Origin of the sequence: Peptoniphilus hominis (ex Hitch et al. 2025), from assembly GCF_040096015.1 — a bacterium.
GTDB lineage: Bacteria > Bacillota > Clostridia > Tissierellales > Peptoniphilaceae > Peptoniphilus_A > Peptoniphilus_A hominis.
The window spans coordinates 57,672-282,330 of the sequence record NZ_JBBMFO010000001.1; the positions used below are offsets into that span (position 1 = coordinate 57,672).

The 224,659-nt window shown below is 33.0% G+C and carries 240 protein-coding genes, 1 tRNA gene, 2 pseudogenes and 1 other annotated feature (1 of these 244 running past the window's edge); of the genes and pseudogenes, 159 read left to right on the plus strand and 84 right to left on the minus strand.

The genetic code is table 11. From position 1 onward, the window contains the following. The 6 genes from WMO19_RS00290 to WMO19_RS00315 all read left to right on the plus strand — a co-directional run. A protein-coding gene (locus tag WMO19_RS00290) for a UvrD-helicase domain-containing protein (RefSeq protein ID WP_349169711.1) crosses the window boundary here: on the plus strand, window positions 1–2,434 show its 3' portion. Its footprint begins 503 nt before the window's first position; the window shows 2,434 of its 2,937 coding nt (coding positions 504–2,937); the start codon falls outside the window, past its left edge; it ends in the stop codon at window positions 2,432–2,434. Window positions 2,435–2,443: 9 nt separating this feature from the next. Continuing rightward, entirely contained in the window at window positions 2,444–3,787 is a 1,344-nt protein-coding gene (locus WMO19_RS00295) for a butyryl-CoA:acetate CoA-transferase (RefSeq protein WP_349169713.1), read from the plus strand. 253 nt (window positions 3,788–4,040) lie between these two features. After that, entirely contained in the window at window positions 4,041–4,523 is a 483-nt protein-coding gene (locus tag WMO19_RS00300) for a CarD family transcriptional regulator (RefSeq protein ID WP_019124512.1), read from the plus strand. A gap of 33 nt (window positions 4,524–4,556) precedes the next feature. After that, window positions 4,557–5,648: a PIN/TRAM domain-containing protein gene (locus tag WMO19_RS00305; RefSeq protein ID WP_349169716.1), complete on the plus strand. Its 1,092-nt coding sequence runs from the start codon at window positions 4,557–4,559 to the stop codon at window positions 5,646–5,648. Between the two features lie 182 nt (window positions 5,649–5,830). Continuing rightward, window positions 5,831–6,904 (plus strand): pyridoxal-phosphate-dependent aminotransferase family protein, encoded by a 1,074-nt coding sequence (locus WMO19_RS00310; protein WP_349169718.1) that lies wholly within the window; start codon window positions 5,831–5,833, stop codon window positions 6,902–6,904. A gap of 151 nt (window positions 6,905–7,055) precedes the next feature. Next, window positions 7,056–9,350 (plus strand): stalk domain-containing protein, encoded by a 2,295-nt coding sequence (locus WMO19_RS00315; protein ID WP_349169720.1) that lies wholly within the window; start codon window positions 7,056–7,058, stop codon window positions 9,348–9,350. A 90-nt stretch (window positions 9,351–9,440) separates the two neighbouring features. Here the strand turns inward: WMO19_RS00315 and murC are convergent, their stop codons facing one another. Further along, complete coding sequence (gene murC / locus WMO19_RS00320; RefSeq protein WP_349169722.1) at window positions 9,441–10,823, minus strand: UDP-N-acetylmuramate--L-alanine ligase; 1,383 nt, start codon at window positions 10,821–10,823, stop codon at window positions 9,441–9,443. Window positions 10,824–10,984: 161 nt separating this feature from the next. Between murC and spoVG the strand changes: the two genes are divergently transcribed. Next, a complete protein-coding gene (gene spoVG, locus WMO19_RS00325; RefSeq protein WP_070610128.1) occupies window positions 10,985–11,296 on the plus strand; it encodes a septation regulator SpoVG in 312 nt (103 codons plus the stop codon). A gap of 89 nt (window positions 11,297–11,385) precedes the next feature. Here the strand turns inward: spoVG and alr are convergent, their stop codons facing one another. Together alr and WMO19_RS00335 are read right to left on the minus strand one after the other, a co-directional pair. Beyond that, window positions 11,386–12,543 carry an alanine racemase gene (gene alr / locus WMO19_RS00330; RefSeq protein ID WP_349169724.1) on the minus strand — a complete coding sequence of 386 codons (1,158 nt, stop codon included), beginning with the start codon at window positions 12,541–12,543 and terminating at the stop codon, window positions 11,386–11,388. Window positions 12,544–12,645: 102 nt separating this feature from the next. After that, window positions 12,646–13,965, minus strand: coding sequence for a uracil-xanthine permease family protein (locus tag WMO19_RS00335; RefSeq protein ID WP_349169726.1), 1,320 nt, complete (start codon window positions 13,963–13,965; stop codon window positions 12,646–12,648). Between the two features lie 84 nt (window positions 13,966–14,049). Here WMO19_RS00335 and crcB point away from each other — a divergent pair, with 84 nt between their 5' ends. The 49 genes from crcB (at window position 14,050) to WMO19_RS00580 (ending at window position 66,847) form a co-directional block, all read left to right on the plus strand. Then, window positions 14,050–14,412 (plus strand): fluoride efflux transporter CrcB, encoded by a 363-nt coding sequence (gene crcB, locus WMO19_RS00340; RefSeq protein ID WP_349169728.1) that lies wholly within the window; start codon window positions 14,050–14,052, stop codon window positions 14,410–14,412. Window positions 14,413–14,496: 84 nt separating this feature from the next. Continuing rightward, window positions 14,497–15,195 carry a response regulator transcription factor gene (locus WMO19_RS00345; protein WP_349169730.1) on the plus strand — a complete coding sequence of 233 codons (699 nt, stop codon included), beginning with the start codon at window positions 14,497–14,499 and terminating at the stop codon, window positions 15,193–15,195. Further along, entirely contained in the window at window positions 15,195–17,270 is a 2,076-nt protein-coding gene (locus WMO19_RS00350; RefSeq protein ID WP_349169732.1) for a sensor histidine kinase, read from the plus strand. The genes WMO19_RS00345 and WMO19_RS00350 overlap by 1 nt, the downstream gene beginning before the upstream one ends. Before the next feature lie 184 nt (window positions 17,271–17,454). After that, window positions 17,455–17,838 (plus strand): BlaI/MecI/CopY family transcriptional regulator, encoded by a 384-nt coding sequence (locus tag WMO19_RS00355; RefSeq protein WP_349169734.1) that lies wholly within the window; start codon window positions 17,455–17,457, stop codon window positions 17,836–17,838. Continuing rightward, on the plus strand, window positions 17,835–19,208 hold the full coding sequence (locus WMO19_RS00360; RefSeq protein WP_349169736.1) for a M56 family metallopeptidase: 1,374 nt from the start codon (window positions 17,835–17,837) through the stop codon (window positions 19,206–19,208). Before WMO19_RS00355 ends, WMO19_RS00360 begins: the two co-directional genes overlap by 4 nt. Before the next feature lie 571 nt (window positions 19,209–19,779). Then, window positions 19,780–20,010: a hypothetical protein gene (locus WMO19_RS00365; RefSeq protein WP_349169738.1), complete on the plus strand. Its 231-nt coding sequence runs from the start codon at window positions 19,780–19,782 to the stop codon at window positions 20,008–20,010. Window positions 20,011–20,221: 211 nt separating this feature from the next. Next, the gene (locus tag WMO19_RS00370) at window positions 20,222–20,611 is read left to right on the plus strand and encodes a hypothetical protein (RefSeq protein ID WP_349169740.1); all 390 of its coding nucleotides are present in this window, start codon (window positions 20,222–20,224) and stop codon (window positions 20,609–20,611) included. 48 nt (window positions 20,612–20,659) lie between these two features. Next, entirely contained in the window at window positions 20,660–21,232 is a 573-nt protein-coding gene (locus tag WMO19_RS00375) for a hypothetical protein (RefSeq protein ID WP_349169741.1), read from the plus strand. A gap of 112 nt (window positions 21,233–21,344) precedes the next feature. Further along, complete coding sequence (locus WMO19_RS00380) at window positions 21,345–23,102, plus strand: aminopeptidase P family protein (RefSeq protein WP_349169742.1); 1,758 nt, start codon at window positions 21,345–21,347, stop codon at window positions 23,100–23,102. Further along, complete coding sequence (gene uvrC, locus WMO19_RS00385) at window positions 23,103–24,965, plus strand: excinuclease ABC subunit UvrC (RefSeq protein WP_349169743.1); 1,863 nt, start codon at window positions 23,103–23,105, stop codon at window positions 24,963–24,965. After that, window positions 24,955–25,866 (plus strand): HPr(Ser) kinase/phosphatase, encoded by a 912-nt coding sequence (gene hprK, locus WMO19_RS00390; RefSeq protein WP_349169744.1) that lies wholly within the window; start codon window positions 24,955–24,957, stop codon window positions 25,864–25,866. Before uvrC ends, hprK begins: the two co-directional genes overlap by 11 nt. A 218-nt stretch (window positions 25,867–26,084) precedes the next feature. Beyond that, window positions 26,085–29,618 (plus strand): pyruvate:ferredoxin (flavodoxin) oxidoreductase, encoded by a 3,534-nt coding sequence (gene nifJ / locus WMO19_RS00395; protein WP_349169745.1) that lies wholly within the window; start codon window positions 26,085–26,087, stop codon window positions 29,616–29,618. Window positions 29,619–29,806: 188 nt separating this feature from the next. Beyond that, window positions 29,807–30,793, plus strand: coding sequence for a phosphate acyltransferase PlsX (gene plsX, locus WMO19_RS00400; protein WP_349169746.1), 987 nt, complete (start codon window positions 29,807–29,809; stop codon window positions 30,791–30,793). Further along, window positions 30,790–31,017, plus strand: a complete 228-nt coding sequence (acpP, locus tag WMO19_RS00405; protein WP_288167407.1) for an acyl carrier protein — start codon at window positions 30,790–30,792, stop codon at window positions 31,015–31,017. The genes plsX and acpP overlap by 4 nt, the downstream gene beginning before the upstream one ends. A 10-nt stretch (window positions 31,018–31,027) precedes the next feature. Further along, the gene (gene rnc / locus WMO19_RS00410; protein ID WP_349169747.1) at window positions 31,028–31,720 is read left to right on the plus strand and encodes a ribonuclease III; all 693 of its coding nucleotides are present in this window, start codon (window positions 31,028–31,030) and stop codon (window positions 31,718–31,720) included. Further along, window positions 31,713–32,762: an elongator complex protein 3 gene (locus WMO19_RS00415; RefSeq protein ID WP_349169748.1), complete on the plus strand. Its 1,050-nt coding sequence runs from the start codon at window positions 31,713–31,715 to the stop codon at window positions 32,760–32,762. Before rnc ends, WMO19_RS00415 begins: the two co-directional genes overlap by 8 nt. A gap of 4 nt (window positions 32,763–32,766) precedes the next feature. Continuing rightward, window positions 32,767–36,285 carry a chromosome segregation protein SMC gene (smc, locus tag WMO19_RS00420; RefSeq protein ID WP_349169749.1) on the plus strand — a complete coding sequence of 1,173 codons (3,519 nt, stop codon included), beginning with the start codon at window positions 32,767–32,769 and terminating at the stop codon, window positions 36,283–36,285. Between the two features lie 9 nt (window positions 36,286–36,294). Further along, window positions 36,295–37,755: a signal recognition particle-docking protein FtsY gene (gene ftsY, locus WMO19_RS00425; RefSeq protein WP_349169750.1), complete on the plus strand. Its 1,461-nt coding sequence runs from the start codon at window positions 36,295–36,297 to the stop codon at window positions 37,753–37,755. Between the two features lie 240 nt (window positions 37,756–37,995). Beyond that, window positions 37,996–38,349 carry a YlxM family DNA-binding protein gene (ylxM, locus tag WMO19_RS00430; protein WP_019124485.1) on the plus strand — a complete coding sequence of 118 codons (354 nt, stop codon included), beginning with the start codon at window positions 37,996–37,998 and terminating at the stop codon, window positions 38,347–38,349. Between the two features lie 11 nt (window positions 38,350–38,360). Next, window positions 38,361–39,698 carry a signal recognition particle protein gene (gene ffh / locus WMO19_RS00435; RefSeq protein WP_349169751.1) on the plus strand — a complete coding sequence of 446 codons (1,338 nt, stop codon included), beginning with the start codon at window positions 38,361–38,363 and terminating at the stop codon, window positions 39,696–39,698. A gap of 49 nt (window positions 39,699–39,747) precedes the next feature. Continuing rightward, the gene (gene rpsP / locus WMO19_RS00440) at window positions 39,748–40,047 is read left to right on the plus strand and encodes a 30S ribosomal protein S16 (RefSeq protein WP_019124483.1); all 300 of its coding nucleotides are present in this window, start codon (window positions 39,748–39,750) and stop codon (window positions 40,045–40,047) included. A gap of 21 nt (window positions 40,048–40,068) precedes the next feature. Beyond that, the gene (locus WMO19_RS00445; protein ID WP_019124482.1) at window positions 40,069–40,302 is read left to right on the plus strand and encodes a KH domain-containing protein; all 234 of its coding nucleotides are present in this window, start codon (window positions 40,069–40,071) and stop codon (window positions 40,300–40,302) included. After that, window positions 40,289–40,792 (plus strand): ribosome maturation factor RimM, encoded by a 504-nt coding sequence (rimM, locus tag WMO19_RS00450; RefSeq protein WP_349169752.1) that lies wholly within the window; start codon window positions 40,289–40,291, stop codon window positions 40,790–40,792. The genes WMO19_RS00445 and rimM overlap by 14 nt, the downstream gene beginning before the upstream one ends. Next, complete coding sequence (gene trmD / locus WMO19_RS00455) at window positions 40,789–41,532, plus strand: tRNA (guanosine(37)-N1)-methyltransferase TrmD (RefSeq protein ID WP_070610169.1); 744 nt, start codon at window positions 40,789–40,791, stop codon at window positions 41,530–41,532. Before rimM ends, trmD begins: the two co-directional genes overlap by 4 nt. Beyond that, window positions 41,519–41,866: a 50S ribosomal protein L19 gene (gene rplS, locus WMO19_RS00460; RefSeq protein WP_019124479.1), complete on the plus strand. Its 348-nt coding sequence runs from the start codon at window positions 41,519–41,521 to the stop codon at window positions 41,864–41,866. Before trmD ends, rplS begins: the two co-directional genes overlap by 14 nt. A 67-nt stretch (window positions 41,867–41,933) precedes the next feature. Further along, entirely contained in the window at window positions 41,934–43,568 is a 1,635-nt protein-coding gene (locus tag WMO19_RS00465) for a glycosyl hydrolase family 18 protein (protein ID WP_349169753.1), read from the plus strand. A 98-nt stretch (window positions 43,569–43,666) separates the two neighbouring features. Continuing rightward, window positions 43,667–44,284: a zinc dependent phospholipase C family protein gene (locus tag WMO19_RS00470; RefSeq protein WP_349169754.1), complete on the plus strand. Its 618-nt coding sequence runs from the start codon at window positions 43,667–43,669 to the stop codon at window positions 44,282–44,284. A gap of 58 nt (window positions 44,285–44,342) precedes the next feature. Further along, window positions 44,343–45,338 carry an aspartate--ammonia ligase gene (asnA, locus tag WMO19_RS00475; RefSeq protein ID WP_019124476.1) on the plus strand — a complete coding sequence of 332 codons (996 nt, stop codon included), beginning with the start codon at window positions 44,343–44,345 and terminating at the stop codon, window positions 45,336–45,338. 82 nt (window positions 45,339–45,420) lie between these two features. Then, window positions 45,421–46,182: a hypothetical protein gene (locus WMO19_RS00480; RefSeq protein WP_019124475.1), complete on the plus strand. Its 762-nt coding sequence runs from the start codon at window positions 45,421–45,423 to the stop codon at window positions 46,180–46,182. Between the two features lie 38 nt (window positions 46,183–46,220). Beyond that, window positions 46,221–46,715 carry a crossover junction endodeoxyribonuclease RuvC gene (gene ruvC / locus WMO19_RS00485; RefSeq protein WP_349169755.1) on the plus strand — a complete coding sequence of 165 codons (495 nt, stop codon included), beginning with the start codon at window positions 46,221–46,223 and terminating at the stop codon, window positions 46,713–46,715. After that, complete coding sequence (ruvA, locus tag WMO19_RS00490; protein WP_349169756.1) at window positions 46,715–47,299, plus strand: Holliday junction branch migration protein RuvA; 585 nt, start codon at window positions 46,715–46,717, stop codon at window positions 47,297–47,299. The genes ruvC and ruvA overlap by 1 nt, the downstream gene beginning before the upstream one ends. Before the next feature lie 4 nt (window positions 47,300–47,303). Further along, window positions 47,304–48,305 (plus strand): Holliday junction branch migration DNA helicase RuvB, encoded by a 1,002-nt coding sequence (gene ruvB, locus WMO19_RS00495; RefSeq protein WP_349169757.1) that lies wholly within the window; start codon window positions 47,304–47,306, stop codon window positions 48,303–48,305. A gap of 1 nt (window position 48,306) precedes the next feature. Continuing rightward, complete coding sequence (locus tag WMO19_RS00500) at window positions 48,307–49,428, plus strand: SpoIID/LytB domain-containing protein (protein ID WP_349169758.1); 1,122 nt, start codon at window positions 48,307–48,309, stop codon at window positions 49,426–49,428. Window positions 49,429–49,441: 13 nt separating this feature from the next. Continuing rightward, window positions 49,442–50,461, plus strand: coding sequence for a tRNA preQ1(34) S-adenosylmethionine ribosyltransferase-isomerase QueA (gene queA / locus WMO19_RS00505; protein ID WP_349169759.1), 1,020 nt, complete (start codon window positions 49,442–49,444; stop codon window positions 50,459–50,461). Between the two features lie 5 nt (window positions 50,462–50,466). Next, a complete protein-coding gene (gene tgt, locus WMO19_RS00510) occupies window positions 50,467–51,579 on the plus strand; it encodes a tRNA guanosine(34) transglycosylase Tgt (RefSeq protein WP_332087420.1) in 1,113 nt (370 codons plus the stop codon). Window positions 51,580–51,647: 68 nt separating this feature from the next. After that, window positions 51,648–51,947, plus strand: coding sequence for a preprotein translocase subunit YajC (gene yajC, locus WMO19_RS00515; protein WP_349169760.1), 300 nt, complete (start codon window positions 51,648–51,650; stop codon window positions 51,945–51,947). Between the two features lie 8 nt (window positions 51,948–51,955). After that, window positions 51,956–52,102 (plus strand): six-cysteine ranthipeptide SCIFF, encoded by a 147-nt coding sequence (gene scfA, locus WMO19_RS00520; RefSeq protein WP_019107118.1) that lies wholly within the window; start codon window positions 51,956–51,958, stop codon window positions 52,100–52,102. A gap of 51 nt (window positions 52,103–52,153) precedes the next feature. After that, complete coding sequence (gene scfB, locus WMO19_RS00525; RefSeq protein ID WP_349169761.1) at window positions 52,154–53,506, plus strand: thioether cross-link-forming SCIFF peptide maturase; 1,353 nt, start codon at window positions 52,154–52,156, stop codon at window positions 53,504–53,506. Between the two features lie 116 nt (window positions 53,507–53,622). Further along, entirely contained in the window at window positions 53,623–55,410 is a 1,788-nt protein-coding gene (gene recJ, locus WMO19_RS00530) for a single-stranded-DNA-specific exonuclease RecJ (RefSeq protein ID WP_349169762.1), read from the plus strand. Further along, window positions 55,397–57,541: a RelA/SpoT family protein gene (locus tag WMO19_RS00535; protein ID WP_349169763.1), complete on the plus strand. Its 2,145-nt coding sequence runs from the start codon at window positions 55,397–55,399 to the stop codon at window positions 57,539–57,541. The genes recJ and WMO19_RS00535 overlap by 14 nt, the downstream gene beginning before the upstream one ends. 4 nt (window positions 57,542–57,545) lie before the next feature. Next, window positions 57,546–57,995 carry a D-aminoacyl-tRNA deacylase gene (dtd, locus tag WMO19_RS00540; protein ID WP_349169764.1) on the plus strand — a complete coding sequence of 150 codons (450 nt, stop codon included), beginning with the start codon at window positions 57,546–57,548 and terminating at the stop codon, window positions 57,993–57,995. Between the two features lie 22 nt (window positions 57,996–58,017). Next, window positions 58,018–58,629, plus strand: a complete 612-nt coding sequence (locus tag WMO19_RS00545; RefSeq protein WP_349169765.1) for an MBL fold metallo-hydrolase — start codon at window positions 58,018–58,020, stop codon at window positions 58,627–58,629. Continuing rightward, window positions 58,626–59,954, plus strand: a complete 1,329-nt coding sequence (gene hemZ / locus WMO19_RS00550; RefSeq protein WP_349169766.1) for a coproporphyrinogen dehydrogenase HemZ — start codon at window positions 58,626–58,628, stop codon at window positions 59,952–59,954. The genes WMO19_RS00545 and hemZ overlap by 4 nt, the downstream gene beginning before the upstream one ends. 2 nt (window positions 59,955–59,956) lie before the next feature. Then, the gene (locus WMO19_RS00555) at window positions 59,957–61,492 is read left to right on the plus strand and encodes a Mur ligase family protein (protein ID WP_349169767.1); all 1,536 of its coding nucleotides are present in this window, start codon (window positions 59,957–59,959) and stop codon (window positions 61,490–61,492) included. Window positions 61,493–61,638: 146 nt separating this feature from the next. Next, on the plus strand, window positions 61,639–63,432 hold the full coding sequence (gene aspS, locus WMO19_RS00560) for an aspartate--tRNA ligase (RefSeq protein ID WP_349169768.1): 1,794 nt from the start codon (window positions 61,639–61,641) through the stop codon (window positions 63,430–63,432). Between the two features lie 26 nt (window positions 63,433–63,458). Beyond that, entirely contained in the window at window positions 63,459–63,881 is a 423-nt protein-coding gene (locus tag WMO19_RS00565) for a SoxR reducing system RseC family protein (RefSeq protein WP_349169769.1), read from the plus strand. A 7-nt stretch (window positions 63,882–63,888) separates the two neighbouring features. Beyond that, window positions 63,889–64,707, plus strand: coding sequence for a hypothetical protein (locus tag WMO19_RS00570; protein ID WP_349169770.1), 819 nt, complete (start codon window positions 63,889–63,891; stop codon window positions 64,705–64,707). Continuing rightward, the gene (locus WMO19_RS00575; protein WP_349169771.1) at window positions 64,700–65,674 is read left to right on the plus strand and encodes a hypothetical protein; all 975 of its coding nucleotides are present in this window, start codon (window positions 64,700–64,702) and stop codon (window positions 65,672–65,674) included. Before WMO19_RS00570 ends, WMO19_RS00575 begins: the two co-directional genes overlap by 8 nt. A 21-nt stretch (window positions 65,675–65,695) precedes the next feature. Beyond that, on the plus strand, window positions 65,696–66,847 hold the full coding sequence (locus tag WMO19_RS00580; RefSeq protein ID WP_349169772.1) for a TraB/GumN family protein: 1,152 nt from the start codon (window positions 65,696–65,698) through the stop codon (window positions 66,845–66,847). Between the two features lie 29 nt (window positions 66,848–66,876). Here WMO19_RS00580 and WMO19_RS00585 read toward each other — a convergent pair whose 3' ends face one another. Both WMO19_RS00585 and WMO19_RS00590 read right to left on the minus strand, forming a co-directional pair. Then, on the minus strand, window positions 66,877–67,338 hold the full coding sequence (locus tag WMO19_RS00585; RefSeq protein WP_019124455.1) for a threonine/serine exporter family protein: 462 nt from the start codon (window positions 67,336–67,338) through the stop codon (window positions 66,877–66,879). Next, window positions 67,335–68,114 (minus strand): threonine/serine ThrE exporter family protein, encoded by a 780-nt coding sequence (locus WMO19_RS00590; protein ID WP_349169773.1) that lies wholly within the window; start codon window positions 68,112–68,114, stop codon window positions 67,335–67,337. Before WMO19_RS00590 ends, WMO19_RS00585 begins: the two co-directional genes overlap by 4 nt. Before the next feature lie 108 nt (window positions 68,115–68,222). Here WMO19_RS00590 and der point away from each other — a divergent pair, with 108 nt between their 5' ends. The 8 genes from der (at window position 68,223) to lspA (ending at window position 74,874) form a co-directional block, all read left to right on the plus strand. Further along, entirely contained in the window at window positions 68,223–69,563 is a 1,341-nt protein-coding gene (gene der / locus WMO19_RS00595) for a ribosome biogenesis GTPase Der (RefSeq protein ID WP_349169774.1), read from the plus strand. Then, complete coding sequence (gene plsY, locus WMO19_RS00600; RefSeq protein WP_349169775.1) at window positions 69,560–70,150, plus strand: glycerol-3-phosphate 1-O-acyltransferase PlsY; 591 nt, start codon at window positions 69,560–69,562, stop codon at window positions 70,148–70,150. The genes der and plsY overlap by 4 nt, the downstream gene beginning before the upstream one ends. Further along, the gene (locus WMO19_RS00605) at window positions 70,147–71,154 is read left to right on the plus strand and encodes an NAD(P)H-dependent glycerol-3-phosphate dehydrogenase (RefSeq protein ID WP_316719562.1); all 1,008 of its coding nucleotides are present in this window, start codon (window positions 70,147–70,149) and stop codon (window positions 71,152–71,154) included. Before plsY ends, WMO19_RS00605 begins: the two co-directional genes overlap by 4 nt. Window positions 71,155–71,206: 52 nt before the next feature. Beyond that, window positions 71,207–72,454 carry an HlyD family efflux transporter periplasmic adaptor subunit gene (locus WMO19_RS00610; RefSeq protein WP_435891040.1) on the plus strand — a complete coding sequence of 416 codons (1,248 nt, stop codon included), beginning with the start codon at window positions 71,207–71,209 and terminating at the stop codon, window positions 72,452–72,454. 9 nt (window positions 72,455–72,463) lie between these two features. After that, the gene (locus WMO19_RS00615) at window positions 72,464–73,174 is read left to right on the plus strand and encodes a YggS family pyridoxal phosphate-dependent enzyme (protein WP_349169777.1); all 711 of its coding nucleotides are present in this window, start codon (window positions 72,464–72,466) and stop codon (window positions 73,172–73,174) included. A 9-nt stretch (window positions 73,175–73,183) separates the two neighbouring features. Beyond that, entirely contained in the window at window positions 73,184–73,633 is a 450-nt protein-coding gene (locus tag WMO19_RS00620; protein ID WP_349169778.1) for a cell division protein SepF, read from the plus strand. A gap of 77 nt (window positions 73,634–73,710) precedes the next feature. Then, window positions 73,711–74,409, plus strand: coding sequence for an RNA-binding protein (locus WMO19_RS00625; protein ID WP_349169779.1), 699 nt, complete (start codon window positions 73,711–73,713; stop codon window positions 74,407–74,409). Between the two features lie 9 nt (window positions 74,410–74,418). Further along, window positions 74,419–74,874: a signal peptidase II gene (lspA, locus tag WMO19_RS00630; RefSeq protein ID WP_288165986.1), complete on the plus strand. Its 456-nt coding sequence runs from the start codon at window positions 74,419–74,421 to the stop codon at window positions 74,872–74,874. Window positions 74,875–74,948: 74 nt separating this feature from the next. On the opposite strand, the gene WMO19_RS00635 is transcribed toward lspA, so the two are convergent. The 3 genes from WMO19_RS00635 to lexA (WMO19_RS00645) form a co-directional block, all read right to left on the minus strand. Then, complete coding sequence (locus WMO19_RS00635; protein WP_349169780.1) at window positions 74,949–75,977, minus strand: site-specific integrase; 1,029 nt, start codon at window positions 75,975–75,977, stop codon at window positions 74,949–74,951. Between the two features lie 124 nt (window positions 75,978–76,101). Then, window positions 76,102–77,112 (minus strand): SWIM zinc finger family protein, encoded by a 1,011-nt coding sequence (locus WMO19_RS00640; protein WP_349169781.1) that lies wholly within the window; start codon window positions 77,110–77,112, stop codon window positions 76,102–76,104. 57 nt (window positions 77,113–77,169) lie between these two features. Beyond that, window positions 77,170–77,808, minus strand: a complete 639-nt coding sequence (gene lexA / locus WMO19_RS00645; protein ID WP_349169782.1) for a transcriptional repressor LexA — start codon at window positions 77,806–77,808, stop codon at window positions 77,170–77,172. Between the two features lie 181 nt (window positions 77,809–77,989). Between lexA (WMO19_RS00645) and WMO19_RS00650 the strand changes: the two genes are divergently transcribed. The 81 genes from WMO19_RS00650 to WMO19_RS01050 all read left to right on the plus strand — a co-directional run bounded on the left by WMO19_RS00650 (window position 77,990) and on the right by WMO19_RS01050 (window position 135,956). After that, window positions 77,990–78,208, plus strand: a complete 219-nt coding sequence (locus tag WMO19_RS00650) for a helix-turn-helix domain-containing protein (RefSeq protein WP_349169783.1) — start codon at window positions 77,990–77,992, stop codon at window positions 78,206–78,208. Window positions 78,209–78,243: 35 nt separating this feature from the next. After that, the gene (locus tag WMO19_RS00655) at window positions 78,244–78,438 is read left to right on the plus strand and encodes a hypothetical protein (RefSeq protein WP_349169784.1); all 195 of its coding nucleotides are present in this window, start codon (window positions 78,244–78,246) and stop codon (window positions 78,436–78,438) included. A gap of 23 nt (window positions 78,439–78,461) precedes the next feature. Further along, window positions 78,462–78,773: a hypothetical protein gene (locus tag WMO19_RS00660; protein ID WP_349169785.1), complete on the plus strand. Its 312-nt coding sequence runs from the start codon at window positions 78,462–78,464 to the stop codon at window positions 78,771–78,773. A 2-nt stretch (window positions 78,774–78,775) separates the two neighbouring features. Next, window positions 78,776–79,417, plus strand: a complete 642-nt coding sequence (locus WMO19_RS00665) for an N-6 DNA methylase (protein ID WP_349169786.1) — start codon at window positions 78,776–78,778, stop codon at window positions 79,415–79,417. Next, on the plus strand, window positions 79,410–79,601 hold the full coding sequence (locus WMO19_RS00670) for a hypothetical protein (RefSeq protein ID WP_349169787.1): 192 nt from the start codon (window positions 79,410–79,412) through the stop codon (window positions 79,599–79,601). Before WMO19_RS00665 ends, WMO19_RS00670 begins: the two co-directional genes overlap by 8 nt. Before the next feature lie 9 nt (window positions 79,602–79,610). Continuing rightward, on the plus strand, window positions 79,611–80,147 hold the full coding sequence (locus tag WMO19_RS00675; protein WP_349169788.1) for a hypothetical protein: 537 nt from the start codon (window positions 79,611–79,613) through the stop codon (window positions 80,145–80,147). Between the two features lie 16 nt (window positions 80,148–80,163). Next, a complete protein-coding gene (locus tag WMO19_RS00680; protein ID WP_349169789.1) occupies window positions 80,164–80,676 on the plus strand; it encodes a hypothetical protein in 513 nt (170 codons plus the stop codon). A gap of 103 nt (window positions 80,677–80,779) precedes the next feature. Beyond that, entirely contained in the window at window positions 80,780–80,962 is a 183-nt protein-coding gene (locus tag WMO19_RS00685; RefSeq protein ID WP_349169790.1) for a hypothetical protein, read from the plus strand. Next, window positions 80,934–81,164, plus strand: coding sequence for a hypothetical protein (locus WMO19_RS00690; protein ID WP_349169791.1), 231 nt, complete (start codon window positions 80,934–80,936; stop codon window positions 81,162–81,164). Before WMO19_RS00685 ends, WMO19_RS00690 begins: the two co-directional genes overlap by 29 nt. Before the next feature lies 1 nt (window position 81,165). Next, a complete protein-coding gene (locus WMO19_RS00695; RefSeq protein ID WP_349169792.1) occupies window positions 81,166–81,786 on the plus strand; it encodes an HNH endonuclease in 621 nt (206 codons plus the stop codon). Continuing rightward, window positions 81,783–82,235 (plus strand): hypothetical protein, encoded by a 453-nt coding sequence (locus tag WMO19_RS00700; RefSeq protein WP_349169793.1) that lies wholly within the window; start codon window positions 81,783–81,785, stop codon window positions 82,233–82,235. The genes WMO19_RS00695 and WMO19_RS00700 overlap by 4 nt, the downstream gene beginning before the upstream one ends. Before the next feature lie 12 nt (window positions 82,236–82,247). After that, on the plus strand, window positions 82,248–82,541 hold the full coding sequence (locus tag WMO19_RS00705) for a hypothetical protein (protein WP_349169794.1): 294 nt from the start codon (window positions 82,248–82,250) through the stop codon (window positions 82,539–82,541). 65 nt (window positions 82,542–82,606) lie between these two features. Beyond that, complete coding sequence (locus WMO19_RS00710) at window positions 82,607–83,065, plus strand: hypothetical protein (protein WP_349169795.1); 459 nt, start codon at window positions 82,607–82,609, stop codon at window positions 83,063–83,065. Next, entirely contained in the window at window positions 83,062–83,643 is a 582-nt protein-coding gene (locus tag WMO19_RS00715; protein WP_349169796.1) for an FAD-dependent thymidylate synthase, read from the plus strand. The genes WMO19_RS00710 and WMO19_RS00715 overlap by 4 nt, the downstream gene beginning before the upstream one ends. 9 nt (window positions 83,644–83,652) lie before the next feature. Beyond that, window positions 83,653–83,850: a hypothetical protein gene (locus WMO19_RS00720; protein ID WP_349169797.1), complete on the plus strand. Its 198-nt coding sequence runs from the start codon at window positions 83,653–83,655 to the stop codon at window positions 83,848–83,850. A gap of 13 nt (window positions 83,851–83,863) precedes the next feature. Beyond that, window positions 83,864–84,304 carry a hypothetical protein gene (locus WMO19_RS00725; protein WP_349169798.1) on the plus strand — a complete coding sequence of 147 codons (441 nt, stop codon included), beginning with the start codon at window positions 83,864–83,866 and terminating at the stop codon, window positions 84,302–84,304. After that, window positions 84,304–85,464, plus strand: a complete 1,161-nt coding sequence (locus tag WMO19_RS00730) for a DUF2800 domain-containing protein (protein ID WP_349169799.1) — start codon at window positions 84,304–84,306, stop codon at window positions 85,462–85,464. The genes WMO19_RS00725 and WMO19_RS00730 overlap by 1 nt, the downstream gene beginning before the upstream one ends. A gap of 13 nt (window positions 85,465–85,477) precedes the next feature. Beyond that, window positions 85,478–86,053 (plus strand): DUF2815 family protein, encoded by a 576-nt coding sequence (locus WMO19_RS00735; protein ID WP_349169800.1) that lies wholly within the window; start codon window positions 85,478–85,480, stop codon window positions 86,051–86,053. A gap of 103 nt (window positions 86,054–86,156) precedes the next feature. Further along, window positions 86,157–86,363: a hypothetical protein gene (locus WMO19_RS00740; RefSeq protein WP_349169801.1), complete on the plus strand. Its 207-nt coding sequence runs from the start codon at window positions 86,157–86,159 to the stop codon at window positions 86,361–86,363. Continuing rightward, window positions 86,354–86,731, plus strand: coding sequence for a hypothetical protein (locus WMO19_RS00745; protein WP_349169802.1), 378 nt, complete (start codon window positions 86,354–86,356; stop codon window positions 86,729–86,731). The genes WMO19_RS00740 and WMO19_RS00745 overlap by 10 nt, the downstream gene beginning before the upstream one ends. Continuing rightward, window positions 86,728–87,045, plus strand: a complete 318-nt coding sequence (locus WMO19_RS00750) for a hypothetical protein (protein ID WP_349169803.1) — start codon at window positions 86,728–86,730, stop codon at window positions 87,043–87,045. The genes WMO19_RS00745 and WMO19_RS00750 overlap by 4 nt, the downstream gene beginning before the upstream one ends. Then, complete coding sequence (locus tag WMO19_RS00755) at window positions 87,042–87,425, plus strand: hypothetical protein (RefSeq protein ID WP_349169804.1); 384 nt, start codon at window positions 87,042–87,044, stop codon at window positions 87,423–87,425. Before WMO19_RS00750 ends, WMO19_RS00755 begins: the two co-directional genes overlap by 4 nt. Before the next feature lie 12 nt (window positions 87,426–87,437). Then, on the plus strand, window positions 87,438–87,656 hold the full coding sequence (locus WMO19_RS00760) for a hypothetical protein (protein WP_349169805.1): 219 nt from the start codon (window positions 87,438–87,440) through the stop codon (window positions 87,654–87,656). A gap of 15 nt (window positions 87,657–87,671) precedes the next feature. Then, complete coding sequence (locus WMO19_RS00765; RefSeq protein ID WP_349169806.1) at window positions 87,672–87,851, plus strand: hypothetical protein; 180 nt, start codon at window positions 87,672–87,674, stop codon at window positions 87,849–87,851. Window positions 87,852–87,865: 14 nt separating this feature from the next. After that, on the plus strand, window positions 87,866–89,845 hold the full coding sequence (locus tag WMO19_RS00770; RefSeq protein ID WP_349169807.1) for a DNA polymerase: 1,980 nt from the start codon (window positions 87,866–87,868) through the stop codon (window positions 89,843–89,845). A gap of 5 nt (window positions 89,846–89,850) precedes the next feature. Next, complete coding sequence (locus WMO19_RS00775; RefSeq protein ID WP_349169808.1) at window positions 89,851–92,334, plus strand: virulence-associated E family protein; 2,484 nt, start codon at window positions 89,851–89,853, stop codon at window positions 92,332–92,334. Between the two features lie 425 nt (window positions 92,335–92,759). Then, window positions 92,760–93,035, plus strand: coding sequence for a VRR-NUC domain-containing protein (locus tag WMO19_RS00780; protein ID WP_349169809.1), 276 nt, complete (start codon window positions 92,760–92,762; stop codon window positions 93,033–93,035). Next, on the plus strand, window positions 93,022–94,386 hold the full coding sequence (locus WMO19_RS00785; RefSeq protein WP_349169810.1) for a DEAD/DEAH box helicase: 1,365 nt from the start codon (window positions 93,022–93,024) through the stop codon (window positions 94,384–94,386). Before WMO19_RS00780 ends, WMO19_RS00785 begins: the two co-directional genes overlap by 14 nt. Then, the gene (locus WMO19_RS00790; RefSeq protein WP_349169811.1) at window positions 94,383–94,670 is read left to right on the plus strand and encodes a DUF3310 domain-containing protein; all 288 of its coding nucleotides are present in this window, start codon (window positions 94,383–94,385) and stop codon (window positions 94,668–94,670) included. The genes WMO19_RS00785 and WMO19_RS00790 overlap by 4 nt, the downstream gene beginning before the upstream one ends. Continuing rightward, window positions 94,651–95,046, plus strand: coding sequence for a DUF1492 domain-containing protein (locus WMO19_RS00795; RefSeq protein WP_349169812.1), 396 nt, complete (start codon window positions 94,651–94,653; stop codon window positions 95,044–95,046). The genes WMO19_RS00790 and WMO19_RS00795 overlap by 20 nt, the downstream gene beginning before the upstream one ends. Before the next feature lie 832 nt (window positions 95,047–95,878). Further along, a tRNA-Ser gene (locus WMO19_RS00800) sits at window positions 95,879–95,971 on the plus strand. Between the two features lie 406 nt (window positions 95,972–96,377). Then, entirely contained in the window at window positions 96,378–96,941 is a 564-nt protein-coding gene (locus WMO19_RS00805) for a hypothetical protein (protein WP_349169813.1), read from the plus strand. Further along, the gene (locus WMO19_RS00810) at window positions 96,904–98,691 is read left to right on the plus strand and encodes a phage terminase large subunit family protein (RefSeq protein WP_349169814.1); all 1,788 of its coding nucleotides are present in this window, start codon (window positions 96,904–96,906) and stop codon (window positions 98,689–98,691) included. Before WMO19_RS00805 ends, WMO19_RS00810 begins: the two co-directional genes overlap by 38 nt. A 35-nt stretch (window positions 98,692–98,726) precedes the next feature. Next, window positions 98,727–98,945, plus strand: coding sequence for a DUF6148 family protein (locus WMO19_RS00815; RefSeq protein ID WP_349169922.1), 219 nt, complete (start codon window positions 98,727–98,729; stop codon window positions 98,943–98,945). Between the two features lie 77 nt (window positions 98,946–99,022). Beyond that, entirely contained in the window at window positions 99,023–99,250 is a 228-nt protein-coding gene (locus tag WMO19_RS00820) for a type II toxin-antitoxin system HicA family toxin (protein WP_349169815.1), read from the plus strand. Between the two features lie 33 nt (window positions 99,251–99,283). Beyond that, window positions 99,284–99,646, plus strand: coding sequence for a type II toxin-antitoxin system HicB family antitoxin (locus WMO19_RS00825; RefSeq protein WP_349169816.1), 363 nt, complete (start codon window positions 99,284–99,286; stop codon window positions 99,644–99,646). Between the two features lie 68 nt (window positions 99,647–99,714). Beyond that, complete coding sequence (locus tag WMO19_RS00830; RefSeq protein WP_349169817.1) at window positions 99,715–101,193, plus strand: phage portal protein; 1,479 nt, start codon at window positions 99,715–99,717, stop codon at window positions 101,191–101,193. Then, window positions 101,180–102,169, plus strand: coding sequence for a head maturation protease, ClpP-related (locus WMO19_RS00835; protein ID WP_349169818.1), 990 nt, complete (start codon window positions 101,180–101,182; stop codon window positions 102,167–102,169). The genes WMO19_RS00830 and WMO19_RS00835 overlap by 14 nt, the downstream gene beginning before the upstream one ends. Then, window positions 102,169–102,543 carry a head decoration protein gene (locus WMO19_RS00840; protein ID WP_349169819.1) on the plus strand — a complete coding sequence of 125 codons (375 nt, stop codon included), beginning with the start codon at window positions 102,169–102,171 and terminating at the stop codon, window positions 102,541–102,543. Before WMO19_RS00835 ends, WMO19_RS00840 begins: the two co-directional genes overlap by 1 nt. Next, a complete protein-coding gene (locus tag WMO19_RS00845) occupies window positions 102,543–103,589 on the plus strand; it encodes a major capsid protein (RefSeq protein WP_349169820.1) in 1,047 nt (348 codons plus the stop codon). Before WMO19_RS00840 ends, WMO19_RS00845 begins: the two co-directional genes overlap by 1 nt. Further along, on the plus strand, window positions 103,589–103,912 hold the full coding sequence (locus WMO19_RS00850) for a hypothetical protein (RefSeq protein WP_349169821.1): 324 nt from the start codon (window positions 103,589–103,591) through the stop codon (window positions 103,910–103,912). Before WMO19_RS00845 ends, WMO19_RS00850 begins: the two co-directional genes overlap by 1 nt. Before the next feature lie 8 nt (window positions 103,913–103,920). Next, on the plus strand, window positions 103,921–104,442 hold the full coding sequence (locus WMO19_RS00855) for a phage tail protein (RefSeq protein ID WP_349169822.1): 522 nt from the start codon (window positions 103,921–103,923) through the stop codon (window positions 104,440–104,442). After that, entirely contained in the window at window positions 104,435–104,899 is a 465-nt protein-coding gene (locus WMO19_RS00860) for a hypothetical protein (RefSeq protein WP_349169823.1), read from the plus strand. Before WMO19_RS00855 ends, WMO19_RS00860 begins: the two co-directional genes overlap by 8 nt. Window positions 104,900–104,916: 17 nt before the next feature. Then, window positions 104,917–105,222 (plus strand): hypothetical protein, encoded by a 306-nt coding sequence (locus tag WMO19_RS00865; protein ID WP_349169824.1) that lies wholly within the window; start codon window positions 104,917–104,919, stop codon window positions 105,220–105,222. Continuing rightward, a complete protein-coding gene (locus tag WMO19_RS00870) occupies window positions 105,222–106,667 on the plus strand; it encodes a phage tail sheath family protein (protein WP_349169825.1) in 1,446 nt (481 codons plus the stop codon). The genes WMO19_RS00865 and WMO19_RS00870 overlap by 1 nt, the downstream gene beginning before the upstream one ends. 11 nt (window positions 106,668–106,678) lie before the next feature. After that, window positions 106,679–107,191, plus strand: coding sequence for a phage major tail tube protein (locus tag WMO19_RS00875; RefSeq protein WP_349169826.1), 513 nt, complete (start codon window positions 106,679–106,681; stop codon window positions 107,189–107,191). Window positions 107,192–107,204: 13 nt separating this feature from the next. Further along, complete coding sequence (locus tag WMO19_RS00880; RefSeq protein ID WP_349169827.1) at window positions 107,205–107,774, plus strand: hypothetical protein; 570 nt, start codon at window positions 107,205–107,207, stop codon at window positions 107,772–107,774. Between the two features lie 11 nt (window positions 107,775–107,785). Further along, window positions 107,786–107,947, plus strand: a complete 162-nt coding sequence (locus WMO19_RS00885; RefSeq protein WP_349169828.1) for a hypothetical protein — start codon at window positions 107,786–107,788, stop codon at window positions 107,945–107,947. An 11-nt stretch (window positions 107,948–107,958) separates the two neighbouring features. Further along, window positions 107,959–110,418 (plus strand): phage tail tape measure protein, encoded by a 2,460-nt coding sequence (locus tag WMO19_RS00890; RefSeq protein ID WP_349169829.1) that lies wholly within the window; start codon window positions 107,959–107,961, stop codon window positions 110,416–110,418. Further along, on the plus strand, window positions 110,418–110,687 hold the full coding sequence (locus WMO19_RS00895) for a tail protein X (protein WP_349169830.1): 270 nt from the start codon (window positions 110,418–110,420) through the stop codon (window positions 110,685–110,687). The genes WMO19_RS00890 and WMO19_RS00895 overlap by 1 nt, the downstream gene beginning before the upstream one ends. A gap of 4 nt (window positions 110,688–110,691) precedes the next feature. Continuing rightward, complete coding sequence (locus WMO19_RS00900) at window positions 110,692–112,140, plus strand: NlpC/P60 family protein (protein ID WP_349169831.1); 1,449 nt, start codon at window positions 110,692–110,694, stop codon at window positions 112,138–112,140. Window position 112,141: 1 nt separating this feature from the next. Continuing rightward, window positions 112,142–112,621: a phage baseplate assembly protein V gene (locus WMO19_RS00905; protein ID WP_349169832.1), complete on the plus strand. Its 480-nt coding sequence runs from the start codon at window positions 112,142–112,144 to the stop codon at window positions 112,619–112,621. Next, window positions 112,618–113,190, plus strand: coding sequence for a phage tail protein (locus tag WMO19_RS00910; RefSeq protein ID WP_349169833.1), 573 nt, complete (start codon window positions 112,618–112,620; stop codon window positions 113,188–113,190). Before WMO19_RS00905 ends, WMO19_RS00910 begins: the two co-directional genes overlap by 4 nt. Further along, complete coding sequence (locus tag WMO19_RS00915; protein ID WP_349169834.1) at window positions 113,187–113,510, plus strand: hypothetical protein; 324 nt, start codon at window positions 113,187–113,189, stop codon at window positions 113,508–113,510. The genes WMO19_RS00910 and WMO19_RS00915 overlap by 4 nt, the downstream gene beginning before the upstream one ends. A gap of 5 nt (window positions 113,511–113,515) precedes the next feature. Further along, on the plus strand, window positions 113,516–114,634 hold the full coding sequence (locus WMO19_RS00920; protein WP_349169835.1) for a baseplate assembly protein: 1,119 nt from the start codon (window positions 113,516–113,518) through the stop codon (window positions 114,632–114,634). Further along, window positions 114,627–115,337, plus strand: coding sequence for a phage tail protein I (locus WMO19_RS00925; protein ID WP_349169836.1), 711 nt, complete (start codon window positions 114,627–114,629; stop codon window positions 115,335–115,337). Before WMO19_RS00920 ends, WMO19_RS00925 begins: the two co-directional genes overlap by 8 nt. Next, window positions 115,330–117,138 (plus strand): hypothetical protein, encoded by a 1,809-nt coding sequence (locus tag WMO19_RS00930; protein ID WP_349169837.1) that lies wholly within the window; start codon window positions 115,330–115,332, stop codon window positions 117,136–117,138. Before WMO19_RS00925 ends, WMO19_RS00930 begins: the two co-directional genes overlap by 8 nt. Window positions 117,139–117,147: 9 nt before the next feature. Further along, window positions 117,148–117,330 (plus strand): hypothetical protein, encoded by a 183-nt coding sequence (locus tag WMO19_RS00935; RefSeq protein WP_349169838.1) that lies wholly within the window; start codon window positions 117,148–117,150, stop codon window positions 117,328–117,330. Window positions 117,331–117,342: 12 nt separating this feature from the next. Continuing rightward, window positions 117,343–118,017 carry a phage tail-collar fiber domain-containing protein gene (locus WMO19_RS00940; protein ID WP_349169839.1) on the plus strand — a complete coding sequence of 225 codons (675 nt, stop codon included), beginning with the start codon at window positions 117,343–117,345 and terminating at the stop codon, window positions 118,015–118,017. Window positions 118,018–118,034: 17 nt separating this feature from the next. Further along, window positions 118,035–119,276: a hypothetical protein gene (locus WMO19_RS00945; protein WP_349169840.1), complete on the plus strand. Its 1,242-nt coding sequence runs from the start codon at window positions 118,035–118,037 to the stop codon at window positions 119,274–119,276. A gap of 10 nt (window positions 119,277–119,286) precedes the next feature. After that, a complete protein-coding gene (locus tag WMO19_RS00950) occupies window positions 119,287–119,502 on the plus strand; it encodes a hypothetical protein (RefSeq protein WP_349169841.1) in 216 nt (71 codons plus the stop codon). Further along, window positions 119,499–119,654 (plus strand): CD1375 family protein, encoded by a 156-nt coding sequence (locus tag WMO19_RS00955; RefSeq protein ID WP_349169842.1) that lies wholly within the window; start codon window positions 119,499–119,501, stop codon window positions 119,652–119,654. The genes WMO19_RS00950 and WMO19_RS00955 overlap by 4 nt, the downstream gene beginning before the upstream one ends. A gap of 70 nt (window positions 119,655–119,724) precedes the next feature. Beyond that, window positions 119,725–119,889, plus strand: coding sequence for a CD1375 family protein (locus WMO19_RS00960; protein ID WP_349169843.1), 165 nt, complete (start codon window positions 119,725–119,727; stop codon window positions 119,887–119,889). A gap of 51 nt (window positions 119,890–119,940) precedes the next feature. Continuing rightward, entirely contained in the window at window positions 119,941–120,291 is a 351-nt protein-coding gene (locus tag WMO19_RS00965; RefSeq protein ID WP_349169844.1) for a hypothetical protein, read from the plus strand. 11 nt (window positions 120,292–120,302) lie between these two features. Then, on the plus strand, window positions 120,303–120,926 hold the full coding sequence (locus WMO19_RS00970; RefSeq protein ID WP_349169845.1) for an NlpC/P60 family protein: 624 nt from the start codon (window positions 120,303–120,305) through the stop codon (window positions 120,924–120,926). Next, the gene (locus WMO19_RS00975) at window positions 120,916–121,176 is read left to right on the plus strand and encodes a hypothetical protein (RefSeq protein WP_349169846.1); all 261 of its coding nucleotides are present in this window, start codon (window positions 120,916–120,918) and stop codon (window positions 121,174–121,176) included. Before WMO19_RS00970 ends, WMO19_RS00975 begins: the two co-directional genes overlap by 11 nt. Continuing rightward, window positions 121,163–121,471 (plus strand): phage holin, LLH family, encoded by a 309-nt coding sequence (locus WMO19_RS00980; protein ID WP_349169847.1) that lies wholly within the window; start codon window positions 121,163–121,165, stop codon window positions 121,469–121,471. The genes WMO19_RS00975 and WMO19_RS00980 overlap by 14 nt, the downstream gene beginning before the upstream one ends. A 9-nt stretch (window positions 121,472–121,480) precedes the next feature. After that, window positions 121,481–121,738, plus strand: a complete 258-nt coding sequence (locus tag WMO19_RS00985) for a hypothetical protein (RefSeq protein WP_349169848.1) — start codon at window positions 121,481–121,483, stop codon at window positions 121,736–121,738. Between the two features lie 497 nt (window positions 121,739–122,235). Next, window positions 122,236–122,565, plus strand: a complete 330-nt coding sequence (locus WMO19_RS00990) for a hypothetical protein (RefSeq protein ID WP_349169849.1) — start codon at window positions 122,236–122,238, stop codon at window positions 122,563–122,565. 323 nt (window positions 122,566–122,888) lie between these two features. Continuing rightward, window positions 122,889–123,209 (plus strand): hypothetical protein, encoded by a 321-nt coding sequence (locus WMO19_RS00995; protein WP_349169850.1) that lies wholly within the window; start codon window positions 122,889–122,891, stop codon window positions 123,207–123,209. Between the two features lie 9 nt (window positions 123,210–123,218). Next, window positions 123,219–123,398, plus strand: coding sequence for a ribbon-helix-helix protein, CopG family (locus WMO19_RS01000; protein WP_349169851.1), 180 nt, complete (start codon window positions 123,219–123,221; stop codon window positions 123,396–123,398). Further along, window positions 123,395–124,231 (plus strand): hypothetical protein, encoded by an 837-nt coding sequence (locus WMO19_RS01005; RefSeq protein WP_349169852.1) that lies wholly within the window; start codon window positions 123,395–123,397, stop codon window positions 124,229–124,231. Before WMO19_RS01000 ends, WMO19_RS01005 begins: the two co-directional genes overlap by 4 nt. A gap of 112 nt (window positions 124,232–124,343) precedes the next feature. After that, entirely contained in the window at window positions 124,344–124,568 is a 225-nt protein-coding gene (locus WMO19_RS01010) for a hypothetical protein (RefSeq protein ID WP_349169853.1), read from the plus strand. A 186-nt stretch (window positions 124,569–124,754) separates the two neighbouring features. Further along, window positions 124,755–125,213 carry an IS200/IS605 family transposase gene (gene tnpA / locus WMO19_RS01015; RefSeq protein WP_009431087.1) on the plus strand — a complete coding sequence of 153 codons (459 nt, stop codon included), beginning with the start codon at window positions 124,755–124,757 and terminating at the stop codon, window positions 125,211–125,213. A 322-nt stretch (window positions 125,214–125,535) separates the two neighbouring features. Continuing rightward, entirely contained in the window at window positions 125,536–126,438 is a 903-nt protein-coding gene (locus tag WMO19_RS01020; protein ID WP_349169854.1) for an RluA family pseudouridine synthase, read from the plus strand. A 1-nt stretch (window position 126,439) separates the two neighbouring features. Next, a complete protein-coding gene (locus WMO19_RS01025; protein ID WP_349169855.1) occupies window positions 126,440–127,816 on the plus strand; it encodes an NAD(P)/FAD-dependent oxidoreductase in 1,377 nt (458 codons plus the stop codon). A gap of 80 nt (window positions 127,817–127,896) precedes the next feature. After that, complete coding sequence (gene miaB / locus WMO19_RS01030) at window positions 127,897–129,294, plus strand: tRNA (N6-isopentenyl adenosine(37)-C2)-methylthiotransferase MiaB (protein WP_349169856.1); 1,398 nt, start codon at window positions 127,897–127,899, stop codon at window positions 129,292–129,294. Beyond that, window positions 129,284–131,896 (plus strand): DNA mismatch repair protein MutS, encoded by a 2,613-nt coding sequence (gene mutS, locus WMO19_RS01035; protein ID WP_349169857.1) that lies wholly within the window; start codon window positions 129,284–129,286, stop codon window positions 131,894–131,896. The genes miaB and mutS overlap by 11 nt, the downstream gene beginning before the upstream one ends. Further along, window positions 131,893–133,752 (plus strand): DNA mismatch repair endonuclease MutL, encoded by a 1,860-nt coding sequence (gene mutL, locus WMO19_RS01040; RefSeq protein WP_349169858.1) that lies wholly within the window; start codon window positions 131,893–131,895, stop codon window positions 133,750–133,752. The genes mutS and mutL overlap by 4 nt, the downstream gene beginning before the upstream one ends. Further along, entirely contained in the window at window positions 133,753–134,661 is a 909-nt protein-coding gene (gene miaA / locus WMO19_RS01045; RefSeq protein WP_349169859.1) for a tRNA (adenosine(37)-N6)-dimethylallyltransferase MiaA, read from the plus strand. A gap of 8 nt (window positions 134,662–134,669) precedes the next feature. Further along, a complete protein-coding gene (locus tag WMO19_RS01050; RefSeq protein ID WP_349169860.1) occupies window positions 134,670–135,956 on the plus strand; it encodes an aminotransferase class I/II-fold pyridoxal phosphate-dependent enzyme in 1,287 nt (428 codons plus the stop codon). A 131-nt stretch (window positions 135,957–136,087) separates the two neighbouring features. Here the strand turns inward: WMO19_RS01050 and lexA (WMO19_RS01055) are convergent, their stop codons facing one another. Then, a complete protein-coding gene (gene lexA / locus WMO19_RS01055) occupies window positions 136,088–136,708 on the minus strand; it encodes a transcriptional repressor LexA (RefSeq protein ID WP_019124438.1) in 621 nt (206 codons plus the stop codon). A gap of 196 nt (window positions 136,709–136,904) precedes the next feature. Here lexA (WMO19_RS01055) and WMO19_RS01060 point away from each other — a divergent pair, with 196 nt between their 5' ends. The 5 genes from WMO19_RS01060 to WMO19_RS01080 all read left to right on the plus strand — a co-directional run bounded on the left by WMO19_RS01060 (window position 136,905) and on the right by WMO19_RS01080 (window position 142,974). Continuing rightward, window positions 136,905–137,201 carry a LysM peptidoglycan-binding domain-containing protein gene (locus WMO19_RS01060; RefSeq protein WP_349169861.1) on the plus strand — a complete coding sequence of 99 codons (297 nt, stop codon included), beginning with the start codon at window positions 136,905–136,907 and terminating at the stop codon, window positions 137,199–137,201. A 125-nt stretch (window positions 137,202–137,326) separates the two neighbouring features. Beyond that, on the plus strand, window positions 137,327–138,865 hold the full coding sequence (rny, locus tag WMO19_RS01065; protein WP_349169862.1) for a ribonuclease Y: 1,539 nt from the start codon (window positions 137,327–137,329) through the stop codon (window positions 138,863–138,865). Between the two features lie 49 nt (window positions 138,866–138,914). After that, complete coding sequence (locus WMO19_RS01070; protein ID WP_349169863.1) at window positions 138,915–139,880, plus strand: tyrosine recombinase XerC; 966 nt, start codon at window positions 138,915–138,917, stop codon at window positions 139,878–139,880. Between the two features lie 31 nt (window positions 139,881–139,911). After that, a complete protein-coding gene (locus WMO19_RS01075; RefSeq protein WP_019124434.1) occupies window positions 139,912–140,544 on the plus strand; it encodes a copper amine oxidase N-terminal domain-containing protein in 633 nt (210 codons plus the stop codon). Window positions 140,545–141,258: 714 nt separating this feature from the next. After that, window positions 141,259–142,974 (plus strand): Rqc2 family fibronectin-binding protein, encoded by a 1,716-nt coding sequence (locus WMO19_RS01080; protein WP_349169864.1) that lies wholly within the window; start codon window positions 141,259–141,261, stop codon window positions 142,972–142,974. An 18-nt stretch (window positions 142,975–142,992) separates the two neighbouring features. Here the strand turns inward: WMO19_RS01080 and WMO19_RS01085 are convergent, their stop codons facing one another. From WMO19_RS01085 to WMO19_RS01290, 42 genes are all read right to left on the minus strand, one after another. Continuing rightward, window positions 142,993–143,310, minus strand: a complete 318-nt coding sequence (locus tag WMO19_RS01085; protein ID WP_019124432.1) for a YerC/YecD family TrpR-related protein — start codon at window positions 143,308–143,310, stop codon at window positions 142,993–142,995. A 99-nt stretch (window positions 143,311–143,409) separates the two neighbouring features. Beyond that, the gene (locus WMO19_RS01090) at window positions 143,410–144,060 is read right to left on the minus strand and encodes an ATPase (protein WP_316719131.1); all 651 of its coding nucleotides are present in this window, start codon (window positions 144,058–144,060) and stop codon (window positions 143,410–143,412) included. 5 nt (window positions 144,061–144,065) lie between these two features. Further along, window positions 144,066–144,299, minus strand: coding sequence for a hypothetical protein (locus WMO19_RS01095; protein WP_316719130.1), 234 nt, complete (start codon window positions 144,297–144,299; stop codon window positions 144,066–144,068). After that, window positions 144,300–145,751 carry an AAA family ATPase gene (locus WMO19_RS01100; RefSeq protein WP_316719129.1) on the minus strand — a complete coding sequence of 484 codons (1,452 nt, stop codon included), beginning with the start codon at window positions 145,749–145,751 and terminating at the stop codon, window positions 144,300–144,302. Beyond that, window positions 145,748–146,725, minus strand: a complete 978-nt coding sequence (locus WMO19_RS01105; RefSeq protein WP_349169865.1) for a metallophosphoesterase family protein — start codon at window positions 146,723–146,725, stop codon at window positions 145,748–145,750. Before WMO19_RS01105 ends, WMO19_RS01100 begins: the two co-directional genes overlap by 4 nt. 11 nt (window positions 146,726–146,736) lie before the next feature. Beyond that, a complete protein-coding gene (recA, locus tag WMO19_RS01110) occupies window positions 146,737–147,804 on the minus strand; it encodes a recombinase RecA (protein WP_019124427.1) in 1,068 nt (355 codons plus the stop codon). A gap of 2 nt (window positions 147,805–147,806) precedes the next feature. After that, window positions 147,807–149,042, minus strand: coding sequence for a competence/damage-inducible protein A (locus WMO19_RS01115; RefSeq protein ID WP_349169866.1), 1,236 nt, complete (start codon window positions 149,040–149,042; stop codon window positions 147,807–147,809). A gap of 8 nt (window positions 149,043–149,050) precedes the next feature. Continuing rightward, the gene (gene pgsA / locus WMO19_RS01120; RefSeq protein ID WP_332087457.1) at window positions 149,051–149,584 is read right to left on the minus strand and encodes a CDP-diacylglycerol--glycerol-3-phosphate 3-phosphatidyltransferase; all 534 of its coding nucleotides are present in this window, start codon (window positions 149,582–149,584) and stop codon (window positions 149,051–149,053) included. Further along, window positions 149,581–150,897: a 30S ribosomal protein S12 methylthiotransferase RimO gene (gene rimO, locus WMO19_RS01125; RefSeq protein WP_349169867.1), complete on the minus strand. Its 1,317-nt coding sequence runs from the start codon at window positions 150,895–150,897 to the stop codon at window positions 149,581–149,583. Before rimO ends, pgsA begins: the two co-directional genes overlap by 4 nt. Further along, window positions 150,890–153,265: an FtsK/SpoIIIE family DNA translocase gene (locus WMO19_RS01130; protein ID WP_349169868.1), complete on the minus strand. Its 2,376-nt coding sequence runs from the start codon at window positions 153,263–153,265 to the stop codon at window positions 150,890–150,892. Before WMO19_RS01130 ends, rimO begins: the two co-directional genes overlap by 8 nt. Window positions 153,266–153,303: 38 nt before the next feature. Next, on the minus strand, window positions 153,304–153,735 hold the full coding sequence (gene dut / locus WMO19_RS01135; protein WP_019124421.1) for a dUTP diphosphatase: 432 nt from the start codon (window positions 153,733–153,735) through the stop codon (window positions 153,304–153,306). A gap of 56 nt (window positions 153,736–153,791) precedes the next feature. Next, window positions 153,792–155,900: a polyribonucleotide nucleotidyltransferase gene (locus WMO19_RS01140; protein ID WP_349169869.1), complete on the minus strand. Its 2,109-nt coding sequence runs from the start codon at window positions 155,898–155,900 to the stop codon at window positions 153,792–153,794. Window positions 155,901–155,943: 43 nt separating this feature from the next. Next, window positions 155,944–156,210, minus strand: a complete 267-nt coding sequence (gene rpsO, locus WMO19_RS01145; RefSeq protein WP_019124419.1) for a 30S ribosomal protein S15 — start codon at window positions 156,208–156,210, stop codon at window positions 155,944–155,946. A gap of 113 nt (window positions 156,211–156,323) precedes the next feature. Next, window positions 156,324–157,232 carry a bifunctional riboflavin kinase/FAD synthetase gene (locus WMO19_RS01150; protein WP_019124418.1) on the minus strand — a complete coding sequence of 303 codons (909 nt, stop codon included), beginning with the start codon at window positions 157,230–157,232 and terminating at the stop codon, window positions 156,324–156,326. Then, on the minus strand, window positions 157,229–158,119 hold the full coding sequence (gene truB, locus WMO19_RS01155) for a tRNA pseudouridine(55) synthase TruB (protein WP_349169870.1): 891 nt from the start codon (window positions 158,117–158,119) through the stop codon (window positions 157,229–157,231). The genes WMO19_RS01150 and truB overlap by 4 nt, the downstream gene beginning before the upstream one ends. Next, window positions 158,116–159,090: a DHH family phosphoesterase gene (locus tag WMO19_RS01160; protein WP_349169923.1), complete on the minus strand. Its 975-nt coding sequence runs from the start codon at window positions 159,088–159,090 to the stop codon at window positions 158,116–158,118. The genes truB and WMO19_RS01160 overlap by 4 nt, the downstream gene beginning before the upstream one ends. Continuing rightward, window positions 159,083–159,436, minus strand: a complete 354-nt coding sequence (rbfA, locus tag WMO19_RS01165; RefSeq protein WP_349169871.1) for a 30S ribosome-binding factor RbfA — start codon at window positions 159,434–159,436, stop codon at window positions 159,083–159,085. The genes WMO19_RS01160 and rbfA overlap by 8 nt, the downstream gene beginning before the upstream one ends. Continuing rightward, window positions 159,436–161,745: a translation initiation factor IF-2 gene (gene infB, locus WMO19_RS01170; RefSeq protein WP_349169872.1), complete on the minus strand. Its 2,310-nt coding sequence runs from the start codon at window positions 161,743–161,745 to the stop codon at window positions 159,436–159,438. Before infB ends, rbfA begins: the two co-directional genes overlap by 1 nt. A gap of 24 nt (window positions 161,746–161,769) precedes the next feature. After that, on the minus strand, window positions 161,770–162,033 hold the full coding sequence (gene rnpM / locus WMO19_RS01175; protein WP_288165966.1) for an RNase P modulator RnpM: 264 nt from the start codon (window positions 162,031–162,033) through the stop codon (window positions 161,770–161,772). Between the two features lie 27 nt (window positions 162,034–162,060). Next, window positions 162,061–163,341 carry a transcription termination factor NusA gene (gene nusA / locus WMO19_RS01180; protein ID WP_349169873.1) on the minus strand — a complete coding sequence of 427 codons (1,281 nt, stop codon included), beginning with the start codon at window positions 163,339–163,341 and terminating at the stop codon, window positions 162,061–162,063. A gap of 11 nt (window positions 163,342–163,352) precedes the next feature. After that, window positions 163,353–163,814 carry a ribosome maturation factor RimP gene (gene rimP, locus WMO19_RS01185; RefSeq protein ID WP_349169874.1) on the minus strand — a complete coding sequence of 154 codons (462 nt, stop codon included), beginning with the start codon at window positions 163,812–163,814 and terminating at the stop codon, window positions 163,353–163,355. Between the two features lie 130 nt (window positions 163,815–163,944). Continuing rightward, window positions 163,945–168,186 carry a PolC-type DNA polymerase III gene (locus WMO19_RS01190; protein ID WP_349169875.1) on the minus strand — a complete coding sequence of 1,414 codons (4,242 nt, stop codon included), beginning with the start codon at window positions 168,184–168,186 and terminating at the stop codon, window positions 163,945–163,947. A gap of 4 nt (window positions 168,187–168,190) precedes the next feature. Then, window positions 168,191–169,246 (minus strand): flavodoxin-dependent (E)-4-hydroxy-3-methylbut-2-enyl-diphosphate synthase, encoded by a 1,056-nt coding sequence (gene ispG, locus WMO19_RS01195; protein ID WP_349169876.1) that lies wholly within the window; start codon window positions 169,244–169,246, stop codon window positions 168,191–168,193. After that, a complete protein-coding gene (gene rseP, locus WMO19_RS01200) occupies window positions 169,243–170,253 on the minus strand; it encodes an RIP metalloprotease RseP (RefSeq protein WP_349169877.1) in 1,011 nt (336 codons plus the stop codon). Before rseP ends, ispG begins: the two co-directional genes overlap by 4 nt. A gap of 9 nt (window positions 170,254–170,262) precedes the next feature. After that, a complete protein-coding gene (locus WMO19_RS01205; RefSeq protein ID WP_311565570.1) occupies window positions 170,263–171,045 on the minus strand; it encodes a phosphatidate cytidylyltransferase in 783 nt (260 codons plus the stop codon). 2 nt (window positions 171,046–171,047) lie between these two features. Next, window positions 171,048–171,773 (minus strand): isoprenyl transferase, encoded by a 726-nt coding sequence (locus tag WMO19_RS01210; RefSeq protein WP_316719110.1) that lies wholly within the window; start codon window positions 171,771–171,773, stop codon window positions 171,048–171,050. Window positions 171,774–171,818: 45 nt separating this feature from the next. After that, the gene (gene frr / locus WMO19_RS01215; RefSeq protein ID WP_070610756.1) at window positions 171,819–172,376 is read right to left on the minus strand and encodes a ribosome recycling factor; all 558 of its coding nucleotides are present in this window, start codon (window positions 172,374–172,376) and stop codon (window positions 171,819–171,821) included. A gap of 9 nt (window positions 172,377–172,385) precedes the next feature. After that, window positions 172,386–173,090, minus strand: a complete 705-nt coding sequence (gene pyrH, locus WMO19_RS01220) for a UMP kinase (protein ID WP_019124404.1) — start codon at window positions 173,088–173,090, stop codon at window positions 172,386–172,388. Between the two features lie 16 nt (window positions 173,091–173,106). Continuing rightward, window positions 173,107–173,751 carry a translation elongation factor Ts gene (gene tsf / locus WMO19_RS01225; RefSeq protein ID WP_332087474.1) on the minus strand — a complete coding sequence of 215 codons (645 nt, stop codon included), beginning with the start codon at window positions 173,749–173,751 and terminating at the stop codon, window positions 173,107–173,109. A 71-nt stretch (window positions 173,752–173,822) separates the two neighbouring features. Beyond that, a complete protein-coding gene (gene rpsB, locus WMO19_RS01230) occupies window positions 173,823–174,617 on the minus strand; it encodes a 30S ribosomal protein S2 (RefSeq protein WP_349169878.1) in 795 nt (264 codons plus the stop codon). Window positions 174,618–174,913: 296 nt separating this feature from the next. Then, window positions 174,914–175,456, minus strand: a complete 543-nt coding sequence (locus tag WMO19_RS01235) for a rubrerythrin family protein (RefSeq protein ID WP_349169879.1) — start codon at window positions 175,454–175,456, stop codon at window positions 174,914–174,916. Window positions 175,457–175,572: 116 nt separating this feature from the next. Beyond that, a complete protein-coding gene (gene prfA, locus WMO19_RS01240) occupies window positions 175,573–176,640 on the minus strand; it encodes a peptide chain release factor 1 (protein WP_349169880.1) in 1,068 nt (355 codons plus the stop codon). A gap of 8 nt (window positions 176,641–176,648) precedes the next feature. Beyond that, window positions 176,649–177,485, minus strand: a complete 837-nt coding sequence (gene prmC, locus WMO19_RS01245) for a peptide chain release factor N(5)-glutamine methyltransferase (RefSeq protein ID WP_349169881.1) — start codon at window positions 177,483–177,485, stop codon at window positions 176,649–176,651. A 42-nt stretch (window positions 177,486–177,527) separates the two neighbouring features. Further along, window positions 177,528–177,731, minus strand: a complete 204-nt coding sequence (rpmE, locus tag WMO19_RS01250; RefSeq protein ID WP_005956574.1) for a 50S ribosomal protein L31 — start codon at window positions 177,729–177,731, stop codon at window positions 177,528–177,530. 139 nt (window positions 177,732–177,870) lie between these two features. Further along, window positions 177,871–179,292, minus strand: coding sequence for a transcription termination factor Rho (gene rho / locus WMO19_RS01255; RefSeq protein ID WP_349169882.1), 1,422 nt, complete (start codon window positions 179,290–179,292; stop codon window positions 177,871–177,873). Between the two features lie 6 nt (window positions 179,293–179,298). After that, window positions 179,299–180,264: a class II fructose-bisphosphatase gene (gene glpX / locus WMO19_RS01260; protein ID WP_316719106.1), complete on the minus strand. Its 966-nt coding sequence runs from the start codon at window positions 180,262–180,264 to the stop codon at window positions 179,299–179,301. Between the two features lies 1 nt (window position 180,265). Further along, the gene (gene fsa / locus WMO19_RS01265) at window positions 180,266–180,919 is read right to left on the minus strand and encodes a fructose-6-phosphate aldolase (RefSeq protein WP_349169883.1); all 654 of its coding nucleotides are present in this window, start codon (window positions 180,917–180,919) and stop codon (window positions 180,266–180,268) included. A gap of 5 nt (window positions 180,920–180,924) precedes the next feature. Beyond that, entirely contained in the window at window positions 180,925–181,401 is a 477-nt protein-coding gene (gene ispF / locus WMO19_RS01270; RefSeq protein WP_349169884.1) for a 2-C-methyl-D-erythritol 2,4-cyclodiphosphate synthase, read from the minus strand. Further along, window positions 181,398–182,099, minus strand: coding sequence for a 2-C-methyl-D-erythritol 4-phosphate cytidylyltransferase (ispD, locus tag WMO19_RS01275; RefSeq protein WP_070610815.1), 702 nt, complete (start codon window positions 182,097–182,099; stop codon window positions 181,398–181,400). Before ispD ends, ispF begins: the two co-directional genes overlap by 4 nt. Window positions 182,100–182,103: 4 nt before the next feature. Then, window positions 182,104–183,546 (minus strand): peptidoglycan D,D-transpeptidase FtsI family protein, encoded by a 1,443-nt coding sequence (locus tag WMO19_RS01280; protein ID WP_349169885.1) that lies wholly within the window; start codon window positions 183,544–183,546, stop codon window positions 182,104–182,106. After that, on the minus strand, window positions 183,539–184,804 hold the full coding sequence (locus tag WMO19_RS01285; RefSeq protein ID WP_349169886.1) for an FtsW/RodA/SpoVE family cell cycle protein: 1,266 nt from the start codon (window positions 184,802–184,804) through the stop codon (window positions 183,539–183,541). Before WMO19_RS01285 ends, WMO19_RS01280 begins: the two co-directional genes overlap by 8 nt. A gap of 4 nt (window positions 184,805–184,808) precedes the next feature. After that, entirely contained in the window at window positions 184,809–185,249 is a 441-nt protein-coding gene (locus WMO19_RS01290; protein WP_019124391.1) for an FHA domain-containing protein, read from the minus strand. 126 nt (window positions 185,250–185,375) lie between these two features. Between WMO19_RS01290 and WMO19_RS01295 the strand changes: the two genes are divergently transcribed. Next, window positions 185,376–185,993, plus strand: coding sequence for a regulatory protein RecX (locus WMO19_RS01295; RefSeq protein WP_349169887.1), 618 nt, complete (start codon window positions 185,376–185,378; stop codon window positions 185,991–185,993). After that, window positions 185,986–186,282, plus strand: coding sequence for a GIY-YIG nuclease family protein (locus WMO19_RS01300; RefSeq protein WP_349169888.1), 297 nt, complete (start codon window positions 185,986–185,988; stop codon window positions 186,280–186,282). The genes WMO19_RS01295 and WMO19_RS01300 overlap by 8 nt, the downstream gene beginning before the upstream one ends. 36 nt (window positions 186,283–186,318) lie before the next feature. Here WMO19_RS01300 and WMO19_RS01305 read toward each other — a convergent pair whose 3' ends face one another. The 11 genes from WMO19_RS01305 to WMO19_RS01355 form a co-directional block, all read right to left on the minus strand. Further along, window positions 186,319–188,151 (minus strand): ATP-binding protein, encoded by a 1,833-nt coding sequence (locus WMO19_RS01305; protein ID WP_349169889.1) that lies wholly within the window; start codon window positions 188,149–188,151, stop codon window positions 186,319–186,321. Window positions 188,152–188,159: 8 nt separating this feature from the next. Beyond that, window positions 188,160–189,104 carry a DNA double-strand break repair nuclease NurA gene (locus WMO19_RS01310; RefSeq protein ID WP_349169890.1) on the minus strand — a complete coding sequence of 315 codons (945 nt, stop codon included), beginning with the start codon at window positions 189,102–189,104 and terminating at the stop codon, window positions 188,160–188,162. Continuing rightward, the gene (rsmI, locus tag WMO19_RS01315; protein WP_349169891.1) at window positions 189,101–189,895 is read right to left on the minus strand and encodes a 16S rRNA (cytidine(1402)-2'-O)-methyltransferase; all 795 of its coding nucleotides are present in this window, start codon (window positions 189,893–189,895) and stop codon (window positions 189,101–189,103) included. The genes WMO19_RS01310 and rsmI overlap by 4 nt, the downstream gene beginning before the upstream one ends. After that, window positions 189,892–190,581 carry a tRNA1(Val) (adenine(37)-N6)-methyltransferase gene (locus WMO19_RS01320; protein ID WP_349169892.1) on the minus strand — a complete coding sequence of 230 codons (690 nt, stop codon included), beginning with the start codon at window positions 190,579–190,581 and terminating at the stop codon, window positions 189,892–189,894. Before WMO19_RS01320 ends, rsmI begins: the two co-directional genes overlap by 4 nt. Continuing rightward, window positions 190,578–191,753 carry a CapA family protein gene (locus WMO19_RS01325; protein ID WP_349169893.1) on the minus strand — a complete coding sequence of 392 codons (1,176 nt, stop codon included), beginning with the start codon at window positions 191,751–191,753 and terminating at the stop codon, window positions 190,578–190,580. The genes WMO19_RS01320 and WMO19_RS01325 overlap by 4 nt, the downstream gene beginning before the upstream one ends. After that, complete coding sequence (locus WMO19_RS01330) at window positions 191,750–192,361, minus strand: epoxyqueuosine reductase QueH (protein ID WP_349169894.1); 612 nt, start codon at window positions 192,359–192,361, stop codon at window positions 191,750–191,752. Before WMO19_RS01330 ends, WMO19_RS01325 begins: the two co-directional genes overlap by 4 nt. 39 nt (window positions 192,362–192,400) lie before the next feature. After that, window positions 192,401–193,159, minus strand: a complete 759-nt coding sequence (lgt, locus tag WMO19_RS01335) for a prolipoprotein diacylglyceryl transferase (protein WP_349169895.1) — start codon at window positions 193,157–193,159, stop codon at window positions 192,401–192,403. After that, window positions 193,156–193,815, minus strand: a complete 660-nt coding sequence (deoC, locus tag WMO19_RS01340) for a deoxyribose-phosphate aldolase (protein ID WP_349169896.1) — start codon at window positions 193,813–193,815, stop codon at window positions 193,156–193,158. Before deoC ends, lgt begins: the two co-directional genes overlap by 4 nt. Next, window positions 193,815–194,540, minus strand: coding sequence for a YebC/PmpR family DNA-binding transcriptional regulator (locus WMO19_RS01345; RefSeq protein WP_316719090.1), 726 nt, complete (start codon window positions 194,538–194,540; stop codon window positions 193,815–193,817). Before WMO19_RS01345 ends, deoC begins: the two co-directional genes overlap by 1 nt. 107 nt (window positions 194,541–194,647) lie before the next feature. Continuing rightward, window positions 194,648–195,946, minus strand: a complete 1,299-nt coding sequence (locus WMO19_RS01350; RefSeq protein WP_349169897.1) for a sensor histidine kinase — start codon at window positions 195,944–195,946, stop codon at window positions 194,648–194,650. Then, window positions 195,940–196,644 (minus strand): response regulator transcription factor, encoded by a 705-nt coding sequence (locus WMO19_RS01355; protein ID WP_349169898.1) that lies wholly within the window; start codon window positions 196,642–196,644, stop codon window positions 195,940–195,942. Before WMO19_RS01355 ends, WMO19_RS01350 begins: the two co-directional genes overlap by 7 nt. 130 nt (window positions 196,645–196,774) lie before the next feature. Here WMO19_RS01355 and WMO19_RS01360 point away from each other — a divergent pair, with 130 nt between their 5' ends. From WMO19_RS01360 to WMO19_RS01375, 4 genes are all read left to right on the plus strand, one after another. Further along, on the plus strand, window positions 196,775–197,671 hold the full coding sequence (locus WMO19_RS01360) for an ABC transporter ATP-binding protein (protein WP_349169899.1): 897 nt from the start codon (window positions 196,775–196,777) through the stop codon (window positions 197,669–197,671). 4 nt (window positions 197,672–197,675) lie between these two features. Beyond that, a complete protein-coding gene (locus WMO19_RS01365; protein WP_349169900.1) occupies window positions 197,676–198,431 on the plus strand; it encodes a hypothetical protein in 756 nt (251 codons plus the stop codon). Between the two features lie 9 nt (window positions 198,432–198,440). Next, window positions 198,441–199,154: an ABC transporter permease gene (locus tag WMO19_RS01370; protein ID WP_349169901.1), complete on the plus strand. Its 714-nt coding sequence runs from the start codon at window positions 198,441–198,443 to the stop codon at window positions 199,152–199,154. Window positions 199,155–199,216: 62 nt separating this feature from the next. Then, window positions 199,217–199,458 (plus strand) — a binding site (T-box leader). Window positions 199,459–199,560: 102 nt separating this feature from the next. After that, a complete protein-coding gene (locus WMO19_RS01375; protein ID WP_349169902.1) occupies window positions 199,561–200,841 on the plus strand; it encodes an O-acetylhomoserine aminocarboxypropyltransferase/cysteine synthase family protein in 1,281 nt (426 codons plus the stop codon). 88 nt (window positions 200,842–200,929) lie between these two features. On the opposite strand, the gene WMO19_RS01380 is transcribed toward WMO19_RS01375, so the two are convergent. Then, window positions 200,930–203,197 carry a stalk domain-containing protein gene (locus WMO19_RS01380; protein ID WP_349169903.1) on the minus strand — a complete coding sequence of 756 codons (2,268 nt, stop codon included), beginning with the start codon at window positions 203,195–203,197 and terminating at the stop codon, window positions 200,930–200,932. 316 nt (window positions 203,198–203,513) lie between these two features. Then, on the minus strand, window positions 203,514–204,260 hold the full coding sequence (locus WMO19_RS01385; protein WP_349169904.1) for an AAA family ATPase: 747 nt from the start codon (window positions 204,258–204,260) through the stop codon (window positions 203,514–203,516). 119 nt (window positions 204,261–204,379) lie between these two features. On the opposite strand from WMO19_RS01385, the gene WMO19_RS01390 reads away from it, so the two are divergent. Then, window positions 204,380–205,867 carry a helicase HerA-like domain-containing protein gene (locus WMO19_RS01390; RefSeq protein ID WP_349169905.1) on the plus strand — a complete coding sequence of 496 codons (1,488 nt, stop codon included), beginning with the start codon at window positions 204,380–204,382 and terminating at the stop codon, window positions 205,865–205,867. An 87-nt stretch (window positions 205,868–205,954) separates the two neighbouring features. Here the strand turns inward: WMO19_RS01390 and WMO19_RS01395 are convergent, their stop codons facing one another. The 4 genes from WMO19_RS01395 to WMO19_RS01410 all read right to left on the minus strand — a co-directional run bounded on the left by WMO19_RS01395 (window position 205,955) and on the right by WMO19_RS01410 (window position 210,119). Further along, window positions 205,955–206,875 (minus strand): carbon-nitrogen hydrolase family protein, encoded by a 921-nt coding sequence (locus tag WMO19_RS01395; protein ID WP_349169906.1) that lies wholly within the window; start codon window positions 206,873–206,875, stop codon window positions 205,955–205,957. A 32-nt stretch (window positions 206,876–206,907) separates the two neighbouring features. Beyond that, window positions 206,908–207,429 (minus strand): GNAT family N-acetyltransferase, encoded by a 522-nt coding sequence (locus WMO19_RS01400; protein ID WP_349169907.1) that lies wholly within the window; start codon window positions 207,427–207,429, stop codon window positions 206,908–206,910. Window positions 207,430–207,635: 206 nt separating this feature from the next. Beyond that, window positions 207,636–209,429 (minus strand): oleate hydratase, encoded by a 1,794-nt coding sequence (locus tag WMO19_RS01405; protein ID WP_349169908.1) that lies wholly within the window; start codon window positions 209,427–209,429, stop codon window positions 207,636–207,638. A gap of 99 nt (window positions 209,430–209,528) precedes the next feature. Then, window positions 209,529–210,119 carry a TetR/AcrR family transcriptional regulator gene (locus WMO19_RS01410; RefSeq protein ID WP_349169909.1) on the minus strand — a complete coding sequence of 197 codons (591 nt, stop codon included), beginning with the start codon at window positions 210,117–210,119 and terminating at the stop codon, window positions 209,529–209,531. 344 nt (window positions 210,120–210,463) lie between these two features. Between WMO19_RS01410 and WMO19_RS01415 the strand changes: the two genes are divergently transcribed. After that, on the plus strand, window positions 210,464–211,372 hold the full coding sequence (locus tag WMO19_RS01415; protein WP_349169910.1) for a DMT family transporter: 909 nt from the start codon (window positions 210,464–210,466) through the stop codon (window positions 211,370–211,372). Between the two features lie 173 nt (window positions 211,373–211,545). On the opposite strand, the gene WMO19_RS01420 is transcribed toward WMO19_RS01415, so the two are convergent. After that, on the minus strand, window positions 211,546–213,039 hold the full coding sequence (locus tag WMO19_RS01420) for a hypothetical protein (protein WP_349169911.1): 1,494 nt from the start codon (window positions 213,037–213,039) through the stop codon (window positions 211,546–211,548). Window positions 213,040–213,156: 117 nt separating this feature from the next. Then, a complete protein-coding gene (locus WMO19_RS01425; protein WP_349169912.1) occupies window positions 213,157–213,933 on the minus strand; it encodes an S-layer homology domain-containing protein in 777 nt (258 codons plus the stop codon). Window positions 213,934–214,303: 370 nt separating this feature from the next. Here WMO19_RS01425 and WMO19_RS01430 point away from each other — a divergent pair, with 370 nt between their 5' ends. Continuing rightward, window positions 214,304–214,774: a hypothetical protein gene (locus WMO19_RS01430; RefSeq protein WP_349169913.1), complete on the plus strand. Its 471-nt coding sequence runs from the start codon at window positions 214,304–214,306 to the stop codon at window positions 214,772–214,774. A 145-nt stretch (window positions 214,775–214,919) separates the two neighbouring features. On the opposite strand, the gene WMO19_RS01435 is transcribed toward WMO19_RS01430, so the two are convergent. The 14 genes and pseudogenes from WMO19_RS01435 to WMO19_RS01500 all read right to left on the minus strand — a co-directional run. Continuing rightward, complete coding sequence (locus WMO19_RS01435; RefSeq protein ID WP_349169914.1) at window positions 214,920–215,411, minus strand: methyltransferase family protein; 492 nt, start codon at window positions 215,409–215,411, stop codon at window positions 214,920–214,922. Then, window positions 215,408–216,034, minus strand: a complete 627-nt coding sequence (locus tag WMO19_RS01440) for an L-2-amino-thiazoline-4-carboxylic acid hydrolase (RefSeq protein WP_349169915.1) — start codon at window positions 216,032–216,034, stop codon at window positions 215,408–215,410. Before WMO19_RS01440 ends, WMO19_RS01435 begins: the two co-directional genes overlap by 4 nt. Before the next feature lie 55 nt (window positions 216,035–216,089). Next, window positions 216,090–216,917: a class I SAM-dependent methyltransferase gene (locus WMO19_RS01445; RefSeq protein ID WP_349169916.1), complete on the minus strand. Its 828-nt coding sequence runs from the start codon at window positions 216,915–216,917 to the stop codon at window positions 216,090–216,092. An 83-nt stretch (window positions 216,918–217,000) separates the two neighbouring features. Continuing rightward, on the minus strand, window positions 217,001–217,639 hold the full coding sequence (locus tag WMO19_RS01450) for a DUF6796 family protein (RefSeq protein WP_036731205.1): 639 nt from the start codon (window positions 217,637–217,639) through the stop codon (window positions 217,001–217,003). A gap of 201 nt (window positions 217,640–217,840) precedes the next feature. Beyond that, window positions 217,841–218,449 carry a class I SAM-dependent methyltransferase gene (locus WMO19_RS01455; RefSeq protein ID WP_349169917.1) on the minus strand — a complete coding sequence of 203 codons (609 nt, stop codon included), beginning with the start codon at window positions 218,447–218,449 and terminating at the stop codon, window positions 217,841–217,843. Between the two features lie 335 nt (window positions 218,450–218,784). Beyond that, a complete protein-coding gene (locus WMO19_RS01460; protein ID WP_205051055.1) occupies window positions 218,785–219,006 on the minus strand; it encodes a DUF3784 domain-containing protein in 222 nt (73 codons plus the stop codon). 158 nt (window positions 219,007–219,164) lie between these two features. Then, window positions 219,165–219,587 (minus strand): hypothetical protein, encoded by a 423-nt coding sequence (locus tag WMO19_RS01465; RefSeq protein ID WP_019124351.1) that lies wholly within the window; start codon window positions 219,585–219,587, stop codon window positions 219,165–219,167. A 133-nt stretch (window positions 219,588–219,720) separates the two neighbouring features. Further along, window positions 219,721–220,395: a DNA alkylation repair protein gene (locus tag WMO19_RS01470; RefSeq protein WP_349169924.1), complete on the minus strand. Its 675-nt coding sequence runs from the start codon at window positions 220,393–220,395 to the stop codon at window positions 219,721–219,723. Between the two features lie 241 nt (window positions 220,396–220,636). Then, a complete protein-coding gene (locus tag WMO19_RS01475; protein ID WP_349169918.1) occupies window positions 220,637–220,813 on the minus strand; it encodes a hypothetical protein in 177 nt (58 codons plus the stop codon). Between the two features lie 131 nt (window positions 220,814–220,944). Then, window positions 220,945–221,700: a transglutaminase domain-containing protein gene (locus WMO19_RS01480; RefSeq protein WP_349169919.1), complete on the minus strand. Its 756-nt coding sequence runs from the start codon at window positions 221,698–221,700 to the stop codon at window positions 220,945–220,947. 454 nt (window positions 221,701–222,154) lie between these two features. Then, entirely contained in the window at window positions 222,155–222,568 is a 414-nt protein-coding gene (locus tag WMO19_RS01485) for a DUF5301 domain-containing protein (RefSeq protein ID WP_349169920.1), read from the minus strand. Between the two features lie 641 nt (window positions 222,569–223,209). After that, window positions 223,210–223,717 (minus strand): annotated as a pseudogene (locus WMO19_RS01490) (hypothetical protein). A gap of 57 nt (window positions 223,718–223,774) precedes the next feature. Then, window positions 223,775–224,392, minus strand: a complete 618-nt coding sequence (locus WMO19_RS01495) for a class I SAM-dependent methyltransferase (RefSeq protein ID WP_349169921.1) — start codon at window positions 224,390–224,392, stop codon at window positions 223,775–223,777. Between the two features lie 153 nt (window positions 224,393–224,545). Next, window positions 224,546–224,659: pseudogene (locus WMO19_RS01500) on the minus strand (23S rRNA methyltransferase); the annotation flags it as partial.

Here is a 224,659-nt window from a genome sequence, read left to right on the forward strand (position 1 = left end):
TTCAGATATTTTAAGTAGGAGCCTAAATTTTAATAAGACAAGCAAAAGTTCCAAGGAATTATTTTTACTCTTAGATGATTTTAGGAAAGTTAGCGGAAATAAGTTTAAAAAATTTTACGATGACAACATTGATGAAATTAAAAATACTGAAAATCTTGATCTTGAAATCTTAAACTCAATAGAAGATAATCTTGGTTCCGCAAGTAAGTATGAGAATAAAATTAAAAATATTGTAGATTTGATTCATGAATTAAAGAAAAATTTTGAGATAAAAAATAAGGAATATTATGAAATAATTATTGAAATTTTAAAAGAAATTGATAAAAATTATTCAAGGGAAAAGAGGGACATTAAGGCTCTAGATTACGACGACATTATTTCTTACACTCATTTAATATTAAGCGATGAAAGATTTAAGAAAAATCTTAAAGACAGGTATTCATACATATTGGTTGACGAATATCAAGACACAAATGAAATTCAAAATGAAATTATAAATACCTTTGTTGATTCAAATTTATTTATAGTTGGGGACCCAAAACAGTCCATTTATGCCTTTAGGGGAACTGACTTAAAGAGTTATTATAGTTTTTCTGACAAAATAAAAAATCGGGGCATTTCCCTTGTCATGAATAAAAATTATAGAAGTGATGGAAAAATTATTAATTTCATTAATTCCACCTTTGAAAACCTAATTGAGTCCTACGAGGAAATGGACTTTGATTTTGAAAGTGGCGGCGATGTCTATCAATATGACACCGAAGATAATAATGAAATTGCCGACTTAGTTTTAGACCTATTAAAAAAATTCGATGAAAAGGAAATTGCCATCTTATCTAGGAGCAATGCACAAATTAATGAAATAAGCAGAATCTTATCTCTTAGAAATATCTCTTTTAATAAGGGCGAGAGAAGCTTAGAGGAAATTGAAGTTTTAAAGGTGACGAAAAATATTCTCTCTAGCATTTATAGTCCAGAGGATTTTCTAAATACACTTTCTATTTTTAATTCACCAATTTTAAATTTCAATTTTAAAGATTTAGTTAAAATTTTAAACTTAGGCATTGATAAGACTTCAGCCCTTCTAGATTTAAAGTGTGACGATGAAAATATAAATAGTTTTATAAAATTCCTTAATAAATTAAAGGAAAAATCAAAAGTTCTTCTTTTTGATGAAATGATAGAGGAAATTATGAAGTATTTTTATGATTTAAAGACTCTAAAGAAAATTGATTGGGAATATCTATATAAATTTAAAGAAATTGCAAGAGATTATTTAGAAGAAAAACAAGAAGATTACAGGTCTTTTGAAAAATACCTTTTAACTTTGAGCTTTGATGATTTAGAAGAGGGAATAAATCTCTTAACTATACACAAGTCCAAGGGTTTAGAATTTGATGCAGTTATAATCTCACATATGGACAGGGGCAAAAAATTAGGTCAAGTGAGAAAAATTATAGTTGATAGAGAGCTTGGACTTGCCCTTAAATCTGATTTTTCTGACTACAGGTATAGAACTATTAATGAGAAACTAAGAGCTGTAGATAGGGAAGAGGAGAAGAGAGTTTTATATGTTGCCATGACAAGGGCAAAAAAGGAACTCATCCTCTTTGGGAATGTAAAAAAATACAAAAGTGATTCCTATTTTGATTTATTAGATAGGGACATAAAAATTAAAGATTATGAATTTTCTAGGGAGATAAAAGAAGATATACCAAAGAAAAAATACCCTTACCTTGATCTAGACTTAAATTTCGAAAATAGAATTAGAGAATATTACACTGTCACTGATTTTTTAAATTTCAAGAGAAGCCCTATAGATTTCTATAAAAAATATTTTTTGGGAATTGATGACTACACCTTAGGACAGGGCAAGCAGCAAGTTATGGATCCAAAAACTCTTGGAAGCATAGTTCATTTATTTGCACAGATTCACAGCAACAAAGATGCAAATAAAAATAATATAGATGAATACTTAAAGGAAATTTTTGAATATTACGAAGAAGAAATTGACGAGGACAAGTTAAATATTGCCAGAGAACTTTCACTAAACTACCTTGAAATGGAAGAGGAAAATATAATTGATAAGGAATTATTATTTTATTACGACCTGGAGGGATATTTAGTTAAGGGTTTTATTGACCAGGTGATAAAAATTGATGGAGACTATTATATAGTTGATTTAAAAACTAGCGACATGGACCTAGACTATATAAAGTCTTCTTACGAGAATCAATTAGTACTTTATTCAGCAATTTATGAAAAATTATATAAAGTTAAAGTAAAAGCTGCATATATTTTTGACTTAAGGGGTAAAAACAAAATAGATATTGAGATTAATGAGGAAAAAAGTAAACTTGTAATGGAAGAATTTTTAAACTACATTAAATTTATTAGATCTCATACTAATTATAAGGATTATTTAAAATTTTAAGGAGGAAATATGGATTATTCTAAAGAGTATCAAAAAAAATTAATTTCAGCTAAAGAAGCGGCAGCAATGGTAAGAGACAATATGTGGATTGACTATGCCTGGGCTGGTAGTACACCTGTTGCCTTTGACAAGGCTCTAGCAAATAGACTTGATGAATTAAACGAAATTTATTTAAGAGGTGGCGTACTTCTTTGGGAACCAGAAGTATTTAAGAAAGACCCTGAAGGACAAAAAGTTGTATGGAATTCTTGGCACGCAGGTGGACCTGATAGAGGTAGAATTAACAAAACGCCAGGTGGTTTCTATGCACCGCTTAGGTATTCAGAACTTCCTAGATGGTATAGGGAAAATTGTAAAGTTGATATAGCTTTAATTGTTACTCCTCCAATGGATAAACACGGAAACTTCAACTTTGGACTTAATGCATCTCACCTAAGGGCAGTTACAGAAGTTGCTGATAAAGTAATTATTGAAATAAACGAAAATATGCCAACTTGCCTTGGCGGTTTTGAACACGAAATAAATATTAAAGATGTTGACTATATTATCGAAGGAGAAAATCCTGAAATAGCAGCTCTTCCTAAGGGAAGCTTTGGCGAAGTTGACAAGAAAGTTGCTGAACTAATTGTAGAAGAAATTCCTAATGGCGCAACTCTTCAACTTGGAATTGGTGGAATGCCAAATGCAGTTGGATCTCTTATTGCTGATTCTGACTTAAAGGACCTTGGAGTTCACACAGAAATGTATGTAGATGCCTTTGTTGATATGGCTAAAAAGGGTAAAATCACTGGAGCAAAGAAAAATATTGACAGATTTAGACAAGTTTATGGCTTTGCTGCAGGCTCAAAGGATATGTATGAATATCTAAACTTTAATGCAGATGCAATGGCTGCACCAGTATCTTATACTAATGATGCTCGTATAATCTCACAAATAGATAATTTTGTTTCAATTAACAATGCCGTTAATATAGATTTATTTGGACAAGTTTCATCTGAATCTTCTGGAGCTCGTCACATCTCTGGAGCAGGCGGACAACTTGACTTTGTACTTGGAGCTTATTTATCTAAGGGTGGTAAATCCTTTATCTGTCTATCTTCTAAATTTATGAACAAGAAGACTGGCAAGGAAGAATCAAGAATTGTTCCAAATTTCGAAACTTTCTCAGCAATTACAGCTGCAAGACCAAACACACACTGGCTTGTAACTGAATATGGAAAGTTCAACTGCAAGGGTATGTCAACTTGGCAAAGAGCAGAAGGAATAATTAATCTTGCTGCACCAGAATTTAGAGAAGATCTAATTAAAGAAGCAGAAAAGATGAACATTTGGAGAAGAACTAACAAGAGATAATTTGAATTGAATAAAAAATTTGCCCTCTAACTTTATTGTTAGAGGGTTTTAATTAATTTACAACAAAAATTTCACATAAAACTTTATTATTTATCACAATAGAATTTTATACTTTACTAAAGAATTAAAAATAATAAAAATAAAAATTAATAAAAAATCTTTGCATAAAACAATAAACTATGGTATATTAAAATGTTTTTACTTTTTATAAATTCTCTGCTATACTAATAATAGGGATAATAGGAGGTAAAATATGTTTAATATTGGCGATAAAATTGTATATCCTATGCACGGAGCAGGCGAAATTGTTGCAATAGAAGAGAGAGAAATCCTCGGTAATGTGCACAAGTACTACATAATGAGATTACCTATAAATGAACTTAAGGTTATGGTGCCTGTTAAAAATGCTGAAGAAGTTGGAGTTAGAAAAATTTCTGACACAAAGACTATGGAAAATGTCCTAGAAACACTTTCTTCAGACAAAGAAATAACTATGCCAAAAAATTGGAATAGAAGATATAGATTTAATTTAGAAAAAATAAAATCTGGCGATTTAACAGAAATTGCCGACGTGGTAAAATGTCTGGAAAATTTAGACAGACAAAAATCTCTTTCAACGGGAGAGAGAAAAATATTGACAGAAGCAAGACAAATCATCGTTTCAGAGATGGCTCTTGTTTTTGATAAAAAAGTGGAAGAAGTTTCAAAATTAGTTGATCATGCCATTTTTGGTTAAGGAGGGATTTTTATTAGCAGGAACCGAAAAATTGTGTCCAAAATTTTTAAGGTGCTATTCACTTTAATAGGAGCACTATTCGGTATTTTCATCGTGTCTCTTTTATCAGACATGAAATTTGTAAAAGGTATTGGAAGCCAAAAAGTTGTGACAGTTGTTGCTGTCATTATTGTACTTTTATTTGCACTTATATTTTTTATACTTTCACCAAAGGTCTTTAAGGCCTTGGAAGATCTTTTGGCTATTTGGGAGAGAGAAATCCAAACAAAATCTTTTACAGAGGTAGTACTGGGCGCAGTGGGACTTATTCTTGGTCTCATAATAGCATTTTTAATTTCACAACCTATTTACAAGATTCCAATTCCCTATGTGGGTTCTGTAATTTCAATTTTACTCTATGGAATGCTGGGATACTTAGGTTTAAATATTGGAATGTCAAACAAGGACACTATTTCAGAAAAAGTTAGAGATTTATCTTCCTTGGCAGCAAAGAGAACAGCTAAGCCAAAGGAAAATATTAAAACTCGTGAAGGCATTCCAAAGGTCTTAGATACTTCTGTTATTATTGACGGAAGAATACTTGATATTGCAAAGATTGGATTTATTGAGGGACCTCTTGTAGTTCCAGTTTTTGTATTAGAAGAACTTCAACACATTGCAGACTCTGCCGATGCTCTAAAGAGAAACAGGGGCAGGCGTGGACTTGACACTGTTGCAGAAATTCAAGAATTAAAAAATGTTGAAGTTATAATCTACAAGGGAAAAATCGAAGAAATTTCTGAAGTTGATTCAAAACTTTTAAAACTTGCCAGCGACTTAGGTGGCAAAATCGTCACAAATGACTACAACTTAAATAAAGTTGCTAAGGTTCAAAACCTAACAGTTTTAAATGTCAATGAACTTGCAAATGCAGTTAAGCCACTTTATCTGCCAGGCGAAGAGATGAAAATTCTAATCGTAAAGGAAGGCAAGGAACAAAATCAAGGGCTTGGTTATCTTGACGATGGCACAATGATTGTCGTTGAAAATGGAAAGGACCTAATTGGCGAAAGCGTCAATGTAATTGTTACAAGTGCTCTTCAAACTTCAGCAGGAAAAATGATTTTTGCAAAACTAAAATATTAATTTTAAGAACTCTGTCTTTGGCAGAGTTTTTTTATTGATTGAATAAATATAATACTAATTTAACCAGTAAAATCATTAAAGCGATTGTAAACAAAATAATTATTTGCAAGCTTACAAAGATTTTTTATTTGACTATATAAAAATTTTGTATTATTATTTTAGCATAGATAGGGGGAATAATAATGAAACTATTTTTACCCGGTCCTGTGTCAGTTCGCAGTGAAGTTTTAAAACAATTTGAAAAACCTGTAATAGGACACAGAACTAAGGACGCATCAGAAATTCAAAAGTCAATTATAATAAATATGCAAAAAGTTTTTGGAACTAAAGAATATATTTTAATATCAACATCTTCAGGCACTGGACTAATGGAAGGAGCTATTAAGTCTTGTACAAAGAAGAGGGCATTGATTTGTTCTTTAGGTTCCTTTGGTGAACTTTGGCAAAGACTTGGTCTTGAAAATGGAATTGAGACAGACATTTTAAAGGCTGAGCCAGGTGAAGCTACTGAGGCAAATAAATTGGAAGATCTTTTAAAGAAAAAGGACTATGATTTTGTGGGTATCACTCACAACGAAACATCATCTGGTATTTTAAATAGCCTTTCTGAACTTAAAGCAGTAATTGAAAAGTATCCAGACATTATTTGGGCTCTTGATACAGTAAGTTCAGCTGGCGGAACTCCCATTGATCAAGATAAGTATGGCATAGATATTGCTATTACATCTTCACAAAAGTGTTTGGGCCTTGTGCCTGGTCTTAGCTTTGCATCTTTTTCAGAGAAGGCTGTTCAAAAGGCAAAGACAGTAGAAAATAGAGGTCACTATTTAGACCTTCTACTTCTTTATAATTATTCCAAGGAACATGACTACCAATACCCATCAACTCCTGCCATTTCAAATATGGTTGCAGCAGAGTATCAACTGGACTATATAATAAATGATGAGGGCCTTGAAAATAGGTTTAAGAGGCACTCAGAGATGTCAAAATATTTTAAAGAATGGGCAAATAAAAATTTTGAAGTTTTTGGAGACGAAAAATATTTATCACCAACAATTACTTGTGTTAAAAATACAAAAAATTTAGACTTCAAAAAGTTAAATCAAGAATTTCTTGATAGAGGCATGGTAATCTCCAATGGTTATGGACCTATGGCTGATAAAACTTTTAGAGTTGGCCACATGGGCGACACATCTTTAGATGACATGAAGGAGTTTACTAAAGCTTTCGATGAAATTTTAAAAAAGTTAATATAATATTATAAAATATCTTGCTTAAGGCAGGATATTTTTTTGTATAAATTTAATAAAAATCGCATTTATAATTAAGTTTTTGTTACAAATGCAAAAATTCTTTGAGAAAATACTTTTATTCCTTTATACTTTTTATGTAAGCGAGGTTGATGAAATGAATAAAAAAAGAATTAGTCTTGTAATGCTTTTATTTTTAATGACTATTTCAACTAATGTATTTGCAGCAAATAAATTATTATTTCAGGAGCCCATTGCTCCAGGTGTTGTAAGGTACAAGTATGAAGTCTCTAGAGATAAAAAGAATGCACAGACAAATGTAGTTACAGTTGATTTAAATAATCCCTATATAAAAATTAATACAGTTGCAGGCGGAGGAACTTATACTAATAAGGCAACTGTGTCTCAAATGGCTGACAGAACTAATGCCGTTGCTCTTGTAAATGGAGATTTCTTTACTATGCAACTCCAAGGTGTGCCACTAGGTGCATCTATAATTGATGGAGATATGAAGTCATCTCCTGCAGTTTTGACAGACATTTGGTCCTTTGGCATTGATGAAAATAACACTGCCTTTATTGACAGCACAAAATTTGTGGGAAGTGTAACAGCTCCCAATGGAAAATCTTACCCAATTGATGGACTAAACAAGACCTTTTACTGGTACCAACCATCTAAGGAATATTCTCACGAATCAAAAATTCAAATGTATAACTCCTTCTGGTCTTCAAAGTCTAGGGGAGATAAAACAGCTGGCGAAGTTCTTTTATCAGAAGACAATGTAGTTGAGCAAATTGTCTATAGAAAAAATATTGACATGAAAATTCCAGAAGGAAAGAAAATTTTACAAGTAAGCGGTGGATCTGAAAGATTTATGCGTGAAAATGTAAAAGTTGGAGATAAACTTCAAATTAATACTAATATTGAGCCCAATAGAAATTGGAAAATGATGATTGGCGGTCACGCACTTCTTGTAGAAAATGGTGCTATAAAAAAATACACTAAAGATGTCAATTCAATTGGCGGAGTGAGAGCCAGAACTGCTGTGGGCATAAGCCAAGATGGAAAAACTGTCTACATTGTTTCTGCTGAAGGCAGAACTAATAGGTCTCCTGGCCTTTCACTAAATGAGTTGTCTCAGTTTATGTTGGACCTTGGTGCCTACAAGGCAATGAATTTAGATGGTGGTGGTTCAACTGCCATGGCAGTTAGAAATTTGGGAGACTTAAAGAGAACAAGAGTTACTAATCCTGAAAGAAATGCTGGTGAAAGAAAAGTTGTCAATGGACTTGGAGTTTTCAACACAACTACTAATACTGGCATAATTTCTGATGTAAAATTTGAAAGTGATTTAAATACAATTGTAGGAGAACAATTAAATTTAAAATTAAAATCAGGCTGGGATGAATTTTTAAATCCAATTGATATCAAAGATAGAGCTTATACAGTGACTGATAATTCTAACGGAGCAAATATTTTAAATGGCTTATCCTATCTTTCTTTGACACCAGGCAAATATAATTTATCTGTGATTACTGATAAGGGCGAAAATATTAATAAAGAAATTAATGTTGCAGACCTTTCTGCCTACACTAAATTTAATATTGATACAAAAAATAAAATTATCAAAAGGGGAATGACTTTAAGCCTTGACACAAGGGGCGAATACAATGGAAGAAAAGTAAAAATTTCTCCTAGAGTAATAAATTATTCCTTTGAAGACATGACAGCAAGTGTGGATCCAAATACTTTTAATATTAATATTCAAGACTATGGAAGAAATCCAAAAATAATTGCAAAGCTTGGCGACAAGACTTCGACTCTATCACTTTATGATGAAAATACAAAGCTCATTAAGATGAAAATTAACGATGTAAATTACAGCATAAATGGCGAAGCAAAGAAAATGGATGCTAAACCTTTTATTAAGAATGATAGAACTTTAGTGCCACTAAGATTTATCGTGGAAGCCATTGGTGGAGAAGTAAATTGGGATAATGACAATAGACTTGTCACTGTAAATAGCAAGGGAAAAACTATTGAAATTCCAATTGACTCAAAAACTATAAAGATCGATGGAAAAGATGTAAATATTGATCAAGCTGCCATAATTAAGGGCGACAGGACTTTCGTTCCAATTAGATTTATTGCAGAAAATTTGGACATGGTTGTTAATTATATTAATGATACTCGTGAAATTGAAATTTCATCTTTTGAAGATAAAAAAATAGAGAACAATGCTGACTTGACACAAGCCCTTGAAGAAAATAATGCAGCAACTAACAATTCACAAAAGGGACAAAATAATACAAAGAATACAAACAATTCACAAAATGCCAATGCTAATGACAATAAAAATAAGAATGCAAATAATTCTAAGGCTGCAAAAAATGCTGGCAATGTAAATACAACAAATAATGCAAAAGAAAATACTACAAATTTATTTAATTAATCTAATTAAGAAGAGGTCTCCTGAGGGAGATCTTTTTTTTGCAATAAAATAGGAACTCCCTTTTGAGAAGTTCCATAAATATTAATAAAATTATTTTTCTAAAATCATTTCTCCAATTTTATAGACATCGCCAGCACCCATTGTTACAACTACATCATCTTTTTTAATATTTTCTTTGATGAACTTTACAATATCTTCAAAGCCTGAAATATAAAAGGCATTGTCTCTGTGATCTGAAATAGCATCTCTCAAAGTTTTGGAGTGAATGTCGCCATAATCTTTTTCGCGAGCTGAATAAATATCTGTGATTATTATTACATCAGACTCGTCAAAGGAGTTAGCAAAGGCATCTAATAGAAGTTTTGTCCTTGTGTAGGTGTGAGGTTGAAAAATTGTGTAGAGTTTTCCCTTGCAGGCATTTTTAATTGCGTGAATGGATGACTTTATTTCTGTTGGGTGATGAGCATAGTCGTCCATAATCTTTGTGCCCTTGTAGTAGCCCTTTTCTTCAAGTCTTCTTTCCACACCCTTATAGTTTTTAAGTCCAATAATTGCATCTTCAAGAGGAATATTATTTACATAGGTTGCAGCAATGGCAGCAAGTGAATTTAAAACATTGTGTCTGCCAAGTACAGAAAGCTCAACATGACATATTTTCTTGCCCTTTAAATATAAATCATAAGTTGGAAAACCATCTTCTGAAAAATCTATATTTTTTGCCCTTAAATCTGCATCATTTTTTATTCCAAAAGTAAAGACCTTGCAGTTATCAATTGGAAATAGAGTTTCAACATTTTCGTCGTCAACATTTAAAATAACATAATCATCTGCGTGAAGATTATCTACATAGCCCTTAAAAGTTCTTATTATGTGGTCAATGTTGTCAAAATAATCTAAGTGGTCTTCGTCAATATTTAAAATAATTTCTGTAGTAGGGAAGTACTTTAAAATATTTGCCTTGTACTCGCAAGCTTCAGTTAAAAATAAATTTTCGTCGCCAATTTTAATGTTGCCGTCAATGTCTTTTAATTGGCCGCCAAGCATAATTGTTGGATTTAAATCTAGGTCTTTAATAATTTCAGTTATCATGGAAGTTGTAGTTGTCTTTCCGTGAGTTCCTGAAACTGCAATTGAATTTTTATAATTTTTCATAATTGCGCCTAAAAAAGTTGCCCTATCAACTAAGTCAATTTTTTCTTTAACTGCTGCCATGTACTCTTCATTGTCAAAGGAAATTGCATCAGTAAAAATTACAAGATCCATGTTTTCTATATGTTCTTTTTTGTGTTCATAGTAAATTGTGGCACCATTTTTTTCTAGCTTTTCTGTGTTTATAGAAGGCATTCTGTCACTTCCATAAACCTTATAGCCCTTATGGAGCATGAGCTCAGCAAGGGCAGACATGCTAATGCCACCAATTCCTATAAAAAATATATTTTTATACTTACTATCATCTATATTAATTTCAAACAATTTACTTCCTCCAATTCTTTTTAATTATAACACAAATTTTTACAAAGAAAGAAATAATAAGCCTGTAATTAAATAAATTATATAAAAAAATTTAATTAATTTATTTATTATGTATCAGACTTGTGCTATAATATGGTAAAGAAAGAGAGGATGATACTTGTATGAACATAACTGATGTAAGACTTCGCAAATTACCAACAGAAGGAAAGCTTAAAGCAATAGTATCTGTAACCTTTAATAATGAATTTGTGCTTCATGATATAAAAATAATAGAAGGAAATGAATCTTTATTTTTAGCAATGCCAAGCAGAAGACTTTCTAACGGAGAATACAGAGACATTGCTCACCCTATTAATGCCGAAGCTAGAAAAGAATTGGAAGATGTAATATTTAAAGAATATTACGCAGTAAAAGAAAAATTAGATTCAGAAGAAATGGAAAAACCTGAAGCAGAAGAAGTAACTGAAGAATAAGATTAAGAGAGCCCCGTGCTCTCTTTTTTAATAGAAAAACCCCAAAAACTTTTTATAGTTTTGGGGTTATTTTTTTGAATTTATTAAGTTTAATCCATTTGGCTTACATGGACAAGTTCTCCATGTCTGTAATAATATTTTGGAAGTCTTCTGTTAAAGTGGGTGATAAAAGAAGTTTCACAGTCGCCAGAAAAGTGACATATATCTCTAATTTTAATCTCTTCTTCGCCTTGCCTTCCAACTAATACAACTTCGTCGCCAATTTTACAATCCACTCCAGTGGCATCAACCATCATTTGGTCCATACATATTAAGCCAATTTGTTTACATCTCTTTCCATTTATGAGAACTTCAATTTTTTCTGACAAAATTCTTGGAAAAGCATCGGCATATCCAAGGGGAAGAGTGACAACCTTAGTGTCTTTGTCGCACTTAAAAAATCTTTCATAGCCAACAGTTTCGCCAGATTTTACTTCTCTTATAGCTGCAATTTGCGCCTTAATTGAAAGAAATTCCTTTAGTCCAAATTCTTCAGGGAGCTTTTCACTATCTGTATATCCAAACTGTATTATTCCAGGTCTTACCATATTTAAGTCGTATTCTCTGTGATATAAAACAGAAGAAGAATTTGCAATATGTTTGTATGTAAAATTGTAGCCAAGATCCTCGATTTCTTTTATAAAATTTGTAAAAGTTGTAAACTGTCTTTTTGTAAATTCTGGATCAGATTCACTGGCAGCAAAGTGAGAAAAAATTCCTTCAACAAAAATATTTTCAAGCTCAAAAATTTTTTTAACTTCCTTTAATGAATTTTCACCTGGAATAAAACCAATTCGTGACATTCCACTGTCAACGGCAAGGTGAAGCTTAGCAATTTTATCTAAGTCCCCTGCAAGCTCATCTAATTTTAGAGCATCTTCAAGTGTATAAATAGTTAGGGTGATTTCATTTTTTACTGCATCTTCAAAGAGATGGGCAGGTGTGTAACCAAGAATTAAAACAGAAGTGTCTGGGAACTCTTTTTTAAATCTCAAAGCTTCACTTAAAGTTGCAACACCGTAAAACTTTATGCCAAGTTCTCTTGACACATAGGAAAGGGGAATGGCACCAAGTCTATAGGCGTCACTTTTAACAACGCTCATAACTTCAACTTTATCTGTCACTCTTTTTTTTATTTCTTTAATATTATTTTCAAAATTATCTAAATTTATTTCAATCCAAGCAGGTCTTGTCAAAAAATCCTTCATGTTATTTTCCTTTCAAACGAGAATTTCTTTTAACATTATATCACAGTAGATGAATTAAGAAAATTTTTTGCATAAAAAAACTGCCAAGAGGGCAGTTTAATTTTAATATTCCTTGTCAACAAGTAAGATGTTTAATATTACGGCTACAATAGTTCCACCAGAAATGCCTGATGAGAAAAGTGCGGCTATTAAGCTAGGGAGTTTCGCCACTATGTCAGGTCTCATTGTAATTCCAATTCCAACCCCAATTCCTCCAGCTATTATCATAATATTTTTTGTAGAAAATTTTGCCTTGCTAAGAGCTTGCATACCTGAGCCTATAATTGTACCAAACATAAGAATTCCAGCTCCACCAAGAATTGGTGTAGGCATAATGGAAACTAGAGTTGCAAATTTAGGGCATAAACTCATGATAATCAAGATAAAGGAAGAATAAAGAGCGACCTTTTTTGAAGCACACTTAGTAAGTGGTATTAGTCCAACATTTTGGCTGAAGGTTTGAGCTGCACCTGAACCAAAGACTGGAGAAAGCATAGACCCAATGGCATCAGCTCTAACACCACTTGCAATGTCTCCATCAGATAAGTCAACTTCGCACACTGTTCCCAAAGTTTTCATAACTCCTACAGTTTCAATAATTGTTACGAGATAACCTGCAATAAAAGGAACTACAAATTTTAGATCAAACTTAACTCCAAAGGGAAAAATTTCTGGCATTCTTATCCATGGAGCTGCAGCAACTTGTGAAAAATCTACAAGTTTTAGTGGAATACAAATAATGTAGGAAATAATCATGGCTATAAAAACTGATGCCGTCGTTACAAAACCTCTGCCATAGTGATTTATAAAAATTATAAGTAGGAAAGTAAAGACAGCAATCCCAATAAAGAGTGGGTCGCCATAATTTTCTGCACCATAACCTCCTCCAACCCAGTCAAAGGCAACGGGCATCATTGTAACTCCAATTAGGGTAATAACAGTTCCTGTTACAACTTCTGGGAAAAATTTAAGAAGGGGCTTAATAAAAAAGCTTAAAATCAATTCTAAAAGAGCACCCATTATAGTTGCACCAAAATAACCTGCAAGTCCGCCACCCATAGTATTTATTACCGCATTGGCAGGTGGCACAAAGCCGAAGTCTGTTCCCATAATTGTTGGAAGACCAATACCAACCTTGACCTTGCCCTTAAATATGCCCTTAGTTTGAATAAAAGAACAGATACCAGAGGCAAGTAAAGCAGCAGAGATAAGTACAGAAGTCTCGGCAACATTTGTGCCAGCTATAGCAGCAATACTAAGTGGAACTGCAATAATTCCACTAAAGGCAGTCAAAATATTTTGAAATCCAAGTAGGGAGGATTTTAAAAAATTAGGCTTGTCATCAACTTCGTATTCAAGTTTCATTACATTGTATTCCTTCACAATAAACTCCTTTTTTAATATAATTATAACAAAAAGATTTTAGCACATAAGCATTTGTCATACAATAAAAGAAAGGAGCAAAAAATGTATTTTTTTGTAGCACTAGGTGGGGCCTTAGGTTCTGGTCTCAGATATTTTTTAAGTAATAAGATAAATAGTGGTGGAGATTTTCCCCTTGCCACCCTTATAATTAATGTAGTGGGAGCTTTTTTCCTAGCAATAATTGCCTTTTACGCTGAGAAAAATAAATTGGATCCTAGATTAATTTTATTTTTAAAGGTTGGATTCTGCGGAGGTTTTACAACTTTCTCAACTTTTGCCTTTGAAATATTTAATTTAGAAAAGAATGGGAATTTAAACCTTTCAATTTTTTACGCTTTAATTAGCATAATTTTATCGCTTATAGGAATTTACTTTGCAAGGTTTTTAATACTTGAAAAATTTTAAAATTATAATTTAAGAAATTTGTAAGAATTTTGTAGACTTTTTTGTAATTATTATTTGCTATTATAATGGCAGAGGAGGGATGTAATGGATAAATACAATATTTTAATTGCTGAGGATGACAAGGAAATTGCAAGGTCCATTGGAATTTATCTAAAAAATGAAAATTTTAATATTTTTTACGCCTATGATGGACTTGAAGCCCTAGAAATTTTTAAAAATGAAAAAATTGATCTTATAATAATGGACCTCATGATGCCAAATTTATCTGGCGAAGAAGCCATTATTAAGCTTAGAGAAATTTCTGTAGTCCCAATAATTATTTTATCTGCAAAATCAGAGGACACTGACAAAATTTTCGGACTAAATATTGGCGCTGATGATTATATTCAAAAGCCCTTCAATCCAATGGAGCTCATCGCTCGTGTAAAGAGCAATTTGAGAAGATTTTATGCCTATGATTTAAAGAATGACAGAAATTTTATAGAAATAGGCAGCATTAAATTAGATTTATCTCAAAAAATTGCCTATGTTGAAGATAAGCCAGTTGCTCTAACATCTATTGAGTTTAAAATTCTGGAGCTACTCATGAGAAATCCCAACAGAGTTTTTTCCATTGAAGAAATTTACGAGAGCGTGTGGAATGAACCAGCCATGGAGGCAAAGACTGTTACAGTTCACATTAGGCGAATAAGAGAAAAAATCGAAGTAAATCCAAAGAAGCCAATGTACTTAAAAGTCCAGTGGGGACTTGGATACAAATTTGAAGATTTGAGGCGAAAATAATGAAAAAAAATTCTTACAAACTTAGCTATTATGCTTTAATAATTTTAGCAATTTCAATTATTTCCATGTTGGCAGGATCGTTTTTATACACAAAAAATCCTGATTCTTCTTATAGAAGAGCCATGACAGAAAATAGGATTTACAATACTTTATATCAGTCAGTAAATGACAATGATGATTTTTATAGTAGTTATAAAGAATTTAAATATGCTATAAAGTCTTATAAGTTAAAGTATTTTGACCAAAATGGAAATGTTGTTACAGATCCAGGATTAATTGAAGCTCAAAAGAAGAAGGATGACCTAAAGGCAAAGGGACTTGACCCAAAGGACTATCTTGAAGATTGGATGCTAGACCAACCTGAAATTAAATCTGAATATAAAACTTTTTACCTAACTAATGAATATGAAAAAAATGAATTTGACCCACTAGAAATTGAAATGAGAAATAATGACTTTTTGATTACTGGTTCAATAATTAATGATAGTATAGTGATTGACAAAGTTCAAAAAAGTAAAAGATTTATAGATAGTGACTACAATTTTATTGACAAGTCTTTTAAATCGGATTTAAATGATGCCTTTAGAAAATTAAATAGTAGTAATAATATTAAAAATCTAAAGTTTGCTTATTACGCATCCTTAGATGATGAAGTTTTTAAAGAAATTGAAAGAGATGTCTTTAGGGACCAAGTCCAAGTGCAAATTGGAGTAAGTGTCTTAATTACAGCTGTCTTATCAGCATTATTAGGATTATTTATGAATGTGGAAAAAGTTGACGGCAGCGAATCCTTGAGAAAAGTTTTTAAGCTTCCAATAGAACTTGTGATCATTCTATTTGTAATATTTGCATTTTCCAGTGCAGGAATATCAAGCATGAATCATATATACAACAATTTGTATATTTTCTATTCATTGTACCTTATTGGTCTCGTAATTGTTTCACTAACAGTAAATTATTTTGTAATTCTTTTAAAAAGCATATTTAACAAGAATACAGAAAATTATCTTCTTAAAAATTCTTTAATTTATAGAATTTTTACTGGAGCGATTTCTGAATTTTCAAATGCGTCTGATGACAAGAAAAATATTAAAGATGCAAAGATTAAATTTACCCTAATTTATTTTGTAGTTTTCTTATTGTTGGCAATACTTAATATGATGTTTTCAACTATGTCTTACTATGCTCCTGAAAAAATGTTGATTCCAATGATATTATTTGGCATATTCATTTATTATATTTTGATGAAAAATATAAATGAAGTTGCAAGGATTTCCAGAGAGTCCAGTGAAATTGTTAAGGGAAATTATAAAAAGAACATTGAAAAAAAGGGTGGCCTTTATGATGGCATAGTCGACAACTTTAACAATATTGGAGAGAACCTAGACCTTGCCATTGAAGATGCAGTAAAATCTGAAAGATTAAAGACAGAACTCATTACAAATGTAAGCCACGACTTAAAGACTCCATTGACATCTATAATTAATTATTCTGATCTCTTATCAAAAGATGACAATACAGAAGATGAAGTTAAGGAGTATTCGAAAATAATAAATGAAAAGTCCAACAAGTTAAAGGTCCTAATCGAAGACTTGTTTGAAGTTTCAAAAGCAACATCTAACAACATTGAACTTGACAGGCAAGAGCTTGACTTTAATTCTCTTGTTCAACAGTCAATAGGAGAGTGGGAAGATAAAATTAAAGAAAATAACATTGAAATTATTTCAAATCTTCCAGAAGATAAGGTAATGCTTAACATTGATGGACAAAAATTCTCAAGAGTTTTAGACAACGTGTTCTCAAATATTTCTAAGTATGCCTTGGAAAACTCAAGAGTCTATGTAGATCTTTCAGAAGAAGGCGGAGTTAAGTTAACTATTAAAAATATCTCCAAGTATCCACTTAACATTTCCACAGAGGAACTTATGGAAAGATTTACTCGTGGAGAAAAGTCAAGAACCACATCAGGATCAGGTCTAGGACTATCAATAGCCTCATCCTTTGTGAGAGCACACGGAGCAAGCTTTGACATAGAAATTGACGGAGACTTATTTAAGGTTAGGATAGAATTTTAAAATAAAATTCTATAGGATTTAAAATAATAAGCTTAAAAGGATTTTAAAATACAATGCAGAAGAAAGTTCGGTTGAAAATTATTTCGCCGGACTTTTTTCTTTAACTTGACAAAGCTAAAGCAATAATATATACTCAAGATGAAAATATAAATATTAACAATAATAAATAACAAGAGGTGAGAAAATGGAACTATCAAATGGAGAACTTATGGTAATGGAAGTTTTGTGGGAGGGAGAGTGCCTAGATGAAAATGGAGAAATTCAAGCCCTAGAATTATCCAAAGTGTTAAAGGAAAAATATAATCTGGGTAAAACATCTTGCTACACATTTTTTGGCAGGCTCTTAGAAAAGGGTGCAATAACAAGAAGGTATCCTAAATACACAATAAAACCCATTGTAACAAGAGAAGAAGCCTTGCAAAAACAAAGAGAAGAAGCCATAGACAAATTATTTCAAGGATCCTTTATAAGTTTTTGCAGGACCTTTTTAAAGGACAATAAAATAAGTGAAGAAGAAATTCAAGAGATAAAAAATCTTCTTAAAGATTTTGATAAGGAAGAAAAATGAGAATAGGTATAGCTGGTTCAGCAGTCCTTTATAAAAGTTTAAAGTCAATTATAATATTAATTTTGATTTTACTCTTTAGAAGGAGATTAAACTTAAAAAGCACTAAGGGTAATATCATATTGTGGACTCTTCTTTTAATCTATTTAATATTTCCAAAAGATATTTTATTTAGCATAAAAACCTATGAAGCTTCAAAGTTTATAAAGACAATTTTCGCACCCTCAATTCTGATAAATCAAGCAGCAATTTACATAACCGATAAGTTCCCATCAATATCACGACTTAATAGGATAGTGGGATCAAGCTTAGTCATTAGCTATACTATCTATCAATTTATAAAATTTAAAAAAGCCTTAAGTAATTCTCTTGAACTAAAGGACAGGACTCATTTAAACAATTCTCTAAAAAAATTTAATATAAAAAGAGAAGTAAAAATCTATATAAATGATGAATTAGACACGCCTATAACTTATGGAATATTTAGACCCAAAATAATTTTACAACAAAGTATTTTAAAAGACTGGGATTTATTAGAACATGTACTTATTCACGAGTTAGTGCATATAGAGAGATATCATATTTTATTAAGTCACTTAAAAAATTTAATAATATGCCTTTATTGGTACAATCCCTTTTTAATACTTAGCTTACAATATTTTGAGAAAGATATAGAGATAAACTGCGACAAAATAGTTATAGAAAAAATAGGAGATAGCCAAGAAAATAGGAAAAATTATTGCCAGTCAATGCTTAAATTATTAGAAAGACAAAGAGAAAATGATAAATTTGTCTTAAATTTAAGCCCAACTAAGGAAAGGATGTTGACTATGAAAAATTGGAAAAAAACAATGTCAGGAACTTTTACTTTAATATTTTTATTATTCTTGTATATACCAGTGTTTACTAATGCTGTAGAAGTAGACGAAAATCAAGTTATATCGGATACAGAGGGAATAAAGGAAGTTTATGTAAATGTGGACAATAGGGTGGAAGAAATAACAGATGAAGAGTATGAAAACTTAGATTTAGATGAAATATTATTAAATGATGTTGACGAAAAATATGTTAAGAAAAAAGAAATAATACCAGCCTTTGAACATATAGATTATAAATTTAATTTCCAATCCTTTTATGAGGGTGATCAAAAGGGATTTACAATTAAAACAAGTGAGATGCATTCTAAAAAGGGGATAGATTATACTGTACTTATAGTAGAGAATGGCGAAAAAATATATGAATCAAGATTTAATGAGGGAAAGAATTTAAAAATTAGAGTTGATCGTGGATCTAATTATATAGTGACTATATTAAATCAATCAGTAAAACCTATAACTTATAAAATTAATATAAGTTTATGGCAAGAGGAGTAAAAAACTTATAAATAATAAAAAATATAGTATTAATTATATTTCAAAGTTAATAGGCATGAAAGTGTAAACTTATTTATTAATCCTTGAAAGGAGATACAGGTTGAGGACAAAACAGCTTTTAATATATATAATAAGTATAATAATATACTTAATTTTAGTTTATTTATTAAATAGACGCACCAATAAAAAAAGAATTATGTATGGAATTTCAATAATAAGTTTAATATTATTTGTTAGTCTGAAATTCTTAGGCAGTAAATATAATATTGACTTTTTAGGTTCCGATAAATTTATAAACACTTATCTAAATTTAATGTGCTTTATAATTAATATTCCAATATTATTTGGAGGATATAAAACTATAGATTTTTATTTTAGTAAGAAAAATTCCAAGGATAATAAGAATTTTATAATTAAAAGTATATTGATATTACTACTAATATTTTTTGTATATATTAGTTACACATGGTGGGGTATTGTATATTACTTTTTATTTTAAAAATATTGTGGGAGAAAGCAGTCGATTTAGCATAACAATAAATGCTAGAAATTTATAAAAGGAGGTGATATTTTGAAGAAAGGTTTAGCTGTTTTTCTTATAGGTTTGTCATTTTTTGCAGGATTTTTCGTAAATAAAACTATTGTAAAAGAGAATCAAGGCTTGACAAAAACTCAAATGGAAAAAATGATTAATCGAAAGATTTCTGATGATGAGTGGAAAAAAATGACTAGAGATGGTGAAGTAGAAATGATTGGTGGATCTGATGGACCTACGCAAATTTATACTGAATCAAACAAATAAGAAAATTGAAAAATAAGAAAGTTCGGTTGAAAATCATTTCACCGGACTTTTTAACGATTTACAAAAATAAAGTATTTTTATATAATAAGGTTGAAAAAACTGTTATGATTGATTAAGAAAAAGTTAAGAAATCGAATAAATAAAACGTCAATTATATAATTTGGAAAAGTAATAATTAGCTTATTGCTAAAAAAAGTGGAGGATATTTACAATGAAAAAAAACTTGCTTTTCAAAATTTCAATTGTTCTTAATATTATTCTCTTGTCCTCTACAATTATTTTACAGCAAAAACTACAAAATCCAATGGTTCCACTCTTGCGGGGGACTTATGTGCATTCCAATGGAGACTTTTATTCAATGTCTTTTGATACTGAGAAAAATGTCTATTATATCTTTTGCAATGGAAGTCTTATAAAGAAAGGCAATTTTAAAGAGGATGAAGACAAGAGGATATACAAACTAGAAGATAATAACTTTAATAAATATATTTTTTTAAATGGAAAGACCTTTTATTTTGCCATTTCGGAGGATAAGGTAATTAAATTTGAGAAGGAATCAAATGCAATAACTTTTTACGGAGAGTCAAAGGATTTTGAATAAAATTTTATTTTAATAATAAAGTTCATAGATTTAAGAAGAGGCGAAATAATGGAATTTATTATTTTTATTTGCTTTATGATTTTGCTTTTATATTACAGAGCAAAGAAGAGAACTAGAAAATATAATCAAGAAAAAATTTACAACAATTTAAACCCACTTTATTTATTTTTTGCTTTATTTTGCCTTTTAATATGGTTGTACTTTGCCATCAAGTTTATGGGCTGCCTTTTTGATGTTTTAAGGGCTGGCTATGAAATAAGTTTTTCAAAATTTTTATTTCCACAAATTAGAGCTGTAGTTCTAAAATTTGCAGAAAATAACAATGAAAATATTTCTCACGAATTATTAGCGCTACTAATGTCATATGAAAATTTTTTGAAAAGTTGCCTTTTATTAATAGGTAGTTTTATTTTCCTTGATTTAATGATCAAGAGAATTGTTATAAAAGATGATGAAATTATTTTTAACAATAGAGTTTATAAAATAAAGGATATTTTGGATTTTAAAAATATTAATATTTTTGGTAATCAATATGCTCAAATAAAATTTAAAAAAGATGAAATTTATTTGCCAATTAAGGGCAATGAAAAATTTATTGATTTAATTGATGAAAAAATTTAGTAAATTAAAAAAATTATAAAGACAAGAAAGTTCGGTGGAAAATTATTTCACTGGACTTTTTTCTTTGCTCAAATTTATCCTTGTGATAATATATGACTTAGGATGTGATTTTGTGATTTTAAATGAAATTAGAAATATAATGAGAGAAAAAAATATAGATTTTTATATTATTCCGTCAAAGGACCCCCATGGCTCTGAATACCTTCCTGATTTTTACAAGGAAAGGGAATTTGTTACAGGCTTTACTGGTTCACAGGGAACTGCTGTCATTACAAGTGATGAGGCATACCTTTGGACAGATGGCAGGTATTTTATCCAAGCTGCAAAAGAAATAAAAGATTTTGGATTTGAACTTCAAAAAGAAGGTCAAGTTGGAGTTTTAAACTACTCTGATTGGATTAGTGAGAATATAAAAGAAGGCATGACTCTTGCTTTAAATGCAGAATATTTTTCTCACCAAATTTTTTCATCTTTGGAAGAGAAATTAAAGGAGAAAAATGTAAAAATTGTTGATGCTGATTTAATTACTGACCTTTGGAAAAATAGGTACCCTCTACCAAGTGAAGATGCTTTTTTCCTTGATGAAAAGTATGCAGGAAAGTCTGCAACAGAAAAAGTTTCTGAAATTAGAAAAATTTTAAGGGATAAAAAAGCTGATATGACAATTGTTTCTTCACTTGTGGACATTGCTTGGACTCTTAATATTCGCGGCATGGACATAAAGGATACGCCAGTTCTAATTTCCTTTATGATTATAGAAGCTGAAAAGGTAATTTTATTTACTGACAGAGAAAAGACTAAAAAGATAGAAAGAGAAATTGCAGATTTTGTTGAAGTAAAAGATTACTCAGAATTTTATGATTATCTAAAAAATTATGAAGAAAGAAAAATTTATCTAGATCCAAACTCAATTAACGAAAAAATTTATAAGGGCATTTGCCAAAAAAATGAAATAATTTTTGGCAATAATATTTCAGAAAATTTAAAGGCAATAAAAAATGAAACTGAAATAAAAAATCTTGAAGATACTTATATAAGAGACGGGGCAATTTTATTTAAGTTCATCTACTGGTTAAAGGAAAATGCAAAAAATAAAATTGGCGAATATGATGCAGCTATGATGCTTGACTCTATGCGTGCAGAAGATCCACTTTACATTTCAAATTCCTTTGATACGATTTCTGCCTATGGAAAAAATGCAGCCATGATGCACTATCATGCCAGAGAAGAGGACCAAGCTGTAATTGAACCAAGGGGATTTTACCTTGTGGATTCAGGTGGGCAATACTATTCTGGTACCACAGACATCACGAGAACTATTGCCATGGGAGACCTAACAGAGGAAGAAATTCACGACTACACAATGACTTTAAAGAGTCACATAGATTTAATGGACGCAGTATTTTTAAAGGGAACTTATGATTTAGCCTTAGATGGCATTGCTAGATATGCCTTGTGGCAAGGTAGGATGGACTACAAGTGCGGAACAGGTCACGGAATTGGCTTTGTCCTTTCAGTTCATGAAGGACCACAGAGAATTTCTCCAAGAGACCCTGCTGTTAGGATGGAGGAAAACATGATCGTCTCCAATGAGCCTGGTGTCTACAAAGAAAATAAGCATGGCATAAGAATTGAAAACATCATGAGGGTAGTCTTTGACTGCGAAACTCATGACTCAGTATTTAATAAGTTTAAGACAATTTCTTTTTGTCCTTTTGAACTCAAGGCAATTGATGTAAATTTACTTACAGATAGGCAGATAGAGGTTTTAAATTCTTATCACAGAGAAGTTTTTGATAAGTTAAGTCCATATTTACATGGAGAGGTTTTAGATTATTTAAGAGAAGCGACGAAAGAGGTTAGTAGATAATTGTTAGATTTAAGAGAAAGGCTTGACCAACTTCCAGATAAACCTGGGGTTTACATCATGAAAAATGAATTAGATGAGATAATTTATGTTGGCAAGGCCAAGTCTCTTAGAAAAAGAGTGAGACAATACTTTGGGTCTTATGGAAAATCTTCCAAAAAAGTTGCCAGCATGGTCTCAAAAATTCATGATTTTGAGTATATTATTGTAGAAAATGAAGTGGAGTCCCTTGTCCTTGAGTCCAATTTAATTAAGGATAATCTTCCAAAATACAATATTCTCTTGCGTGACGACAAGCAGTATCCTTACATCAAGGTAAAGGTCAACGAGAGATTTCCAAGAGTCATGAAGACAAGAAGGATTTTAAAGGATGGGGCAAAGTATTTTGGACCCTATCCCGATGTCTTTGCAGTAAATGAATCAATCGAAAGCTTTGAGAGACTTTACCCTCTAAGGACCTGCAATTTGAATTTAGAAAATGTTGAAGAAAAAAATTATAGACCTTGTTTAAATTATTACATTGGAAAATGCCTTGGACCCTGCATAGGAAATGTAAAGGACCAAGATTATAATGTCATGGTAGAGGAAGTTTTAAGTTTTCTTTCAAGTTCAGACAACAAATTAATAGATAAGCTTCATGAAAAGATGATGGATTATTCAAGAAATCTTGACTATGAAAATGCTGCTGATATTCGCGACAGGATTAAAAATTTAGAGTACTTAAAGGAAAGACAACTTATAAGTGATCCTGAAGCTCGCGATGACAAGGACATAATCGCCATTGCCAAGGGTATAGACGAAGTATTAATTCAAATTTTCTTTTTCAGAAATGGAAAAATTATTGGCAGAGAGCATTACATGATAAGGGATTATTACAATGACAGCTACGAGGAAATTTTTTCTTCATTTTTAAAACAATTTTACATTGGAGCATCTTATATTCCAAAGGAAATTATTATAGAAGAAAAGCCAATGGATATTAAGGTGCTAGAAGATTGGCTAAGTGAAAAGAGAGGCAATAAAGTTACAATTACTGTTCCAGTAAAGGGCGACAAAAAAGAATTAGTGAGAATGGTCAAGAGAAATGCCCTTGACATGATTGAAAAGTATGGCGACAAGTATAAAAAGCGTGCTGAATCAAACAGGTTGGCACTAGAAGAGATAAAAGATTTAATTGGTCTAAGCCGAAGACCAAGGCGAATAGAAGCCTATGACATTTCAAATATTTCAGGTGTTGAGTCTGTTGGGTCTATGGTTGTATTTGAAGATGGAGATGCAAAAAAGAGCGACTACAGAAAATTTAGGATAAAAAGTGTCATAGGTCCTGATGACTATTCAAGTTTAAAGGAAGTAATTGAAAGAAGATTTAGAAGAGGGGTAGAAGAAAAGAAAGAGGACAAAAATTCTTCCTTTTCAAATTTTCCAGACCTAATAATGATGGATGGTGGCAAGGGTCAAGTAAATGCAGCCAAGGAAATTCTCGATAAATTAAAATTGAATATTGAAATTTGCGGACTTGTCAAAGATGACTTTCACAGAACTCGTGGCATTATTTATAACAATGAGGAATTTAATGTTGATTTAAATTCCAGAGCCTATAAAATGATTTACAAGATCCAAGAAGAAGCTCACAGGTTTGCAATAAATTATCACAGAAATCTCAGGTCCAAGACAATGTTTAAGTCAGAGCTTGACGATATAAAATTAATAGGACCAAAGCGAAAGGAAAATTTGTTGAAACACTTTAAATCCATTGACAAAATAAAAAAAGCAAGCATCCAGGAGCTTATGGAAGTTGAGTCAATGAACGAAAAAAGCGCAGAATCACTTTATGAACATTTTAGGAGAGCAAAAAATGGGAGTTAAATTAAAATATATAGTTGAGGAACTAAATTTTGAAATTATTCACAAATCAACTGATTACGATGAAATTGAAATTAAAAATAGCGACATAAATAGGCCAGGCCTTCAACTTTGTGGCTACTATTCAAAATTTGTAAAGGATAGAATACAGCTTATTGGCACACAGGAGTGGCATTATATAAATTCATTGAATGATGAGGAAAAATTTTCTACTTTGGAAAAATTATTTAAGTACAACATACCAGTAGTTGTATTTTCTAGAAATAATATGATCTTTACTCAGGCAAAATTTTTGGCTGAAAAATACAATGTCACAATAATAAGAAGTCATGACACAACTTCAAAAATATTTAGCAAAATAATTTCTTTAGTTGATGAGGCATTGGCTCCAACTACAAGAATGCATGGAGTTTTACTCGATATATCTGGCATTGGTGTTTTAATAACAGGCAGAAGCGGAATAGGAAAGAGTGAAACTGCCCTTGATTTAATTTCCAATGGCGCAAGGCTCATCTCTGACGATTCTGTAATTATAAAAAATATTGACAAAAAATTAATAGGAAAGTCTCCTGATATTACAAAATATTTTATGGAAATTAGGGGAGTAGGGATAATTGACATTCAAAAAATGTTTGGCATAGGCTTTGTTATGGAGGAAAAGGCAATTGAAGTTGTAGTAAACTTAGAAGATTGGGATGAGTCAAAGGAATACGAGAGACTTGGACTTGACAATAATTATGAAAACATTTTGGGAATAGATGTTGTTAAGTTTGACATTCCAGTAAAACCAGGCAGGCACACTGCACTTATTATTGAAGTTGCTACAAAAAATTATAAGCAAAAGGAATTAGGCTACAATCCAGCTACTGCTCTTAATGAGAGAATGTTAAAAAAATTAAAATAAAATCTGAAGAGCACAAGTAGGTGCTCTTTTATTTATATTTATAAATGATTAACAAAAATTTTACAAAAAAAATATAATTCCACATTATGAAACATCTTTCATAATTCGCCATTTTCAAATATTTAAAGTCATTTATTAACAATATTATTGAAATTTTTTAAATTAAGTTCTATAATATAAACAGTATGGTTAGTTTATATTATTAATAGGAGGAAAATATGGCTAAAACATTTAAAACAATGGATGGTAATGAAGCAGCCGCTCATGTCGCTTATGCGTTCTCTGATGTTGCTTGTATTTACCCAATAACTCCATCATCTCCAATGGCTGAGCACATTGATGCTTGGGCTTCTCACGGAAGAAAAAACATTTTCGGACAAGAAGTATTGGTTAAGGAGTTACAATCAGAAGGAGGAGCTGCTGGAGCTGTTCACGGTGCACTACAAGCTGGTTCACTTACATCAACTTATACAGCATCTCAAGGTTTATTACTTATGCTACCTAACATGTATAAGATAGCAGGAGAATTACTTCCAGGAGTATTCCATGTTGCAGCTAGAGCACTAGCTTCTCACGCACTATCAATCTTTGGTGATCACCAAGACGTTATGGCAGCTAGAGCTTCAGGATTTGCACTTCTTGCATCTGGATCTGTTCAAGAAGCAATGGACTTAGCTGGTGTAGCTCACTTATCTGCAATTAAAGGTAGAGTTCCTTTTGTTCACTTCTTTGATGGATTTAGAACATCTCACGAAGTTCAAAAAATTGAAGTACTTAATTACGACGACCTAGCAAAACTTGTTGATCATGATGCAATTAAAGCCTTTAAAGAAAGAGCTTTAAATCCAAATGGACCACAAGTTAGAGGTACTGCTCAAAACCCTGATATTTACTTCCAAGAAATTGAAGCTTCAAATAAATACTACACAGATATCGTTGGTATTACTGAAGATTACATGAAAGAAATTTCTAAATTAACTGGAAGAGAATACAACTTATTTAATTATTATGGAGCTAAAGATGCAACTGATATTATTGTAGCTATGGGATCTGTAACAGAAACAATCGAAGAAGTTGTAGATTATCTAAATGCTAAGGGAGAAAAGACAGGACTTGTTAAAGTTCACCTATACAGACCTTTCTCTATTAAGCACTTAATGGACGCAATTCCTGAAACTGTAGAAAGAATTGCAGTTCTTGATAGAACTAAGGAAAAGGGAGCAGTAGGACAACCTCTTTACTTAGATGTAAGAGATGCCTTCTACGAATCAGACAAAAAACCACTTATAGTTGGTGGTATTTATGGACTAGGATCTAAAGACACTAACCCAACAGACATTCTTTCTGTATATGACAACCTTAAAGAAGCTGAACCTAAAAATGACTTCACAATTGGTATTGTTGATGATGTAACTCACAAATCACTTCCAATTAAAGAAGAAATCACAACAGAACCTGAAGGAACAATTAGATGTAAATTCTGGGGATTCGGATCTGACGGTACAGTTGGTGCAAATAAATCAGCAATTAAGATTATTGGTGATAACACTGACATGTATGCTCAAGGATACTTTGACTATGACTCCAAAAAATCTGGTGGAGTTACAATGTCTCACTTGAGATTTGGAAAAAACAGAATCACTTCAACTTACCTATTAACTGAAACTGATTTTATTTCTTGTTCAAAACAATCCTATGTATATTCTTATGACCTATTGAGAGGACTTAAAAAGGGTGGAAAGTTCTTACTAAATACTATTTGGAATGAAGAAGAACTTGAAGAACATCTTCCAGGTTATATGAAGAAATATATTGCAGACAATGAAATTGAATTCTACACAATTAACGCTACAAAAATAGCTGCTGAAGTTGGACTTGGCGGAAGAACTAACATGGTAATGCAAGCTGCATTCTTTAACCTATCTCAAGTACTTCCAATTGACGAAGCTGTTAAACTTCTAAAAGAAGCAATTGTTAAAGATTACGGCGCTAAGGGCGACGATATTGTAAAGATGAATTACGCAGCTGTAGATCAAGGAATTGGCGCACTTAAAAAAGTAGAAGTAAAAGATTCTTGGAAAAATGCTGATACTACTAAGGACTTCAAGATCAGTGGAGCACCTGACTTTATCAACAACATTCTTATCCCAATGAATAGACAAGAAGGTAACGACCTTCCAGTTTCTACTTTTGTTGATATGCCTGATGGAACATTCCCATCTGGAACAAGCCGTTACGAAAAGAGAGGTATAGCTGTAAATGTTCCTCACTGGAAGATTGAAAACTGTATCCAATGTAACCAATGTTCACTAGTATGTCCTCACGCTGTTATTAGACCTTTCTTAGTTGACAAAGACGAAAAGGCTAATGCACCTGAAGGATTCGAAACTAAAAAAGCTAATGGCAAGGGACTTGAAGATTATGAATATAGAATTCAAATTTCACCACTAGATTGTACTGGTTGTGGAAACTGTGCTCAAGTATGTCCTGCTAAACAAAAAGCTCTTGTAATGTCACCATTTGAAAATGAAATTGATGTACAAGCTGCTAACTGGGAATATGCTTCTGAACACATTAAATCTAAAGAAGAAAATATTGAACCAAACAACTTCAAGAACTCTCAATTCCAAACTCCATATCTTGAATTCTCTGGAGCTTGTGCAGGTTGTGGAGAAACTCCATATGTAAAACTTGTTACACAATTATTTGGAGATAGAATGAGTATTGCTAACGCAACTGGTTGTTCATCAATTTGGGGCGGTTCTGCACCATCTATGCCATATTGCACTGATGACTGTGGCAATGGACCATCATGGGCTAACTCACTATTCGAAGATAATGCTGAATACGGTTATGGTATGGCAGTATCTCAAGAACAAACTCGAAATAGAATTGAAAATCTAATGAAGGAATTTATTGAACTTAATGTAGATAAGGATGCTAATGAAGCATTTAAGGCTTGGATTGAAGGTAAAGAAGATTACAAGACATCTAAGGCTGCAAGCGCAAAAGTTCTTAAAGTTCTTGACAAAAAATTCGGCAACGAAAAAGCAGATGAAATTATTGATACTCTAAAGGGTCTTGAAAGATTCTTAATCAAGAAGAGTCAATGGATCATCGGTGGAGACGGTTGGGCATACGACATCGGATACGGTGGACTTGACCATGTTCTTGCATCTGGTGAAAACATTAATGTTCTTGTTCTTGATACTGAAGTATATTCTAATACAGGTGGTCAAGCTTCTAAGTCAACACCAACAGCAGCAATTGCACAATTCGCAGCAGCTGGTAAGTTAACTAAGAAGAAAGACTTAGGTCTAATGGCTACAACTTATGGTTATGTATATGTTGCACAAATTGCTCTAGGTGCTGACAAGAATCAAGCATTTAAGGCTATCAAAGAAGCAGAAGCTTACGATGGACCTTCACTAGTAATTGCTTACGCACCATGTATCAACCACGGCATTAGAGTAGGTATGGGCTTCTCAGTTGAAGAAGAAAAGAAAGCTGTAGAAACTGGCTACTGGCACCTATACAGATTCAACCCTGAACTTAAGGCTGAAGGAAAGAATCCATTCATCTTAGATTCTAAAGAACCTACAAAACCTTTCAGAGACTTCCTAGATGGAGAAGTTAGATACACTTCACTTAAGAAGTTATTCCCTGAAAGAGCTGAAAAACTTTACGAAGTTGCAGAAGAAAATGCTAAGGAAAGATATGCAAGCTATGTAAGTCTTTCTGAAGAAGAATAAGATAACTAATTTAACTCAATATAAATTTTATAATTATTTGGACTCGCTCAAGGAAACTTGGGCGAGTTTTTGTGTAAATTTTATTTTATTTATGTTAAACTTTTTATAAGTTGATATTAGACTTACGCCTTAATTATTGATTTTTTTAATCTTTTGATATAATATTAAAATTATTACTGGAGGTCAAAATGAAATTAATTTTTGATATAAATGGTGGAGATAATAAATCCGAAATTATTAAGGGTGCAATCGAAGCCTCTAATGAATTTGATACAGATATTATTCTAGTTGGAAGAGAAGATTTTATAAAAGAAAATCTACAAGAACTAGATTACAATAAAGACAAAATTGAAATAGTTGATGCAAAGGAAAATATTGAGAATAATGAAGACCCTGCCTTTGCACTTAGACGCAAAAAGGATTCTTCAATTGTCATTGCTATGACTTTATTAAAAGAAAAGAAAGGTGACGCCTTAATTTCTGCAGGAAGTACAGGAGCACTTTTAGCAGGTGGCTTATTTATAGTTGGAAGAATTAAGGGAATAAAAAGAGCAGTTCTACCTACAACTATTCCTGGCATGAAATCAAACACTATGGTAATTGACTCTGGTGCTAATATGGACACAAACCCAGAACTCCTATTAGAGTTCGCAACTCTTGGAGAAGTTTTCCTTAAAGAGTACTATAAGATTGATTCGCCAAAGGTTGGTCTATTAAATGTAGGAAGTGAAGAAGGCAAGGGAAACTCATTATACAAAGAAACCTATAAGGTCCTTAAAGATAGCAATATAAATTTTGTTGGAAATATTGAAGCAAGAGATATTATGAATAACGATGTTGACCTTCTTGTCTGTGATGGCTTTGATGGAAATATTTTACTAAAGTCAATTGAAGGTGTAGTTGATTTTGCTGTAAAAAATGTGTTTCACAGCCTGGAAAAGTCTGATCTTGATGATGAAAGCAAAGCTCTATTTAGTAAATTTTTAATGACTAAATTTAAAAATTTAGATGCAAAGGAAGTTGGCGGCACAATTCTTTTGGGTATCGACGGGAATATTATAAAGGCTCATGGAAATTCTGATGAGAGAGCAATAAAAAATGCTGCAAAATATGCTATAAGTATAGTAGAATCTAATGTAGTTAAAAAAATTAAAGATAAGGTGGAAGGTAAATGAAAGAAAGAATTCTAGAAATTATTGCAGAACAATTTAACATGGATGTAAATGAACTTGATGAAGATATGAGCTTTCAAGATGACTTAAACGCTGATTCAATTGAACTTGTTGAACTAGTTATGACTATTGAAGAAGAATTTGAGACTGAAGTTTCTGAAGAAGATCTAGAAAAATTAAAAACTGTTGGCGATGTTATTGACTATGTAGAAGATTTGGAACAGTGATTTCATGTCTATGGATAATCTAAAACATCTTGAAAAAAAATTAAATTATAATTTTAAAAATAGAGATCTTTTAGAAAGGGCTTTAACTCACAGTTCTTTTATCAATGAAAATGATATGAAGAGCTTTGAGAGTAACGAAAGGCTAGAATATCTAGGTGATGCAATTCTTGGTCTTGTAATTGGAGAATATTTTTATAAAAATTTTCCAGAAGACAATGAAGGTTCGCTAACTAAGATGAGAGCTGAATCAGTAAATGAGAAAGTTTTGTTTTTTATTTCTAAAAAATTAATGCTTGGAGAATATTTAAAATTTGGCAAGGGAGAAATAAAAAGTGGTGGAAAAAATAGAGAGTCTACTTCCGCTGATGCTCTTGAAGCTTTATTTGGAGCAATTTATTTAGATTCAAATTTTGAAAATGTCAAAAAAATTATTTTAGATTTATTTCAAGATTTTTTAGAAAAGGATAGCTATAAGTTATTTAATATTGATTTCAAAACTAAATTTCAAGAAAAGGTGCAAAAATCTGGCAAAAAAGCTGAGTATAAACTAGTTAGAGAAGAAGGTCCAGACAACGATAAAACTTTCTTTACTGAATTATATTTAGATGAAGTTTTAGTTGGATGTGGCAAGGGAAAAACAAAAAAGGAGTCTCAACAAGAGGCTGCCAAGGATGCCTTTAAAAGGAGAGGGGAAATTGTCTAAGAGAAATATCATACCAATTTTCATCCCTCACTATGGCTGCCCCAACGATTGTGTTTTTTGTAACCAAAGAAAAATTACGGGAATGTCTACAGATATTTCAAATAGTGATGTGAAAAATACTATTTTGGAATATCTTTCTTATTTTAAAAGAAAGGACAACATTGAAGTTGCCTTCTATGGAGGAAGTTTCACAGCCATACCCATAGATAAGCAAAGTGAATTTTTAGAAGTTGCCCATAGATACAAAGGAAAAGGCTTAGTTAAGTACATTAGACTGTCCACAAGACCAGATGCAATTGACCATGAAATATTAAATAATTTGAAAAAATATGGTGTAGATATAATTGAACTGGGAGTCCAAAGCCTTGATGAAGAAGTTTTAAGACTTTCCAATAGAGGTCATGATGCAGCTTGTGTTTATAGTTCATCGAAATTAATTAAAGATTATGGATTTTCACTGGGACTTCAACAAATGGTTGGACTACCAGGAGATAATATTGACAAGTCTATTTACACAGCAAGGGAATTTGTAAAACTAAAACCAGATTGCGTGAGGATTTATCCAACTCTTGTAATAAAGGAAACGGATCTTTATAAAAACTTGATAGATGGAAAGTACAAGGCCTTAGATTTAGATTCTTCCATTAAATATGTTGCAGACATACTTGATATTTATTATAAAAATGACATAAATGTAATAAGAGTTGGACTTCAACCAACGGAAAATATAAACTATGATAAAGATGTAGTTGCAGGCGCCTTTCATCCTTCCTACAGGCAGTTAGTTGAGGCATATTATTTTAAGACTGGACTTTTAAATTATTTTAAAAAGTCAAAAAATATAAGCCGTGAGATTTTAATTTTTGCCAGTGGAAAAAATATTTCAAATATTAGTGGACAAAAATCAAAAAATAAAGATGAAATCGTAAAAGAACTTGGTATTTCAAAAATTAAATTGAAAGAAAAAGATTTAGGAAGTTTTCATGTTGAGCTTCAAGCTAAATTTAGTGAGCTTATTGATATAAGAGATTATTATAGGTGAGTAGATGTTTTTAAAATCAGTTACTATGCAGGGATTTAAGTCCTTTGCAAATAGAACAAAAATTGAATTAGACGAGACTACTACGGCAATAGTTGGTCCCAATGGTAGTGGCAAGAGCAATATTACTGATGCCATTACCTGGGTCCTTGGAGAAACTTCAGTTAAAAATCTTCGTGGAAATAAGATGGAAGATGTAATTTTTTCTGGAACTGATGCCAAAAGGCCACTTGGACTTGCTGAAGTTACTATTGTTTTTGATAACAGCGAAAAATCTCTTAACCTTCCTTATAACGAGGTTTCTGTCACTAGAAGGATGTATAGGTCTCTTGAAAGTGAATTCTTGATTAACAATAAGAAGTGCAGGCTCAAAGACATCAAAGAACTATTTATGGACACTGGAATCGGAAAAGATGGTTATTCTGTAATTGGTCAAGGAAAAATTGAATCTGTTCTAAGTTCAAAGCCAGAGGACAGAAGAAATATTTTTGAAGAGGCTGCAGGGATTTCAAAATACAAGTACAAAAAAGTTCAATCTACTAATAAACTTTTAAAGACAGAAGAAAATTTAGTTAGAATCGAGGATATTTTATCAGAAATAGTCCTTCAAGAAGAAAATCTCAAGGCTCAAGCTGAAAAAGCTGAAGCCTACCTAAAGGATTTTGAAGTTTTAAAGATAAATGACATAAATTTTTCCTGTAAAGAGATAAAAAATAAAGAAGAAGAAATAAAAAAGCTTGAAGAGATTTCAGAAAGTTTAAAATTAGATTCTGATAAAATTAATCTAGAACGCAATAATTTATATAAGGAATTGGAAGTATTAGAAAATGAAATTTCTAATATTTCTGATAAAAATAATGAAGCCAATGAAAATTTAATTCTCCAAAAAGATGAATATGACAAAATAAATTTAGAACTTACTCTTCAAAGTGAAAAGATAAATTCATTAAAAAAAGATTCTGAGAGAATTGAGTTTGAAAATTCTTCTCTTAAAGAAAGCATGCTTTTAAATAATAAAAACTTAGAAGATCTTTACAAGGATCAGGAAATTCTAAAGGAATCAAAAGATGAAATTCTAAAAAAATTAGAAGAAAAAAATAAAAACATTGAAAGTCTTGAAGAAGAATTTAAAAAATTAGAAGAAATTGGCAATTTAAATTTTGAAAATAAAAATAAAATAAAAAATGAAATAGAAAATATTAATTTTAAAAACGAAACCTTAAAGGACATTATTGAAGAAAAAAACAATAGGAAGCTAAGCTTAGAGAAAAGCATTGAAAATCTAAAAAACAATGAAGCTGAATTTGTAAAAATTATTGATAAAGATTCAAAGGAAATAGAGAAATTAAATGACTTACTAAAAAAAGAAGAATTAGACTTTCAAAAAACTGAGGAAAAGTTAAGTAAGCTTGATGAAAATAATAAAAATCTTGAGAATCAGTTGATTTCAAAGAAAAATTCTCTAAATGAAATCTTAGCTAAATTAAAGATACTTGAAAATATGGAGTCAAATTATGAAGGCTACAACAGAACTGTAAAGTCCTTTATGAATTTTTCTTCAAACCACAATGTCTTTAAAGAGTCTTTATTTGGACCAGTTGCAGAAAAGTTTTCTGTAGAAAAAAAATATGAAAGGGCAATTTCAGTAGCTCTAGGTTCCATGGCTCAAAACATAATTGTGTCTTCAACTAAGGAAACTTCAGAAATGTTAAAAATTCTTGAAGACAATAAAATGGGTAGAGCAACCTTTTTGCCCCTTGATAGAGTTAATGGCAGCAAGGTAAAAATAAATTCTGAAGATGGGGTAATTGGAATAGCCTGCGATTTAATTAAATTTGACGAAGTTTTTTCTGGAATTTTTTACAATTTACTTGGAAGAGTTATTGTTGCCGATAATTTTAAAAATGCAAGTCGCATATCAAAAAAGCATAAATTAAAAGTTGTAACTCTAAAGGGCGATGTATTTAATCCTTCAGGAGCCATAACTGGCGGAAGTTTAAATAATTTCAACAGCAGTTTTATTTTGCGTAAAAATGAAATAAATGAGCTTCAAATTAAAGCTAAGGAAACTGATGCTGAGATAAAAAATCTTAGCCAGGAAAAAAGTAAAATAGAAAAAGAAATTTTTGATTTAGAAAGTTTTTCAAGAGATTTTTCTGAAAGACAAAACTCTTACAAAATGAAAATTTCTGATATTGAAAAAAATATTTATAAAAATAAAAATGACAGAGATTTAAATACAAATTATTTAATTAAATATGAAAGAGAAAGAGATGAATTAGAAGAAAACATCAAAGTTGACTCTTCAAATTTAGAAAAAAATACTTTAGAAATTGAAAATAAAAATAAACTTTTAGAAGATCTACTTAAAGAAGTGAATAGCGGAGAAAAATTATCTGAATTATCAAAGTCAATAGAAGCTTTAAAAAGTGAAAGAATTGAGATTCAGCTATTAGAGAGAGAAAATCGTGAAAAACTTCTATATAACAATAGAGAATCTGAAAGAATTAAAAATGAAATTCAAAGTATTGAAGAAAAATTGAAGGCCAATAAGATTTCTCTAGAGGATACTAGCCTTAACATCAACAATAAAACAAGTTTTAATGATGAAAATAAGATTAAATTAGAAGACCTAAAGTCATCTATTGAAAATTTAAAAATTTCCATTAATGATCTAAAAAGTCTTTTGGAAGAAAAAAATAAAGTTTTCTTAAGTAGCAAAGATAAGTTAAGTGAACTAAAGGAAAAATCACTTATAATAAATTCGGAAATAGAAAAAATCAATTTAAAAATTGATATGAATAAAAACAAAATATTAAATGAAAGTGTTAGGCTAAACGATGAGTACAATATCGAAGATTTTCACAAATACATCGACGAAAATCTACAGGACATCAAGGAAAGTTCAATTAAAAGGTTGAAGAAAAAGGTAAGAGAATATGGAGAAGTAAATATTTCTTCTATTGAAGAATACAAACTTGTAAAGGAAAGACTTGACTTCTACAGCTCACAAAGAGACGACTTAATCAAATCAAAGGAAGAAATTAAGTCAATTTTAAGTAAGTTAGACCTTGAGATGAAAAAAATATTCAAAGAAGCCATGGATGAAATCTCAGAGAATTTTGCAGAAATTTTTAAGACTTTGTTTAATGGTGGTCGCGCAGAAATTAGCATTGAGGGAGATTTACTAAATTCTGGCATAGAGATAAAGGCTTCTCCTCCAGGCAAGAGACTTCAAGCTCTTTCACTATTATCAGGTGGAGAAAAATCACTTACTGCTGTGGCACTTTTGTTTGCCCTCTTAAAATATAGGCCTGCTTCTTTTTGCATCTTAGACGAAATAGACGCAGCTCTTGATGATGCAAATATAAAAAGATATGCTGATTACCTTCTTACTTTAGAGGGAATCCAGTTTATAATAATTACTCACAGAAAACTTACAATGGAGATTGCAAAGACTATGTATGGTGTTACAATGGAAGAGAAAGGAATTAGTAAGTTATATTCTGTAAAATTAAAGGATTAGGAGAATAAAATGTTTGAATGGTTTAAGGATAAATTTAAGAAAAAAGAAGATGAAGTTAAGGAAGAAGTTCAAGAAGTAAAGGATGAAATTTCTTCTGAGGAAAATCAAGAAGAACTTGAAGAAATTCATGAAAAGCTAGAAGAAGTTTCAGAAGAAGGAAATCTGTCAGAAGAAGATTTAGAAGCTTCTGAAGAAATAGAAGATACTAATGAAAAATTTCAAGATAAGGAAGTTATTGAAGAGGCTATAGAAAATAAGACAGAGGAAAAAGAAGACAGCAAGGAAGAATTCAAAGAAGATGAATTGATTGACGACAACTTAGAGGAAATAAAAGAAGAAGATAAAGACTTAGAAGAAATCCATGAAATGTTAGAAGAGGTTTCAGAAGAAGGAAATTTATCAGAAGAAGATTTAGAAGCTTCTGAAAAAATAGAAGACACTAATGAAAAATTTCAAGATAAGGAAGTAATTGAAGAAGCAATAGATAATAAGGCAGAAGAAAAAGAAGAAAATCAGGAAAATCTTGAAGAAGAAGTTGAAGAAGTAGAAGAACCAAAAAAAGCTTCACTTTTTCAAAGATTAATGGATGGTCTCGACAAAACAAGAAAAGAAGTCGGCATAAAAATCAACACTGTTCTTGGCGCCTATGTAAAAATTGATGACGAGATGCTAGAAGACCTTGAAGACATTTTAGTTTCAGCAGATGTGGGAATGGAAACTACAATGAAACTAATTGACAATTTGCGTGAAACAATAATTAGAGAAAAAGTTAACGATCCTAAAGAAGTTAAACCTCTATTATTGGAAGAAGCAAAAAAATTGATGAACCCAGAACTAAACACAAAAATTAATTCAGACGCACCAGCAATTATTTTAGTCGTTGGTGTAAATGGAGTAGGAAAAACTACAACTATTGGTAAACTTTCACAAAGATTTAAAAATGAAAACAAATCAGTTTTAGTTTGTGCGGCAGATACTTTTAGAGCTGCTGCCATTGACCAACTAAAGGAATGGGGAATTAGAGCAAATGTTGATGTAATTAGTCATGACGAGGGATCTGACCCAGCCGCAGTTGTCTTCGATGCCATAGAAGCAGCTAAGGCAAGAAATACTGATGTATTAATAGTCGACACTGCAGGAAGGCTTCACAACAAGTCAAATCTTATGAAGGAACTTGAAAAAATAAATAGAATTATAAGCAAAAAATATCCTGAAGCCAATCGCGAAAATTTATTGGTTCTCGACTCAACAACAGGACAAAACGCAATTAATCAAGCAAAAACTTTTAAAGAAGTTACAGACATTTCTGCCATTGCCCTTACAAAACTTGACGGAACTGCAAAGGGCGGAGTTGTAATAGCCCTTCAATCTGAACTTGGAATTCCAATTAAACTTATTGGGGTTGGAGAAGGAATAGACGACCTTCAAGATTTTAATATTGACACCTTCTTAGAGACAATCTTTGGATAAAATTTTATAAATTTTTAAAGTAGGAGAGATCCTACTTTTTTTGTAATTTTTTGCTAAATAAAAAATCAATGTAGTCACTTAAATCATTATTTAAAAAAATTTTTATGCATAGCTAATCTTTTAAAAAATTCAAAAAAATATAAAAAAATTTAAAAAATTTGTTGACTTATTGGGAAGTATTAGCTACAATAATAAAGGTCAAGTAAAAAGGTTGACCTCGCTAGAAAAATGGTGATAAAAATGAATGAAAAATTTTTTAGGATGAACAGCTTACTTGATTTTTATGGAAATCTTCTCACTGAAAAGCAAAAGAAGGCTGCCTATATGTATTATGTCTATGACTGCACAATAAATGAGATATCATCTGAACTTAACATCTCAAAGCAAGCAGTCTTTGATAACTTAAAAAGGGCAGAAAATAATTTAGAAGACTTTGAAAAAAAACTTGAACTAATAAAAAATGCTAAAAAAGAAGAAGAGAGTAGAGAAATAAAAAGAAAAAAAATTGAAACTATTTTAGAAGGTATGGAAAAAGAATCTTTAAATCAAGATACTTTGAAAATTAAAGAACTTAGAAAAATACTTTTTGACTAGGAGGTGGATTTTTGGTATTCGAAAGTTTATCCGATAAATTGCAAAATACTTTGCAAAAATTGACAGGCAAAGGTAAATTATCCGACAAAGATATTGACGCAGCTATGCGTGAAGTAAAACTTGCACTTCTTGAGGCTGATGTTAACTTTAAAGTAGTTAAAGAATTTGTAAAAACAGTTAAAGAAAGAGCTTTGGGAAAAGAAGTTTTAGAATCTCTTACTCCAGGCCAACAAGTTATTAAAATTGTCAACGAAGAACTCACAAATTTAATGGGAACTAGCGAAGTCAAAATTGACTTCTCAAAAAAACCTACAGTTATAATGATGTGTGGTCTTCAAGGCGCAGGTAAAACTACTACAAGTGGTAAGCTTGCCAATAAATTAAAAAAAGATGGAAAGAGACCTCTTTTAGTTGCTTGTGATGTTTATAGACCAGCAGCCATAAAACAACTTCAAGTTGTTGGTAAGTCTGTTGACATTTCAGTTTTCACCATGGGAGATAAAATTTCCCCAGTAGATATTTCTAAGGCTGCTCTTGAGCATGCTAAGAAAAATGGAAATGATGTAGTAATCATAGATACAGCTGGTAGACTTCACATTGATGAAAAACTTATGAAGGAGCTTCAAGATATACATGAGGCACTTGAACCTTCTGAAGTTCTTCTTGTCCTTGATGCAATGACTGGTCAAGATGCAGTAAATGTTGCCGATACCTTTGACAATATGTTAAAGCTAACCGGTGTAATACTTACTAAACTTGATGGCGATGCAAGAGGTGGTGCTGCTCTATCTATTAGATCAGTTACTGATGTTCCTATAAAATTTATTGCTAGTGGTGAAAAGATGGATAATATTGAAGTCTTCCACCCAGACAGAATGGCTTCGAGAATTCTTGGAATGGGGGATGTGCTCTCCTTAATTGAAAAAGCACAGTCAGCTGTTGATGATAAAAAGGCAAGGGAACTTGAAGAGAAACTTAGAAAGTCAACTTTTACTTTCGAAGATTTCTTGGACCAAATGCAACAAATGAAAAACATGGGTCCCCTAGAAGATATTATTGGAATGATTCCTGGCATGAATAGCAAGGCCCTAAAGGGTATTAGCTTACCTGATAATGAATTTGCTAAAGTTGAGGCAATGATTCTTTCCATGACAAAAAAGGAAAGACAAAAGCCTGAAATTATAGATTCTTCCAGAAGGAAGAGAATAGCACAGGGTTCTGGAACTAGTCCAGCAGATGTAAATAAACTTATAAAACAGTTTAAGGACATGAGAAAAATGATGAAACAATTTGGAAACATGTCCAAAAATATGGGAAAGAGAAAATTTAAATTACCTTTTTCCTTTTAACCTAGCTTATATATTTTAATATATAAATTTTTTTGTGGAGGTGAATAATTTGGCAGTTAAAATTAGACTTAGAAGAATGGGTACAAAGAAAAAACCCTTTTATAGAATAGTTGTAGCAGACTCTAGAAGTCCTAGAGATGGAAAATTCATCGAGGAGATTGGTTATTATAACCCACTTACAGCTCCTAAGGAAGTTGTTGTAGATTCAGAAAAAGCTAACAACTGGATTAAAAACGGTGCAAAACCTACTGATACAGTTGACAGACTTTTCAGAGAAAATTCAGTATATAACACTGGAAAAGACTCAAAGGATACAGCAGAAGCAAGTGAATCAGAAGCTACTGAATAACAGTATGTTTGGAGGACCAAAATGGTTGAATTAATTGAATATATTGCTAAATCTTTAGTTGACGATCCTTCTTCAGTTGATGTGACAATGACTAAGAATGATGATTCAATTGATATTACTCTTAAAGTTGCATCAAATGATATGGGAAAAGTTATTGGCAAACAAGGTAGAATTGCCAAGGCAATAAGAGCAATCTTAAAGGCTGTTTCACTAAAAGAAGATGTAAAGGTTAATTTGGAAATTGAAGAATATTAAAGATTCAATTACATGCATTGGTAAAATTATAAATACTCATGGCATCAAGGGTGAACTTAAAGTAGAGCCTTATACTTTTGACAAAAAAAGATTTTCAAAGTTAAAGAGTGTCTTTATAGGCAATGATTTACGAGAATTTTTTATTAAAAAAGTTAGAGTAAATGATTTTGTATATATAACTTTTGAAGGTTTTGAAGATATAAATCTCGTCCTAAATTTAAAGGGCAGTGAGATTTATATTAAAGATGAAGATAGGTTAGCCTTAAAGGAAGATCAGTACTATGTATCTGATATAATTGGCAAAAAAGTTTATGACACTGAAAACAATTATATTGGCATACTTAAAGATGTATTGGAATACCCTGCTAATGATATTTTTATAATTGAAAGTGATGATAAAAGTATTTATCAAATACCTGCAGTTAAGGAATTTATTAAAAAAATAGATTCAACAATAACTATCAAATTAATAGAAGGAATGATTTTGTGAAAATAAGTGTTTTAACATTATTTCCCGAATTCATAAATCACATTAGAGATTTTTCTATTGTTGGAAGGGCTATCGGCGAAGGAAAATTAGATCTAGAAACTGTAGATATAAGAGATTTTGCAATCAACAAATACCTACAAGTTGACGACTATCCCTATGGCGGTGGGCCAGGTATGCTAATGCAAATAAAACCAATAGTAGAGGCAATAGAATCTGTAAAGAGTGAAAAATCTAAAGTTTATTACATGTCCCCACAGGGCAAGGTTTTAACTCAAGATAAGCTAAAAGAACTTAAAAATGAAGAACACATAATACTTTTAAATGGTCATTACGAAGGTATTGACAATAGAGTCATTGAAAATTATGTAGATGAAGAAATTTCCATTGGTGACTATGTTTTAACTGGTGGAGAGTTGGCATCTATGGTAATTATTGATGGTGTATCAAGACTAATTGATGGCGTTCTTGCTAGTGATGAGTCCTTTAAAGACGAGTCGCACTATAATGGGCTTTTAGAACATCCACAGTACACTAGACCAAAAGAATTTAGAGGACTTGAAGTTCCTGATATTCTTTTAAGTGGAGATCATGAAAAAATTAGGAAGTATAGACTTAGAGAGTCTATTAAAAACACCTTGCAGAAAAGGCCAGATTTATTAAAAAATAAAAATTTAAATGATGAAGAAAAAGATATATTGAAAGATTTACTGGAAGGAGGTAAAGACAATGGATTATATTAAAGCTATTGAAGATGAACAAATAAATGAAAATTTACCTAAATTTAATGTTGGGGATACTGTAAGTGTTCACTACAAGATTATTGAAGGCGAAAGACAAAGAATCCAAGTTTTTGATGGAACTGTCATAAAAATTCAAGGAAAAAGCTCTAGAAAAACTTTTACAGTAAGAAGAATTTCTTATGGTATTGGAGTTGAAAGAACTTTCCTTCTTAATTCACCAAGAATTGCCGATCTTGTTGTTACAAGAAAAGGTAGTGTTAGACGTGCTAAACTTTACTATCTTAGAGATAGACAAGGTAAAGCTGCAAAAGTTAAAGAAAAGACTAATTACTAAGAGTGGGACTTTAAGTCCTATTTTTAGTATCTTTTATTTTGAGCAAATAAATTAGAGGAGTGATTATATGAAAAAGATTTTTTTTGGAATTTTTTTAATTATTATTTTGGCAGCAGGTGCTTTTTTATTTGTTGAAAATAGAGGAACGACAAAAATTTCAACTAAATACGACAAATTTAACTTCATAACAGAAAATAAGGATATCGATAAAGATGACTTTTCCATTGAAGATGGAATGATTTACCTATCTCTTGACTACATAAAGAAATATCTTGATGAAAATATTTCTTATGATAAATCAAGTGGAGAAGTAAAGATAGAAAACGACCACGCAAATAAAACTTTAAAGTTAAATGAATATCAAGCAAAATTTAACAGCGGAACTATTGATTTAAGAGCACCAGTTATCGAAAAAAATGGCAAGATAATGCTTCCAATTGAAGCCTTTATCTACGACTACAATGTAAGCTTGAGATATAATAAAGACATAAGACTTTTGCTTTTAGACTATAGAGATAAGGAATATGACTTAACAAAGACAAAGAAAGAAACTTTGCTTAGAGAAGATGCTTCTCGCAGAAGTCCAATTATAAAAAAACTTCCTGAAGGCGAAAAATTATATGTTTATGGCGAAGAAAGTAAATACTATGTTGTTAGAATGCCTGAAGGATATGCCGGTTATGTTTTAAAGAGCGATGTTGATGAAAATTTTGAAAAATTCACTTTAGCATCTGCCACAAAAAACATTTCAAAGAGTCCAATTAATTTAACTTGGGACTACACTTATGCTGAGCATTCTGACGCAAAAGTTGAGCAAATAAAAGACATAAAGGGACTTGATGTAATAATTCCTACTTGGTTTTCCATTAGAAATGGCAATGGAGACATGATTGATAGAGGAAACTTAAATTATATAAAGAAGTACAATGATTTAGACATTGAAGTATGGGCTTATTTGGACAATTCCTTTGACCCAGACATTACTCATGAGGCTCTATCAAATGAAAATACTCGCAAAAAAATCATCGATAAAACTCTTGAACTTTGTAGAAAATACAAGATGAAGGGCATCAACATAGACTTTGAACACACAAAAATTGAAGATAGAGACAATATAACTGCCTTTGTAAGAGAATTTAGAGAAAGTGCTGGAGAAGATTTTATTGTTACTGTTGATGTAACTCCGCAAATTTCATCTGATGTCACTAAGGAGCCCTACGACAGAAAAGCTTTGGCAGAAATTTCTGATTATATAGTTGTCATGTCTTATGACCAACACTGGGCATCATCTGAAGAAGCAGGTTCAGTTGCTCAATATAAATGGGTGGAAGGCAGCATTAATGTCTTGTTTAGGAATATACCTAATAGAAAAATGATCTTAGGTGTTCCCCTTTATACAAGACTTTGGAAAGATTCAAATGGCAAAGTTACTTCAAAGACAATATCCATGTCAGAAGTTGCAAATATTATTGCATCAAAGGGATTAAATCCAACTTGGGACAAAGAATCACAACAAAATTATGTGGAATATCAAGAAAATGGTGCAACATATAAAATTTGGATAGAGGATGCAAATTCCATAGAGAAAAAAGTTTCCCTAGTTAATAAATATAATCTAGCAGGAGTTGGATCTTGGAGACTTGGATTTGAAACTCAAAATATTTGGGATGTAATTTCAAAAGAACTAGAAAAAACTAATTAAAATATTGACAATTTAAAATATTAAGTATAAAATTAAAGAGTAATTAACTATAATTTTATTAGGATGTGTTTAAAATTTTACCAGATACACATAAAATCGTGGCTAAAATTGTTCACGATAGAATTAAAGAAAAATATAATGTCAATTTAAATCTAGATAAAATGCTTTGGGGATCAATTGCTCCTGATGTTTTGCCCTATTACAAGACAAAGAGACACTATTTTGATGAATCGGGAGATTATATAGCAAGAGAAATAAGTAAACTTATTTATTTTTCCAGATATTCCTATTCTGAAGGCAACGAAAGCAAGCTATTTATTAATTACATGAGCAAAAAGCTTGGCATAATTATGCATTATCTCTGTGATTTTGTATGTTATCCACACGCTTATAGAATGACTTTTATTGAAAATTTAAGAAAGCATGTTAAGTATGAACAAGATTTAGCTTTATATGCCAGAGAAAACAAATTTTTAGAAGAAAGTTTTAGAGATGTGATTTCATGTGAAGATATAAATTTTTTTGAAAATTCCGATATAAAGCTTGAGAAAAAAGTAAAAGCTTACTTGATAAAAGTTATAGAGGAATACAAAGATTCAAATCACAGCTTTGACAATGATTTAAATTTTGCTTTAAATTTATCCACGAATATTTCTATTCTTGTTATTGAATCAATACTTGAATATAATGGGGAATTTGATATACAATTTATTTAAGAAACAAAATTCTTTCACTCTTAGGGGTGAAAGATTTTTATAATTATGGAGGAAAAAGATGAGAAATAATTCTAGTGCTACAAAACTAGACCTTAGGGAAACACAGATTGCAATTAAGTCGGTAAAGGATTACTTTCAAAGAGACTTGGCAAACACTTTAAACTTGCAAAGAGTTTCAGCACCTCTCTTTGTTAGACCCGAAACTGGGCTTAATGACAACTTAAATGGTGAAAAAGCAGTAGATTTTGATTTGAGACAATATGGAATCAATGTTGAAATTGTTCAATCTCTTGCAAAGTGGAAGAGAAATGCTCTTAAGGAATATAACTTCAATATGTATGAAGGAATTTACGCAGACATGAATGCCATTAGAGCTGAAGAAGAGCTTGATGAAATTCATTCTTCCTATGTGGATCAATGGGACTGGGAAAAAATAATAAACAAAAGTGACAGAAATAAGGAATATCTTTATTTAACTGTTAAGGAAATTTATTCTGTATTTAAGAGATGTGAGGAATATATTAACCAAACTTATCCTTACATTCTTTCAAAAAAATTACCAGATGAAATATTCTTTATTACTTCACAAGAGCTTGAAGATTTATATCCAGGAAAGACTTCAAAAGAAAGAGAAAAATTAATTTGCAAGGACAAGGGCGCAGTTTTCATTATGGGCATTGGTGCAGATTTAAATTCTGGAGAACCTCATGACCACAGAAGTCCGGATTATGACGATTGGAGTTTAAATGGCGATATCCTGTTTTGGGATGAAGTTTTGGGAAATTCTCTAGAAGTTTCTAGTATGGGTATACGCGTTGATGAAGAATCTTTGAGAAGTCAATGTGAACTTGCAAATACAACTGACAGATTTAAGTTAAAATATCATCAAGATGTTTTAAATGCACAACTTCCTTATACAATTGGTGGAGGTATTGGTCAATCAAGAATTTGTATGTTTTTCCTTGAAAAGAGTCACATTGGGGAAGTACAAGTTGGAGTATGGGACGAAAAAAGTTTAAACTATTGTAAAGAAAATAAAATAAAACTTTTATAAATTTTAAAAAAATTACAAATTGGATACAAATCCTCCGGAATATATAGTATAATATTTTTATACGAAACCGGAGGATTTTTTTATGGATTTGGCACAAAAATTAAATCAAGAAAATTTTAAAAGTGTTGCCTTTAAAGATATAAAAAAATACCTAATTGCAAATTTCTTGTTTAAGGGTGATTTGGATAGCATAAACATTCTACTAAATCTATACAATGTTTATGAGTCAATTGAAAATATATATCCAAGGTATGTAACTCTTGAAAATTTGAGAAAAGATATAATTAAAATTTATAGGCAAAAGGAAGGAATTGAGTTAATTGCTCGAAATCTTTCTAGCCTAATTCATGATGACATCAATAGATTAGAGCTTTATCTATATTTGGAAGGCTATAGGCTTGGCTTTAACTCTAAGAAGCATATTAATTTATTAGAAATCATAACCCTAAAGTATTTAACTATTGATGAACTTTACAACAGAAATAAACTTTTTCAGTATGAATTTAAAAATGAAGAAGTTTTGTCTTTTAAAAAATTAGTTTTTAAAGATATTAGAAAAGATAGGCAAATTAGGATTTTTATAAAAAGTACACTTTCAGATGTTAAGAAAAGATTACTTAACGATAAAATAAATAATATTAACGATCATCTTGATATGCAACTTATTTTTAAGAGCGAAGATGATAATGTTAAAATTAAGGAAGTGGATTCCTATTTGACTGAAAAGGAAATTGAGACTCTAAACAATAAGATTTCTAAGTTTCTATACATAGATGGATTTAGGATTTTTAGAAACGGTTTTTGGGATGGAGTTAATGATAGAGTTTTAAAGAGATACAAGTAAGGATAGTTTTATGCTATCCTTTTTAAAGTGGTGGTAATTTGGTAATAATGGGCATTGACCCGGGAATAGCAATAGTTGGTTATGGATTTTTAGAACTCAAGGGCAATTCTTATAAGGTTTTGGATTATGGTGCAATCACTACAATGGCAAAAGTTCCACTTCCAGATAGATTAAATTCCATTTATATGGAAATGAATGATTTAATAGAAAAGTATAAGCCTGAAGATATAGCTTTTGAAGAATTATTTTTTAACAAAAATGTCAAAACCGCCATAACTGTTGCTCAGGCTCGTGGCGTTGAAGTTTTATCTGCGAAAAATAGTGGTGCAGGTTTATATGAGTACACACCACTTCAAGTTAAACAAGCTCTTGTGGGTTATGGAAGAGCTACAAAGATACAAGTTCAAGAAATGGTTAAGATGATTTTAAATTTAAAAGAAGTTCCAAAGCCTGATGATGTGGCAGACGCACTAGCTGTTGCCATTACTCATGGTAGTTCGATTAAATTTAAAGAAAGTTTTAGGATGATATAATGATAGAATTTTTAAAGGGAAGAGTACACTCAACTGACAGAGGTTATTTAGTCCTTGAAGCCAATGGCATTGGTTACATAGTAAATATGATTTCAAGAGAGCTTCATACTTTTTATAAAAATGAAGAAGTTTTTATAAATATTAGACTTGTCCTAAGAGAAGATGCTGCAACTTTATATGGTTTTAAAGACAGCGAAACTAGAAATGCCTTTGACCTATTGACTAGTGTAACGGGAATTGGACCTAAGCTTGCCATGGGAATATTAGAAGGAGACGATGTATCAAATATTGCAAAATACATATTGTCAAAGGATGAAAAGTCCCTTACGAAACTCCCAGGTGTTGGCAAAAAAACTGCACAGAGAATTATACTTGAGTTAAAAGATAAGGTAGAAAAATTAAACCTAGATTTAGATTTTGCCACAGAAGAAACTCCTCTATTTGATGAAAATGATGATCCAGCAGTTGAGGCACTTATCTCATTGGGTTATAATGTATATGACGCAAAAAAATCACTGGAAAAAATTGATGCTTCACTAGATATATCCGAGCGCATTAGAGAAGCGTTGAAATTAATGGGTTGATATAATGGATAAAAATAGATTAGTAGAGCCAGCCTTTATTGATGGCGATACAAAGGAAATTAGCCTTAGACCAAAGTGGTTAAGTGAATATATAGGTCAAGAAAAAGTTGTAAATAATTTAAAAATTTTTATTGAAGCTGCAAAAAACAGATCTGAACCACTTGATCACACCCTTTTAAGTGGACCACCTGGTCTTGGCAAAACAACTTTAGCTGGAATTATTGCCAATGAAATGGGAGTAAACTTAAAAGTTACATCTGGTCCGGCAATAGAAAAACAAGGGGATCTTGCCAGCATACTTACAAATTTAAATAATGATGATGTCCTATTTATAGATGAAATACACAGACTAAACAAATCTGTAGAGGAAATTCTTTATCCTGCCATGGAAGATCATGCCCTTGATATAATTATAGGAAAGGGACCTTCTGCTAGATCCATTAGACTGGACCTAGCGCCCTTTACACTAATAGGTGCTACTACAAGGGCAGGTATGCTTACATCACCTCTTAGAGATAGATTTGGTGTGATGTTAAAATTAGACTTATATGACACAAAATCTTTAGTAGAAATTATTATGAGATCTGCAAAGATTTTAAACATACCAATAGAAGAAGAAGGAGCAATGGAAATTGCAAAGAGATCTCGAGGAACTCCTAGAATTGCCAATAGACTTTTAAAGAGAGTAAGAGATTACGCTGAAGTTAAAGAAGAGGGCGTAATAACTACAAAAGTGGCAATTAAGGGTCTCAACCTCTTAGAAATCGACAAATATGGACTTGATAATATTGACAGGAGAATAATTCTTACTATGATTGAAAAATTCTATGGTAGACCTGTGGGTATTGATGCCATATCTGCTGCTATTGGGGAAGACAAGGGAACAGTAGAAGATGTATATGAACCTTATTTAATGCAAATAGGTTTTATTATGAGAACGCCTAGAGGAAGAGTTGCTACAAAAAGGGCTTATGACCATTTTGGAATCGAATACAAGGGTGATTGATATGAAAAAAATTTTAATGTTAGCCATATTTTTATTCTTATTGCCAACTAGCATTTTTGCAAAGGAAAGTTACGACAGAATTGATATTAAAGTTGGAAAATCTGTAAATGCAAAGGAAAATTTAAAGTTAAAATCAAAGAGCAATTTAAATATTATTACTTCAGATAATCAAGTTATAAATAGTACTAATAATAAGGAAATTGAAGTAATGTTTGATGGAAAAAATATCAATGTAAAGGGTAAAAATTTTAAACTTGCAAATTTTCCACAAGATGGCGCTTTTTTAATTAGCTCTGATTCTCCAATTTATGTTGATAAGATCAAGAGAAATTATAGAGGCTCAATTTCCTTTAGAGTTAATAATGGAAAACTAGATATAATAAACAATGTTCAATTAGACGATTATTTAAGAGGTGTTTTGCCTAAGGAAATGAGTCCAGAATTTCCAATGGAATCCCTAAAGGCACAAGCTCTTTGCTCTAGGTCCTTTGCCATAAATAATTTCAACAAATATATAAAAAAAGGATATAACCTAGATGACACAACAAATTCACAGGTTTATTATGGAAAAGATGTGGAAGAAAAATCTACTGATAAGGCTGTAGAAACTACTTTGGGAGAAGTCATTAAGTATGATGGAAAAATTGCTGAGACAATTTTCTGTGCTTCTTCAGGTGGATACACAGTTTCTTCATCAGACGCTTGGGGTGGAAATACTGTTCCATATTTAATTTCGAAGGAAGATCCTTATTCAACTCACCCTTGGGAATACACACTAAAGGACAGTGACTTGAAAAAATTAAATTTAAGCGATGTTTTCGGCGTAAATTTAGATTCTATTAATACTTCAAATAGAGTTAATAACATAAGTTTTAGCACTTCTAAGGGCGATATAACTATGAAAGCCAAGGACTTTAGACAAAAAATTGGCAATACAAGAATTAAATCAACACTATTTGATATAGCGTGTGATAACAATAAAATAGTTGTCAAGGGAAAAGGCTATGGACATGGCGTTGGCATGAGCCAATATGGTGCTGTTGAAATGGCAAAAAAAGGAAATAACTATAAAGATATAATTGGATTTTATTTCCCTGGCACAAATATCGAAAAAATAAAATAACAGAAAGGCAAAAATGAAAACAAAGGATTTTTATTACGACTTACCAAAGGAATTAATAGCACAACATCCAACAGAAAAAAGAGATCATTCCAGACTTCTTGTACTAGACAAAAAGACTGGAGAAATGGAACACAAACATTTTTATGACATCATAGATTATCTCAAAGAAGGGGATGTGCTTGTATTAAATGACACCAAGGTAATGCCTGCACGAATTTTTGGACATAGAGAAGGAAAGGAAGAAAAAATTGAATTTCTTCTTTTAAATCACAAGGGTGACACCTGGGAATGTTTATCTAAGCCAGGGAAAAAAGCACAAATTGGAACTAAAATAATTTTTAGCGACAAATTATCTGCTGAAGTAGTTGATATTTCAAAAGATGGCTCAAGATTTTTAAAATTTGAATATGAAGGAATTTTTGAAGAAATATTAGATGAACTTGGAGAAATGCCACTACCACCTTATATTACAGAAAAGTTAGAAGATAAAAATAGATACCAAACTGTATATGCAAGGGAAGAAGGTTCAGCTGCTGCACCAACAGCAGGTCTTCACTTTACACAGGAACTTCTTCAAAAAGCAAAGGACAAGGGCGTTGAAATTTGCTACATCACACTTCATGTTGGCATTGGAACTTTTAGACCAGTTAAAGTTGAAAATATTGATGAACATGAAATGCACTCCGAATTTTACATCATGACAAAAGAAGTTGCAGATAAAATTAATGCTGCAAAGGATAGAGGAAGTAGAGTAATTGCTGTTGGAACAACAAGTGTAAGAACTGTTGAATCAATTGCAGATGAAAGTGGAAGAGTTTGTGAAAAAAGTGGATTTACCAATATTTTTATTTATCCACCCTATAAGTTTAAGTGCATAGATGCTCTTATAACTAATTTTCACTTGCCAGAGTCAACACTTTTAATGCTAGTGTCCTCACTTTCAACAAGAGAAATTATTTTAAAGGCATACAAGGAAGCTGTAAAAGAAAGATATAGATTTTTCAGCTTTGGCGATGCAATGTTTATAAGGTAGGTTTTATGTTTAAATTTGAACTATTAAAAACTGCTAAGGATTCAAAGGCTAGACTTGGCAAAATTACAACTAATCATGGAGAAATAGAGACACCTATATTTATGCCAGTTGGCACAAGGGCAACAGTAAAGACTATGACTCCTGATGAGCTAAAAAAAATAGGCTCACAAATTATTCTTTCAAATACTTATCATTTATTTTTAAGACCGGGAACTGATATCATAGAAAAAGCTGGCGGACTTCACAAATTCATGAATTGGGACAAGCCGATTCTTACTGATTCAGGCGGCTTTCAAGTTTTTTCTCTATCAGATAATAGAAAAATAACTGAAGAAGGAGTTCACTTTAGAAGTCACATAGATGGCAGTAAAATGTTTATTTCACCAGAAAAATCTATTGATATTCAAAATGTTTTGGGTTCTGATATTATGATGGCCTTTGACGAATGTGCACCCTATCCTGCAAGTCATGAATATATTGATAATTCCATGAGAAGAACTCTAAGGTGGGCAGAAAGATGTAAAGAACATCACAAAAATATTGACAAGCAAACACTTTTTGGAATAATTCAAGGTGGGATGTATAAAGATTTAAGAGAAATTTCAGCTAAAGAAATGGTTGATATGGACTTCAAGGGTTATTCTATTGGAGGTCTGTCAGTTGGTGAGCCAATTGATTTAATGAATGATATTTTGGATTATACTACAGACTTTATGCCAGAAAATAAACCGAGATACTTAATGGGAGTTGGCAGCCCAGATTATTTATTTGAAGCTGTAGAAAGAGGCGTGGATATGGCAGACTGTGTTCTTCCAACTAGAATAGCAAGAAATGGAACTGTCTTAACTCACAAGGGAAGAATTGCCATAAAGAACGCTCTATATAAAGAAGACTTTTCATCACTTGATGAAGATTGTGACTGTTATACTTGCAAGAACTTTTCTAAGGCCTATATAAGGCATTTATTCAATGTTGATGAAATACTTGGAATGAGACTTGCTACGATACACAATTTATATTTCTTATTGGATATGATGAAAAACATAAGAGAGTCTATCAAGGGCGATTATTTCTTAGAATATAAAAATGATTTCTACAAAAAATATGGTTATAAATAATTTCTTGTTAAGTCATGGGATTAAATGTATAATATAATTATTAATAATAAACAAGAAAGGAGTTAATAATGGATCAAAACACAATGTTAAACTTTATTCCTTTAATATTGATGTTTGTTGTTTTTTATTTTTTCATAATAAGACCACAAAAGAAAAAAGCAAATGAAGTAAATGAAATGCGCGAAAACTTAAAAGTGGGCGATAAAATAATAACAATCGGTGGAATAATTGGTAAAATTATTCTTGTAAAGGAAGACTACTTAGTTATCGAAACTTCATCAGAAAATACAAAAATTGAAATAATGAAGTGGGGAATTAACGGTACTTATAAAAAGAATACTGAACTTAAAGACTCAGAAGAAGAATAGGAGATACTATGAAACATATAAAGACACTTACAAAGAAAAACCTAAAGAAAACTTATGAAAAAGGCGGATGTGGTGAATGCCAAACATCTTGCCAATCAGCTTGCAAGACTAGCTGCACAGTTGGAAATCAAAAATGCGAAAATTCTGAAAACTAAGGCAAGGGAAACCTTGCTTTTATTTTTGTTAAGGGATGTAAAGGAGTAAAGATGGTAGAAAGAATTCACAAATTTTATTTAAACGACAGATACATTGTCCTTGATATTGCCAGCGGATCAGTTCATGTTGTTGAAAAAATTGTTTATGAAATGATTGATGATTATGAAAAATTGTCAATGGATGAAATTATAGATAAATTTTCAAAATTTTATAATAAAGAAGATGCTATTGAAGCCTATGAAGAAATAGATTACTTAACTAAGGAAGGTTTATTATTTTCTGAAGACGAACATTTTAAACTTCCAAAGTATAATCCAGAAAATGTTGTTAAAGCTCTTTGCCTTCATGTTGCTCACGATTGTAATTTGAGATGTAAGTATTGTTTTGCTTCTCAAGGAGACTTCAAGGGCGACAGAAGTTTAATGTCCTTTGAAACTGGAAAGAAGGCCTTAGACTTTATTTTAAAAAATTCTGGCAATAGAAAAAATCTTGAAGTTGACTTCTTTGGTGGCGAGCCTCTAATGAATTTTGATCTTGTAAAGAAACTTGTTGCTTATGGAAGAGAAGAAGAAAAGAAATATGATAAGCACTTTAGATTTACAATTACAACTAATGGAATGCTTTTAAATAAAGAAATTGAAGACTTTATCAACGAAAACATGGACAATGTTGTTCTTTCTATTGACGGAAGAAAAGAAATCAACGACGAAATGCGTCCAACAATAAATGGCAAGGGCTCCTATGATGTAATAGTTCCAAAATTTAAGGAGCTTATCGACAAGAGAGGCGACAAGGACTACTTTATTCGTGGAACTTTTACAAATGAAAATTTAGATTTCTCTGAAGACTTAAAGGATTTTTATTCTCATGGTTTTAAAAAGACATCTATTGAGCCAGTTGTAACTGATGAAAGAGAGCCTTATGCCATTAGGGAAGAACATTTAGATAAAATTTTAAGTGAATATGAAAAGATGAGTAAAGACTACATCGAAATAAGAAAAAAAGACAAGGACTTTTCTTTCTTCCACTTTATAATCGACTTGTCACAAGGGCCTTGCATAGTTAAGAGAACTGTGGGCTGTGGTGCAGGATCTGAATATGTGGCTATAACTCCACAAGGAGAAATTTATCCTTGCCACCAATTTGTTGGCGAAGAAGAATTTTTACTTGGAAATGTTGATGACGGAATTTTAAACACTGAACTTAGAGACAAATTTAAAAATTCCAATGTTTACACTAATGAAGACTGTCCAACTTGCTGGGCAAGATATTACTGCTCAGGTGGATGCCATGCCAATGCCTATTACAGCAACAAGGACATCAGCAAACCTTACAAGGTTGGCTGTGCAATGGAAAAGAAAAGAATTGAATGTGCAATTTCAGTTCTAGCAAATGAAGAATAATTTTAAAAATTTATGAACCCTCCGGGGTTCTTTTTTTATAAAATTTATAGATACATAATAGTTTTACCTTAATGGCAATTTTTGATATAATAAACTTTATATGAAGTGGTGATTAAATGGAAAGATGGTTTATAAAAAATAAGAGTGACCCAGGAATTGAATACAAAAAACTGGGCATTAATAATGTTATATATAAAATTTTACTTAATAGAGAAGTTAATAGTGAAGAGGAAATAAAAAGTTTTTTGAAACCTGAGCTTTCAAATTTAAATTCACCAATACTTTTGAAGGACATGGTAAAGGCTTCAAATTTAATTTTAAGTCATCTTGCTAAAAAAAATAATATTAGAATTATTGGAGACTATGATGTGGACGGCGTGACTTCTACTTATATTTTGTATTCAGGTCTTCTAAGAATTGGCGCCAATGTATCCTATGACATTCCTCATAGGGTGGAAGATGGCTACGGAATAAATAATAATTTAATTGATAGGGCATTTGATGATGGTGTAAATCTAATTATTACTTGTGACAATGGAATTGCTGCAAGAGATGCTGTCCTTTATGCAAAATCTAAGGGAATAGATATTATTATAACAGACCACCACGAGGTGCCTAAGATAATAGAAGCTGACAAAGAGAAGGAATTAATTCCTCATGCCAGTGCAGTCATTGATCCAAAACAAAGTTCTTGTTCTTATCCCTTTGAAGACATTTGTGGTGCTGTAGTTGCTTTCAAGTTGATTGAATATTTATATTTAATTAAGGGCGTAGATAAAGAAGAGTTTTACGAAAACTTTTTGCCCTTTGCAGCTATTGCCACTGTCTGCGATGTAATGCCACTTAAAAATGAAAATAGGATTATAGTTTCTCAAGGATTAAAATATTTAAGAGAGACTAAACACCTTGGACTTAACGCCCTTATTGAAGCATCAGACATAAAGAAAAGTGAAATAGATGTATATCATCTTGGATTTATTATTGGACCAACAATAAACTCCAGTGGAAGGTTGGAATCAGCAAAGTATGCTCTAGAATTGCTCTTAGAAAAAGATTATAGCCTAGCACTTGATAAAGCTAAAGAGCTAAGAGAGCTTAACTATGAAAGGCAAAAGCTGACACAAGATGCCTTTAATATAATAGACGAGAAAATTAATCGTGAAAATCTTTTAGAAAAGCAAAAGATTTTGATAATTTATAAGGAAGGACTTAATGAATCAATTCTTGGCATAGTTGCAGGCAAAATAAAAGAAAAGTATTATAGACCCACTGTTGTACTAAGCGATTCAAAGGACTTAATCAAGGGTTCAGGAAGAAGTATTGAAGAATACAATATGTTCAAGGAATTTTCCAAGTCAAAAAATTATTTAGATGCCTTTGGCGGCCATAAAATGGCTTGTGGACTTTCATTGCCCCTTGAAAATTTAGATGATTTCATTAAAGATGTTGATGAAAAAGAAAATTTGACAGAAGAAGACTTAATCAGAAAAATTTATATAGATGGAAATTTAGAACTAAAGTATATTAGCATGAATTTAGTTAAGGAACTTGAAAATCTTGCCCCCTTTGGCAATGGAAATTCTGCTCCAAAATTTGGTGCTAAAAATTTAAAAATAAATACACTAAATATCTTGGGAAAAAATAAAAACTTTTTAAAAATGAATCTTTCTCAAGATAAGGTAAGTTACACAGCAACTTTATTTGAAGATTCTGAAATATTTTTAAATAATCTTGCAAAATCTTATGGAAGGGAAGAAGTAATGGCCCTACTTCAAGGTAGGCCATCAAATTTTTTTATAGATATAATTTTTAATTTGGAACTTAATAAATTTAACGGAAATGTATCCATCCAATTAAAGATTAAATCCTATAGAATTTCAGGTGAAAAGAATGTTAATAGATGAATTAATTGAAAAAGTAAAATCGTATAATGAAAATGCCGATTTTGACATGATAAATCGTGCTTATAAATTTGCTGAAGAGCATCACAAGGGACAAAAGAGAAATTCTGGAGAAGATTATATAATCCATCCCTTAAATGTAAGTTTAATCCTTGCTGAAATGAATATGGATACTGCCACTATTGTCGCTGGATTACTTCACGATGTAGTAGAAGATACTGATGTCACTCTAGAAGATATAAAAAATTTATTTGGTCAAGAAATTGCCGACTTAGTTGATGGAGTTACTAAGTTAAAAAAATTAAATTATAAAAATAAAGAAGAAAAGCAAGCTGAAAATATTAGAAAAATGGTTCTTGCTATGGCAAAGGACATAAGAGTAATAATAGTTAAACTTGCCGATAGACTTCACAACATGAGAACACTTGAGTACATGACTGATGCTAAAAAAATTGAAAAGGCAACAGAAACTGTTGAAATATACGCCCCAATTGCCGATAGACTTGGTATGAGTAGGGTTAAGTGGGAGCTTGAAGACTTATCTCTTAGATACCTTGATGAAGAGGGATATTATGAACTTGTGGAAATGGTAAATAAGAGAAGGAATGAAAGAGAAGACCTAATTAATCACATTATAGCTGAGCTTGAAGAAAATTTAAAAAAAGTTGGCATTGAATGTGAAATAAAGGGAAGGCCAAAGAATTTTTATTCTATTTATAAAAAAATGAAGAAAAAAGGAAAAGTCTTTGATGAAATTTACGATTTATCCGCTGTAAGAATTTTAACTCATTCTGTTAAGGATTGTTACGGAGCTCTTGGTGTTGTTCACACACTTTTTAAGCCAATTCCAGGTAGATTTAAAGATTATATTGCTATGCCTAAGCCTAATAAGTACCAATCTCTTCACACAACTGTAATTGACAATAATGGAGAAACTTTTGAAGTTCAAATTAGGACTTATGAAATGCATCAAACTGCTGAATATGGTATTGCCGCACATTGGAAATATAAGGCTGGCGTTACAAAGGAAACTGCCTTTGATGAAAACTTAACTTGGTTAAGACAACTTTTAGAATGGCAAAAGGACTTAAATGATCCTGGCGACTTTATGGATACCTTAAAGATTGACTTCTTTGCCGACGAGGTTTTTGTCTTTACACCAAGGGGAGATGTTATAAACTTACCAGAAGGATCAACTCCAATTGACTTCGCCTATAGAATTCACTCTCAAGTAGGAAATACTTGTGTAGGGGCAAAGGTAAATGGAAGAATTGTTCCTCTAAACTACACTCTTCAAAGCGGAAATATAGTTGATGTAATAACAAATCCAAATACTAGTCCATCTCTTGATTGGCTTAAAATCGTAAAAAGCCCTCAAGCTCGCAAGAAGATCTCTCAATATTTTAAGGTCAAGGACAAAGAAAAAAATATTGAAAGAGGAAAAGATGCAATTGAAAAAGAAGTAAAAAAACTTGGATATCAAGTTCCTAAAATTTTGCGCGATGATTGGCTAGAGGAAGTTAAGAATAAGCTAAATATGCAGACCCTTGATGAAATGTATGCTGCTGTTGGCTTTGGAACAATTACAACAACACAGGTTACGGCAAAACTATCTGATATTTATAATAAACATTATAAAAAAGACGAAAAAGATGTTGAAGAAATTGTTCAATCAAGAAAGAGATACAATAATCAAGGCATTGAAGTAAAGGGTGTAGATGGAGTAAATGTAAGAATTGCTAAATGCTGTACTCCAGTGCCAGGGGACGACATAATAGGATACATTACAATTGGCAGAGGTATTTCTGTTCACAGAAAAGATTGCAAAAATATGCAAGACAATGTTGATCCTTCAAGACTTGTTGAAGTTAAATGGCAAAGCAGCTATGAAACAAGTTACAGTGCTTCTATTGAGATCAGGGCCTTTGATAAGCCAAATGTTATTAGCGACATTGCTAATAGAGTAAATGATTCTAAGTTAAGCATTTCTTATTTAAATGCCAAGGCAATAAAAAATGGAGATGCTGTAATTGATATTACAGTTGAAATTACTGATAGTGAAGAACTTGAAAGATTAATGGAAAAATTAAAGAGAATCAATAATGTTCTCGAGGTATATAGAGTAAAGGCGTGATAGAATGCGAGCAGTTGTTCAAAGAGTAAAGAGATCTAGCGTATCTGTCGATGGAAAAATTGTTTCAAAGATAGACAAGGGATTAATGGTGCTCCTTGGAGTTGAAGTTAATGATGATGAAAGTGATTTAGACTACATTCTAAAAAAAGTTACAAAGCTTAGAATTTTTGACGACGAAGATGGAGTCATGAATAAGTCACTTCTTGACTACGGATTAGAAATCCTCGTTGTCAGTCAATTTACCCTATATGGAGATGCTAGAAAGGGTAACAGACCTTCCTATATTCGTTCTGCTAAATTTGACCAAGGAATTCTTTTATATGAAAAATTTATTGAAAAACTTGAAAAACTCGATGTAAAAGTTTCTCACGGAGAATATGGCGCTGACATGGATGTAGAACTTATTAATGACGGACCTGTTACAATTTTATTGGATTCAAGTAAGGAATTTTAGGTGAATTATGCAATATAAAATTATGAAATTAGTAGTCGGAGAATTGCAAGAAAATTGTTTTATTCTCTTTGACGAAAACAAAGATGCTTTTGTGGTGGATCCAGGTGGATCAAGCGAAAACATAATTGAGGCAATTGAAAAAAATAATTTAAAGATAAATTATATTCTCTTAACTCATGGTCACTTTGATCATGTTGGTGCAGTTGCTGCTTTGAAAGAAAAGTTTAAGGCTCCAGTATATCTTCATAAAAATGACAGAGAGTTTTTGGAAAATCCAAGAGAAGTTAGAGAATCAGCCTTTGGCCTACAAATTGAAGCTGCCAAGGTAGATGTTTTTGTAAAGGATGGAGACGAAATTCCTTTTTCTGATGATAAAATTAAGGTAATTGCAAGTCCAGGGCATACTATTGGTTCAGTTTGTTACCTTTTCAAAGATTATTTGTTTGCAGGAGACACTTTATTTAACGGATCTATTGGAAGAACAGATTTCCCTGAATCAGATCACTCACTTATGCTTGAGTCACTTAAGAGGTTAAAGGAACTTGATGACGATATTTATGTTTTGTCAGGTCACGGTCCAGAATCACAAATGAGTTACGAAAAGATGTCAAACCCTTATTTAAGAAGATTATGATTGAAATTGAATGTGAAAATGAAGCTCTAAAAAAATCTATTTTTGAATTTTTTAGGATGAAACTTCCCAAGGATTATAAAAATTTAGATTTGCATTTAAAAATTAAAGTTCTTGATGAATTTATTTTTCTTGAAATTTTGGGAGAGAAAATAAATAAAAGTGCAAATCTTGATTTAAAAAATGACAAGCCTCACTTTGTTATAAACAGATTCCTCTTTGATTTATTTTCAAATTATGAAGATTTTGATTCTAGCTTTGGAATTTTAACTGGAGTTAGGCCCTTAAAACTAGTCTCAAAAGTTTTTGAAAATAGTTCCTATGAGGAATCAATAAAAATCTTATTTGATAAATACAGGATAAATGAAAGTGACACAGATTTTTTATATAGAATTTATAAAAATCAGGAAAAACTTCGTGAAAATTCTAATTTAAATAATTACAATGTCTATGTGCACATACCTTTTTGTCCAAGTAGATGCCTTTATTGCTCCTTTGATACAACTATTGGGAATAAAATAAAGATAGATGCTTATACTAAAAATTTAATTGATGACATAAAATCTTATGAGTTAAATTTTTCTAAAAAGCCAAATTCAATTTATATTGGCGGGGGGACGCCAACAGCAATAGGAAAAGAAAATTTAGATAAAATTATTGATGCTGTATTAGAAAAATTTAGTAGCGCAAGGGAATTTACTGTTGAATGCGGAAGAATAGACAGTCTTAGTATAGAAGTTTTAGAAATGCTAAAAAGAAAAGGTGTTAATCGAATTAGTTTAAATCCACAAAGCTTTAACGAAGATGTTATTAGCAAATTAAATAGGGTATCAAATGAAAATTTTAGTTATTGGTTATATAAAGCGAGAGAAATTGGCTTTGATGTTATCAACATGGACTTAATAATGGGCCTTCCTGGAGAAAGTAAGGAAAGCATTTTAAAATCAATAAAAAAAGCAATTGATTTTTCGCCAGAAAACATTACCCTACACAGCTTGGCACTAAAAAATGGCTCAAAACTTTTCGAAAATTCTTATTTTAACGAAGAAGATTATAGTGATCTCATTGAAGAATCGAAGAAACTAATGCTTGATTCAAACTATGAGCCTTATTACCTTTACAGGCAGAAAAAATCTGTTATTAGTTCAGAAAATATTGGCTATGCAAAAAAAGGATCTTCTTCTATTTATAATATTGTAATGATGGAAGAGCTGGAAAACATTATTGGATTTGGCCTTGGAGCAAGCACAAAAATTTTAGATTCACAGGGAAAATTTAAGAGAAATTTAAATTCTAAAAATCTCGAAGATTTTATAAAGAGGAGATAATTTTGAAATTAAGTGAAATTTTAAAAAAAATAAATATTATCCAAACAAACTTTAACATTGATGAAAATAAAGAAATTAATAAAATCGCCTTCCACACTAAGGATGTAGTAGAAGGCGCTATTTTTGTTGCAATTAAAGGTTATGTAACTGATGGACATAAGTTTATAAAAAAAGCCAGTGAGCTTGGAGCAGAACTTGCTGTTGTGGAAGATTTTGTTGATGTGAAAATAAAACAAATAAAAGTTCCTAATTCTAGAATTGCTCTTGCAGATATGGCTGCAAATTTTTATAAAAACCCATCAAGGGAAATGAATGTAATTGGTATTACAGCTACAAATGGAAAGACAACTACTGCCTTTATGGTAGATTCAATTTTAAAGGAAGATAAAAGGGAAACTGGCATGATAGGCACTGTCTTAACTAGGTATAAAGATGTAAAAATTCCATCAATACTTACTACACCAGAGTCTCTCACTCTTCAGTCATACTTAAGAGATATGGCAGATAATAATATTACTGATGTGACTATGGAAGTCTCTTCTTCAGCCCAAGAACTTTTTAGAGACAAAAATATTGATTTTGACATAGTTACTTTTAACAATCTTGGCAGGGAACACATTGATCAACATGGAAGTTTTGAAAAATATTTTCACTACAAATCAAGACTAATTAGACATGCCAAAAAAGATGCCCTTGCAATTTTAAATGCCGATGATGAGATGATTTATTCTCTAAAAGAAAAAACTCAGGCTAAAGTTTTGTCTTTTTCACTGGAGAATGACAAAGCAGATTTTGGGATTTCTGATTTAGATTTATCTACGGGCAAGGGAAAATTTATATTTAATATAAATAAAGATATAAAACTAAAAGATTTTACAATAAAAAAGTCTAACTTCAAAGTTGAGCTTGGCTCTGTGGGTTATTCTTCGGTTATGAATTCTGTAGTTGCAATAATTGTTGCACTATGTCTTAATATAGAAAAAGAAATAATAACTGATGCACTAAAAAATTTTAAGGGTGTAGAGAGACGATTTGAACTTATCTTTGATGAAGATTTTAAAATTTTAGACGACCACTTTGCCAATGAAAAAAATATTGATGCAACAATGGAAACTCTTAAAATGATGGTATATAAAGACTTAAATATTTTATATGCCATAAGAGGACACAGAGGAGTGGAAGTAAATAGAGAGATCACTGAAAGACTTGTTAAGTGGATAAAAATTTTAAAACCAAGGACTTTAGCTGCTACTCTATCAAAAGACACAGTTGGCGAAAAAGATAGGGTGACAGAGGAAGAATTAATGGTTTTTAAGAATATTTTAAAGGAAAATAATATTGACTGTAAAATTTATGATACCTTAGAAGACGCTGTAAATAATTCAATTGATCTTTTAAATAGTGAAGATGTACTGTTGCTTGCAGGCTGCCAGGGCATGGATAAGGGCGCAAAATATGTGAAGGAAAAACTTTTAAGAGAAAATAAGGTTAAAGATATCCATGGATTTTCTCACAGAATAGACAGTAGAATCTGTTAAAGTTGAATTTTACGAGAACTTGTTTTATAATTAAAATAGATTTTTATGGAAATAAATAATAAAATAAATCGCTAATCGTTTATTTATATTTTAACGAATAAGCTCCAAACCATTTGAGGCTTGGAGTTTAATTTTTAGGAGGAAATATGGCTGAAAAAATGGGAAATCTCAAGAGAAGTAATTATTGTAATGAGATTTCAGAAGAAATGATTTCAAGAGAAGTTACCTTAATGGGCTGGGTTGCTAAACAAAGATCCCTTGGCTCAATAATTTTCGTTGACCTTAGAGATAGAAGTGGAATTGCACAAATTGTATTTGATGACACATCTTCTGATGAGCTTTTAGAAAAGGCATCACATCTTCGTGGAGAATTTGTAATTGCTGTAAGAGGTAAAGTTCGTATGAGATCATCAATAAATGAGGAGCTTGAAACTGGACGAGTTGAAGTTCTTGCCAGCGAACTTAAAATTTTAAGTGAATCTGAAGTTCCACCAATTTATGTAAAGGACAACGACAATGTTTCTGAAAACATGAGATTAAAATACAGAACTTTAGATTTAAGAAAGCCAAGTATGCAAAAAAATCTCATGATTCGTTCAAAGATTTACAAAATCACTCGTGACTTCTTCTATGAAAATGGATTTATAGAAGTTGAAACTCCAATGTTAACTAAGCCAACTCCTGAAGGAGCAAGGGATTATTTAGTGCCTAGTAGAGTTAATCCTGGCGAATTTTACGCCCTTCCTCAATCACCACAACTTATGAAACAACTTTTAATGGTTGCAGGACTTGACAGGTACATCCAAATTACAAAATGCTTTAGAGATGAAGACTTAAGGGCAAATAGACAACCTGAATTTACGCAAATTGACATGGAACTTAGTTTTGTAACTGAAGAAGATGTGATGGAAATAAATGAAAGATTCTTGCAAAGACTATTTAAAGAAATTTTAAATAAAGATATTGAGCTTCCTATAAAGAGAATGAAATATGCTGAAGCAATGGATAGATTTGGAGTTGACAAGCCAGATTTAAGATTTGGCATGGAACTCCACGACATATCTCATCTTGTAAAGGAATGCGGCTTTAAAGTATTTGAAGGAAATACAGAAAAGGGCAAAAGTGTCAGAGGAATTAAAGTTGATGGCGGAAGCGAATTTTACTCTAAGAAACAAGTTAAAAAACTAGAATCCTTTGTAAAAGATTTTAAGGCAATGGGTCTATCTTGGATTAGAGTAGATGAAGAAATTGATTCTCCAATTGCAAAATTCTTGTCTGAAGAAAAAATGAATGAAATTATTAAGGCTTTTGATGCAAAAAAAGGCGATTTAATTTTGATTTTAGCTGATAAAAACTCAGTTGTTTACAGTGGCCTTGGAAATCTTCGTAACAAGATAGCAAGAGACATGGATTTAATCGACGAAAATGATTATAAACTTACATGGATTACTGAATTCCCTCTATTTGAATACGACGAAGAAGAGGGAAGATATATGGCTATGCACCATCCTTTCACTAGTCCATTAGATGAAGATGTAGATAAACTTACTAGTGACAAAGAAAATGCAAGAGCAAAAGCCTATGACATTGTAATTAATGGCGATGAAATGGGCGGAGGAAGTATTAGAATTAATGACCCAGAAATTCAAGAAAAAATGTTTGAAGCTTTGGGACTTTCTGAAGAAGAAGCTAATGAAAAATTTGGATTCCTATTAGAAGCCTTTAAATATGGAGCACCACCACATGGAGGACTTGCTTATGGATTAGATAGACTTGTCATGCTATTTACTAATGCCAAGAGCATTAGAGATGTAATAGCATTTCCAAAAACTCAAGCCGCAACTTGTCTATTAACTGGTGCACCAACAAGCCTTTCTGAAAAACAATTAGAAGAAGTTCATGTAAAAGTTATAGAAAAAGAAAAAGAAGAAGAAAAATAATAAAAAAAGAAGATTAAGGTGATATTATGGAAAGCATTGGAATTGTCAGAGCAAAGGATAACAATAAAATTTTTGTAGAATTTACAAGAGAAAGTGCTTGCGGAGAAAGTTGTGAATCTTGTAGTGCAAAATGTGCTGAATCAGAGAGAGAACTTTTTGAATTTCAAAATACTGTGTCAGCCAATGTTGGCGACCTTGTAAAAATTAAGACAAGGGACAAGTCTGTACTTTCTTATAAATTTTTAGTATATGGTCTTCCTTTAATTTTATTTATGTCTACAATTACAATTTCCTATATTATTATGAGCAAGACTTCCATGGGAAATATAGATTTAATATCACTAATTATTGGGGTGTTTTCCTTACTTATTTCCCATTTAGTATTAAAAGAAATAGATCACAAATTTAACAAAACAAATAAAGGTGCTATTTTTCTCGAAAAAATGTAGGTGAGAAATGTTTAGTAAAAACTGGTATAAAGCCTTATATATTTTTTCAATTATCCTATTTATTTTGTCTTTGATTTTTTTCATCTACTCACTTGCAAATAAAAAGTACTCATCAGAAATTATTTCTGAGAATAAAAATATTAGAGAAGAAATAAATTTAATTGAAGATAAAACAAGGGCTATTACAGAAGATATTGATTCTCTAGAAATTGAATTTAATATAAAATCACAAGAATTTTATGAAAAATATGGATATCAATTTGAGTCAAGTAAATCTGATGAAATAAAAAGATTGAAAGAGGATTATACAAATCAAAACAAAGCCATAGTAGCCGAGATTAAGGAAAGATTAAAGGCCTATGGAGCTTATTTTGAGTCTGATATTTATGAAAAAGATGGCTATGACAAATCAGTTAATGATTTTCTAGATCTTTATAGCGAGGAAAATTTAGACAAACACAAAAATATATACAATGAGCTTAATATTAAAGCTTATGTTGAAGAATCAAATGGATTTGCCAAGAGCATTTTAAAATTAAATAAAAATTCAAAGGAACTGGATGCCTTGGTTTTTTATGCTTCAATTTACAGCTCAAATATTTATTCTTATATAAATGATGAAAAATCATCTCTTTCAGAAATTTATGCAGATGTAAATAATCTTTTGTTTATTTATAAGGAAATTGAGAGAAAGGGCTACAAAACTGGAAATTTAAAGTCTGAAAATTTAATTTACTTGAATAAATTTATGGAAGAAAAAATTTCATCCTATTACAAAAATCTTGGTATTTTAAAAGCTTTAGAAAAGAGTGATAAAAATGATTAAAAATAAAAAAATTACAATATCAATCATTTTTATTGCCCTTGCTTTTGCTTTCTCTTTTCTTGGATTTTCTAATTTAAGAACTGTGGGATCTTCTTACTTTAACTTATCAAGAGAAAACTCAGCTCTTTTAGAGAGTAAGAAGAAGGCTGAAGATAAATTTAAAACTTTGAGCCAAGAAAACAACAGTAAAAAGTCAAAATTAGATGTAATAAACAACGAAATAAATAAATTTGACATTATTAAAGACAAGACTTCCGAAATAGATAGCATGAATATGGAAATTAGTGACTCACTAATTTCTTTTCGCAAAAATAACTTTAATGAATTATACAATATAGAAAATGGAAAGATCAACGATTATAAGCCATTAAAGGGAAGTTTTATTGAAGAAAATTTAACAGAAGAAGATGTTAGATCAAATCTTCTCATGATTGAGTTTCTCTTAAATTCCTACTATAATTTTGATTTAAATAGAAATATAAGTAAGCACAACCTAAAGGCCTATGAAAATCTTGGAATCATAGATTATTTAATTAATGGAGATAATTACATGCTAAAGTCTATTTTATTAAATGACACTTCCAAAATTTCAAAGCTAAAGGAAGAAAAAGAAACTATTTTAAAGGAAGAAGAAGAATTCTTTTCGGTTTACGAAAATATTTATGGCGACAAGGAAAATATTAAAATATTGGGTCAAAATAAAGATAACATTTTGAAAAGTGAAACAGCTAAGAAAAGAGACGAAGATAATAATTTTAGGATCTTAAATGCCCTTTGTATTGATATTTTAAACTCATCTGTAAATTATTTAGAAAGTTATAAAATTGTGTCAGAAAATGGCGTAAACAAATTAAATGTTTTAGATGATAGCCTTATGAGTGAAAAAAATGAAAATAATAAACTTACTGTAACTTACTATAACAGAGTAAGCGGAGAAACTTATACATTGTCAGAAGAGAGAGAGTAGCTCTTCTATTTTAGGAGAAAAATGAAGGATAAATTAATTAGAATAGATTATCATGGCAAGGAAATTATTTTAATTCCAACTGCCCATGTTTCACAAGAAAGTGCAAAATTAGTTAGAGAAACTATTGAAGAAGAAAAACCTGATTCAATTTGCATTGAACTTGATGAACAAAGGTACAAGAATTTAAAAAATCCTGATGCTTGGAAAAATACAAATATTATTGACATAATTAAACAAAAAAAAGTTACACTTTTAATTGCAAATTTAATTCTTTCATCTTACCAAAAAAATATTGCCAAGAAGCTAAAGACAAATCCTGGTCAAGAAATGATTGAGGGTATGAAAGCATCAGAAGAATTTGGCATAAATTTAGTCTTAGCAGACAGAAGCATCCAGACAACTTTTATGCGTATTTGGAGAAAGATGGGATTTTTTGAAAGAATAAAATTATTTTTTTCTTTAATGTCCATAGACGATGATGAAGATGTTTCAGAAGAGGACCTACAAAAATTAATTGAAAGAGATAATCTTGAGCTTGCAATTGAAGATATGGGCAAGGATTATCCTCAGATAGCAGCAACTCTTTTACATGAAAGAGATAAGTATCTAGCATATAATATTAAAAATGCTCCAGGGGATAAAGTTATTGCCATTCTTGGCGCGGCACACACTCCAGGTGTTGAAGAAGAAGTTTTTAAAGAGCAAAATATTGAAGAATTAAATAAAATTCCGCCAAAATCTTTTGCTGGCAAGGTCATACCTTGGTTAATACCAATTTTAATTGTAGTTTTAATTGGACTTGGCTTTAAGCAAAGCATGAATACAGGAATGGCGCAAATAAAGTCATGGTTTTTATTTAATTCTGTTCTCGCGGCTCTCTTAACGGCTCTATGTCTTCCTCATCCACTTAGTATTTTGACAGCTTTTGTTGCAGCTCCTTTTACATCTATAAACCCAATGCTTGCTTGTGGTTGGTTTGCAGGTCTTGTAGAAGCAAGCTTAAAAAAACCTACAGTTGAGGATGTAAATAATATTCCTGAAGATATTTTTAGTATAAAAGCTTGGATTCACAATAAATTTTTGAAGGCTCTTTTAGTGGTAATACTGGCAAATATTGGCTCATCAATTGGAACAATAATTGCTGGAAGTAAAATAATACAAAGTTTATTCTAAAGGCAAAAAAATTAAGGTAATGGAAAAATTTATCCATTACCTTTTTTATTTGCCTTAATTTTTCTTGAAGATTCTTTAATTATTCTAACTAAACCTTGAGATAAGACTATGCCGAGGGCAAGTGCAGATGTAGTTAAAGTTGTTTTAATGACTTGTTCTCGCATTAAAATATAATTTGATTCTATAAAATAATACATAATATAATACATTCCTGCTCCTGGTACAAGTGGTACTAGGCAAGGAAGTGTAAATACTGTGGCGGGTTTTTTAAACTTAATAGCAAAAGTTTCAGAAAAAATTCCTATGAGAAAAGATGAAATCAAGTAAGAAATCATATAGTTCTCACTAAAACTAAATAAATATTCGTAAATTATCCATATAAAACCGCTTAGGGCTGATGTAATGATCCTAACTTTTTTTGGAAGTTTAAAATAAATAGTAAAGCCATAGGTAGCAAAGGCTGATAAGAAAAATTGTGAGAGCATCTTCATAGTATAAACCTCATAATTTTTAAGCCAACGCCAACGCCAAAGGCTATGGCAAGTGCAATAAAGAAGGCTTTAATCATAGTAATGGCACCTGTTATAAATTCGCCGCTCATTATGTCTCTCACAGAGTTTGTTATGGCAACACCAGGAACCAAAAGCATTATTACTCCAATGATTATGTTGTCAATGTTTGAGCCAAAACCAAAGTGTACACAGATAATTGCTAGGACTGATGTAATAAAGGCGCAAATAATATTATTTATGAAAAAAGAAAGTTTAAAGTAGCTAAGTTTTTCAAGAACTATGGGGATTAAGATGCCAATAAGAAAACTAGCCAAGAAGTCCTTTAAGTCGCCTCCAAATAAAAGTGTGAAGAAGGAGGAAGCAATGCCTCCAGAAAAATATATTTTCTTTGGATTTTCTTCAGCTGCATCAATTTCAAAAAGTCTTTCATAGCCTTCCTTTATGGAAAGATCTCGTGAGACAAATTCTCTTGAAAAAGAATTTACGCAGTCGATTTTATATAAATTTGTATCTGAAATTGTAATTTTTCTAAAATTGCTAAGAGTTTCACCCTCAAACTCCATTGAAATAAAAATTGCAGAGGGTAGAGCATAGGCTGAAACATTAGAAATATTAGAGACCGACTTACAAATCCTTTCGATTGTATCTTCTGCCCTATAAGATTCTGCTCCATTTTGAATTAATAAAGCGCCAGTGAATAAGGATAGATTCATTAAATCTTTAGCATCTTTTATATTGTTTATAACTTTCGCCATTTTATCACCAAGCTAATTATACTATGGAGTTTTTTTATTCTCAATTGTAAATAGTAAATTGAATCTAATAATTTAATTTGTTATAATTACTTAGATAGGGGTGATTATATGGAAATGCCCATAGTTTCAATAATTGGCAGACCAAATGTAGGCAAATCTACTTTATTTAACAAAATAGTAGGAAGAAAAGTTTCTATAACTGAAGATACTCCAGGTGTAACTAGAGATAGAATATATCAACCTGCATCTTGGCTTAATTATAAATTTTTACTTGTGGATACAGGTGGACTTGATCTAAAGGACGAAGACATATTTATGTCTAGCATCAAGGCACAAATCGATATGGCACTAGAAACTTCTGATGTTGTAATATTTTTAGTAGATGGTGCTGAGGGTTTAAATCCAACAGATGTAGAAATTTCACAATTTCTCAGAAAAACAAAAACTAAAGTTGTTTTAGCTGTTAATAAATACGATTCAAAAATAACAAAGGAAAATATTTTTGATTTTTATGAATTAGGTTTAGGAAATCCCATTGGCATAAGTGCTGAACAAGGCACTGGTGTAGGTGACCTACTTGACGAAGTTGTTAGTGATTTTACACCAGTAGATGATATAGAAGATGATGATCTTATAAGGGTTACCTTAATAGGCAAACCAAATGTTGGCAAGTCCTCTCTTCTAAATTATTTAACTGGAGAAAACAGGTCTATAGTTACGGATATTCCTGGCACTACAAGAGATTCAATTGACTCTTTAATTAAATACAAGGACAATGAATATGTTTTTGTTGACACTGCTGGACTTAGAAAAAAGAAAAAAATTGTACCAGGTGTTGAGAGGTATTCAGTGATAAGAACTCTTACTGCAATTGAAAGATCAAATGTCTGTGTACTTATGATTGATGCGCTAGAAGGTGTAACTGAACAAGATTCTAAAATTGTTGGATATGCTCATGACAATAATAAGGCAATTATTATTGCAGTGAATAAGTGGGATGCTCTTGAAAAAGAAACAAAGACTATGAAAAATTTTGAAAAGGAAATAAGAAATCAGCTTCCCTTCGTCTTATATGCTCCAATAATATTTATATCAGCTAAAACCGGTCAAAGAGTAAATGAATTTTTAGATTTAATTGAAGTGGTAAACAACAATTACAACCACAGAATTCAAACTGGTGTATTAAATGATATTTTAAATAGAGCAGTTCTCATGAATCAACCGCCATCAGATAAGGGCAAGAGAGGAAAGCTCTACTATGGATCTCAAGTAAGCGTTAGACCGCCAAAGTTTTTACTTTCTGTTAATGATAAAGAATTATTCCACTTCTCCTATTTGAGATATATTGAAAATCAAATTAGAGATACCTATTCCTTTGATGGCACTCCAATAATATTGGAGTTGAAAAACAGAGTTAGTCCAAGAGCTGACAAAGGACCAAGAAGATGAATTATTTCCTAGTTTTAATTATATCTTATTTGATTGGAACAATTTCTGGTTCCTATATTATAGGAGAATTATTTTTAAATAAAGATATTAGAAAATATGGTTCAGGCAACGCTGGCACGACTAATGCCATGAGAGTTCTTGGTAAAAAGGCAGGTGTTACAACCTTTGTTATTGATTTTTTAAAGGGAGTAGCAGTAACTTATATAATTGGGAAATTTTTCGGGAGAAACCTTGTTCCACTGGGAATACTTGGAGCTGTAATTGGCCACGATTTTCCCTTCTACATGAATTTTAGAGGTGGAAAGGGAGTTGCTACAACTCTAGGCGCCTTAGCTCTTTTTAATTTTCCCCTTACCTTAATATGTTATATTGTATGGGTGCTTGGAACTCTTCTAACAAAAATAGTTTCTGTTGGTTCAATTTTATTTTTCATTTCAATTATTATTGTCTATACTTTTATGTCAGACCTAACTACTTATAATATAATTCTAATTAATCTTATTGCTTTAATAGGAATAATAAGACATAAGGATAACATCAAGAGATTAATAGCCGGAAATGAAAATAAAATAGGAGGTAGGAAATGAATATTACACTATGTGGTGGTGGAAGCTGGGGTACTGCCATTGCTAGGCTTTTATCAAATAAAGGGCATAAGGTAAATTTTTATATTAGAAATAAATCTGTAATTGATGATATAAAGAAAAATAAAGAAAATTCAAAATATCTTCCAGGAGCAAAATTTAAAAATGAAATCAACCTTACTAATGATTTAGATAGCGTTCTTGAAGATATTGATGTTTTTGTTATTGCAGTGCCAACTTCTAGCACTAGAGAAATTTTAGAAAGAATTAAGGGCAAGATTTCAAAGGAGACAATTATTGTCAACTTATCAAAGGGATTTGAACTTGAAACTCTCGATAGAATTTCAGAAATTTCATCAGAAATTTTAAAGGACAATCCCTTTGTAGCTCTTTCTGGACCATCTCACGCTGAAGAAGTAGGAAAGGATATTCCAACAACTCTTGTAGCTTCTTCTCTAGATACAAGGGCTGCAGTAACTATTCAGCACGAATTTTCTACTTCAATTTTTAGAATTTACACAAATCCCGATTTAATCGGGGTTGAAATAGGTGGAGCTTTAAAAAATATTATTGCTCTTGCTGCAGGTATGAATGATGGTCTAGGTTATGGAGATAACTCAAAGGCAGCACTAATGACTCGTGGAATTTATGAAATGAGTAAACTAGGTATTGTAATGGGTGCAAACCCACACACCTTCAATGGACTATCTGGCATTGGTGACTTAATAGTAACCTGCACAAGTATGCACTCTAGAAATAGAAGAGCAGGAATATTAATTGGTCAAGGTAAATCAATGGAAGAAGCTTGCAAGGAAGTGGGTCAAGTAGTTGAGGGAGTTAAGACTGTTAAGTCTGCTTATAAACTTTCTCAACTTAAAAACATAGAAATGCCAATAACAAATGCACTTTACCAAGTTTTATATGAAGGTTACGATCCAAATAAAGCTGTGTATGATTTAATGACTAGAAAAAATAAGGACGAAATAGAGCAAATCTTCTTCGAATAATAACATATTGCAGGAGTTTGTGATATAATTATTTGATGAATAGGTGGTTTTTTTGAACAGTTTTTTTAAAAAAAATAAATTTTTCAAGAGAAGGATACTGGCTCTTTTAATTTTTTTAATTTTAATTGTATTTTTTGCAAAATTAATAAGAGGAAGTAGAGTAAATAATTATAAAACAATTTTTCCAACTTTGACCACTTTTGAAAAGGATATTGACACAAAAATTTACAATCTCTTTGATGAAAAATCTTATTTTTCAAAGGGAGATGGGATTGTAGTATTTCATGCCAGTGAAGGACAAAAGGTGCCTGTAGGATATGAAGTTGCAAATTTAAATTTAATGGAAGATGTATCCTCTTTAAAGGATGAACTAAATAAAGTTAAGGCTGCAATAAAGATAAAAAAGGGAATTGAACCCGTAGAAAAAGAAAATTCTTTGAGTTTTACAAAAAATCTTCAAGAACAAATAAAAAACAAAAATTATTCTGGGGTTTATTTTGATATAAATTCATCAGATGAAGCTTCTCAAGAAAACATTAATGAGGCTGAATTAAAGGAATATCTTGAACTATCAGAGGATACTCTTTTGCTTAAGAAAAGGGACTTAGAAGAAAAAATTTCTAAATTCAATTTTTCTTATCTTGCAGAATTTAGTGGTATAGTTACTTATAAAATTGATGGCAATGAAGATTATTTTAAAATCGACAATTTAGATAAGTTTACTTATAAATATTTAAATAAAAACTACAACTTTAAAAGTTTGGAAATGGAAACCAAGGTAAAAAATGGAGATCCGCTTTTTAAAATAGTAAATAATTTAAATTGGAAAGTTGCCTGCACTATTAACAATGTCTCACAAATTTCAAATTATAATCTCGGGGATTCTGTTAAAATACAAATTCCAGAAATTGAAGATATTTATGGTATAGTGGAAAAAATAAATAAAGATAATAATCATGCCGTAATTATTGTTAGCCTAGATAGATATTTTGAAAATATGTATTCTAATAGGATACACGATGGCAAAATTATTGTAAATAAAACTAAGGGCTTTGAAATACCAAAGTCAACGCTTATAGAAAGAGATAATCTTACTGGAGTATATGTACAGGAAATCAAGGGGCTTGTTAAATTTGTGCCAGTTGAAATAGTAAGTGAGACTAATGATTATGTCTTTATCAACAAGGGAAATAAAGAGTCTGTTATTAGCATTGGCGATAAAAGTTATAAAACTGTAACTGTTAATGACGCCATAGTAATAAATCCAAAAACTGTAGATGAGTCAAGAATCTTAAATTGAGGTGATATTTTGAATTTGGAAGACAATTTAAAAAAACTTTATGAAGATATAGAAATAGCAAAGGATAATTCTAATTTTAAAAGAGATGTCAAACTAATTGCTGTATCAAAGACCCATCCAGTAGAAATGATAAAGGTTTTTAACCAACTTGGTGTCATGGATTTTGGCGAAAATAAGGTTCAAGAACTTGTTTCAAAGATAGAAGATAAAGAAATTGAAGAAAAGTTAAAAAATAATAAAATAAATTTTCATTTGATTGGCAATTTACAGACTAATAAAGTAAAATATATTTATGACAAAGTAGAATTAATTCAATCTTTGGATAGAATAAAATTAGCTAAAGAAATTAATAAGAGAGCAGAAAAAGATGACATCAAAGTAAATTGTCTTGTGCAAATAAATATTGGCAATGAAGAGACTAAATCAGGAATAAAATATGAAGATACTGAAGATTTTATTTATGAGCTTTTAGATTATAAAAATATTAATATTAAGGGGCTTATGGCTATTGCTCCAAATAGTCCTGATGAAAATTTGCTGAGAAAATTATTTGAGAAGATGAATATAATGTTTGAAAATATTGCATCTAAAAACTATGATGGGGTTGAGATGAAATATTTATCAATGGGGATGAGCCATGATTTTAAATTGGCAATCCAAGAAGGATCCAATATGATCAGAGTTGGTTCTAAATTATTTGGAAATAGAAATTATAATTAGGAGGATATTATGGCAGAAAAAACTATGGACAAACTAAAGAAAATCTTTGGCTTTGCAGATGAATATGAATACGAAGATTTTGACGAAGATTTTGAAGATGATGTAAAGGAAGCAGAGGTTGTAGAACCTACTTATGCACCAAAGAACATCACTCATACTAAGGCTAAATCAAGAGTATCAACAAGCAATATGATTATTACAGTTCATGAACCACTTTCTTATGATGAATCACCACTTATAGTTGATGATTTAAGAGATTTTAAGGCAGTTGTTCTTAATTTTGAACAACTTGATGTTGATGTTAAGAGACAAATCTTTGATTTTGTAAGTGGAGCTCTTTACGCCCTTGATGGAAAGATGCAAAAAGTTAATAAAGACATTTTTATCTTGGCACCAAACAATGTTGAAATTGATGGATTAAAAGAGCAACTTAAGAACAACGGAATGTTTCCTTGGTAAATTTAAACAGAATAGATTTAATTAATCATATTAATAGGCCTGAGGAAAGGACTACTATAAGGAAAGTTATTGACAAAATGGAATCTGTAATGAAAAGTCATATTACCGAATCAACAGATTTTTTAAATCCTCATGAGATTAATTTGTCTATTTCCATTTTAAATAGGTTTAAAGATGAAATCTCCTATGAAATCCATGGGGGCTACAATGACAGTGAATCCTGCATCATTTATATTTATCCTAGTTATAAATGTGAAAATGATGCAGACGATATTGTCTTATTTAAATTTGAATCTAATGAAAAAATTAAACATGGCGATGTACTAGGATCTATTTTAGGCCTAAGTATAGACAGACAAAAAATAGGTGATATTTTAATTGGAGAAAAATTCACTTATTTTTTTGTTAAAAGAGAAATTGCAAACTTTATAGAAATAAACCTCACAAAAATATCTAAATATAATATTATCCTCAGCCGTGAAGATAAAATTTCTGATCTCCCAAAAAAGGAATATGACTACAAAAAAATAGTTGTCTCTTCCTTTAGATTAGATAATTTAATCTCTAAGGTTTTTAATCTATCAAGATCAAAGGTTAAAAAGATGATAGATGGTGAACTTGTAAAAGTTAATTTTGCCAAGGAGACAAGAGCTCACTTTGAGCTTGAGGAAGGTGACTTGGTTTCCCTTAGAAAATATGGAAGATTTAGAATTTTTGAAGTTGAAGGAAGCACTAAGAGGGGCAATTTTGTCGTTTTAGTGAGATTAAATAAGTAAGGAGATACTATGTTCGTTGCTATTTTTAGCATTATTTTAATAATTATAGATCAGTTTACAAAATATTTGGTGGTTACAAATATTGCAAATGAAAATCCAGTTGTATTAATTGACAACTTTTTGAAACTCTATTACATAGAGAATAGAGGTGCAGCCTTTGGAATTTTACAAGGATTTAGATCTCTATTTACAGTTATAACTATCCTAGTTTTATTGTTTTTAATTGTATTTTTAATTAGAAATTATAATAAGGTTCCCTTTATTTATTTAGTTAGTTTCAGTCTTCTTATTGGAGGGACTATTGGAAACTTTATAGACAGAATTAGACTTCACTATGTTGTTGACTTCATTAGCATGAGGTTCTTTGGTCATGATTTTGCAATTTTTAATTTTGCCGATATGTTTATTGTTCTTGGAACAATTTTAATTTCCATTGGAATAGTTCTTCACGACAATAAAAGGTGACTTATGTTTTTAAGGCTTAGAATCGCTTATTTTAAGCCTTTCTATTTTTATCGTCAAAAATTGGTCAAAAACATTTATATCAGGGCCCTTATCATATCAAATTTATCATTGATGTTATCTTCATTAACTTCTACATAGTTTTTCATGATTGTTTCTATCTCGTCTCCAATTACTTGGGCGACTACAGTTAGATCTATTCCAGAGCCTACCAGGATTGTTGCTCTCGTATGTCTAAAACAGTGAGGGGATAGTTTATACTTTTTTAAACGATAATATGTTGCTTGGTATGTCACGTCGTAGAAAATTCTACCTTGGGTATCAAAGGTTGCCAACATTAATTGCTTATATAAACTTTCAGAAATCGGGACTATCCTATATGAGTTGTCTGTTTTTAAGATGGTTGTTAATATTTTTTTATCTCGTAAAAATTGTCTTTCAACTGTTATAGTCATATTTTTAACACTTTGAATACATAGACCCAATGCCTCACTGATACGCATACCTGTTTCATAAAGTAGCTGTATTAGTAGTTTCATTTTGGGTTTTTTTGTGTCGTTTAAAATTTTTTGGTATAGATCCTCTGTGATAAATTTTATTCGCTCATCTTTCTTGGTCTTGTCATAATAGAGAAGGTCACACGGATTATTTTCACACGCTCTTACTTTTTTTATGGCAAAGGTAAAAATGATATTTAATACTGCTATGTTTAGGTTATAGCTGTTACCAGTTAGCTTTCTTTTATTTTCTATAAAGTTATATAATTCGGTGGATTTTATGGAATTAATATCTCTGGGAAGAAAATCTGAAAAAAGATTCATGCAACTTCTGTATGTGGTTTCTGTTGATGTAGAATCCCTGTTGTTTGTTTTCTCCATTCGTGCAAGGTAGAGTTCAAAAATCTCTTCCAGGGTGTATTCGTTGCCAAGTATCCCACTTTTTTCTAGTTTTTGGAGTTCAAAGTATTTTTCTTTTGCCCAGAGGTTGGCATCTTTTTTCTTGTCAAAGCCACCTTTTGGCTTTTGACGCCATTTTCCTTTTTTATCTTTGTAGCTTACAATGGCTTGCCACTTGCCATTTTCTCGCTGTCTTATTGTTATGTTCATTATATCTACTCCTTTATTTGGAGTAACACTGGGGGAGTGATTTGTGATATAATTTATTTGAGTTTTGATAAGGTGTTTATCACCTTTTAGGGGATGTGTTTATAACGTCTCCTATTTTTTTTGGTTAAAATTGAGGTTCCCAAGGATATAATTTATGATAAAAATGTTTTACAGACCCAAAGACCTCTTCTACTCTTGGATCTCGTCTGATAGCCATTGGTATTTTTTGTGATAAATTTTCTGCACTCTCTACATCTAGCCCTTTAATTACAGATTTAATTAGGTCAGATTTTAGGGTATTAGATTTGTAAGGTATTTCACAATCATCACAGATATCAGTCAATTCTTTTTTAGTTAGAAAGTTTAATGTTGTGCTTAAATCTGTTGTTGTGTTAACTAACTCGGAACTTAATAATTCCTTAAGACTTTCGTTTTCTAATTTTTTCGATGATATCCAGTCATATCCTAGGGTGTAAATAAAGTCGAAAGCAGCATCTCTATTGAAATTTTTAAAAATTTCTTTCGCATATTCTTTGTCAAAGTGGTTAGATTCGAACTCTTGAATCTCATCTGATATATTTGGGTCTTCAAGTTCCATTCTTAGTCTATAAATATGCTTGCAGGGCAAATCTCTAACCACAAAGTCTCTACAAGTACATGAATCCAAAGTGGTTTCATAAGGATCCTTACCTGAGCCTTTAAATATGGCTTTTTTATTTTCTTTATCCAATTCGATTATTTTACATTTCAAAGCACTTTTTTGTCTTTTTAACTGGTCTGGTTGGGAGTCAATGTCGTCAGAATTTTTAATTTCTTCTAATTTTTTCTTATCGTAGCCACCACCTTGACGCTTTATGATCTCAATTAGTCCTAATTCTACTGCTAGCCTGTAGATGTGTTTACAGGGTTTTTGCCTTTCTACAAAATCATTACAAGTGCAAGAGTCCAGGTAAGTTTCATAAAAAGGCTGTAATGTAGTGCTTGAGAATCTCCCTGATCTATTTTCCTCGTCGATTTCAAAGGTAAATGGGTAGTTCATAGCCCAACCTTGTCTTTCAATTTGTTTTTCTTCCTCGTGGATAGACTCGTCCCAGTCAGTCCAGGGTTTTAGAAATTTTACTCTTCCTTTTATCATGATAAGCCTCCTTGAAATTTTATTTAAAAGCACAAACTTTTTTTGTCTGTGCTTTTATTAACTTGATCTCTTTGAGTAAACTCCTACCATTTCGCCAAGTATTAAGACTTGTTTATCATCGCTATCGTGAATTATTATTGGCTTGTAGTTTTTGTTACATGGTTGGAGCACGACAGTGTTTCCGTCTTTATTTACTCTTTTTAGCGTCGCCTCGTCGTCAATTAGGACAGCCGCTATGCGACCATTGTCCACATCATTTGTTTTCTTTAAAAATACTAAATCTCCGTTAAAGATATTTGCCTCTACCATTGAGTCGCCCTTTGCTCTTAGGATAAAATCTGCCTCAGGTAAATTTTTATCTATCATAAAGTAGCCTTCATAATTTTCTTGTGCAAATATTGGATCCCCACAAGCGATAGTCCCAAGTATTGGGATTCTTTTCATTTGGACTGGTGTTATTATTCCTGGTATTTTTTCCAAGTCTACATCTTCGCTTTTTTCCCAACCCATGAGGTGGGCAGGTGTTGTTTGTAAAACTTTAGCTAGTGGCTCTAAAACCGATGTGGGCATATTTTCTATATCGTTATTTTCATACCTATAAATTGTCGCTCTGTTTTTATTAAGTTTTTCAGCCAACTCATCAACAGATAGATTTAATTCTAGCCGTCTTTGTTTGATTCTTTCTCCTACTGACAAGTCTCTTCCTCCTTTCTTATGATAAATATATTATAAGATATTTTTCGCATATTTGCAACACATAAAGGCAAAAATAAAAAATATTTCGCAAATTATGCAAAAAAGTCTTGCAATAAAAATTTGCCATGCTATAATTAAATTAGTCGCACAATATGCGAATAAATAAAAAGGTGGTGAGAGAATGGTAAACATCAATAAATTAAGAGGTAAAATCATTGAGAATGGCTTAAGTGTCAAGGACTTAGCTGATAAATTAGAAATGGATAGGTCAACTCTATATCGAAAAATGAATAGTGAAGGCGATACTATGACTATCAGTGACGCAGAAAAAATCTCAAAGATTTTAGATTTATCCTTAGAAGAAGTAAATTCAATTTTTTTTAGTGAATTTGTCGCATAATATGCGAATAAATGATAAGAAAGGTCGGGTGAGTTATGGAAAAAGAAAAGGATATTAAAAATTTTTCAACTGATGAACTATTGAATGAATTAATTGATAGGGGTGCGGTAGCGGAAAGCACTCATGTGTATGGCGGCTATAGGCTAACAAAAAAATATTTTTTGGATAGTAGAGAAGATGAAAAAGAATTACACTCAAGAATTTTAATTTTAAAAGATTTGAAATATTAAAAGTAGCACTGGGGGAGTGTGAATTGAAAACTTTATTGACGAGAGATGAACTCGCCGAAAGGTGGGGATATGCGAAAACATCAATTGTTAGATTGGAGCAAGATGGGGTTATCCATCGTGTTAAGGGCCTACAAGGCTGTAAATACTCCATAAGGGAAATTGAAAAGATTGAGATGCTTGGAAGAAAAGACCTAGAAGAGATATCTCTTATAGATTACAAGCGTATGGAGATTGACAGAGACAGGTGGAAAAATGAGTACCTAAAGCTTAGAAATGCAATAAGCACATCGGCTTATGACCTGGTAAAAGTTTTATCCACTGACATGGAAGTTTAAAAATGAAAGAAATTATTGATGAATTTAAAATGTTAGCGACTCACAAAGATATGTGGCAAGTCTATAAGGAATTTTTGGAGCTATCGGCCATAGCCTACAGCAACATCTGTGATAAGGCTCAAGCAAAAGATAGAGAAGAAAGATACCTCGAGATTATAAAGACTTACAAGTCGGGCCAAGCAGACCACATTGCAAAAATCTTGGCGCTGATAGTCCTAGAGATGGAAAAGGATCCACAGGACATCTTGGGGAAAATCTTTATGGAGTTGAGGCTAGGAAGTAGTTGGACTGGTCAAGTTTTTACTCCGCAAAACTTGGCAGACATGCTTGCAGAATTGTCTTTCAAGGAAGATGAGATTAAAGAAAGAGGTTACATCACAGTCATGGAGCCTGCAGTTGGCGGAGGAGTTACTATCATAGGACTTGCAAAAGTTATGTTAAAGAAAGGCTGCAATCCTCAAAAACAACTCTTAGCTATCTGTGGAGACATCGACATCAAGGCAGTACACATGACCTACATTCAGCTTTCTATGCTTGGCATACCTGCAATTGTAAGGCACCAGGACACACTGACACAAGAGATTATGTCTACCTGGTACACACCGAATTACATTTTAGATTTATGGAGGTACAAAAATGATTAAGTTAAGTGGCAAAAATTTATTGTTAATATTAAGGCGATTTACAGGTCTGCTTTTAATTTTGGCTGCCATTTTAGTGACTCTCGTGATGTGCTACAGCCTATACATGGTCCTAGCGAGATTTATCTGCATAACGCTTCTAAAAATTGTGGAGCTTGGAGAGTCCTCTTTCAGTAGTTGGATTTAAGGGTGAGCAATGGCAAGGGAAAAAAGGATTAAGATTGAAGAACCATTTTTGGAACAGATACACCAGTTAGTTAAGCTGTGCAAATCAAATAAAGCGGCGGCAGAGTATTGTCAAGTTTCTCCAGGATTTTTGTCAAACATCAAAAGGCGAAACATCAAGTTTCTTTCCGAAAGCACCTATAAAAGGATTAGCCTTGTCTGTGGGAAATCCACCTTAGAAGAAATTCAAGCCGTAGGGCAAGAGATCCAGGCGCTCTTGAAGGAAGAAAGAGAGAAGCAAGCTAAAATTGACGAAGAAATTGCTGAAAGAGAAAGACAAAAAATGCTTGCAGCAGTAAGGAGAGTTACAAACCTAAAGGTTGGAACTACTTACAGAGTTAGCTTTTCTACGGGAGACTTGAGGCTAAAGTTTAACCGAGAAGATGACATTATCGGAAAGCTAATTGAAATTAGCAAAGAGTTTCTAGTCTTTCAGGCGAAAAACTATAGGTTTACGGCGCTCAAGAAAGACCTGATGAGGGGTTATGTAGTAACAAAGGAGTGCTAAAGGATAGGAGGTTATTTTGGAATTAAAAGATTTAAATGAAAAAATTGTAGCGTGGGCAGTAGAAAGAAAGCTCGATAAAGAGGCAAAAGTTGAGGCACAGTCAGTAAAAACCTGTGAAGAATTTTCAGAACTTGTTATTGGACTTTCCAAGGACAAGAGAGACTTAATCGAGGACAGTATCGGCGATGTGTATGTGACCCTTGTAGTGGGCAATCTCATAAGCAATTTTGTAGATTTAGTAGAGGTTTATGAAGGGGCTCAAAAGGACTACAAGAAATTAAAAACCATCTTCTTTATGGACGGCATAAAGCCCCAAATAAGCTATATAACAAGCTGCATGAGAAACGTTTTAAACATGGGTTATACAAAGCATTCGGTGACTACATCTCTAGTATGCCTCATGACTTTATCTGACTTATACGACCTACCTTTTGAAAAATGCGTAGAAAGTGCCTACAAGGAAATCAAAGACCGCAAGGGCAAAATGATAAAGGGACAGTTTGTAAAGGAAAGTGATCTAAATGATTAACTTGGAAAAAATCTGCGACATCGTAAATGCTCAAACTGAAGATGGGCTAAAATACGCTCTCGGTAGCGTCACAAATCGTTACGGATTTATAGAGGATTTACGGGTGATTTTAAACGATGAGTACGACCACGATGCTGTAAAGGCAAGAAGAGTCTACGAATACCTGTATAAGGCTTTGGCAGATGACCTTGTAATCTACCCAGATTTATTTGATGGTGTAGATCTCGAGGACAAAGAAGATGAGGAGGAGGATGCTTATGAAGAATACTTTAGGAGATTTAAATAATCACCTTTTCGCAGAGTTAGAAAGATTAAGCGATGAGGATTTAAAGGGCGATGAGTTAGTCGAGGAAATGAATAGAGCCAAGACAATAACTGAGGTATCAACGCAAATAATCTCTAATGCCCATGTAATTCTTAAGGCGGAAAAATTTAGAGATGAGAAAATGGATATCTCCAGGGCAGTCCCAAAGATGCTAGAGGGATAAGATGGCGGTACACAAATGGTCGGAAGAAGAAATTGAATTTTTAAGAGAGATTTACCCTTATTACGAAAACAAAGAAATAGCGAAGATGGTAAAGGAAAAATTTGGTTTTGATGTATCGGCGAGAAATCTACTAAATGTCAGGCACAAACATAAATTTCCCAAAAAAGCAATTCCCAACTCTGGTTGTTATAGAAAAGGCGATGTGCCCTGGAACAAGGGAAAGGGAATGTCAGAAGAAGTCAAAGAAAAGGTCAAAAAGACCTGGTTTAAAAAGGGAGAAATACCAAAAAACCACAGACCAATAGGATCTACAAGAATTGATAATAAAGATGGCTACAAACTGATAAAGATAGCTGAGCCTAATAAGTGGGCACTGTATCATCGTTATCTCTACGAAAAAGCTCATGGGGAAAAGCTTAAGAAAAACGAAGCCATTATCTTTGCTGATGGGGATAAGACAAATTTTGATATCGACAACCTGGTAAAGGTAAGTCGGACAAATTTACTTTACCTAAATAACAATAATTTAATCTTTGATGACCCAGACCTGACTAAGGCAGGGGTCAATGTAAGCAAAGTCGCAGAAAAGATATTTGATTTAAAAAGAAAGGAGAAACAATGAAGCTAAGACAAGTGTATAACGAGTTTATAAGAATTTACCTGAAAAAAGAAAATAATAAACTCGTTGAATTAGATGTGGAACATGAAGATTATTCTTGGATAACTGATGGCGTCACTGTCTGGGGCATACCAGGAGAAAATCCCTTTGCTTTTAAAAAGCTAAAAACAGAATGGTTTAAAGAAATGTCGGAAAAAGGCGAAGCTGTCACAAAAATTAAAAGGTCTCCAAATGTTGAAGCAAAGGAACTTATAAAACTCGAGACGGAAAAAGAAGATTTGGTTTTATACCTTGACGAGAGAAAACTTAAGTGGTTTGACAAGGGCTATGAACTAAGAATTTCTAAAGAGTCACTTGGAAGATATGGTCACATGTGCCAAGTTTTTGAAAATAACGAACTAAGAGGCTTGATTTTAGGAGTTCAATTAAAAGACGAGGCTAGCAAATTTTAGGGAGGTGATGGCATGAGCATATCGAAAAATATTGAGTTGAGTTTTGACTTTTACGACAACGAGGGACCAAGACTTATAAGCTTAAAGTTTTATCAAAGAATTATCGAGGATTTAACTGGTCATGATGTACTGGGAATTGCATATAATTCCGATGTGGAGTTTATTATAGTTAGTTTTACCAACAGACACTTGCCGGGATTATCCATCAATGTGACGGGAGATAGCTTACAGACTTGCACAAAAGATGTCATAAGGCAAACACAAAATTGGATTGATAGGCAAAGAAAAAAGTCCCAGGTCGGCTAAAACTCAAGGACTTAAAATAATTTAATATTTGCTTAGATTATACCACAATGAAAGGATTTTAGAAAATGTCAAAAAGATTTATCGTGCCACTACCAGGCTTGGTGACCAATGATGGTGCTCAACAATATTTGACCAATAGGGGTGGCAGGTGGTTTGCGTGTAGGAGACGTAGTGATTTAAGGCAGACTTGGAAAGAAGAGCACTTAGGCTACATTCCAGAGGTTTATAGACAGTTTGCAGTGGATCTCACGGACTATGTACCAGAGATTTGTTGGAAGTCTGCAATGGTGTTAGAAGATTTTATGGAGGAAAAAATGGAAGAGAGAAATAAGATTTTTCTATTTATGTTTGGGTCGAACAATGATTATGTGAAAGGATCCGTAACTGGTAAGTTCGGTCCTGTAAGGAATTTAGAGGGTATGAAACAAGAACTGCAGTGTGAAGATTTTATAAAAATCGAGTCTGACGAAGCAAAAGACTTATTATTAGCGACTAAGCACATTATTGGAGTGGAGGAATTATGAGAATAGGAAAACAAAAAGTTGAGTTGTTAAACCCTCAATCTTACGAGGAATTAACAGAAAAAATTGAAATCGCAGGTAGGGTTTGTTATCAATCCGAGCCTAAGGGAGATCCCGAGAAATTTATACGAATGATAATTAAAAGGGGTCATGAAAGCGTACTGGAACACGGCAGTTTAACTTTTAAAGTAAGGACAAATCGTGCCATAGCTAATGAAATTGTAAGGCACAGGCTCGCTAGCTACTCTCAAGAGTCCACAAGGTATGTCAAATATGACGACATCAAGTTTATACCATGCGACAGGCTTGGAAAAACTTATGGCGAGGACATGCTATTGGGATTTGAGAGTGCCTATAGATTTTTGATAGACCAAGAATTTAAGCCAGAAGAGGCAAGAGATGTCTTGCCAAACTGCACTGGGACAACTCTTGTAATGACAATGAATTTTAGGGAGTTGAGATACTTTTTAAAATTAAGACTTGATAAGGCAGCCCACCCACAAATAAGAGAGTTGGCAGGTATGATACTAGAGATTTTAAAGGAAAAATATCCAGTATTTGTTGAGGACATAGAAAAATAGGAGGATTTTATGAGTTCGAAAAAACACACCGACGATATATTTGAGGCAACTTACGCAACCTACTTGGTTACTGGAGAGACAGTTGCCTTGGTTGAGCCAATACTGGGTGAGTATGGAAGAAGATATTGGCTTTGTAGGAAAGAAAATGACGAATTGATAATCACAGAAGATTATAACTTAACAGATTACTATTATTGGACTGCTTAATTAGGAGGATTTTATGGAAATTAATGTAAAAATATCATTTGAAGAAAGATTTTTAAGTGCCTTAGAAAGGCTTGTATGGGTTTGCAAATGCACACCCGCAGCATCAGGAATAAAGAGCCTTGATGAGTTAAAAACTGTTCCAATGACTGCACCTGCAGGCACATTCCCAAAAGGGGAACCTGCCCAAGCACCTGCACAAGCAAAGGCTGAAAGCCCTGAAAAAGCAAAGGAAGAAGCTACCCAAGCACCTGCACAAGATGTAATGCCAACAGAAACACCTGCTTATACTTTTGAGCAAATACAAGTTGCCTGTGCCAACCTTGCAAGAGAGGGAAAAAGGACTGAACTTGGTAACCTAATCAAGGAATTTGGACTTGCAAGCTTACCAGATTTAAAAGAGGACCAATACAATGCCTTTGCCTTAAAGCTTAGGGAAATTGGGGGCACAATCTAATGCCTGATGTACACGCAAAGTTATCAGCCAGTGGGGCTCACAGGTGGATAAATTGTCCTGGATCTGTGGTACTTGAAGAAAACTTTGAGGACACAGGCTCTGAATACGCAAAAGAGGGTACACTGGCACACTCTGTGGCAGAACTTAAACTCCAAAAATATTTTATGAAAGGGATTGGTCCTAAGAAGTTTAAGGCTGCCATGGATAAGTTTAAGGAGTCAGAATACTGGCAGGATGAGATGGATAAATACACTGACATCTACTTCGATGAGATCAAAAAGAGGGCACTAGCTTATAAGGACCTACCCTATGTCAACATCGAGGAGAGGGTGGACTTTTCCTCATGGGTGCCAGAGGGATTTGGGACTTGCGACTGCATTATGATTTATGGCGACACAATGCAGGTTATAGACCTTAAGTATGGCAAGGGAGTCCCAGTAAGCCCCGAAGAAAATCCTCAACTTATGCTATATGGTCTTGGTGCTTACAATGCTTACTCAATGTTTTACGACATCAAAAATATAAGGCTTACAATTATCCAACCAAGACTGGACTCAATCCTGGACTGGGAACTGAGTATTGAGGATCTTTTAAAGTTTGGTGATGAGATAAAACCAATTGCTGATAAGGCTTATCACGGGTCAGATGACTTAAAAGAAGGTGAGCATTGCAGGTTCTGTAAGGCGAAATCCAGGTGTCCTGCAAGGGCAAGTAAGATGTTTGAGGCAGTTGAAGAACTAAAGCCAGTAATGGAAAAAGATTTAGCCTTGATATCCAATGAGGATATATCCAAGTACCTTAAAGAGTCTATTGGGCTAATCGACTGGATAAAAGACCTGGAAGATGAGGCTTTAAAAAGTATCTTAGCAGGCGAAGAAATACCAGGATATAAGGTAGTTGAGGGCAGGTCAAATCGTGCCTTTGCTGACCAAGACAAGGCCTTTGAGATTTTACAAGAAAGTGGATTTGACGAAGCAATGCTTTATGAAAGAAAGCCACTTAGTCTATCGCAGTTAGAAAAATTAGTAGGAAAGAAAGAGTTTGGGGAAGTCCTAAAGGGACAAATCATCAAGCCTCAAGGAAAACCAACTCTAGTAGAAGAAAGTGACAAGAGAGATCCTTATGTTAAGGATTTAGGATTTGAAAATTTAGAGAAATAAAGGAGAAATTATAATGGCGAGAGAATTTACAACAAGTTTAGTGAGATTATCATATGTATCAGTGTTTGACCCAAGGGAAAACCAACAAGGACAAAAGAAGTACTCAGTTACTTGTCTACTCCCAAAGACAGACACAGAGGGTTATAAAAAATTAATGGCTGCGATTAAGGCAGAAATTGAGTCAGAAAAAGATGGAAAGTTAAAAGGTGTTATCCAACCAAAAATCCCTGTACATGATGGCGATGGTGCATCCCCAACAGGTCAAGCTTATGGACCAGAATGTCAAGGTCACTGGGTCTTTACAGCATCAGCAGGAGAAAACTACCCACCTGCAGTAATGGACACTAGAGTCCAACCAATTATGGATAGGTCACAAGTCTACTCCGGCTGTTGGGGTCATGTAGCACTATCAATTTATGCTTACAACAATCAATCTAAGGGGATTGGACTTGGACTTAATGGGGTCCAAAAAGTTAAGGACGATGAGGCTCTAGGATTTAGCTTTGACGCTAATAAGGCTTTCTCTGCAATCGAGGATGACGAAGCAGGTGCAGGCGGAATTGACCCTCTAACAGGTCTACCATACTAAGATTTAAGGATGGGGTCGTGATTTGCGACCCCATATTTTGCTATAAAAAAGTTGAGAAGAGCTGAGAAGAGTTGAGCAAAACGGAGTAGAACGGAGTGATTTTATGAAAAGAATTAAACTTAAATTTACTTATGAAGCTGATATGTGGATGGCTGATAGAGAGTATGAAGACATAAAAGAACAAGCAGATTTAGGGGAACTAGAAAAGGAACTAAAAGGGGCCCTTGATAATGTATTAATAGAAGATAGAAGCAAAGAATCAAGCAAAATAAAAGAATTTTATTTTGGGGTGGATAAAGAATGGCAGTAGATTTTGAAACTCCTCAAGAGGATTTAAGAGATTGGATTGTCGATAATTGGGAAACTGCTGTTTTTGACTGTATTGGATTGGCACTATCAACAATGGTGGTAGACGCTAAGAAAGATATGAGCGATGTAGTGGATAGAGAAGAAACTGCTGATTTTATATCGGAAAGAGTGAAAACGGGGATTTTAAACGTTTTAGATACTTATGATGTTGAAATCCCAAAATCATTAAAAGTTAAAGAGTACACAGGTAGTTACCATGGCAGAGATTTTTACATTTGCAAGTGCCCCATGTGTGGCTGCCATTTAGATGGCAATCAAGTACAAAAGTATTGCCACGAATGTGGTCAAAGATTGGAGTGGGAGCAGTGAGAGCGTGGATATTAAGTTCAGACGAAAGCCCAGAACCTTGTAGTAGTCTTGTATGGGCTGAATCAAGAGGTAAAGCTAAGCAACAAGCGAATTATGAGGGTCCTTTTGCGTACCAATGCGACCTAGAGGTAGATGACTTTACAAGTATAAGGGCAATTAGAGCAAAGAGTTTAGATAATGGTGAGGAATTATCAGAGCAAGAAGTGTGCTTGCGACTTATAAAAGACTATGGGTGGAGTTTTTATATAGGTGATGAAGTTTATAACGAAGATAATATTGAAGAATTTGAAAAACTTTTTGAGATGGAAGAATGAGCAATAAAACACTAGAAGAATACAGCGTATATTCGTCATTTGATATAAAAAAACACCAAGAAACATTTATAAATTACCTAGAAGTTTTGATTTTAGAAGATGGGACAGTTGAATATGCAGTACCCTCTCACCAAGGGAAAGCATTAGAACTAGCTTGCAAGAAACTAAACAAGACAAAAAAAGAAATCGAAGACATGTGTCCTAGAGAATACTATTGTGATTACCTAACATGGCTATTGGGGATCGCAAAAAGTGTTTCAGTGTGGGGAAATTGTGCTGAACATTTTATCGTTTATAAAACCATTAATAAAAAGCAGATAGCAACACTTAAAAGATTAAAGAAACACGGATTATACAAAGGTAACATACCAATTATTTAAGGGGGTTAAAAAATGAGACTAAAATGTAAAAAATGTGGAAACGAAGATGATTTTTATATCAGAGAAAAATTTTTTGGAGTTACTGAATTATGTGTAGATGGCGATGGAGAACTTACTGATTATAATTCGGATGCTTATGAGGGTGCGGAATATAAACTCAAAAGTATTTATTACTACTGTTGCCAGTGTAAATCAAAAGTTGCAAAAATTCCTGAAGAAAAAAGATATTAAAATTGAGGTTATGCGATGAAAAAACATGTAGTAATTAAGTATTTTGACACATACCCAGAAAATAAATTTTACTTCGAAAGTCAAGAAGAAGCAGAGAATTTTATTAAAGAAAAAGAAAAAAATAATACAGGATATTTAACGACCTATGAGTATAGAGGTGAAGTTAAATTAAATCCTTATCAAAAAACAAAATAAATTGAGGTGGAAAAATGAAAGATTTATCTATAGATATAGAAACCTATTCAGAGGTTGACCTTGGGAAGTCTGGACTCTATAAGTATTGCCTTGACCACAGTTTTGACATTTTACTTTTTGCCTACTCCATAGACTTTGGACCTGTGGAAGTGGTGGACTTAACTGCAGGAGATAAAATTCCCGATGAGGTAATAGAAGCTATGGCAGATGACGAGGTTATCAAGCATGCCTACAATGCGGCTTTTGAGTACAACTGTCTTAAGGCTTATGGTCTCGATGTTGGGGACAGGATTGCTTGGCACTGCACGATGTTCCATGCCATGTATCTCGGTTACCCTGCAGGTCTTGCAGCTACTGGAGAGGCTATTGGACTTCCAGAAGAAAAACAAAAGTTAAGAACTGGCAAGGCTCTTATTAGATATTTTTGTGTGCCATGTAAGCCTACCAAGGTAAATGGCGGCAGGACAAGAAACCTACCACAGCACGATAAAGAAAAATGGGATTTATTTATTGAGTATTGTCGCCAAGATGTTGTTACAGAGATGGAAATTTATAAAAGACTTGAGTCCATACCAGTTCCAAGACATGAACAAGTCATTTGGGCAATATCTGACGAGGCTAATGCTGCAGGTGTTGAGGTGGACTTTGATCTTGTAAAAGGTGCAATCGCCATCAACGACTTACTGACAGAGGAGCAGGTGGAGAGGGCCAAGGAGATATCTGGACTTGATAACCCTAACTCTGTGGCTCAAATAGTCCCATGGCTACAAAAATATATCCCAGAGGTTGACAACGTGAGAAAGGCAACTGTAACTGACCTGCTTGCAAGAGATGACTTGCCTGATGATGTTAGGGAGTTTTTGGAGTTAAGGCAAGAGTTATCCAAGACTAGCCTTAAAAAGTATGACTCCATGATTGACTGTGCCTGCGAGGACCACAGAATGAGGGGACTATTACAGTGCTATGGGGCTAATCGTACAGGCAGGTGGGCAGGTAGGTTAGTACAAGTACAGAACTTGCCAAGAAATTACATCGAGAACTTATCCCTTGCAAGGGATCTCGTAAAGGCCAGGGACAAGGAATTACTGGAAATGCTTTTTGGCAATGTGACTGATACCATAAGTCAGCTTATAAGGACTGCCTTTGTACCTTGTGATGGGAAAAAATTTATAATCTCTGACTACTCTGCCATAGAGGCAAGAGTTATCGCATGGCTTGCAGGGGAAGAGTGGGTTAACGAGGTTTTTGCGTCTCACGGAAAAATCTACGAGGCCACCGCATCTCAAATGTTTGGAGTGCCTATTGAAAAAATAGCCAAGGGCAATCCCGAGTATGCACTTAGACAAAAAGGTAAGGTCGCCACGTTGGCTCTTGGTTATCAAGGTGGAGTTGGTGCTCTTAAAGCCATGGGTGCTGACAAGATGGGACTTAGCGATGAGGAGTTAGAGGACATTAAAAACAGATGGCGACAAGCTAATAAAAATATTGTCCGATTTTGGTATGACTTAGAAAATGCAGCAGTGAGTGTTGTGCAGTATGGGGAGCCAAGGCGAGTTAAGTGCCTGGATTTATCCTTAGAGATTGATCCGATTTATGGTCTATCCTACTTGGCCATAAAGTTGCCATCTGGAAGGAGCCTTTACTACCCAGAGCCACACCTCAAAGAAAACCAGTTTGGCAAATACGCAGTCCACTTTATGGGGATTGGTGTCAATCGCAAGTTCTCAGAGGAGTCCACTTATGGGGGCAAGCTAACGGAGAACTGTGTGCAAGCCATCGCTCGTGACTGCTTAGCACATGCCCTTTTAAATCTTTACAAGGACTATCCCTTTGAGCAGGTCGTTATGCACATACACGATGAGGTGGTTATGGAAGCCGACAAGGAATATACAATTGACGAGATCAACGAGGTCCTATCAAGAGATATTAGGTGGGCACCTGGATTGATTTTAAGGGGTGCAGGATTTGAGAGTGATTACTACATGAAGGATTGATTTAGATGATTAATGACAGAAAAATAATAATCTCCGTTGGTGCCAGTAGGAAGTCAACTAACTGGCAAAGACAAGAGATTAATTATTCAGATTTTATAAAAAAATTAGAAACTCCCGTCAGGTCATCAGAGACCTTGGAGGAATATTTAAAACTACCTAAGTCTAAGCAAGATGACCTCAAGGACGTTGGTGGCTTTGTCGGTGGTGCTTTAAAGGGCGTAAGACGTAAGGCTCACAATGTAGAGTCCAGGGATTTAATAACCTTGGACTTTGACAACATTGCCGCAGGAGAGACAGAAAATGTAATTAAAAAAGTAATGACTTTGGGCTGTGGCTATGTCATCTACTCCACCAGAAAACATGCAGACTACAAGCCAAGGCTTAGGATAATTCTACCTCTTAGTAGGTCTGTAACTGCCGATGAGTACGAGCCTATTGCAAGGTACATGGCAAAGCAAATTGGCATCCACATGGCTGACCCTACTACTTTTGAGCCGGAAAGGCTTATGTACTGGCCATCTTGCTCTAGTGACTCAACTTATGCCTTTAGGTACGAGGACAAGCCTTTACTGTCTGCAGATGGTGTACTTGGGAAATATGAGGACTGGAGAGATGTATCATCATGGCCACAAGTCCCTGGAGTGGATATTGAACACAGACGAGACATTACTAAGCAACAAGATCCTACTACTAAGCCAGGTATTATCGGGGCTTTTTGTAGGACTTATGACATCTACTCTGCTATGGAGGAGTTTATTCCAAGGGCCTATGACCAGACAGACGATGACAAGAGATTTACCTACTTGCAAGGGTCAACTACTGGTGGTGCCATAATCTATGAGGACGGAAAATTCTTATTTTCTCATCATGCTACGGATCCCTGCGGTGGTCAACTGGTTAATGCCTGGGACCTTGTAAGACTCCATAAGTTTGGAGACCTGGACGAAGAGGCGGCAGAGGGAACTCCCGTTGCAACTTTGCCATCGACTATGGCCATGAAGGACTTGGCGAGAAATGATGTAAAAGTCGTTGACCTCTTAAATCGTGAGAGACAAGAGGAGTCCCAAAATTATTTTGAGGCAATTGAGGGGGAATCCACTGAACCCAATTCTGAGCCCAGTAAAGAAGTTGAAGAGTCTGAACTTGCTGACAGAGAATGGCGAAAGCACCTCACAGTTGACAGCAAGGGAAACTATGAAAAGACCATGGCCAATATAACCTTAATACTTGAGAGTGACCCGAAGTTTAAGGGAAAGATTTTTCTCGACGAGTTTGCCAACAGGGGCATGGTGCAATTGCCTCTACCTTGGGAAAAAGGCGATGAGACCAGAATGTGGTCCGATGTGGACGATGCCCAGTTAGCTTTAAGACTAGAAAAAGAATATGGAATTACAGGAAGAGACAAGATAGAAAATGCCTTAAAAGTTGTAGCTTTTAACAATCGTAGAAACGCAGTTAAGGAATATATCTTAGGTCTTGAATGGGATGGCAAGGAAAGAATTGGAACTCTCTTGCATGATTATCTTGGGGCAGAACAGAATATTTATACAGAAGAAATTTTGAAAAAATCTTTATCAGCTGCAATTGCAAGGGCCTTTTCTTCCAAGGGTGTTAAGTATGACACCATGATTGTTTTCTCTGGACCACAGGGGATTGGTAAGTCCACATTCTTGTCAAAATTAGGCAGGGAATGGTTTAGCGATAGTTTGTACTCCTTCGAGGGAAAAGAGGCTGCAGAACTTATCCAGGGAACTCTCATTAATGAAGTAGGAGAGTTGTCGGCACTTACCAAGTCAGAGACAGAAACAGTTAAACAATTCCTTTCCAAAACTCACGATATTTACAGAGAGGCTTACGGAAAAAGGACTAACAAGTACCCAAGAAGATGTGTATTTTTTGGATCTACGAACTCAGAAAGCTTTTTGAAAGATGCTACTGGGTCAAGGAGATTTTGGCCTGTAAGGGTTGGTGAGATACCACCAACTAAAGATATTTTTAAAGACCTCGATAATGAAGTAGACCAAATTTGGGCAGAGGCTTATATAAGTTTTTTACTTGGAGAGGAGTTAATTTTGTCAGATGAGGCAGAGGCTATCGCCGAGGAAATGCAGGACTTATATCGTGATGTTGACCCTAAGGAAGGTGCAGTAATTGAGTTTTTAAATAAAAGAATACCCAAGAATTGGTACGACATGGAGCCCAGAGAACAAAGAGCCTTTATGGCTGGATCTTTTAAGGCAAGTGAGGAGATAGAACTTGTGGAAAGGGATAAAGTCTGCGTTGCCGAAATATGGCAAGTGTGTTTTGGTGGCGATTTGAAATATCTTAAAAAGAGAGACTCCATAGAATTAAGTGGAATTTTAACTGGATTAAAGGGTTGGATTAGAAATAAAAATCCTAGGTTTTTTGGAAAATATGGCAGACAAAAAGGCTTTGAAAGAAGTCGTGTTATCATTTATGACCCGAAAAAATACAAAAAACAAGGTTAAATTAAATAAAAAGTTGGTTGTCGCATGAAATTAGTATTTATCAAGTATTGAGATACTTTGACAACCAACTTTTATGAGATTTTAAAACTTTTCTAAATATAGAAAATATAGATTTTATTAAAGGATTTATGACAACGAAGTATCAAAAAGTTGGTTGTTATGAAGAAAAAAGTTGGTTGTCATGAAAATAGCCATGACAACCAAGTTAAAAAATTTGATTGTCGTTAAAACTTAGTATTTAACAGGCATAAGCTATGTTTGACAACCAACTTTAACTATTTTCCTATAGAGTGTAAAAATATAGACTATATAGAAAATATAGACATATATATGGGTCTATAATATCTATATTTTCTATATTTATAGGTTTGCTAATAATGTATAGGAAGTTGGTTGTCATAAAAAATTTTTTAGAGGAGAGACCATTGTTAGAAAAAGATATAGAAAAATTTCTAAATGATAATATAAAAAAACTTGGTGGGAGATCTTATAAATTTGTGTCGCCAGGAAATTCTGGTGTGCCAGACAGGATAATTTTTCTTCCTGGTGGGAGGATTTATTTTGTGGAGTTGAAAACCAAAAAAGGTCGCCCATCGGCTTTACAAAAATTACAGAGAAGAAGATTTAAAGAATTAGGGCATGAGGTGTATTTACTTTATGGCCTGGAAGATGTGAAGGTGTTTTTGAGTGAAATTACATGAGTACCAAAATTATTGTGTGGATAGAATTTTAGATACAGAAAATTTAGGCTTATTTTTAGACATGGGCTTGGGCAAAACTTTAATTTCTTTAACCGCCATTAAAAAATTGATGTATGACCAGTTTAAAATCAACAAGGTTTTAGTCATCGCACCAAAAAAGGTGGCAGAGGCAACTTGGCAGAATGAGATTGAAAAATGGGATGAATTAAGATTCTTGAGATTTTCCACAGTCCTTGGAAGTGCCAAGCAAAGAATAAAAGCCTTGAACACCCCTGCCGATGTCTACATCATAAATCGTGATAATGTCGTCTGGCTTGTCGATTATTATAAAAACGCATGGCCTTTTGATATGGTGGTATGTGATGAGTTTTCCAGTTTTAAAAATCATCAGTCAAAAAGATTTAAGGCTTTGGCATCCATTAAGCCACATATTAAAAAATTAGTTGGGCTTACAGGGACACCGAGTCCCAATGGTCTTTTAGACTTATGGTCTCAAGTTTACTTACTTGATGGGGGACAAAGGCTTAGTCCATCTTTCTATAGTTTCAGAAATGCCTACTTTGAGGGAGATTATATGGGGTTTAATTACAAGCCGAGAAAATTTACCCAAAAAGAGATAACTGAGAAAATATCGGACATTTGTATTTCTATGAAAGCTGATGACTATTTGCAATTACCAGAATGTACAGACAATATTATTCCAGTGGTTTTAGATTCCAAAGCAGAAAAGGCTTATTTGCAGATGGAAAGAGATGCAGTTTTAGAAATCGAAAATGAAGATTACATCGATGCCACTTCGGCTGCTGCTTTATCTACTAAGCTTTTACAACTTGCAAATGGGGCGGTATATGATGAGGATAGGACAGTCCACGAGATTCATAATTGTAAAATCGAGGCCTTTATGGAAACATTGGAGCAATTACAAGGCAAAAATGTTTTAGTTTTTTATAATTTTAAACACGATTTTGAGAGATTAGAAAAAGCCTTGAAGAAAAATAAAATTAATTACAGAAAGTTAGAGACCAAGGAAGATCAAAAAGATTGGAACGACGGAAAGATAAATGTACTTTTGACACATCCTGCATCTAGTGCTTACGGACTTAACTTGCAAGAGGGCGGTAATCATGTGATTTGGTTTGGCCTCAACTGGAATTATGAGTTATACACTCAAGCCAACAAGAGGTTACACCGACAAGGACAAAAAGAGAAGGTTATTATTCACCACTTAGTGACAAGGGGCACAAGGGATGAGGACGTCATGGAGGCATTGAGAAGAAAAGAGGGCGTGCAAAATTATGTCCTAGAAAGTTTAAAAGCAAGGATTAAGAGGATTAAGGGGGCAGCAAAGTGATAGACGATAAAGAGTTTGTAGACGCAGGTAAAACAGTTAGGGTGAGCAACAGTGTAATCCACCCAAGCCATTATGCTTTAAAAGGCTTAGAGCCCTATGAGGCAGTGGACCTTATTAAGTCCAGTGTTGGTGATGGCTTTGAGGGGTATTGCCATGGTAATATTTTAAAATATGTAATCCGATACAAAAGGAAAAATGGTTTGGAAGATCTGAAGAAAGCTAGAGTCCATCTTAATTGGTTGATTGATTATTTGGAGAATGCTGATGACCAAGAAAGAGTTTAGAGAGATTATTTATCTCGACCACTTAATTAATTCTAAGCTTAGACTTTTAGATAGTCTTAAGTCCAGTAGGTTACAGGTCAAAGGTATGCAGCTTAAGTCTGATGTGGTCCAAGTGTCTAAGCAGGGCAATAGACAAGAGGACTTGATTATAAAGATAATTGATTTGGAAAAAGAAATCACAAAGGATATTGATAGTTTAATCTGTGAGAAGAAGAAGGCAAAGACTGTTATCGATAAGCTTGATGGTCCTTATAGGTTGGTTATGTCTATGAGATACTTGGAGTGTATGAAGTGGGAAGAGATTGCATACAGGATAGGCTACAGCATACAGGCTGTCTATAAGATACATGGGCAGGCTTTAAAAAGAGTAGAGTAAAGTAGAGTATATTTTGTGGTATTATAGTAGTGTAAGAGTTTAGATATAGGGTCTCCAGTCATGGAGGCTTTATGCTTGTATTGGATTGTTAGTCTGCAGGATGCAAGGTTAAACTCTTACTACTCTTCAATGAGTGCTTGAATGTCGCCTTATACCACACGAGGTATAATCACTCGCTTTCAAATCGAAAATCAAATTAAAAGGTACTTTGGAGAGTTTAAGAGGATTGCGGGTCGAGGCGAGCCCGAAATATCCCTAGCCACAAGGATTTTTTCAAGGACTTCCTACCCAAAAGGCTTAACTAAGCCATTTGTGGAAGGTGGTAAAATCTGATAGAAAATATAGACTGATTTTAGACTAATATCAGGATAAATTTAGTCCAAAAATAGACCTGTTATGGACTAATATCAGAATAAATTTAGTCTAAAAATTAGTCCTAAATTGGTCCAAAAATAGAATATAAAAGGTTAAGAGATAAACGGAAAAACTGTTTATCTTTTTTGTTTTTAATCGAGAGTGAAACGAGTGAAAACGAGAGTAAACCATAATAAAACCAAAATAGAATGGCTTAAATTAGAGGTTTTAATCGTGAGTAAATCGTGTAAAAACCATAAATTAACCAAAAACAAATCCCAAGCTTGGACGAGAAAAAACGAGTTTAGTCTGGAGAATGGCAAAAAAGCAGATTAACAAAATGGGTTAGTCCGGTAAATCTTAAAATATCGGACTTAGATTGATGGATTAGTCTGGTAAATCTTAAAATATCGGACTTAGCACAGAAGATTAAAAGAGAAAAGCTAATAAAATCAATTTAGAAAAAGAAATTAAATGCGGAAGTGTGGCAGAGTTAGGCTTAATGCGTGGGATTGCTAATCCTATATACTCTTTTAGGGTATCGAGGGTTCGAATCCCTCCATTTCCTCCATAAAAAAAAAAAACAAGACATCAAGAAAAGAAATAAAAATGGGTTAAAGTGTTTGAGATAAAAGACTGGATAAAACCAAAGGCAAAATAAAATAATCGTTTTAAAATCAAACGCAAATTAAACGTAAAAATAATTGGTTGATGCTGATACCTTACGAGGGCGGCATCGGGGACAATACATACAAGTTGAAGGCTGTGGGTGGGCGAGCCAGTATGATAATTTAATATTTTTGTAGAGGGCTTAAGTCACCAATCGCCACGCACGAATCCTTTTGGTTTATAAACAAATGATGTACCGCTTATTGTTCATGCAAGAAGTTTTACCACTTTTTGTTCTCCTGATAATTTATACAATCTTACACGATTTAAGTCCTCTACAAAGATACTAAGTTATTGGGGGTGAAAATATGTCAAAAAGAATTGCAGATTTATCAAATACAGTTGTGACTGCTCAAGTCATAGGTCAGATTATTGGTGTGACTGATAGACGAGTAAGACAACTGGCACAAGAGGGAGTGATCCCAAAATTAAAAAATGGGTCTTATGATTTGGTGCCAACTATCAACGCTTACATCAGGTCAATTAAAATTGGTAATGAGGCTGAGGATAATTCCGACAAGGCAAGCCTCGACAAGGAAAAGCTACTCCATGAAAGGGCAAAGAGACAAAAGGCTGAATTGATACTCGGGGAGATGAGAGGAGATCTCCACGATGCAAAAATCGTGGAAGAAGTTATGACAGATATGCTGTCAAACTTTAGGTCAAAACTTTTATCAATTCCATCTAAGACTGCACCAATTCTTTTAGGCATAGATGACATTCCAGAACTGCAAGAAATCCTGGAAGAAAAGATTTCAGAGGCCCTCACAGAACTAAGTGACTATGACCCAGTCAAGTTTAGGTCTGACAAGTACATAGAGGAGGCAGAGGAAGATGAACAAGACGGAAAAGCTATTCCAGGAGATAAGTAAAGTCCTTGCACCTCCACCTAAGCTTGCCATATCTGACTGGGCTGACGAATATAGGTTTTTGTCGAGAGAGTCATCGGCTGAACCTGGTAAGTGGTACACAAGTCGAGCCGAGTATCAAAGAGAAATTATGAACGCTATCTCAGACCCAAAGACTGAGAGAGTTGTCCTTATGACATCGGCTCAAATTGGTAAGACAGAGTTGCTACTCAATACCATTGGTTACTATGTAGACTATGACCCGTCGCCTATTATGCTTGTGCAACCCACACTGGATATGGCGGAGTCCTTTTCCAAGGACAGGCTTGATCCAATGATTAGAGATACGCCTGCTATAAAAGATAAATTTGCAGACAAGAAAACTCGTAACTCGGGGAATACAATTACACATAAAAAATTTATAGGGGGCCATATAACTATGGTGGGTGCAAACTCGCCATCATCTCTTGCAAGTAGACCAATAAGGATTGTACTTGCAGATGAGGTTGACAGGTTTCCCCATTCTGCAGGAGAAGAAGGAGATCCTTTGGATCTTGCAATTAAAAGGACAACAACTTTTTGGAATAGAAAAATTGTCATGGTATCAACACCAACAATAAAGCACCTATCAAGGATTGAGTTGGAATATGAGGACTCAAGCAAAGAGGAGTGGAATGTAAGATGTCCTAAGTGTGGCAGACTCCAACCCTATAAGTGGTCAAAAATCAGATTCGAAGATGTGACCATGGAGTGTGAACACTGCAAGGAGAGATTTCCCGAAAATATTTGGAAAAAACAAGAGGGGGCTTGGATTGCAGAAAGAGAGGACATCAAGAAGAGAGGTTTCCATCTCAACGAGTTAGCCAGTCCATGGAAAAAGTGGGAGGACATAATTGAGGACTTCCGAGAGGCAAAGAAATCTACTGAAAAATTAAAGGTATGGATAAATACTGCATTGGGAGAATCATGGGAAGAGCCAGACGACACAGATGCAGGGGAATTAATAAAAAGACGAGAAAGGTACAATGCCGAAGTCCCTGACGATGTATTGCTACTCACTTGTGGGGTGGATGTCCAAGACGACAGACTGGAAATGGAAGTCGTTGGATGGGGACACGGGAAAGAGTCCTGGGGAATCCTCTACAATGTCTTTTATGGGGACCCTGGCCAAGATGCAGTATGGATCCAACTGGATGAGTTTTTAAAAAGAGAATTTAAGTTTGCCGATGGTAGTGGAATCATGATTGCATCGGCTTGTATAGACTCTGGTGGCCACTACACCCAAGAAGTATATAAGTTTACAAAGCAAAGAGAACACAGACGAATCTTTGCCATAAAGGGTAAGGGTGGCGAGGGAGTGCCTTTTATAAGCAATCCCACTAGAAACAATCGTCAAAAAGCAGCACTTTTCTCTCTTGGTGTAGACCAGGGGAAAGCAAGTATATCATCAAGACTTAAAATAGAATTTGAGGGCGAAGGCTACTGTCACTTCCCAATTGAAAAAGAAAAGGGATATGATGAGAAGTTTTTTGATGGAATAACATCAGAATCTTTTAGGATTAGGTATTACAAGGGAAAACCCAAGGGAGAATGGATTGTAAAGCCTGGAGTTAGGAACGAGCCTTTGGACTGTAGAAACTATGCAACCGCAGCCATGGAAATTTTTAACCCTAACTTTGAAGCCTTAGAAAAAAATAAGGGAAATACTGAAAGATATACCCAAGCATATAAAAGACCTAGAAGAAGGAGGGGGACAATATCAAAAGGACTGTAAGATCCACAAGAAAGCCATTTTATAGCTTAGAATTCATCGAAGAAAGACTTAATATGTGGCTAGATGCAGAGGCTGCACTGGCAACAAGTCAAAGCTATAAGGTGGGGACAAGAGAACTTAGGAGAGCAGACCTCCCAGAGGTAAGAGAGCAAATCGAATTTTGGGAGAATAAATATAATAAGGCTACCAACGAACTTGACGGGACAAGTGGCGGCGGTAGGAGAACAGTAAGGATTGTACCTAGAGACTTATAAAAAATTTTAAAAAAAATTTATAAAAACCCTTGACTAATGATAGTGTATATGCTATCATATAATCAAGAGGTGAGGGAATGGCAAGTGTAGAAAAAATAATAGAGAAGATGAGACGGCAACCCAATGGAATAAGCTATAAAGAAATTGATAAAGTGCTTATATACCTAGGGTATGAATTAAAAAGAGGAAAGGGAGACCATTTCAACTATAGAAAAAAGGGGAAACCAATTTACACCCTAGTAAAACAAAATCCAGTAAAGAAATACCTGGTAGATGAAGTATTAAAAATAATAGACGAGAGCTAATCTCGTCTATTTAAACACACTTGCTGAATAATCATGTTAGAAAAAGATATAATAAGAGAAAGTAAGAAGTACACAAGATTATCTTACAATCAAGTAATTAAAAAAGTAACTGATGAAAGTGGAACTTATTACATTGGAGAATTTATTGAAATCCCAGAAGCAAAGACCAATGCTGACGACTTGGCGACATTGTCAGAAAGAATGCAAGAAGTCTTAGAATTAAGCATTGAGACAAGACTCCAAGAAGGGGACGAAATACCTTTGCCAATAGACGAAAAATCTAATGGTGTCTTAACAATAAGAGTTCCAAAATCATTACATTCTGCTCTAAGAATAGGAGCAGAAAGAGAAGGTATATCCTTAAACCAATATGCTTTATACAAGTTAAGCAGATAAATTAAATAGCGTTTTTACAAGAGAAGAGTTTAGACTCTTCTTTTTTTATTGTTAGGAGGTGAGAAAAAATGAAAATCTTAGATGTTTTTAGACCAAAAAAAGTGGAAAATTCTGGCTATGGAAATCATGGTGCAAACACAATTAAAAAATCTCTAATTGGTTGGATGTCTTATTCGGGCAGCCCCAAAGAGGACATTGACGACAATATAGAATTACTAAGAGAAAGGTCAAGAGACCTATATATGGGGGGAGCACCAATTGCAACTGGAGCCATAAAAACCATAAGGACCAACGTAGTTGGTGGAGGTCTAAGACTTAAGGCAAGACTTGATACTGATGTACTTAAGCTTACAGATAACGAGGCGGAGGAAAAAGAAAGACAAATTGAAAGGGAGTTTGCCCTTTGGAGTGAGTCCAAGTTGTGTGACGCAGAAAAGAAAAATAATTTCTATGAGCTCCAACAACTTGCTCTCCTATCTCAGCTTTTAAGCGGAGATGCTTTTGTCCTTCTGCCTGCAATCCAAAAACACAAATTCCCCTACCAGATATCAGTCCAATTAATTGAAAGCGATAGGGTAAGGACTCCAAACTCCAAGACCTATGACAAAAATATCGTGTCTGGGATTGAGTTTGGGAAGTATGGAGAACCAGTGGCCTATTATTTTTGCAGAAAGCACCCAGGAGCCACGTCCTCAATATTTGGAGAGAAATACGACAGAATACCTGCCTATGGGAGAAAAACAGGGCTTGCCAATGTCATCCACATAATGGAGTCAGAAAGACCTGGTCAAACAAGGGGGGTCCCAGTCCTTGCAAGTGTTATTGAGCCTCTAAAACAACTAGGCAGATACACTGATGCTGAATTAATGGCAGCAGTTATAAACGGTATGTTTACAGTATTTATCGAGATGGAACAGGAGAATTACCAAGAGCCAATGCTTGGGGAGTCAATCCCAGAGGACCAAAGAATTGATGAAGGGGATCCAAACGCAATTGAACTTGGAAATGGTGCAGTAGTCCAATTGGGACCAGGAGAAAAAGCTAAAGAGGTAAATCCTGGTAGACCAAACACTGCCTTTGATGGATTTGTAAGCTCTATCTGCAAGCAAATGGGAGCATCACTTGAAATACCTTACGACCTACTTATGAAACAGTTTGACTCATCTTACTCTGCATCAAGGGCAGCACTCTTAGAGGCGTGGAAGATGTTTAAAATGCGTAGGGAATGGTTTATATCCGACTTTTGTCAGCCTATCTATGAGCAATGGCTTACAGAGGCAGTTGCTAAAGGTAGGATTGATGCACCAGGATTTTTTGATGACCCAATTATCCACAAAGCCTACTGTGGTAGTGAGTGGTCTGGACCAACACAAGGTCAGCTTGACCCACTAAAAGAAGTAAATGCAGCTGCAAGAAGAGTTGAGGAAGGCTTTTCTACACGCAGTAGGGAAACAACTGAACTTACTGGCGGCGACTATTATCAAAATATGAGACAAAGCAAAAAAGAAGAAAGATTAAGAGGAGGTGGAGAAGGTGAAAATAATTAATTTAAAAGGCGAGATTGTATCTGATGACCTAGCCGACATGTATAGACATTGGGGTTACACTTGCACAAGTCCAAAGGACTTTGCCGATCTATCGAATGACGATGAGGACATAGAAGTTGTCATCAACTCACGTGGTGGGTCAGTTACTGATGCAAGCGAAATATTTACAGCCCTTAAGGACTATAAAGGACAAGTTACTGCTAAGATAGTGGGATTTGCAGGCTCATGTGCATCTTGGATAGCCATGGCAGCCGATAAGGTCAAGATATCCCCTATGGGATTTATTATGATACACAACTCATCATCTTATGCAAGTGGTGACAACAGGGACATGGACTCTACGAGTAATATGCTTAAGACAGTAGACGAGGCTATAAGAAATGCCTACAAGGAAAAAACTGGATTAAGTGATGAAGAATTAAAGGACCTAATGGATAATGAGACCTGGTTTAACTCATCAAAGGCTTTGGAGAAGAACTTTGCCGATGAAATCATGTTTGAGGAAGAGGCCTTAGTATCTAATAGTTTTTTCAATGATTTAAAAATTCCTTCAAAGGAAATTTTAAATATAATCAGCAAAAATCAAGAAGAAAGAGAGGAAGTTGTAATGGATCTAAAAGAATTACAAGAAAAACATCCCGAATTATATAACGAAGTTATGAATCTGGGAAAAGAAGAAGGAAGAAAAGAAGAAAGAGAAAGAATCCAAAACATTGAAAACTTAGAAGTTGATGGATTCAAGGACCTTGTAAACAAGGCAAAGTTTGAAACTTTTGAAAGTCCTGAAAAGTTAGCTATGAATATTCTTAAGGCTCAAAAAGAGCAAGGAGAAAAACAAGTTAAAGACTTTTTAGAGGACAAGGACTTTGTGGTAGAACACGACGCAGAAGAAGAAAAAGTTAAAAACTCAAACAAAGATGATGAGTTTGCAAAACTTATTGGGGCAATCGCCAATGAAAAAAGGGGGATTAAATAATGGATAACCTATACGCAAAAGTCGGAGAATTTAAAGCTGACAACCTAATCAATGATATAGCAATTACACCTGTGACTAAGTCAGCAAAAATCAAAAAGGCATCAAAGTTAGAAAGGGGAACAATCCTGTCTAAGGATGCTAAAGGCTACTACAAGAAATTTAATGGAGCAGGCTCAGGGGAGTCAGCAGAAAAACCTGATTGCATCCTAGCTGATGATGTTGATAATCCAGACGAAGATGTATTTGCAGTAGCTTATGCTACAGGCATGTTTAACAGAAAAGTCTTAATTTTTGATGGGGAATTATCAGAAGCAGCAGAAGAAATTTTAAGAGAAAAAGGAATCATCCTTAAGGACAATGTGGAGGTAAAATAATGGGAAATTACGATACTATAACACTTTTAAAAGGGATTGAGAATGTAAAACCTGTAAAGACTTTTTTAAGGGACACATTTTTCCCCGCAAAAAATGACCAAAAACTTGTAACTAAGACAGCACAATTTGATGTTAAAAAAGGCAAAAGAAGAATTGCACCTTTTGTAGCACCAAGAGTTAAGGGAGTTACTATCTCAAGAGAGGGCTTTGAAACCCACACAATTACAACTCCTTTAATTGCACCTCAAAGAATACTTACAGTTGATGACCTAGAAAACAGAGCCTTTGGGGAAAGCCTTGTATCAGCAGTGACACCACAACAAAGACAAGCAAAAATCGTGGCTGACGATCTTATGGAACTTGACGAGATGATCACTAGAAGAGAAGAAGCAATGGCTGCTGACCTACTTTTCAACGGCAAGATTTTTGTTAAGGCTTATATCGACCACGATGGAACTAACACAAGGGATTCTGTAATTGATTTTGGCAAGAAAACTGATGAAAAGGCTAAAGTCCTTTGGAACACAGAAAATGCTAATATCATCGAGGATTTAAGAAACCTTAGAAGAGAAATCATTAAGGAATCTGGGGCAAATGCAAATATCCTTATTTTAGGATCTAAAGTTTATGACGAACTACTTAAGAATGAAAAATTCTTAAAATACTTCGACATCAAAAACTTAAACCTTGCATCAATTAACCCTGTACTACAAGATGGTGGATCAGTTACTTTTGTGGGTAAGATCCCATCTCTTGGCATTGATATGTACACTTATGATGAGTGGTATGTTGACGCAGATGGCGAAGAAAAACCAGTTGTACCAGAGGATAAAATCCTATTAGGCTCAAGAGACTTAGGAAAAATCATGTATGGTGCAGTAACTCAACTTGCAGACCAAGGTCAAAATTTTGTGACTTATGTATCTTCAAGAGTACCTAAGGTTTGGGTAGATCCTAACGCTGACAACAGAATGATGAGATTATCATCAAGACCAGTTGTAGCACCTAACGACATCGAAGCTTGGAAGGTCCTTAAGGTGCTTTAATGGCAACCTTAAAGGACTATATCAAGGACTTTGACCTAGACACCTTTATAAACATGGACGAGTTTGCAGACGACCATCAAATTAATGGTGAGACTATAAAATGTGTCCTTGACACAGATATTTTTGATGAGAGGTCTACCTTATCTGGAGACAGGTCTGGTGGAGTATTTAAGGACACCATCTCAATTTTTATAAAAATGTCGGACATAAAGAAACCATTAATTGACGAGATGATGTCTGTGGACGATGAGGACTACAGGGTAGTAGAGGTCAAGGAAAACATGGGAATGTACGAGATAGTCTTATCTCAATACGACTATTAGGTGATTAAATGATTGAGGTACAAATTGAGGGCATAGAAATTTTTGACCAATTAAAAAACTCAGATAAACAGCTAGAAAAGGCTCTGTACTTTGCCAAGAACAGGGCCTTAAATACTGTCAAAACTGAGTTGGCCAGAGGTGTGCCTAAGAAGTACGACACAAAACAAAAAATTATAAGGGATAGGACAAGAGTCAATAAAAATACTGGAGAGGTATCTGTAACAGGATCTCCCATAAGGCTTTTTAAATTCCGTGTCACTCCAACATCGCCAAGAAAACAACTTGTAACAGCAAGTGTTAAGAGGGCAAGCAAAAGCCTGCCTAACGCTTTTGTGCAACAGATGAGAAATGGAACAATCGGAGTTTTTGAGCGTGTCGAAAAAAGCAGGTACCCAATAAGACAACTCTACTCAGTATCTGCACCACAGATGGCAGGAAACGAGGAAGTCTTAGAGGGAGCAATGGAAAGGGCCTCAATTGTTTTTGACGAAAGATTATCCCATGAGATAGGCAGGTTGCTAGATGATTAGTATAGATTTAGTCGAAGAATTAAAAAAAGACTTAGAAAACCTATTTAAAAAAGAAGATTATGTAGACACTTACAGCACAAAAAATCCCGACAGGAAGTTGCCAAAAATAAATACGGGTTGGTATACACAAAAAGTTGATAAAGAGGACTTTCCCTATGTGCTTATATCGCCAATCCAAGAGACTTGGAATCTTGATGTTGCAAAAGTAGAATTGGTCCTAGTAATTGGATCTTACTCCAAGGATTTAGACGGGTGGAAGGACACTGGACTCATAGCAGAGAGAATAAGGCAGCACTTAACGAGGACTAAGTACATAGCCCAAAAGTATGAAATTAATTCCGATGCTAGAATTGAGTTTCCAGACGACCAACCCTACCCAATAACTTTTTGTGCCATGTATGTAAGCTTTAATGTCTACAACACTTATAACGAGGAGAGCGGAGAGCTCACTTGGTAAATACGAGGAGGATAGAAATGGTAGAGAAAAAAGAAATAAAAAAAGAAGTCCCTGAGACAAAGGCAGAGCCACTACATCTAATCTATGTAGGGGACACAATCCTAGAACTAGGACTGCTACAGTCTACAGTTTACATCAACTCACTACCAAAACAAATTGAGGAGAAGTTTGAAGAAGTGCCACAACTTAAAAAGTTATTTGTGCCAGTTGATAAGGCATCACAGGCACTACTAGATGCAAGAACTGAGGGTTCAGGCATTTATGCACTTAATAAAATAGTAAAGGAAAAATTTAGAGAACTTAGAAAAAAGGGGGATAAATAATGGCTTATAGACATGGTGTGTATACACGAGAAATACCCACTAGAATAGTCCCACCAGTAAGGGTGGACTGTGGATTGCCAGTTGTTTTTGGTACAGCACCAATTAATAAGGCAATAGATCCTGCAGAAACTAACAGACCTTACCTAATTTTTAGCTACGAAGAAGCAGTTAAGAAATTTGGTTTTTCCGAAGATTGGGAAAATTACACATTAAGTGAAATGATTTACTCCCAATTTGCTTTATATGGCATGGCTCCAATTGTATTAGTCAATGTCCTTGACCCAAAAAAGCATATGGAGACAGGCAACGGAACTTTTGAAATTGTAAGAGGTAAGGGACAATTAAAAGTTGCAGGGGTAATACCTGAAAGTCTTAAAATTAAGGCTCAAAATGGGGCAGAAGTTTTTAACCTTGCAGAAGATTACATCATAGAATTTGAAAACGACAATGACTATCCAAATATCATTGTAACAGCAGAAAAAATGGTAGATGGAACTTATACTGCAGAATTTGACAAGATTACTCCAGAAAAAATAACTAAGAAAGAAATTATCGGCGGTATTGATGGAGCAACTAATAAAAAGACAGGTCTTGAACTTGTATCTGAGGTATATCCAAGATTTGGTCTTGTACCTGGAATTGTTGCAGCACCAGGCTACTCTGGGGACTCCGAAGTTGCAGCAATTATGGAAACTAAGGCCGCAAGAATTAACGGAGTCTTTAAGGCTGATGCTTTAATCGACCTAGATGCAGATAAAAATTACGATGAGGTGTCAAGAGAAAAGAACATCAAGAACTTTGTCTCAACTCATCAATTTGTATGTTATCCAAAGGTTGGTCTAGGAGATAAGGTATACAATTTATCTACTCACATGATTGGAGTCATCAATCAGACCGACTTTGACAATGATGACATACCATACGTTTCACCATCAAATAAGATGATTAAAATTGATAAAACTATCATGAAAGGTGAAGAGAGATTATTTGGACTTGATGAAGCAAACTATTTAAATGGTCAAGGTGTGGTTACTGCATTTAATTTCAGCGGTTGGAAACTTTGGGGGAATAGGACAGGGGCTTATCCGTCAAATACAGATGTCAAGGATGCCTTTATCCCAATTCGTAGAATGTTTAACTGGGTGGCAAACACGCTCGTTTTAACATTCTGGAATAAGGTTGACAATCCAATGAACAAGAGGTCTGTAGAAACAATTATTGACTCTGCAAACCTATGGCTTAATGGTCTAGTTGCCCAAGGCTGTCTATACGGGGCAAGGGTAAAAGTACTAACTGACGAAAATCCTATTACCGACCTTATGGATGGAATTATAAGATTCCACGTCTACATGACTCCACCTGCACCAATGCGACAAATTGAGTTTATACAAGAGTACAACGTAGAGTACTTAAGTACTTTTGTTGAGACTATTGCAGCACTTTAAGGAGGTAAAAAATGAGAATACCTGATAAATTAATTGGCTTTAATGTCTTTAAGGGCAGTAGATTACTTGGGGTTGCTGATGTAACCCTACCAACGCTAGAGTACATGACAGAGACCCTATCTGGTGGCGGAATTGCAGGGGAAACTGAAACACCCGCACTAGGTCAATTGTCATCTATGACAATATCCATCAACTTTAGGGCCCTATCAGAAGAAATTGCATCTTTTATAGAGCCCGCAGGAACACTACTAAATTGTAGGGGATCTCTACAAAAGTATGACTCTGCAACGGGTAAGATTATTCCTTACCCTTGCTCCCTAACTGTATCAGTCCTTCCAAAGTCTGTTGAACTTGGAAAGTTTGAAGTTGGAAAAGCGACAGACACATCAATTGAGCAAGAAATAACTTACCTAAAGTTATACATCGACAACAAAGAAATCTGCGAAATTGATAAGTTAAACTACATTTGCAGAATTGATGGAAAAGACTACCTAGAAGAAGTAAGAGATCAAATTGGAATGTAAGAGGTGTTAAAAGTTGAATAATTACGACCCTAATTATGACCCTAACAATCTTGCAGTAAATGCGCCTGACTTTGAAGAGCCACATGTGGAAGAAAGACATGTGGCTCAATTTAATCAGGAGCCAGGGCAAGAAGAGGTCTATAGAAAATACTACGAAGAATTAAAAAACAAGGAAAAAAATGATTTATACAGTGAAAGACCTGAAATAAAATCAAAAAACAGGGAAAATTTGATTTTATATGGGGAAAAAGCCGAAATAAAATCAAAAAATGGCGAAAATTTGAATTTATCTGAGGAAAAACCTAGCGAAGAATCAAATAATAAGGTTTTTAAGCTTATAAAACCTTTTGAATTCGAGGGAGAACTAATTGAAGAGGTCTATCTTGACCTAGACTCCCTTACAGGTAAGGACATTATGGATGCCTCTAAGGGGGTAGAAAGTTTTGTCCAAGAAACTAACAAGATTTATCTTGCAAATATTGCTGCCATTGCTATGAAAAGACCTAAGGAAATCATGTATTACATGTCCGCCAAGGATGCCACAGCAATTTGCTACTTTGTGATGGATTTTTTAATCGATTAGTCGGTAGGGGGATGACGATAAAAAGGATGAGAAAGACCATAAAAAAGTTATTTCTCAGCCTTTCTTTATCGACTAAAAACAGTATAGATTTTTTTAAGAACACTCCACTTGTAGAACTTGATGAGTGGATTGACACAGTAGACGAGTTTTACAAGGAAACTAGGAGAAGTTAGGAGGTGGCTTTATGGCAAGAGTACATGAGTTGCTAATAAAAATTGATGGTAAACTGAGCGGGTCTGTGAACTCCAGTTTTAAGTCAGTGGCTAGTAAAGCCACAAAACTAAACAAACAATTTAAGGACCTAAAAAGCGTACAGCTAGGGGCAGAAAAGTTTAAAGCCATGGAATCTGGCTTGGGAAAACTAGAAACAAAGCTTAAGACGACTAAAGAAAAGACCCTAGAACTTAGACGAGCCTTTAATGAATCCAAGGCAAGGACAGAGGCCCTGGCTCAAGAATTTAAAAACACTGGTGGAAAAAGTCAAGAACTTGCAAATAAACTTGCCAAGTCCAGGGAAGAGACATCAAGGTTAAGCGAGAGGTACGAGAAATCTAAAGCCTCAATCGATGCAGTAAATGCAAAAATAGTTGACCAGAAAAGCAAGTTAGATGAGTTATCGGGATCCTTGGCAAAGGCAGGATTTAAGACTGGTGACTTTGAAAAATCCCAACAAAAACTCGCAGCCAAAATGTCTATAAAGGAAAACTACAAGGAAATGCAGGAAAGGTTTGGCAAGGCAGGAGATTATGCTAAGAAAGCCATGAAAAGGACAGCTGCCTTTGGTGCAGCTGCTGCAGTGCCCTTAAAATTTGCTATTGATGAAGAGTCTGTCAACGCAGAAATAGCTAAGGTTGCAGACTTTAAAGATGACAAGCAGAAAAAAGAAGTCACTGACAGTCTTAAAAAGATGATAACTACAGAAATCCCAATGTCCTACCAAGAAATCGGAGAACTTGCAGCCGCAGGTGCCCAAGGTGGGATTGAGACTGTAGACTTATCAAAGTTTTCAGAACTTGCAGCAAAGATGGGTGTAGCCTTTGACATGGAGGCAGGCGAAGCAGGTCAAAAGATGGCCAACTGGAAGGCTGCCTTTGGAATGGATATGAACGAGCTCCAAGCCTTAGGGGACAAGGTTAACTACCTAGGTAATAACTCTGCAGCCTCAGCTGCGTCAATCTCCAATGTTATCTCTCGAGTGGGTGCATTAGGAGAAGTAGCAGGTGTGGGAAGTGGAGAAGTAGCAGGTCTTGGTGCAGCCATGATAGCCATGGGTACTCAAGACGATGTTGCGGCAACTGGTATCAAAAAGGTACTAACTACCCTTGCATCTGGTGGTAACAAGGCATCAAAAGCCATACTCGGCATAGGTGGTGCCGACCTATCCAAGTCCATGAAGATGGATGGAGCAGGAACCATAATCGATGTCTTTGAAAAAATCAAAGCCCTAAAGCCAGAGGAACAAACTGGAGCCTTAAGAGATATATTTGGCCAACAAAACATTGGGGCAATTGCACCCCTATTAAATAATTTAGACCTGGTAAAAGAGTACTTAGGTATGGTAGGAGATAAATCAAAATACGCAGGCTCTATGCAGAAGGAATTTGATGCACAGGCGGGGACAACTGCCAACCAGTTAAAAATCTTGCGCAACCAAGCAGTGGACGCAGGCATGGTAATTGGTAGTGCCATGCTACCCTACTTTAAAAAAGGCGTTGAAAAACTCCAAGAAATGGCAACAAAAATAAAGACCTTTGCCGACGAAAATCCAAAGGCGATGGAGTCTATATTAAAAATTGCTGGTGCTCTTGCAGGTCTTGCTGTTGCAGTGCCGACGATATTAGCCCTGAATAATGCTTTTATGGGCACGAAAAAAGCTTTTAGAATTGTAAGTGATTTGACAAAATTACTTGAGGCAAACCCTATGGCCATTGGTATTATGCTTGCAGTTGGTGCCCTATTTTTACTTTGGAAAAACTGGGACAAGGTCAAGGCCATTGCAGGTGCTGCCATGGACTGGGTTAACTCAAAAATCGAGTTGGGCAAAAACAAAGTGATTGAATTAAAAAACCATGTCGCAGAAAAATTTGAAGCAATGAAGCAGCACTTTACGAACGCAGGAAATGCAGTCAAAGACTTCTTCCTGGCACCTCTTAATAAGGCCAAAGAGATTGTTGGACGAATAAAAGAGGGTGTTGGGGGAATTGCCTCTAACATCAAAGATAAAGTATCTAGTGGAATACAAAAACTCACTGGTGGTGGGAATGGTGTACGTGCCATGGCAACTGGTGGGGTAGTAACTAGACCACAAATGGCTCTAGTCGGAGAAGGTGGAGACCACGAAGCGGTTATCCCACTTAACAAAGACAAGAGGTCAGAAGCCCTTTGGCAGTATGCGGGTAGCAGAATGGGACTTCTTGGAGATGAGTCAAGGCTCAAATCCATTAACTCAAACATATCCTCTTACAGCCCACCAAGTAGGCAAGGAGTGAGTATAAACATGCAAATTGACGCAAGAGGGGCACAAAAGGGAGTACAAGAAGAAATCCAAAATGCCATAAGATACGCTACTCCAGAGTTAAAAAGAGTTATGGTTGACCTATTAAGGGACATGGATAGAGATAGAGAAAGAGTGGTGTTAGTCTGATGGATAAGGTAATAAATTTACAAACTACGGATGGCCAAAGCGGAGATCCCTATCTTGACTATGAGAGTCTTGATGTCTATGTCACTAAGTTGGGAGACACATGGGACTTAATCGCCTATGAAATCTATGGAGATGAAGTCCACATGAAGGAACTAATCGAAGCTAACATCGAGCTTGTGGAAACTGTCTTTTTTGAGGCAGGGGTACCTCTTATTTGTCCTGATATCCCTCTACCCGACAGTGCTAACACTCCACCTTGGAAGAGGTGAGTAGATGGGAAAAGCAGATAGAACAAAATTAAAGGTAATTTACAAGGGCAAGGATATAACCAAGGAGATCCAGGAGTATATCCTTGACTTTAGCTACACCGACAATGACAATGACGCCGAGGACTTGCAACTCACCTTGGAAAACAAGGAAGAACTTTGGTATAAGGAGTGGTTTCCTGAAAAGGGAGATACCATTAATGCGACCATTATTATTATTAAAGACGGGGCGACTATACCTGTACCAATTGGCAAGTTTGAAGTTGACAGCATCAATGTAAAGGGTAAGCCAAACATAACTACTATCAAGGCAATAACCGCTTTTATTAGTGGCGAGATACGAGACACTAAAAGGTCTAAGGCATGGGAAAAAATAAAATTTAAGGCTATAGTTAGCGAGATAGCAGGGAAGTATGGCTACAGTGCGGTATTTAATATACAGAAAGATAAATTGTACGACAAGGTAGACCAAAATAATTTAAGTGACATTGAGTTTATAAAAAAACTTTGCAAGGACTTAGGCTATGATGTCAAAGTCAACAACACTAAGATAATTATTACTGATGAGGAATATTACGAGAGCAAGGGTCCAGATTTTAACATCTATAATCATCGTGAGGACGCAGATAAAAGCGATATATTTGACCTTTTAAATTGGGAGTTTGACGAGTCTTCAATTGGAGCTTATACTTCCTGTGAAAATCAATATAAGGATTCGAAGACTAGAAAAGTCTTCAAGGCAAAGGCAGAGTCAAAAAAAGAGAAAAAGTCTAAAAAGGTCTTAAGACTCAATAAAAAAGTCAAGTCCGATGCAGAAAATGAACAACTTTGTAAGGATGCTTTAAAAAGAGAAAATGCAAAAACAAAAACTGCAAAATTTTCTTTTGCTCCAGATAAAGCAGTCTATGGGAAAAATATTATAAATGTTTCTGGTTGGGGTGTTTTTGATGGAAAATACCTCATAGACTCAGTAACGCATAAGATTGATAGTAACGGCTACACAGTAGACTTGGATTGCAGGAAATTCTATAAAGGCATGTCAATTACTACATCATCTAGTACAGAAAGTGACAGTGCCAAAGGGTCTGACAAGGTTGAGGCTATGATATCTCACGCTGAATCTATGATAGGTATGGGCTACTCACAGCCCATGCGTATGTCTGCCAAATATGCTGACTGCTCTTCTACTGTATGTAGGTCAATGTCTGCTGCAGGGCTAATGCCAAAAGGAGCAGCCTATGATACATCGAGTCTACCAAACTGCGGCTACTTAAAAGAAGTGCCTATGTCGGATTTACAAAGAGGAGATGTCCTAAATTACAGACGAGGCGGCAAGGGTCATGCCATGATATATATTGGAGACGGCAAGGTCATTGAGGCACAACCTAGAAAGGGTGTAGTTGTAGGTAAATTAAGAACTAAGGGATATAAGGCTTATAGACCAACGGGAGGTTAAGATGGCACATATAGTTGATGACGACAACAGGACCTTTATGATAGGGACTGTTACAAAAATAAATCCCGAAGAGGCTAAGGCTCGAGTCCTCTTTGAGGATAAGGATGAGATTACATCTAAGGAGATACCGATAATGTTTAATCACACTAAGGGCATGAGAATTTATGCCATGCCCGAAATTGGGGAACAAGTGGTGTGTTCTTTTTTAGCAAATGGTATCGAGGAGGGTTTTATCGAGGGGGCTTACTATGATGACATAGATAAACCGCCAGTTAAAGACCCCGCCATTAAAATTATTAAATTTAAAACAGATGATTATATACTCTATAACGATAATACAGGCGAGATGGAAATTAAGTGTAAGACCCTTAGGGTTAAGGGGGATTTACATGTTACTGGTAGTGCCAGAGTCGATGTAAACACTAAGTCGCCAGAATTTATTGGAGACTTAAGAGGAATAGCGGACGGTGTTAGACAATGATAGGTATACTTGGAGATTTAGAGTTTGTAGCAAGCTCAAACAGGATACACACTTTTCAGGAAATGAGTACAACACAAAGTGTGAGATATGCAGAACACGCATCACTACAGAGAAAACCTGCCCTTGAATATATTGGACCTAATCTTGACGAAGTAACTTTAAAAATTCAATGGAGAATTGAGGATAAGGTCAATCCATTGGCGGAAATTGAAAAACTAAAGAAAAAAATGGACGAGGGAGAAATTCTTCCATTTTTCCTTGGTAGTCGAAAAGTGGGAAGCGGTACATTTGTAATTATAGACATACCGCAGACCTATAACCGTGTAGATAACCATGGAAATGTCCTATCGGTGTCTGCCGAAATTAAACTTAAAGAAGTTGTAGAGAAAAAGGCTGGTGCGGAGAATAAAGTAACTAAACAGCCTAGCAAAAAGGCTAAGCAGGAAAAACTTACAGTTGCTAAAAACAAGGCCCTATTAAAGAGTTTTGCTGTATCTCCTGTACTTGGGGCGGGTTTAACTGCCCTGGATAAGAGCCTACAGATGACAAAGGGGTTGTTGAAAAAATGAAGGCTGCAATAGATACTGGCAAGCAGATGCAATACAGGCTTGGGGCAGTTGGATTTGAGGACATAGTCCAATGTGTAAATATCCTCCTCTCAACTGTGAAGAAAACTGTCTTTTTGGATAGGGCACTGGGGATTGATTCAAATATCATTGACCAACCTACCAATAGGGCAGGGAAATTATACCAGGCAGTATACACAGCCATAGAAGAAAACGAGCCACGAGTTGAAGTCCTTGAAATCAAGCCATACTTGGCAAGCCTGGACGGACAAGTGGAAGTTAAGCTACTTATAGACATTAAAGATGAGTATTTGAGGGGGTGACAGAAATGTATTGGGGATTAGAAGATGTTGATTTTATAAATGTGGTGCCTCAAGAGGTTATAGACGCTGCAACAGAAGAGTTGGCAAGGCGAATGGGCAAGGATATTTACCCTGCATCGCCTGAAAGAATAATGCTCTTAACTCTATTAGACCTTATCTTGCTAGATAGGGAGAAAATCAACGATACTGGAAAGATGAACCTTTTGGCCTACAGTCGTGGAGACTTTTTGGACCACAAGGGAGCCTTTATGGATGAAGTAAGACTACCTGCAAAGGCAGCCAAGACCATGTTAAAATTTAAAATGTCAACTGCCCTTAACTACGTCAATGTAATACCTAAAGGGACTAGGGTTAAGTCTCAAAACAACTTAGTCTTTAAGACCCTAGAGGAATTGGAAATCCCTGCAGGGGAAACAGAAATTACTGCACAAGCTGAATGTGAGACCATAGGTGTGGCAGGTAACGGAATTGCCAAGGGTTCCATAAGCATCATCGTTGATGTTTTCCCTTACTACCAGTCAGTGGAAAATTTGACTGTGTCCTCTGGTGGGGCAGAAAGAGAAACTGATGATAGGTTTAGGGAGAGAATCCACGAATCACCAGAAAAGATGACTACAGCAGGTCCTGATGGGGCTTACCTCTACCACACAAAGGCAGTAAATCAAAATATAATTGATGCAGCAGTCCACAGTCCCAGTCCAGGTGTAGTTGATGTGATACCACTTATGACTGGGGGGCAGCTACCTAATGATGAGATAATAAAGGACATCAAGGACAAATTAAACGATAGAAAGGTAAGACCTTTAACTGACAAGGTGCAAATTAGAAAACCTACAATTGTTGAGTATGACCTGGACTTAAAATACTATATCTCAACTGAGGACAAATACTTTACAAGCGACATTATCAAAAAAGTAGACCAGGTAATTGAGGACTATGTGGACTGGCAGAAGGAAAAGCTAGGACGAGATATAAACCCAGACAAACTCATAGAGCAAATGGTAAATGCAGGGGCAAAAAGGGTTGAGATAGTATCTCCTAAGTTTAAGGTCCTTAATTATGATGAGGTTGCCCACCTAAGTGGGACAAAGTCAATTAAATTTATGGGGGTAGAAGATGAGTGATGTAATGCTTAATAAAATGCTGCCCTCTAGCATTGACGACAACGAAACCATAAAAATTATAAATGAGATCCTACAGCCTTACATAGACCAAAACTTTAAGGTCTTTATCCCAAGGCTGTTTTTGTATGCCAACATTGATAGGCTTGATGAGAACATGCTCAATCACTTGGCTTATGAGTGCCACGTGGATTTTTATGATGCGGACCTACCCATAGAAAAAAAGAGGACTATGGTTAAAAAAGCCATAAAGTATCACAGGTATAAGGGGACTCCCTTTGCAGTGGAAGAGTTACTGTCCGATGTCTTTGACGACACCTGGCTTAAGGAGTGGTATGAGTATGGTGGAGAGCCTTACTACTTTAGGATCTATACCAAGGATTTTTTAAAGGACGAGAAAACCTTTAAAAGTTTTATGAAAGCCCTCTTTGCAGTTAAAAACACAAGGTCTTGGCTCGAGGGAATTATCCTGGTGCGAGACCAGACCATCTATTATGGAATGTACGGACAAAAAGCCAAACACTACAAGGTCTTACCTAACAAGGTTGAGGACAAGGAATTTGACAATCTTGTATACATGGGAATGGCGACTTATCACAAAAAGATTAAGAGGGTTGCTATTATGCCAGAAGTTTGGACTTTAAACCAAGAAGGAATGTTTTTGGAAGTTGAAGATGGAAGTGGGGTGCGTATGAAGTATGACTAATAAAATTAACGATATAAATCAAGTTTTTAAAGGGAAAAAACTCCTTGCTTATGATGAGACTACTGGAAATTTTGCAATAGTTTCTCCTCACATCTTTACGAGTACAGTTTTTACCGAGGAGGGAGTACCACTTGACGAGTACCTATCTTTTAAACCGCAAGAGGTTATAGATAAACTCGATGAAATATTAAAAGGTGCTCCAAAAGAATATGATACATTTAGAGAAATTGCTGCAGAACTTAACACCAACAAAGACTCTATAGTTGAGATACTAAGGGCAATATCTAACAGGGTTAAAATGCCAGAAAAGGGCGAGGTAGGTCAAGTTTTAAAACTTAATTCTGACGGGCAAGTTGTTTTTGATGAGGACAAGGACACAGTTTATATCCACCCAGAATCCCATAAAGCAAGCATGATAGAAACTGATACAAGTAGACGATTTGTAAGCGAAACAGAAAAAGAAACCTGGAATAGTAAATTAGATAGCGATAGCAATTTGGACTCCAACTCCATAACACTTAATAATCAAAAGAAGTTGTTAAAGGATATCCTAACTCAGCTTATAAAAAATACTGATGACCTTGAAGGTCTTATAGGAGTTGCCAACGGACTTGCAACACTTGATGGCAACAAAAAAGTCCCAGTAAGTCAACTCCCAGATGAGGCTTTAAAGGACACAACTTATGACTTATCTAGCTTTTTAACTGCAAAAGATTTAGAGGCTTATAAAAAAGCTGACGGAACGACAGTTGCCGAACTTAAAGCTGAGGGTAGAGTTGACGCAAATAGAATAAGGGAAGAGTGGTTTTTCGCTTACTATGACTCATCTAATACACCAGACCGACAAAAAGGCTGGTATATCAACACTGTGAACTTTGGGAACTACATTTTCCAAATTGCGTATGATGCTGCGAGTAGGAACGCCATCTACTTTAGGGTAGGTGCAGATTATCAAAACACAAAAAAACATGTGTGGTCTCCATGGCAGCCCATCCTAACAGGTCAATACTTAGAAAAGTTGGCAAGTAAAAAAGACCTTGAAGCAAAAGAAAGCACTATCCACAAGGGCGAGGTCAACGGATACGCTGCACTTGATAGCACAGGCAAAGTACCCGAAGCACAGTTGCCAGAAAAGGTTCTTAAAGTCTATGACCTCACACCTTATGCAAAGAGTGAGGACATCAAAAAGACTTATGCAACTAAGCAAGAGGTAAGTGCAGGTAAGCTTGACTACACGGCAGAAAATGCAGAGAACAAAGGCAAGGCTAATGGTTATGCGTCTTTAGGTGGAGACGGAAAAGTACCTGCCGACCAGTTGCCATCTTATGTAGATGATGTTTTAGAGTATGCAAACAAATCTAAATTCCCAAGCACGGGAGAAAAGGGAAAAATCTATGTGGACTTATCTACAGAAAATATTTATAGGTGGTCTGGAACTACTTATACAGAGATTTCTCCAAGCTTAATAACTCAAGCCGATATACAAAAACTACAAGGTATAGAGGCAGGGGCACAGAAAAATAATGTTACTCAAGAAATGATTAGCAAGTGGAATAACAAGTGGGATTCTGCTTATGGAAAAGACATATCAAGAGGTAAGACTAGGGGATATAATACCTTATCTGTGTGGGCTGATCTATCAAAAAGCCAAGACTTGGAAGATTGGATTGGGGATTTATGTAAGAGGACATTGGAGCTCAGGAGAAAAATTAATGAAAAACCTGATGTGATTGAGATGACCCTCACAGATTACAACAATTTGACTACGAAAAAACCAAATACTATTTATGCGATTGACTAGGTGGTTGATATGAGTTTATGGGATAAAAAAGACATAATAATTAATGGGAAGTCAAAGAGTAAGTTGTTTTATGTGGAAAAATTAATTTGGTCTAAAATGAGGACGGAATTTTCTAAGGATTTTAAAAATCTTAAAGAAGATGAAGATTTTGAGGGTTTGTATGACCAAGGCAAAAATGCCTTTAGGGTGTAGAAAGGAGAAGAAATGCAAAGAGGAAGATTTTATCTTACAGAAAAAGGGCGAGATTTATTGGCTTACTGTCAAACAGGAGAGCCTTTAAATTTTACAAGGGCCGCTATTGGAACTGGAAAAATAGAAAGTACAGCGACTCTTTTTAAGATGGATAAGTTAGTGGAAGAGGTACAAGAAGTAGATATTAAGGGAATTAAGGCTAACGGAGATGGAACTAGCACAATATCTCTTGCTATCACTAACGGGAAAACAAAAAAAGGTTTTTTAATGTCTGAGGTTGGTCTATTTGCCCAAGACCCAAGAAAGGGAGAAATCCTATATGGGGTGGCATATTACGAAGACCACGCTGATTTTATTCCCGTGTATGACCAAGAAATGGTCGAGATTTCTATGGATATAATTGTTGTTGTATCTAATGTCGATGTGATAAACATCAAGATTGATAGGTCAATGATTTGTGCTAGTCAATTAGATTTGTTAGATTTAGCTGGGATTGGGAGAACTAATCAGACTGTTAAGGGCAATTGGGATTTAATTCAGGATTTGGCTCTCAAAATAGCTTCTATGGGTACGGCAGTTCAAACTGATAGCCGATACAATAACTTTAGAGTAGATTTCAAGAAACTTTATGGGACTGAAGAGTTTGAAGGTATTTATGAGCCTGAAATGGGAAGATTTGTAGTTTAAGAGAGGAAAGTGAATTTATGATTTTACACAGATGGGGGAAATATACAACAATTTCGGTGCCTGGAGGTACAACATATTACGCAAATCCAGGTGCAGAAGTGTTTTTAGGAACGCAAAATATTGGAGATAGAGACCCTGGAGATGAGTGGATAAGTGGGTATGATGTTTATCGATTAACAAGAATAGAGAGTGTTCCAGGAGGACAATGGAATGACCATCGAATTTGGGGAGTTTTAGTTGGTACTTACAGTTCATCATATAGAAAAAAAGGCTCTAAGATAGGTAAGGTTACTGATGAAAATAGAAGAGCTTATCCAGATGACGGTCAAAAGGGCGATTATTGGTATATCTATGAGGGAGTAGATAACCAAGCACCTACAATCTCTGGTAAAGATGAGGACTTAGGTGGATTTAAAGCACCTTTTAAAAAGATCTTTAGTGTAAACGACCCAGACAGCAACGAGACCCTAAACGTCACAGTAAAACTCAACGCAGCAACAATCCGAACAATAAATAATGCGACAAAAGGCGAGTCTTACGAAATTGATATTGATAAGGAAAAATTTGATGGGTTAGAACTGAACAAAGAAAATACAATCGAGATTACGGTTACCGACTCTAAAGAAGCAAGTGCTATCAGACGATATACTTTTAAAAAGATAAATTCTAACCCAGTTGTAACAGTGACTAATTCAAACCTTGGGGAGCAAAATAAGCCCTTTAGTTTTTCTTTTAAGGCTAATGACCCAGATGGCGATGACATTACAGTTAAGGTCTATATCGACGATGTACAAGTCCAAGACCTTGGAAAAGTAACACCAGACCAATCAAAGACAGTTAGCATAGGTAAACTTGACTATGCCAAGTTAAAAAATGGAAACCACAAGATTAAAATTGAGGCGACGGATTCTTTTAACGCTAAGGGTGCTAACTACATTGAGTTTAGTAAAAACATCACTTATTGCTGGTACAGATTGACAAAAGAGGTTGACGCTCAACCGTCTGCAATAGTCACGAATGTGTTGGCTGAACTTGCCAAGGGTGCAAAACTTACTGTTAAAGTATCCTTAAATGCCAAGGACGCTAATCCAACTTGGGAAGTTGTTCCAGAAGAGTTAATTGGTCAAAAATATAATTTTAAGACTAAAACAAAAACTGCAGATAAGTGGTGTATTGGTGTGGAAGTTAGAATTGATAGAGACAAAACAGAAGAGGGTTTTTACTCATATTTCTATGGCTTTGTAGGAGCTTACATGTAAGGAGGATATTATGGCGGTAGAATTTATTAATGAGAAGTCTTTAAAGGAATTGCAAAAGGCTGGGGACTCTGGGGCAATCCTAGAGGAACTTAAACAGATTAATGACGGAAATTTAGCACTTGCTGAGGCAGTTGCAACAAACTATGAGACAAACCTCGAAAGGGCAGAAAAGACGGATGAAGTTTTAGCTACAATTTATGAAACTATTTTAGGAGGTCAAGCATGATTGATTTATATGTTGGATTAGTAATTAGAGGAAGAAGAACTTGTGATGTAAACAACAAGGATGTAAAGTTAGTTCCTGCCAATTTAAGGGATGCGGTTATCGCAGAACTTAAGGGACAAGGATATGACGAAAATGGTAAAAAGATTAAATAAGGTATTAATTGGATTTGCTTTAGCAAGTCTTTTTTTATACGAATTTTTGAATAGGAGAGGAGGTGTAAGTATGCTAGATCTATATGTTGGATTGGTATCTCGCCAAAGAAGAACTTGCAATCCTGAAAATAAAAAGGTTAGACAAGTGCCAAAGATTTGGAGAGAGGCAGTTCTTGAGGATTTAAAGGCTCTTGGTCTTGATGCTGATGGTATGCCAATTGACATCGAGGGTTAAACTTTAGGGAGGCTTAGTCCTCCCTTAAAATTTTAAAGGAGAGGTGACAGCATGGAAAATGAAAGAATAACGGATCATGAAATTAGGATTGCCAAGCTTGAAGAAAATGATAAAACGCAGGATAAGAGAATCGAAATGCACGGAAAGCAGATTGATGAACAAAAGGAGTTAAGTAGAAGGCAAGACTTAAATATAGAGATTATAAAAAAAGATGTGTCAAACATCGATAGGACAACAAAAAAGACTGATGACAAGATAGACAAGCTATATATAGACAGGATATCAGACCACTACATCAAGCCTAATGAGAGGACTAAGAAGTACATCGACGATGCGGTTAAGGTTGTATTTGGGATAATTATTGCAGCCTTTGTTTACTTCCTTTTCCCTGGTCTTAGGTAGGAGGTGGAAAAATGCTTGATAAAAATAAGGTAGAAAAGTTTATTAAGGCGGCTATGGTATATGAGGGTGATTTATATTCACAAGCCAAGAGAATGGAAAAAGGGTACAGTGACTGCTCCTCTATCCCATACAAGGCTTTGAAGGATACTGGTATGCTTGATACATCACAAACTCAAAGGACAATATCCACTAAGTTTATGAGAGATGGCGACCCAAGAATGTATCAAATACCAATGGCAAAGCTAGAGAGAGGAGATCTCCTCTGGTGGCAGAAACCTGGTATCAACTATTACTATGGACACACTGGGATATATCTTGGAGATGGTAAGGTCCTAGAGGCTATCAAGCCAAGGGCTAAGATTACAAGTATCAAAAGGTTGCCTTGGCAGAGGGCTTACAGGATTAAGTCCTTGGAGTCTAGTGGCAAGGTCACACCACCTACTAAGCCTAAGGTAGAGCCTAAAGTTGGTCCTTATGTACCAATTATAGTTAGGGGTAAGACTGTCAAGGCTGCAATCCTAATCGACAATGTATCCTATATCACAGTCAAGGGCAAAAATGTATCTGTAAGAGACTTCTTTGAAACTCTTGGCATGACTGTAACTTGGAAGGATAGGAAAATTTATGTCGACTAGGAAGAAAAAGAAAGGCAAGGGACAGTACAGCAAGGCTCTTGTGACTATGATAATTTGCTTAAATATCGTATTTACAATAGCAGTATTTTTTGTCTTTGCAAGGACTGGAAGTGAGCCAAGTACACTGATAGCTACTTGGTTTTCTTTTACCACTGTGGAGCTTTGGTCTCTTGCAAGAATTAAGAAAAAGAAAATCGACAGAGAAATAAACGAGATAAAGTATGGAGGTAGTGATTATGACAGCCAATAACATTTTTTATGTAGTTTTGTCAATCGTGAGTGTTTTGGTAACAGGGGTACTTGTGCCAGTGCTTAAACAAAAGTATGGCAAGGAGAAAGTCCTTAGTATTATGGAGGCAGTGGATATAGCAGTTAAGGCTGCAGAGCAAATCTACAAGGAAACTGGTCAAGGAAATCTAAAAAAGCAGTATGTTTTGATGAGACTTAATGAGCAAGGTTTTAAAGTGACCGAAAAGGAACTTGATGACATGATTGAGGCAAGTGTCCTTGAGTTAAATCGATGGAAGATGGAAATTAGTAAATAAAATTATGAAATGAAACTTAGTATAAGATATAAGCCAAGATGTATCGACAGACCTTGGCTTATAAAAAGGGTTAATGGCAAGTATGGGCAACACGCCCACATGAAGTCCAAAAAGGACGCAGTTAAACTTAGAAATTTGTTGGATAAAAATTTGATGCCCTATAGTGATGACTTTAAAATTGCTGCAAAAAGACTTTTGACTGATAAAGAGTTTAAAAGGCTAGAAAATAGCAATTCAAAGACATATAAAGGTATTAAAAGAAATTAAAAAGGCTTATATGAGCCTTGTAGAGAGATGTTTTACAGAAAAATTTTTGTTTTTAATACTTTTAAGATAATTAGCCTGGGGATATAAATCCCTGGGCTTTTTTTATTGCAATAAAAAATGGGCAGAGTTAACTGCCCAGTAAAGTATGGTGAAAATTTTTGAATCGCCAAAATACTTTTACGCACCTAAATTATAACACAACTTATAAAAATATAAAATGGGCGGAAGTTAATCCGCCCAACAGAAAGTAAGAAAAAACCTAATTAAAGGAATTTTCCAAAGGCACACATAAGTTTAGAGCCACCCCCGCTATCGCAGGGAAAAGGACACTTAAACTGTGTGCCTACATCGATGTAAGACAAGTATATCACAATAATTTTAAAATGAATTAAAAAATTTTAAAATATTTTATAAAAATTGTTGACATTGTTCGACAAGTGCTATATAATATAATCAGAAAGTAAGAAGTAACCAAATTAAAAAAAAGGAGTTAAACCATGAAAAAGAAATTAAACCAAAACTTAACTAACGAACAAATCGAAAGACTAATCAACGCAGGAGCAAGCAGATGGACAAAGTACGAAAGAGACAGGCTCTATATTAAAAGGCTTGCAGATCTAATCGGATTAAGCTACACAAAGTACAACACAGGAAACATTTCAAGTGCAGAACTTAACGGTGAAACAATCTCAAACTCTGAATGTATAAGAATTTTAGCAGCTCTTGATAAAGCTTACATCGACCTTAAAACTAGCACAATCTACATCGATGGCAGAGACGATGCTGCAGAAGTTATAATTGCAGGCTTAGAAAATTATTTGGCATAAGAAAAAGGAGCTGATAACAGCTCCTCTTCTTTTAACGCTAGTGTCGTTAAATATTAACATTTTTCAATCCGCAGCCATTAAATGGCTGAAATACTAGCGTTATTGCATATAAATATGTTTCAATCCGCAATCAAAAATATCGTGCAACCGATTTCTTGATTGGACTTAATTATATAATGGGCGACAGACTTTGTCAATGATAAAAAAATTAAAAAAAAACTTGAAAAATTTTAAAATTATTGTTGACATTGTTCGACAACTGGGGTATAATAAATATAGAAAGTAAGGAAAGTAAGAAAATAAAAATTAAAGGAGAAACAAAAATGAAAAAGAATTTAAACGAAGTATTAACAATGGTAGCAGAAGAACAATGGCAAGAACTTTACAACAATCTAGGATGGACATACATGGAAGCAATCCTAAATCAAGACGGCTCAATCGAATACAGAATTGAAGATAACCTATCTGACGACGAAGAAGAAATAGTAGCAATCCTGCCATTAAAGCCAAGCTACTGGGCAGATACACTCACTGACTGGGATCTATACGACGAAGCAAACAACACAGTAAATACTGATGCAGACCAAGAAAAAATAAATGAATTTATCGAAGAAGTTTTAAAAGACGCTTTTGTAGAAAGATAAGGAGAACTTATGGCAAACTTAACAAAAAATAACAGAATAGCAATAAGGGTGGATGACCTCGTAAAAGAGGTTATCCAAGCTCAAGCAAAAAAGGAAAATCGTAGCATGAGTAACCTTATAGAAAATCTTATACTTTATACTTATGCAGACGAGATTGAGAAATTGAGAAAAGAAAAGGGCATAAAATGAAAAGCGTTGAATTTGTAAAAATTATAAAAGGTAATGGTTATACCACAAAAATTGAAATTGATGAGAACCAAAAAATATACGATAGCATATACTGTACAACTTACATTGGGACGCAAAAAATCGAAAAATGCACAATTAGAAGTTTGAGTGACAGGATAGAAGTACGATTTAACAACGTTACAGATGTAGACTGCATAGGTCAAAAAGTGGTAGGCATTTATGTTTTTGACCCTGACGCAAGAGAAGAACTTGATGAAGTTATAAAAAAGATGAGATCTATAAAAGATTACCAAGACCAGTATGTCCTTGATGACAAGGAAAAAGCAATCCTTGACGCTGATACAATCGAGTTTGGCTACGACCCATACGAGATGAGGGTAAAATTAACATCAACTCCAGTAGTGGCTTACATCAAAAAATATTTTGAAAGCCATGACCACCTTGATTTTAAATTGGATCACTACGAATTAACTAACAGAGTGAGAAGAAGTGAGGACTTAAGAGCCTACACTATTAAAAATGGCAAGCCATCTGGTTTTTATACAATTGCCGATATCCCTGCAGAACTTTTTGAAAAAGTTGTAATCTTTGAACTGGAGAAATTTTTAAAAGAAATCGAAGATGAGAAAAAAGCTGAGGAAGAAAAAGACATAAAACGAGAAGAAAAAATAAAAGCACTTGCGCAAAAGGCAAAAGAAACTGGTGAAAAGCAAGTATTATCTCATTATTTTGTTGAGTGCACAGACGACGAAGAGGACTGCGACTTAGATCTCGTTGAAATCTTAGTAGATGAGGACGGAAAAACATCAAAAAGAATTACTCATACTTATTAAAAAATTTTTTGAAAAAACTTTTAAAATAATGTTGACAATGTTCGACAAGTGGGCTATAATGTAATCAGAAAGTAAGAGATAGCACTAAATGTATTAAAGGAGATTAAAAAAAATGAAAAAGAATTTATTAAACTACGAAAACCTAATGAATGTAAACTACGACGGAGATAATGAAATTTACGAACTTGAATTTCAAACTGATGGTAAATCCTATTTTATATGCGTAAATGCAGCCGACCACGAAGCAGCAGCAATTGATGAAGATTATTTTGACAATAAAAAATTAGTTGAAGAAATCATAGAAACAACTGACGAAGAAGAAATTGAAGAAAATTAAATAAAAAAAATAAGCCCTGCTTGATGCGGGGCTTTTATTTTTTGTGACTTTAGTCAGTTGAGCACGCAACGCGTGCGAAACAAAAAACTACCCGCTATGCGGGTAGGCAACCATAGGTTATACCAAAAAATCACCTTCGTATTATAATAGAGTTGTTCAGACCTAAAATAATAAGAGGTGATTAATATGGCACAAAAGGCAAATTCATTATCACACACAAAATGGATGTGTAAATATCATATTGTCTTTACACCAAAGTATAGACGAAAAATAGTATTTAATCAATACCGAGATAGTTTGGGAGAAATATTTAGGACATTATGCAAATACAAAGGAGTAGAAATAATAGAAGGACATTTAATGCCAGATCATGTGCATATGTTAGTTAGTATTCCCCCAAAAATATCAGTGTCAAGTTTCATGGGATACTTGAAAGGAAAAAGTGCACTAATGATGTTTGACAAGCATGCAAACCTAAAATACAAATTTGGAAATAGACATTTTTGGGCAGAGGGATATTATGTAAGTACGGTAGGATTAAATGAACAAACAATAGCAAAGTATATAAGAGAGCAAGAGCAACACGACATAGCAATGGATAAATTGAGTGTAAAAGAATACGAAGATCCATTCAAAAGAAGATGAATGAAGCCCTTTCAGGGCTAGCTAAAGAGGCAAAAACAATAAGGTTTGAACAAAGTGAAAACCAGCGCCTTGAGACGCTGGTTGGTATCACTCGGGCTTATAGCCCGTGATCAAACCACCCGTTTGACGGGTGGTTATGATTATGTAATTTACTCTCCCAGTGTTACTCGGTCAAATCTCGTCAAAAATCGTCAAAAATAAATGGTATTTTTTGATATTATTTGGATTTTTAATTTTTAAAAATATTGATATTTATGGCTAAATACTCTAATATATAGCTTGTATGATAATTTTTTGGTATGTGGGGGTTAAAAGGTGACTTATGTACAAAAATACTTTTCTAGTAAGTACTCTTGATGTTGATTCTAGACTTGATAAATTTTTAGATCAAAAACTTGAAATAAATAGATCGCAAATAAAAAAACATATTGAATCGGGAAATATTTTATTAAATGGAAAAATCGTAAAGGCAGGATATAGTTTAAGGGAAGGGGACACTATTACAGTTTCCTTTGAAGATGAGGAAAAACTTCTTCCAGAAAATATTGATTTTGACATAATTTATGAGGACGAATATCTTGCTGTAATATCAAAGCCCCAGGACTTAGTAGTACATCCAGGTGCAGGAAATAAAAGTGGAACTCTTGTTAATGGTTTACTTTATAAATTTAAAAATCTATCTAACCCAATAGATGAAGATAGACCTGGCATCGTACATAGGCTTGATAAGGATACATCTGGTCTTATGATTATTGCAAAAAATGATGAGGCTTATTATAAACTGGTAGATATGTTTAAAAATCGAGAAATCGAAAAACATTATTTGGCAATAGTCCATGGTAATATCTATGAGGACTTTGATGTTGATGCACCCATTGGAAGAGATCCCAATAATCGAATTAAAATGAAAGTTGTTGAAGAAAATTCTAAGCATGCCTCTACAAGCTTTCATGTTGTAAAAAACTTTGATAAATTTACTCTCTTAGATGTAACACTACACACTGGTAGAACTCATCAGATTAGAGTGCATTTATCCTATGTAAATCATCCAGTTGTTGGCGATGAGACCTATGGCATAAAAAATAAATATAAAATTAATAAGCAGCTTTTACACGCTTATAAACTTAAATTTATTCACCCACTTACAGGTGAAGAACTTGAAATTGTTGATGAATTTCCAAAGAGATTCAATGATTTTATGGCTATCTTTAGCAAGGAGAAATAATTTGAATAAATATGATGTAATAATAGTTGGTTCAGGCGCAAGTGGCGTCTTTGCCTCTTACGAATTTAAAAAGTTAAATTCAGATTTAAAGGTACTGGTAATAGACAAGGGCAATACAATTTATAAAAGACAGTGTCCAATAAAAACTGGACAAGTTGAAAGCTGTATTGGCTGTAAACCTTGCAATATCATGAATGGTTATGGTGGAGCAGGTACTTTATCTGATGGAAAATATAATATTACAACAAATTTTGGCGGACAAATGCATGACTACCTTGGAAAAGAAGAGTCAATTGAACTAATGGAATATGTTGACTCCGTTCTATGCAAATTTGACGGCGGAAATTCAAAACTTTATGAGACAAGTGCATCAAATTTAAAAACTCTTGCCTTAAAACATGACTTACACTTGCTAGATGCCAAGGTTAGACATTTTGGCACAGATAGAAATGTGAAAATCCTAGAAAAAATTTATGAGTGGACTAAGGATAAAGTTGAAATAATTTTTAACACCACAATAGTTGATGTTGAAAAAAATGAAAATTTTAAACTTACTACTGACAAGGGTGAAACTTTTTACTGTGACAAATTAGTTCTTGCTTCAGGAAGAAGTGGCTCTAAATGGATTTCAGAAGTTTGCAAAAAATTTAATATTAATTTATTTTCAAACCAAGTGGATATTGGTGTCAGGGTTGAACTACCTGCAGAGGTTTTTAAACACATAACAGATGCAGTCTATGAGTCAAAGATAGTTTATCAAACTAAGGGCTACAACGACCTTGTAAGGACTTTTTGCATGAATCCTTATGGACAAGTAGTAGCTGAAAATACTAACGGCATTATAACTGTAAATGGGCATTCTTATGCTGACCCTAAGCTTCAATCAGAAAACACAAACTTTGCTCTTTTAGTTAGCAATACTTTTACAGAACCCTTTAAGGATTCCAACGAATATGGCGAATCAATAGCAAAACTTAGCAATATGCTTGGAGGAGGAGTTCTATTACAAAGATTTGGAGATTTGGTTAAGGGAAGAAGATCTGATAAAAGAAGAATGCTTAAATGCTTTACTGAGCCAACTTTAAAGGCAACTCCAGGTGATTTGTCCCTTGTAATTCCTAAAAGGCAACTGGACTCAATTATAGAAATGATTTACGCCTTAGATAAAATTGCACCAGGAACTGCAAATGACGATACACTTTTATATGGAGTTGAAGTTAAATTTTATAATTCAAGAGTTGAAACTGATTCAAATTTTGAAACTTCAGTGGACGGTCTCTTTGTAGTTGGCGATGGTGGAGGTGCCACTCATTCACTTTCACAAGCCTCTGCTTGCGGAGTCTATGTTGCTAGATATTTAAATAGTATTATGTCTTAAGAGTATGTGTAAGCATACTCTTTTCTTGATAAATAGGCTGTTTTTCAGTTATAATATAAAGATACGAAATGAGGATGTAAATGGAAAATAAAGAACTAATTAACGATATAAATAACAATGTAAATGAGTACATTAGAGATATAAAAGAAAATATTGATGAAAAGAAAGCCCTTGTCATTACTCATGGCTGCCAAATGAATGAGCACGATTCTGAAAAAATAACTTGGCTCCTTGAAAAAATGGGCTACAGCTTTGTAAAAGAAGTTGATGATGCTGATCTAATAATTTTAAATACTTGCTCAGTAAGACATTCTGCAGAGGATAAGGTCTACGGTCAACTTGGAAATTTAAAAAATTTAAAGTCTAAGAAAAAAAATATAAAAGTTGCAGTTTGCGGCTGCATGATGCAAAGAGAAGAGTCAAGAAATTATGTTGTAGAAAAATTTCCAAATGTGGATATTATTTTTGGAACAAATAATATTTGGAAACTGCCAGAGCTCTTAAAGTCATCCTATGAAGGCAAAAAACTTGCCATTGATATAGAAGAAAATCCACTTAGCATAGATAATACTCTAGGCGCAAATAGACTTTATAATTTTAAATCCTATGTGAATATTATGTATGGCTGCAACAATTTCTGTTCCTATTGCATAGTTCCTTACACAAGGGGAAGAGAAACGAGCAGAAGACCTCATGATATAATTAGAGAAATTGAAGAGCTTGCAAAAAATGGAACTAAGGAAGTGACTCTCCTTGGTCAAAATGTAAATTCTTATGGAAAAACTTTTGACGATAAATATTCTTTTGCAAATCTTCTTGAAGAAATTAATGACATAAAGGGAATAGAGAGAATTAGGTTTATGACATCACATCCAAAGGATATTTCCGATGAATTAATTTATTCCTTTAAAAATTTAGATAAACTTTGCAATTTCTTACACCTTCCAGTTCAAGCTGGTTCATCAAGAGTTCTTAAGATGATGAACAGAAAATACACAAAGGAAGATTATCTAAGAAAGATAGATAAGGTAAAAAGTGTTAATCCAAACATGGCCCTTTCCACAGACATAATGGTTGGTTTTCCAGGTGAAAGTGAAGAAGATTTTCTTGACACCTTAGATTTAGTTAAAAAAGTTGAATACGACACAGCCTTTACTTTTATTTATTCCATGAGGGAAAATACTCCTGCTGCAAGAATGGAACAAGTTCCTGATAAGGTTAAACATGAGAGGTTTGAGAGACTTTTAGATATTTTATATCCAATTCAAGAAAAGAAAAATAAAGCTTTTATTGGAAAAGATGTAGATGTACTTGTTGAAGATTTCTCAAAAAAGGACGATTCCAATGTAAGTGGAAGAACTGATGAATTTAAACTAATAAATTTCAAGGGCAATAAAATCGATATTGGAAAAATTCTAAAAGTTAGGGTAACAGAAGCAAATAGTTTTTCTCTAGTAGGTGAAAAAAATGAATCGTGAAAAATTAACTCCTATGATGCAGCAATATCTTGCTGTAAAGGATGAGAATCCTGATGCAATTTTATTTTTTAGGCTTGGCGATTTCTATGAAATGTTCTTTGACGATGCCCTTCTTGCATCAAGAGAACTTGAAATAACTCTCACAAAAAGAGATGCAGGTCTTGAAGAAAAGGCTCCTATGTGTGGAGTTCCATATCATGTGGCATCAGGATATATTTCAAAATTAATAAATAAGGGCTATAAGGTTGCCATTTGCGACCAAATGGAAGACCCAAAATTTGCCAAGGGCATAGTTAAAAGAGAAGTAACTCAAATTATTACCCCGGGAACCTTTACGGACACTGAATATTTAAAGAGTGACTTGAACAATTACCTTCTTTCAATTTTTATTCACGGTTATTCTTTAAATTTAACATACTCAGATTATTCAACTGGAGAAATTTATTTTACAGAAAAAACTTTTTTGTCAAAGTCCGAATTGTATAATTTCTTACAAGATGAAATTGACAGAATTAGTCCCAATGAAATTTTATTAAATGATGAAGTTACTTCAAAGTTTAAGGAGAAAATAAAAAGAGATAATATTTTTCTAAATCCTTATCTTTCAGATAATTTAAGGGAAATCAATTTATTTAAAGATCTTGGAGAATATTTTAGTGAAAACTTTAAAGAAAATTTAAAAAATTTTTTATCAACAAATAATATTTCTGATTACACATCACTAAAAAAGATATTACAGTACTTGGTAGTTACTCAAAAAATAAATTTAAAGCACATAAATAATATTAAACTCTATAATAATTTTGATTATTTAATCTTAGACGAAAGCTCAAAGAGAACACTTGAAGTTGTTAAAGGACTTAATACTTTTAGCAAAAAGGGTTCCCTATTAGATGTACTGGACAAGTGCAGCACCTCTATGGGTTCTCGTAAGTTAAAAAAATGGGTGGAAAGTCCACTGGTAAATTTAAATAAAATTTATGAGAGACAAAATTTAATAGAAGCCTTTACGAGAGACTTACTTCTTCAAGACAAATTGGAAAAAATCTTAAAGGAAGTTTATGACATTGAAAGGCTTGTAGTAAAAATTTCCAATGGAAGTGTAAATCCTCGTGAAGTTTATTCTCTTAAGAATACAATTGTAAATTCTAAGAAAATAAAAGAAATTTTAGAAATTTACAAGAATGATTATTTAAATTCTTTGGCAAGAGAATTTATAGATTTAAGTGATATTTACGAAAAAATAGATGCCCTTTTAATTGAAAATCCACCAGTTGTAATCGAAGAAAACAGGATAATTAAAGAAGGATATTCTGAGGACTTAGATGAGCTCTTTAAAATAGCCACAGAAGGCAAGAACTGGTTACTGGATTTTGAAAACAAAGAAAGAGAAAGAACTGGTATCAAAAAATTAAAGGTTAAACACAATAAAATTCTTGGATATTTTATTGAAGTTACTAAATCTTTTTTAGATGAAGTTCCAGATGATTACATTAGAAAACAAACCCTAGTTGGCTCAGAAAGATTTTTCTCTGTGGAATTAAAGGACATGGAAGGAAAGCTCCTTGGCTCTAAAGAGAGAGCATTGACATTACAAGCTGAAATATATAATGGTTTAAAGGACTATATAGCAGGAGAAATTTATAGGATACAAATTTTAGCAGACAAACTTTCGAATTTAGACTCAATTTTGTCTCTGGCAAAAGTTTCTAATTTAAACAATTATGTAAGACCAGACTTTAACCAAGAAGGCTTTATTGAAATAAAAAATGGACGACATCCAATAGTGGAAACTTACATGAAGGATGAATTTTTCGTTCCAAATGATACTTTTATTGACACTGATAAGCATATGATCCACATAATCACTGGTCCAAATATGGCAGGTAAGTCCACCTATATGAGACAAGTTGCCCTAATAACTATTATGGCTCATATAGGATCCTTTGTGCCTTGTGGCAGTGCTAATATTTCACTTGTAGATAGAATATTTACGAGAATTGGTGCAAGTGACAATCTTTCCAAGGGTCAATCTACCTTTATGGTTGAGATGCAAGAAGTTGCCGATATTATTGACAACGCAACGGCAAAATCCTTACTTATTTTAGATGAAGTGGGCAGGGGAACTAGCACCTTTGATGGACTTGCCATTGCAAATGCTATAATTGAATACATTGCAGAAAATATTAAAGCCAAGACTCTTTTTGCAACCCACTACCACGAACTTGTTCACCTTGAAGAAAAGTATGATTCAGTAGAAAATTTAACGATTGCAGTTGATAGGCAAGATGACGAAATAATTTTCTTGAGAAAAATTATAAAGGGTTTTACGAATAATTCCTATGGCATTGATGTTGCAAAGCTTGCTGGTATTGATGATACTATAATTAATAGAGCCAAAGAAGTATTATATGTAATAGAAAAGGAAAATGAAGATATAAGCATTGACTTAAATAAGGAATATATTAGAGAAGAAAACCATAATCCAGAAATAATGAACTTTATAGACAAGTTAAAGGAAATTAATATTCTAGAAATAAGCCCCATGGAAGCTTTTAATTTGTTAAATGAAATTGTAAATAAATCTAAGGAGTTACAATGATTAGACTTTTAGATGAAGCAACTATTTCAAAAATAGCTGCAGGAGAAATAATAGAAAACTCTGCCTCTATAGTAAAGGAATTAGTTGAAAATTCCATTGATGCAGGTGCAGATGACATTCTCGTTGAAATAAGAGGGGAGAGCACTGACTATATAAAGGTGTCAGACAATGGCTCTGGTTTTTCTGAAGAGGACCTTGAAGTTGCCTTTCTTCGCCACTCCACATCAAAGCTAGAGAAAATTGAAGACCTAGAGAAAATAAGGACACTAGGTTTTCGTGGAGAAGCTCTTGCAAGCATTTCAAATATTTCAAAAATCAAACTTATGACCAAGAGGGAAGAGGACCTTGCAGGTAACTCTCTCTTAATTGAAAATGGAAAAATTATAAAGAAAAATAAGGTTGGAATGCCAAAGGGAACGACCTTTGTCATAAGTGATGTCTTTTATAACACTCCAGTTAGAAAAAAATTTTTGCGAAAAGATTTAACTGAGATAAATAATATAATTGACATTGTGCAAAAAATTGCCCTAAGTAACAATAATATTAAATTTACCTTAATTAGGGATGGAAAAATTATTTTAAATACAGGAAGCGACAAGGATCCCATTAACAGAATTTTTAGTATTTTAGGTTCAGAAATTGCATCTTCTTTAAATGAAGGGTCTTTTGAATCTGAAAATTATAAGATTAAGGGATTTTTCTCAGACAACAAACTCTTTAGGTCAAATAGAGACAGTCAGTATATTTTTGTAAATGGCAGATTTATAAGAAACATCAACATATCAAGGGCAGTGGAAAAAAATTATCACTCATTAATTCCACTAAATAGGTATCCTGTCTTTGTATTATACCTTGACATTGACCCAAGGCTAATTGATGTAAATATTCATCCAAAGAAAAATGAAATAAAAATTTCCAACGAAAATATTTTATCTGCCCTTTTGTCTGAACTTGTGGAAGAAGTAATTTTTCCAAATAGAAGCATTAGAGAAATTGAAATAGAAGATAAAAAGGAAAATGTAAGTGTCTTTGACATATTTGAAGAAGATGAAAGTAATGACTTTGAAGAACAAAAAAAAGATACAAATTTAAAGAGTCTTTGGGATATAGAAAAGGAAACAAGTGAAGATTCTTTAAAGAAGACCTTTAATGAAGATGCTGTTTTATATAAATACAGCTTAAAAGAAGATATAAATTCAGAAGAAAAATTTTTCACTGAAGAACATGAAGAAGACAACTTTTTATTTAATAGTGAAAAAAGTCATATAGATGAAAAACTTTTAAATACAAGAATAGCAGGAGTTCTCTTTAAGACTTATATAATCTTAGAAAATCAAAGAGAGGGCATTACTTTTCTAGTAGACCAACACGCTGCCCACGAAAGAGTAAATTACGAGAAATTTTTGCACATGTATTTAAAGAGTGAAATTACTTCACAAATTTTACTAAAGCCAGAAATAATTGAGCTAAATCAAATTGAATACGATAAAATTTTAAATTATTTAGACTTATTTACAAGGCTTGGCTTTAAAATCGAAGACTTTGGCGACAAGTCGGTAGTATTAAGAGAAGTCCCAATGATTTTTGGCTTACCAACCTATGTGAATTTTATTAGGGATATTATTGATTCTCTGGACAAGGAAATTTCTTCTAACTATGAGGCTGATTTATATAAAATAATGAAAAAGGCCTGCAAGGCATCAGTTAAGGCTGGAGATGACTTATCAGATATGGAAATCGAGTCACTTATTAGGGACTTAAAAAATTGTGAAAATCCCTATACTTGTCCTCATGGCAGACCTACTGTTGTTGAAGTATCAAAACACACTATATCAAAATTATTTTTGAGGGAATAAATGGAAAATTTAGTTATAATAACAGGACCAACGGGAATAGGGAAGACTGAACTTTCTCTTGAACTCGCAAAAAAATATAAGGGCGAGATCATTTCCAGTGACTCCATGCAAATTTATAAAAAATTAAATATTGGCACTGCAAAAATTGACTTAAATAAAACAAGTATCCCTCATCATATGGTTGATATAATAGAGCCTTCTGATAATTTTACTGTTGCTGATTTTAAAAATTCTGCAAAAAAAATTATTACTGATATAAATAATAGAGGCGGACTTCCTTTTTTAGTTGGAGGAACGGGCCTTTACATCAATTCTCTTGTCTATAACTTAGATTTTACAGAGACTGAGCCAGACTATGAATATAGAGATGAACTTAGAGAGATCCTAGAGGAAGAGGGAAGTGAATTTTTATACGAAAAACTGCAAGATCAAGATAGGGATATGGCAGAAAAAATTCACAAAAACAACGGTCAGAGAATTATAAGAGCCTTGGAGATTTTAAAAAGTGGCAATAAAAAGGGCGACAATTTTCGAGAAGAAAATAAGGACTACAATTTAATTTACATTGGATTTAACATGGATAGGGCTAAACTCTATGAAAAGATTAACCAAAGAGTAGATAAAATGATTGACTTAGGTCTTGTAGATGAAGTGAAAAATCTTTTAGATGAAGGACTAGACAAAAACTCTCAATCACTTAAGGCTATTGGCTACAAGGAAGTGATTTCTTATTTAGATGGTGAGATAGATTTTGACGAAATGGTTGATTTAATTAAAAAAAATTCACGACACTATGCCAAGAGACAGCTTACTTGGTTTAGAAGAGATAAAAGAATAAAGTGGTTTGACAGAGAATCAGACACATTACTTTCTGATATAGAAAATTATATTGACAGTAAATTAATTTAGGAGAAAAGATGACAATATACGATAAATTATTTGAAGAAGAATATAATATTGATAAAAAAATAATTGATTTTGTAAATAAAAATGAAGAAAAATTAAAAGATAGATTTCAAGAATTTAGTGACATTGCACAGTATAATCAAGTTAAAATTTTAAAGGCCATGCAAGAAGAAGGTTTAAAATCTACAGATTTTAACTGGACTACAGGCTATGGCTATGGAGATATTGGAAGAGACAAGGTAGAAAGCATTTACACTAGAATTTTTAGGACAGAGGATAGCCTTGTGAGATCAAACATTGTATCAGGAACTCATGCAATAACACTTGCAATTAAATCTGTCTTAAAACCAGGAGATCACTTCTTATCTGTTACTTCTACGCCCTATGATACGTTGCAAAAAGTAATTGGATTAAGGGGAGACAGCCCTGACTCTTTAATAAAAACTGGATATGAATACTCTGAAGTGCCCCTAATAGATAATAAAATTGATGTAAAGAGCATCAAAAATTATATTAAAAAAAACACTTCTCTTGTTATTATGCAAAGGTCAACGGGCTATTCAAATCGGAGGGCCTTTACAATTTCTGAACTAAAAGAAGCAATTGATGAAGTGAAGAGGATAAATAAAAATATAAAAATTTTTGTGGACAATTGCTATGGAGAATTTACAGAACTTATTGAACCAAGTGAGCTTGGAATAGACATTATGGCAGGTTCACTTATAAAAAATCCTGGAGGAGGAATTTCCTACACGGGCGGCTATGTAGTAGGCAAGTCTGAACTTGTAGAAAGGGCAGCAAATATACTTACTGCACCTGGAATAGGAAAGGACTGCGGACTAACCTTTGGCATGACAAGACAAATCCTTCAAGGACTTTTTATGTCACCAAAAATTGTTGAAGATGCAATAAAGGGTGCTATGCTTTTTTCAAAATGTTTTGAAGAATTGGGCTTTAAAACTATTCCATCAAGTGATGACCCAAGAAGCGATATTGTCACAGCAATTGAACTAAAAAAACCTGAAATTTTAGAAACATTTTGCAAATACATTCAATTTTCTTCTCCAGTTGACTCAGAATTCACTCCTATGCCTTGGGACATGCCAGGATATGATGATAAGGTAATAATGGCAGCAGGGGACTTTATAGAAGGCTCATCCATAGAACTTTCAGCAGATGGACCAATGAGAGAGCCTTATTATGTCTATTTTCAAGGAGGACTCTCTTACTATCATATTAAATTTGCATTGATACATCTCTTAAATGCACTTGATAAGGAAAATTTAATCAGGATTTAAGATAATTAATATAATTTTTTTTGAAATAAAATAGGGATGTTTATACACATCCCTATAAAAAACTTATTATTTCTTTGTAAATAAAGTTTAAGATAAACACCCTTACTATCTATTAACAGTAAGGGTATTTTTTAGTTCATTTTTCTGTAAAGTCCAACAATTTTTCCCAATATATCGACTTTGTCAAAGTAGAAAGGTTCCATATTATCATTCTCAGGTTGAAGTCTATACCTGTCCTTTTCTTTGTAGAAAGTTTTTATAGTTGCTTCATCTTCTATTAAGGCTAAAACTTTTTCTCCATTTCTAGCAGAATTTGTCTTCTCTATAATTACATAGTCTCCGTCATAAATTCCTGCATTAATCATACTTTCTCCCTTAACTTTTAAAATAAAAAGCTCTTTGTTTGAAACAAAATCAACAGGGAGGGGCATAGTATCTTCAATATTCTGAACGGCTAAAATAGGAGCACCAGCTGTAACTCTGCCAACAATTGGCACATCTACAGTTTTCTTTTTAAGCATTAATATGTCGTCATCTTGGGGAACAATTTCAAGAGCTCTAGTTTTTGAAGCATCTTTTCTAATATAATTTGTAGATTCTAATTTTTCAAGGGCATAGTAAACAGTTGAAGTTGACTTAATATTACAACCTGCACATATTTCACGAACAGTAGGTGGGTAGGACTTAGATTCAATAAATCTTTTAATAAAAAACAAAATTTCAAGGTCTCTTTGGTTTAAATCTTCGTACATGGGTTTACCTCCTAATTTTTCTACATTAATAATATCATACTTAAACAAGTATTTCAAACGATAGTTTAAATAATTGTATTATTTCCTTGACATAATAGAACTTTAGTTGTAACATATGTTTAGAACTTATATTTGATACAACCGTTCATTACAAATGTTTAAACTTTATTCGAACAAATTTACATGAGGTGATTTTATGAAGAGAATTATTATTAATAAGCCAAAAGTTTTTTTATTTTTATTTATTATTTTTATGTTTAATTCTGGATTAATCATTAAAAAAGATGAAACTATAAATCTTATGAGAGAGGAAGAAGCTATAATAGATGTTTACACTGTAAAAAAGGGTGATACTTTGTGGTCGATTTCAAATAATTATGAATATAAGAATAAGATGAAATTTATTAATGATGTGGAAAAGTTAAATAATATTTCACCCTACGAGATTAAACCTGGTTATAAATTAGCTATACCAATATATGAAAACAAATAGATAAGGTTCATGCACACGCTTTTATTTGACTTATCCTTTTAAAAGATATACAATTATTTTAAGGCTTATGCCTAAAAATGATTTTAAAATTTGAAACATGAAAACTAAATAGGAGGTGTGTATGAATGGATTTTAATACTTTAATTATTGTCGTTATTATCGGTATTATTGGCCTGGCTGTTGGCTATGCTATTCGAAAATATATTTCTGAAGGTAAACTCAAAAATGCTGAAGAATTATCAAAAAAGATGATTTACGATGCTGAAAATCAAGCTCAAACTCAAAAGAAAGTTTTGCTCGTCGAAGCTAAAGAAGAGATTCAAAAACTAAGATCTGAGCAAGAAAAGGAAGCAAAAATTAGAAGAGCTGAAATCAAAGAAATGGAAGACCGTGTTATCTCTAAGGAAAAGCTTTTAGATAAAAAGTCTGCTCAAGTTGAACATAAGGACGAAAAACTTACTAAGAAATTAGAGGGTCTTAGAGAAAAGGAAGACCAAGTTGACGAACTTATTAAAAAGAGAGAAGAGGAACTTCAAAAAGTTGCTTGTCTTACCAAAGATGAAGGCAAAGAGATTTTGCTCAATGAATTGAAAAAAGAAATTACTAATGAATCAGCACTTATTATTAAAGAAAATGAAAATAGAATTAAAGAAGAATCCGGGAAATATGCAAGAAATGTAATTGCACAAGCTATTCAAAGATGTGCCGCTGACCAAGTTGCAGAATCTACTGTTGCTGTTGTAAATCTTCCAAATGATGAAATGAAGGGAAGAATTATAGGCAGGGAAGGTAGAAATATTAGGGCTATTGAATCAATAACTGGAGTAGATTTAATTATCGACGATACTCCTGAAGCTGTTGTGTTATCCTGCTTTGACCCTATAAGAAGGGAGATTGCAAGAGTAGCTTTAGAAAAACTTGTAAATGACGGTAGAATTCATCCGACTAAGATTGAAGAAACTGTTGAAAAGGCTAAAAATGAAGTTGAAACTATTATTAAGGAATCAGGTGAACAAGCAGCTTATGATGCTGGAGTTCACGGACTTCATCCAGAAATTATTAAATATTTAGGTAGACTAAAATATAGAACTAGTTATGGACAAAATAACCTTAAACATTCAGTTGAAGTTGCTGAAATTGCTGGAATATTAGCTGGAGAAATTGGTGCAGATGTTAAGCTTGCCAAGAGAGGCGGACTACTACACGATTTAGGTAAATCAGTTGATAGAAACCTTGATGCTCCACATGTTGACATTGGAGTGGAAATTGCAAGAAAATATCACGAATCTGAATTTGTAATCAACGCAATCCAGTCACATCATGGCGATGTCGAACCAAATTGTGTTGAATCAGTTTTAGTTCAAGCGGCTGATGCTATTTCCGCAGCAAGACCTGGGGCGAGACGCGAAACTGTTGAATCTTATATTCAAAGGCTTGAAAAACTTGAAGAAATTGCCAATGAATTTGATGGTATTGAAAAGTCTTACGCTGTTCAAGCTGGTCGTGAAATTCGTATAATAGTAAAACCCGAAAAAATATCTGAAGCAGAAATTACTATTACTGCTAGAGATATTGTTAAGAGAATAGAGGCTGAGCTAGATTTCCCTGGACAAATTAAAGTTAATGTTATAAGAGAAACTAGAGCAGTTGAATACGCTAAATAATTAAGAACCTGACTTGTGTCAGGTTTTTATTTTTGTAAGAGGTGATAGATTGATAAGTTCAAATTTAGTTGATGATTTCTTAGATTATATGAAGTCAACTAAGGGGTCTTCTGATAACACAGTTAAAGAATATTACTACGATTTAAGAGTCTTTGCTAGATTTATTAAAAGAAGAAAAAACTTAGTGGATGATTCTATTGATTTTAATGACATTCCCATTGAAGATATAAGTCCAGAAGTGTTAGAAAGTGTTACTAAACAGGATATTTACGCCTATAATGCCTTTTTAGAGAGGGAAAGAAAGATTTCCAATAGATCGAAATTTAGAAAAATTTCATCAGTTAGAAGCTTTTATAATTATTTATATGCTAAAATTGAAGTAATTAAGAAAAACCCAATTATTGATATAGATATGCCAAAGGTTGAAAAAACTCTCCCTGTCTATCTAACTTTAGACCAAAGTTTAAACCTTTTAAAGACAATTGAGAAGGCTAAAATGAAGCCAGTTTATAAAAAAAGAGATTATGCTATAGTAACCTTGTTTTTAAACTGTGGCATGAGGCTTTCAGAGCTTGCTGGTATAAATATTTCTCATTTACAAGATGATAATACATTAAAGGTCATTGGCAAAGGCAATAAAGAGAGAACTATCTATCTAAACGAGGCTTCTGTATATGCTGTTAATGAATATTTAAAGCTTCGTCCTCAAATAAAAGATGACGCCTTATTTTTGTCCATGAGAGAGCAGAGAATGAGCAACAGGTCAATTCAGCACATGATTGAAAAACACATGAAAAACTCTGGACTTGATACAAACAAATACTCTGTCCACAAACTCAGACATACAGCTGCAACACTGCTTTATCAATATGGCAATGCTGACATAAGGTCTTTACAAGAGATATTGGGACACGAATCTGTTAATACTACGGAAATTTACACTCACGTTAATAAAAAATCCCTAAAAAAAATGGTAGAATCAAATCCTCTTGCAAAAGTAAAAGAAGAGGATTAAAATTTAAAAAACCTATAATAAAGGAGAAATTATGAAGAAATTTAAAAAACTTGCAATTGTTGGAATAATGTCTATGGTATTAAGTACATCTGTTTTTGCAGCTGGAAAATTGCCAAAGGATGCCCTTGATAAAAATGTAAATATTTATATCAACAACAATCTACAAAATATACCAGAAGACATGGGTAGGGCATACCTCGACAAAAACACTAATAGAGTAATGGTGCCTATTAGATATATATCTGAAAATTTAGGCGCTCAAATCAATTTTTATCAAAGAAAGGAAACTAATACTAGTGGAATTTTAATTGGTGCCATAGATGTCCTTGTAGAGCTTGATATTAATTCAACTAAGGCAAAACTAAACTTAGGAGGAGAAGATTCAGTTGTAAACTTAGATTCTCCAGCAATTTTATATGATGGAAGGACTTATGTGCCTATAAGATTTATTTCTGAAACTTTAGGTCTTAATGTTGATTGGAAAGATGATTCAGTTTATATTTCTGGTAAATTTAAAACTAAGGGAAAGAGATATAATTATGAAGAAGATAATAAGGAAGAAGAAATAAAGAAGGACAATAATAGTGATAAATATTTAGATCAATTTAATATTCCAAGAGAAAAAGTTCAAGAAGGAAAAGAATCAAATTCTATTTTCCAATAATTTTTAGTTAATTTATATGATATTTTAAAATAAAAGGCAAAGTTAATTTGTTTAAATCTTTAAAATATCAATTTTCTATATTAAAAGTTTTATTGGTATGATAGGGTATTGGAAAATATTTGAATTAAGAGAGACGAAAATAGTCACAAAATAATAATTTTGTGACTATTTTTTATGTTTTTCATTTAAATTAGCTTAAAATTAGTTCTTTTATAAGTTCTCACATATTGGTAATTAATCAATGATTGTAGAACTTCTTATATAAAATTTTAAAAAAATTTTTACCTTATTATTTTTTATTTAAATTTTTATTTTTCTTAAATCAATTTGTAATTTGGATTGCTCTTTTTATTTTTTTTTATTATTCACACAAATTGATATTATTTTAAATAGTTTTTAATAACAATCATCATATAATATTATCCTGGTTAGATTAATTAATTACTTTTAATTGCTTTAAGCTCAAAAAACTTAATCATATTAATAATTCTAATTTTTTTATCAAATTATTATTTTAACTCAATCATCTTATTTCTATGCCAGCTATAAAAATTTGTTTATATCAAAATCTAAATTGTTAATTATTTTGACAATTTCTATTAATTTATAATGTACATCCGTTCTGAACATATATTTGTATATACATTTTATTCTGTAACTATACTCCATCAAATAAATTCATAAAATATGTTATAATTATTTTCAGGTGATAAAATGTCATTAGATGGAACAGTAGTAAAAAACTTAGTTTATGAAATAAATAATCGGGTTATTGATGGAAGAATCGATAAAATATACCAGAATAACAATGATCTTTTGATTAATATAAGAGCTAAAGGTCAAAGAGAAAGACTCTTTATATCCATTTCTGGAAGCCCCAGAATGTATTTTAGTGATGAAATCTTCGACAGTCCACAAAATCCTCCAGCCTTTTGCATGCTTTTAAGAAAACATCTTGAAAACAATCAGATTCTTGAAGTAAGTCAATATAAAATGGATAGAATTATAAAAATTCTCGTTAAATCTCGCGATGAGCTTGGCGAATATAGCAAGAAAGCTCTTATAATTGAGCTTATGGGCAAACATTCCAATGTAATACTTATTGATGATGATTCAAAGAAAATTATTGACTCATTAAAGAGAATTAATTTTAATTTATCTAGCGTGAGAGAAATTTTGCCAGGCTTAACTTATAATCCTGAAGATATTTCAGAAGGACTTGATCCTTGCCAAGTAGATTCTATTAGTGATTTGATTAAAGATTCAAGGGAAAATTTAAACATAAAATCTTTTTTCTTAAAAAATTTTACTGGCATAAGTCCACAGATGTGTAACGAAATTGAATATAGGTCTAATATTGACTTTAAAAGAAACCTGTCAGCCTTAACTGACCCTGAGATTATTGAGCTTGATAAAATATTTTCTGAAATTTTTAAAATTGTGAAAGAAAATGATTTTAGCCCAATAAAAATTTATAGAGAAAATTTATTTAAAGACTTCTATTCCATTGATTTAGAAAGCCTAAATGATAAAGAAAAAATTAAAGTAGATAGCATCTCTTCCCTCCTTGAAGAATTTTATAATTCTAAATTTTTAAGAGACAGTCTTGGCTCCAAGAGTAAAGAGCTAAAAAAAATTGTAAAGAAAAATATAGAAAAATTAAACAGAAAACTTTCAAATCAAGCCAATGAATTAAATGTAGCTTTAAATAGAGAGAAATTTAAGGTTTATGCAGACCTAATATCTTCAAACTTTTATAAAATAGAAAAAGGTGCCGATTCAGTTACTGTTGAAAATTTTTATGACGAAATGAAAGAAATAAAAATTCCCCTAGATCCAACTTTAGATGGACCATCTAATGCTGCTAAATATTATAAAAAGTACTCCAAACTAAAAAACGCAGCTGGCTTTTTGACTGAACAAATTGAAATTGGCAAATCAGAAATTTCTTATTTAGAATCAATTTTACTTAATATTGACTTTGCTGAAAGGCCAAATGAAATTGATGAACTCTATGAAGAAATGGAAAAAGAAGGCTATTTAAAAAAGAAAAAGAAAAATAATAAAAAGAAAAAAGATTCTGATGAAAATTATATTACAGTAAAGACTGAGGATGGCTTTGATATTTATATAGGAAAAAACAATAGACAGAACGACTACTTGACGCATAAAAAAGCGAAAAAAAATGACCTCTGGTTCCACGTTAAGGACGCACCAGGATCTCATGTAATCCTAAAAAATGACAACAGAGATTTTACAAATAATTCTCTTTTAACCGCTGCAAAACTCGCAGCTAAGTATAGCTCTCTTTCAAAATCACAAAACATTCCAGTGGACTATACCTTCAAAATGTATGTAAAGAGACATCCTGCAAAAAAGCCAGGACTAGTTACTTACACAAATTACAAAACAATAAATATAAACATTTAAAAAAGAATAAGGTCGCCCTTATTCTTTTTCTTCGTCTTCATCTATAATATTTAATCTAGTTAAAACTAATTTATAGCCATCAGCTCCATAATTTAGAGATCTATTAATTCTTGATATAGTTGCTGTTGAAGCTCCAGTTTCACCTTCAATTTGATGATAAGTTTTATTTTTTACAAGTAATTTAACAACTTGTAATCTTTGAGCTATTGCCTGCAATTCCTTAACTGTGCAAATATCTTCAAAGAATCTATAACATTCCTCTAAATTTTCCAAAAGCAAAATAGCTTCAAATAAACCGTCTACTTCTTTGCTCTTTATTTTTGAGTCGTAAATCATTTTATCCTCCTGACTTTATAAGTAATAAAAAGTAATATATGAACAATTCATATTTTCACTAATATATTAACAATTTTACTTGCTAAAGTCAAGAAAAAATTACTGATTGTATACACTTACCTCGCTTATTCCCCTCTTATTTTTCACTTGGAAAGCTTTGTCACAAATTTGAGAAAGATAAGGATTGTGAGTTACCATAATTATCTGCCTGTCAAATAAATTTGAGGATTTTTTTAGAAATTCCCCCAAGTTAAAAACATAATCATTGCTCACATGTTTTCCTGGTTCATCCAGTATTAGTGGTCCAGATAATTTTGGCTGATTTAACTGCAAAAAGGCAATTCTAAGGGCAAGGGAAATAATATCAACTACTCCACCACCTCTTGCGATTTCAGGCTTAGTTTTTACACTATAGCCTTCAGGGTAATTGCTTTGCACAAAAAATTCAGCGACAGGAACAGACCTTGCTTCTGAAAGTTCAATTAAAAATTCAATATCCGTTTCAAAAATAAATTGCAGACATTTTGTCACAGTATCCTCAATTTGTCTTTTTGATTGCTCCCTAGCAAATTCAGAAGTCTTTTGAAATAAGAGAGAAACCTGTGTAAGAATATCGCTGTAGTCTTCCCTATCCTTTAAAACTTTTTCTGTTTTATCTAATTGTTCCGATAATATTTCTATTTTTCCCTCATCGCTTAAGATTTTGTTATTAAGTTGATTTAATTTTAAATCAAGTTCTTTTAAATCCAAAAATATCACAACCTAGGCATTAAATTGTTGGCTTCGTCAAAAAGTTTGTCAATTTCATTTTTTAAATTAGAAATTTCACTTTCAAGTTCTTCTGGCTTAATGCCAAGCTTTTCAATTTCAGCAAGAATTTCTTTTTTTTGTGAGTTTAACTGTTCAAGCCTAGCTTCAGATTTATATTTCATACTTTTTAATCTGTCTAGTTGATCCTTTAAATTTTTTAAATTTTCTTCGTAATTCATTTAATCATTCCTCAAGTGGTACTTAATGTGTTCAATTGACTCGTCATCGATTTTACTGTAACAGAAAGGACAAACCCCCACATCAAGAATTGTCTTTTCATAAGATCCAGTGCAATCCTTTATATTTTCATCTAAATTTTTTAATTCATTCTTTGTTTCAAAAATTTTAAGAGATAAATCTTTAAAACTTCCCTTAATATCCTTTAGTTTTTTTAGATTCTTGGATTTATCTTCAATATTTTTTGAAATAAAATCAATTTTATCATTATTGTCAAAATTTTTTATGTAATTATTACCTAGAGCAAGCTTAGAATCGATATTATTTAAACCAGTTCTGTATCCATAAATTTTTGAATAAAAATCCATTTTATTTTTTAAAATTTCAGAAATTTTTTGAATTTCATCATTATTTTTGTAATTTTTTAAATTACTTTTCACTTCTGAAAGTTCTTTAATATTTTTCTTGTATTTATCGTATAAATTTTCGTAAATAGAGAGTCTATTTTTATTTTCAGTAATTTTTGAAACCCTTAAAGATAAGTCATCTAAAGATTTAAGTTTATTCAAATTATTTTTAATTAAATCAATCTCACTATCAGTTTTTACGATTTTTTCTAAATAATTTTCAAAATTATTTTTCTTTAAAAGAGAATTTTCCAAATTAGGAATTACTATCTCTAGTTTATTTAAATTTTTAAACTTTTCAACTAAATTAGAAACTTCTTCTAGCTCAATTTTATTTTTATCGAGATTTTCTTTTAATTTAAAACATAAATCGAGTCTGTCCTGTAAATCTTTTATTTTATTTCTAATTCTTGTAATTTTTTCGTACTTTTCTTTATAATCTTTGATATAAGAAAATTCATCTAATTTTTCCTTAAGGTCGTCCCTATTTTTTCTCAATTCAACAATTTCTTGATTAGTTCTCTTATTATCCCTAACTACATTTCTGAGGGCATCATCTACATAATTGACGCCAATTAATCTTCCAATAGCAGAAGCCCTAAGTGATGCCTGCTCATTTAATAGAAAAGGACCATCTAATTGCTCAGCTATATTTAAAATAGTTTTATTGTTTGAATTGTCCAAGGGAACCTTATACATATTAGTGACATCAGTGATTTCTTTTGGCACATCTATACCAAATCCTTCAAATCTCATTTCATTTCCTGAAGAATCTATAAGAAAGTATGAATTTTTCGATGGAGTTTTCGCTCTCTCAACTACAACGCCATTGGAGAAAGTAACTTTTACTGAGACCTCCTTCTCCCCTTGTCTAATAAAATAATCGCCCTTAGGTTCATTATAAAGAGCCCACTTTATTGCTCTTAAAATTGCAGTTTTTCCCACATCAGAATTGCCGAGGATTACATTTAGTCCTCGGTCAAATTCCATCTCTGTGTACTCATGAGATTGAAAATTATGAAGTTCAACTTTTTTTATATAAATCATAAATAACTAACTCCATTAATTTGAGCTTCTTCAACTCTCTTTAAAGCTTCTTTTTTTACTTCTTCAGAAATATTTTCGCTTTTAGAAATTTTTAAAAGCAAATCAAAAATATCTAAACTATTATAGTTTGTAGTTGCATCAATACTTTCCTTAAATTCAGCAAGCTTTATTCCCTTAAATTGATGCCTTTCCATTTCAGACCTATCTAAAACTTCTTCGCCTGGCTTAGCACATTTTAAAAATCTGTCTTCAATTTTTATTTCATCAGCTAAACTTATGATATTTACCTTTGGTCTTCTATTGATTTCAGCTTTTGAATTTGAAATTCTTATTAAGGCACCAGGATTTACAAAGTATTTATTGTCTAACTCAACTGTTTTGAAGCCAAAATGATAGTGTCCACCAAGAGTTATATCTGCTTTAGTGCTTCTTATGTCCTCTATTAAAGTATGAGAAACCTCTTTTAAAAAAGGTTTGTCAATTAAAAACCCATGGGTCATGTGGATTGAGTACTTGCAAGTATTATCCACTTCATCTAAAATATAATTTTCCCTATTGGAAGCTTCATCCATGGAATATACATAGGGTGAACCAGTAAGCTGCACCCTAATATCCTTTTCTAAAATGATTTTTTTGTAATTGACTAAGTTCATGACACCTAAATTACAAAGAAGACCAAGCATAGTTCTATCAAGAGTATCAGGATTGTGACCAAAAATATCGTGGTTGCCACTAATAATATAAATTGGTACTCCAAAACTTTGGAAAATTTTTGCAAAATCAGAGACTATACTTACAGAGACATCAGGTCTATCAAAGAGATCTCCTCCGTGAAGGACGTAGTCAATTTTTTCTTCTTTAATAATACTTGCTACCTCTCTTAATTTTTCCTTTAAAGTCTCCTGGTAATCATCAAGTCTATTTTGTGGGCTTGTGCCTCTTATGTGAGTGTCTGTTAAATAGAGTAATTTCAAAAAATCACAACCTATTTATCTTCTAAAAAATTTTCTGATTTTGCATCTGTGTTTTCAGCTTCGATTTCATCTTCTGGGATTAAATTATAATGAAGTCTAACTTTATGTTCAATTTCCTTTAAAAGTTCAGGATTTCCTTCTAAAAATTCTTTTGCATTTTCCCTTCCTTGACCAAGTCTTTCTTCACCATAAGAATACCAAGCACCAGCTTTTTTTACAATATCTGCTTCAGAAGCTACATCGAGAATATTACCAACGCTAGAAATACCCTTTCCATACATAATGTCAAATTCAGCTTGTTTAAAAGGTGGAGCAATTTTGTTTTTAACAACTTTAACTCTAACTCTGTTGCCTATCATTTCATCGCCCTTTTTTATGATTTCTGTCCTTCTAATGTCAAGCCTTACTGAAGAATAAAATTTAAGAGCTCTTCCTCCAGTAGTTGTTTCAGGGTTTCCAAACATAATTCCAACTTTTTCTCTAAGTTGATTTATGAAAACAACTGTACACTTGGATTTATTTATAGCACCAGTAAGTTTTCTAAGAGCTTGTGACATAAGTCTTGCTTGAAGACCAATTTGAGCTGCACCCATTTCCCCATCGATCTCTGCCTTTGGAACAAGTGCTGCTACTGAGTCAATTATAATTAAATCTACAGCATTAGACCTAACTAAAGCCTCTGTTATTTCAAGAGCTTGTTCACCAGTGTCTGGTTGAGAAATAATTAAATTTTCTATGTCAACTCCAAGATTTTTTGCATATCCTGGGTCAAGGGCGTGTTCTGCGTCTACAAAAGCACCAGTTCCACCCATTTTTTGAGCTTCTGCCAACATATGAAGAGCTAATGTAGTCTTTCCTGAAGATTCTGGTCCATAAATTTCAATAATTCTACCCTTAGGTATTCCACCAATTCCAAGAGCAATATCTAATGCAAGTGAGCCTGTAGGAATTGAATCAATATCAAGCTTAACATCGTCTCCTAAAACCATTACTGATCCTTCGCCATATTGCTTTTCAATTTTTGACAAAACATTGTGAAGGGCTTCTTGTTTTTCTTTGCTTAAATTACTATCTTTCATAATTACTCCTTAAAATTTTTTCTAAGTACAAAAAGTATTTGAGATAATACTCTGTTGACAGTGCTTCTTCTTATTTTATTTCTATCTCCGCTAAAGAAATAGTGCTTACTATAATAATTGTCATCTGAAAAATAAATGCAAGTGAAGACATTTCCCACTTCAGTTTCAGATGAATTAGGTCCAGCTTCTCCAGTTGTAGAAACTCCAATATTAGCATTGGATCTTTCCTTAACGCCCTTCGCCATTTCAAAAGCTGTATTCTCGCTAATGGCTCCAAAATCATTTAAGGTATTCTTTGAAACCTTTAAATTTTTATTTTTTGAATCATTGGAATATGTGACAAAGGAAGTTTCCATAACCTTTGATGCTCCACTAATATCTGTAATTGCAGAGCTAAGCATTCCACCAGTTATGGATTCGGCAAAGGAAATTTTTAAATTATTATTTTTCAAAATTCTCACAATTTCTCCTGCCACATCATCATTATTTTCAGAATAGACATGAGCGTCAAATTCAGCATATAGAGACTTTACAACTTTTTCAATAGAAAATTGCAGTTCATCTTTTTTAGTGCTCTTACCAATAATTTTAACTTCAGTATAAGTTCCATGAGCAAAAGTATTTATACTCACAGAATCATCGTCAAAGGACATCTTTCTAATTCTATCTTCTATAATTGATTCTCCAAGACCTATAATGTCTATGGATTTTACCATTATATTTTCCTCAGTAAAGGATTTATTGGCAAAATAATAGTCCAGCATTGGCTCCATTTCATTTGGAGGTCCTGGAAGAAGAATTATTCTCTTTCCTTTAAATTCAATAGACTCACCAAGGGCTACTCCCCACTTGTTTTCAATTTTTTCTGAGCCTTCTATTAACATAACCTGCTTTAAATTATTGGGAGTCATGGTTCTGCCAAGTCTTGTAAATCTATCAATCATCTTTTCTTTTTCAGCTTGATCAAGATAAATTTTTCTATCTAAAAACTTTGCCACAGCATCTCTAGTTATGTCGTCATTAGTTGGTCCAAGTCCACCACTTATTATGATTAAATCAGATGATTTTGTAGAGTATTCTAATTCCTTGACTATTTCATCTAAGTCATCATCTACAGAAACTTGCCTAGTTACATCTATTCCCATGTCAGTTAACTTTTCAGAAATGTATTTTGAATTTGTATTAGTAATTGAGCCGATTAAAATTTCTTTTCCAACTGTCAAAATGCTCGCTTTCATAAATCTCCTTAAATGTTTTCTAAATCAAGAACTTTTTTATTTTTAATTAAATAATCTGCACCTGAAATTACAGTAAATACAACAGCTAAATAAAATATTGCCATGCCAATAGGTCTAAATTTTTCTATTCCAGTTAATAGTAAAATATTTGATATTAACTGGGTAACAGTCTTAAATTTACCAAGAGGACTAGCTGCAATTGTAATATTTTCAGAAGCCGCAATAATTCTAAATCCAGTAATAGTAAATTCTCTTGCTATGATAATAATTACAGCCCAGGCTGGCATTTCACCAGTGCTTACTAGCATAATCATAGCTGAGCATACTAAAATTTTATCGGCAAGGGGATCAGCAAATTTTCCAAAATTAGTAACTAAATTGTCCCTTCTTGCAAGATAACCATCTAAAAAGTCTGTAAAAGAAGCAATGGCAAAAATAAGTGTTGCAACTATTCTCGAATTATTAAAATCTAAATACATGCATAAGACAAAGATGGGAACCATTAAAGTTCTCATGAGAGTCAATTTATTTGGAGTATTCATATAGCTTCACCTACTAAATCATAATCTAAAGTATCAATAACTTTAACAATAACAAAATCTCCTATTTCTAAATTCCTATTAGACTCAACATAGATAACTCCATCAATTTCTGGAGCATCCATATATGTTCTTCCTACATAATTGTTTTCGTCAATCTTTTCTTCTATTAAGACTTCTAAAGATTTATCTAAATTTTTTGAAAGGATTTCATTAGAAATATCGCTTTGTATTTCCATAATTTCATCTTTTCGTCTCTTTTTAACTTCATCAGGAATTTGATTATATAAAAGTTCCGCCTTCGTTCCCTCTTCTCTGGAATATTCAAAAACTCCAAGCTTGTCGAATTTAATATCTTCAATAAAGTCTACAAGTTCTTTAAAGTCTTCTTGACTTTCTCCAGGAAAACCAACTATAAAAGTTGTTCTAATTACAATTTCTGGAATAGATGCTCGTAAATTCTTTAGAGTCTTTAAAATATGGTCCTTGCTGGTTTTTCTGTTCATACTCTTTAAAACATTGTCAGAAATGTGTTGAAGAGGCATATCAACATATTTCACTAATTTTTCATTGGTTCTAAATTCTTCTATTAGTTCATCAGTAAAATGATCAGGATATAAATATAAAACGCGAATCCACTTTAAATCTTCTATTTTTGAAATTTCTTTAACTAACTTCGCCAAAGAATATTTTGAGTACAAATCTATACCATAATCAGTAGTATTTTGTGCAATTAAAATAATTTCTCTTGCACCTTTACTTACTAGGTATTGGACTTCAGAATATATATCTTCAATTTTTCTTGATCTATTTTTACCTCTAAGTGAAGGAATAATACAGTAAGAACAGTTATTATTACAACCCTCTGAAATTTTCACAAATTCAGTTTTTTTAACCTCTTCCTTTTTTATACCTTCAATATAAGCTGAGTTTAAATTGTCAGTCTTTACAAATAAATCTCCAGCCATACTTCTGTCTAAGAGCTCGTTTATATAATTTATATTTCCTGTGCCAATAATCCCATCAATTTCTGGGATTTCCTTTAGAAGTTCCTCAGGATATCTTTGGGCAAGGCAACCTGATAGAAGAACTTTTTTACATCTTCCCTCATTCTTATATTCAACTGACTCTAAAATTGTGTCAATTGACTCTTCCTTGGCTGCATCGATAAATCCACAAGTGTTTACAATTAAAATATCTGCATCACTTGCATCATCTACCATCCTATATCTATCTTTATTTAAAAGTGAGTACATCATAGATGAGTCGACTTCATTTTTTGAGCAACCCAAGGTAACTATATGCACATTATTCATCTTCATCACCTAAAATTATATCTATTTCTTCCTTGGTTTTTAAAAGTTTTCTAGGCTTGGAACCTTCATGAGGTCCAATGATGCCCATTTCTTCCATTTGATCTACAATTCTTCCTGCTCTTGAATAACCAACCTTTAATTTTCTTTGAATATAAGAAATAGAAGCTTGTTCATCGTTAACTACTAGTTCAACTGCCTCTTTAAAAAGTGGATCCTTTTCGTCATCAACTTTTATTTTCTTGTCCTCTATTGCCTTTTCTATTTTTGATTCAAGGCTAGTTTTTATTTCGTTATTATTTTTTACAAAGTCAACTACTCTTTCCACTTCGCCGTCACTAATTAGTGCACCTTGTATCCTCTTTGGTTTTGGATATTTGCTTGGATAAAATAACATGTCGCCCTTGCCAAGAAGTTTTTCCGCTCCACCCATGTCAAGAATAGTCCTTGAGTCAACAGAGGATGCTACAGCGAAAGCAATTCTTGAAGGTATATTGGCCTTAATAGTTCCAGTAATAACATCAACAGAAGGCCTTTGCGTTGCTAGGATTAAGTGCATTCCAGCTGCTCTTGCCTTTTGTGCAAGTCTTGCAATATATTCTTCGATTTCCTTTGATGCAACCATCATAAGGTCTGCAAGCTCATCAACAATAATTAAAATCTTAGGAAGTTTTTCATCTTCCCTTCCCTCTTCTACCATCTTTTTATTGTAGCCCTTAAGATCTCTAACATGATTTTCAGCAAAGGCAAGGTATCTTTTTTCCATTTCATCAACAGCCCAGTTAAGAGCAAAAGCTGCCTTCTTAGGATTTGTTACTACATCAATTAAAAGATGTGGAATGCCATTATAGACGCTAAGCTCAACTACCTTAGGGTCAATTAGCATCAACTTTACATCCTTTGGTGACGACTTATAGATCACGCTAGTAATTATAGAATTAATGCAAACTGATTTACCAGAGCCTGTTGCTCCTGCTATTAGTAAGTGTGGCATATCTTCCATACCAGAAATTAAAATATTTCCTTCAACATCTTTTCCAAGAGCTAATGGTAAATCAGACTTAATAGTTTTAAATTCATTGGAATCAATTAACTCTTTAAGTCCAACTGCATCTTTTTCACTGTTTGGAACTTCAATTCCCACAACAGTTTTGCCAGGTATCGGAGCTTCAATACGAAGATCTGAACTGGCTAGAGCCATGGCAATATTGTCACTAAGTCCAACAATTCTGGATAATTTTATGCCAGGAGCTGGTTTTAGCTCATAGGAAGTAATAACAGGTCCGCGATTTATGGCAACAACTTTAGACTCAATTCCAAAGTTCCGCATAGTATTTTCTATGATTCTTCCCTTTTCCATTACTTCATCTTTGGAAAATCCGCCCTTTGATTTGAGTCTATCTAAAAGAGCTGTATCTGGATAAGTGTAAGTGTATTCTTTTTTATTTTTATTTTCAATATCATCTTTTATTGTATCAAGGACTTCTTCATCGTCTATTTCAATATCTTCAATATTTTTATCTACTGACTTATCCTTCTTGTCAATAAGACCAATATCCTTAGACTTTTCTTCTTCAAGGTTTTCGAAATTATTATCGTCAGAATAATCTTTTATAACTAAATTTTCTCCAAAGTCTTCACCTTCGACTATTTTTTCTTCTTTAGCTTTTTTTAACTCTAATTTTTCTTTCTTTAGATTTTCTCTTTCAATTTTCTTCTTTTCTTTTTCATCTTGCTTTAATTTTTTTTCAGCTTTCTTTACTTCGTAGGCCTTCTTTTTGTCTTCAAAATATTCGCCAAGGTCTTCAGTAAACATGATTATTTGGTCGATATTAACTTTTAGCATGAAATAAATTGATGCCACAATTATTAGTCCAAGAACTAAATAAGTTCCAAGAGATCCTAAAAGTTTATAAGAGAAAAATCCAAAGATGGCGCCAATTATACCGCCACTTCTTGTGATGTCCATATACTCTGTTGACTTGATAATTCTCTCAATTAAAGTCATGTCCATTTCCTTAGAACCATCGAGAAAGACTAAAATGCAGAAAAATATTACAAGAGAGCAGATTATATATCTTCTCATGTGAAATTTCGTGGCTTGAAGGTTGTATAGAATGCCCCAAAAAATAAGTAGAAGTGGAATTATAAAGTTACCTGAGCCTGAAATAACAGAAAATAATTTATAAATTAGTGTGCCAATTATTCCCATCCTCTGACTGTAAAGAGAAATAAAAAATACTATGCCTATTACAATTAAGAATAGACCCATTATTTCTTTGCCAGAAGATGTTTCAGAACTTGTCCTTCTTCTTTTGCTAACATTTTTTTTATTTGAATTTTTTTTATTGTTTTTTTTATTTTTTATCAAGAGATAGCACCTCAATAATATTATAACAATTTGTTGTCTTAAAGACCAGTGTGACCAAAGCCTCCATCGCTTCTTTCAGTTTCACTTATCTCTTCAACTTCAACAATTTCTGGAGTTTCTATTTTCATAAAAACTATTTGTGCAATTCTTTCTCCATCTTTAATGACAACTTCATCCTTGCTCATATTTATAAGAATTACCTTTAACTCTCCCCTGTAATCAGAATCAATTGTTCCTATTCCATTAGGTAGACCTAGACCTTTTTTTAATGCAAGACCAGATCTAGCTCTAACTTGCGCTTCATATCCCTTGTCAAATTCTAAAAATAATCCAGTTGGAACTAAAACTCTATCAAGAGATTTTAAAACTAAATCTTCGTCAAGATTGGCTCTAAGATCCATTCCTGAGGAGCCTTCTGTTTCATATTTAGGAAGTGGATGCTTGCTTTTGTTAATAATTTTTAATTTCATAAATTCCCCTTTAAAAAATCGCATTAAAATAAATCTTAATGCGACTAAAATTTTATTTACTTATCTTGTTCTTTCTTATTATCTTCTCTCTTTAAAAGAGCTTTTCTTGAAAGTGAAATTTTACCAGTATCATCAGAAATATCAATAACTTTAACTTCTACTGTATCGCCAACTTTTAGAACATCATCAACACTATTTGTTCTTTCGTGAGCAATTTCTGAAATGTGAAGAAGTCCCTCAGTTCCCTTTTTAAGTTCAACAAAGGCACCAAACTTAACAATTTTCTTTACTTTACCAGTGTAAACTTCTCCGACTTCAATTTCTTTTACTATGTCTTCTATTATAGCAATTGCTTCCTTAGCTCTTTCATCACTTTCTGAAAGAATAGAAATTCTTCCGTCATCATCAATATCGATTTTAACGCCAGTTTGTTCAATAATTTTATTAATTATTTTTCCACCAGCACCAATTACTTCGCCAATTCTTTCAGGGTCAATAGAAATCATGTGGATTATTGGAGCGTACTTAGAAAGTTCAGCTCTTGGCTTTTCAATAGTAGTTGCTAGGTGATCTAAAATTTCAAATCTCGCAACTTTTGCTCTTTCAAGGGCAACTTCAAGTATTTCTTTTTTAATTCCTTCAACTTTAATATCCATTTGAATAGCAGTGATACCTTCTCTAGTACCAGCTACTTTAAAGTCCATATCTCCAAAGTGATCTTCAAGTCCTTGAATGTCAGTTAAAATTTTTATAACACCCTTTTCTTCAATAAGACCCATAGCAATACCAGCTACTGGTGCCTTAATTGGCACACCTGCATCCATTAGAGCGAGAGTAGATCCACATATAGATGCTTGAGAAGATGATCCATTAGAGGATAATACTTCAGATACAACTCTTATTGTGTATGGGAAAGTTTCGCTATCAGGTATTACTGGAAGAAGTGCTCTTTCAGCTAAAGCACCATGACCAATTTCACGTCTTCCTGGTGATCTTGATGGTTTAGTATCTCCTACACAAAATCCTGGGAAATTGTAATGGTGAATATATCTCTTTGGCTTGTCATCTCCAAGTCCATCAATTACTTGTTCTTCTGAAATTGCACCAAGAGTTGCAATAGAAAGTACTTGAGTTTGACCTCTAGTGAATAGTCCAGAACCATGAGTTCTTGGAAGGACTCCTACTTCAGAAGAAAGAGGTCTGATTTCTGTAAGTTTTCTATCATCAGGTCTTCTTTCATCTTCAAGAATACCACGTCTAACTTCAGTTACTTCTATTTCTTCTAAAGCAGCTTCTACGTCTTTTGCATTTTCTTCCATTAGTTCTTTAAAATGTTCTCTAATGTCTTCTTTTGCTACTTCAGTTTTTTCAACTCTTACAATTTTATCTTTTTGTCTAATTGCATCAACTAATAAGTCTTTGCCATATTCCTTAACTTTAGAAACAATTTCTTCGTCAGCTTTAAATACTTCATAGGTAGCCTTTTCTTTTCCAACTTCTGAAGTTATTTCATTGATAAATTTGCAAATTTCTTTGATAACTTCATGTCCTTGTAAAATTGCTTCAAGCATTTCCGCTTCACTTACTTCTTGTGCTCCTGCTTCAACCATCATAATGGCAGATTCAGTTCCAGCAAGTGATAAGTTAATTCTAGATTTATTTCTCTCTTCTTCATTAGGGTTTATGATATATTTTCCATCAATAAATCCAACTTCAACAGAACCAGTAGGTCCATCAAAAGGAATGTCAGAAATAGAAAGAGCAATAGAAGAACCAATCATGGCAACAATTTCTGGTGAATGATCTTGGTCAACACATAATACAGTTGCAACAATTTGCACATCATTTCTATATCCTTCAGGGAAAAGAGGTCTAAGAGGTCTGTCGATTAATCTAGCAGAAAGTGTAGCCTTTTCGCTTGGTCTTCCTTCCCTTTTAATAAATCCACCAGGAATTTTTCCAACGGCATACATCTTTTCTTCGTAATCAACACTTAGAGGAAAAAAGTCGATTCCCTCTCTTGGTTTAGATGAAGCTGTTGCTGTCACTAGGACAACAGTATCTCCATATTGTACTAAACAAGCACCATTAGCTTGTTCTGCAACTTTTCCAATTGTAACTTTTAACTGGGAACCTGCGAGATCCATAGTATAAGTTTTTTCCATTATTTCCTCCTTTTAATAAGAAAGAGCGGAATTACCGCTCCTATTATCCTCTTATTTGTAGTTTTTTAATAAGTGTACGATATCTTTCTATATCAGTATTTTTTAAATATCTTAATAAGTTTCTTCTCTTACCTACCATTTTAAGAAGTCCTCTTCTTGAGTGGTGGTCTTTCTTGTGAACTCTTAAGTGTTCGTTTAAATCGTTAATTCTTCTAGTAAGAATTGCAATTTGTACTTCTGGTGAACCTGTGTCACCTTCGTGAGTTTTAAATTCGTCAATAATAATTTTTTTAATATTTGGTTCTAACATATTTTCCTCCTAAATTTTTAATTCAGCTAACCAAAGTAGGCGTCGAGGAGCGACCAACTGTGAATAGCTATTTAACCTTTTATATATTACCACGAAATGTCATAAATGTAAAGTTATCTATTCCTTGTAACTAAAACATCTTTTGCAATTTGGTCAAATAATTCTTCTAGACTATTAAACTTTAATTCAGGTCTAACAAAATCTAAAAGTTCAAGCTCTACAATCTCTCCATATATATCTTCATTAAAGTCCAAGATGTGTGCCTCAATTTTTATGCCATCATGTTCAACTGTTGGATTAGTTCCAATATTAGTAGATGCCCTATATTTTTTGCCCTTAATTATAATATCTGTGTCATAGACTCCAAATTTTGGAATAACAAAATTATCAATTAGTTCAAGGTTAGCTGTTGGATAGCCCATTTTCTTTCCCAAACCCTTGGCGTGAATAATTTTCCCAATGAGTTTATAGGGTCTTGACAACAAAAAATTCGCATCTTTTATATTTCCATCTTCAATTAAATTTCTAATTAAGGAAGAAGAAATTTTTTCGTCATTATAAGAAATTTGCTCAATTACTTCAACAGATTCAAATAAATTTTTATTTTCCTTTAAAAACTTTACATCACCAGATTTTTTATATCCGTAGGTGTAATCATAACCCACTACTACTCCCCTTATTTTTAAATTTTTTGCTAAAAAATCATCTAAAAACTTAATTGGACTGTAGGACATAAACTCTCTCGTAAAATTAATCAGGTAAATTATATCTACGCCTAAATTTTCTAAAATTTCAAATTTTGTCTTATTAGTTGTTATAATATCTTTTTTCCCAACTTTTACAAGATTATCTGTGTGCTCGTTAAAAAGCAAAAGACTTGACTTAATATTTAATTTTTTTGCATTTTCAATTGCCTTACTTATTAATTCAATATGACCCCTGTGGACGCCGTCAAAATTGCCAAGGGCTATAACTGATTCTTCCTCTGCCTCATAATTTAAGTCAATTTCAATTATTTTCATAAATCACCTATTAAATTCTTCTTCATCTTGAGAAAAAACTCTCCATCTTTTTCCCTTATTTCTCCAATACCCAAAAATTTATCATCTGAATAAACTCTATAATTTTCATCAGAAAAATTTTCCTTTAATTTATAAAATTGTCCATTAATGAATTTTTCACAAAAACTTTTTGGAATATCAATTCTCTTAAAATCCATTAGCGCTAAATCCATAGGTAAAATTTTTTCTTTTATTTCATCTGGGCTTAATTTTTCAAAATCAGAAACTTTTATGGCGTCTTCAATTTTAAAAGACCCAGTCCTAATTCGTCTAAGCTCAGTTAATGCACCATATGTTCCTAAAGATTTTCCTATATCATAGGCAAGAGATCTTATATATGTGCCTTTTGACACCTGGACTAAAATAGTAAATTCATCTTTTCCATTAAAGTCTAAGAGTTCATTTTCATAAACCTCTACTTCTCTTTTTTTGATTTCAACGTCTTTACCTTCTCTTGCATATTCATAAAGTTTTTTTCCCTTAACTTTTAGGGCAGAATAAATTGGAGGTTTCTGAGAGATTTTACCAGTGAATTTAATTAAAGCATCTTTAATTTCTTCTTCAGTAAAAATTACATCTTCTTCCTCCAAAATTTTTCCAGTTATGTCATAGGTGTCGGTCAAAATTCCAAGCCTTACTTTCGCTTCATATACTTTGTCACTTGATAAAATATAATCACTTGTCTTTGTGCCCTTCCCTATGGAAATCACTAGCACACCTGTAGCCATTGGATCAAGTGTGCCTGTGTGACCAACTTTTTTTATTCCCAATTTTTTTCTAACTTTATAAACTAAATCGTGAGAAGTAATTCCCTTTTCTTTGTCAAAAATTAAAAGTCCGTCCATCATAATTGTTCTTCAGCTACTTTTACCACATCTTCTTTAGCCTTATTTAAATCAGTATGATTTATTGTGCCACCAGAAGCTCTTACATGACCTCCGCCATTAAATTTTGATGCAACTTTTGTGCAATCAATATCTGACTTTGATCTAAGAGAAAGTCTTATACAGTCGTCTTTTTCCTTTAGTAATACTGCAAGCTCCACTGTGTCAATATCTCTTACAAATTCAACTATGCCATCGGCATCAGATTTTTCTGCCTTTGATTTTTCCATGTCTTCTTTAGTGACTAATACTACAGCAATTTTATTGTCAAAAAAATACTCTATTGAATTCATGGCTCTAATTAATAAATCTGTCTTTTCTCTAGATCTGCTTTGATAAACATTTACTGTAACTTCATCAATATCAATATCATGTTTAAATAAATTTGAAGCAGTTAAAAAAGTATCTGAGGATACAGAGCTATATTTAAAGGAACCTGTGTCAGTGGAAAGTCCAGTAAATAATGACGTTGCGATTTCTTTATTGAGTTCTAAACTCAAAGTTTCAAAAATTCTTGCAAGGACTTCACAAGTCGCTGGAGATTTTGAGTCAACAATATTTAAATCAGCGTAATTGGTGTTGCTAAAATGATGGTCAATATTTACAGTTTTCTTTGATGCTTCAAATATTTTTTTTATATTATCGCCCATTCTATTTTCATCAGATGAATCTAGGGCAATAAATAAATCAAAATTATTTTTTATTTCATCAGGAGCCTTAGCAAAGGATAAATTTGGCAAAAATTTAAAGGATTGTGGAATCTTGTCATCTAAAACAAAGACAACATTTTTGCCAAGTTTATTTAGCATGCCCACCATAGCTGTAGCTGAACCCAAATTATCTCCATCTGGATTTAAGTGAGATGCAACTGCAATAATTTCACTTTCGTCAATTAGTTTTTTTAATTCAGAGGAAAGTTCCACTAGATTATTCATTTCCACGATTTACCTCATCAATTAATTTGTCAAGTTCAAGAGCTCTCTCTATGGAATCATCTTTTATAAAGATAAGTTCAGGCATTGCTCTAAGTTTAACTCTTTTAGACAATTCCTTTTTAATATATCCCTTTGCAGAATTTAATCTTTCCACGGCTTCATCTCTGTCAAAGTCATTTCCAAGCACAGACACATATACCTTGGCAAAGGATAAGTCATTAGTAACTTCAACATGAGAGATGCTCGTAATGGATGGAATTCTAGGATCCTTTAGTTCATTTTGGACAATATTTGAAATTGTTCTTTTTACTTCTTCAGATATTCTATTAATTCTCTTATTGTTCATTATGCTCTCTTAACTTCCTTTAGTATATATGACTCAAGAAGGTCTCCTTCTTTGATGTCGTTAAAACCATCTATAACAAGTCCGCCTTCAAAACCAGTGGCAAGTTCCTTTGTATCATCTTTAAATCTCTTTAGTGATGCTATGTCTCCTTCATGAATTACGACATCGTCTCTAAGAACTTTTACTTTAGAATTTCTTAAGATTTTACCATTTAAAACATATACTCCTGCAACCATTTGGTTATTAGGAAGTTTGAAGGTTTGTCTGATTTCACATCTACCAAGAATTTCTTCAACAATATCTGGATCTAACATACCCTTAGCAGCTTGTTCAATATCATTTATGATTTCATAAATTACTCTATAAGTTCTGATTTCTACATCTTCAGCCTTAGCAAGTTCGATGGCATTAATATTTGGTCTAACATTAAAACCAATTACTATTGCATTAGATGCAGAGGCAAGTGTTACGTCAGATTCATTAATTCCGCCAACTCCAGAGTGAATTATTGAGATTTTAACTTCATCAGTAGATAGTTTTAGAAGTGATTGATTTAAAGCTTCAACAGAACCCTTAACATCAGCCTTTACAACTATGTTTAATTCCTTTACATCTTCTTCGGAAATTTTTTCAAATAAATTGTCGAGACTAATCTTTGTAGTTTGGCTAAGTCTTTTTTCTCTAGTGATTTCTGCATTTTTGTCAGCAATAGCCTTTGCAGTCTTATCATCATTAACTGCATAAATTGTATCGCCTGCATTAGGAACTTCGTTAAGTCCAAGAACTACAACTGGCATTGATGGACCAGCCTTTTTAACTTGCTTGCCCTTATCGTCTTGCATAGCCCTAATTCTTCCTGAACATACTCCAGAAACTATTGAGTCACCAAATCTTAAAGTACCATTCTTAATGAGAATAGTTGCCATAGGACCCTTTGCCTTGTCAAGGTTTGCTTCGATAATAGTTCCAATAGCACGTCTGTTAGGATTTGCCTTAAGCTCTCTCATTTCGGCAACTAGAAGAATCATTTCAAGAAGCTCATCTATTCCTTCTCCAGTTTTTGAAGAAACACCTACAACAATTGTGTCACCTCCCCACTCTTCAGCTAGCAAGTTTTCATTCATAAGCTCTTGCTTTACCCTTTCAGTGTTAGCTTCTGGCTTATCAATCTTTGTTATAGCAACAATAATAGGCACTTCAGCAGATCTTGCGTGAGAAATTGCTTCAATTGTTTGTGGCATTACACCATCATCTGCGGCTACAACAAGCACAGCAATATCCGTAGTTTGAGCTCCTCTAAGTCTCATAGAAGTAAAGGCTTCGTGACCAGGAGTATCAAGGAAAGTAATTTTCTTTCCAGCTAAATTAACTGTGTAAGCTCCTATGTGTTGAGTAATCCCACCAGCTTCTGATTGTGTTACATGAGTCTTCTTGATTGAATCAAGAAGAGAAGTCTTGCCGTGGTCAACGTGGCCCATTACTGTAACTACAGGTGGTCTAGTCTTTAGGTCTCTTTCTTTATCTTTTTTTAGAAGACCATATTCTTCTTCAATTGATTCGTCTAGCTTTGGCTCTTCAATGTCTATTTCAACACCTAATTCATCAGCTAATAAAATACAAGTGTCTTCATCAATGCTTTGATTTTGATTAGCCATAACTCCAAGGCCTATTAATTTTGTAATTACTGTAGACACAGATACTCCAAGTTGATCTGCAAAATCTTTAACTGTAATTGGTGCAATCACTGTTATAGGATCATCTCCTCTATTTTCTTCCTCTGTTTTGTGTCTTGATTTAACTTTTTTCTTTGGCTTTTTCTTAGTTAAATCTCTGTTGTAGGAGTTGTTATTTTCCCTTTTATTATCTTTTTTATTTTTAAATCTATTTTTTCTATTGTTGTTAAAATCCTCATCTTCAAAAGATTCTTCTTTTTTGTTGTTGTGATTTTTATTGTGTTTATGATTTTCTGTTTTTCTTTCATCAAAAAATTTCTTATCAGAATCTTCTTGAGGTTTTTTATCTTTAGAAGTTTTAACTCTATTAGGTTTTTCTTGCTTTTCTTTTTTATTTTTAGCAACTTCACTTTTTGCTTTTACATCTCTACTATTTTTAGAATTATCATTCTTTACAGGAGATTCATTCTTAGAAGAACTTTTTTTGTATAATTTTCTTATTCTTTCTTCATCAGCACTTTCTAAAGTTGACATGTGGTTTTTTACAGGTATTTCCATTTCATTTAATTTTAAAATTAATTCTTTACTTGTAATACCAATTTCCTTTGCCAACGCGTGCACTCTTATTTTTGACAAATTGAACACCTCCTCAAAAGAAGCTTAATCCACAGAATTCATTAGTTTCTCATATATTTCCTCACTAATTTCTGTCGTAAATGCCCTATTTAGGGCCTTTGACTTTATCGCTTTTTCCAAACAACTCTTGTCATTACATAAATAAGCTCCTCTTCCATTTGCCTTTCCCGTTTTATCAATAAAGATTTCATCTTCCTTGTTTTTAACAACTCTGATTAAATCTTTTTTTGGTTTTTGTTCCCTACAACCTATACAAGTACGCATAGGTATTTTCCTAATTTTAGTCATTTTTTACTCCGTTAAATTAAGAATTTTTTAATCTTCCTTTTCTTCTTCAGCTTCTTCAGATTCTTCACTATTATTTCTAGAAGATTCTACTTCTAAATCATCCTTCGCATCAATATCTAAATCATTATCTTGAGAAACTTCTTCACTCTTAACTTCATCAGAGTTTTCTAAAGTTATATCATCTTCAGCTTCAAGATCATCAGATACTTCTTTCTTTGCACTTTCAAATTCTTCAGCTAATTCTTCTTCAGTGATTCCCCTGTCTTCAAGATAATCTTCAAACTGTTCCTTAGACTTAATATCAATTTTCCATCCTGTTAGCTTTGCTGCAAGTCTAACATTTTGTCCCTCTTTACCTATTGCAAGAGACAATTGATAATCTGGCACTATAGCCAAAGCAGATTTTTCAGCTTCATTTACAAAAACTTTTTCTACCTTAGATGGACTTAATGAGTTTGCAATAAATTTGTCCATTTCCTTTTCGTAAATAACAATGTCAATTTTTTCATTGTGTATTTCATCTACAATTGCATTTACTCTTTGACCCTTGTATCCAACACAAGCTCCTAGTGGGTCTACTTCAGGATCTCTTGAAAATACAGCAATCTTTGTCCTTGATCCAGCTTCTCTAGAAATAGAATAAATTTCAACAATTCCTTCACTTACTTCAGGCACTTCTAATTCAAAGAGTCTCTTTATTAAATCAGGATGTGACCTTGAAAGGACAATTTGTGGACCCTTTGTAGACTTTTCAACAGATAAAATTAACATCTTGTATCTGTCGCCATGGTCGTATCTTTCATTACTTATTTGCTCACTATAGGGCAAAATTGCTTCAGTAGTTCCTAGATCAACATATACATTATTGTAAGCCTTTCTTTGAACTACTCCCGTAATTATTTCCTTTTCTCTTTCAACATATTCGTCAAATACAATATCTCTCTCAGCGTCTTTTATTCTTTGAATAACTACTTGTTTAGCTGTTTGAGCAGCAATTCTTCCAAAGTTTTTTGGATGTATTTCTAAATTATATACATCTCCAACTTCATAGCTTGGGTCAATCTTTTTTGCTTCTTCAAGGGATATTTGAAGTTGATCGTCTTCTACTTCATTAACAACATCCTTAGATGCAAAAAGTTTTATCTCTCCAGTTTCTCTATTCATGTTAACAACAACATTTTGAGATGTACCGTAATTTTTTCTATAACTAGAAACTAAAGCTGATTCCAAAGCCTCGAAGACAATTTCTTTTGAAATCCCTTTTTCCTTTTCGATTTCATTCAAAGCGTCTATAAACTCTTGGTTCATTTATTCCTCCATTAAAATTTAATAGTTTGTTTCATAGATGAAATTGATTTAATAGGAATTTTTAATTCTTCACCATCAATGTTACAATACACAAATTCATCATCATATTTGTCTAAAACAAAACTAAATTCTTTTTTTCCGTCAATTGGTGCATAAAGTTTAAGGTCAACTTCCTTGCCAACATTTCTTCTATAGTCATCTTTTGTTTTTAAAGGTCTATCAAGTCCTGGCGAAGAAATTTCAAGATAATATGGATTTTTTAAAATGTCAAGATCGTCTAATTTCTTTTCTAAATTTCTACTCATTTCTGTGCAGTCATCAAGATCAATTCCTTCTTTTTTATAAATAAAAATCGAAAGAAGATCGTGCTTTGATCCATTTTGAAATTCTATGTCTACAATTTCGTAGCCAAGTTCTTCTGCTACCTCTTCAGCTAGTGGGTAAATCTCTTTTTTTAATTCTTTTTTATTCACTTAACACCTCACTACTAAAAAACAAAGAGTGGGCTAACCCACTCTTTACACTAAAATACCTTTCTTATTAAATTATAACATAAATTAGTAGAATTACAACTTATTACAAAAATTAGTTAATCTATAAGTTTTAAAAATTAAATAGAGAAATTTGATTTGTCTCATCAAGATCAATTAACATTCCATTTTTTTGTAAAATTGTAATTACTGAGTTGCCAGCCTTAGTCCTCCTAGAAAAGTCTTCTATGGATAAAAACTTTGACTTCAGAGCTTCTGCTTCAATGCTATTAGCACAGTTCTCACCAATGCCTGGTATTGCCCTTAGTGGCATTCTTATCTTTTTATCTTCTATAGTAAACTTGGATGCCTTTGATTTATATAGATCAGCTGGTAAAAATTCAAAGCCTCTTGCGTACATCTCAAGAGCAACTTCAGACACTCTTATTTCTCCCTTGTCCTTTGCAGTTGGGTTTTGAATTTCCCTTAAAATTTTTATTCTATTATTTAAAAAACTTGGTCCTTCAATAATATTTTCTCCATTAAAGTCATTTAATTTAATAGTGAAATAGGTTGCATAAAAGGCAAGAGGATAATTTAATTTATAGTAAGCTATTCTAAAGGAGAGCATTACATAGGCAACGGCATGAGCCTTAGGGAACATGTACTTAATTTTTTTACAAGAATCAATATACCATTCAGGCAAATCTAAATTCTTCATTATCTTTTCTTGTTCTTCAGTAAGCCCCTTTCCTTTTCTAACTTTTTCCATGGTGTCAAAGGCCATTTTATTTTCTGCACCTGCATTTATTAGATAAACCATAATGTCTTCTCTTGTTGCAATAACATCTTTAAGTTCGGCTCTTCCTGAGTCTACAAGCTCTTGGGCATTTGAAATCCATACATCAGTGCCATGTGATAGTCCAGAAATTCTTACTAAGTCAGCAAAATTCTTTGGCTTTGTTTCCTTTAGCATAGAAATTACAAAAGATGTACCAAATTCTGGTATGCCCAGAGTTCCTGTTTCGCAAGAAAAAATTTCTTCATCCATGTTAAAAATTTCTGCACTATTAAATATGGATAGAGTCTTTTCATCGTCTAGTCTAATTTCATTTGAATCAAGTCCAGTGAAGTCTTCAAGCATTTTAATAATAGTAGGACCATCGTGACCAAGTATATCTAGCTTTAAAATCTTTCCATGAATAAAGTTATAGTCAAAGTGAGTTGTAATTACTCCTGATGTTGCATCATCTGCCGGATACTGAATTGGCGTGAAGTCAAAAATACTTTTGCTCTTAGGCACAATCATAACGCCGCCTGGATGTTGTCCGCTAGTTCTTTTTCCGTCAGTTATTTCCTTTGCCAGTCTATCTATTTCAACAGGCGAAATATTTTTGCCTTCAAAGTATTTTTTTACATAGCCATAGGCGGTTTTCTCTGCAATTTTTCCAATAGTTCCTGCCCTAAATACATAGCCCTCACCAAATAATTCTTCTGTGTATTTATGTGCTTGAGGTTGATATTCACCAGCGAAGTTTAAATCAATATCTGGTTCCTTGTCTCCATAAAAACCTAAAAATACTTCGAAAGGAATGTTGTGGCCATCTTTTCTCATTGGACTTCCACATTTAGGACAAACTTTATCTGGCATGTCAACACCAGAACCGTAAGTTAAATCTTTTGTAAACTCTGAGTGTTTACAATTTGGACAGATATAATGTGGTGGAAGTGGATTTACCTCTGTTATGCCAGACATTGTTGCAACAAAGGACGACCCAACAGAACCCCTGGAGCCAACTAAAAATCCATCGTCATTAGATTTTTTTACAAGCTTTTGAGCAATTATATAAAGTACTGAATATCCATTTGAAATTATAGATTTAAGTTCCTTTTCCAATCTCTCTTCAACAATCTCCGGGAGCTTATCACCATAAATTTCGTGAGCCTTTTTATAAGTCATTTCTCTTAGACTTTCGTCAGAACCCTCTATTACTGGTGGATATTTGCCATCGGGAATTGGTTTAATGGCATTTATTTCATCCTTTAACTTATTTGTATTTTTAACTACAACTTCATAAGCTTTTTCTTCACCAAGATAAGAAAATTCATTAAGCATTTCTTCTGTAGTTTTAAAATAAAATTTTTGCTCGCGACTAGCTCTAGGATCAGGCCTACCTGGTTTTCCATTTAAAACAATTCGCCTTAAAATATCTTCTGACTCTTCAAGATAATAAGTGTCTGAATCAGCAATAACTGGAATTTCTAATTTTTCTCCAAGCCACAAGATTTTTTTATTTATTTCTCTAATGTCTTCTATACTGAATTTTCCATCTTCAATTGCCATTATATTATCGCTTGCTGGTTGAATCTCCAAGAAGTCATAGTATTTTGCAATTTCTAGAAGTTCATCATCAGGGCACATTCTATAAACTGCATCGAAAAGTTCCGAGCTGGCATTGCCTGAGCCCACTAAAATTCCTTCCCTATATTTATCCAATAGACTTCGAGGAACTTTTGCAGTAAAATTATAAAATTGCATATGAGATGCAGATATCAGTTTGTATAAATTTTTTAGCCCAACTTCATCCTTAGCAATTAATAAGAGGGAACTTTCAAACAATCGTTTAGAATCTATGTTTATGATTGCATGGTTAAGATTGTCAAAATTAAATTCCTTATCCCTTTTAAATCTTTCAATTAATTTTATAAACATGGCAGCAGTAGCTTCAGCATCATTTACTGCCCTGTGAGCTCCAACAAGAGAAATTCCAAGATTTTTACAAAGAGTTCCCAAGTTAAATCTCTTCATGTCAGTCATAAGGGCTCTTGCCAAGACTAGGGTATCTAAGATTAGGTGCTTAAATTCTAAATTATTATTTGCATATTCCCTTCTTATAAAGGAAATATCGAATTTTGCATTATGGGCAACTAAGACAGAGTCCTTTGCAAATTCGTAAAATTTTGGGATTACTTCTTCGATTGTAGGTTCATTTTCCACCTTCGCATTGCTAATGCCAGTAAGTTCAACAACAACTTGGGGAATTTCTCTTTCTGGATTAATTAATTGTGAAAATCTATCTACAATTGTTCCATCAACAATTTTTACTGCACCAATTTCTGTAATTTTATCATTTCTAGAAGATAGTCCAGTAGTTTCTATATCGAAGACGACATAAGAATTATAATTTTTATTAGGATCATAATTTGTAACGATTTTTTCTTTGTCGTCAACAAAATTTATATCTGTGCCATATAAAATTTTAAGTCCAGTAGCTTCTCCTGCTTCCATTGCTTCTGGAAATCCCTGAACATCATTTGTGTCAGCTATAGCTAGTGCATCGTGACCCCATAGTTTTGCTCTTTTTGCAAAATCAGTAAAGGAAGTTACACCAGACATTTGTGACATTTTTGAGTGAATTCTAAATTCCGTTCTCTTTTCCTTGGAGTAATCCATGCGAATTACTTTGTCTCTTTTTTCAATGTATCTTATCATAAGAGTCTCACATTTTGAAAAACTATCATAATTTACATTTCCAGTTATTAAAACATGATCGCCTCTTTTGAAACTTTCCAAAAATTCTTCAGTTTTTTCTGGTTTTAAAAATATTTTGGCAAGTGTTGAAGAAGTATAGTCTGTTACAGATAGGGAAACTAAAAAATTCCCAGATTTTATTTCTCGACTATCAATGTTAAAGATATCAACTTCCACAGTGACCTTTTGTGAATTGACATTTATATCAATGAGCCTTTGAGTATTATCAATATCTTTTTTTCCATAAGAATTTACTTTTTTCGCTTTGCTTTCCTTTATTTTATTTTCTGCCTTAGTCTTAATTTCCAATTCATGCTTTGCAGAAATCACTTCTTCTGCTTCGTCGATTTGCGAAATAAAGGACTCAATATTGTCATCTTCTACTATTTCTTTTACAAAGTCAAAGTCAATTTTATAGTAGCCAAATACTTTTAGTTCCTCTTCCAAATAATGACCAAAGCCATTTTTTGTTAGAGTGTAATAAGCTTCTTCACTTGGAAGTACTATTTCAATTTTATTTTTTTCTTTATTAATTTCAATTTCTTCAATCCAAATTTTTGAAGATGGATTGTACTTTAGTATTTCCGCACAAATTAAATCATCTTCACTTTTGTAGAGAGAAGATGACTTGAATTCAATATAAATTTTATATTCTTCTAAATTTTTTGAAAAAATCTCTTTAATTTTTTTCTTTAAATTTGTATCTAAATCTTCTTTAGAAGTTATTACAAAAAATACCTCGCCACTATTCTTATTTCTCTTAATAGAATCAATGGAAATATCATCTGAAACTTCTAAAGATGTGATTTCTAATTTTTTAAAAATATTTTTTAATAAAAGCAAATTTTCACCCGATTTTTTCTATTTCTGATAAAAGTTCACTTAAAAGTTTTTCTTCAGGAACTTTTTTTACGATTTCGCCCTTTTTAAAAATAAGTCCATTTCCATTTCCACAGGCAATTCCAATGTCTGCTTCTCTAGCTTCGCCTGGACCATTTACTGCACAGCCCATTATGGCTACTTTTAAATTCTTATCCATTGCGTAAAGTCTGTCTTCAACATTTTTTACAATTTCAATTAAATCCACCTTGGTTCTGGCACAAGTAGGACAAGAAATTAAATCTATTCCCTCTCTTCTGAGGTCTAGTGCCTTTAAAATGTCTTTTCCAGCTATGACTTCATCCAATGGATCTGATGTTAGAGAAACTCTTATTGTGTCGCCAATTCCTTCGGCTAAAAGAGTTCCTATTCCAATTGCAGACTTAACAACGCCCTTCTTTGGTGTGCCTGCTTCAGTGACACCAAGATGAAGTGGATAATTTGACATCTCAGAAAATTTTCTATAACTTTCTATTGTCAAGTTTACACTTGATGCTTTAAGAGAGACAGCAATATCGTAAAAATTATTTTTTTCAAGAATTTCCACTTCTTCCATGGCACTAAGACATATTGAAGATGCATTTACCCCCTTAAACTTATCTAAAAACTCCTCTTTTATAGAACCAGAATTCACGCCAACTCTTATGGGGATGTTATAAAACTTACAAGCTTCTATTACTTCTTTTATCTTCCATGAGTCGCCAATGTTTCCTGGGTTTAATCTTATGGCATCACTTTCATTTTCAGCTGCAGCTAGAGCCAGTTTATAATCAAATTGAATGTCAGAAATTATTGGAATTTTTATCTCCTTTTTTATCTCTCTAAGTGCGGCTGCATCATCTAAATCATTTACAGCCACTCTAATAATGTCGCAGCCAGCTTCTTCTAATTTTTTTATTTGTGAAACAGTGGATTTTACATCCTTCGTATTGGTGTTAGTCATTGATTGGATTGAAATAAAAGAATCTCCTCCAACTGGCACCTTGCCAACATAAATTTTCTTTGTCTCTTTTCTCTTTATCATTTACTAAACAACCTTCCAATATCATTAAATATAGTTACATAAATCATTAAGCTAAATAAAATACTAATTCCAATTAGAGAAAGACCTTGTTCAAATTTTTCATTTATAGGCTTGCCTCTTAGAGCTTCAATTAACAAAAATAAAAATTTTCCTCCATCAAGAGCAGGAATTGGCAGTAAATTAAATACACCGAGATTGACAGAAATAAGTGCTAAAATCTGTAAAAAATTTAAAAAGCCCTTAGATGATTCTGAGCCAATCATTTGTACAACTCCAACAGGTCCAGATAAATATTCCATTTTAAAGGAACCGTCAAAAATCATTTTTAAGCTCTTTAAAATCATAAGGGACATTTCACCTGTCCTCTTGGCACCAAGCTCTATAGACTTAAAAAATGAGTGCTTAAGCTTAGATGTAATGCCAATTAAATACATCTTATTTTCTTCTGAATATTTTGGCTTTAAATTAATATCTAATTTTTCACCATTCCTATTAATTTTTAGATTAATTTCTTCATCCTTTTTATCACTAATTAAAGAATTAATCTCGTAAATATCCTTAGTTTTAACTTTATCTATTTCTATTATTTTATCTCCAGCTTTTAATCCAGCATTTTCTGCTGGAGAATCCTTAATTACCTTATCAATTTCATTTGAACCATAGCCAACAATCGAAAAAATTATGGTAAAGGCAAGAAAGGCTAAAATAAAATTCATAAAAGCACCGGCAAGAACAACTGCCATTCTCTTTAAAATAGGAGCATTATTAAAGGATCTGGGATCGTGAGAACTTTCCTCTTCCCCTTCCATGGCAACATAACCACCAATGGGTAGTGCTCTAAGACTATAAGAAGTCTCACCATTTTGTTTTTGAAAAAGTTTTGGTCCCATGCCTATGGAAAATTCATTGACTTTTATTCCTGATAGTTTTGCCACTGTGAAGTGCCCAAATTCATGAAGCATTACAACTAATAGAAAAACTACTAGAGAACTAATTAAAGTGATCATCTGTCCTCCTTAAATAAAGTTGTACAAGATATAAATAAAGGGACTGATAAAAATTAAACTATCAAACCTATCTAAAATACCGCCATGTCCAGGAAGGATTTGTGCGTAGTCCTTTATCTCTGTGTATCTTTTTATCTTAGACGCAAATAAATCGCCAAATTGACCAGAAATAGAAGATAAAAATATAATAAATACTACAAGAGCATTAATATCATAAATTGCATTGTTCTTATTGAGCATTACAAAATAAATACTTGTAATGACAAGAGCAAAAAAAGTTCCCCCAATTGCACCTTCAATAGATTTATTTGGGCTTACCCTTTCAATTAACTTGTGCTTTCCAAAAGTTGAGCCCACAAAATAGGCAAAGGTATCTGTTGAAAAGGAAATAATAAAGCCAGCAATAATTAAGTAAATGTCGTCAATGCTTCCAAGCAAATTAAGTAAAAATATTGCATAAAAATAAGTAAATGTTGTATAAGCATAGTTGCTCAATTCATAATCATCTAAATGAACAAAAAGGCATGAGTTTACAACAAAAAATAAGACAAGAGAGAAAATTAAGTTTTTATCAAAAAAAGAGCATAAAAAAGTTATAAGAGCTCCAAAAAACAAGATTGGCAAAAATAATTTTATGCCTTTTTTGTAAAGAGCGTTGTACATTTCTCTTACAGCTTCAAGACTAATAATAAAAAAAGAAATTTTTATTGCCTTTAGCCCCAAATAAAAAATTAGAATTATTAATAAAATACCAACTGCACCAGTGGTAACTCTCTTTTGTAGATCTGTCAAATTTAAAGTCCTCCATACCTTCTATTTCGTTTTTGAAAATCATAAATAGCTTTGTAAAAATCATTTTCATGAAAATCTGGCCACAAAATATTCGAAAAATAAAATTCACTATAGGCTAATTGATAAAGTAAAAAATTAGAAACTCTAAGCTCACCACTTGGTCTAATTAAGAGATCCAGATCATCTTGTCCTGTGGTATATAAATAATTTTTAAAGCTTTCTGTATCAATATCATCAAGGGAAATTTTCCCATCAATAATATCTTTGCAAATATTTTTACTAGCCCTAACTATTTCACTTTGTCCGCCATAATTTAGCCCAATATTTAATATCATTTTATCATTTGATTTTGTTTCCTGCAACGCATCTTCAATTAGTTTGACAATTGGGTCTGGAAAGGCTCTGTAGTCACCTAGAACTTTAATTCTTACATTATTCTTTTTAATTTTTTCCAACTGGCTTTTTATGTAAAAGGCTAATAAATCCATTAGCTTTGAAATTTCCTCTTCTGGTCTCTTCCAATTTTCTGTTGAAAAAGCATATAGGGTTAAGGATTTAATATTTATTTTATAAGCTGCTTCAACAATTTCAATAACTCTTTTAGTACCTTCTTTATGACCAAAGCTTCTAGGCATATTTCTATTTTTTGCCCATCTTCCATTGCCATCCATTATTATTCCAACATGTTTTGGAATGTTATTTAAGTCTAATTCTTCGTAATAATTCATAAAACTCCTTAAAAAAAGAGCCTTAGAATAATCTAAGGCTAAAAATCAAATTTCCATAAGTTCTTTTTCTTTATTTTCTGCTACTTTGTCAACTTCTTTAATATATTTATCTGTCAACTTTTGAATGTCTTCTTCATAGGAAGCTTTATCATCTTCAGAAATTTCTTTAGCTTTTTCTGCTTTTTTAATATCTTCCATAGCATCTCTTCTTACATTTCTAATAGAAATTTTTGCCTCTTCAGCATACTTTCCAACTAGCTTTGTAAGATCTCTTCTTCTTTCCTCTGTAAGTTGAGGAATAGCTAATCTAATAATTTTTCCATCATTAGAAGGAGTTATTCCTAAATCAGATTTTAATATTGCCTTTTCAATATCTGGGATTAAATTTGCATCCCATGGTTGAATAGCAAGAAGTCTTGGCTCTGGAGCAGAAAGACTAGCAACTTGATTAATTGGAGTTTTTTGTCCATAATAATCAACATGAATTTTGTCAAGTAAAGTAGTATTAGCACGACCTGCTCTTATAGACTGAAGTGATTCAGTAAGTGAGCCTACAGTTTTATTCATTCTAGACTCAGTATTCTTTTTTAGATCAGATATCATAATATCCTCCTATTTAACGCTTGTACCAATATCTTCGCCACATACAACTTTAAACATTGCATCTTCTTCATCTATTCCAAATACTCTTAAAGGAATACTGTTGTCCATGCAAAGAGTTGTTGCTGTGCCATCCATAATCTTTAAGTTTTTATTTAAGATTTCTCTATAACTTAAATTGTCATATTTTTTTGCATTTTCATTAATATTAGGGTCAGAATCATAAATTCCATCTGTTCCCTTTTTAGCTAGTAATATAACATCAGCATCAATTTCTGCAGCCCTAAGTGCAGCAGCAGTGTCAGTTGAAAAGTATGGATTTCCAACTCCAGCTGAAAATATTACAACGCGACCTTTTTCTAAATGTCTAATAGCACGCCTTCTAATATAAGGTTCAGCAACTTGCCTCATATCGATAGCAGTTTGCACACGAGTAATAACGCCTAATTTTTCAAAAGAGTCCTGCAATGCTAAAGCGTTCATTACAGTACCTAACATACCCATATAATCAGATGTAGCACGATCAATATTATTTTCGTCGCGTCCTCTCCAAAAGTTTCCGCCACCTACAACAATACCAATCTCAACACCTAAGTCATAAATTTTCTTTACTTGCTTTGCAATTAAATTGACATAATTAATGTCAATGCCAACGGAATTTGAGCCAGCCAAGGCTTCTCCGCTGAGTTTTAAAACAATTCTCTTATATTTTGGCATTTACTCCTCCAATTTGTTAACCTATTTGTTTTGCTACTTCTTCAGCAAAGTCTTCTTCTCTCTTTTCAAGACCTTCGCCAACTTCAAATCTAACAAATCTTCTGATTTTAATGTTTTCACCAATTTTTGCAATTAAATCATTTAAAATATCTTGAATTTTTTTATCTGGATCCTTAATGAAATCTTGGTCTAGTAGACAAATTTCTTCATAGAATTTTTCAAGTCTACCTTCAACCATTTTTTCAATAATGTGTTCAGGTTTATTTTCGCCCCTAGCTTGTTCAGTAAGAATTTTTCTTTCGTGTTCTACTTCTTCAGCTGGAACTTCTTCACGACTAACATACTTTGGAGCAACTGCTGCAATTTGCATAGCAATATCTCTTACAAAAGACTTAAACTCTTCGTTTTTAGCAACGAAATCAGTTTCAGAGTTAACTTCAACAAGAACTCCAATTCTTCCACCGTGAATGTAAGAATCAACAAGACCTTCAGATGCAATTCTTGAAGACTTCTTTGCTACAGATGCAAGACCCTTTTCTCTTAGAAAGTCTATTGCCTTGTCCATATCACCATTTGTTTCTGTTAAAGCCTTCTTGCAGTCCATCATGCCTGCTCCAGATTTTTCTCTCAATTCTTTAACTAATGCTGCTGTAATAGCCATTTTAATTCACTCCTTATTTATTTTAAAAAAAGAGAGTTTTAAAGGATTACTTTAGAACTCTCGAAATATCTTTACTCTTCTATAGTTGACTTTTCTTCCTCAACAGTTTCTTCAACTTCTTCAATTTCTACAGAAACTTCTTGAGCGGATTCATCATAATCGTTGTCGCTATCTTCAATTTGACTACCTTGTTTTCCTTCAATAACTGCATTTGCAATAGTTTCAGTAATAAGTTTTACTGCTCTAATTGCATCATCATTTCCTGGAATTGGAATATCAACTTCTTCAGGATCACAATTTGTATCAACGATACCGATAACTGGAATTCCTAGAATATGAGCTTCTTTAACTGCAATTCTTTCTTTTTTAGGGTCAACAATAAATAAAGCTTGAGGCATTCCCTTCATTTCTTTAATTCCACCAAGGAATTTTTCAAGTTTTTCTCTTTCATGTAATAATTGAGCAACTTCTTTTTTAGGAAGAACATCAAAAGTACCATTTTCTTCCATTTCGAATAACTTGTAAAGTCTTTCGATTCTCTTATTAATAGTTTTGTAGTTAGTTAAAAGACCACCTAACCATCTTTGGTTAATGTATGGCATTCCACATTTTGTAGCTTCTTTTTCTATTGCATCTTGAGCTTGCTTTTTTGTACCAACAAATAGAATTTCACCATTGTTTGCTGCAATCTCTCTTACAAAGTCATAAGTTTCTTCTACTTTTTTTACAGTTTTTTGAAGATCGATTATATAAATACCGTTTCTTTCGGTAAATATAAATCTCTTCATCTTAGGGTTCCATCTTCTAGTTTGATGTCCAAAGTGAACACCAGCTTCTAATAAGTTTTTCATTGAAATTACTGACATTTAAGCCACCTCCGTGTTTTTTTCCTCCATTTTTATCATCTATCAAAGGGACCAAATTGGCAACTCCTTTAATATCAAAAAATGTGTGTATTACTTACCGCATAAAAGTATAACATAGCCGGTTAAAATTATCAATAATTTGTTTGTATTGTATTCATTTTTATTTAGACCTATCTTGATAATTGTTTTGAATGAAAAATTATTGTAGAAAATTTTTATATAAAAAAGAGCCAGCTTATAAAACACTGACTCCTTTATGTAAAACCTCTCCATGAGGAGAGATTTTCTTAATGAAATTAGTAAGCAACAAATTTGTTTCCTGCACATCCGCAAATTGGACATTTATCTTCTTCTTCAAAAGTGATATATCCACATACAGGACATAGATAGATTTTTTCAACATCAAGGTCTTTTCCTGCATCAACTGCTTCTTTTGCTTCTAAATATCTTTTAGCGTGAACTTTTTCTGCAGCTGTAGCGAATTTCATAGCCTTAACTGCTTCTTGTTCACCTTGCATTTCTGCAACAGCTATAAATGCTGGATACATTTGAGTTGATTCAAAAATTTCACCATTTCTTGCAGCTTCAAGGTTATCAGATGTGCTGTTGATTCCAAATCCTGCCATAGAAGTTACAGCAAAATCTCCAGATACATCTCTTAAAGCTTTGAAGTGAAGTGTTGCGTGAATTTTTTCTGCATCAGCAGTTGCATCAAAAAGTCTCTTAACATTTTTGAAGCCATCTTTTTCAGCTACATTGCCCCAGATATTATATCTAGTACGAGCTTGAGATTCTCCACCGAATGCGGATCTTAGATTGTCACTTGTCATTTGATTCATAATATTACCCCCCATAAAATTAATTTAATAATAAAATTACAATTAATATTATAGACTATTGTTTATGAAAAATCAAATATATGCACTAAATAAATCTAATATTTATTTTTTGTTTTTTAATCAATATTTTCGATTTTTTGAGTTTGATCATGTGTTATCAAAGCATCAATTATTTCATCCAAGTCACCGTCGTTAATGGCGTCAATTCTGTGAGAAGTGAAATTGATTCTGTGATCAGTTACTCTTCCTTGCGGATAATTGTAGGTCCTAATTCTTTCAGACCTATCTCCAGTTCCAATTTGTAAAGATCTCTCCATGGATTCTTTTTCATTTTGCTCTTGAAGTTTTAAATCATATAATTTTGATCTAAGTAACTTCATGGCTTTCTCTTTATTTCTAAGTTGTGATTTTTCATCTTGGCAAGAAATTACTATTCCAGTAGGAATGTGAGTTAGTCTAACTGCAGAGTCAGTAGTGTTTACACATTGCCCACCATTACCTGAGGCACGGAAGACGTCAAATTTAATTTCAGATGGATCAATTTCAATATCCACATCTTCAGCCTCTGGTAAAACTGCAACAGTTGCTGTAGAAGTGTGAATTCTACCGCCACTTTCTGTTTCAGGAACTCTTTGAACTCTGTGAACTCCTGATTCATATTTAAGTCTTGAGTATGCTCCATTACCTATTATCATAAAGACAATTTCTTTAAATCCGCCAATGCCAATTTCATTGGAAGAAATAGTTTCTACCTTAAAGCCTTTTCTTTCGGCGTACCTAACATATTGTCTGTACAATACTCCAGCAAAAAGTGCTGCTTCATCTCCGCCAGCACCTGCACGAATTTCTACCATAACATTTTTACTGTCGTTTTTATCTTTAGGAATCAATAAAACTTTTAAATCATTTTCTAAAGTTTCAATTTTTTTTGTTCCTTCGTTAATTTCTTCTCTAACTAAATCTTTAAATTCATCATCTAATTTTTCTTTTATCAATTCTTTATTTTCGTTTAAAGCCTTTAGCGTATTTTTATATTCTCTATATTTTGCAACAATTGGCTCTATCTCAGCATGTTCAATGGCCTTTTGTTGGTAAAGTTTAGAGTCATTAATAATTTCCACATTGCTCAAATCTTTTTCGAGCTCTACTAATCTCTCTTCAAAAACCGAAAGTTTTTCGTACATATTTACCCCTATACCTTTAATCGTCCCACTACTACTCTATCTAAATTATTCAGATCCTTATAAATTTCAAGGTCAAAATTTTCCCTCATTATTGAAGAAATATCTTCAGCCTCATCATATCCTATCTCAAATACTAAAAACCCATGACTATTTAAAAATCTTGGCGCATCTTTAATGATCTTTCTGTAAAAATAAAGTCCATCACTTCCGCCATCTAGTGCAAGTCTCGGTTCATGTTCTCTTACTTCTACTTGCAGATTTTCTATCTCATGAGATTTAATATAGGGCGGATTTGAATAAATTAAATCAAATTTCTCATTAATTTCTTCAAATAAATTGCTCTCTAAAATTTTAATATTTGATTTTAAATTATTTTTATTTACATTAGTATTTTTAATAGCCTGAGGACTTATATCAACTGCTGTTATATCCACCTGTCCCTTAGTTTCAAGGTCAAGTGTAACACTAACAATTCCACTTCCACATCCAATTTCAAGAAGATTCTTAATATTGTTATTCTTTAGGATTTTTAAAATTACTTCTACAGAAATTTCTGTATCCTGTCTTGGTATTAAAACACCCTCTAATACAGTGAAAGTTCTTCCGTAAAAATCTTCTCTTCCCAAAATATACTGTAGAGGTAGACCCTCTTGCCTCTTTTTTAAAATGTCAAAATATTTTTTTTCAACTGAAGCAGGTAATTCTTCATTGTCGTGAGAAACTAAATAAGACAAGTCTTTCTCCAAAATTTCTCCTAAAATTTTTCTAGTTTCATAAATAGGATCTGTATATTCTAAGTTTTTTAAAAAATCTCTACCCTCTATTAGGGCTTCTTTTATCTTCATAAATTTAAGTAATAAAAAAGGTTAGCTAGGCTAACCTCATTGTCATTTATTTCTCTTGTATCTGCTATTGAATTTTTCAATTCTTCCGCCATGATCAGAGAGTTTTTGCTTTCCTGTAAAGAAAGGATGACAAGCTGAACAAATTTCAACTTTTAAATCTTCTTTAACAGATCCTGTTTTAAAAGTGTTGCCACAAGCACAAGTTACTGTAGCTTCTTTATAATCTGGATGAATTCCTTTTTTCATTGTTTAGCCCCCTTAAACTTTTTTATAACTCAATTTTAATATTATAACACAATTTTCATTGTAGTACAAATATATTTATTACCTTAATTATTATACAATATATAAGGCTATAAATCAACATTTGAAGCAAGAAAGATAATTATTTTTCTAAAAATTCTTTGTTATTTTTTGTCTTAGATAATTTATCTAAAAATTTTTCTGTCACATCTTCAATGTTGTCTTCATTTAAATTATTTCTAAATTCATAATTAAAGGCAAGTTCTTCCTTAGTCAACAAGAACTCTTCTTTCCTAGTGCCTGATTTTAAAATATCAATTGCTGGAAAAATTCTTTTTTCTGAAAGACTTCTGTTGAGGTGAAGTTCCATATTGCCTGTTCCCTTAAACTCTTCGAAGATTACATCGTCCATCCTTGAACCAGTATCTACAAGAGCAGTGGCAAGGATTGTCAAACTTCCGCCCTCTTCAATGTTTCTTGCTGCGCCAAAAAATCTCTTTGGCTTGTGAAGAGACAATGGATCAAGTCCACCTGAAAGAGTCTTTCCACTTGTAGGAGTAATTAAATTATAGGCACGAGAAAGTCTTGTAAGGGAGTCTAAAAGTATTACTACATCCTCTTTGTTTTCTACTAATCTCTTTGCCCTATCGATTACCATTTCTGCAACTCGAGTGTGGTTTTTAGGATTTTCATCAAAGGTTGAATAGACAACTTCACCCTTGACTGATCTTTTCATGTCAGTAACCTCTTCCGGCCTTTCATCTACAAGAAGAACGATTAAGTGTAGATCAGGATAATTAGTATTTAAAGACTTAGAGATCTTTTTTAATAGAGTTGTCTTTCCTGATTTTGGTTGTGAAACTATGAGTCCCCTTTGACCTAGACCAACTGGTGAGAGTAAATCAATTACTCTCATGGCAATGTCTTCTTCCTCTGTTTCAAGATTTATTTTCTTCTTAGGATAAATTGGTGTCAAGTTATCAAAAAATGGTCTATTTAAAATTTTTGATGGGTGCATGCCATTTACTGATTTAATAAATAGGAGGGCGTTGAAATTTTCTCCATCCTTTGGAGGTGACTTGATTCCAAGAATTTCGTCGCCATTTCTTAGCCTAAATTTTCTAATTTGCGATGGAGATACATAAATGTCTTCTTCGCTTGGAAGATAATTAATTCTTCTCAAAAATCCATAGCCATCTTGATGTAGCTCCAAAATACCCTTGACATAGTCCTTGTCTTCTAAATTTTTTAATGTTTCTTGAGCATTTTCAGAAAGGTCTAATTTCTCTATTTTTTCATTTTCTCTTAGTGAGTTTATTTTTTTAATTAAGTCTTCCTTCTTTAAATTGTAGGATTTTTCTATTCCATAATCCTTTGCAATTTCCCTAAGCTCAGCTACCTTTAATTTGTCTAAAGGCATATCTTTTATTGGCAATTCTCCTCTTATAATATAGTGCTTCAAATCATCAATATGGTAATTATCTGCATCTTTTAAACCCAAGGATTTAGAAATTCTCCTCAAATCATCAATTGATTTATTTTTTAATTCATTGTCATTACTCATAATAAATTATTTAGCGTAGTCTGGTTTTAAGTCAAGGGAATGGATTGATTTAATAAATCTTTGAGTTCCACTTGGAAGTCTTAAAACTAAGGTGTCAGTTTTTGCCTTATTGTCTCCGTAATATTTTACTCCTTCAAGAATTTCTCCTGAAGTGATGCCAGTTACTGAGAAAATAACTTCATTGCCCTTTACTAAATCTTCAATTGTATAAACTTTTTTCAAGTCTGAATCTAAGTCTCTACATCTTTGTTCTTGTTTTTCATCTGTTGGATGAAGTCTTCCTTGGAAATCTCCACCTAAACATTTTAGAGCTGCTGCAGCAATAACACCTTCAGGCGCACCGCCACGACCAATAACAAGGTCCACTCCAGAATCTTCATAACAAGTTTCAATAGCTGTAACTACATCTCCGTCAGATACTTTTTTAACTCTTGCACCAATAGAAATAATTTCATTTATTAAGTCTTCGTGTCTTGGTCTATCAAGAACTGCAACAACTATGTCATCAATATTTTTGTTAAGTGCCTTTGCAACTCTCTTGATATTTTCTGATGGAGTATCATCTAACTTTATAAGTCCCTTAGCCTTAGGTCCGCAAGCAATTTTGTCCATATAAATATCAGGAGCATTTAAAAGGCATCCCTTTGGAGCTACAGCCAAAACAGCAATAGAATTATCCATACCATTGGCAATAGAATTTGTTCCGTCAATTGGGTCAACGGCAATGTCTACTTCTTCTTCCCCATCTTTTGTGCCAATTTTTTCGCCAATGTATAGCATAGGAGCTTCATCAATTTCTCCTTCACCTATTACAACAGTTCCGTCAATATCAACTGTGTCAAACATTCTTCTCATGGCATCCACTGCAGCGCCATCTGCTGCGTTTTTGTCACCCTTTCCAAGCCATTTGCCTGCTGAAAGTGCTGCTGCTTCTGTTACTCTTGCTAAGTTTAATGCTAAATTTCTGTCCATCTTATTTCTCCTTTGTCTTTACATTTTTAAAATCTTCTAAAAATTTTTCTAAACCACTATCTGTCAATTGATGCTTAATCATTTCTTTAAATATTTTATATGGAATTGTTGCAATATCAGCACCAGTTCTTGCAACATCTTCTACATGATTAATGTGTCTTATGCTTGCCGCAATAATTTTAGTTTCATATCCATACTCTTTAAAAATATAGGCAATATCAGCCACAAGATCCATGCCAGATTCACCAATATCGTCTAGTCTTCCCATAAAAGGACTTACGAAAGTAGCTCCAGCATTTGCTGCATGAAGAGCCTGTGAAACTGAAAATACTAAAGTGACATTGGTTCTTATGCCATCTTTACTTAAAATACTTACAGCCTTAAGTCCTTCTTCAATCATGGGAATTTTTATTACAATATTTTTGGAAATTTTAGCAAGTTCTCTCGCCTCTTTAAGCATTCCATCTAAGTCTGTAGAAATAACTTCTGCTGAAATATCTCCATCAACAATATCTGAAATTTCTTTAATTACATCTTCAAAAACTCCACCACTCTTTGCAATTAAACTTGGATTAGTTGTAACTCCAGAAAGCACTCCCCAAGAATTAATTTCGCGTATTTCTTCGATATTTGCTGTGTCAATAAAAAATTTCATCTTTTTTAATCATCCCTTTCAAGTAAACATACTGCTTCTGAGGAAATTCCCTCTCCTCTGCCAATAAAACCAAGTTTTTCAGTTGTTGTCGCCTTTATAGAAATATTTTCTACATCAGTATTTAAAATTTCAGCAATAACCTTTTTCATGTCATCAATATAAGGTGCCAGCTTTGGCTTTTGGCAAGCAATAACTGAGTCTATATTTCCAATTTTATAGTTTTTCCCTTTCATTATTTCATAAACTCTCTTTAAAAGAATTTTTGAATCAATATCCTTGTATTCATTGTCAGTATCCGGAAAATGATGGCCAATGTCACGAAGGGCAAGGGCTCCTAAAATTGAATCCATAATTGCGTGGATAAGCACATCTGCATCTGAATGACCAAGAAGTCCTTTCTCATAGGGGATTTCTATGCCGCCAATAAAAAGTTTCCTATCATCTACCAACTTGTGGACATCATAACCAATTCCTATTCTCATGTCTTCACCTTCTTCACAAGTATATTTGCAATAGATAAATCTTCTCTTGTAGTAATTTTTATATTGTCATAGGAGTTGTAAATTAATTTTACCTTGACTCCAGTTTTTTCAACTAAGGAACAATCATCAGTCCCATAATAACCTTCTGAATAAGCTTGTTCATAGGCTTTTATAAGAATTTCTTTTTTAAAAACTTGTGGAGTTTGAACTTGCCAAAGTCTATTCCTATTTGGCGTATAATCAACTATTTCTCCATCCATGGAGACCTTTATAGTGTCCTTAACAGGATTTGCCAAGACTGTTGCCCCAGTTTCCATTACACTTTCAATGGCTTCGTCAATTTTTTCTACTGAAACAAAGGGCCTTGCACCGTCATGAGTAAGGACTATGTCAGTTTCCTCAGGCATATTTAATAGACCGTTATTTATAGAATCTTGCCTCTCTTTGCCTCCGTAGACAATTTTATAGTTCATGTTGATTTTGTATTTATCAATTATGTCATTTACATAGTGCATGTCGCTTTTCTTTACGATTAAGATCAAAAAGTCAACATACTTAGATTTTTCAATTTTTTTAATAGTATGAGCAAGAATTGGCTTTCCATCAATGGCAAGGAATTGCTTGTTAATTCCCATTTTCATCCTCTTGCCCATGCCTGCTGCTGCAACAAAGGCTGTTACAAAATTATTATTAAACATGGCATCACTCTTCTTCAAGCTGCAAATTATTTACAGCGTATTTTAAAAGTTCACCTGCTATAGGAGCTGCAGCTTGTGACCCAAAATCCTTTACATTTGGAATTACAACTGCAATTGCAACCTTTGGATCATCTGCTGGAGCAAAGCCAACGAACCAGGCGTTGTTTGTTCCTTCTTTTAAGTCTAGTTGTGCAGTACCAGTCTTCCCTGCAACCTTCATGCCAGATACATAGGCTTCTGTACCAGTACCATTGTTGACAACATTTATCATATATTTTGTAATTTGATCTGCATTTTCCTTAGAAGTAACTTCACTTAAAACTGTTGGTGTATTTCTCACAACATTCTTGCCATCAGAAGAATCAATTCTCTTAACTATGTGAGGTTGCATCATTACTCCATCATTAGCAATAGTTGATGCCACCATGCACATTTCCAGAGGCGTAACTAAAAGCGTATCATGACCAATTCCTGCAGCTCCAAGTGCAGTTTTATCAAAGCCACTTCTCTTATAGTCCCAAGTCGAAGTTTCTAGTGGAAGTTCAAATTCAACTTTTTTATTAATCATGTATTTTTCTGCAACTTGTGACATTACATCTATGCCCATGTCTACAGATTTTCTTACGAAGTAAGTGTTTAATGAATTTGTAAATGCCTTTTTAAGGTCAACTCTTCCATAAGTTTTATTTCCGGCATTTTTAAACTCACGACCATTGTCAATTTTTTCCACACCTTCATCTGTATATTTTTGAGAAATTCCAGACTCAAGAATAGCAGTTGTTGTTACTATTTTAAAAACTGAACCAGGTGCAAACTTGCCCTTTGTTGAAGCATTAAAGAGAGCACCATTGTTTGCCTCATTAATAGCTTGCATATCTTTGGCTATGTTTTGAGAATTAAAATCTGGCAAAGACACCATTGAAAGAACCTCTCCAGTTTTTGGATTCATAATGACAACTGAACCTTTTTCAGCTTTTGATGATAAGACAGATCTTGTCTTTTCTTGAAGATCTGTGTCTGTAGTTAAAGTTACATCGTCTCCAGCGTAGGGATCGTAATTTTTATTTATTATCGATTTAAAGGTCTTTAAAATTTTAGAGCCTTCTTTTCCTACAAGATAACTATTTAACTCTTTCTCTAGTCCATACTTGTCGACAATTTTGTCAGAATATCCAATAATATGAGAATAAATAACGGGTTGATTATAAATTCTGTGATAATTATATTTTTCTCCATTGGAATAGGCAAGGACCTCGTGATTTCTATCGTAAATAGTTCCCCTCTTGACAGAATTTTCTCTAAGTTCACTTCTTCTATTGGCTGGATGATTTATAATATCTCCTGCCTTAAAAACTGTGAAATAAGTTAAATAAATTATTGGAGCAACTAATAGCATTATTAAAAAAACAAGTAAAACTAAAATTCTCTTATTGTCTTTACTATTCATTGTCTATTCCCCTATCGTATTTGTATGATAAATCTTCGCTGGTAACCTGAAGTATTCCCAGTAAAATAAAACTAGAGATCATTGAGCTTCCTCCATAGGATATAAAAGGAAGTGTGAGCCCAGTCATTGGTATTAATTTTATTACTCCACCAATATTTAGGAAAGCTTGCACTGTAAATAGGATGGCAACTGCAAGGGCAAGAATTCTGTAAAATAAGTATTCTTGATTTAGTGCAATCTTAATAGCCCTATAAACTAAAAGCATGTAGAGCATGATTATTCCTATTCCAGTAAGTATTCCCATCTCCTCACAAATTGCAGAAAAAATCACATCAGAGTGAGCAAGGGTAATTTGTTTTGGATAGCCAAGTCCAATTCCTTGACCAAAAAATCCACCCTCACTTATGCCAAATAGTGACTGTACAATTTGTCTAGCATCATTCACAACCTTATCAGCTGTCCATGGATTTAGCCATATATCCACTCTTTTCCTAACATGAGAGAATAAAAAGTAACCAACAACTGAACCAATTATCATTAGTCCAATATTGACTAAAATTGAAACCCTATCCTCGTCATAAATATACTGAAGGAGTGTGTAGATAGCTACGAATATAGCAGCAGTTCCCAAGTCTCTTTGAATAAATAAAAAGCCCACAAAAATATATATTACTCCCATCAAGTAATATGAAGTGTACTTATAATTTAATTTTTTAAGTCTATTTTGGAATGTTGTATAAAAAGAAGCTATTAAAAATATAACTAAAATCTTAGTAAATTCTGACAACTGAATTGTAATTCCTTCAGAAATTTCTATCCAGTTTTTAGCACCATATTTATCTGGAGCAAGAATAATTGTTAGTAAGAAAAATAAAATTGAAAGCCCTAAATAAAGACCTGTCATATACTCAAGCCTTCTCATGGCCCTAATTATAAAATAAGTTAAGTAAAAAACTAATATACCTGCTAGTACCCAAATAAGTTGCCTCAATCCAAGTTTTGGCGACAATCTGTATATAGTTATAATTCCTAGACTTAAAAGCATGGAGACTATTAAAAATATATAATTGTCTCCTGAAGATACTTTACCTAGAACTAAATTTGAAATATATACGATTAAAATCAAACCCAAAAATAAAATAACTATGTACTTGTCAACATTGTTATTGTTGTAAGAAAATAACAATAAAATACTTAGAATTTCAAAAATCAAGAGAAGATTTCTAGGTTTTCGTTGTTTTAAAATATTATCTAACACTTTTTCACCTTTTATCTACAAAAATAAATTGAATAAATCCAACTCCAATTTTGTCATTATTTTGAAGTTCAATTAACTCATTAGGATCAATTTTTGCACCATTTAAAAAAGTTCCATTGGCAGACCCAAGGTCCTCAATATAATAAGCCTCACTGTCATCATGAATTTTTAAATGGTTTTTACTTACGAATTTATCTTTTATAACTATGTCATTTCTTGAACTTCTGCCAAGAGTTAAGTCACCATCAATTACATAATACTCCTGCATTTTAAAGTCCAAGGAATCAAGTCTATTCACTACTTTTAAATAAGCATCGTCAAGAGAGTCTCCCCTATTTGTCATGCTTTTTACATCAAGATACATTAATCTTAATATACTAAAAATAAAAAGATAAATTAAGATTATAAAAACATATCTCAACACTTGCGAGATTAACTCAAACATATTGCACCTCTTTTGTCTTAAACTCTATATAATTATATACTCTTTGCTTTTATTTTTCCACATTTTGTTAATTTAGATGAATTGGGGATTTTTCAAATTTTATGTTAAAATTAATTTGGTGATAAAATGATTATATCAAATATAAGTTTTGAAAAGAAAAAATTTCACATTCACTTTGACAGCGGCGAGGAAATTGAAATTTCTGAAGAAACTCTTATTGAGTTTGGACTCTATAAGGGTCAAGAAGTTGAAGATGAAATTATAGATAAATTAAAATTTGAAGATGAAAAGACTGAAGCACTTCTTTTATCCTATAGATTTTTGCAAAGAAATAAGACTGAAAAACAGCTCATTGACTACTTGTATAAAAATAAAATTAGTGGCGAAATTATTGATACTGTTATTCCAATTTTAAATGAGAAAAAATATTTAAATGACGAAGACTATGCAAGGCGCTACTTAAATGATGCCATGAATATAAAAAAATACGGTAAAATAAAGATCATTTATATGCTAAGGTCTAAGGGAATTAAAAATGACATAATAGAAAAAATTATGACTGATTATGACTATGAAACTGAATACCTTAATGCAGAAGACCTTCTCAGCAAAAAGTTAGATGCTGAGGAAAAGGACCCTAAAAAAATAAATTCTGCAAAAAAATATTTGCAGGGTCGGGGCTTTGAATTTGAGATTATAAATTTTGCAGTTGATGAGTTTTTAGGGGGAGACTTAAATGTCTAGCTTCGTATATATTTTAAAGTGTGGAGACGACAGCTTCTACACTGGCTACACCAATGACTTAGACAAGAGACTTAAGTCTCACAATAAGGGCATTGCATCAAAGTATACTGCCTCAAGACTCCCCCTTGTAATGGTCTTTAGTGAAAAGTGCAAGGATAAATCCGACGCCCTAAAAAAAGAATATTTTATAAAAACTTTAAGCCGCAAAGATAAAATTAAGTTAATTGAAAAAAATTTATCCCTTCAAGACTTGTATGATGAATATCTTTTAAAAAAGACTGAAAAATAAAAACTGACTCTAATTTTTTTATAGAGTCAGTTTTTTTTACTTTATTTTATACATTTCCGTTAAAAAATTATCTTCTTTTTCTATAAAGTCTCTTTGGCATAATTCATCTAACTTATTTTTTAAGTCGTCGTAGGATAAATTTTCTCCAGATTTTTTATTGTAATTCATTAAAACCACACTTAAATTTGAAGCATCAATTGGAAGTAAATCCTTTATGTCCATAAAAAACTTTTCATATTCTTCATTTTCATGGCCTTCAAGTTCATCAAAAGGATTTTCTGTGTGAGGAGAAACTGTATTTGCCGCCCTAATTCTTACAAAGGATGTGCGACCTTTTTTTGCTGATGAAATAAATACATCTCCTGAACTCAAATAAGGAAGTCTCTTGGTCTCATCTGAGGAAAGGTCTGTTTCTTCTTTTATTGTGTCAATGTCAGATGCCCTTACAGTTCTAAAAATTAATTTTGTGTTTAGCTGAGCTGTAATTGTTTCATCTAAAAGCGTAGGTCTTTGCGTTGCAAGAATTAAAAATACTCCATACTTTCTTCCCTCTTGAGAAATTTCACGCAAAATACTTTTTGATGGAGTGTCAAAACCTTTTGGCGCAAAATTGTGGGCTTCGTCAGTAATTATTACAAAAGGTGGGAAATAGTCTACCTTTGCATTGTTTCTGTAAAGTTCGTCCCTATATTCCTTCCTTAGATAATATAATTTCGCCAAAAGATAAGTTGAAAATACATTTATCATTCTAGTTGAGCCTTGAAGGACAACTAACTTTCTTCTCTTTAAGAGGTCTACAAGCTCATCTATATTGTGGGAGAAAATTCCCTCGTTTTGAAGATTAATAAGCCTCCACAAAACTCCACGCACACTCATTGAATTACAAGTCTTGTCATATCTTTCATAAATATCAAGAACTTCTTCTAGCCTATTCTTTTTATTTATGTCTGGCTCTGCAGCAATTTCTGCAATTATTTTATCTCTTGAGCCAATCTCTTGCCCTTCCAAAAGCATGTCTAGTTTATTTTTAAAGGACTCATAGCTTGAGCCCTTGGCTAACATAACATCAATAACATTTTTCATAGAATCTGTTAAAGGTGATGCTGCATTTAAAAGATTTTTTAAGTCTCTTTTTTGTAGTTCTTGAAATTTTATTCCTGTGTGGAGACCAATCTCAAGACACTTGAACTTGTCAGAATAATTTTTGTCAGAAATTTCTGAATTGCTTGAAAAATCCATTTCATAATGAGGGTCCATTACTATGGCAGGCACGCCCATTTCCATCAATTCTTCTAGGACAACTCTTAAGCCAAAGGACTTACCAGAACCTGATCCTCCAAAGACTCCTATGTGTGGGTATTGGTGCATGGATTTGTAGTCAAATAGATAAGGAAGTTCCCTTTGCTTTAAGTATTCATTGTTTTCGAAGGTGCTGAAGAGATTTTTATAAATATCATCCATGCCCTTTGCAATGTTGTCAGTGTTTTTTATGGATCCGAGAATCAATGAATTATTTGGCTTAGTGTCTATTAACAAATTTTTAATTTCATTAAATTCTGGTGCCCTCAAGTCACTTCCAGTTAGAGGTGGATAAAGTAACTCCTCAAAAAATCTTAGTTTTGCAACATAAACTGTTTCATCTCCAACATCATAACCCATAGAACCTAGAGAAGTTAAAACATCACTGTCAATAAAATCTCCGCCAATATCAAGAGGAATAAATCTGTTAAAAGTCTTTGAATCTACAACTTCCCCAATAATATCTCCTTGAACTGGATCTTCAACTATTAAAAATTCATTGTTTCGAAAGTTTTTCTCCTTTGAACCAATATATACTTCTCTTGTAGTAGTAACTCCAAGTACTTTCATTTTTCCTCCTATAAAGTTCTTTTATCTCTTTCAGAAATAAAAAATCTTTCATAAACATCTCTATCTAAATATTCTTCTAAAAGCATTTTTAAAATATCATCTGTAATTTTTACATCCTTGTCCACTATATCAAGCCAAAGGGGCACTCCCCTTGATGACATGGGTGTAAGCGTGTAAATCAAATTGCAAATTTCTTCAAGGTAATTCTCTTGCGTATCTAAAATATCAACTCCAACAGCTCCTGGAAACTTTGAAGTTCTCATAAAGGCAGATGAAAATCCCTCGCCCATTCCATCCTTGATGAATTTTTTATTTATTTCATTTTTAATTAAAATAGCTTCACCGGTCTTTAATCTGTTAAATAAAATTTCTCTGTCGTAAATGGATTCGTCAATTTCAAGACTTCTTGATATGACGTTCGTCTTGATGTCTTTAATAACGCCAAAGAGAATTATATTTTTTTTCTCACATTTGTCACGAAGCTCCTTAAATAAATCAAGGCAGTTGATTTTATATCTTATGAAACCACCGTCCATCATCAAATAATCAAAATCGTATTTGTCAATGTATTCTAAAGCCGTTTCAATTTCAATAGTCGCCAAAAGTTTTTGTGAAAGATTTTGCTCATCAAAGAGTGAATTTAGTGTGGGCGTGTATACCTTGGTCTTGTAAACTTCATTGCCATCTGTTGACTTGGCAAGGCCTTGAAAAATTTCTATAAAGTGAGGAAAGGCTCCGCCAGATCTGTTGTTGGACCCGTCAACTCCAACTGTCCTCTTGTATTTTGAAATTTCTTTCTTGTGAAATTTCTCCATTTTTATAATTTTTCCAACTTGGCTATTTATTTGATTCCTAAAATCTTCATTGTTTAATTTAAATACAAAGTCGTACTTGTCCCTTAAATTTAAATTTACATCTTTTATTTGTCCTTCAAGTTCATTTAAATTTATCATAAATCCAAACTCTCCTTGTAAACATCATTCTTTGGAATATTATATTTTTTTGAAACTTCCTTAACAGCTTGAGATTTTTTCATTCCCTTTTTTAATTCTTCTTGCAAAAGTTCTCTTATGTCATAGTTCTCTTCCTCAGAATTTCCCTCTAAGCAAATTACAAATTCGCCCTTTTCTGTTATATCTTTTTCAAGTATTTCTGATGTAGTAGACCTAATAGTCTCCTCAAAAACCTTAGTGATTTCTCTTGATATGGAAATTTTTCTCTCGCCAAAAACTTCGCAGACATCCTTTAAAAAATCCTTGATCCTATGAGGTGCCTCGTAAAAAATTAAAGTAAATTTTAAGTCCTTTAAGGCTTCAAATTCCTTCTTCCTTGCAGAAGATTTATTTGATGTAAAGCCATAGAAAAGAAAATGGTCTGTGTCAAGCCCAGATAAAACTAGGGCTGTTAATGCTGCATTGGCACCAGGCAAAACTCTAAAATCAATGTCTTCTTCGATTAATTTCTTTACGAGAACAGCACCAGGGTCAGATATGCCAGGCATTCCTGCGTCAGTTACTAGGGCAAGATCCTTGTCCTTTATGTTTTTAATAATTTTTTCAGACATTTCAGCTTCATTAAACTTGTGATAAGTTCTAAGCTCTGCCTTTATGTCGTAGTGATTTAAAAGTTTTACTGTAACTCTTGTGTCTTCAGCAAAAATTATATCAACTGACTTTAAAATTTCAATTGTCCTTAGGGTTATGTCGCCTAAATTCCCTATAGGTGTTGGGCAAAAATAAATCACAGTATCACCTCGTTTCTATAAACTCTTTTCATCTCATCTGTATAATCTAAACCATCTCTTATGTAAAAATCCCTAAAATCATTTCCAAAATTCGCCTGCTTTTTTGCAACAATTATAGATGACTTTGCCTTTTTATTTTTATTTCCATGAATGTTAATAATATTTTTAACTTTTAGCCCATTCTTATTTATCTTATAAATCACTTCTGCCAGTCTATAAGTAGGATAAATTATATAAAGACTACCAGAATTTTTGAGAAGATAATTTACTATGTAAAGGCTTTTTTCTATATCAAAAAAATGCTTGGCTTGGCTTGTTTCAAACTTCATATTTTCATAATCATAGTAAGGCGGATTAAAAACCACTGCGTCAAAATAATTTGTAGCATAATAATTTTTTAAGTTAAAAATATCTTCTTCAAATAAATTTATTTTGTCTTCTAATTTATTTAAAAAAATAGATTTTTTAAAAGCTTCCAAGACATTTTTATTTTTATCTACTGCGTGAACTTCACTGAATCTAGGACAAATTCTTAGAGATAAAATTCCATTGCCACAGCCAAGGTCTATGGCTCTTTGTCCAGCTTTTACAAAGGAAGACAAGATCAAAGCATCGCTTGTGTATTTAAACTCATCTTCATCTTGAAAAATTATAAAATTTGTACCTGGAACCTGGTCCCTTTTCATATCTCACCCTTTAAAACCTTTAAAGCTTCCTTATATTTTTTATCTGCCTTTGCCTTTAATTCCTCTGTAGTGACACCATCAAGCCTACCACCTGGCATTAGGTCTTCTAACTTTACTAAATCATAATTTAATTTTCCATTAGCATAATATCTTTTGACATAGGTTGGATAAACTCCGTATTCCTTTAATTTTGTTTCTCCACTAATATTATCCTTCTCAATAACTAATTTGATTATGGCACCAGTGTCTACACCAGATTTTTTTAAATTTTCAACTCTTTGGTTTGAAAGAGCATTGCCCATGGAATAAATTGTAAAATATTTTTTATCATTTTTATCTTCAACTTCATATCTCTGAAGCACATGAGGATGAGAACCCAATATAATATCTGCACCAGATTCTTGCAACATTTCCTTTAAAAAAATCTGCCTTTCATTTGGCACTAGTTGATACTCATTTCCCCAATGTGGATAGACAATTACAATGTCAGAATTGTCCTTTAAGTTTTGAATGTCAGACTTCACATCTTGAGCAAAGGTATTAACTGAATACTCCTTACCTCTCATCAAGGAGTCCATACCATTTAAAGTGTCTGTAAAGGAAATAAGTCCAATTTTTATTCCATTTTTTTCAATAATTATTCCCTTGTCACCATCTTTTGCAAGAGTGCCAAAATTTTTCATGCCACTTTCTCTTATGTGGAAGATAGTTTCTCCTATGCCATCAAGTCCTGTGTCAAGGGCGTGATTGTTTGCAGTCGAAAGTGCATCAAAGCCGGCATTTTTTAGGGAATAAATTGTTTCCTTTGGAAAATTAAAAAGTGGAAATCCCGATAATTTTCTATTTGAATTTACAGAGCCTTCAAAGTTTGCAAGGGCAAGGTCTGCTTCATTGATGTCAGCAGAAATATTGGCAAAAATTGGCGTGAAGTCGTAAGTATCATTAGTTCTATAATTTTTTACAATAGGTTGATGAAAAATCATATCCCCCATGGCAAGAATTTTTACTTCTGACTTGTCTTCCTTTTTACTTTCTTCAGTTTTTAAATTTTTAGATTCTCCTATTTTATTTTCATTATTGCTAAAATCAAAATTCATAGTATAGGAAAGATAAAGTCCCAGTGTCAAAATAAAAATTACAGTAATAATGAAAATATTTTTTATGTTTTTCAATCTTCACCTCTGCTAAATTCGCAACCACAATAATCTTGTCTATACATCTTAAACTTATCAGTTAACTCAACTGACCTCTTAAAACCATTTTTCTTTTTAAAATCTGAAAATAAATAGTTAACCTTATATTTTTCTGAAAGAAATTTACCTAATCGATTTAAAATTTGTGAATCCTTGTGGGGTGAAATGGAAAGAGTTGTTGTGAAGTAGTCGTAATTATTTTCTGCCGCATATTTTGCCGTTTCCTCAAGTCTTTGCCTATAACATCTAAAGCATCTGGCTCCGCCCTCTTCATATTTTTCAAAGCCCTTGATGTAAGATAAAAATTCTTGGTGCTTGTATTTTATAACTTTCACATCAATTTTATCATCAAGTCCCAAGTCTTCTACAAGCTTAATTTGCTCATCAGACCTTCTATAAAACTCATCTGCACTGTCTATGTTAGGATTGTAATAAAAGACATCAATGTCAAAATAACCCTCTATTCTCTCCAAGACAGCAGAGGAGCAGGGACCACAGCAAGAGTGCAAAAGAAGTTTAGGCTTATCTTCCCCACTAATATTTTTTATAACTTTTTCCATTTCCAAATTGTAATTAATTTTATTCAAAATATCACCTAAAAAATTAGACTAGTTGCCTAGTCCAAATTATTTTATATTCTTTTGTTCCCTCTTAGCTATAAGTCTAATTGCAATCCCAAAAATTATTATGCCAAGGCTGACAAGTTGAGATACTCTAAAGTCACCAATATAAAGTGAATCTGTTCTCATTCCTTCAATGAAAAATCTTGCTATTCCATAGACTATAGTGTAAACAGAAATAAGTTGACCCTCAAATTTTTGTCTTTTTGAAAGATAAAAGTACAAAAACAAGAAAATTGAAAAATTCACTATTGATTCGTAAAAAAATGTTGGATGAACCCTCTGTCCATCAACTAAAATTGCCCAAGGTACATTTGTTACGCCACCGTGAGCTTCCCCATTAATATAATTTCCCCACCTGCCAATTGCTTGTGCAAGGGCAAGACCTGGTGCAACACAGTCAAGTAGTGTCAAGCAGTTTACTTTTTTTCGCTTGCAGAAAAAATAAATAGTAAGTCCACCAGCTATGATACCTCCATAAATGGCAAGTCCGCCATTTCTTATGGCAAAAATTTCATCTAAGTGCTGACTATAATAATCCCATTCAAAAATTACATAGTAAAGCCTTGCACCAAGAACTCCGATTAAAACTGCGAAGAGTGAAACATCTGTGGAAATATCTTTATAAAGACCCCCTGTATAATTTTTCTTCTCTGCCATTTTTTCTGTGATAAAAATAGCTAAAAAGACTCCAAGGGCTATTAAAATTCCGTACCACTTTACTTCTATTCCAAAAATTGTAAAGGCAACGGGATTTATTCTCATAATGATTTGCTCTCCTTATAAATTGCAAGACCAGCTGAGACACCAAGTCTGTCTGCTCCATTATTTACCATTTCCATTGCTTTTTTATAGTCTCTAATTCCGCCACTAGCCTTTACTTTAACCCTGTCAGAAACAGATTCCTTCATGAGTTTAACATCTTCTGCATCTGCGCCTGAAGTTGAAAAACCAGTTGAAGTCTTTACAAAATCAGCGCCAGCTTTATCAGCAAGTTGGCAGGCTTTTTTTATTTCATCCTTAGTTAAAAGGCAGTTTTCTAAAATTACTTTCAATATTGCGCCCTTGTCATGACAAATTTTTGCAAGCTCAGCAATTTCATTTTCAACTTCATCAAATTTCTTTGATTTCATGTAGCCAATGTTAATGACCATGTCAATTTCGTCTGCCCCATTATCAAGAGCATTTTTTGTTTCAAAAACTTTAGTTTCAAGAGTATTTGCCCCTAAAGGAAAACCAATAACAGTGCAGACTTTTACGCCATTATCCTTTAACATTTCAGCACATTTTTTAACCCAAGTTGGATTTACACAAACTGAAAAGAAATTATATTCTATTGCTTCTTTAACAAGTTTTTCAATTTGCTCTTCACTTGCTTCAGGCTTTAAAAGTGTATGATCGATAATTCTATTAATTTCCATTAATCTCTCTCCCAAGAAGTGTAGACATCAGTTACATCGTCATTGTCTTCCAAGGCATCAATTAACTTATCCATGTTTTTAATATCATCTTCATCAGTAAGCTCAGTTGTAGTTTGTGGAATGAAAGTTATTTCAGATTCAATAAAAGAATGTCCAGCATCTTCTAAAACTTTCCTTACTTCAATATAATCTTCTGGAGCAGTTACAATTTCAAAGGCTTCTCCCCTATCGATTACATCTTCAGCTCCTGCATCAATGGCAGTAAGAGTAAATTCATCTTCGTCAAGTCCTTCCTTTAGAACTCCAAGAGAACCCTTTTTGTCAAACATAAAAGAAACACAACCAGGTTGTCCAAGATTTCCAGCATACTTGTCAAATAGATGTCTTACATCTGGTGCAGTTCTATTTCTATTGTCTGTCAAACAATTTACCATTACAGCAACTCCACCTGGGCCATAACCTTCATAAACAATTTCTTCAAAGTTATCGTCATTATCTCCGCCACCAGCTTTTGCAATTGCCCTATCAATATTGTCGTTAGGCATATTTTCAGCCTTAGCCTTATCAATGGCAACCTTAAGAGATGGATTGTAATCTGGATCAAGTCCACCTTCCTTAGCAGCAACAGTTATTTGTCTAGCAAGTTTAGTAAAAATCTTGCCCTTCTTTGCGTCTTCCTTACCTTTTTTATTTTTAATATTATTCCATTTAGAATGTCCTGACATTTAATCACCTTTCTATATAAATCGCTATTTTTAGCATATTGATTATTATATTACATACTTTAACAAATCGTCAATAGTATGGACATAAGTAGAAGATTCTTGTAATTTTATTTTATATCAAAACTAAAGGAAACTAATACACCTGGAAAGAGATTTTTAACTTCCATCTTTCCCTTGTGAAGTTTGCAAATCTGTTTTGACACAAATAAGCCCATACCATGAGTCTGAACATCAGATAGATTTTCTTCTTCAAGCCTTTTTATTACCCTATCTTCAATAATACCTTCTTCATCTTTAATTGAGATCAGCAATTTTTTATCTATAAGATCATAAATTATATAAGTTTTTCCCTTTCCATATTTAATGCTATTGTTTAAAATATTTTCCAGCATTCTATAAAATAAATGGTCGTCCATTTTAATTTTTATTTCTTTATTTATCCTATTTTCAAAAATAAGATCCTTGCTTGGATTTTCATTTAAAGTATTTACAATTAACTTTCTTATAACTGAAATTGGATCCCTATATTCAAAATGCTTGTCACTTAGGTTTTCAAGGCTATTTGTAAGATTTAAGTCCTCAATAATTTTACTTATCTTTATAATTTGATCTTCCATTTTTTCAATTTCCACTGAGTTTTCCCTTGTTTTAAGACCTTCCAGTTTCCAGGAGAGTTTTGTTAAAGGAGTCCTTATGTCGTGACTGATTCCTCTGAGCCAACTAGATTGACTTTCCTTTAGCTTAATGTAATTGCTATTAGCCTCATTAATAGTCTCAGAAATTTCTTTTAATTCTCCCTCCTCTTGGAGCTTCTTATAATCATCATCAAAAACATTATTAATAGCCTCTTGAAGAGGATTTAATTTTTTAAAAATGCTTTTAACTTCATGTAGATAAAATATATAAACTAATAGGACAAACAAGAGAATACTAATAATAAAGATAAAAAAATTAATTTTTGCCAAATCATAATTATAATAATTAAAGGGTAGCTTATCTAGGGAATTTTTTGGATAAGCCAAAACTAAAATTCCATCCTTCACCACAAAAGTAAAGACAGGATAGTCATTTAAGTAATATCTTGTAAATCTGACAACATCACTTATGTCTAATTTATTTTTAACTTCTTTAGGTTTATTAAAATTCTCTTTAATATTTCCATTCTTATCAATTTTTATAGCCCAGATATCTTTTTCCCCTAAAAAGGTCTTATTTTCCTTGGTAAAATAAATATCATTATATTTATTTTCTTCTAAAAATTCATAAACCTTATTTGGATCTGTATATTTTTTTGAAAACTTAAAACTTGAATAAAAAACACCAATTAGGCATAAAATCATTAAAATTAATAAAATTAAGACAAATAAGGCGAATTTTTTTAGTTTTTTTAAAAAATAATTTAACATTCTTTATTCTCTCCAAGTAACTTATAACCCAAACCCTTTACTGTAATAAGTATTTTCGGATTTGCTGGGTCATCTTCAAGCTTATCCCTTAGTCTATAGATATGTGTAATAAGTGTGTTTTCGTAGCCAAAACTTTCATCCCAACACCTATCTATTATTTGGTCAATGGAAACAATTTTATTAATATTAATAGCAAGATAATCTAAAATTTTGAATTGTTTTGCCGTTAATTGTATTTCTTCCTTATTCTTTATTAAAATTGCCCTCTCCCTATCAAAGACAATCCCACCTAATAATGTAATTTTATTGTTTTTGTTTTGATAGGTCCTTCTTAAGACTGCCTCAATTCTCCGTAACAAGTCTTCAGGCAAAAAAGGTTTCACAATATAATCATCAACTTCTAAGTCAAAGCCAACTTTTTTGTCATCAATTCCACTTAATGCCGAAAGTATAATCACAGGCAAGCTAGATTTTTTTCTAAGTTTCTCTAATAAATCAAAACCACTGCCATCAGGAAGCATTATGTCTAGTATCATTAAATTTACTTTATTATTCTTAAGCTTAAAGCTTGCTTCTTTAATATTTTTTGCTGTCATAACATTGTCATAGCCCTTGTTTTTTAAAAATTTATACATACTAGTTATCAAATAATCTTCATCGTCAACTAATAGTAGCCTTGCATCTCTAAAATTATTCATTTCTTTCTCCTTTAGGCTTATTTTATCACATAAAAATTTGATATTTGTAATTGTGATGTAAAAGTAATCTACATAAAATCCTTATGTTATGGGTCTTATTTATAATGAATAAAAAAGAAGGGAGAATATCATGACGAATATTTTAAAAATCGAAAATCTTAGCAAATCCTATGATAAAAATTTAGTTTTAAAAAATATTAATTTAGAAATTGAAGAAGGAAGTATTTTTGGGCTTATAGGTCCCAATGGAGCTGGAAAATCCACTCTGATGAAATCAATTTTAGGTTTAGTTAAAAAAGATTCTGGCAGCATAAGTTTATATGGAAAGGAAATAAATGCAAAAAATCAAAAAGAAACAAATAAGAATTTGGGGTCTTTAATTGAAAACCCATCCTTTTACGACCATCTCACTGCCTATGATAATTTAGACCTTATCTGTGATATGAAAAATATAAAAAAAGATAAAATTAATGAGATCTTAAAGGACGTTGGATTATTTAAAAGTAAGGATAAAAAAGTTAAAGAATTTTCTCTTGGCATGAAGCAAAGGCTGGGTATAGCCATAGCTCTTATTGGTAATCCTAAATTTTTGATCTTAGATGAACCTATTAATGGACTTGATCCCTATGGCATTGAAGAAATGAGAGATTTATTCAAAAATATTGTAAAAAATTCGAATACAAGTATTTTAATCTCCTCACATATCTTAGATGAAATCGAAAAAATTTCAAGTCACATAGGAATTTTAAAAAATGGAGCTTTAACTTACAGCGGTTCCTTAAAAGAATATAGAAATCTCCATCCGCCAGTAATTATTTTAAAGACTTCAGATAACCTTAAGGCTTCAAAGCTACTTGAACTTCCTAAATCAAATATTCTTGATGATTATTTAGTACTGGGAAATAAAAGCCAGGAAGAAGTTGCAAAAATAATAAAAATCCTAGTAAATGCAGTTGATATTTATAGAGTAGAAAAAAGAAAGGAAAGTCTTGAAAAATTATTTATTCAAGAAACAAGTGCAAGGTGATCCTATGAAAAACTTAGAAATAAAAAAGAATAAGGGATTAAAATTAAATTTTACAATTTTAATTTTATTTTCCATACATTTATTTTCTATCCTTATAGCCTTCAAGACAGAAGACTTTCAAACTAATGAGTATCCTCTTGCAAGAATATTAGATTCCTATCTAGCAATCTCTTTGTTTTTTAATCCCATCGCCCTATCATCCCTTGTGAAAAAAGTAATAGAGATTGAAGAAAAGAATAATATGTGGCAAATGCAAATAAGTCTTGGCTTAAGGGTTCAAAAAATATTACTCAATAAAATTAAAATTTTGTCCCTAAAAATTTTTTTAATCCAAATTCTTGAATGGTTACTAATTATATTTTTATCAAGCAAAAGCAAAAAATTTAACTTAGATATAGACTTGATAAAAAGAATTATAACTTACTTTTTAACAACTTTATCCATTAATATTTCCATGCTCTTAATTTTTACAATAATTGAAATTAAAAGTAAAAAAATTTACTTCTCCCTCTTCTTTTCAATTGTCGGAGCAATGTCTGGAATAATTACTATGCTCACATCAAAAGTTTTATCGCAAATAAATCCCTTTGGACTATTTGCCACTATCTTAAATATAAATTATGTAAAAGATGGAGAGGTTTTTAGGCAGACTATGAATAATATAAATTATCTCACATTGTTTATAAGCTTAATTTATATAATCTACAGTCTAATCTACATCACAAGACTTAATAAATTTACACTGTCTAAGGAGATATAGGAGGCATAAATGTTAAAAATAGAATTTAAAAAATTAAAATTATTTTCACTCTTATCTACAGTATTAATAATTCCCTTGCTGGCAAATATTTTTGGGACAATAAACTATTTACTAAATCAAGAGATCTTAAAAAACAAATGGCAAAGTCTTTGGACTCAGACATCACTATTTTACTTTATGTTTTTCATAATACCACTTATAGCTATTATCGTCTCAAGCTTATGGTCCGTAGAGCACAAGGCAGGTTTAAAATTAATAAGGACCAGTCCCCTAAAAAATATTAATTTTATTATGGCAAAATCTTTTATTGCCTTTATAATAATAAGCTTGACTCAAATTTATTTTTTATTACTATTTGTATTAAGTGGCAAATTTATATGTGGTTTTAATATTGAAAGGTTAGGATTATACATCTACTACATCGGAATAAGTATCCTATCCTCCATCCCACTTATTGCCATAATGAATTTTTTAAGTTTAAAATTAAAATCCCTGGGCTTAATAGTTCTTATGTCAGTTTTAATTTCAATCCTTGGCTTTGGTCTTGTAGCTCAAAATATATTGCCACTATTTCAAAATATTGTAGCTTCAAGTAAACTTGCTCTTACTACAAATCATTTTGAACTAATAAATAAAATTGACGGGATAAAAATGCTTGCCTTCTCATTAGCTGAAACCTTTATTTTTACTTTTTTATCAAATAGATTTTTAAAATTTGAATGATTATAAAAAATTTTTTATTAAAAATTGCTTGACAAAAGATTTAACTATATTTATAATCTCATTCATAGACTTTGAAGAGGAGAGTACATTGTAAAACTTTTCACAGAGAGATTTCATTTGGTGAAAGAAATCAAAAGGATTACCTTGGAACATGGCCTTGGAGTTATCGCACCGAGACAAGTGTTTAGGCTGCGACAGGTACGCCTGTTATAGCGTTCGGAGTATGTTGGTACTCTATGAGGTTATTTTAGCGATAAAATAATAAAAAAAGGTGGTAACACGAAGCACAGCTTTCGTCCTTTAGGGACGGGAGCTTTTTTTATTTTATAAAAGCTTTATCTTATCAGAATTTATTTTTAATCCTTTGAGCTGCCGACAAATTAATTTATAATTTATGGAGGACAAAATGACAAAGAAAAATTTAGGAACATTATGTGTACAAGCTGGTTACGAACCAAAAAATGGTGAACCAAGAGTATTGCCAATTATTCAATCAACAACTTTTAAATACGATTCATCTGAACAAATGGGTAATCTTTTTGACTTAAAAGAAGCTGGTTACTTTTACACAAGACTATCAAATCCGACAAATGATGCCGTTGCAAATAAAATTGTAGCCCTTGAAGGTGGCGTTGCAGGAATTTTAACATCATCTGGTCAAGCTGCAAACTTTTATGCACTTTTAAATATTTTAAAAGCAGGCGATCATGTAATTTCATCATCAGCAATTTATGGAGGCACTTATAACTTAATTGCTCACACAATGAAAGCCCTTGGCATCGAATCAACTTTTGTGGATCCAGCAATTTCACTTGAAGATTTAAATAAAGAATTTAAAGAAAATACAAAGGTAGTCTTTGGCGAAACTCTTTCCAATCCATCACTTCAAATTTTGGACATTGAAACTTTTGCTAAAGCTGCTCATGACCATGGCGTACCACTTATAGTTGACAACACCTTCCCTACTCCAATTTTCTTAAGACCAATTGAATGGGGAGCTGACATTGTAACTCACTCCACTACAAAGTATATGAATGGCTTTGCCAATTCTGTTGGCGGAGCTGTAATTGACTCTGGAAACTTTGACTGGTCAAAACACAAGGACAAATTCCCAGGACTTACCGAACCAGATGAAACATATCACGGAGTAGTTTACACAGAAAGCTTTGGCAAAGGCGCTTACATTACAAAAATGACTACAACTCTAATGAGAGACCTTGGCAGCATTCCATCTCCACAAAATTCCTTTTATTTGGGACTTGGACTTGAAACCTTACATCTAAGAATGCCAAGACATTACGAAAATGCCCTTGCAGTTGCAAAATTCTTAGAAAATAACCATAAAATTTCTTGGGTAAGCTTTTCTGCCCTAGAAAAGGATTCACAACATGAACTTGCAAAAAAATATTTGCCAGAAGGTTCCTGTGGAGTAATTTCCTTTGGAGTAAAGGGCGGAAGAGATGCCGCTACAAAATTTATGGACTCACTAAAACTTGCAGCAGTTGTAACTCACGTTGCTGACTCTCGAACTTGCGTCCTACATCCTGCATCCACAACTCACAGACAAATGAAGGGAGAAGAACTTAAACAAGCTGGCATTAGCTCTGACTTAATAAGAATGAGCGTAGGCATCGAAGATACAGAAGATATCATTGAAGATATCAAAGGAGCACTAGAAGCTATTTAATTATTTTATCATCACCATTTTATATACTAAAAAAGAACTTGGTTTTATTGCCAAGTTCTTTTCACTTTAATTTTCTTTTTATCAAAATTTATTTTTTTAAATTAATTGTAACAGCCTTATTGGCATCATCCCATTCAATATCTTGGTCAATGCCGTCCTTAGTATTTCCATTTGTCAGTCCAAAAACATTTGCTACATTGGAAAGAGAAACTAAAATTCTTCCATTAATATTTAGTGGTTTTGAATCCATTTTTATAACTTTTCCATTAGACAAGACAATTTCATTTCCATCAATTTGAATTTTTGCAACTAATCCATTATTTATAAAAGTTGCAACTCTAGTTTGTGAATTCCATTCTACTTTTGCGCCAATCATTTCAGCAAGAGACCTAAGTGGCAGCATAAGTCTGTCATTTTTTATTACAGGCTTAACATCCATTTTTTTCTTTTGAGACACTCCATCTTTAACAATTTCGTATTCTCCACTTAAAACATTTATGATGTGTCTTATGCCCTTATTTTCATAAATTTTGCTTTTAGCTAAATAAGTTTTAACTTCAATAGAATTTTTATTGTAATCCCTATTTTTAAGCTTTGGAAAAATATTTCCTGTCCTAGGTCTTTTATTAGGACTTGATTTTTGTTCTGGCTTTGGATTTGGTTTGTTATTTTCCTTTTTAGCAACAGTTAACTCTACTTGCTCAGACTCTTTTTTACCCTTTTCAACTTGAGTAATTATAAATTTCTCGTCCTTATTTAGTTCCCTATCTAATTTAGCTTCCCATTTTCCAGTGTCAGAAACTTTAACATCAACAGTTTTATTATCTTGTTTTATTTTTATAATTGAACCAGCAATACCTTGACCCTTAATAGCTTTGTCGCCTTCAGTTGCTTTTTCACCTGTAGGTTTAGCAGATGTTACTTGTTTTCTCGTCCATGTTCCAGTAATGGTTTCGTCTTTTTCTGAATTATTAATTCTTGTTGGATTCCAACTAGAAAAAGTCCATTCATAAACCTTTGTAATTTCTCCAGAATTATCTTTTAGAGTCTCAACGAATTTTTTTGGTTTAGTTGGTGCATCAAATGCATCTCCCTTTTTAACCTTAACCTCTTTTGGAAGTTTATCCATTAAATCTTTTGGTAATGACTTTATATCACTATTGCCATTGTCAGTATCATAAGCTTTAAATTCAAATTTTACTTTATAAGACTTAATTGCCCTTGCTGTAAAGGACTTATTGTTTTCATTAACAATATAGTTTTCTGGTTCCCATTTAAGATCGGAATAAGAATCATCAACAGGTTTTGCTGAAATATTATCAAAAATATTCTTATTAGTTGGCAGTAGGAAGTTATGAACATTTGTACCTGGTTTTATCATATATGTTTTATATGGGACTGGATGTTCAGCATTTCCAACTTTTTCATCTTGACCATCTCCAGCTTTAGTTCCTTCTCCTAGTAAGAAAGTAGTTTCTACTGCATCCTTTGGTGTATTTGTGAAACTAGAAGCAGTTACATGTGGAAAAACAAAAAGTTTTTGACCATTAACAGTTATTGAAGAATTATCTATAAAAGTTACTACAATATTTCCTACACTTCCTTTTGTAGATGTCGCAACTGAGTCTCTATTGTCTCCTTTAAAGTTAGCTTCCTCAAAGGCTCTTCTAAGCTCAGGATCATTTACAGAAGTGTCTAACTCAACTCCATCTTTCCAGTTAATTGGGTCCCCTTGCCAAAGAGAAATATCAACTGGGATTAAATTGTTTTTCCCAATTCTATCTGCAATACTAGGACTTGGATTAGGAGTTCCTGTTACAATTTTCGTAATATTTGCTCTTAAAGTTATATCTCCTTTTACTTCACTTTGCATATTAGTTGAGTTTGGTTCAATAATCCAAGGATTTTTTTCATCTAACTTATATTTAGAAGTGTCAGTTACAAGAGGGCTGACACTAGAAACATCAGATAATTGAACGCCAACTCTTGGATCGACAAAATATTTCAATTCAAATTCAGGGATAACATTTCCGCCAATTTGAAATTTCCCCATAGACGCGTCAACTTTATAAGTAACAGTCACATAGCCCTCTGGTTTAACACCGCCAACATTATTACTATTAATAACAACTGGCATTTGCCTATTGCTATCAGCAGATTGTTGTCTATTATTTTCGCCTGCTAATCTAAAATTTGGATCTCTATCAATTATTCTTCCACTAAATTTTTTTACATTAAAATCTTCAATTTTATTAGACTCTAATCCTTCTGTATTATTTGGCAAAGCAAAGGAATTGACAGGAATTGAAAGTCCAAATAATAAAGTCGCCATAGTAGTCGCTACAACTTTTTTCATATTTTCCTCCATATTTTAAGTTAGTATCTTACAAAATTTTTAATGAGAAAATCTCATAATAAATATTAAATGAAATAAAAAATTAAAATAAATTGCCTACTACTTTATCTCAAGTTACTAAAACAAATAATATTTAAAAATATTTAACTATGTGTAAAGATACCACAGCAATATTACCACAAGCTTACTTTAAGGTAAATAAAAAATATTTTTCATAAACAAAAAATAAACATTTCTTTGACTTTGTAAAAAAATTTCTATATTCCTCAATAAAAAAGAGAAAGCCTAAGCCTTCTCTAAATAAAAAATATTAATTTTATTCTTCATTAAATAATAAGTCAATCATCTTTTCTGGGTCATCTAAAAAAGTTTTTGTGATGCTATAGGATTCTGTCTCTTTATAGGTCTTCTCCTCTATGCCACTTTCAGAAAATTCAAATATTTTCGCATTAGGATAAGCTAAGAGAATTGGCGAGTGTGTTGCTATAAAAAATTGTGAATCATCTTTTTCTAGTTCATGGATAATGCACAAGATAGACATTATTGATGTTGGCGAAAGGGCTGCTTCTGGTTCGTCTAGTAGATAAATGCCCTTGCCCCTAAATCTATTTAAGATAAGGGAGCGAAAGCTCTCGCCATGGGATTGAAAGTGAAGGGACTTGCCTCCATAGGAATCATAAAAATCATAAAAATCAGAGGATCCACCTCCTGCTAAGTTGTCAACTTCTGATGCAAGATTGTAAAAGGATTCTGCTCTCAAAAAAAATCCATCCCTCTCCTTGCCTGGTCCTCTTCCTATTTCTAAAATATCACCAAGAATAGAGTGAGTTTCCTTTGTTGCAAAATTAAAATTTTTTGAACCGCCTTCTGCGTTAAAGCCAAGTCTTACTGCCAGGGCTTCAAGAAGTGTGGACTTGCCTGTTCCATTTTCTCCTACAAAAAATGTTACAGGACTATCTATGTCCATACCCTTAAAATTTCTTAAAAAGGGAATTTCTCTAAGATAAGAATCCCCTGGCAGGTCCTCTCTATTTACTCCATAAATTTTCTTTACATATTCCATAAGATCCTCCTCAATCTTTTAATTAATTATATCATTCTTTAAAATTTATTTTATGTGAACTTTTGCAATCTTTGCTATAATAAAAATAGCTAATAACTTTCATAATAAAGGGGGTTCTCATGGACAAAATTTTAATTGGAAAGGGAAAATCAGAAAATTGTATTCTTTTAAATAAAGTAAATCGACATGGACTAATAAGCGGTGCCACAGGAACTGGAAAAACTGTCACCCTAAAGGTCCTAACTGAAGGTCTATCTGATGCAGGAGTGCCAACAATTCTTGCCGATGTCAAGGGCGACCTTGCAAATATTTCCATGTCTGGCGAGATGAATGACAAGTTACAAGATAGACTTAATGAGTTAGGCATCTCTAATTTTGAATTTAAAAATTATCCTGTATCTATGTGGGATATTTATGGTGAAAAGGGGATTCCCCTAAGAGTTACAGTTTCTGAAATGGGACCTCTTATGCTCTCAAAAATATTAGACTTAAACGACACACAAATGGGAGTTTTAAATATAATTTTTAAAGTTGCCGACAGCGAAGGCCTTTTATTAATTGATTTAAAGGACTTAAAACAAGTAATAAATTATGTAAACGACAATCGAGATGAAGTCAGCAAAAATTATGGCAATGTGGCAAGTCAAAGTCTCTCTGCCATTTCAAGAAAATTATTATTCATTGAAGATGCTGGTGGAGATTTGTTTTTTGGCGAACCTGCCATTGACATCAATGATTTAGTGAGGACTGATGCATCTGGCAAGGGTCTTGTAAATATTTTAAATGCCAATAAGTTAATTTCAAATCCACTTTTATATTCAATGCTTTTACTTTATCTCCTATCAGAAATTTATGAAAACTTCCCAGAAGTTGGGGACTTAGATAAACCTAAGCTTGTGTTTTTCTTTGACGAAGCCCACCTGCTTTTTAACAATACTCCAAGTGTTTTAAAGGATAAAATAATTCAAGTCGTTAGACTTGTGAGAAGTAAGGGCGTTGGAGTCTTCTTCATTACGCAAAATCCACTTGATGTACCGGAAGAAGTTTCTTCACAGCTTTCCAACAGAATTGTCCATCAACTTAGAGCCTACTCTCCAAAGGAATTAAAGGCAATTAACGCTGTTGCAGATAGCTTTAGGCAAGACGACTCAATGAATTTAAAGGAAGAGATTATAAATCTTAGGACTGGCGAAGCTATAGTTTCCTTTGCCGATGAAAGTGGCGCACCAAGCCTTGCAGATAAAGCTCTCATTCTTCCCCCACACTCATCCTTTGTTACTTTAAAGGATGCTGAATATAGAAACTTAGTAGAATCTTCAAATCTTTATTTAAAGTATAAAGATATGGTCGACAGAGAATCTGCCTACGAAGTTTTACTTAAGAGAATTGAAATAGAAAAAATTCAAGAAGAAAGAGAAAAGCTAGAAGAAGAAAGGCTTAAAGAAATTGAAAGACGCGAGAGGGAATTGGAAAAAGAAAGAAAATCTTCTCGCAAGCAAAAATCTTACATTGACAAGGGTATAGACTCCATGCTAGGAACAATTACACGAAGTATAGGCAGAGAAATCGCAAGAGGTCTGCTTGGCTCAATGAAAAAAAGAAGATAATTTATTTTAAATCACAAAAAAGACTGGCGGATTCTTTTATCTACCAGTCTTTTTTGTCCCTTTCTTCTAAATTTTTTCACATATTTTTTATTTGTCATTGACCCTTAGTTCCAAGACATCTGGTCTGGCATAATGTCCTACTGCATCGTGCTCCATCTTGCAGGCTGCCACTAAAGTCATGTCAAGGTCTGCGTAAATTATTGCTTCCTTATCCCAAACAGGCTCAGTCAAATAATGTCCGTATGGGTCAATAATGCAGCTGCCACCTCTGCACACAAGGCTCGGCAAATCCTTTAGGGCTTCTATTTCATTTAAATCCCTTGGATAAGAGGAAGACCTGACAATCATGTCGGCATTGATGAAAAAGCACTTGCCCTCTATTGCTATGTGCTGAATTGTTGCCTGCCACTCTGGATTGTCATTGGTGTTAGGCGAAATATAAATTGTAATTCCCTTTTCATAGAGAGCAACACGAGCAAGGGGCATGTAACTCTCCCAGCAGATGAGGCTGCCAATAGGACCAAAGGCTGTCTCTGTAATTGGAAAATAATTTTTGTTGGCATCTCCCCAAACAAGTCGTTCACTTCCAGTTGGTTTTAATTTTCTATGTATTTTAAAAGTTCCCTTGGGTTCAAAAATAACATTGCTGTTATAAAGTGTGCCGCTAACTGGATCTCTTTCTGAAAATCCTAAACTTATGTAGGCTCCAGATTTTTTAGAGACCTCTATTAGTTCTTGAAATTCTTCATCACCTGGAACTAGGGATGCATTATAATAGCGCAACCAGTCTTTTCGTCCACCTTCACTTCTCTTCCCCATGCTAAAACCAAAATTCATGCCAATGGGATAGCCTGGAATAAAAAGTTCAGGAAAGACAATTAAGTCTGGATCTTTTTTACTTGCTTCTTCAATATATTTTAGAGCCTTCTCCAAAGATGCCTTTTTATCAAACATCACTGGCTCAGCTTGCACCAAGGCGACCCTACAAATTTTTTTAATATCTTTCATAACCCTCTCCAATTTTTAATTTACTTATAATTTTAAAGCTTTTTTTCAAATAAAATTAGATTTACACCCTCAAGTCCATTAAAAATGCAAGAGAGACAATCAATTTCATCAAAAGCTAGACTTTTGTATAAGGAGCGTGCAGGTTTATTTCTTTCATTTGTATCCATACGCAAATACTTACAACCATTTTCTCTAGCGTAGTCTTCATAAAAATCTACAAATCTCTTTCCGTAACCCCTGCCACTTTTATCAGGATCAATTACAAGAGTGTGAAGGACCATGACCTCTGAATCTTTGGCAGCAAATTTCCATTTTCCCCTTTCATAGACATCTAGCTGATCTTTATTTATCACGCCACTTCCAACAATAGATCCTTCATCTTCTATAACAAACATATCTTCTCTTTTAAGAGCTGCCTCAGCTGTTTCTCGCCTTGGATAAATTCCTCGCTCCCAGCCAGTAGTAACTTCGCCTTCTTCTTCTTTTAATAATATTTTATTGTATATGCTTTCAATTGCGTCTAGGTCCCTTGCCTCTGCTTTTCTTATTATCATATCAATATCCTAATTTAAAATTTATTTGTCACTTTATTTAATTACATTGTTTGTGTACTTAATCTTATTATATATTAAATTACAGAAAAAAAGCTCCTAAGATTTTCTAATCCTAAAAGCTTTTTGTTGTCATAATGAAAATTCTGCCCCTAAAGTATAAAAAAGGGACGATAGACCCGCCCCAATTTTCCTCTATAATTAATCTCTTAAATTATATTAAATTCTTTTAACATTTCTTCTATATCTGTACCTTTAATAAGTTTTGCAAGTTTAATTTTTTGTAATGGGCTAAGTGGAAGTTCCGGTTTTTTGCCATCTGATAGTGCTACCATTCCATTTAGAAGATATCTTATGTCATATCTTGAAGCATAAACTTCTGGCACAGCTTTTTCAACGCCGCAAAGCACATAAACTGCTTCCATAGCTGTTCTTCCAGAATATTCTGTTGTAAATACTGTATCTCTTCCTGGATCGTCAAGAGTTTCTGCAAATTGTCCTAAGAAGGCAAAGTTTACTCCTTCCTTTGGCACAACTAGAGGTCTATCTCCAAATTTTCTAGGCATAAATTGAGCTGTAATGTAAGGCATCATAACTGGTACAGCTGTACAAGTTTCTGCAAGTGCATCAATTTCATTTACAGGAACTCCAATATGATATAACCATTCTTTTGTAATTTCTTTTCCTGTACAATCTCTCATTTTCTTTTTGATGTAGTCGCCTTCAACATCTGTAAATAAACCATAAACCCAAACACAAATGTCGTTTTCAGGTTGTTCTGGGTATTGTCCTTGTCTATTTATTGTCCAAGACATAAGCCAGCTTGAATCTACACAAGTTACTATACCACCTGTTACAGTCTTTCCACCGTAAGGACTCCTCTTTGTAATTTTTTCAATATATTTTGGAACAGAGTCATCATGGCAAGTAACTGTACATGATTCCCAATTACTCTTTTCTACATCAGAGCAAAATACTTCAGGATTACCAAAGTCATCTGATTTTTTAGCAATGTTTTTCCACATTTCCCAGCAACCAGTTTGTTCATCTGAAAGTTCTGCTGGAGTATTGTCATCACCATAACTAGAATTTTCTGTCATAGAACCATTTGTGATGAATAATAAATCATTTTCTGTTAAGTCAATAGACTTATCATTTCCGTCTTTATCCTCAGCTATTATTTTTGTAGCAACCTTTCTGTTTTCAGAAATATCAAAATCTACATCTGTTACTTTAATATTGTATTGGAATTTACATCCATGGTTTTCAAGATACTTAACCATAGGCTTTACAATTGAATTGTATTGGTCATATCTTGTAAATTTAAGGGCAGATAAATTTGTAAGTCCGCCAACATGATGAATAAAACGGTTTAAATATAACTTCATTTCTAGTGCAGAGTGCCAATTTTCAAAGGCAAACATAGTTCTCCACAAAGTCCAGAAATCTGAATTTAAAAGACCATCTGAGAAAATATCTTCAATTGCCTTATCATCAAGATTTTCATCACTTGTCATACAAAGTTCTGCAATTTCTTTAACTTGATCTTGAGTTAAATTAAATTTGCCATCATCATATCTTTCACCTTGCTTGTGAGTAATACGACAGTTGCTGAAGTTTGGATCGTCGTAGTTAGTATAGAAATAATCGTCTAAAACACTCATTTCTGGATCTTCTAAGCTTGGGATAGAACTCCAAATATCCCATAGACATTCGAAGTGAGCCCCAGTTTCTCTACCACCACGAGCAACATATCCTCTAGTATCCATGTATTCACCGTCAAGTGAACCACCAGGAATATCTAATTGTTCTAAGAAAGTAATCTTTTTACCTTCCATGTGAGCATCTCTAATTAAAAAGCAAGCTGCAGTAAGTGCTGCAATTCCTGTTCCAACTAGATATGCAGATTTTTCTTCAATACCTTCTGGTTTTCTAGCCTTAACTAATCTTTGAAAATCTCCATTAGTTAATTTAAGTCTTTTATCATGAGTTTTAAGTTCCATAATATCCTCCTTTAATAGTTCTTTATCTTTCCTTCTGTATTCATTAAAACATTTATAAAATAAAGAATCATCTACCAAAAGAGCCTACTTGGGTAACTTTTACTCAATATCAAAATTTTGGGTGAATTTTTCTAGTTTTTCACTTCTCTTTAAAGAAAGTAAAATATTTCCATCCATTAACTCTCCAATCCTACGAGTAACAGCTTTTGGATCTGTTTTCATATCAGTGGCAACCCATTGAATAAGGGAAGAACTAAGGGCACATTGATAAAAATAAGCAATTAATTTTATATCAACTTCTTGCGCCTTAGTATCCTTGGCTACTCGAATGACATATTTTTTCATAATTTCTCCTGAAATAGAAAAAATATATTTCTCAAGATCCATTCTATATTCAGACTCATAAATGTGCTTTACAACTTTTTTATTATCTAAAATAAATTTAGCCGCTAAAATAAAACTTTCTTCCCATGATAAGGTCTCATTAAATTCTTCAATTACTCTTTCAAGTTCTTCATCAAAGATCTCCTTTACCAATTCTGTCAAATTTTCATAGTGATAGTAAAAAGTTTTTCTCTCAATATTGCATGCCTTAGCCAATTCTGTAACAGTAATATTATGTAATTTCTTTTTATTTAAAAGCTTAATAAATTCTTTTCTTATCAAATCTTTAGTATAATTTTTCGCCATATAAGACCCCTTCCTAAAATAATGTTCTTTATTATATACTTGCCCAATTTATGAAATATTAAAATTGAGAAAGAGATAAAAAAATAATATTTAATTTGATATTAAAAAAATAATTTTCAATAAAATACTAATAAAAGTCAGACTTGTTGTCTTTTACATTAAAGTATACTATAATCTCTCTCATAAACGTAGGCTTATGAGAAAGAAGAAAGAATAAACTCAAATTTTTCTTATAGGCTTTTCCACTCTTTCTTATCATTGACATTATAAGATTATATTTTTATTAGAAATTTTTTACTTAAAATATAAAAAAAGTTTATTTATCATCTAGGGGGAAAGATTTTTTGAATAGTGAAAGTAATTTGAAAGGTTTGTTTTTTGCATCCTTTGGTGCTATTAGTTGGGGCATCTCTGGTGTATGCAGTCAATATCTTTTTATGAATTATGATATTGATTCATCTTGGGTAACGGCAATTAGAATGGTCTTATCAGGAATTTTACTATTAATTTTAGGGACCTTTAAAGAAAAGGATAAGGTCTTAAAAATTTGGACTGTTCCAAAGGACCTAGCTTGCCTCTTTGCCTTTGCTATTTTAGGACTTTTATTGTGCCAGTACGCCTTTATCAGTGCCATAAAATATTCTGATTCTGCAACGGCAACAGTCTTGCAAAGTCTTAATGTTGTCATAATGATTGTATTTGTGTCCATAGTTACAAAAACTATGATGAGATTTTCTCAAATTTTAGCAGTTTTCTTGGCTGTCTTTGGAACCTACTTAATTTCCACTGGAGGAAATCCAGGAAATATGAATATTTCAAAAGCTGGACTTATTTATGGATTACTCTCAGCTGTAGGTGTTATAACCTATACACTTTTTTCCAGGCCAATCATAGCTTCTTGGGGGAATATTATCGTAACTGGTTGGGGCATGCTTCTAGGCGGCCTCCTTATATCTATCTTGACCAAGGCTTGGATCTTACCCCAGGATCTTGACTTCATAGCTTGGCTAATGATTGCCATAATAATTGTTATCGGAACAGCCCTTGGCTTTTCAGTTTTTCTTGAAGGCGTAAAACATATTGGGCCAGTTAAGGCAACCCTAATAGGTTGCTTGGAACCAGCCTCTGCTACTCTACTTGCTTCCATATTTTTGGGAATGAGATTTTCTTTAGTAGAATTAGCCGGCTTTTTCTGCATTATCTTAACAGTTTTCCTTTCAGTAAAGGACAAGCCTAGAGAAGATAAAGCCTAATCGTAAAATAAAATGGCTCAAATAATAAAATTAATTTTAAACATTATGCCTTATAAATCTAGGCATACAAAGGGCACCTACTTTTGTAAGTGCCTTTATGTTTATCCTTCTATTTTTTATAAATTGTCACTACTTTATTTAACTTACCTTCACAAACCAAAGCATTAAAACTATTAACCCTTCCCAATTATAGACTTCATTATTTCAAACATTCTTGGTGAATAAATATTTTCTTGTGCTAGGCTCTTCCAATCGAGGATATCTTCTGCATCAGTAACTCCTTCAGGAAGCATCAGGCTGCCATCCTTCAAACTAATGGAAGGCGAAAATTCTATTACATCGTCTCTGTACCTTATGGTGATCTTTCCATTTGGAGCGATGTCACTAATGTTTTGACAGACAAAAGTTGTTCCAGCACAAGCATTAAAATCTAACAATTCATTTGGCACTTCTTTTAACTTTCCATCTTGAGAAATTTCCAATTCCTCTAAAGAAACAGAGGCATTCCTGTACTTAGGAATGACAAGGTAGCATTCCTCTCCATTTAAGTATGGCATGTCGCCACCCTCGCTTTGTTTCATGGAAACAAGCATATTAGGGTCATCAAAATTTAAAAATATAGTTGTCCATGCACTTAGTTTTTCAAGAGTAGCAGATAAACTTTCTTCATCAAAGGCAGCGCCAAGGTGGATTATAAAAGCCTTGTGGTTTTTGTCCTTGGGGTCTATGCCAAGCTTTCTCGCCATTTTCAAATACTCAGCAGAAATTGGATCCCTATTAAATCTGTCTGCCTTAAGCTCTAAAGTTACTGGGCAAGGGACCATGTTTACAATTGGATACTGACTTAAGAGGAAGTGAGCTTTACCAACTTCGTCTATATAAATTTTATTTTCATTATTTTCGAAATTGTCCCACACTTCCTTGAAAATCAAACCAGTAGAGTTGTTTTGATTATAGATAAAGGTATAGTCAAGGACGTCATTGTTGTAGTTCATAGTAGTCCAATCTTGCTCTTCTCTCAAGCTATCTTCAATAATGCCCAAAATCTCATCCTTTTCCACGCCAAAATTATTCATGAGTTCATAGTCGTCAATAAATTTTCCATCAGGCAGAGAAAAGTTATAGGCAAAATAGCCTGGAGGATCATCATACAAAGTATCATAAATCTCAATCATTAGGCTCAATACATGGTCGTCTTGGTAAACTGAAAATGAAGAATATATTCCAGTTTCGTCCTCCTCCATCTTTCCCTTGCCAGACTGGTAAATTTTTCTTAAATTATCTGCAATTTCGTCAATCTCTTGGTTGGCCTTCTTTGCATCCCTAGAGTCCAAAAGTATCCTTGGCAAATGAAGACCAAATTCATCCCTCTTTGCAGATCCTTTGCTCTTTTCATCAATGAAGTCATTCCAGATTTCCCTGTCCTCTACATAGGAAGACATAGAACCAATAATTGCCCCCTTAACAGGCTTTAAATCCTCTTTACCCTTAGAAGAAGTCTTCTTGGAATCTTCACCTTCTTCATTTTTCTGATTATCATCATTAGCTTCAATTGCATTACTTGCATTTTCCCTTGGTCCCTCTGCCGAAGTGGTCTCTTTCTGACATCCAGCAAGGAGAGCAAGAGCCACTATCATAATAATAAAAATTTTAAAATTTCTTTTCATAATATCCCTCACATAAATAATAAGTATCCCTTAACTTAATTATAGTATAGCAGAAAAGTTTCTGCGTTTTATAGACCAGCGCCATGACTTTATGTAAATAAAATAGTCTAAATAATCTTAACCCTTTGGAAGTCCAATCTTAAATTCGTCGTGCAATAGCCTTGTAATCATGGCAGCTATTTCAGCTCTGGATACCTTTTGCATTGGACTAAAGTTCATATTGACATCGCCAACTACAACTCCAGACCTGTATAAAAGCAAAATTTCTTCTGCAAAGGGTGTGCTTTCCTTGACATCAGATATGTCTGTAAGAGGCACATCGGGATTTATGAAGCCCTTCTTGTAAAAGTTGTCGCAGCGACCAAGCATGCCAGCAACCTCGCACCTCTTAGCTGCCCTATTCCAGTCCTCAGCCTTTTCAAGACTAATTTTTCCAGAATCAACCTTGCCGTTAGTATAGATGCCATTTTCATAGCAGTTGCGCACATAAGGCATGTACCAAGCCTCGCCCTTTACTTGCTTGAAATCAGAACTTGCCACCATTAATTTAGAGTGGACCTTGGCAGAGATGCAAGCAAGCTCTGCCATAGTCACCTTGCCAAGGGGATCAAAGATTTCTTTAGACTTGCCCTTCATTATCTTATCGAAGTATGCTATGTAGACATACCTTAGGTACCAGGACTCAGCCTTGAGGTCCTTGAAGCCAAGATAATCAATAAGCTCCTGATCAGTTATATCGCCAAGGATAAAATCGCCTGGGTTTTCGTATGTGTCATTAAATTCTGGATATTGGACATTGCCCACAAGTTCTGTGGCAAAGACCCCTGATGACAGAATAAAAATCATCATTATCGTTGCAAAAGTCCCAGCAAGAGTTTTTCTCATAAATTTCATATTACAACCTCCTTGAAATTAATTTTTAGTCAAAATTTATTCTTGTAGAGTAATTTTATATCAAGTCGACCTTTAGCACATCACCCAAAAGGGTGATTTTTTATAAACATTTAAAAAATTTTTTGGAAATTTTTGAATATAAAAGTACCTAGTTCTTAGTTAACAAAATTAATGTAAAATTATGGGGCATTTAATTTTTAAAGCTCACCATAGGTCTATGTTTTAAGTTTCTTACACAGATTATTTAATTTCATCGAATGCTTACTAACTTTTTATTTGCTATTCATAAAACAAAAGAGTAGCATGTAAGTTAGAAGGACCTTAAATTCTTGTGCTTGATCCTAATTTAGAATGATCTAAGGAGCTATCCATGAATAAAAATAAATTTTTTCATATAAACTATTATGGGCTAATAAAAATAGGAATTTTTCTATTTTTATTCAGTCCCCTTAACTCTGCTTTGGCTATGTTTTTTCAGGGTCCTGCTTATCAGTGGCCTTTTCGAATTTTCTTTATTCTGCTTTCAATAATAGGCTTAATAGGAGGATTTCTTCTCTTTTGGTACTTGCTCTTCTCCACTTTGTTCTACTTTTTTAAAAAGGATAGAGAAAAAGCAAGATCCCACTTGGTCCACTTTTTAGCCTTGGCCTTCTTGCCCCTTATCCCAATTTTATTAAGTCTAATTTTTGAATTGAGCCAAGCTGGATTACATTCTCTCCCTAAAATAGGAGACCTTTTTTATCCAGCTGGAGGAAAAGCCTACACAGAATTTTTGCCTTTTCTTTTGGGAGAGCTTAAAAAAATCCTCAGCAACCCATCCTATATTATTCCTTACGATTAATCTTTAAGATAATAATTTAAAATAAGCAGAGAATAAAACTTGTTGTCCTCCTTTGAGTGAATATTAAGTTTAAAATATTTGCTAACATCACCTAAAAATTTGCGTAAAAATAACAGCTATAAATGTAGCTGTTATTTTAAATTAATTACCTTTTTCTAATCCAAGGTATTACTCTATTTACTTCCCTTAAGTATATTTCATATTCTTTTCCAAATTCATTTTTTAACCATTTTTCTTCTGTGTTTTTCATTAGTATTGTTAAGAAGGCCCAGAAAATAAAAGGCAGTATTAATAAAAAATAGTTTGCTGTAAGTAATAAAGAGCCTGTGAATATAAATATAAAGGCCGAATAAACAGGATTCCTTACAAAACTGTAGACCCCACTTGTTATCAATTTTTTCTCTTTAACTTTTTTATTTATTTTCTCGACTATAACTGCTTGTAGCCATAAATATATGCCGAAAAGGATTAAGAGAGTCCCCGCTATTAAAAAAAATATTTTCCCTTCTCTTAGCTCTCCTTGATATAGGTATCCTTTGAGATGAAGGCATATCCCTCCTATGGTAAGAATTAAACAAGTTATTACATATATGGGTCCAACTCCAAAAGCAGGCATTTTAAATTCTTGTGACTTCATTCTCTATCACCTGTGATAAAATAATCACAACAATCTGCTCCCTTTGCTATGGTTCCTTTTCTGTGAAGAACTCCATGTTGAAGACTAATCATCACTTCGTCAAGCTCACAAAATAGGGGCATCAGTTCAAAGACGCCAAGTTTCTTGGTGTAGGTACATATTGGACAACGAGTAATTCTATAATAGCAAGCACCATCATAGGGCTGACCTTCGAAGTCGACTTTAAAAGAAGTTGGATAGAGCTTTTCTTTTTCTGGTGTGTACCACTTGTAATACTTAATAATATTTTTCTTATTGGCTTTTTTCCCCATCTTAGTATTGAGATCAAACAAGGAAAAAAACCATTTGACAGAATAAAGAGAGCGGCGCATCATTTCCTGAATGGTCTCTGGTGGAATCTTCTTCTCGCTTGCTATGTAGGGAGCGACAAAGACAAGGGCGAAGATCTCATTGTATGCCATGGGATTATCCTTGCCAATATCATCTGCTTCTTCTATTAATTCTCGATAAGTTATTTTGCTCCTTCTAATAATTTCTGAAGCATATGCTTTATCATACTTTTCTATAAGAACCTTTTTCATTGGTCCTTTAAATAATAAGAAATAAAAACTCTTATATTTCATCTTACATACCCCATCAATTTTCAAAATTTTTTATACTAATTTTTATATAACTTTATTATTTTCTTCCAATAAGAAGAGTTGAGCCAGAAAGTCCTAGCAAGATAGCTTCTTTGTGACCCATAAAAAGACCCCTTGTTGTATCAATTAATCGCACATCTTGGTAGCCATCTTTTTTAAGCTTTTTGATAAACTCATTCATATCTCCGTATCTTGACTTATTCATCAAATCATGAATAACAAAAACTCCACCTTTTTTAAGTACACGAAATGTTTCCATTAAAAGTTTTTGTTTATTTTGCCCTGCAATATTGTGATAAACATAATTGCTTGTCACTGCATCAAAACTTTCATCTTCAAAAGGAAGATTCACTGCATTTCCTTCTTCAAATCTCACATTTTCTACTCCCTCTAATTTTGCATTGCCCTCACAGAGTTTTTTAGAAAATTCACTTTTATATGAACCACTCCATATGTCACAGCCCACCATAGTCGCCTTTGGATTTTTCTTTGCACAAGCTATGGAAAGTGCGCCGCTACCACAGCCAACGTCAAGTCCTAAGCCTTCATCAGGAATTATTACATAAGCTGCAGTCCTTTCTATAATTATTTTTGCAAGTTTTCTTTTTCCATTGTAATCAAAAGTCCTATGTAGTAATCCCATCCAGTTTGCAAAGAAAATAAGTATCAGACTTGCAAGGCCAAGGATAAGGGCACAAATAAGACGAGTTCTTCCACTAAATACAAAATCACTGACACCCAAGGCTATAAAAAGAATAAAAACCACAAGACTTGCAAATATTAAATTCCTTAACAAGCTTTCGGGAACCCAGTTTTTGTAGTCAGCTTTTACTTTTGTGTCATCAGAAAAATTTAATTGTTTCATAAAATTTTCTCCTGTAAATAATATATTTTTTAAAAATTCTCTTTTTTTCTAAAACAATAATTTTAATTCCTGTTTAAATAAGCTTATAAATTCACATTGTTATATTGTATCAATAAAGTTAAGTAGTAAATGAAATATATTAGGTTAAACCAGCCTCCGCGAATGATCATATGTAGTCCCTTTGGCAATCTCTCAGCAAGAGGAGTAAAAATTAAAAGAAATATTGGTGTAAATAAGGCTTGCCAGATTGGAAATACTATTAATCCAAATAAAATTATCAATGCTAGGGCTATGTTTGCTAAAGCCAAAATTCCAAAAACTATTTTTGCTTGAAATTTTAAAAATTTTAAAAATTCGTCAAAAGCTCCCTTGTTTTCGTGCCTTGATAAAAGACCTAGATAGGCACATTGAATGTGATAAGTGCCTCCTAGTATCATGCCAAAAATATTTATTAAAAATACAAACCAAGCGACATTTAAATACTTTTCTTGTGTTGCCAAAACAATATGATAAAATCCAATACAATATATAAAGGCACATATTGGACCTAAAAGACCACCAAGGTATAATCTTTTTATGCTGACATTTTTCATTATGCCAATAATATTATTTATAGTATCCTGTCCATCGTAATCATTAGAATCATAATATAAAATCATATCTCCTAAAAACATCAAGAATGAACCCAAGAGACCTATTAATATACTTTTGTATAAAGTCACAGTTAAACACCTTCTTTCTCTTAGATGAAATCAATTATAAGTTTGATTTACCATTAATTTTTGATAAATTATTTTGCTCTTTTCATTATTTCTATGGTGTAGTCATATTCGTATTTTCCAGCAAAAACTTTTCATAGGATGCTTAAATAAATTGAAATAAAAACTGTGATTTTCATATTTTATGCCTTGCCTTTTTTTATCTTATTTTTTTGCAATAACTACCATTTGTTTTTTTCTGTCTAAATGATATTGGCAGGAAAAACCTAATTCTCTAAGCATTTTTGTCAAGTCATTGGGTTTGTAAATTTCAAAATTTATCATCTTCAACAGTTTTTTTACATCTCTTCTTTCCTTAGAGGAGACTTCGTTGCAAATTAAAAACTGTCCCTCTTTTTTTAAGACGCGATAAATTTCTTTAAAACATTTTTCTATGTCATTCCAAAAGTAAATAGTTTCAAAAGCTGTGACAATATCTATGGATTCTTCTTCAAAAGGAAGGTTCTTTACATCTCCTACCAATATTTTACATTTTCCAGTATCTATGGCTTTTTTATTTATTTCACTTGCCATTTTTACACTTGTAATTGAGTGATCAAGCCCATAAACCTTATCAGCTTTAGTTAAAAAATATTCTATGTTCCTTCCACCGCCGCAGCCCAAATCTAGGACAGTATAATTTTTATCAATATTTAAGTAAGACCTTCCCCACCGTGCTAGCTTTTCATGGCCTTTATTCATGCTCTTTAACATAAATCTGCCGCCAAAGTTGTCTTTTGGATATATGAAATTCTCAAAAAAACTCTTAAACATTTACTCCTCCCATTGATACTAATTATCATCGGTATTATATCACCTTTCCTCTTTTTAGATTTAAAATTTTTACAAGAAAAGAATATATTTAAAAAATATAAGCTTTAAATTTCTTCCCAATTTAGTTTGCAAAAAAATAAAGGCTTCTAAGATTTTTTTTTAATCCCAAAAGCCATTAGCCTTTATTATGTTTATTTGACGTCAATGCAATAGGCTCTAAATTAATAGACTGCTCACTAAGTATGTAAAAACTAATTCTGTTTGCCTGTTCCTTGCTTTCATTGGAATAAGGAGATGCATCCTTAAAAATAACAGATAAACAAAATTAGGAGTTGTTATTTAATTATGAACATGCAAAACCCAACTACAACAAGTATGATTCCAATCATAAACTCTACTAAACCAACCTTTTTAGCATAGGTTTCTGATTTTCTTCCAGATTTATAATCCGATTCAAAGCCATTAATCAAATTATATTTTTCTTTAAAATAAATAAAATAACCAAATGTAGTAAAAGCGACTCCCACTACTAAAAGTATTATCATTAGTAAAATCATTAAACACCTCTATTAAAATTTCGTATGCAAACAAATATTTTTATAATTTCTCAAAGAGCAAATTGTAGTTTACTAACTTTTTGAATTCCCTTTTTTTTCTCCACATATTTAAAATTTCGATTAAATCTAAAAAATCTATACCAAGTACCAATATTTGACTAATTCCAATCTTTATAATCTTTGCTTTGAGAAAGTTCTATTTCTAAATATTTTATTTTTGTATTCTCTTTTATTTCATTAAAGTAAATACGTACGTAGAAAAGTGATGTATCTTTGCCCCAATATTTCTCTGAAATTATATCCATATTTGTTTTGTTAATTATTGGTTTTAATTTTTCAATAATCTCATTTCTAATTTCATTAGTTAGTTTCTCTTCTGAGTTGATTTCTATAAAAAGACTTGGTCTAGAAAAATACATATCTATCTCAGAAACATTATAGTTCTCCAATACTTCTTGTCTAAATTCATCTAATTGATGAAATTTTACACGCTTTGGACTTGTAACAGAAAAGTAATCAAATGCAAAATACATGGCAATTATTGAAATAATCGTTATTATTAATTTTATTGCTTTTTTCATTTTATCATAAGACCTCACATTCTTATTTCTACTGCTAAGTTAATTAAAAGTTATTCTCAATCTAACTCCAAATTTTTGCAATCAATAGAACCATACGATGTGCAAGTTAAAGTCCACTATCTATTGAAATTCGTCATACTTTAAGCGACTTTAAATATTCTTTTTCTTTCGGTGTAATGCGCCTACTTTCACGCGCCTTCTGTATTGTCTTATTGTGAGTCCATGGATCTAGGCGCTGATCTTCAATGTATTTTATGGTCGCATCCCACTCTTTTGCCAAAGCAGTTGCAAAAAACCAGGCAATCATCATTTGAACATAATAGTCTTCACTAATAACAGAAAGAGGTATCTCCAAATACTCAGGCTTAAAATCATCATCAAGGAAGTGAGACATCAGCATCTCAATTCCAAAACGGCAAGTATAGGTCTTTTCCGATAGAGACCATTCTTTAATTTTTTCCAAAAGTGCTTCTTTATTCTTCTTGAAAATCTTAGGAGAGATAATATCGCAAACAGCCCAATTATCTACATAAGGCAGAAAATCATCAACTGCCACAAGGCAGGCATCATAGTCTTTAATTTCAGAGATGATGAGTCCGTGAAGCATATTTTCGTCATAGTATTTATGCGGTAAATCCTTAAGAAATTTAGATGTTTCTGGCTCCTCAGCAACTTTTTTAGCAAGCTTTCTGAGTTCAGGAACTCTTACTCCTATAAAAAGGTCTCTCGGTATATTTGGTGTCAATTTCGCCTGAAAATCAGCGTATGAAATATCCTGCAATGCCAATAATTCTTCTTTGATATTCACTTCTTTCACTCTCCATAAAATTCTAATTTGACGCTATACCAACAATATTTATCATAAATACTACAGTCTCTGCCCCAGCTTTCACCAGGCAATGTTTCCTATCCACTGGCATTTCTTTGGAAAAGGCTGACATGAATCCTTGCTTTTAGCATCAACTAGTAGATTTCATAACTCCTATATTCTCTTTAGTTTATTTAAAAGTTTCGCTATTTTAAATCTGTAAGCGAAGCTTATTCCCCTACTATTTTATTTCCCATACCATTGTCACTGTATCTGCTAAGTCTATGTCATCTGGTTCTATATCAATGTCATAGGATGATTCCAAGGCATATGATTTTTTCAATTCAAACTTATCAACTGGAGATGTTCTTATATCTATTTCTCCCCAAGAATAATCTATGGATTGCACTTCTCCCAAGCTAACTCCTGTACATCTTCACTTTCCTTGATAGCCCAATCAAAAATATCTGTGGTTTTTTCAACAATTGTCTCCTTCATGAGCTCTTTATGGATCTAAACTGTAAGCTTAGGATTTCCAAAAGTGAAGATTTAATATTCTATTTTTAATTGTTTTAAACAGCTTTTCTTAGAATTATATTGGTCTATAATTGGTACAGCTATTTTTTGATCGGCTCCTCTTTCTAAATGAATAGGACTTGTTTGGAAGAAAAGTTTTTTTGACTTATTATTCGTTGCATTAAAAGTGGTGTCAATATAATAAGTCTCATCACCTATGATTACATAGTTCCAACGATGTTTCATGACATTACTACTAATGCACCCTACCTTTAAGCCTACTGCTTCTCCTAAGATCTGAAAAAGTTGAGAAAAAGCAACGCAGGTTCCCTTGTGACTTATAGCAGCAGCAAGAGCAGACCTGGATCTGTGCTCTTTATCATAGCTAATATTCTCGGTAATGAAGGTGTTAAGAAATTCAGCCTTTTCTAAATCTGTTAATCCATCATCTAGCTTCCCCTTTATCTTTTCTTCAAGCTCCATTAAATCTTTAAAATCTTCTTTTTCTGCAAAAAACTGGACCAATAAGTCACATTCATAATAGTCGCCTTCATATCTTATATCCTCAACACGAACAACTAAAAGATTATTTAAGGTTGAACTGCCTGGGATTAAAAACTCTTTATCTATTCCATGCCTTCCCTTAGTTTGTTCTAAAAAATTTTTTAATTCTTCATTAATTTTTATAGTTATGGGCTTATAAGCTTCCTTATCTTTAGCTTCATAGAAAACTTTTTTGACAACCGACCCAAGTTCTTCTTTACTTGTTAAAATCTTACATTTTACCATTGTATTTTCCCTTTTTCTATACTAGTCTTCTTAGCTGGTATAAGATATAAGCTTCTTTTAGAATCTTTAAATGTAGGTATTTCTTACACCATTCCAAAATACTTAAACGCATCTTCTATTGCTTTTTTCTTAAATTCTATTTCTCCTCATTTATCGTCACCTATTTAAAAATCTAAGTAGTCCCCTGGATTTAGTTTAGACAAGATGGCTATAGCCTCGGCCGTCGAATCTTGCCAATCGAATCACCCTGGCGGGCGCTTCTCTTGGAGATTCTTGGCATGAGACCTACCTCTATCGCTACTTCGATTCTCTGTGCGAATCTCGTACCAATAGGGTTAGGGCTTCAACGTAACTTGAGTGGTCAGTATGGATAAATTTAATGATTTTTCAAAAGCTTGGTATATGGGAATAGATGAAGGTGATAAGCTCGATAAATTTGGGTGGCTGAATATCATTATTTCATCAAATTACTACTGATTCTATCAAATGTTTCCTCTCTTAATTTCCAAATGCCTGAATATGGCTGCTCAACATAACTATTGTTTTTGTCTTTATATAAATACGTAATACTTGAACTTCCTTCTTCATTTTTATGATGAAATTTAACGATAATATAATCATTAATATTTGTGGGTTGATCGTTAACACTTTCCTTACCAGTATCATTGGTGTTTTCATCAATATCTTCAATTATGGCATATATTTCATCTTTATTCTCAATTTTTAAACTATCTTCTGAAGTGTTTTTCATAATTTCAATTTCTTTTACTTCTTCGGCTTTTGGTAGATTTATTTTTTTATTACTACCACATGCAGTTAATGACAAAATAGTTATTAAAACTAATGCTGTTCCAATATATTTTTTCATAGTTATCATCTCCCCTTTCGATTGATTATCATGCTCCCTCATACACTTTATTAATCTGTGTAATCGTGCTGAAACCTTTAAAATCAAATTTTCTAAAATATACTCCTTGATTTGTGCATATGTAGCTTTACTTTCGATACCTATCGAGCCAAGATCATCCACCTCAATTTCAACATTTAGATTTTTATCACATAAGGTTTGGACAAAAGTGTAATCGCCTCAGCCGTCGAACCTTGCCAATCTAATCACCCTGGCGGGCGCTTCTCTTGGAGATTCTTGGCATGATCAAGTCCTTAGTTTTTTGTAAGAAGGGCAATCGCCTCGCCATGCTACGAGGCATGGACGAAGCGATCAAGCCCACCAACACCTGCTCCTACCGTCGTATCTTTATGCACAAAACCTATTGATTTTATAAGGTCTATCATATTTTTCTGTTTCAATCATAGTTTTTTTGATTCGGCTATTTTACATGATATTTATGGTGTAGCTGCAAAGAAGTATTTAAAAATTGTGTCCATATACTTGACTATGTTGCACCTTTCTTTCTAATTTTGAGCAAAGAAAAAATAGTAAACCGATTTGATTTTCTGTTCTTATGGTATCTCTTATCAAATTATTAAATTGTTTATGCAACTCTAAATTTATCTTCCTAAAAATCCAACAAACAAAGCTTGAATTGTAGCTATAATTGGTACAAGAAAAAATGGAACTAATAAAAAATGTTCTCGAATTGCCAAATGTTTCATCCAATTATTAAACTCATAATCTTTGTGTCCCTCTGTTCCTGGAATAACTATCTTTTCTTTATATTTTCCTTGAAATAAGAGACAATCCAATAACAAAAAAATCTCCTATATTTAATATACTCCACTGAATATATCCCATCCAAAATATATTCCAAAAGCCAACGATTCCTGAATGTAAAATGCTTATTGTTGAATAAATAAAACAAACTCCCACAATAATGATAGTAAGTGTCATGTTTATCTTTTTCTCTTGCTTTGTCATTTGTTTCGGAGCTATTTTTTGGATAGCCTTTGGATAAGAATCCAAAAAGAATCTTGGATTAATAAGTACCAAAGAAGCCACTGCACCGTTAAAAATAGCTGCTATAGCAATTCCGACAAGAATTGCCTGTATTAAATCCATAAAATCATCTCCCTGTTGCTTTTAAATTCATATTACTTTGTAAATAATAATTTAATATTACTTTTTATATGCTCTCATCACACCAATCGGTGCAAGACCTCCATATACCAATTTCATTTCAACTACTGAAAATCCATATTCTTTAATAAAATCTTCAAATTCCTTTTTATCCCATTCTTGATACATCTTAAATCCTATAATAGACATCAACCTTTTTATCATTTTTCTTTGCTTTCCCTCTTTCCATAGAAAAGTGGGGGCGAACAAAGTTCCATTCGGTTTTAACACCCTATATATTTCTTTCATTGCCTCATCCGGTTTAGGCATAATATGAAGTGCATTAGCAATTAACACACAATCAAATTTTTCATGCGAATAGGATAATGCTGTTGCATCGGCTGTTTCAAATGTAAGATTTTCGTATTCCCCACGCTTTTTAGCCTCTAAAATCATTTGTTCGGAGAAGTCTGTACCGATCCAACTTTTCGTATGCTTTGAAAGACTAAACGACAATTGTCCTGATCCACAAGCGAGTTCAAGCACCTCCATGTCTTTATTCAAATGAGGACGAATGTATTCGCATACTTTATCATATACTCCTTTGTCTTTTTTCATGAAAGGAGCATATAGCTTAGCAAATTTATCCCAAAATTTTTTATTGCTTTTATCAATCATTTCAACGCTCCTTTAAATATAAAAAGGATCCTATCAATCTTTATATTGAGCCTATTTTCTAATTCATACCTCGTAAGAGAGGAATAATAGCTGTTCCTATACCAAGTAGGAATGTCATAAATGCAGAAAGTCATATGCTGTCATTCTTTTCTATTAAATCATTTTGAAGTGTCTCAAAGCATCCATGATGGCTTCTTCTTTTTCAGGTGTACACTGTGGAATAATTTGTTTCTCCTTTTTAGACTTGTTGTAATGTTCTCGTAATTC

Excerpts from the sequence above, each read along its gene's own strand:
- WMO19_RS00295 (WP_349169713.1), top strand. The coding sequence starts at position 2,444 with ATGGATTATTCTAAAGAGTATCAAAAAAAATTAATTTCAGCTAAAGAA.
- WMO19_RS00300 (WP_019124512.1), top strand. The coding sequence starts at position 4,041 with ATGTTTAATATTGGCGATAAAATTGTATATCCTATGCACGGAGCAGGC.
- WMO19_RS00310 (WP_349169718.1), top strand. The coding sequence starts at position 5,831 with ATGAAACTATTTTTACCCGGTCCTGTGTCAGTTCGCAGTGAAGTTTTA.
- WMO19_RS00315 (WP_349169720.1), top strand. The coding sequence starts at position 7,056 with ATGAATAAAAAAAGAATTAGTCTTGTAATGCTTTTATTTTTAATGACT.
- spoVG (WP_070610128.1), top strand. The coding sequence starts at position 10,985 with ATGAACATAACTGATGTAAGACTTCGCAAATTACCAACAGAAGGAAAG.
- alr (WP_349169724.1), bottom strand. The coding sequence starts at position 12,543 with ATGAAGGATTTTTTGACAAGACCTGCTTGGATTGAAATAAATTTAGAT.
- crcB (WP_349169728.1), top strand. The coding sequence starts at position 14,050 with ATGTATTTTTTTGTAGCACTAGGTGGGGCCTTAGGTTCTGGTCTCAGA.
- WMO19_RS00345 (WP_349169730.1), top strand. The coding sequence starts at position 14,497 with ATGGATAAATACAATATTTTAATTGCTGAGGATGACAAGGAAATTGCA.
- WMO19_RS00350 (WP_349169732.1), top strand. The coding sequence starts at position 15,195 with ATGAAAAAAAATTCTTACAAACTTAGCTATTATGCTTTAATAATTTTA.
- WMO19_RS00355 (WP_349169734.1), top strand. The coding sequence starts at position 17,455 with ATGGAACTATCAAATGGAGAACTTATGGTAATGGAAGTTTTGTGGGAG.
- WMO19_RS00360 (WP_349169736.1), top strand. The coding sequence starts at position 17,835 with ATGAGAATAGGTATAGCTGGTTCAGCAGTCCTTTATAAAAGTTTAAAG.
- WMO19_RS00370 (WP_349169740.1), top strand. The coding sequence starts at position 20,222 with ATGAAAAAAAACTTGCTTTTCAAAATTTCAATTGTTCTTAATATTATT.
- WMO19_RS00375 (WP_349169741.1), top strand. The coding sequence starts at position 20,660 with ATGGAATTTATTATTTTTATTTGCTTTATGATTTTGCTTTTATATTAC.
- hprK (WP_349169744.1), top strand. The coding sequence starts at position 24,955 with ATGGGAGTTAAATTAAAATATATAGTTGAGGAACTAAATTTTGAAATT.
- nifJ (WP_349169745.1), top strand. The coding sequence starts at position 26,085 with ATGGCTAAAACATTTAAAACAATGGATGGTAATGAAGCAGCCGCTCAT.
- plsX (WP_349169746.1), top strand. The coding sequence starts at position 29,807 with ATGAAATTAATTTTTGATATAAATGGTGGAGATAATAAATCCGAAATT.
- acpP (WP_288167407.1), top strand. The coding sequence starts at position 30,790 with ATGAAAGAAAGAATTCTAGAAATTATTGCAGAACAATTTAACATGGAT.
- rnc (WP_349169747.1), top strand. The coding sequence starts at position 31,028 with ATGGATAATCTAAAACATCTTGAAAAAAAATTAAATTATAATTTTAAA.
- smc (WP_349169749.1), top strand. The coding sequence starts at position 32,767 with ATGTTTTTAAAATCAGTTACTATGCAGGGATTTAAGTCCTTTGCAAAT.
- ftsY (WP_349169750.1), top strand. The coding sequence starts at position 36,295 with ATGTTTGAATGGTTTAAGGATAAATTTAAGAAAAAAGAAGATGAAGTT.
- ylxM (WP_019124485.1), top strand. The coding sequence starts at position 37,996 with ATGAATGAAAAATTTTTTAGGATGAACAGCTTACTTGATTTTTATGGA.
- WMO19_RS00445 (WP_019124482.1), top strand. The coding sequence starts at position 40,069 with ATGGTTGAATTAATTGAATATATTGCTAAATCTTTAGTTGACGATCCT.
- rplS (WP_019124479.1), top strand. The coding sequence starts at position 41,519 with ATGGATTATATTAAAGCTATTGAAGATGAACAAATAAATGAAAATTTA.
- WMO19_RS00465 (WP_349169753.1), top strand. The coding sequence starts at position 41,934 with ATGAAAAAGATTTTTTTTGGAATTTTTTTAATTATTATTTTGGCAGCA.
- asnA (WP_019124476.1), top strand. The coding sequence starts at position 44,343 with ATGAGAAATAATTCTAGTGCTACAAAACTAGACCTTAGGGAAACACAG.
- WMO19_RS00480 (WP_019124475.1), top strand. The coding sequence starts at position 45,421 with ATGGATTTGGCACAAAAATTAAATCAAGAAAATTTTAAAAGTGTTGCC.
- ruvA (WP_349169756.1), top strand. The coding sequence starts at position 46,715 with ATGATAGAATTTTTAAAGGGAAGAGTACACTCAACTGACAGAGGTTAT.
- ruvB (WP_349169757.1), top strand. The coding sequence starts at position 47,304 with ATGGATAAAAATAGATTAGTAGAGCCAGCCTTTATTGATGGCGATACA.
- WMO19_RS00500 (WP_349169758.1), top strand. The coding sequence starts at position 48,307 with ATGAAAAAAATTTTAATGTTAGCCATATTTTTATTCTTATTGCCAACT.
- queA (WP_349169759.1), top strand. The coding sequence starts at position 49,442 with ATGAAAACAAAGGATTTTTATTACGACTTACCAAAGGAATTAATAGCA.
- tgt (WP_332087420.1), top strand. The coding sequence starts at position 50,467 with ATGTTTAAATTTGAACTATTAAAAACTGCTAAGGATTCAAAGGCTAGA.
- yajC (WP_349169760.1), top strand. The coding sequence starts at position 51,648 with ATGGATCAAAACACAATGTTAAACTTTATTCCTTTAATATTGATGTTT.
- scfA (WP_019107118.1), top strand. The coding sequence starts at position 51,956 with ATGAAACATATAAAGACACTTACAAAGAAAAACCTAAAGAAAACTTAT.
- scfB (WP_349169761.1), top strand. The coding sequence starts at position 52,154 with ATGGTAGAAAGAATTCACAAATTTTATTTAAACGACAGATACATTGTC.
- recJ (WP_349169762.1), top strand. The coding sequence starts at position 53,623 with ATGGAAAGATGGTTTATAAAAAATAAGAGTGACCCAGGAATTGAATAC.
- WMO19_RS00535 (WP_349169763.1), top strand. The coding sequence starts at position 55,397 with ATGTTAATAGATGAATTAATTGAAAAAGTAAAATCGTATAATGAAAAT.
- dtd (WP_349169764.1), top strand. The coding sequence starts at position 57,546 with ATGCGAGCAGTTGTTCAAAGAGTAAAGAGATCTAGCGTATCTGTCGAT.
- WMO19_RS00545 (WP_349169765.1), top strand. The coding sequence starts at position 58,018 with ATGAAATTAGTAGTCGGAGAATTGCAAGAAAATTGTTTTATTCTCTTT.
- hemZ (WP_349169766.1), top strand. The coding sequence starts at position 58,626 with ATGATTGAAATTGAATGTGAAAATGAAGCTCTAAAAAAATCTATTTTT.
- aspS (WP_349169768.1), top strand. The coding sequence starts at position 61,639 with ATGGCTGAAAAAATGGGAAATCTCAAGAGAAGTAATTATTGTAATGAG.
- WMO19_RS00565 (WP_349169769.1), top strand. The coding sequence starts at position 63,459 with ATGGAAAGCATTGGAATTGTCAGAGCAAAGGATAACAATAAAATTTTT.
- WMO19_RS00570 (WP_349169770.1), top strand. The coding sequence starts at position 63,889 with ATGTTTAGTAAAAACTGGTATAAAGCCTTATATATTTTTTCAATTATC.
- WMO19_RS00575 (WP_349169771.1), top strand. The coding sequence starts at position 64,700 with ATGATTAAAAATAAAAAAATTACAATATCAATCATTTTTATTGCCCTT.
- WMO19_RS00580 (WP_349169772.1), top strand. The coding sequence starts at position 65,696 with ATGAAGGATAAATTAATTAGAATAGATTATCATGGCAAGGAAATTATT.
- WMO19_RS00585 (WP_019124455.1), bottom strand. The coding sequence starts at position 67,338 with ATGAAGATGCTCTCACAATTTTTCTTATCAGCCTTTGCTACCTATGGC.
- WMO19_RS00590 (WP_349169773.1), bottom strand. The coding sequence starts at position 68,114 with ATGGCGAAAGTTATAAACAATATAAAAGATGCTAAAGATTTAATGAAT.
- der (WP_349169774.1), top strand. The coding sequence starts at position 68,223 with ATGGAAATGCCCATAGTTTCAATAATTGGCAGACCAAATGTAGGCAAA.
- plsY (WP_349169775.1), top strand. The coding sequence starts at position 69,560 with ATGAATTATTTCCTAGTTTTAATTATATCTTATTTGATTGGAACAATT.
- WMO19_RS00605 (WP_316719562.1), top strand. The coding sequence starts at position 70,147 with ATGAATATTACACTATGTGGTGGTGGAAGCTGGGGTACTGCCATTGCT.
- WMO19_RS00620 (WP_349169778.1), top strand. The coding sequence starts at position 73,184 with ATGGCAGAAAAAACTATGGACAAACTAAAGAAAATCTTTGGCTTTGCA.
- WMO19_RS00625 (WP_349169779.1), top strand. The coding sequence starts at position 73,711 with ATGGAATCTGTAATGAAAAGTCATATTACCGAATCAACAGATTTTTTA.
- lspA (WP_288165986.1), top strand. The coding sequence starts at position 74,419 with ATGTTCGTTGCTATTTTTAGCATTATTTTAATAATTATAGATCAGTTT.
- WMO19_RS00635 (WP_349169780.1), bottom strand. The coding sequence starts at position 75,977 with ATGAACATAACAATAAGACAGCGAGAAAATGGCAAGTGGCAAGCCATT.
- WMO19_RS00640 (WP_349169781.1), bottom strand. The coding sequence starts at position 77,112 with ATGATAAAAGGAAGAGTAAAATTTCTAAAACCCTGGACTGACTGGGAC.
- WMO19_RS00650 (WP_349169783.1), top strand. The coding sequence starts at position 77,990 with ATGGTAAACATCAATAAATTAAGAGGTAAAATCATTGAGAATGGCTTA.
- WMO19_RS00655 (WP_349169784.1), top strand. The coding sequence starts at position 78,244 with ATGGAAAAAGAAAAGGATATTAAAAATTTTTCAACTGATGAACTATTG.
- WMO19_RS00665 (WP_349169786.1), top strand. The coding sequence starts at position 78,776 with ATGAAAGAAATTATTGATGAATTTAAAATGTTAGCGACTCACAAAGAT.
- WMO19_RS00670 (WP_349169787.1), top strand. The coding sequence starts at position 79,410 with ATGATTAAGTTAAGTGGCAAAAATTTATTGTTAATATTAAGGCGATTT.
- WMO19_RS00675 (WP_349169788.1), top strand. The coding sequence starts at position 79,611 with ATGGCAAGGGAAAAAAGGATTAAGATTGAAGAACCATTTTTGGAACAG.
- WMO19_RS00690 (WP_349169791.1), top strand. The coding sequence starts at position 80,934 with ATGAAGAATACTTTAGGAGATTTAAATAATCACCTTTTCGCAGAGTTA.
- WMO19_RS00695 (WP_349169792.1), top strand. The coding sequence starts at position 81,166 with ATGGCGGTACACAAATGGTCGGAAGAAGAAATTGAATTTTTAAGAGAG.
- WMO19_RS00700 (WP_349169793.1), top strand. The coding sequence starts at position 81,783 with ATGAAGCTAAGACAAGTGTATAACGAGTTTATAAGAATTTACCTGAAA.
- WMO19_RS00705 (WP_349169794.1), top strand. The coding sequence starts at position 82,248 with ATGAGCATATCGAAAAATATTGAGTTGAGTTTTGACTTTTACGACAAC.
- WMO19_RS00710 (WP_349169795.1), top strand. The coding sequence starts at position 82,607 with ATGTCAAAAAGATTTATCGTGCCACTACCAGGCTTGGTGACCAATGAT.
- WMO19_RS00715 (WP_349169796.1), top strand. The coding sequence starts at position 83,062 with ATGAGAATAGGAAAACAAAAAGTTGAGTTGTTAAACCCTCAATCTTAC.
- WMO19_RS00720 (WP_349169797.1), top strand. The coding sequence starts at position 83,653 with ATGAGTTCGAAAAAACACACCGACGATATATTTGAGGCAACTTACGCA.
- WMO19_RS00725 (WP_349169798.1), top strand. The coding sequence starts at position 83,864 with ATGGAAATTAATGTAAAAATATCATTTGAAGAAAGATTTTTAAGTGCC.
- WMO19_RS00730 (WP_349169799.1), top strand. The coding sequence starts at position 84,304 with ATGCCTGATGTACACGCAAAGTTATCAGCCAGTGGGGCTCACAGGTGG.
- WMO19_RS00735 (WP_349169800.1), top strand. The coding sequence starts at position 85,478 with ATGGCGAGAGAATTTACAACAAGTTTAGTGAGATTATCATATGTATCA.
- WMO19_RS00740 (WP_349169801.1), top strand. The coding sequence starts at position 86,157 with ATGAAAAGAATTAAACTTAAATTTACTTATGAAGCTGATATGTGGATG.
- WMO19_RS00745 (WP_349169802.1), top strand. The coding sequence starts at position 86,354 with ATGGCAGTAGATTTTGAAACTCCTCAAGAGGATTTAAGAGATTGGATT.
- WMO19_RS00755 (WP_349169804.1), top strand. The coding sequence starts at position 87,042 with ATGAGCAATAAAACACTAGAAGAATACAGCGTATATTCGTCATTTGAT.
- WMO19_RS00760 (WP_349169805.1), top strand. The coding sequence starts at position 87,438 with ATGAGACTAAAATGTAAAAAATGTGGAAACGAAGATGATTTTTATATC.
- WMO19_RS00765 (WP_349169806.1), top strand. The coding sequence starts at position 87,672 with ATGAAAAAACATGTAGTAATTAAGTATTTTGACACATACCCAGAAAAT.
- WMO19_RS00770 (WP_349169807.1), top strand. The coding sequence starts at position 87,866 with ATGAAAGATTTATCTATAGATATAGAAACCTATTCAGAGGTTGACCTT.
- WMO19_RS00775 (WP_349169808.1), top strand. The coding sequence starts at position 89,851 with ATGATTAATGACAGAAAAATAATAATCTCCGTTGGTGCCAGTAGGAAG.
- WMO19_RS00795 (WP_349169812.1), top strand. The coding sequence starts at position 94,651 with ATGACCAAGAAAGAGTTTAGAGAGATTATTTATCTCGACCACTTAATT.
- WMO19_RS00805 (WP_349169813.1), top strand. The coding sequence starts at position 96,378 with ATGTCAAAAAGAATTGCAGATTTATCAAATACAGTTGTGACTGCTCAA.
- WMO19_RS00810 (WP_349169814.1), top strand. The coding sequence starts at position 96,904 with ATGAACAAGACGGAAAAGCTATTCCAGGAGATAAGTAAAGTCCTTGCA.
- WMO19_RS00820 (WP_349169815.1), top strand. The coding sequence starts at position 99,023 with ATGGCAAGTGTAGAAAAAATAATAGAGAAGATGAGACGGCAACCCAAT.
- WMO19_RS00825 (WP_349169816.1), top strand. The coding sequence starts at position 99,284 with ATGTTAGAAAAAGATATAATAAGAGAAAGTAAGAAGTACACAAGATTA.
- WMO19_RS00830 (WP_349169817.1), top strand. The coding sequence starts at position 99,715 with ATGAAAATCTTAGATGTTTTTAGACCAAAAAAAGTGGAAAATTCTGGC.
- WMO19_RS00840 (WP_349169819.1), top strand. The coding sequence starts at position 102,169 with ATGGATAACCTATACGCAAAAGTCGGAGAATTTAAAGCTGACAACCTA.
- WMO19_RS00845 (WP_349169820.1), top strand. The coding sequence starts at position 102,543 with ATGGGAAATTACGATACTATAACACTTTTAAAAGGGATTGAGAATGTA.
- WMO19_RS00850 (WP_349169821.1), top strand. The coding sequence starts at position 103,589 with ATGGCAACCTTAAAGGACTATATCAAGGACTTTGACCTAGACACCTTT.
- WMO19_RS00855 (WP_349169822.1), top strand. The coding sequence starts at position 103,921 with ATGATTGAGGTACAAATTGAGGGCATAGAAATTTTTGACCAATTAAAA.
- WMO19_RS00860 (WP_349169823.1), top strand. The coding sequence starts at position 104,435 with ATGATTAGTATAGATTTAGTCGAAGAATTAAAAAAAGACTTAGAAAAC.
- WMO19_RS00865 (WP_349169824.1), top strand. The coding sequence starts at position 104,917 with ATGGTAGAGAAAAAAGAAATAAAAAAAGAAGTCCCTGAGACAAAGGCA.
- WMO19_RS00870 (WP_349169825.1), top strand. The coding sequence starts at position 105,222 with ATGGCTTATAGACATGGTGTGTATACACGAGAAATACCCACTAGAATA.
- WMO19_RS00875 (WP_349169826.1), top strand. The coding sequence starts at position 106,679 with ATGAGAATACCTGATAAATTAATTGGCTTTAATGTCTTTAAGGGCAGT.
- WMO19_RS00885 (WP_349169828.1), top strand. The coding sequence starts at position 107,786 with ATGACGATAAAAAGGATGAGAAAGACCATAAAAAAGTTATTTCTCAGC.
- WMO19_RS00890 (WP_349169829.1), top strand. The coding sequence starts at position 107,959 with ATGGCAAGAGTACATGAGTTGCTAATAAAAATTGATGGTAAACTGAGC.
- WMO19_RS00895 (WP_349169830.1), top strand. The coding sequence starts at position 110,418 with ATGGATAAGGTAATAAATTTACAAACTACGGATGGCCAAAGCGGAGAT.
- WMO19_RS00900 (WP_349169831.1), top strand. The coding sequence starts at position 110,692 with ATGGGAAAAGCAGATAGAACAAAATTAAAGGTAATTTACAAGGGCAAG.
- WMO19_RS00905 (WP_349169832.1), top strand. The coding sequence starts at position 112,142 with ATGGCACATATAGTTGATGACGACAACAGGACCTTTATGATAGGGACT.
- WMO19_RS00910 (WP_349169833.1), top strand. The coding sequence starts at position 112,618 with ATGATAGGTATACTTGGAGATTTAGAGTTTGTAGCAAGCTCAAACAGG.
- WMO19_RS00915 (WP_349169834.1), top strand. The coding sequence starts at position 113,187 with ATGAAGGCTGCAATAGATACTGGCAAGCAGATGCAATACAGGCTTGGG.
- WMO19_RS00920 (WP_349169835.1), top strand. The coding sequence starts at position 113,516 with ATGTATTGGGGATTAGAAGATGTTGATTTTATAAATGTGGTGCCTCAA.
- WMO19_RS00925 (WP_349169836.1), top strand. The coding sequence starts at position 114,627 with ATGAGTGATGTAATGCTTAATAAAATGCTGCCCTCTAGCATTGACGAC.
- WMO19_RS00930 (WP_349169837.1), top strand. The coding sequence starts at position 115,330 with ATGACTAATAAAATTAACGATATAAATCAAGTTTTTAAAGGGAAAAAA.
- WMO19_RS00935 (WP_349169838.1), top strand. The coding sequence starts at position 117,148 with ATGAGTTTATGGGATAAAAAAGACATAATAATTAATGGGAAGTCAAAG.
- WMO19_RS00940 (WP_349169839.1), top strand. The coding sequence starts at position 117,343 with ATGCAAAGAGGAAGATTTTATCTTACAGAAAAAGGGCGAGATTTATTG.
- WMO19_RS00945 (WP_349169840.1), top strand. The coding sequence starts at position 118,035 with ATGATTTTACACAGATGGGGGAAATATACAACAATTTCGGTGCCTGGA.
- WMO19_RS00950 (WP_349169841.1), top strand. The coding sequence starts at position 119,287 with ATGGCGGTAGAATTTATTAATGAGAAGTCTTTAAAGGAATTGCAAAAG.
- WMO19_RS00955 (WP_349169842.1), top strand. The coding sequence starts at position 119,499 with ATGATTGATTTATATGTTGGATTAGTAATTAGAGGAAGAAGAACTTGT.
- WMO19_RS00960 (WP_349169843.1), top strand. The coding sequence starts at position 119,725 with ATGCTAGATCTATATGTTGGATTGGTATCTCGCCAAAGAAGAACTTGC.
- WMO19_RS00965 (WP_349169844.1), top strand. The coding sequence starts at position 119,941 with ATGGAAAATGAAAGAATAACGGATCATGAAATTAGGATTGCCAAGCTT.
- WMO19_RS00970 (WP_349169845.1), top strand. The coding sequence starts at position 120,303 with ATGCTTGATAAAAATAAGGTAGAAAAGTTTATTAAGGCGGCTATGGTA.
- WMO19_RS00975 (WP_349169846.1), top strand. The coding sequence starts at position 120,916 with ATGTCGACTAGGAAGAAAAAGAAAGGCAAGGGACAGTACAGCAAGGCT.
- WMO19_RS00980 (WP_349169847.1), top strand. The coding sequence starts at position 121,163 with ATGACAGCCAATAACATTTTTTATGTAGTTTTGTCAATCGTGAGTGTT.
- WMO19_RS00985 (WP_349169848.1), top strand. The coding sequence starts at position 121,481 with ATGAAACTTAGTATAAGATATAAGCCAAGATGTATCGACAGACCTTGG.
- WMO19_RS00990 (WP_349169849.1), top strand. The coding sequence starts at position 122,236 with ATGAAAAAGAAATTAAACCAAAACTTAACTAACGAACAAATCGAAAGA.
- WMO19_RS00995 (WP_349169850.1), top strand. The coding sequence starts at position 122,889 with ATGAAAAAGAATTTAAACGAAGTATTAACAATGGTAGCAGAAGAACAA.
- WMO19_RS01000 (WP_349169851.1), top strand. The coding sequence starts at position 123,219 with ATGGCAAACTTAACAAAAAATAACAGAATAGCAATAAGGGTGGATGAC.
- WMO19_RS01005 (WP_349169852.1), top strand. The coding sequence starts at position 123,395 with ATGAAAAGCGTTGAATTTGTAAAAATTATAAAAGGTAATGGTTATACC.
- WMO19_RS01010 (WP_349169853.1), top strand. The coding sequence starts at position 124,344 with ATGAAAAAGAATTTATTAAACTACGAAAACCTAATGAATGTAAACTAC.
- tnpA (WP_009431087.1), top strand. The coding sequence starts at position 124,755 with ATGGCACAAAAGGCAAATTCATTATCACACACAAAATGGATGTGTAAA.
- WMO19_RS01020 (WP_349169854.1), top strand. The coding sequence starts at position 125,536 with ATGTACAAAAATACTTTTCTAGTAAGTACTCTTGATGTTGATTCTAGA.
- miaB (WP_349169856.1), top strand. The coding sequence starts at position 127,897 with ATGGAAAATAAAGAACTAATTAACGATATAAATAACAATGTAAATGAG.
- mutS (WP_349169857.1), top strand. The coding sequence starts at position 129,284 with ATGAATCGTGAAAAATTAACTCCTATGATGCAGCAATATCTTGCTGTA.
- mutL (WP_349169858.1), top strand. The coding sequence starts at position 131,893 with ATGATTAGACTTTTAGATGAAGCAACTATTTCAAAAATAGCTGCAGGA.
- miaA (WP_349169859.1), top strand. The coding sequence starts at position 133,753 with ATGGAAAATTTAGTTATAATAACAGGACCAACGGGAATAGGGAAGACT.
- WMO19_RS01050 (WP_349169860.1), top strand. The coding sequence starts at position 134,670 with ATGACAATATACGATAAATTATTTGAAGAAGAATATAATATTGATAAA.
- lexA (WP_019124438.1), bottom strand. The coding sequence starts at position 136,708 with ATGTACGAAGATTTAAACCAAAGAGACCTTGAAATTTTGTTTTTTATT.
- WMO19_RS01060 (WP_349169861.1), top strand. The coding sequence starts at position 136,905 with ATGAAGAGAATTATTATTAATAAGCCAAAAGTTTTTTTATTTTTATTT.
- rny (WP_349169862.1), top strand. The coding sequence starts at position 137,327 with ATGGATTTTAATACTTTAATTATTGTCGTTATTATCGGTATTATTGGC.
- WMO19_RS01075 (WP_019124434.1), top strand. The coding sequence starts at position 139,912 with ATGAAGAAATTTAAAAAACTTGCAATTGTTGGAATAATGTCTATGGTA.
- WMO19_RS01080 (WP_349169864.1), top strand. The coding sequence starts at position 141,259 with ATGTCATTAGATGGAACAGTAGTAAAAAACTTAGTTTATGAAATAAAT.
- WMO19_RS01085 (WP_019124432.1), bottom strand. The coding sequence starts at position 143,310 with ATGATTTACGACTCAAAAATAAAGAGCAAAGAAGTAGACGGTTTATTT.
- WMO19_RS01095 (WP_316719130.1), bottom strand. The coding sequence starts at position 144,299 with ATGAATTACGAAGAAAATTTAAAAAATTTAAAGGATCAACTAGACAGA.
- WMO19_RS01100 (WP_316719129.1), bottom strand. The coding sequence starts at position 145,751 with ATGATTTATATAAAAAAAGTTGAACTTCATAATTTTCAATCTCATGAG.
- recA (WP_019124427.1), bottom strand. The coding sequence starts at position 147,804 with ATGAAAGATAGTAATTTAAGCAAAGAAAAACAAGAAGCCCTTCACAAT.
- WMO19_RS01115 (WP_349169866.1), bottom strand. The coding sequence starts at position 149,042 with ATGAAAGCGAGCATTTTGACAGTTGGAAAAGAAATTTTAATCGGCTCA.
- pgsA (WP_332087457.1), bottom strand. The coding sequence starts at position 149,584 with ATGAATACTCCAAATAAATTGACTCTCATGAGAACTTTAATGGTTCCC.
- rimO (WP_349169867.1), bottom strand. The coding sequence starts at position 150,897 with ATGAATAATGTGCATATAGTTACCTTGGGTTGCTCAAAAAATGAAGTC.
- dut (WP_019124421.1), bottom strand. The coding sequence starts at position 153,735 with ATGAAATTAAAAATTATTAACAAAAGCAAGCATCCACTTCCTAAATAT.
- WMO19_RS01140 (WP_349169869.1), bottom strand. The coding sequence starts at position 155,900 with ATGGAAAAAACTTATACTATGGATCTCGCAGGTTCCCAGTTAAAAGTT.
- rpsO (WP_019124419.1), bottom strand. The coding sequence starts at position 156,210 with ATGTTAGAACCAAATATTAAAAAAATTATTATTGACGAATTTAAAACT.
- WMO19_RS01150 (WP_019124418.1), bottom strand. The coding sequence starts at position 157,232 with ATGAAAATAATTGAAATTGACTTAAATTATGAGGCAGAGGAAGAATCA.
- truB (WP_349169870.1), bottom strand. The coding sequence starts at position 158,119 with ATGATGGACGGACTTTTAATTTTTGACAAAGAAAAGGGAATTACTTCT.
- WMO19_RS01160 (WP_349169923.1), bottom strand. The coding sequence starts at position 159,090 with ATGAATAATCTAGTGGAACTTTCCTCTGAATTAAAAAAACTAATTGAC.
- rbfA (WP_349169871.1), bottom strand. The coding sequence starts at position 159,436 with ATGAACAATAAGAGAATTAATAGAATATCTGAAGAAGTAAAAAGAACA.
- rnpM (WP_288165966.1), bottom strand. The coding sequence starts at position 162,033 with ATGACTAAAATTAGGAAAATACCTATGCGTACTTGTATAGGTTGTAGG.
- nusA (WP_349169873.1), bottom strand. The coding sequence starts at position 163,341 with ATGAACCAAGAGTTTATAGACGCTTTGAATGAAATCGAAAAGGAAAAA.
- ispG (WP_349169876.1), bottom strand. The coding sequence starts at position 169,246 with ATGATAAAGAGAAAAGAGACAAAGAAAATTTATGTTGGCAAGGTGCCA.
- rseP (WP_349169877.1), bottom strand. The coding sequence starts at position 170,253 with ATGATCACTTTAATTAGTTCTCTAGTAGTTTTTCTATTAGTTGTAATG.
- WMO19_RS01210 (WP_316719110.1), bottom strand. The coding sequence starts at position 171,773 with ATGAATTATTACGAAGAATTAGACTTAAATAACATTCCAAAACATGTT.
- frr (WP_070610756.1), bottom strand. The coding sequence starts at position 172,376 with ATGATATCTGATCTAAAAAAGAATACTGAGTCTAGAATGAATAAAACT.
- pyrH (WP_019124404.1), bottom strand. The coding sequence starts at position 173,090 with ATGCCAAAATATAAGAGAATTGTTTTAAAACTCAGCGGAGAAGCCTTG.
- tsf (WP_332087474.1), bottom strand. The coding sequence starts at position 173,751 with ATGGCTATTACAGCAGCATTAGTTAAAGAATTGAGAGAAAAATCTGGA.
- rpsB (WP_349169878.1), bottom strand. The coding sequence starts at position 174,617 with ATGTCAGTAATTTCAATGAAAAACTTATTAGAAGCTGGTGTTCACTTT.
- WMO19_RS01235 (WP_349169879.1), bottom strand. The coding sequence starts at position 175,456 with ATGAATCAAATGACAAGTGACAATCTAAGATCCGCATTCGGTGGAGAA.
- prfA (WP_349169880.1), bottom strand. The coding sequence starts at position 176,640 with ATGTACGAAAAACTTTCGGTTTTTGAAGAGAGATTAGTAGAGCTCGAA.
- prmC (WP_349169881.1), bottom strand. The coding sequence starts at position 177,485 with ATGAAGATAAAAGAAGCCCTAATAGAGGGTAGAGATTTTTTAAAAAAC.
- rpmE (WP_005956574.1), bottom strand. The coding sequence starts at position 177,731 with ATGAAAAAAGGAATTCATCCAGATTATAAAGAAGCTACAGTAACTTGT.
- rho (WP_349169882.1), bottom strand. The coding sequence starts at position 179,292 with ATGAGTAATGACAATGAATTAAAAAATAAATCAATTGATGATTTGAGG.
- glpX (WP_316719106.1), bottom strand. The coding sequence starts at position 180,264 with ATGGACAGAAATTTAGCATTAAACTTAGCAAGAGTAACAGAAGCAGCA.
- fsa (WP_349169883.1), bottom strand. The coding sequence starts at position 180,919 with ATGAAATTTTTTATTGACACAGCAAATATCGAAGAAATACGCGAAATT.
- ispF (WP_349169884.1), bottom strand. The coding sequence starts at position 181,401 with ATGAGAATAGGAATTGGTTATGATGTCCACAAGTTGGTAGATGATAGG.
- ispD (WP_070610815.1), bottom strand. The coding sequence starts at position 182,099 with ATGTTTAATAATAATTTTGTAACAGCCTTTGTTGCAGCAGCAGGCATG.
- WMO19_RS01280 (WP_349169885.1), bottom strand. The coding sequence starts at position 183,546 with ATGAATAGTAAAGACAATAAGAGAATTTTAGTTTTACTTGTTTTTTTA.
- WMO19_RS01290 (WP_019124391.1), bottom strand. The coding sequence starts at position 185,249 with ATGTTTGAGTTAATCTCGCAAGTGTTGAGATATGTTTTTATAATCTTA.
- WMO19_RS01295 (WP_349169887.1), top strand. The coding sequence starts at position 185,376 with ATGATTATATCAAATATAAGTTTTGAAAAGAAAAAATTTCACATTCAC.
- WMO19_RS01300 (WP_349169888.1), top strand. The coding sequence starts at position 185,986 with ATGTCTAGCTTCGTATATATTTTAAAGTGTGGAGACGACAGCTTCTAC.
- WMO19_RS01305 (WP_349169889.1), bottom strand. The coding sequence starts at position 188,151 with ATGAAAGTACTTGGAGTTACTACTACAAGAGAAGTATATATTGGTTCA.
- WMO19_RS01310 (WP_349169890.1), bottom strand. The coding sequence starts at position 189,104 with ATGATAAATTTAAATGAACTTGAAGGACAAATAAAAGATGTAAATTTA.
- WMO19_RS01320 (WP_349169892.1), bottom strand. The coding sequence starts at position 190,581 with ATGAAAAGGGACCAGGTTCCAGGTACAAATTTTATAATTTTTCAAGAT.
- lgt (WP_349169895.1), bottom strand. The coding sequence starts at position 193,159 with ATGAGAATAAATCCCGTTGCCTTTACAATTTTTGGAATAGAAGTAAAG.
- deoC (WP_349169896.1), bottom strand. The coding sequence starts at position 193,815 with ATGGAAATTAATAGAATTATCGATCATACACTTTTAAAGCCTGAAGCA.
- WMO19_RS01345 (WP_316719090.1), bottom strand. The coding sequence starts at position 194,540 with ATGTCAGGACATTCTAAATGGAATAATATTAAAAATAAAAAAGGTAAG.
- WMO19_RS01350 (WP_349169897.1), bottom strand. The coding sequence starts at position 195,946 with ATGTTAAATTATTTTTTAAAAAAACTAAAAAAATTCGCCTTATTTGTC.
- WMO19_RS01355 (WP_349169898.1), bottom strand. The coding sequence starts at position 196,644 with ATGAATAATTTTAGAGATGCAAGGCTACTATTAGTTGACGATGAAGAT.
- WMO19_RS01360 (WP_349169899.1), top strand. The coding sequence starts at position 196,775 with ATGACGAATATTTTAAAAATCGAAAATCTTAGCAAATCCTATGATAAA.
- WMO19_RS01365 (WP_349169900.1), top strand. The coding sequence starts at position 197,676 with ATGAAAAACTTAGAAATAAAAAAGAATAAGGGATTAAAATTAAATTTT.
- WMO19_RS01370 (WP_349169901.1), top strand. The coding sequence starts at position 198,441 with ATGTTAAAAATAGAATTTAAAAAATTAAAATTATTTTCACTCTTATCT.
- WMO19_RS01375 (WP_349169902.1), top strand. The coding sequence starts at position 199,561 with ATGACAAAGAAAAATTTAGGAACATTATGTGTACAAGCTGGTTACGAA.
- WMO19_RS01380 (WP_349169903.1), bottom strand. The coding sequence starts at position 203,197 with ATGAAAAAAGTTGTAGCGACTACTATGGCGACTTTATTATTTGGACTT.
- WMO19_RS01385 (WP_349169904.1), bottom strand. The coding sequence starts at position 204,260 with ATGGAATATGTAAAGAAAATTTATGGAGTAAATAGAGAGGACCTGCCA.
- WMO19_RS01390 (WP_349169905.1), top strand. The coding sequence starts at position 204,380 with ATGGACAAAATTTTAATTGGAAAGGGAAAATCAGAAAATTGTATTCTT.
- WMO19_RS01395 (WP_349169906.1), bottom strand. The coding sequence starts at position 206,875 with ATGAAAGATATTAAAAAAATTTGTAGGGTCGCCTTGGTGCAAGCTGAG.
- WMO19_RS01400 (WP_349169907.1), bottom strand. The coding sequence starts at position 207,429 with ATGATAATAAGAAAAGCAGAGGCAAGGGACCTAGACGCAATTGAAAGC.
- WMO19_RS01405 (WP_349169908.1), bottom strand. The coding sequence starts at position 209,429 with ATGGAACTTAAAACTCATGATAAAAGACTTAAATTAACTAATGGAGAT.
- WMO19_RS01410 (WP_349169909.1), bottom strand. The coding sequence starts at position 210,119 with ATGGCGAAAAATTATACTAAAGATTTGATAAGAAAAGAATTTATTAAG.
- WMO19_RS01420 (WP_349169911.1), bottom strand. The coding sequence starts at position 213,039 with ATGAAAAGAAATTTTAAAATTTTTATTATTATGATAGTGGCTCTTGCT.
- WMO19_RS01425 (WP_349169912.1), bottom strand. The coding sequence starts at position 213,933 with ATGAAATTTATGAGAAAAACTCTTGCTGGGACTTTTGCAACGATAATG.
- WMO19_RS01430 (WP_349169913.1), top strand. The coding sequence starts at position 214,304 with ATGAATAAAAATAAATTTTTTCATATAAACTATTATGGGCTAATAAAA.
- WMO19_RS01435 (WP_349169914.1), bottom strand. The coding sequence starts at position 215,411 with ATGAAGTCACAAGAATTTAAAATGCCTGCTTTTGGAGTTGGACCCATA.
- WMO19_RS01440 (WP_349169915.1), bottom strand. The coding sequence starts at position 216,034 with ATGAAATATAAGAGTTTTTATTTCTTATTATTTAAAGGACCAATGAAA.
- WMO19_RS01445 (WP_349169916.1), bottom strand. The coding sequence starts at position 216,917 with ATGAAACAATTAAATTTTTCTGATGACACAAAAGTAAAAGCTGACTAC.
- WMO19_RS01455 (WP_349169917.1), bottom strand. The coding sequence starts at position 218,449 with ATGTTTAAGAGTTTTTTTGAGAATTTCATATATCCAAAAGACAACTTT.
- WMO19_RS01460 (WP_205051055.1), bottom strand. The coding sequence starts at position 219,006 with ATGATTTTACTAATGATAATACTTTTAGTAGTGGGAGTCGCTTTTACT.
- WMO19_RS01465 (WP_019124351.1), bottom strand. The coding sequence starts at position 219,587 with ATGAAAAAAGCAATAAAATTAATAATAACGATTATTTCAATAATTGCC.
- WMO19_RS01480 (WP_349169919.1), bottom strand. The coding sequence starts at position 221,700 with ATGGTAAAATGTAAGATTTTAACAAGTAAAGAAGAACTTGGGTCGGTT.
- WMO19_RS01485 (WP_349169920.1), bottom strand. The coding sequence starts at position 222,568 with ATGAAAAAATATATTGGAACAGCATTAGTTTTAATAACTATTTTGTCA.
- WMO19_RS01495 (WP_349169921.1), bottom strand. The coding sequence starts at position 224,392 with ATGATTGATAAAAGCAATAAAAAATTTTGGGATAAATTTGCTAAGCTA.